The following is a 227,178-nucleotide window of genomic DNA, read 5'->3' as shown; positions in this document are numbered from 1 at the left end:
AGAACCCCTACGACCTCTCGCGGGACCCGGGTGGCTCCAGCAGCGGCACCGGCGCGGCGATCGCCGCGAACCTGGCCCTGGTCGGCATCGGCGAGGACACGGGCGGATCCATCCGCCTTCCGGCGTCGTTCTGCAACCTCGTGGGCGTGCGCGTCACCCCGGGACTCATCAGCCGGGACGGCATGTCCCCCCTGGTGGTTCCCCAGGACACCGCCGGACCGATGACCCGGACGGTGGAGGACGCCGCGAAGGTCCTCGACGTCCTGGTCGGCTTCGACCCGGCGGACACGTACACGGTCGCGGTCCGTCAGCGTCGCCGGAGCATCTCCTTCACCGAGGCCGCGGCGGGCGGATCAGTCCGGGGCCGGCGGCTCGGCGTCCTGCGCGGGGCATTCGGTGATCCCGCCGACCCGGAGGCCGCGGCCGTCGTCCGCGTGGTCGAGGAAGCGCTGGCACGCCTGGCCGAGGCCGGGGCAGAACTGATCGACGTGGAGATCGACGGGCTGATGGACTACGTCGGCTTCACCTCGCTGTACTTCACCCGTTCTCGGCAGGACATGAACGCCTTCTTCGCCGCCCACCCGGAGACGGGCATCAGCAGTGTGGACGAGGTCCGCGCGACCGGCACCTACGACCCGCACCTGGATCTCTTCGAGGGCATCACCGACGGCCCCGAGGATCCGCGCACCGACCCGGACTACCTGGACCGGGTGCTGACCCGCGAGAAGTTCGTGCGCGCCGTGCAGGCGCAGTTCGTGGACCTGGACCTGGACGCCATGGTCTTTCCCGACGTCCAGCTGGCGGCCCCCACCCATGAGGACGTGCTCGGCAACCGTTGGACGTGCCTCACCTATCCGACCAACACGGTGATCGCCTCGCAACTGCACTTCCCGGCGGCCACCGTTCCGGCCGGCTTCACCGAGGACCACCTGCCGGTCGGCCTGGAGATCATGACTTCCAGCTTCGAGGAGACCGATCTCCTCGCGGTGGCTCGGGGCGTAGAAGCAGTGCTCGACGCGCGCAAGGCACCGCAGCTCGAGGCCGTGGTCGATCCGCTGGGCTCCTGACCGCACGGGGGCCGACTCCACACCGGTGGAGGCGGCCCCCGTGTCGTGCTCAGAACGTGTTCCCGCCTGCGTCCGGGCACTTCGGATCCGTGGCATCGGTGTCATGGCCGGGCTGGTTCACGAAGTCCCGGTCCCACCGCGAGCACGACGGCCTGTAGCCCCGGAGGGCAGGTGACCGGCTCCGCAGTGGCAACTGACGCCGTGGTCCCCGCAGGCAGCTCGGCCGCGCTGTCACCCGTCTCAGCGAACTCTTATGAACCCGGAGTAGTGTTCCGGCAGTGAAGTCCTCGATGCACACCCCCGTCCCCCACATGTTCGCCGCGCCCCTCTACGCCGCCGAGCGGCTGCTCGCCGAGGCCATCCACGACGAGCACGTCAGCGTCGACGCCGTGGTCGTCCTCGACGCCCTGGCCGAGCACGTCACCGCCGAGGAGGCCCCCGCCCTCGACGCCGTCGCCGAGAACACCCAGCTGACCCGCGAGGAGCTCGCCGCTGCCCTGGGCGACCTGGACGATCTCGGCTACCTCGAGGAGCTGGCCGAGCACGCACCGCCGCTGTCCCAGCTCCGCGCCTCGCTCTTCGGGACGGCCGCCTGACCGGAGGGACCTGCTCGCCCGTCCCCGGGCACGGTCCGGGCACGAGGACGTCGCCGCACCCGGACCGCGGCCTGCCCGCTCAGGAGGCGGGGGCCGGCGCGGCGCCGCTGCTCTCCCGCACGACCAGCTGGGCCGGGTAGACGTACGGCGCCGGGTGCACCCCCGGGGAGTCGATCTCCTCGAGCAGCATCTCGCAGGCCTTGGCGGCCATGGCCTGCATGGGCTGGGTGACGGTCGTCAGGGGAGGCACGGCGGTCGCCGCCAGGGCGTGGTCGTCGTAGCCGACCACCGCGACGTCATCGGGGACCGACCGGCCCAGTTCGCGCACGGCCTCGATGACCCCGAGGGCCATGAGGTCCGAGGCGGCGAAGACGCCGTCGAGCTCGGGAGCCTCCTCGAGGAGCCGCAGGGCGGCCGCCCTGCCGCCGGCCGTGGTGAAGTCCCCGTGCGCCACCGGCCCCTCGGGCAGACCGGCCTCGCGCAGTCCTTCCCGCCACCCGGCGAGCCGGTCCGCGGCCGCCGTCATGTCCGGGGGGCCGGCGACCGTACCGACCCGGGAGCGGCCCTGCGCCGCGAGGTGCCGTGCGGCCAGCCGGCCGCCCTGGTAGTTGTCGGTGTCCACGTAGGTGACGCCCGGCTGGGCGTCCCAGGGGCGCCCGACGAACACCGTGGGGAGGCCCGTGCCCGGCAGGGACGTGGACCAGGGGTCGGCCTCGTGGTGGGAGACCACGATGGCGCCGTCCACGTGGCCGCCGCGGAGGTACCGCAGCGCCCGGCCCGAGTCGTCCCCGTTGCGGGACATGAGCAGGACCAGCTGCACGTCGGTCTCCCGGAGGGCGTCGGTGATGCCCGTGATGATCACGGCGAAGAACGGGTCCGCCATGATCCGGATGTCCGGCTCCGGGATGACCAGCGCGATCGAGGAGGTGCGCCGGGTGACCAGACTCCGGGCCGCCCGGTTGGGCGTGTAGCCGAGCTCGACGACGGCGGCGTCCACGGCAGCCTGGGCCTGCGGGCTGACCCGGTCACCGCCGTTGATGGCGCGTGAGGCGGTCGACCGGGACACGCCCGCCGCAGTGGCGATGTCCTCCAGGGTGGGGCTGGACCGCCCCGCGCCGGCGTGGCCCGGCCGGATCCGCTCAGTGTTCATCATGCAGACGATACGACACCCGCCGGCGTCGCGGGCTCCTGGGAGGCCGCCGCCGGCACCGCGTTGGCCGCGGCCACGGAGGCGTACCAGCGGGCGCTGGCCTTGGGGGTGCGGCGCTGGGTCTCGTAGTCGACCCGGACCAGGCCGAACCGCTGGTGATAGCCCCACGCCCACTCGTAGTTGTCCATGAGGGACCAGGCGAGGTATCCGCGCACGTCCACGCCGTCGTCGATGGCGTCCTTGACGGCCCGCAGGTGGGCGTCGAAGAAGTGCAGCCGGTCCTGGTCGTCCACGAACCCCGAGGCGTCGGGGGCGTCGTCGTAGGCCGCGCCGTTCTCCGTGATGAACACGGGGATGCCGGCGGGACCGGTGTACTCCTGCTGCACCCGGTTCAGCAGCCGGCGCAGTCCCTCGGGCTGCACCTCCCAGCCCATCCCGGTGACGGGCAGGCCGCGCGGCACCGAGCGCACGCCGTCGGCCGCGACGTACGGGGAGGAGACGGCACGGCTCGGCGGGGCCTGGTCCTCCGGCGCGGCGGGGGCGTCCTGCGGGGCCGCGGTCACGGCCTCCCCGTGGTAGTAGTTGATGCCCAGCACGTCGAGCGGTGCGGCGATGACGCCGAGGTCGCCCTCCTGGACGTGGTCGACCAGGCCGAGGTGGCGCACGTCCTCGAGGACGTCGGCCGGGTACTCCCCCCGGAACAGCGGGTCCAGGAAAATGCGGTTGAACTGCCCGTCGATGCGGCGGGCCGCGTCACGGTCCGCGGCGCTGGCCGGGTCCACCGGATCGGGCACCGTGAGGTTCAGGGTGATCCCGAGGGTGGCCTCCGGGTCGCGCCGCCGCAGCTCCTGCACGGCCAGGCCGTGCCCGAGCAGCAGGTGGTGGGCCGCCGCGAGCGCCGCCCGCGGCTCCTGCCGGCCCGGGGCGTGCACGCCGGCCGCGTAGCCCAGGAAGGCCGAGCACCACGGCTCGTTGAGGGTCGTCCAGATCCGCACGCGGTCCCCGAGGGCCTCGTGCATGACGGCCGCGTACTCGGCGAACCGGTGGGCGGTCTCCCGGTTCGTCCAGCCCCCCCGGTCCTCGAGAGCCTGCGGGAGGTCCCAGTGGTAGAGGGTGAGCCACGGCTGGATCCCCGCCGCGAGGAGCTGGTCGACCAGGCGCGAGTAGAACGCGATGCCCTCGGGGTTGGGCGTGACGCCGTCCGGCACGCACCGGGCCCACGACGTCGAGAAGCGGTAGGCCTGCAGGTTCAGTTCCTGCATCATGGCCACGTCCTCCGCGGACCGGTGGTAGTGGTCGCAGGCGACGTCCCCGTTGTGGGCGTCGGCCACGGCCCCGGGGACCCGGGCGAAGACGTCCCAGATGGAGTCCTGCCGGCCGTCCTCGTGGGCGGCGCCCTCGATCTGGTAGGCGGCGGTGGCGGCGCCCCAGACGAAGTGCTGGGGGAACGTGATCGGTGTGGTGCTCATCCTTTGACTGCTCCTTGCATGATTCCGGACACGAGTTGACGGCCTGCGACCACGAAGAGCAGCAGCAGCGGGACGGTGGACAGCAGTGCCCCGGTCAGGACGACCGAGTAGTCCACGAAGTGCGCGGACTGCAGCAGCTGCAGCGCCACCGGGAGGGTGGGGTTGGAGGGGTCCAGCACGATGAACGGCCAGAAGAAGTTGGTCCACGTGGCCACGAAGGTGAACAGGGCCAGCATCGCCGCCGCCGGCCGGGCGGCGGGCAGGCCGATGTGCCAGAACGCCTGGATCATCGAGGCGCCGTCCATCCGGACGGCCTCGATGAGCTCGTCCGGCAGCGCGTCCCGCAGGTACTGGGTCATCCAGAACACCCCGAAGGCCGTGACGACGCCGGGCACGATCACGGCCCAGAGGGATCCGGTCCACCCGAACTTCGCCATGACGATGAACAGCGGGACCACGCCGAGCTGGGTGGGCACGGCCATGGTCGCGATGACGAAGACCAGCAGCCCCTTGCTGCCCCGGAAGCGGAGCTTGGCGAAGGCGAACCCGGCGAGCGTGGAGAACAGCACGACCGACGCCGCGGTGACCGTGGAGACCAGGACGCTGTTGCCCATGGCCTTCCAGAACGGGATGCTGTCCATGACCTGGGCCGCGTTGGCCAGGAAGTTCCCGCCCGGCACCAGCGGCACGCCCCGGCTCAGCACGGTGCTGTCGTGGCTGCCGACCAGCAGGGACCAGTACAGCGGGAAGAGGGCGCCCAGGACCACCGCGCCCAGGAAGCCGTAGGTGAGGAACCCGGGCCGGCGCATCCCGGCTCCCGGGCCGGGGCGCCGTCCGCGGGGGCCCCGGCCGCGGAGGCCGCGGGCGGCGACGCCGCGCACGGCGTCGCCGCCCGCGATGCGCTCGAGCGGTGCGTTGGGGGACGAGGTGCTCATTTTCGGCCTCCCTGGTGGGCGATCCGCCGGGTGATGAGGAAGTTGGCCAGGGAGATCAGCACGATCAGCAGGAACAGCAGCCAGGCGACGGCCGAGGCCCTTCCGAAGTCGCGCTGGCCCCAGCCCAGCTCCCAGATGTACATGGTCAGGGTCTGCCACTGTCGGTCCGCCCCGCCCAGGCCGTACTGGTCGAAGACCCGGGCCTCGTCGAAGATCTGCAGCCCGCCGATGGTGGCGGTGATGACCACGAAGATGATGGTGGGCCGCAGCATCGGCACGGTGATGGACAGGAACTGGCGCACCCGCCCGGCGCCGTCGATCGTCGCCGCCTCGTAGAGATCCCGCGGGATCGCCTGCATGGCCGCGAGGAAGATCAGGGCGTTGTAGCCGGTCCAGCGGAAGTTCACCATCGTGGCGATGGCGAAGTGGCTGGCCAGGGGTTCGGAGTGCCACCGGACGGGGTCCAGCCCCACGCTCGTCAGCAGCTCGTTGACCAGGCCGAACTGGTCCGCGTAGAGGTTGTTGAAGATCAGGCCCACCGCCACGGGCGCCACCACGAACGGCACGAGCACGCCCATCCGCCAGAAGGTCCTGGCGCGCAGGTTCGCGTCCAGGGCCGCGGCGATGGTCAGCGCGAGGATCACCTGCGGCACCGAGGAGAGCACGAAGATGCTGAACGTGTTCCCCAGGGCGTTCCAGAAGAACGGCTGGGCGAGGACGAACTGGTAGTTCTCCAGGCCGGTGAACGTGCCCTGCCCGCCGATGAAGTCCCAGTCGTGCAGGGACACCCACGCGGTGTAGAGCAGCGGGAACAGCCCGGTGAGGGCGAACAGGACGAAGAACGGCGAGATGTACAGGTAGGGCGAGAGCTTGACGTCCCACCGGGACATCCGCTGGGAGAACGCCAGACGCCGGACGGCCTTCGGGGGCCGTTCCGGCCGGCGCTGCCGGACGGGGGGCGCGGGTCGGAGGTCGGTGACAGCCACGGGTCAGAGCGCGTTCACCGCGGTGACGAACTTGTCCCACGAGGAGGCGGCGTCGTCGGTGCGGTCCACGTCCACGCGGGTCAGGGCCTGCTGCATGGCGTCGTTGATTGGGAAGTACTTCGGCCCCTTGAACGGGGTGACCTCCACGGCCTGGGCGCGCTCGGCGAAGATCTCGCCCGAGGGCGCGTCGCGGAAGAACGGGTTCGTCTGGCTCAGCAGCTCCTCGCTCTCCAGCGCCTCGACCTGGCTCGGGAAGTTGCCCTTCGCGGTGAAGGCCTTGATCTGCTGCTCCGGGGCGGTCAGCCAGTCGGCCAGTTTCTTGGCCTCGGCCTGGTGCTCCCCCTGGGTGGGCACCGTCAGGTAGGACCCGCCCCAGTTGCCCCCGCCGCCGGGGAAGACGTTGGCGATGTCCCAGCCCTCGACTCCGGCGGCGTTGCCCTCGATGATGCCGAGCATCCAGCCCGGGCACAGCATGGTCGCGAAGGCGTCGGACTGGAAGCCGGCGGCCCAGTCGTCGCTCCACTGGCCCAGGTGCGCCGAGAGGTCGTCCTCGGTGGAGGCGGCCAGGACCTGCTCGTAGACGGCCTTCACCTCGGGATTCTCGGCCGCGATGACCGTGCCGTCCTCCTCCTCGTAGGCGTTCTGGACCTGGTTGATCATGCCCTGGTAGGTGGCTCCGGCGGAGTCGTACCAGGCCACGTCCTCGTTCTGGGCCACGAAGTCCCGGCCCACCGAGAAGTAGTTCTCCCAGTCCCCGCTGAGCAGCTCGGCGACCTCCTCGCGCTCGCTCGGCAGGCCGGCCTCCTCGAAGAGGTCCGCGCGGTAGCAGACCGCCTCCGGGCCGGAGTCGGTGCCGTAGCCGATCAGCCGGCCGTCGGTCGTGGTGGCGGCCTCGGTCTTCCAGTCCAGCCAGCGTCCCTCGACCTCGGGGTCCGTCAGGTCGGCGAACTGGTCCGGGTACTCCATCAGCTCGGGCAGCCAGTCCACCTCGATGGCCTCGATGTCGGACAGGCCCGAGCCCGCGGCCAGGCGGGTGGTGAGGTTGTCCCGGGCCTCGTTGGAGGTCGCGGCCTTCTTGTGCTCGATGGTCACGTTCGGGTTCTCGGACTCGTACTCGTCGAAGAGCTCCTCGTAGCCGAACTCGTTGAACGTGGCGACCGTGAGGGTCACGTCCTCGGTACCGGTCTCGCCGTCCACCCCGGCGTCCTCGGAGGCGGCCCCGGCACCTCAGCCGGTCAGCGTCAGGGTCAGGCAGGCCGCTGCGGCCGAGAGGGCGGTGGTGCGTGCTCTGGTGCGCACAGGTGACTCCTTCATCGTCAACGGGGCGGGTCCTGCCGGCACCGGACGGCCCACGAGCTGCTTCCCGCAGCCCCGCACGTGCCGGTCGACAGCGGCGCCCACTGTATGGGAGCGCTCTCACCCGTGTGCTTACTGTGCGTGAGGTGCACCACATTGTCAAGCACAAGAATTGACCTATGGCGATAGATATTGATAGGGGGGAGTCCTGACGGGGGTTGTTCCGCACGGTCTACATGTGGAACCGCTCCCACCGCGCACGCCGGTCGGGCCGCCTGCACTTCCCAGCGCCGGCAGCGGGGATCCGGCGCCCCGAGCGCGTGTCACGTCGCGGGCGGGACGGGAACGGAGCGCCCGGCACTCATGCGCGAGCCCCGGCGCACCGCTGCGCCGGGGCTCGTCCGTGCTCTGCCGCGACCGGGAGCCCGCCTCGTCCCGCGGGGCCCGGAACGGGTTCAGTCCTGCTGGTCGGACTCCTCGTTCTTGGCGTCCCCGTGCTCGTGCGGCACCGGGGTCATCTCGGTGGACATGTCGGCGTCGTCGTTGGAGGCCGCGTCCTCGATGGGATCCGGGCCGGAGGTCGGCTGCTCGCTCACTGGGGGCTCCTTCGTCGGGAGGGTTGGTGCCCTCAGCCTACGGCCCCGGCCGGAGCCGTGGACAGCAGCCGCACCGCCTCGCGGGCGGCCGCCCGTCCCGCGCGCGTGGCGCCGAGGGTCGAGGCCGAGGCGCCGTAGCCGACCAGCAGCACCCGCGGCTCCCGGAGCACCCGCACCCCGTCCGTGCGGATGCCGCCGCCCGGTTCGCGCAGCCCCAGGGGGGACAGGTGGTCGAGGGCGGGGCGGAACCCGGTGGCCCACAGGATCGCGTCCGCCCGGACCGCGCGGCCGTCGGCGAGCAGGACTCCCTCGGGCGTCACCGCCCGCAGCGGTCCCGCGGAGACGAGGATCCCCGCGTCGATCCCCGCCCGGTACTGCGGGGTCAGAGGCAGACCGGTGGCCGAGACCACGCTGGCCGGCGGCAGCCCCGCGCGGGTCCGCGCGTCGACCCGTCGCTCGACGTCCCGCCCCCAGTCCGCGTCGAACTCCCGGCCCGTGAAGCGCGGGGGCCTGCGGGTGACCCACGTGGTGGTGGCGCCCGCTCCCGCGAGCTGGAGCAGGAACTGCACGGCCGAGGTGCCGCCGCCCACGACCACCACGTGCCGGCCGCGGAACTCCTCCGCGGTCCGGAAGTCGTGGGTGTGCAGCTGGCGCCCGCGGAAGGACTCCCGGCCCGGGTAGTACGGCCAGTACGGGCGGTCCCAGGTGCCGGTGCCGTTGATCACCAGGTCCGTCCGCCAGGTGCCGGCGTCCGTGACCACCTCGAGCGGTCCGTCGTCGGACTCCGCCTCGACGCGGCGCACCGCGACGGGGCGGTGGACCGGAAGCCCGAAGCGGCGTTCGTACTCGCCGTAGTAGCGGGCGACGACGGCGGAGGCCGGCTCGTCCGGGTCGGGCACCCCGAGGGGCAGCCCGGGCAGGTCGTGGATCCCGTGCGCGCCGCCGAAGGTGAGGGAGGGCCAGCGGTGCCGCCACGCTCCCCCGGGCCCGGGGTTGGCGTCCAGGACCACGAAGTCCTCCTCGGGGACCAGGCCACGACGCTGCAGGTGGTGGGCGGCCGAGAGCCCGGCCTGCCCCGCTCCGATGACCACGACCCGCATGCCCGCACCCCTTTTGGTTGATGTATCACCAATCAGGGGAACGGCCGGGGCCGGCCGGCTATTCCTGCGGCCGGCCCGGTTCCGGGGACGGCACTCGGAGCAGGGAGCGCACGTGCCGGACCGCCCGTCGGGCCTCCGGGGTCCACCAGGCCCCCACGTAGACGTGGAAGGCGCCGGGCTCGTAGAGCAGCCTCCCGGCGTTGCCCGCCCGGGCCAGGTCCCGGGCGAAGGCCAGGGCGTCGGCGGCGAGGATGTCCTGGCCGCCCTGCACCACGTGCACCGGAGGCAGCCCGGCCACGTCCCCGTAGAGCGGGCTGACCAGCGGGTCCGTGAGCTCGCGGTCCCGCGCCCACGCCGCCGCCATGGGGACCACCTGGTCGGTGCTCAGCATGGGGTCGTGCGGGTCGATCTCCCGCACGGCGGGGTGCGTGGCGGAGACGTCCACCGCCGGGGAGAAGCCCACCACGTGGTCGGGCAGCCGCTGTCCGGCGTCCCGCAGGCGCATGGCCAGCCCGATCGCCAGGCACCCGCCCGCGGAGTCCCCCGCCACCACGACCCGGTCCGTGCCGGGCCGGGCCACGAGGTCGGCCCAGGCCGCGGCGAGGAAGTCATAGCCCTCGTCCACGTGGCCCTCCGGGGCCAGCCGGTAGAGCGGGACCGTGACCGTGGTCCCGGTGTCCTGCACGAGCTCGCGGACGATCCACCAGTGCGCCGGCAGCAGCGGGTTCACGAACGCCCCGCCGTGCAGGTAGATCAGGTGGGACCCGTCCTCCCCGGCGCGCGGGGTCAGCCGCAGCAGCGGGCGCCCGGCCACCTCGGTGCGCTCCACGGCGTGCGAGCGCCGCAGGCCGGCCGGGATCCTGGCCGGCTCCGGATACCGGCGTCCGTGCAGCTGCTCCACCGGGGTCCACGGCTGCAGGCGCGTGCGCAGGCGGACGGCCCGGGATGTCACGGCCATGCTGATGCTCATCCGCTCTCCTTCCCTCGGGGCGGGCTCAGGCGAGCCGCACGGTCGTGAGGCACGTGGGGCTGTCGGGGGAGGTCGCGAACTGCTCCACCGCCGTGCCCCGCTCCGAGCCGATCTCGAGCGTGCCGGTGATGTCCTTGGGCAGCCAGAAGCCCACGAAGCCGTTCTCGTAGCTGGTGACGGTCTCGTCCACGAGCACGGCCCCGGAGTCGTCCGTGATCCGCACGTCGAAGTCCTCGCCCACGAGCTCGCCCTGGCACCCGGAGAGGCTGTGGGAGAAGCACTCGTGCGTGGTGGTGGTCCACGGGGCCACCGCGAGGTAGAAGCGGTCCTCCGGCATGGGCAGGGCCGTCTCGGTGCTGCCGTCGCTGAGCACCACCTCGTCGTAGGTCACGGAGCCGGCGAGCCCGGCGGCGCGGTCCTCGTGCGTGCGGTCGAGCTGCTCGACCACCTCCTGGGTGCTCGCGCCCTCGAGCCCGTGCTCCCGCAGCAGGGCGTCCTGCTCGGCGCCGCCGGCGCAGCCGGAGACGAGGAGCAGGACGGCGGCGGACGCGGACAGCACGGCGGATCTCATGGGTCCAGGATATCGGGGGCGGCCCCGGCCGCCGGCTCCACCGCGGCCCCTCTGGACCCCGGGAGTTTCCTGTGGGACCGGTCACAGATCCCGCCCCGGCGGCTAGAGTGGATGTCCAGTGGTGTCAGGGTTCGGGAGGATCCGCCATGCAGAACACCGAGAACAAGGACGTCTCCGGGATCACGCTCCTGGTCGCCGGGGCGGTCGTCCTGTCCGTGGTCTCGTTCGTCCTCGTCAACCTGGGCACGATCCTGCTCATCCTGCTGGCCGCGGCCGCTCTGTGGCTGCTCGGCGTGCTGCTGCAGGCGCTCGGCCGCTCCCTGGCGGAGCGCGCGCGGGCGGGGCTGCGGGGCACGCCGCAGAGCGCCGCACGGTCCGGTGCGGGCCCCGGTGCGCGGACGGCCTGCCGGACCGCTGCGAGGAGCCCGAAAACGAGCCCCCGGAGGAGCAGCGGGAAGTCGGTCGCGAAGACCGCCGAGCAGGCCCGGCGGAGCGCCGTGGAGGACATGCGCACGGCCTGGATCCGGTGGCAGCTCGGCACCCTCCCGCCGCAGCAGCGGCGCGGGGACGCGTCCTTCGTCGCCGCCCGCCTGGCCGAGGTCCCGCACGCGGACTGGGACGCGACGAGGCTCCGGCGGCACGGCCAGGCGCTGTGGTGCGTCCGGGACGCGTCCGCCCGGACGCCCCTGCACGGGGAGGTCGAGGCGCGCCTGGACCGGGTCGCCGCCATGATCTCGGAGCTCACCGACGAGGAGTTCGACACCCACCGCGGCCAGACCGACGAGCAGTACCTCTACCACCCGGACCGCGAGGTCCGGGCCGCGTACCTGGCGGGCGGGTCGCAGGCCGTCGAGACCATCATGGGCACCATCACCGCCGTCCGCGCCCAGGTCCGCGAGGACGCCGCCGCCCGGGCGGCCGCGGACTCCCTGGCGCGCGAGCGCAACGCCGCGCTCCGGGCGCTGCGGGAGACCCGGCGGCCGGCCCGGCCGCGGGATGCCCATGCCGCCTGGGAGGCGCAGGCCGAGCAGATCGGCCGGTGAGCCGCCGCGCCGGGGCCGTGAAGCACTGCAAGAACGTGCGGGGCGAACGCGCCGGCCCCTGGACCGTTCGCGGGCTCCGTCGCGGGCGGAGGCTACGCCAGGTGCTCCGTCGGCTCGCCCTGGAACTCGCGCACCTCCACGGGGAGGGTGGTCGCCCGCGCCAGTTTCCGCCCCCACTCGATGGCGGCGTCGTAGTCGGGCGCGGCCACGATGCAGATGCCCCCGGCGTGCTCGTCCTCCCGCTCGTACGGGCCGTCCGTGGTCACCACGTCGTCCCCGTGGAAGCGCACGACGACGGACGCCTCCGCCCGGTCCAGGCCCCCGGCGAAGACCCACGCCCCGGCCGCCCTGAGCTCCTCGTTGAAGGCCGCGACGTCCCGCATCACGGGTTCGAGGACCTCCGGGGCCGCCGGCCCGCCGTCGGGCTGTTCGATGCTGAGCAGGTAGTGCTTCATGGCGAGCCTCCTGGGCGTCGGATGGTCCTCGGAGTCTACGGTCGCGGCGGCCCGCCGAAATAGACCCGGGCCTCCAGCACGCGCCCGTCCCGCACGGTGATCGCCTCCATGTTCTCGAAGATCCCGCCGGCCCTGAGCTCGTACTCGTAGCGGACGAACACCAGTCCGGGCTCCGCCTCGACCACCTGGAGCAGGTCCTGCCGGGCCACCCGGCCCGCCGTGGGGAAGCAGCGCTCGAAGTACGCCGCCCGGTCGATGTGGTCGTCCTGCGGGGAGGTGAAGCGGAACCCGTCCCCGACGAGCTCGCGGGCCGCGGCCTCGTCCTGCGCGAGGTAGGCGGCGAAGAGCCGCCGGACGACGTCCGTGCTGCCGGTGGTCATGCCCGCAAGCTACTCCCGGACGGGGAGCGGGACAAGCACGGTCCCGGTCCGGCCGGCGGGCTCGGCGGCCCCGCGGTGCCGGGGCGGCCGGCTCGTCGTCGTCGGCCCCGGCCGGGACGCCAACGGTGCCGGCGTCCCCGGATCCCGCCGCATGGACCATCATGGGAGGTCCGAGGGACCGCTCACGCGTGCGTCCCCGCCCGTCAGGAGGACCCGTGCCCAAGAGCAAGCCCCGCAAGAAGGCTGCCGCCAAGAAGAAGCAGCAGCGGCGGGAGTTCCACGCCGCCGCCGGCGCCCGCACCGTCGACGTCGAGGGCGCCGAGCAGGGCACGTGGGACGACGATGCCCACGAGCTGCTCGTCGCCCGCGGCTGGGTGGCCTACCGGGACCTGGAGATGGACCAGCTCGGCGACGGCTGGGAGTGGCTGCCGTCCCAGCTGCCCCTGGACGCCGGCGTGGGCGGGGAGCCGGGGCCCACCACCGTGTTCGCCGCGGCCGAGGGCGGCTACGACGTCGAGCTGGCCAACGCCAACGGCTCCGTGGACCCGGACCGCGCGGGCCACTACGACACCCTCGAGGAGCTCGCCGCGGACCTGGACAGTCTCGAGGCCTGGCGCGTGCCGGCCGGCGAGTACGTCCTGCCCGACGTTCCGACCTTCTCCGCGGACACCCCGTGGGCGATCTGCCAGCTGTGGGCCGGCGGGATGATCGACCACTGGGAGCTCGCGGCGGACCTCCTCCACTTCCCGTACGAGGAGACCGAGGAGGGCTTCGCCGCGGTCGAGCGGGCCCACCGGACCGGGCTGATCCCCGCGCAGCTCTACGCCGCGATCCGCGCCGGCCGGGCCGCGTAGCGGGATCCTCTTGTCGGGGCTCCGGGCCCGGCGTAGCGTGAGCCGGGACCATCACCCTGCTGAGCACACGAGGAGCGGCATGAGCGAGACGACCCCGGACCCGGCCGAGAACAAGCCGTCCCAGGCCGAGGGGGACCTGCCCGAGGACCAGAGCGTGGAGCCGGCCGTCGACCCGGACGACAACAAGCCCTCCCAGGCCGAGGGGGACGCCCCCGCGGACGCGCCGGGCGACGACTGACCCGACGACTGAGGCCCTGCGCCAGGACGCCGGGCGCCCCCTGACCGGGGCGCCCGGCGTCCTCGTGCGCGGGCCCCGGGAGGTCACGCCGCGGGCGTGCCCGGGGCTCCGGGGACCGGCCGGTCCCCGGAGCCCCCGGCCCGCACGCTCAGCCGGAGGTGCGGGGGTGGCGGGCGGCGAAGTCGCGGGCGACGTCCTCCATGAAGGCGAACTCCACGCCGTCGTGGCCGGCGATGTGGTCGAAGAGCCGCTCGAGCATCAGCAGGTTCTGCGGCCGCCCCGAGACGTCCGGGTGGATGGTGATCGGGAACACCGCGTAGTCCATCTCCCGGTGGACCCAGTCGAACTGGTCCTTCCACAGCTGCTCGACGTCGCGCGGGGACACGAAGCCGTGGCTGTTCGGGCTGGACTTGATGAACATCATCGGCGGCAGGTCGTCCAGGTACCACGAGGCCGGGATCTCGATCAGGTCCGTCTCCTCGCCCCGGACCAGCGGCTTCATCCACTCCTTCGCCGAGGCCGCCTCGTAGTCGATCCTGGTCCAGGAGTCCCCGACGCGCACGTAGTACGGGGTGTGGTCGTCGTGCATCAGCGAGTGGTCGTAGAGGAACCCGCGCTCGAGCAGGATCTCGTTGGTCACCGAGGAGAACTCCCACCACGGGGCCACGTAGCCCACCGGCTTCCTCCCCGACCGCCGCTCGATGAGGTCGGTGCAGTAGTCGAGGATCTCGGTCTCCTGCTGCCGGGTCATCGCGATCGGGTTCTCGTGGGAGTAGCCGTGCACGCCGATCTCGTGCCCGGCGGCCACGGTCGCGTCGAACTGCTCGGGGAAGGTCTCGACGGAGTGCCCGGGCCAGAACCAGGTCACCGGCATCTCCCGGCGCTGGGCCAGCTGGAGCAGCCGCGGCACCCCGACCTCGCCGGCGAAGAGCCCGCGGGAGATGTCCCCCGGGGAGTCCTCCCCGCCGTAGGAGCCGAGCCAGCCGCCGACGGCGTCCACGTCGATGCCGACCGAGACATAGATCTTCTTGGACATGCTTCCTCCTGGTGGGTCGGTGTTCAGCAGTACGGCCGGAAGGCCTCGGGGAACTCGTGGACCGGGGTGCCGTGGGCGATGAGCAGCGCCGCGAGGATCCTCGCCTGGAAGGGGTTGAGGTCCCCGGACGGGACCGCGCCGGCGGCCACGAGGTCCACGCCACCGCCGTTGCCGTAGACCGGCAGCACGGGCCCCCAGGGGACACGGGAAGCGAGCACCACGGCGCACCCGGCCCCGACCGACCGGCGCACCGCCTCCGCGAAGCCGGGGCCCGCGTTGCCGGTGCCCGAGCCGGCGAGGACCACGGCCTGCGCCCCGGAGCGCACCGCGAAGTCGAAGAGGTCCGGGGTCGCCCCGGGGTGGGCCGTGATGATCTCGACCCGCGTGGTGTCGAAGGCCGGCGGCGGCAGGGGCAGGGCGGGGCGCCGGAGCGGAGCGGCCGTGACGACGAGCTCGTCCCCGGCCAGGTGCGCGACCTCGACCCCGCCCGCGAACGGGTCGGCCGCGAGGGTGTGGGCCTTGCGGGCGCCGCGGGCGGAGCGGACCGTGCCGGCGAAGGAGATCAGCGCCCCGCGGCCGCGCAGCCGTTCGTCGGCGGCGGCCAGCACCGCCTCGCCCACGTTGCGCGGCCCGTCCGGGGCCGGGCTGTCGGCGGGCTGCTGGGCGCCGGTGAGGACCGTGCTCTTCGCGCTGTCGTGCACGAGGTCGAGCAGGAAGGCGGTCTCCTCGAGGGTGTCGGTCCCGTGGGTGACCACCACCCCGTCGGTGGCCGGGTCGGCCAGCGCGTCCCGGACCGCCTCGGCGATCGTCCGCAGCTGCCCCGGGGTGAGCCGGTAGCTGCCGGTGGTCAGCACGTCCCGGGCGGTGACGGTCAGCTCCCCGTAGCGGTCCTGCGCGAGGTCGGCGGCGGTGTCCGTGGCCACCGCGCCCTGGTCACCGGCGCCCCGGGAGGCGATGGTGCCCCCGGTGCCGAGCAGCTGGACGTGTGCCACGGTGCGCCTCCTCGGTCCGCCGGTCCTGCGCGGGCCGCAGCTCCCGATCGCCGGGGGCGCACCCGCTGTGGTCCACGACAGTAGGCGAGGCTGCCGCGCCGCGCCACACCCGGCGGGGTCAGCTCCGGCTGCGCGCGTCCCCGCCGGAGCGGGGACGCGCCCCGGCGCCGTCCTTGGGCGCCCACCCGGACAGGCCGAGGAGGTCGGCCACCTCGCGGTAGTGGCTCGTGGAGAGGATCCCGAAGCCGGCCTCGACCGCGCGGCGGTAGTAGTGCACGTCGAGGGCGTCGGCGGGCAGGTTCTCGTCGTAGCGGTGCAGCTCGAGGCGCATGGGCACGTTCCAGCTCCGCATCCGCAGGCTCTCCTCCATGTCCGGGACGTAGTGGCCGGCGAACCCGACCACCCGGCGGAGGTCGGGCACCTCCCGCCGGACGTCGTCGACCGTGGGCAGGCCGTCCGGGTGGGTGGGGACGAAGTAGACGAGGTCGGGGGCGATCCTGCGGTAGACGGCCAGCTCCGTCAGGCCGTTCACGCCGACCACCACCTGGCTCTCGGCCCGGTGCGTGCGGACGAGCTCGACGACGGCCTCCGGGGCCACGTTCCTGACGTCGAGCCACAGCACCGCGCCGGCCAGCACCGCCCAGGTGAGGAACTCCGCGGCCTCCCGGACGGGGAACCGGGTGACCTCGCCGTAGTTGTCCACCAGGTGCTGGCTGAGCACGTAGTCCGCCGACTGCTCGCTCACGGGGCCGGCGCCGGTGCTCCCGTGCCCCATCACGGCCTCGTGCAGGACCACGCACCGGCCGTCGACCGTGGTGCGCAGCTCGATCTCGACCATCGTGCGCGCCCGGGTGGCGAGGACGTTCCGGGCGGACTCCAGCGCCGAGCAGGGCCAGGACCCGTCGGGGTGGTAGCCGGCGCGGCGGGCCAGCAGGAGGGGGCCGTCGCTGACCAGGCGGTCGTGGCGGGTGTAGGCGGCCAGCTCGGCCGGCGAGTCGAAGACGATCGAGTGCTCTGCTGCTCGTGGCCCGTCGGTGCCGGCGTGGTAGGGCGGGTGCGGGCGGCGGTGCTCGTTCGGCATGGGAACTCCTGGGGGGATGGGAGCGCGGACAGCGGCCGTGGGGGGACGGCCGGTGGGCGGGAAGCGGGGGAACTGCCCGTCCACTCGTGCTCAGGGGCCCTCGGCCGCCCGTGCACGCTCCAACTCTTCCACGTCCGAGGCCGAATACGTGGCTGCGATCTGCATGTCGTTGCCTCCGCGCAGCACATTGGTGGTCCTGAGGCCCGTGAAGAGCATCCGGGGAATGGGGCGGTAGCTGGTGCGGCCGTCGTCGACGGGCCGGGTCCGGGTCCGGTGGCGCAGCGCGACGGCGTGCAGCCACACGTCGTCGGCCATGGGGGCGCAGGCCGTGAACCCGCTCCCCGCGTCCCGCAGGGCGTCGAGCAGGTGCGGGGGATAGAGCACCCCGGAGGTGCCCGTGGCGAACGTCCGGTAGGAGGCCTCCGCGGGGGCGCCGGGGCTCCAGGTGGCGTAGGGCAGGATCCGCCCGTTCCCGACGCCCAGCCGGTGCGCACGGTGGGCGATCACGTCCCGGGGGTGCCGCTCGTGGACCGCCAGCAGCTCCTCGAGCCACGTCCGGCCGTAGAGCACGTCGTCGTCCGCGATGACCATCGGGAGCTCGTGGTGGGCCACGGAGCGCACATAGGGGTAGTACTTCTGGTGGGGACCCCAGTCCTCGGTGCACCGCAGCTCGAGGCCCCGGCGCACCAGCCGGGCCAGCGGCGGGGGCGGATCGGCCACGACGTCGGCCTCCCGCAGCCACAGGATCAGCCGCCGCGGGCGGACGGTGCCGTGCGCCATCGACTCCACGGCCAGGTGCACCGTCCGGATCCGGTTCCCGTAGGACGTGAGGCTCACGACCACGGGCGCGTCCCCCCGCACGGGCGCGGCCGAGCAGCGGTTCCGGACCCGGAAGTACAGGGCGCTGCGGCTGGTCCGGAACGAGCGCAGCCAGTCGCGGACCAGCTCCCGGGACAGCACCCACCGCAGGGGGTGCCGGTGCCCTCCTCCCGGACGGGTGCTCATGACGAGCGCGCCAGGGCCGCCCGGGCCGCCTCGCCGCCGAGCTGCAGGACCCCCGCGTCGGTGGTGACCGCAATCCAGGAGAAGCCCTGCGCCCGCAGCGCGGCGGCACGCTCCGGGGACCCGCCGAAGGCGCCCGCCAGGACGCCGGCCTCCCGGCACGCCCGCACGATCGTGGGCAGGGGCGCGTCCGCCGCGGTGTCCGCGAGCAGCTCGTCGACGTCCCGGCCCAGGGCGAGTGCGAGGTCGAAGGGCCCCACGAAGACCATGTCCAGGTCCGGGACCGCCGCGATCGCCCGGACCCCGGCGACCGCGGAGGCCGTCTCCACCATCACCGCGCACAGCGGCCGGGGCAGGTCCGCCACCCCGGCGGCGTCCCGCGAGCCGGGCAGCGGCCCCCAGCTCCGGGCGCCCCGCGGCGGGAAGTGCGCCGCGGCGACGGCGGCCTCGGCCTGGGACGCGTCCTGGACGAGCGGCACCACGACGCCGTCGGCGCCGGTGTCCAGCGCCCGGCCGATCAGGGTGAGGTCGTTCGCGGCGACCCGGACCAGCACCGGGGCGGACGGCGCGCGCCGCAGGGCGAAGAGGGCGCGGACGGCGGCGTCGTCGAAGTGGCCGTGCTGGGCGTCGACGCCCACCCAGTCGAAGCCGGCGCGCTCCAGGGCGAGCACGGTCCGGGCCTCGCCGAGGGTGGCCCACACCCCCGCGCGCACCCCGCCGTCGTCGTTGTCGCTGCCAGAGGGATCCGCTGCGGTCATGGCCTCATTGTGACAGGAGCGGCGCTCGGATCTCCGCAGCGGCCAGGACGGGCAGCACAGGTGTCCCCGGCGGACCGCCACGGTCGTGGCCACCCTCCGGGACGACGGACCCCGCCCGCCGTGCTGCGAGCGCACGGCGGGCGGGGTCCGGTGCGGCCCGGGGACCCGCTCAGGAGCGGGGGCCCCGGTCCGGTCCCCCGGTGCCGGGCACGTCGCCGGGACGGTCCGCCGCCCCCGGCGCGCCCGGCTGCCCGTCCGGGCGCCCGCCGGCGGCCGGGCCGCCCTGAGCGGGTCCGTCCGGAGCCCGGTCGCCCTGCGTCCGGTCGCCCGGAACCGTGCCTCCGGCCGCCCGGTCTCCGGGGGTGCGGTTGCCGCCGAGGAACTGGCGCGCCTTCTGCTGGACCGTGTCCACGTGGCGCTCGTACTTGCGCCCGGTGCGCTTGTCCACGAAGTTGCCGGCCTGGTCGAGGACCTTGTCGACCTTGTCCGGGTTGCGCTGGGCGAGCTGCTTGGCCTTGGCCGTGAGCCCCTTGAAGTTCACCATCACGTCTCCTTCCGAGAGAGGTCACCGCGCGGTGCCGCGGCGGTGCTGCCACGAGTCCATCATGCGGAGCTGTCCGCCGGCTGGCCAGTGCCGGGACCCGCGCGCTCCTGCCCCACCACGTGCTGGAAGCGCAGCAGGTTGTCCGGGTCGTAGAGGGCCTTGGCCCGGACCAGGCGGGCGTAGACCTCCTCGGACCACGCCCGGGCGTGCTCGCGCTCCCCGCCCGGGACCCCGTGCATGTTCACGAACGCCCGCCCCGTGGACCACGGGGCCATGGCCTGCAGGATCTCGGCCAGCGCCCGGGGCGTCGCCTCGGCCACGTGGGGCGCGAGCCAGCCGATGAGCTCCAGGAAGAACGCCGCGTCCCGTCCCGAGACGGCGTCCTGGGTGCCGTCCGTCCGGGCGAACGCTCCGCCCATGAGGCGGATCCCCACCTCCGGGAGCGGGCACCGGCTGCCGGGGCCCGCGCGCTGCAGCAGCGTCATGACCGCGGCGGCGTCGAACTCCCGCAGGAACTCGCCCGTGAGCACGTAGAGCCCCGGCTCGGTGGCGTCCATGTGCACCTGGTCGATGTCCCGGTAGTCCATGGGGCCCACGAGGTCCAGGACCGGTCGTGCGATCTCCCGCATCGGCGCGAGGACACGGGCCCCCTCGTCCGCCGGGCCCACCCAGCAGAAGCGCAGGTGCACGAGCATCCGCTGGTGCAGCTGCTCGGGGACGGTCGGGTCGTGCGGCATCCAGCGCAGGGCCACGGACGTCGAGGCGTGCTCGGGCAGGGTGGGCGCCCACCGGCTGAACGCGCTGAGCACCTCCTGGGCGTCGGTGCCGGAGTAGAAGATGCCGCCTCCGTAGAGGTCCTCCAGCGGGACCAGGTCGAGGGTCATGGCGGTGACGAGGCCCAGGTTGCCCTTGCCCCCGCGCAGCAGGGCGAACAGCTCCGGCTCGTGCCGGGCGTCCACGTGGCGCAACCGACCGTCGGGGGTGACCACGTCGAGGCCCAGGAGGTGGTCGGCGGCGAACCCGAAGACCCGCCCGAGCACCGGCAGCCCTCCGCCCAGGGTGTAGCCCACCGCCCCGGCGTCGCTGGCCGAGCCGTTGAGGACCGCGAGCCCGTGGGGCGCGACCGCGTCGATCACCCGGCGCCACCGCACGCCGGCGCCGATCCGTGCCGTCCGGCGGCGGGGGTCGACCTCGAGCTCCTGCATCCGGTGCGTCGTCACGAGCAGCCCGCCCTGCATGGGCTGGTCCGCGCCGTGGCCCGTGGACTGGACCCCCACGGGCTCGTGGTGGGCGGCGGCCCACCGCATCGCGGCCACCACGTCGGCGGCGTCGGCCACGCCGACCACCACGTCCGGGTGGTGGACGCCGGCCAGGTTGAAGCCGGCGGCCTCCTGCGCGAAGCCGTCGTCGTCGGGCAGCAGGACCGGGCCGCGGACCTGGCGGTGGAGTTCTTCCACGTCCCTTCTCGTGATCATGGCGGTCCCCCTCGGCGCCGACGATCCGCGGTGCGGGGCCGGACGGTCCCGCAGCGCCACAGAACACGACCATTCTCCCACGCGGACGCTCCGGTGCACCCCCGGAACGGGCACCGGACCGAGCGCCGGACCGGTGCACTGGACCGGGGGTGCACCGGACCGCCGCGGGGCCGCCGGAGGGGTCAGTCGCGCTCGAGCGGCAAGGAGGGCGCCAGCCGGCGCAGGGACGCGAACGTGGGCACGAGGGCTTCGTAGAGCTGCTCGAACACCGGCTGCAGGGACGCGTGCACCGCCGCGTCGGCCGGATCCGGGCGCACGGTGGACTGCACCTCCACCAGGTCCGCGGCCACGTCGACGGACTCGATCAGCCCGAGCGCCTGCATCCCGAGCAACGCGGCGCCGAACCCGGAGCCCTCGTGCCCCGAGGCGAAGGAGATGTCCGTGCCGAGGACGTCGGCGAGCAGCTGCCGCCACAGCGGGCTGCGGGCGAAGCCGCCGGTGGCGCGGATCTGCTCGACGGTCAGACCGGCCGAGCGCATCGACTGCAGGACCAGCCCGAGCTGCTGGCACACGCCCTCCAGGGCGGCGCGCACCAGGTGCTCGCGGCGGTGGGCGCGGGTCAGCCCCACGTAGGCGCCCTTGGGCAGGGAGCTCCAGTGCGGGGCGCGCTCGCTCAGCAGGTAGGGCAGCATGAGCAGGCCCCCGGACCCGGCCGGCACGCTCGCCGCGAGCTCGAGCAGCTCCTCCTCCGGCTCCTCCCCCAGGTCCGGGGCGAGGGCGTCCCCGGCCCAGCCCAGGACCACGCCGCCGTTGTTGATCGCCCCGCCGACCACCCAGCGCCCCGGGGTCAGGGCGTAGCAGAAGACCCGTCCCAGCGGGTCCACCACGGGACGGTCGACGACGACGCGCAGCGCGCCGCTCGTGCCGATCGAGCAGGCGGCGACCCCGGGCCGGACCGCGCCCAGCCCCAGGTTGGCCAGCGGCCCGTCGCTGGCCCCGACCACCACCGGCGTGGTCGCGGGAAGCCCGGTGGCCCGGGCGCCCTGGTCCGTGAGCCCGGGCAGCACGTGGGTGGTGGGCACGAGCTCGGGCAGCTGCTCGGGCAGGATCCCGGCGAGGGCGAGGGCCTCGCCGTCCCAGGCGAGCTCGTGGATGTTCATGAGCCCGGTGGCCGAGGCCACCGAGTGGTCCGTCACGAGCGCGTTGCACAGCCGCAGCAGCACGTACTCCTTGATGCCGGCCCAGAACGCGACGCGCTCGCAGAGCTTGGGCTCCTGGTCGTGGAACCACACGAGCTTGGGCAGCGGGGACATCGGGTGCACCGGGGTGCCCGTGCGCCGGTGCAGGGCGAGCCCGCCCGAGCTCGCGCGCAGCCGTTCCGCCTGGACGCTCGCCCGGGTGTCGGCCCAGGTGACGAGCGGGGTGAGGGGCTCCCCCTCGGGCGAGAGGCCCAGCAGGCTGTGCATCGCGGCGCTGCAGGACAGCCCGGCCACGCGCTCCGCCCCGACCTCCTCGACCACCGCGCGGACGGTGTCCTGCACGGCCTGCAGGATCAGCCGGGGGTCCTGCACGGCGTGGCCGGGGTGCGGCTCCTCCAGCGGGTAGCCGGCGGAGGAGGCGGCGAGCTGCTCCCCGCCCACCGTGAAGGCCACCGCCTTGGTGCTCGTGGTGCCGATGTCGACGCCCACCACCACGGGCTCCGGGTGCCCGGTCGCCGCCGGCCCCGGCATCAGTGCCCCTCCCCGGCGGCCAGGGGGTCCCCGGCGAGCAGGGACACCAGGACCTTGCCGGAGACCGCGGAGTCCCGGGCCGTGGCGAAGGCCTCGACGGCCCGGTCGGCGGGGAACTCGTGCGTGACCACGTCCTCGATCCCGGGGCGTGCGGCGAGCAGCCCGATCGCCTCGTCGATCTCGTCGTCGAACCGGAAGGAGCCGCGCAGCTGGAGCTCCTTGGAGACGAGCGGGGCGAGGTTCACGGGCCGGGCCTCGTCCGGCACCATCCCCACCTGGACCACGACGCCGCCGCGGCGGGCGCCCACCAGCGCGGGGCCCACGGCCGCCGGCACGCCGGAGCACTCCAGCACCACGTCGAACGCCCCGGCCGGGACCTGCTCGGCCCCCACCCGGACGGTGCCGTGCACGCCGAGCGCGCGCGCCCGCTCGAGCGGGCCCTCGAGGACGTCGGTGGCCACGACCTCGGCCGCGCCGCGGGCCAGGGCCGCGGCGGCGGCGAGCAGCCCGATCGGCCCGGACCCGGAGACGAGCACGCGCCGGCCGGTCACGTCCCCGGCCACGGTGAGACCGTGCAGCGCCACGGCCAGGGGCTCGGCGAGCGCGGCCCGGCGCAGCGGCAGGTCCGCCGGGAGCACCCGGACCATGTCGCGGCGGACCAGGAGGTACTCGCTCAGCCCGCCCTGGGTGTGCGGCCGGGTGGAGGCGCTGCCCAGGTAGGCCCCGCCGGGCCACAGGTGGCGGCGGTCCTCGATCCCGGGCTCGGGCGTGCCGAACGTGGCGGGGTGGACTGTCACCGGGGTGCCCGGGGCGAGCTCGCCGGCGGGGTCGAGGTCCACCGTGCCGGAGACCTCGTGACCGGGCACGAGGGGCTCCCGGACCACGTACTCGCCGTTGGCGCCCTCGGCCCAGTAGTGCAGGTCCGACCCGCACACCCCGCCGTAGGCGATCCGGAGCCGGACCTGCCCCTCGGCGGGCTGCGGGGTGGGCAGGTCCTCGACCCGCAGGTCGTCCTTGCCGTGGATCACGATGGCCTTCATGAGCTCTCCTCCTGGTGCGCCCCGGGGCGCCGTTGCGGTGCGGTGCCGCGGTGTCGCGGGGCGGTCCTGCGGGGCGGTCCTGCGGGGCGGTCCTGCGGGGCGGTGCTGCGGGGCGGTGCTGCGGGTCCGGGTCAGAGGACGGAGGTCATGCCGCCGTCGACCAGGACGTTGTGGCCCGAGACGAAGCTGGAGGCGTCCGAGCACAGGTAGACCAGGGTGCCCACGAGCTCCTCGACCTGTCCCCAGCGCCGGGCCGGGGTGCGCTCGACCACCCAGCGGTTGAACTCCTCGTCCGCGATCAGCGCCTGGTTCATCTCCGTGGCGAAGTAGCCGGGCGAGATCGCGTTGACCTGGATGTTGTGCCGGGCGAGGTCCGCGGCCATCCCCTTGGTGAACATGACCACCCCGCCCTTGGTGGCCGAGTACGGGGCGATGGTCTGCCGGGCGAGCACCGACTGCACGGAACCGATGTTGACGATCTTGCCCGAGCCGCGCTCCTGCATTCCGGGGACCACGGCCCGGGACACGTGGAACACGCTCGAGAGGTTCGCCGCGACGATGTCCTCCCAATCCTGGGCCGCGAACTCGGCGAAGGGGGCGCGGCGCTGGATCCCGGCGTTGTTCACCAGGATGTCCGGCACGCCGTGCTCGGCCAGGACCGCCTCGATCCCCGTCCGCACGGCCTCGGCGTCGGTGAGGTCGAAGGCCGCCGTGGCCGGGTCCGTGCCCGTGCTGCCGGCGATCTCGTCGCGCACCCGGGCGAGGGCCTCGGCGTCGCGCCCGTGCAGGACCACGCGGGCGCCCGCCTCGGCGAGGCCCGTGGCCAGGGCCCGCCCCAGCCCCCGGGAGGACCCGGTGACGAGGGCGAGCCGGCCGGTGATGTCGAAGACGTTGCGCACGGGGACCTCAGGCGATGTAGAAGATGACGAGGACGATGGCGAAGCCCACGACGGACTCCAGGGCCTGCTGGACGGTCCACGTCTTCAGCGTGGTCTTGACGTCCATGCCCATGAGCCGGCCGACGAGCCAGAAGCCGGAGTCGTTCACGTGGCCGGCGAAGACCGAGCCGGCGGCGGTGGCCAGCACGACGGCCGCGACCTGCACGGAGTTGAAGTCGCCCGCGGCCACGGCAGGGGCCATGAGGCCGGCGGCGGTGACCAGGGCCACGGTGGCCGAGCCCTGGGCCAGGCGCAGGACCACGGCGATGAGGTAGGCGGCGAAGATGACGGGCAGGCCGATGCCGTCCAGGGAGGACTCGAGGGCGTCGCCGATGCCGGAGGCCCGGAGGATGCCGCCGAACATGCCGCCGGCGCCGGTGATGAGGATGACGGAGGCCACCGGGCCCAGGGAGGAGTCGACGACCTTCTCCAGGGCGGTGCCGTGCTCGCCGCGGCGGGCGCCGAGCACGAACAGGGCCACGAGCACGGAGATCAGCAGGGCCACCGGGGACGCCCCGATCATGGAGAGCACGGGGAACCAGGGGGCGTCCTCGGAGACCACGCCGGCGGCGCGGAGGAAGTCCAGGCCGGTGTTCATGAAGATGAGCACGAGGGGCAGCAGGAGCAGGGCGATGATGGTGCCGACCTTCGGCGGGTTGACCGGCTGGTCGTCGTCGACGTCGCCGAAGAAGCCCGGGACGGGCAGCACGTACTTGGTGCCCACGCGCTTTCCCCACAGGTACGCGGAGACGTACCAGAGCGGGAAGGCCAGCAGCACGCCGATCAGCAGGACCATGCCGAGGTCGGCGCCGTAGAGCTCGGTGGCGGCCACGGGACCGGGGTGCGGCGGCACGAAGACGTGCATGACGGAGAACGCACCGGCGGCGGGGATGCCGTAGAGGAGCACGTTGTTGCCGCTCACGCGGCGGGCGACCGCGAAGATGATCGGCAGCATGACCACCAGGCCGGCGTCGAAGAAGATCGGGAAGCCCATGATCAGGGAGGCGATGCCGAGCCCGAAGGGCGCCCGCTTCTCGCCGAAGACGTCCACGAGCTTGTCGGCGAGGGCCCGGGCGCCGCCGCTGTGCTCCACGAGCTTGCCGAGCATGGCGCCCAGGCCGATGAGCAGGGCCACGGAGCCGAGGGTGCCGCCGAAGGCGTCCACGGCGGTCTCCACGATCACCCCCGGCGGGATGCCCGTGGCGAACGCCGTCAGCAGCGCCACGAGGATCAGGGTGAGGAACGCGTGCAGCTTGAACCTGATCACCAGGACCAGGATGAGGGCGATGGCGGCCGCTGCGATCAGCAGCAGCGGTGTGGTGCCGAGGGTCTGTGTCCAGTCTTCCACTGAGGGTCTCCGTGCTCTCGTGCCTGCGGGCAGGCCGTGGGTGCTCGTCGTGATCTACGACACGCGCTAGGCTGACAGAAAGATCATACTTTTGGCAACAGGGGCGGCGTAATGCACGTCGCGCGGGGACGGAGCCGGCATGCACGGGGTGGAGCAGCACAGCGGGGTGCTGGACCGGCTCGGGGAGAGCATCGCCTCGGGCGCCCGGGCGCCCGGCACGGTCCTGACCCTCGGGGGTCTCGAGGAGGAGTTCGGCGTGTCCCGCACCCTCGTGCGGGAGGTGGTGCGCGTGCTCGAGTCGATGGGGATGCTCGAGCCGCGCCGGCGCGTGGGCGTCACCGTCCGCCCGCCGCGGGACTGGAACCCGTTCGACCCCCGGCTGATCCGGTGGCGGCTCGCCGGCCCGGGCCGGGACGAGCAGCTGCGCAGCCTCACGGAGCTGCGGACCGCGATCGAGCCGGCGGCCGCGCGCCTGGCGGCGGTCCGGGCCGACGAGACCACCCGGCGGCGGCTGGTGGAGCTGGCCGCCCGGCTGCGGGAGCTCGGCGAGGCCCGCCGCGGCACGGACCCGGAGTACCTGGAGGTGGACACCGCCTACCACGCGCTGCTGCTGGAGGCGAGCGGCAACCCCATGCTCGCCGCCCTGCAGGACGTCGTGGCCGAGGTGCTGTCCGGGCGCACCGCGCTGGGGCTCATGCCCCGCTCCCCGGACCCCGGGGCGCTCGAGGACCACGAGGCCACGGCGGCCGCCGTCGCCGCCGGGGACGCGGCCGAGGCCGAGGCGCGGGCCCGCTCCGTGGTGGTGGAGGTGCTCGAAGGGGTCGTCGACGTCCCGGACGGCGGGCCCGAGCACGGCTGACGTGCGGGGCCCGTGCCGGGCCGGCGGGACCGCGCAGCGTCCCGCCGGCCGGCGCGCGCCGACGGCCCGGCGCCGACGGCCCGGCGCTGCGGCCCGGCACTGCGGCCCGGCACTGCGGCCCGTAGGGTGGATCCATGGGCATCTCGGAGACCGACCGCGGACACCTGCGACGCTGCGTGGAGCTGGCCCGCGAGGCCCTCGGCGCCGGGGACGAGCCGTTCGGCTCGGTGCTCGTCTCAGCCCGGGGGGAGGTGCTGTTCGAGGACCGCAACCGGGTGGCCGGCGGGGACGCGACCCGGCACCCCGAGTTCGAGATCGCCCGCTGGGCGGCCGCCCGCCTGAGCCCGGAGCAGCGCTCCGCGGCCACCGTCTACACCTCGGGCGAGCACTGCCCCATGTGCTCGGCCGCCCACGCCTGGGTGGGGCTGGGCCGCATCGTGCACGCCTCCTCCTCGGCGCAGCTCGGCCGGTGGCTGCACGAGCTCGGCGTCCCGCCCGCCCCCGTCGCGCCCCTGCCGATCTCCCAGGTGGCCCCCGGCGTGCCGGTGGACGGCCCGTGCCCCGAGCTGGCCCCGGCCGTGCGGGAGCTCCACCAGCAGCTGCACCGCCCGCGCCACCGCACCTGACCCGCGCGAGGTTGCGGCTGACGGCGACCGGGCACGGCTGCGTCGCCGTCAGCCGCAGTCTCGGCGCGGGGGTGGCCAGAGTCCCCGCCCAGGGACCAGGATGGAGGAACAGCTCCGGTGGGCGGCGCCCGCCGGACCCGTTCGACGAAAGGACACGGACATGGTGGACATGGGAGGATTCGCGGACAAGGCGAAGAACCTTGCGGACCAGCATCCGGACAAGGTCCAGCAGGGCATCGACCGGGGCGGCGACGCCGTCGACGAGCGCACCGGCAACAAGTACGAGAGCCAGGTGGACCAGGGCCAGGAGAAGGCCGGGGACTTCCTCGGCACCGGCGAGCAGGACCAGAAGGACCAGCAGAACTGATCCCCGGCAGTACCTGCAGCCCCCGCCCGCCGTCCGGCGCGCGGGGGCTTCGCCGTCCCGGGGTCCCCTCCTGCGCCTCCTGCGCCTCCTGCGCCGAGGTCGCAGCTGACGGCGACGCAGCCGTGCCCGGTGGCCGACAGCCGCAATCTCGCGGACGGGGAAGCGGACCGGAGAAGCGGACGGGAGGAGGACGGGAGGAGGAAGGGCGGGGCTCAGGTCAGGGCCGCGGCCAGGTAGGGCGCCGTCCGGCTGCGCGGGCAGCCCGCCACGTCCGCCGGGGTGCCGGCGCACACGATCCGCCCGCCGGCCTCGCCGCCGGACGGGCCCATGTCGATCACCCAGTCCGAGGCCGCCACCACGTCCATGGCGTGCTCCACCACCACCACGGTGTTGCCGGCGTCCACCAGGCGGTTCAGCTGGCGCAGCAGCAGCTGCACGTCCTGCGGGTGCAGCCCGGTGGTCGGCTCGTCCAGGAGGTAGAGGGTGTGGCCGCGGCGGGCCCGCTGCAGCTCGGTGGCCAGCTTGATCCGCTGCGCCTCGCCGCCCGAGAGCTCGGTGGCCGGCTGACCGAGCCGCAGGTAGCCCAGCCCCACCTCGAGCAGCGTGCGCAGGCTGCGCGCGGCGGCCGGGACGTCCGCGAGGAACTCCGCGGCGGTCTCCACGCGCATGCCCAGGACGTCGGCGATGCTCCGGCCCCGGTGGGTCACCTCCAGCGTCTCGGGGTTGTAGCGGGCGCCGTGGCAGTCGGGGCAGGGGCCGTAGGTGCCCGGCAGGAACAGCAGCTCCACGGCCAGGAAGCCCTCGCCCTGGCACGTCTCGCAGCGGCCGCCGGTCACGTTGAAGGAGAAGCGCCCGGCCCCGTAGCCGCGGGCCCGCGCCTCGTCCGTGGCGGCGTAGAGCTTGCGGACCGCGTCGAACAGTCCGGTGTAGGTCGCCAGGTTGGAGCGCGGGGTCCGGCCGATGGGCCGCTGGTCCACGCGGATCAGGCGGTCCAGGTGCTCCAAGCCCTCGACCGCGCCCAGCTGCGTCCCGGCCGCCGCGGCCGGAGCGGCGGACCCGGCCACGGGCTCGACGGCGGGCTCGGCCGCGGCCCCGGTGCCGCCGCCGGACCCGCCGTGCACGTGCCGGCCGACCGTCTCGGCCAGGACCTGGCTGACCAGCGTGGACTTGCCCGAGCCGGAGACCCCGGTGACGGCGGTGAGCACGCCCAGGGGGATCTCCGCGTCGAGGTCCACCAGGTTGTGGCGCGTGACCCCGCGCAGCCGCAGCCGCCGCTCGACCGGGCGGGGCGTGCGCTCCGCCGTCGTCCCGCCCGGAGTCCCGTCGGGGGAGCCGTCCGGGAACAGGAACGGGCGCGTGGCGGACTCCGCCACCGCGGCCAGACCGGGGACGGGCCCGCTGTAGAGCACCGAGCCGCCGCGGTCCCCGGCCTGCGGCCCCACGTCCACGACCCAGTCGGAGCGCCGCACCACGGCCATGTCGTGCTCCACCACGAAGACCGAGTTCCCGGAGGCCTTCAGCTCCTCCAGCACGGCCAGCAGCGGCTCGGCGTCGGCCGGGTGCAGGCCCGCCGAGGGCTCGTCGAGCACGTAGACCACGCCGAAGAGCCCGGAGCGCAGCTGGGTGGCGATCCGCAGCCGCTGCATCTCCCCCGGGGAGAGCGTGGGCGTGGACCGGTCCAGGCTCAGGTAGCCCAGGCCCAGGTCCAGGAGCACCTGCAGCCGGGCGAGCAGGTCCTTGGCGATGGTCACCGCGGCCTCGCTGCACTCCCCCGAGGACACGGCCCGGGAGGCGGTGCCGGCGTGCTCCAGGGCGGCCGTGGGCCGGACCACCTCGGCCAGCTCGCCCAGGGAGGCCCCGTTGAGCTCGGCGATGCTCCGGCCCGCGAAGGTCACGGCGAGCGCCTCGGGGCGCAGGCCGCTGCCGGCGCACGCGGGGCAGGGGCCCGTGACCACGTACTGCAGGACGCGCTCGCGCATCTGCTGGCTCGCGGAGTCCGCGAGGGTGTGCAGGACGTAGCTGCGGGCGCTCCAGAACCGGCCCTTGTACGGCTTCGCCACCCGGTCCCGCTGCGGGGTGATCTCCACGACCGGCTGCTCCTCGGTGAACAGGATCCAGTCGCGCTCCTGCCGCGGCAGCTCGCGCCAGGGGACGTCCACGTCGTGGCCGAGGTGGCTCAGGATGTCGCGCAGGTTCTTGCCCTGCCACGCGCCCGGCCACGCCGCGATCGCCCCGTCCCGGACGCTGAGCGCCGGATCGGGGACCAGGGAGGACTCGGTGACGTCGTGCACGGTGCCCAGGCCGGAGCACTTCGGGCACGCGCCGGCGGCGGTGTTGGGCGAGAAGGCGTCCGAGTCGAGGCTCCCCGCGGCGGACGCGGGGTAGGTGCCCGCGCGGGAGTAGAGCATGCGCATCGAGTTGGACAGCGTGGTGAGGGTGCCCACGGTGGAGCGCGAGCTGGGCGCCCCGCGCCGCTGCTGCAGGGCGACGGCCGGCGGCAGCCCGGTGATGCCCTCGACCGCGGGGTTGTGCCCCTGCTGGATCAGCCGCCGGGCGTAGGGCGCCACGGACTCCAGGTAGCGCCGCTGCGCCTCGGCGTAGATGGTGCCGAAGGCCAGGGAGGACTTCCCCGATCCGGAGACGCCGGTGAAGGCGACGATCGCGTCGCGGGGGACGTCCACGTCCACGTGGCGCAGGTTGTGCTCGGAGGCCCCGCGGACCCGGACCATGCCGGTGCGGGTGGGGTCGGGGGCCGGGGCGGTGTCGGGGTGGGTGCTCACCGCCTCCACCCTAGCCACCGGCCGGGCCGTGCGCGGACTCAGCCGGCCCGGTGCCGCTCCCGGCCGACCGACCACGCGGTGTCCGCGGGGGCGGGGTCCACCGCCCAGGCCGACCAGCCGTCCAGGCCGGTGAACCAGCGGGCCCCCTCCCGGCCTGCGACCACGAGCGCCGTGGCGAGCACCCCGGCCAGCCGTGCGTCCGGGCCGACGACCGTCGCGGAGCGGGCGCCCGTGGCGGGCCGGCCGGTGCGCGGGTCGACGATGTGCGCCGGGCGCTCGTAGGTGCCGGAGGTCGACACCGCGCCGTCGCCGGGCAGCACGGTCCACGTGACGGCCCCGGCGTCGTCGGGATGGCGGATCCCGACCGTCCAGGGCTCCCCGGGGGCGGCGGAGCCGCGGGTCACGACGTCCCCGCCGGCCTCCACGCAGACGTTGGCGCACCCGGCGCGGACCAGGTCGTCGGCGATCCGCTCCGCGGCCCACGCCGTGACGTAGCCGGAGGGGTCGAAGCCGCCGCGCACGGCCCACGGGTCGAAGCAGCCGTCGGTCAGGTCCCGGCCCTCCCGGCAGCGCTGGAGCACGTCCAGCAGGGCGCCCTGGGCGGCGTCCCAGCGGCTGAGCCGGTGCTCGTCCAGCAGACCGGAGCGGAGGGCCGTCACGAGCGAGTCGGGGCGGTAGGTGGAGAAGACGGCGTCGACCCACCGCATGTTGGCCACGGCCGTGTCCAGCGCGTGCTGCACCGTGGACTCGGGGGGCAGGCCCTCCGCGCCGGCGCGGACGTCCACGGTCACGGCGGTGCCCCAGATCAGCTCCCGGTGCCGGTGCGACCGGCCCCGGGGGCGGCGCAGCTCGACTGCGGGCGCGCTCACAGCCCGGCCCTCTCGAGCAGCTCCCGGCAGGCCGTGCGGTAGCCCTGCACGGCGGGGTCGGCCCCGCTCACGACGTCGACCCGCGCCGGCCGGCACGCGAGGACCTCCTCGCGGAGGACCGCTTCGCGGGCGGCGGGGACGGCGCGGTCGTCGAGCTGCTGCGGGGGGCGCGGGGGGAGCTGTGTGCGGTCGATGCTTTCGACTATAGGTCCGGGCGGAGCCCGCGGGCACTGGACTTTCGGGCAGAACTGGCGGGCCGGGCGCGCCGCGGCCCCGCCCCCTGCGCAGGGGGCGGGGCCGCGGGGTGGTCCTGCTAGTCGGTAATCTCGATGACCTGCAGCGGCAGGTTGGTGCCCGGCCCGCACACCTGCGACTCCGCCGGGCACTCCTGGATGAACCCGGAGAGCACGGCCGGTCCCTCGTCGAAGGCCATGTTGAAGGCCACGGCCTGGTAGTCCAGCTCGACCTCGCCGCCCTCGCAGACCCACTGCTTGAAGTAGCTGCCGTTGGCGATCCGCCCCTCGGAGACCCGCTGGGTCACGTTGAGGGAGACGAAGATGTTCGTTCCCGCCGTGCAGGACACCGTGTAGGTGCCCTCGACGGCAGCCCCCTCGGCGAGCCGCGTGGCGTTGCTGATGTCGTAGATCTCCATCGCCTGCGCCGGCGCGGCGGCGACGAGCCCGACTCCTGCCGCGAAGGCCGCGGCCGTGACTGCCCTGGTGGTTCTTCTCATGGTTCCGTCCCATCCGGTGGAGAAGCGAGGACCGCTTCGCGACTGGTGCCGGCCCGCGGCGCGTTCCCCCGAACACCCCCCGGACCCCGTGTCTGGTGCGACGTCACCAACGTAGGCGCAGGTCAGGGCTCACCGGCCAACATGGGCGAAGATGACGGACACGTTTCGGACACGGTCCCGGCGCCCCGGCGGGCGGGCGCCGGCGCGGCTCAGAACGCGTCCTCGATGGGCACCGGGCGGCCCTGCCGGTCGTAGTAGTAGGCCCCCGCCGTCTCCGGCACCTCGAGGAGGTCCCCCGGGACCGGGACGGAATCGTCGTCCTCCCGGGCGCCCACCGCGAGCACGCCGGCGGACACCAGCAGCAGGAGCCCCACCGTGATCAGCGGCCCCACCGGCACGGCCCGGACGAGGACGGCCAGGACGAGGGTCAGCGCGAGCAGCAGGAGCAGGACGCCCGTGGCCGCCGGCTCGAACACGCGGGCCGGGCGCGGGCTCGCCGGCGGGGCCGGGGAGCCTCCGGGGAACTCCGGCAGCTGGGGCAGCTCGGGAACGGCAGGGGTGGTCACGGCGGGCCTTTCGCGTCCGGCTCTCCCGGAGGCGCGGTCCCGGGGATGAGCGGCTCCGGGAGCGACCTCGACCGGGGTCCTCCGGCCGCTCCCGCGGGAGTTGGTCCCATCCTGGACCTTCCGCACGCCCCGGGGCCTGCCCACTCTTGTGGGGCTGGCGGGCGCTCGGCACCGGCGGATCGGAGGGCCTGGCACCGGCAGAGGGCCCGGCTCCGCGAGACGGGCCGGCCCGGCGGCTCACGGCTCGAGCACCGTCCGGGGGCGCCCGATCCGGGTGCGGACGCCCGGCGAGAACAGCACCGACTCGGGCGGTCCGCCGACATCGAGGCCGGCCGCCGCCACCAGCCCGTCCTCGAGGTGCACCGCCGTGGCGGGGTGCAGCGGCCAGGGCTCGTGCGCGACCGGGACGTGCACCGTCCGGCCGGCGAACCGGCTGTGCAGGCCGAAGCGTGCGGTGAGCTCCAGCGACAGCTCGTCGTCGGCCCGGGCGGCGCGGTCCGGGCGCACGGCGAACGAGGACCGCGTCCGTCCGCGGCGCCGTTCGACGTCGTAGCCGAACGCCGGGTCCGTCCCGTCCGTGACGACGGCCCGGCAGCGCGACCAGACGTAGGGGACGCCGGCGGCACGGGCGCCCAGGACCACCGCGAGCCGCGGGGCGTCGAGGGAGCGGAACACCACCCCGCGGGTGCCGTCCGGCTCGCGCGAGTACAGGCGCACGTTGATCTCCGGGAAGCTCCCCGCCCACGGCAGGGGCAGCGCGGCGCCGAGCCGGACCCGGTGCATGCGGAACCCCACGAGGCCCACCCAGGCGGAGCCGTCGAGCACGTCGGCCCGCACGCCCGGCGGCATGCGCGCCTGCGCCGCGGCCACGGGGATCCGCCAGTGCAGGAAGACGGCGTCCTCCCAGCGCTGGTCCATCAAGCAGGGGCGGGGCAGCTCCGGCGCGGCCGGCCAGGGGCCCTCCGGATCAGCCGTCGTCCTGCTCCTCGTCCTCCTCCTGGCCCTGTTCCGCGGGATGCTCGCCCTCCGTGGGGCCCTCGCCCTCGGGCGTGGAGCCGTCGTCACCGGCGCCGTCGTCCTCGCCGCCCTCGTCGTCGCCGCCCTCGCTGCCACCCGCGGGGGCCTCCTGCTCCGTGCCCTCCCCGCCGCTGGACCCGGACTCGTCGCACCCCGCGAGCCCGAGGGCGGCGAAGGACAGGAACCCGATCGCCAGCATCCTCCGCCACCATGTCTCGTCTGCCGCTGCGGCCATGACCCCTCCTCCGTGGTGCTGCATGGATGCTCAACGGTAAGCACGCTTCCCACTTCCGTACAAGGGACGGCGTCCCGATTGACGGAACATGCTCAGCCGCAACCCCGGTCCGCGCCGGTACCGTCGGAGGCGGGACCGGCGCCGTGCGCCGGGGCGGTCAGCCCGCGTCCCGCTGCCCGGGAAGGAGGCGTGCCGTGCGCAGAAGCTGTCGAGGAACCCGGACCGGCCGCACCGCGGCGCTGGGCTTCGCCCTCGGCCTCCTCCTCGGCGCCTGCGGCGGGACGGCGGACGTGCCGATGGCCGTCCCCACGGCCGAGGACGCTCCCGCGGGGCCGGCGCAGCGCCTGGCGGAGCTCGCCGAGGAGGTGCCCGGGGAGCTCGGGGTCGTGCTGCTCGACCCCGAGGGCGGGGAGGTGGCGGCCCGCAACGCCGACCGCCCGTTCACGAGCGCGAGCCTCTACAAGCTCTTCCTCGCCCACGCGGTCCTCGACGAGGTCGACCGGGGGACCCTCGCCCTCTCCGACACGCTGCCCGAGCTGGGCCTCACGGTCGAGCAGGCCCTCGACGTGATGGTCAGCTGGTCGGACAACGCCTCCGGCGCGGCACTGGGCCGCCGGCTCGGGTGGCAGGAGGTCGAGGCCTTCGCGCACGAGCAGGGCTTCGGGGCCACGACGTTCGACCCCGGCACCGGGTCCGAGGACGTCGTGGCGATGACCACCACCCCCGCCGACGTCGCCGGTCTCCTGGACCGCCTGCGCCGGGGCGAGCTGCTCTCCGGCCCCTCCACCGCGCTGCTCCTGGGCTTCCTCGAGGAGCAGCACCTCGACTACGCCCTGTCCTCGGGCTTCTCCCCGGACGTCGGCTTCGCGCACAAGACCGGCCTGCTGCAGGACGTCTCGCACGACGCCGGGATCCTCGAGCTCGGCGGCCACGACTACGTCGTCGCCGTGCTGACCGACGGGTGGTCCGACTACGAGGAGTCGGCGCCCTGGTTCGGGGAGGCCGGCCGGGAGATCGAGGCGTCCGTGCGCGAGCACGCCGCCGCGGGCCCGCTGCCGGCGGCGGCGCCGTAGCCGGGCACCGGGTCCCTCAGCCCGTCCCGGGCCGCACCGGGACGGTCCGGCCCCGCCAGCGCCGCCGGATCCACCGGTCGTGCGTGGCCAGCACCACGGTGCCTGGGAAGTCCTCCAGGGCCCGCTCGAGCTCCTCGGCCAGGGCCGGCGACAGGTGGTTGGTCGGCTCGTCCAGGAGGAGCAGCGGGGCGGGCTCCGCGACCAGCGCCGCGAGCGCGACCCGCCGGCGCTGCCCGGGGGAGAGCTCCCCGAGGGGGCGGGCGGCGTCGCCGGCGCGCAGCAGGCCCAGCTCCGCCGGCGTCGGGGCGCGGTCCGCGTCGCGCAGCCGGGCGCGGAAGGCCGCCTCGGCCGTGCACGCGAGGTCCGGCCAGGAGTCGTCCTGGGCCAGGCGGCCGACGACGACGGAGCCCTGCCGCTCCACGGTCCCGCCGTCGGGGCGCAGCTCCCCCGCCAGCACGGCGAGCAGCGTCGACTTGCCGCTGCCGTTCGGGCCCTCGACCAGCACCCGGTCCCCGGCGTGCAGCTCGAGGTCGGTCGGCGCCAGGCGCCCCGTGACCGACACCCCCGTCAGCCGGACCAGCGGGGAGCCGGTGCCGGGCGGGGGGTCCGCGTCCCGGGCGAACCCCGCGAAGCGCAGCGGCTGCGGCGGGGCGCCCACCGCGGTGCGCTCGAGCTCGGCCAGCCGGTGCCGGGCCGAGCGCACCCGGCCGCCGACGGTCTTGGCGGCGCGGTCGCTGTAGAACTTCCGGGTGATCCGCCCCTCGGACTTGGGGGCCGTGGTGTGGAAGATCTCCCGGCCGGAGACCTCGGCGATCTCCCGCAGCCGTTCCCGCTCCTGTGCCTGGGCGGCGAAGCGCTCGGCCCAGCGGCGGCGGGCGAGCTCCCGCTGCTCGAGGTAGGAGCTGTAGCCGCCCGTGGTGGCCGCGCCCTGGCGGGGCGGTCCGCCGGCGGACTCGTCGGGCCCCAGGGCGGGGTCGAGGTCGACGAGCCCGGTGGCCACCTCGTCCAGGAACCAGCGGTCGTGGCTGGCCAGGAGCACCGGTCCCCGCCAGCCGGCCAGCTCGCCCGCCAGGAAGTCGACGGCGTCGTCGTCGAGGTGGTTGGTCGGCTCGTCGAGCAGCAGCGCCCCGGGGCGGGCCAGCAGCAGGGCCGCGAGCGCGAGCCGGCGGCGCTGTCCGCCGGAGAGCTCCCCGACCGGGCGGTCCCTCGGCAGGCGGGCCAGGCCGAGCCCGGCGAGGACCGTCTCGACGCGGGCGTCGAGGGTCCACAGCCCGTGGCGCTCGGCGTCCCGGAGGGCGGAGTCGTAGGCGTCGGCCGCCGCGGGGTCGTCGGGCGCCCGGGCGATCGCGGCGGCGGCCCCGGCCAGCCGGTGCTCGAGGGCGCGGACCTCCCCCACGGCCCGCTCGACGACCTCTCCCAGGGCGGTCGCGGCGGGAAGATCGAGCTCCTGGTGGAGCAGCCCGGTGCGCCCGGGCCGGTGCACGGTGCCGGTGGCGGGCACCAGGAGGCCGGCGGCCACGCGCAGCAGGGTGCTCTTGCCGGCGCCGTTCTCCCCGATCAGGCCGATGCGCTCACCGGCGGTGACGGTCAGCGACACGTCGGTGAGGACCCGGCGGCCGGGGTGGCTGACGCCGATGCCGTCCAGGCGCAGGTGGTCGGCGCGGTGCGGGGCGGCGGTCGCCGCCGGAGGGGCGGTGGAGGTCACGGTGCGGTCCTGTCGCTGCGGGGACGAGGCCCGCCGGGCCGGTGCGGCACCGGACGCGCGAAGCCCACCGGGGCTCGGATCGACGGTGCCGGCCGCGGGCGCGGGCCAGGGGCGTCAGGACAGGAACATGGCCACCAAGCTACGCCCGCGCCCGCCCACCGGCAACAGCTCCGGCGTTCCCGCGCGGATCCGGGCCGGACGGCCCCCCGGCGCTCCGCGCGGATCCGGGCCGGCGGCCCGCGGAACCCCGGCACACCCGGGCGGTCCCCGGTGCGCCGGCACCACCCGGGTCACGGCCGCGGGCCGCCCGGCCCGTCCGGGGCCGCGGCCAGCACCTGCTCGGCCCGGGCGACGACGGCGTCCAGGCGACCGGCGTGGGCTCCTCGCCAGTACGCCCGGCCGCAGCCGGTGCAGCGGGAGAACTCCCGGTAGGCCCGCCGGGTGCGCGGCAGCAGCTGGTCGGCGACGTCCTCCGCGCTCGCCGCGGCGAGCGGGGCGCCGCAGCGCAGGCACCGGGTCCACGGCGCCAGGGGCGGGGCGAAGCGCTCCAGGACGTCGGCCAGCTGGGCGTCGGCGTCCCCGCCGCGCACGAGGGCGCCCTCGGGCAGGGCGCCGCGGTGGAGCAGGCCCCGGTCCTCGGTCAGCAGCACCCGTTCCTCCCGGGCGGCCCGCGCCACGAGGTGGGCGTCCTCGGCGTCGGGCTCCCACGCGGCGTCGAGCCCGAGCAGGCGGAGCCGGCGGGCGAGGGGGCGCAGGTGGACGTCCAGCAGGAAGCGGGGCGGCGTGTGCCGGGTGGGCTGGGGCCGGCGGCGGGGGCGGACCTCCAGCACGGGGTCCGTGCCGGGCCGTGCTGCGGCGGTGGGACGCGCCTCCGGTCCCACGGGACGCCCGTCGAGGCGCAGCGGGCCGACCTCGGTCGGCGGGATGCCGACCATGCGCACCACGTGGCCGACCGTGTCCGTGCCGGGCACGTCCACGGCGAAGCGCGGGCTCCGGCGTCGCGGCGACAGCAGGAACCACAGGGCGGGGTCGACCTCCAGGACCAGGTGCGGCACTCTCCCAGGATGCCGCACTCCCCGGCCCCCGTCACCGGTCGCGCTCCCGGGACGGCCCCGGGTCCCGGCGGTGACCGAGCGCGGCGGACGCCCCGCGCTGTCGCCACGAACCGGCGCTCCGGGGCTGGACCGGGATGCTGGACCGGAGTGCCGTGCCGGGGTGCTGGGCCGGGGGGCCGGCTGTCGACTCAGTCCGCGCACGGGCGTAGCCTGCGGAGCATGGACTCCCAGGTGCGCCGGTCGGTGTTCACCACCCGCGACCCGGCGGAGGGCATCGCGGTGCTCGACGAGGTCTTCGCCATCCGGGGCGTGCGCAGGTCGCCGGAGGGCGCGTTCGACATGCGGCTGGCCGCGACCGGCATCGGGCCGGTGGCCTACGAGCGCGTGCGGCTCAAGGGCTCCTGGTGCGCCGGCAGGACGGACGGCGCCGACGTGCTGCGGGTGTGCCACGTGACGGCGGGCGCGCTGAGCGCCACCAGCGCCGGCGACCGCTTCCCGCGCACCGGGCCCTTCCTGTTCCCCCAGCGCACCTTCAGCAGCTGGTGGGACGAGCTCGAGGCGATCACCGTGTCCCTCGACCCTGCGGCGGTGGAGGAGCACGCGCGGCAGCTGCTGGGGGACGAGACCTTCCGGCTGGCGTTCGCGGGGATCCGCCCGGTCTCGCCCGCCATGACCCGGTACTGGCTGGGGACGCTCTCCCACCTGACCCGCGACCTGCTGCCCGACGAGCGGGCGATGAGCAGCCCGCTGCTGCGTTCCGAGGTCGCCCGCTCCCTCACCACCGCCCTGCTGCACACCTTCCCCGGCTCCTTCCTGACCCGCGGCGAGGCACCGGCCGGGCAGTCCCGCCCGGCCCCGGCCGGGGTGCGGCGGGCGGTCGCCTTCATCGAGGAGCACGTGGGCGCCGACATCGGCCCGGCCGAGATCGCGGCGGCCGCCAGGATGAGCGTGCGCGGGCTCCAGGCGGCCTTCCGCCGGGAACTGGACACCACTCCCACCGCCTATCTGCGCGGCGCCCGGCTCGACGCCGTCCACCACGAGCTGCTGGCCGCCGATCCCGTCGCCGGCGCGACCGTGGAGGCGGCCGCCGCGCGCTGGGGCTTCAGCCACCGCGGACGCTTCGCCGCGGCCTACCGGCAGCGGTACGGCCAGGCCCCGGCCACCACCCTGCGGAGCTGATCCCCGATGCGCGCGGAACCGGGGACGCCGATGCACCTGCACGCGGCGACCACCGACCCCGAGGTGGCCAACGAGGCGCTGCAGCAGATCTACACGGGTGCGCGCATGGGCAGGGTCGCCGAGGGGACGCCGTTCCTGTACCGCCAGGAGGTGCGGGGGGACGCCGACCTCAGTCTGGGGCAGCTCACCTTCAGCGGCAGCATCGCCGGGCGGATGGTGCTCGACGAGGTCTTCTCAGTCCTTCTGCCGCGCGCCGGCGGCGTCGACTGGACGATCGACGGCCGGTCGGGCACCGGGCTGGGGGTGTTCCTGGTCCAGCCCGGTCAGGAGTACTACGGCGAGGTGGACCGGCTGCTGGTCGACTCGGCCACCATCGGACTGGCCACGCTGCAGGAGACGGCCCGGTCGGTCTACGGGGACGAGGCGCTCGAGCCGGCCTTCCACGACCCGCGCCCGCGCTCCCCCGCCCAGGAGAGGTACTGGAGGAACACCTTCGCGTTCGCGCAGCAGGCCCTGGCCGACCCCGAGATCGCCGAGCTCCCGCTGCTGCGCGCTGATCTGCGGCGGCGGATCGCGGTGGCCACCCTGGAGGCGTTCCCCCTCGCCGAGGAGCCCGGGCCCCGGCGGACCTCTCCCGCCGGACAGCACGCGGCCTACCGGCGCGCCGTGGAGTACCTGCACGCCGCTGCGCCGTCGCCGATCACGGTCGAGGACGTCGCCCGGCACGCGGGGCTCAGCACCGTGGAGCTCACCCGGGCCTTCCGCTCCCACGCGGGGACCACCCCGGGGGCGTACCTCCGCGAGCTGCGGCTGGTCGCCGCCCACGACGACCTGCTCCGGGCGGACCCCGCCCGGGGCGACACGGTGCGCGGCATCGCCCGGCGGTGGGGCATGATCCACCCCGGTGACTTCGCGCGCCGCCACCGGCAGGCCTACGGCGAGAACCCGGCCGTCACGCTGCGCCGCTAGGCGGTCCCCCGGACGGCGCCGGCGCGCGGGCAGGGCGAGGGGCGCCGCCGCGGTCCGGTCGGCGCCCCTCGTGCACGGTCCGCGGGACGGTCAGTTCTGCCCGGCGGAGTCGCGGATGTCCTGGTAGAGCTCGAGCTGCTGGCCCTCGAGGTTGTTCAGGAAGTAGTCCTGGGCCCTGCTCCGGAAGGCCTCGACGTCGACGTCCTCGATGACCTCCGGGGTGCCGGCGGCCTCCCACTCGTCGAGGACCTCCTGCTCCTCGGTCTGGGCGCACTCGAGGTTGTCGGCGCGGGCGTCCCGCACGGCCTCGGTCAGCGCGGTCTGCTGCTCCTCGGAGAGCCCGCTCCAGGCGTCCGCGTTCATCACCACGAGCTGCGAGCCCACCGAGTGGCGGTTCAGGCTGACGTAGTCCTGGACCTCGTCGAAGCTGTTCTGCGCCGTGAGCTGCACCGGGTTCTCCTGGCCGTCCACGGTGCCCTGCTGCAGGGCCAGGTAGATCTCCTCGAAGGCCACCGCGACCGGCTCCGCGCCGAGGGCCTCGGCGTTCTGCAGGTGCACCGGGGAGTCGGGGAAGCGGATGCGCAGGTTGTCGAGGTCCTCGGGCGTGCGGATGGGCGAGTTCGCGGAGAAGGTCCGGTCGCCGTAGTACCAGACGTCCAGGATCTTCGCCCCGGTCTCGGCCTCGAAGTCCTCCTTCATCTGCTGCGCGGCCTCGGACTCGTCGAACCAGGAGAAGAGGTGGTCGACGTCGTCGAAGGCGTAGGCCATGTCCATCACGCCGATGGGCTCGTAGGTCGCGGCCAGCCCGGAGGAGCCCTGCAGGTCCAGGGCGATGTCGCCGGACATCACGGAGGTGAACCGGTCGGTGTCCCCGCCGAGCTGGCTCGAGGGGAAGATCTCCAGCTCGAGGTCGTCGTCGGCGACGGCCTCCTGCACGAGCACGGCCCCGCAGCGGTTGTGCGGGTGGTCCTCGGGGTAGCTGTTGGCGAAGCTCAGGGACTGGCCTCCGCCCTCGCCTCCCCCGCTCCCGGAGCCCCCGCCGGCGCAGGCGGTGAGCAGGCCGAGGGCCAGGGGCAGGCTGACGGCGGCGGCCAGACGCTGGCGGGTGGTGGATCGCATGGTGTTCTCCTGTGGATCGGTGACGTGGTTCGGTGACGCGCGTCGGTGCTGTGGGTCGGGGACGTGGACGGTGGCGCGGGACGGGCTACAGGCCGAGCAGGGCCGGCAGGCCGGTGACGACCGGCGGGAAGAAGGTGATGATCAGCTGGACGACGACCAGGGGGACCAGGAAGACGGCGATGCCCCGGAAGACCTCGTCGACGCTGCGGCGGGTCACGGAGCTCATCACATAGAGGACGCTGCCCACAGGCGGGGTCAGGAGCCCGATCATGAGGTTGACGATGATGATCACTCCGAGGTGGATCGGGTCGATCCCGAACTGGGTGGCGATGGGCATGATCACCGGGACGGTGATCATGATGACCGCGGTGGCATCGATGACCATCCCCAGCAGGATCAGCAGCACGTTGATCAGGAGCAGGAACACGATCGGGTTGTCGGTGAAGGAGATGACGAACTCGGCGACCTCCTGGGGCACCCGCTCGCGGGCCAGGATCCAGCCCAGCAGGGAGGCCGAGGCCAGGATGAGAGTGATCGACGCCGTGATCGTGGTGGCCTCACGGACCGCTTCCACGAGGGAGCGCAGGTTCAGGGTGCGGTAGACGAGGCCCAGGACCACCATGTAGGCCACCCCGACCGCGGCGGCCTCGGTGGGCGTGAACAGGCCGAGCAGGATGCCGCCGAGGATGATCACGGGGGCGCCGAGCGGACCGATCACCCGCAGGGTCGCGGTGCCCAGCGCCGACCAGTGGAACGGGATGGTCTCCAGCGCGGTGTTGCGGCGGGTCAGCAGGAAGACCGTGATGGCGAGCCCCAGGGCGATGAGGAAGGCCGGGAGCACGGCGCCCGCGAACAGGGCGCCGGTGGACAGCGCGGCCACGGAGGCGTAGATGACGGCCGGGATGGACGGGGGCATCACCGGGGCGATCAGGGCCGACGCGGCGGTCAGCCCGGAGGCGAACCGGAAGGTGTAGCCGGACTTCATCATGGCCGGCACCTGGATCTTGCCCAGGGCCGCGGCATCGGCCAGCGCGGAGCCGCTCATCCAGGAGAAGCCCAGGCTGGTGACGATGTTGACGTAGCCGAGGTTGCCGCGGACCCGGCCCAGCAGCGCCAGGGCGAAGTCGAAGATGCGGTCGGCGATGCCGGCGCGGTTGGCGATGGAGCCGAGCAGGATGAACAGGGGCACGGCCAGCAGCGGGAAGGACGCGACGCCGTTGAAGGCCTGGCGGAAGCCGAGGCCCGCGGAGTTCCCCTCCAGGAGCATGTACAGGACGCTGGGGCCCAGGAAGGCCAGGCCCACGGGCGTGCGCAGGCCGATGAGGACGACGACGAGGACGGCGAGGATCCAGATGCTCATGCTCACGCTCCTTCCGCGAGGAGCGGATCGGGGTCGGCGGCGATCGCCCGCGGCACGAAGATCGCCACGGCCGAGCGCACGGTCAGGGTGAGGATCCCGAGCAGGGGCAGCAGGTAGATCCACAGCATGGGGATGCCCAGCGCCGGGGTCGACTGGGAGACGGAGTCCGTGAGCAGGAACCACACCTCGTTGAGCAGCAGCAGGGAGGCCAGCAGGACGAGGACGTGCGTCAGCACGTGCAGCGCCTTCGCGGTCCGCCCGGAGGTGTACCGGTCGATCACGAGCACCGTGATGTGCAGGCCGTGGCCGTAGAGGTAGCCGGCCATCAGGAACGTCAGCCCGGCCAGGGCGTAGCGGGAGAGCTCCCCCGCGCCCACCCACGTCCCGGTGGGCAGATAGCGCTGCACGGCCTGCATCAGGACGAAGACGAAGATGACCAGGATCAGGACCCCGCCGACCACCTGCTCCACGTAGCCCAGCCAGCGGAGGACGCCGACCTCCCGGGCGGGCGGCGGGTCGGCCGGCGCTGCCGGCTCACGGATCGACGACATGGTCATCCACTCCTGTTCTCGGGACGGGCGGCTGCTCGGAACGGGCGGCGGCCGGGCGGGCCGCCGGTGGGTCGGTGGGCACGCGGACGGGCAGCCCGGTCCGGGCGCTCTGCGCCACGGCGTGGACCACGCGCAGCGACTGCAGGCCCTCGCGGGCCGGGACGCGCGGCGCCGCCTCCCCGCGGAGGACGTGCTCGAAGTGCTCCAGCTGCAGGTCGAGCGGGTCCTCGCGGGGCGCCGCCACGGTGGTCACGGTGGCGGGCTCCGTCCACGAGGCCGCGCCCGGGTGGGTCCGCAGCCGCAGGGTCGGCACGGACAGCGACCCGCGGGTGCCGGCCACGTGGTAGCAGTCCTCGTGCTCGTCGGTCTCGTAGCCGGGGTTCTCCCGGGAGGTCTGTTCCCAGGACCGGGCGGAGGCGGCGGCGTCGGAGACGATGAACGTGCCCAGCGCGCCGTTCGCGAAGCCCAGGGTGAGCGCCGCGGTGTCCTCGACCGCGAGGCCGCGGGCGGCGCTGCCGACCACGGCCTGCACCCGGACGATCTCCCCGCACAGGGCGCGGAGGGCGTCCACGTCGTGGACGAGGTTGATGAGGATCGGTCCTCCCCCGGGCCCGGTGCGCCAGGGCGCGCTCTCGAAGTAGTCGTCGGGCTTGCGGAAGAGCGCCGAGCCCATGACCGCCACCGGGTCCCCGATCGCCCCGGACGCGATCACCTCGGCGGCGCGGGCCAGCAGCGGGGAGTACCGCCGGTGGTGACCGACCAGCACGGGCACCCCGCACGCCTCGGCGGCCGTGACGATCTCCTCGGCCGCCTCCAGGGTGTCGGCGATCGGCTTCTCCACGAGCACCGGCACCCCGGCCGCGACGGCGGCCAGCGCCCCCTCGCGGTGGGCGGCGTTCGGGGTGGCCAGGACCACGCCGTCCACGTCCCCCAGGGCCTGCCCGAGATCGGCCACCAGGGCGGTGTCCGGTCCCGTGGGCACGCCGGCGGGCTCGGCGTACGGGTCGACGACGTAGCGCAGCTGCAGGTGCGGGCGGCCCAGGACGCGCCGGGCGTGCTGGCGTCCGATGAGGCCCGCTCCCACGACGGCGATGCGCAGTGTCCGCTTCATGTCTCGACTTCCGAATGTTGGCAACTGTTGCTGTTATTTGAATTATGAGCATGATGTACCTCACAGACCGTGTCAAGGAAGGTGTCATCATGACGACCGAGGCCTCCGGAACCGTGGGCAAGGCCCTGGGCCTGCTGACCCTGCTCGGGGAGCACCCGCACGGCGCCACCGCCGCGCAGATCGCCGAGCAGGCGCAGTACCCGTTCAGCACCGTCTACCGGTTGCTGAACACCCTGGTCAGCACGGACTTCGCGACCTACGACCCGCAGGACAAGCGCTACCGGCTGGGCCTGCGCGTCTACCAGCTGGGACAGAAGGTCGCCAGCACCCGCGGCTTCGAGGGCGCCGCGGCACCGATCCTCCAGCACCTCACCGCGGTCACGGGGGAGAGCTCGATCCTCGGCGTGCTCGACGGGCCGCACTTCCTCACGGTGCGCAAGGTGGACGGCCCCCAGTTCCGCACCACCACCGACCCCGGGGACCACGGGTCCCTGCACACCAGCGCCATCGGCAAGGCGCTGCTGGCCTTCAGCGACCCGGGCACCCGCGAGCGCCTGCTGGAGACGATCGAGCTCGTCCCGCGCACCGGGCACTCGCTCACCGACCGCGCGGAGCTCCGGCGCCAGGTCGAGCGGATCCGCGTCCAGGGCTGGGCGGGCCAGCAGGAGGAGAACGACGTGGGCATGGCCGCCGTGGCCGTGCCGGTCCTGTCCCCGTCGCACCGGCTGATCGCCGCCGTCGCCCTGGCGGCCCCGCTCTTCCGCACCGACCTCGAGGGCCTGCGGACGTACCTGCCGCAGCTGCAGCAGGCCGCCACGGAACTCGCCCTGGAGCTCCCGCTCCGGCCGTGACGGCACCCGTCCGGCACCGGGGCGGCTCCGGTCCGGCGGGATCCGCAGGTCCGGCCCGCGGCTACAGCAGCGGCCAGGGGATCCGGCGGCCGGTGGCGTCCACCGGCAGGACCGCCTCGTCGAGCAGCCGGCGCACCCGCTGCCGCAGCGCGGCCACCTCCGTGGCGTCGAGGAGCTCGGCGAGCTCGGCGGGGACGTCGTCGGCCAGCGGGGCGATGTCGCGGAGCAGCTCCTCGGGGACGGGTTCGCCGGAGAAGTCCCAGACGACGGTCCGCAGCTTGAACGCGGCCGCGAAGCACAGTCCGTGGTCGATCCCCCAGATCCGGCCGTCGGCCCCCCGCAGCACGTGGCCGCCCTTGCGGTCGGCGTTGTTGGCCACGAGGTCGAACAGGGCGATCCGGCGCAGGGCGTCGTGGGTGTCCGGGGCGGCGTCGTAGAGGGTGAAGTAGTGCTGCCGGGGGTCGTGCTCCACGAAGCGCTGCAGGGACCCCGCGCCGAACGGGCCGTCCTGCCGCAGCACGGTGGGCGGGACGATGCCCCAGCCCAGGAACTCGCTCAGCACGTACGCGGCGCGCTCCCGCCGGTGCAGGCCGGGACGGAAGTCGATCAGCGGTCGCTCGCCCTCGAGCGGCTTGTAGATCCCCCAGGCCGTCTGCTCCTCGAGCGTGACCTCGACGAGCAGCGCGGAGTTGCTGCTCTCCCGGATCATGCCGAGGAGCTCGATCCGGCCCTCCGTCAGGAGCACGAGCTCGCCCATCAGCGTCCGCTCACGACACCCGCAGGCCGGCCAGCGGCTCGTCGGTGGAGTTCACCGTGAGCACGGCCGGCGCCTGTCCCGGCGCGTACGAGACCGCCGAGACCGAGCACGGGCTGACCACGATGCGCTGGAAGAGGTCCAGGTGCGTGCCCAGGGCGTGGGCGAGCGCCGCCTTGATGGGATCGGCGTGCGAGAAGCAGACCACCACCCCGCCCTCGTGGGCCGCGCGCACCCGGTCCACGGCGCCGACCGTCCGCGCCTGCATCTCGGGGAAGCTCTCCCCGCCGGGGAACCGGAAGGTCGAGGGCGCCCGCTGGACGGTCGACCAGGCCTTGAGCCGGGAGAGGCGGGAGAGCTCCTCGCCCGTCCACTCCCCGAAGTCGCACTCGAGCAGGCCCGGCTCCACGACCGCCTCCCGGCCGGTCCGGGCCTCGGTCGGCGCCGCGGTCTCGCGGGTGCGCTCGAGCGGGGAGGTGTAGACCGCGTCGACGCGGATCCCCGCGAGCCGTTCCGCCACCCGGTCCGCCTGCGCCCGGCCGCGCTCGGACAGGTGCAGGCCGGGGGCCCGCCCCGGCAGGACCTTGCCCGTGGTGGGGGTCTCCCCGTGCCGCACGAGCAGGACGAGGGTGCTCCGTGGTGCCTTGCGAGTGCCCATGATGCACCAGCGTACTGGCGGGACCCCCGCGGCCACAGGGGCCGCGGCCCGGCACCGCCGCGGGCCGCGGCCGGGCACCGCCGTCGGGCGCTGCCGTCGGGCGCCGGAGAGCGCCGCCGTGAGCGGTGGGACGCACCGCTGCCGACGACACCGGACCCCGCGCACGGGCGCCCCCTTGACGCCGGGGTTAAGTTGGCGCTGTGACCGATCACCCGGACATCCGCACGCTCGGCGAGCTCCGCGCCGCCGGCGTCGCCCACAGGACCCTGCGCGAGGAGATCCGCGAGAACCTCCTGCGCACGCTGGCCGAGGGCGGTGACCCCTGGCCGGGCCTGCACGGGCTCGGTCGCACGGTGCTGCCCCAGCTGGAGCGGGCCCTGCTCGCCGGCCACGACGTGGTGCTGCTGGGCGAGCGCGGCCAGGGCAAGACCCGCCTGCTGCGCACCCTCGCCGGCCTGCTCGACGAATGGTCCCCCGCGATCGAGGGCTCGGAGCTCAACGAGCACCCCCTGGAGCCCCTGACCGAGGCGTCCCGGCGCCGGATCCTGCTCGAGGGGGACGAGCTGCCCGTGGTCTGGCGGCACCGCTCGGAGCGCTACGTGGAGAAGCTCGCCACCCCGGACACGTCCGTGGCCGACCTCATCGGGGACGTCGACCCGATGCGCGTCGCCGAGGGGCGGCGGCTCGGGGACCCGGAGACCATCCACTACGGGCTCGTGCCGCGCTCGCACCGCGGCATCGTGGCGATCAACGAGCTGCCCGACCTCGCCGAGCGCATCCAGGTGGCCATGCTCAACGTGATGGAGGAGCGGGACATCCAGATCCGCGGCTACGTCCTGCGGCTGCCGCTGGACGTGCTCGTGGTGGCCACGGCCAACCCCGAGGACTACACGAACCGCGGCCGGATCATCACGCCGCTCAAGGACCGGTTCGGGGCCGAGATCCGCACCCACTACCCGCTCGAGCTCGAGGACGAGATCGCCGTGATCCGCCAGGAGGCCGAGCTGATCGCCGAGGTCCCGGACACGATCCTCGAGACCCTGGCCCGGTTCACCCGCCTGCTGCGGGACTCCTCCGCGGTGGACCAGCGCTCGGGGGTGTCGGCACGGTTCGCCATCGCGGGCGCCGAGACGGTCGCGGCGGCGGCGCTGCGGCGCGCCACGATCCGCGGCGAGGAGGAGGCCGTGGCGCGGATGGTGGACATGGAGACGGCCACCGACGTCCTGGCCGGCAAGATCGAGTTCGAGTCCGGCGAGGAGGGCCGCGAGCGCGCGATCCTCGACCACCTGCTCCGCCGGGCGACCGCCGAGACCGTCCGGGGCCGCTTCCGCGGTCTCGACCTCGGACCGGTCGTGGAGGCCTTCGACGGCCGCACCACGGTGTCCACCGGCGACGACGTCTCGGCCCGGGACTTCCTCGCCGGACTCCCCGGGCTGGCGCCGGACGACGACGGGGCCGGGACCGCCTACGACGAGATCGCCGCGCGCCTCGGCGCGAGCACGCCGGGACAGCGCGCCAGCGCGATCGAGCTCGCGCTGGAGGGCCTCTACCTGGCGCAGAAGATCTCCAAGGACGCCGACGAGGGCGGCACCGTCTACGGCTGAGGCGCCCCGCCCGGGGAGGACCGCGCGGCACCGACCGCGCGTCCACGGCACGGAGATCCGGAAGAGACACGGCACAAGACACAGAGGGGGCGTCATGCCCGCACACCACCGGTCCTCCCGCTACGGCCGGTACGCCGGAGGACCCGACCCGCTGGCCCCGCCGGTGGACCTGTCCGAGGCGCTCGAGGCCGTCTCCGAGGACGTCATGGCGGGCTACTCGCCGGAGGACGCGCTGCGCGAGTTCCTCCGGCGGGGCGGCCGCGGCCGGGACGGCCTCGACGACCTGTCCCGGCGCGTGCAGCAGCGCCGGCGCGAACTGCTGAAGCGCCACCGCATGGGCGGCACCCTCGAGGAGGCGAAGAAGCTGCTCGAGAAGGCGCTGCGCCTGGAGCGCGAGCAGTTCCTGCGGGACGCCCGGATGGACCCGATGGACCGCTCCTTCCGGGAGATGCAGCTCGACGGCCTGCCGAGCTCCACGGCCGCCGCCGTCAGCGAGCTCGCGTCCTACGACTGGCAGTCCGAGTCCGCGCGGGAGGCGTACGAGCAGATCAAGGACCTCCTGGGCCGCGAGCTGCTGGACCAGCGCTTCGCCGGGATGAAGCAGGCCCTCGAGAACGCCACGGACGCCGACCGGGAAGCCGTGGCGGAGATGCTCCGGGACCTCAACGGGCTGCTCGAGAAGCACGCCCGGGGCGAGGACACCGACGAGGACTTCCAGGACTTCATGGCCAAGCACGGGGAGCACTTCCCCGAGAACCCGCAGTCGGTCGAGGAGCTGATCGACGCCATGGCCCGGCGCGCCGCGGCGGCCCAGCGGATGCTGAACTCCATGTCCCCCGAGCAGCGCCAGGAGCTGATGCAGCTCTCCGCCCAGGCGTTCGGCTCCCCGGAGCTCATGGACCAGCTCGGCCGGCTCGACGCGAACCTGCAGGGGCTGCGCCCCGGTGAGGACTGGGGCGGCTCCGAGGACTTCGGCGGCCAGGACGGCCTGGGGCTCGGCGACGGCACGGGCGTGCTCCAGGACATCGCCGAGCTCGACGCGCTGGCCGAGCAGCTGGCGCAGCACCACCGGGGCGCCAACCTGGACGACATGGACCTCGACGCGCTCGCGCGCCAGCTGGGCGCTGACGCCGCGGTGTCGGCGCGGACCCTCGCCGAGCTGGAGCAGGCGATGCGGGACAGCGGCTACCTGCAGCGCGGCGCGGACGGCGACCTGCGGCTCTCGCCCCGGGCGGTGCGCCGGATCGGGAAGGCGCTGCTGCGGGACGCCGCGCAGAACCTGTCCTCCCGGACCGGTCAGCGCGACACCCGCCTCGCGGGGGCGGCCGGCGAGCCATCCGGCGCCACGCGGGAGTGGCAGTTCGGGGACGCCGAGCCCTGGGACACCACCCGCACGATCACCAACGCGATCCGGCGCACGGCGGCCGAGGGCGGCGACGCCCGCCGGGGGCTGCGCCTCGACGTCCGGGACATCGAGGTGGCGGAGACCGAGGCGCGCACGCAGGCCGCCGTCGTCCTGCTCGTGGACACCTCGTTCTCCATGGCCGCCGAGGGGCGCTGGGTGCCCATGAAGCGCACGGCGCTGGCGCTCCACCACCTCGTCTCCACCCGGTTCCGGGGGGACCAGCTGCAGATCGTCGCCTTCGGCCGCTACGCCCGCGCGCTGCCGGTCGACGAGCTCACGGGGCTGCCGCCGGTGCGGGAGCAGGGCACCAACCTGCACCACGCGCTGCTGCTCGCCACGCGGTTCTTCCGCAAGCACCCGTCGATGCAGCCCGTCCTGCTCGTGGTCACCGACGGGGAGCCCACGGCGCACCTGCTGCCCGACGGCGAGAGCTGGTTCTCCTGGCCCACGGAGCCGGAGACCCTGCGCGCCACGGTGGAGGAGCTCGACCGGCTGGGGCGCATGGGGGCCCAGGCGACGTTCTTCCGGCTCGGCGACGACCCCGGGCTGGAGCGGTTCCTGCGGCGGATGGCCGAGCGGATCGACGGGCGCGTGGTGGCCCCGGACCCGGCGGACCTGGGCTCCGCCGTCCTGGACGAGTACCTCGGCGCCCGCTCCGGGGACCCCGACGACCTCTGACGGGCGGCGCCGCCCGGGAGCGCGGGGCCGCCTCTCCGCGTGCGGTCCCCGGCCGCCCGCGGTGAGCGGCGGGCCCCGGGTCAGGGGGCCGCGGTCCCGGCACGGGCAGCCGGGGTCCGGCGGTCAGCGGGCCGCGGAGGAGCCCCCGTCGGCCGGCGGGGCGGCATCCGGCCGGTCGGTCGTGGCGCCGCCGTCCTCCCCCGCGGACGCCGCCGGGGAGGGGTCTGCCGGGGCGGACGCCGCGGAGTGCTTCCCGTGGTGCTCGCCCTGCGCCTCGTGCGCGCCGTGGGCGGCGTGCTCGGCCTCGTGCTCGCCCTTGCCGAAGGGCAGCAGCTCCCACACCAGCACCAGGACGGCGCCCCAGGCGAGACCCAGGACCGCGGAGAAGAAGGTGTTCGTGAGCCACGCGAGCGCCGCGCCGAGGCCGCCGGGGACGGCGTCGTGCACGAGGACCTCGACGTGGTGGACGGCCTCGTAGGGGGCGTGCCAGCCCAGTTCGTCGAGGCCCACGAGGATGATGTGCCCGCCCACCCAGAGCATGGCGGCCGTGCCCACGACCGAGATCACCGCGAGCAGGCCGGGCATGCCCTTGACCAGGCCGTGGCCGATCTTCTGCGTGGTCGGGGAGGAGCGCTCGGCCAGGCGCAGGCCGAAGTCGTCCATCCGGATGATCAGGGCCACCACGCCGTAGACCAGGACCGTGATGCCGAGTGCGACGACCACCAGGATGGCCGCGCGCGAGAGCAGCGGCTCATCGGCCACCTCGTTGAGGGAGATGACCATGATCTCGGCCGAGAGGATCAGGTCGGTGCGCACCGCGCCGCCGACCATCGTGTCCTCCGCGTCCTTGCCCTTCTCGACCACCGGGGTCTTGGTCTTGGCCCCGTGGCCCGAGAGCTTGGCCCAGATCTTCTCGGCGCCCTCGAAGCACAGGTAGCTGCCGCCGAGCATGAGGATCGGGGTCAGCAGCCACGGCGCGAACTGGCTCAGCAGCAGGATGACGGGGAGGATGAAGATCAGCTTGTTGCGCAGCGAGCCCTTGGTGATGCGCCAGATGATGGGCAGCTCGCGGGCCGGGGAGACGTCCCGGACGTACTGCGGGGTCACGGCGGTGTCGTCGACGACGACGCCGGCGGCCTTCATGCTCGCCCGGCCGGCGGCCGCGCCGATGTCGTCCACGGAGGCCGCGGTGACGCGGGCCAGGGCGGCGACGTCGTCCAGCAGGGCGATCAGACCGCCGCTCATCGGAGGACCTCCGGCGTGGTCTCGGCAGGGGCGGGCGGCGCCGCGGTGGTGATCAGCATGTTGACAGAGTAGAGCGTCGGACGCCCGGATGCTCCCGCGCGGACCCGCGCGCACCGGTGTCCTGCCGCAGCCGCCGCAGCGGGCGGGCCGTCACGTCGCCGACGGCGGGGACCTAGTGCAGGAGCAGGCTGATGAGCAGGACGGCGGGGAAGGACAGCATCGAGCTCAGGAAGATGATGTCCCGGGCCGCGTTGGCCGGCATGCGGAACTGGGCGGAGAACAGGAAGACGTTCTGCGCCGTGGGCAGGGCGGCCATGACGACGACGCCCAGCAGCTCCGTGCCCGTGAGCCCGAAGCCGAACCAGCCGATCGCCCAGGCCGCGGCGGGCATCACCGTGAGCTTGATCAGCGTCCCGCCGAGCACGTCCGGGACCAGGGCCCGCTGCTCGAAGGGGCGCTGCCCGTGCAGGCTCATCCCGAACAGCAGGAGCAGCAGCGGGATGGAGGACTCGCCGAGCATCTCCAGCGGTGTCCACAGCACCTCGGGCAGCTCCAGTCCGGTCGCGGAGAGCACCGCCCCCAGGGCGGTGCCGACGGTGACCGGGTTGGCCACCGAGCGCAGGATCGTGCGCGCGGTCGAGGTGCTCTCCCGCCCCGGTGCCACCGTCGCGGTCGCGGCACCCGGTCCGGCCCGGTGGGCGGGCCGGGTGGCCACGGAGAACACCACCAGGTAGAGCGGGGCGATCACGAGCAGCTGGGCCAGCAGCACCGAGACCACGGGGGCGGCGCTGCCCACCGCGTAGAGGGCGATGGGCAGTCCGATGTTGCCGGCGTTCACGTAGGAGGAGGCCATCGCGCCCACGGCCGTGCGGGCGGCCCCCCGGCGCAGGAGCAGCCCGCTGAGCAGGATGTAGGACCCTCCCGCCACCGCGGCGGTGGCCAGGGCGATCGGGGTGTAGACCCCGAGCACGGCGCCGAGGTCCGTGCCGGCGACGAGCACCAGCATCAGCGCCGGGTTGGTGAGGTGGTAGACGACGGGGGTCAGGCCGGCACGGATGGTGCCGGCCTGACCAGGGAGCAGGGCTGCGGTGGCGAACCCCGTGGCCGCGAGCACGGCGACCACGCCGAACCCCAGCAGCACCCCCGTCATCCGGTCCCCTCCCGCCCGGTCAGCGGACCAGGCAGGGCCGCTTGGGGTCGAAGCTCCAGCCATCGATCAGGTACTGCATCGCCGCGGCGTCGTCGCGGGCTCCCAGACCGTGCTCGAGGTAGAGCTCGTGGGCGGCCGCGAGGCGGTCGCGGTCCAGCTCGACGCCCAGCCCCGGGGCTGCGGGCACCTGGATCTCGCCGTCGCGGATGGCCAGGGGGTCCCGGGTGAGGCCCTGCCCGTCCTGCCAGATCCAGTGCGTGTCCAGCGCGGTGATCTCCCCCGGGGCCGCCGCGCCCACGTGGGTGAACATGGCCAGGGAGATGTCGAAGTGGTTGTTGGAGTGCGACCCCCAGGTCAGTCCGAACTCGTGGCACAGCTGAGCCACGCGCACGGACCCGGCCATCGTCCAGAAGTGCGGATCGGCCAGCGGGATGTCGACCGCGCCTTCGCGCACCGCGTGGGACATCTCCCGCCAGTCGGTGGCGATCATGTTCGTGGCCGTCCGCAGGCCGGTGGCCCGCCGGAACTCCGCCATGACCTCGCGGCCGGAGAACCGGCCCTCGGCCCCGCACGGGTCCTCCGCGTAGGCCACGACACCCTGCATCCGCCGGCCCAGCCGGACGGCCTCCTCCAGCAGCCAGCCGCCGTTGGGGTCCAGGGTCACCCGGGCCTCGGGGAACCGCTCCTTGATCGCCGCCACGGCGTCGACCTCGACGTCGCCGGCCTGCACCCCTCCCTTGAGCTTGAAGTCGGCGAACCCGTACCGCTCCTTCGCGGCCTCGGCCAGGCGCACCACGGACTCCGGGGTCATCGCCTGCTCGCGGCGCACCCGCTCCCACGCGTCCGCGCCGTGGGGCTCGCGCAGGTAGGGCAGGTCCGTGCTGTCCGGATCGCCCACGAAGAAGAGGTAGCCGAGCATCGGCACGGACCCGCGCTGCTGCCCGTCCCCGAGCAGCTCGGCCACGGGGACGCCGAGGAACTGCCCGTGCAGGTCCAGCAGGGCGGACTCCAGGCCGGTCACCGCGTGCACGGTGGTGCGCAGGTCGAAGGTCTGCAGTCCGCGCCCGCCGGCGTCCCGGTCCGCGAAGGCTGTCGCGACCCGGCGCAGCAGGGTGCGGTAGAGCGCCACCGGCTGCCCGGCGATCAGGCGCCCGGCCTCCTCGATGGTGGTGCGGATCCTCTCCCCGCCCGGCACCTCGCCCAGGCCCGTGCGGCCCTTGGAGTCCGTCACGACGACGACGTTGCGGGTGAAGAACGGTCCGTGGGCGCCGGAGAGGTTCAGGAGCATGGAGTCGTGGCCGGCGACGGGCACGACCTCCACCCGGGCGATGGCGGGCTGGGCGCTCATGCGCGGTCTCCTTCCGGGGTGTCGGCCAGCTGGAGGCGGCCGTCGACCCTGCGGTTGAGGTGCCAGGGGTTCGCCGGCTGCACCGGGGCGGGCAGCAGCGCGGCGGGGATGTTCTGGTAGGCCACCGGGCGCAGGAAGCGCTCGATCGCCAGGGTGCCCACGGAGGTGGTGCGGGAGTCGGAGGTCGCGGGGAACGGACCGCCGTGGACCATGGCGTCGCCGACGTCGACCCCGGTGGGCCAGCCGTTGGCCAGGATGCGCCCGACCTTGCGCTCGAGCACCGGCAGCAGCGGGGCCGCCGTGGCGTGGTCCTCCTCCGACAGGAACAGGCCCGCGGTCAGCTGGCCCTCCATCCGGCGGGCCGCGGCGACCAGCTCCTCCGCGGAGTCGTAGCGGATCGCCAGTGACGAGGCGCCGAAGATCTCCTCCTGCAGGACCGGGTTGGCCAGGAAGGTGGGGACCTCCGTGCCGAAGACCACCGGCGCCGGGGCGTTCTCCGTGGTGCCCTCCCGGCCGCGGGCCACGACCTCGACACCGTCCTGGCCGCCCAGGGTCTCGATGCCCGTCCGGCAGGAGGCCGCGATGCCGGGGGTGAGCATGGTCGCGCCCTCGGCGGCGACCAGCGCGCGCCGCACGGCGTCGAGGAACGCGTCGCCGGCTGCCCCCGCGGGCACGAAGAGCAGGCCGGGGTTGGTGCAGAGCTGTCCGGAGGAACCGGTCAGGGAGGTGACGTAGGCGCGGGCGAGCTCCTCGGCGTCGCCGCGCAGGGCCGACTCGAAGAGGAACACCGGGTTGATGGAGCTCATCTCCGCGTACACGGGGATGGGTTCCGGCCGGGCGGCGGCGGCGGCCATGAGCGACGTGCCGGCGGCCCGCGACCCGGTGAAGCCGACGGCCTTGACCGCCGGGTCCTTGACCAGGGCCTGGCCGATGCTCGCCCCGGGCCCGTAGACCAGGGAGAAGACCCCGGGGTGCAGCCCGGACCCGGCCACGGCGTCGGTGACGGCCCGGCCGACGATCTCGCCGGTGCCGGGATGGGCGTTGTGCGCCTTGAAGATCACCGGGCAGCCGGCGGCCAGGGCGGAGGCGGTGTCCCCACCGGCGGTGGAGAAGGCGAACGGGAAGTTGCTGGCGCCGAACACCGCCACCGGTCCCAGGGGGACCTTGCGCTGGCGCAGGTCCGGGCGCGGCAGGGGCGTGCGCTCGGGCAGGGCGGGCTCGATGCGCACGCCGCGGTGGTCGCCCTGGCGCACGACGGATGCGAACAGCCGCAGCTGGCCGGTGGTACGGGCCAGCTCGCCCTGCAGGCGGGGCTTCGGCAGACCGGTCTCGCTGGAGGCCCGGTCGACCAGTTCCGGGCCGACGGCCTCGATGTTGGCCGCGATCCGCTCGAGGAATCCGGCGTGGGTCTCGGGGTCGAGGCTGCTGAACGACTCCACCGCCTCCTCGGCGGCCGTGGTCGCCTCGGCGAGCTGGGCCTCGTCGATCAGGGTGTAGGCGGGCTCGAGCTCGGCGTTGGTCGCCGGGTCGATGCCGTGGGTGGTGCCGGCGCTGCCGGGGGTCTCGCGGCCGGCGATGATCGAGTGGCCGGTCAGGGTGATGGTCTGGGTGCTCATGGGCGTGAACTCCTGGTGCTGGGTCGGGGGCTTCGGGCGGGACGGGGGATGCTCCCTCAGGCCTTCTGCAGGACGGCGGCCTGGATGAGGGCGGCGAGGTCGGCCAGATCCTGGTCCGTGAGGTCCTGCAGGGGTGGGCGGACGGAGCCGGCGTCGCGGCCGACGGCCTTGAGACCGCCCTTGACGATGGAGACGCCGTAGCCCTTCACCCGGTCGCGGATCTCGAGGTAGGGCAGGACGAAACGGTTGAGCTTGTCGGTCACCGCGTCCCGGTCCTGGGCGCGGACGTCGCGGTAGAACTCCAGGGCGAACTCCGGGACGAAGTTGTACATGGCCGAGGAGTAGGTGCTCATGCCCAGCTGCAGCAGCGGCAGGGCGAACGTCTCGGCGGTGGGCAGGCCGCCCAGGTAGAACAGGCGGTCCCCGTTGCGGGCGTAGACCTTGGTGAGGTGCTCGATGTCCCCGATCCCGTCCTTGAACCCGATGAAGTTCTCGTGGCGATCGGCCAGCCGGGCGACCGTCTCCGCCGAGTAGACCGCGTTCGCCCGGTTGTAGATGATCACCCCGAGATCCGTGGCCGAGCAGATCGCGTCCACGTGCGCCTCCAGCCCCAGCTGGTCGGCCTCGGTGAGGTAGGGGGGCAGGACCAGGAGGCCCTCGGCGCCGGCGGCCTGGGCGTCCTGGGCGTTGCGCACGGCCTGGGCGGTGCTGCCGGCGGCCGGGGCGAGCACCGGCACCGTCCCGCCGACCTCGTCCACCGCGACGCGCACCACCGTGGCGATCTCCTCGGCGGTCAGGGAGAAGCCCTCACCGGTGCCACCGGCGGCGAACAGCCCGGCCACGGGGTAGCTGGCCTGCCAGGCCAGGTGCTCCCGGTAGGCGGTCTCGTCGAAGAGGAGATCGGCGTCGAAGGCGGTGACGGGGAAGGAGAGCAGTCCGTCCTTGAGCTTGTCCGCCAGTTCGTGCGGGGTGTGGTTGGCCACGGGGGTCGTCCTTTGTTCGGGGCCGCTGCGCGGCGGAGAAGTGGTGATTCGTGATCGAGCCTAGAAACGGCTTTGATGCCTGTCCAAGCCCTTTAATGGATGGGTTGATGCCTTATGGGTATTGCTCTGCAGAAGCCCTGCGCGTTCTCCGGTCAGGGGGACAGCAGCGGCACCTCCTCGAGGAACCGCCGCAGCGCAGGATTCCTCGCCCCGCGCACCCAGATGGCGTGCAGCTGCACGGCGTCCGGTGCGTGGCCGTCCAGCGGCAGGTAGGAGACGCCGTCGATGCCCAGCAGGCGGGCGGACTCGGGCACGAAGGCGACACCCCGGCCGGCGGCCACCAGGGCCACCATGGTGACGATCTGGCCCACGGTGTGCACCACGTTGCGGTGGTCGATCTCCACCGTGCGCACGGCGAGGTCGTAGAAGTACCGGGCCGTGGTCGGTGAGTGCATGATCAGCGGGACGTCCCCGAGGTCGGCCGGTGCGACGGGGCGGTCCAGCGACGTCAGGTCGTGGCCTGCCGGGACGGCCAGGCAGAGGGGCTCGGCGAGCAGCAGCCGGGACTCGAAGACGGTGCGGTCGAAGGGCGGGCGGGCCAGGCCCAGGTCCAGCTCTCCGGCCAGCAAGGACTGCACCTGTTCGTCGGTCACCATCTCCTGCAGGTCCACGTCGACCGTCGGCAGCGCCTGCCCGATCTCGGTGAGCAAGGGGCTGAGGACGCTGAAGCCCGACGCCGCGGTGAAACCGATCCGCACCACCCCCGAGCGTCCGGCGGCGATCCGCCGGGCGGTGACGGGAGCCCGGTCGGCGGCCACCACCAGCCGGCGGGCCTCCGCGAGGAACGCCGCACCGGCGGCGGTCAGGACCACTCGGCGGTTGTCCCGCTCCAGGAGCTCGACGCCCAGGGCCTTCTCCAGCTTCTGGATCTGGCGGCTCAGCGGCGGCTGGGTCATGTTGAGCCGTTCGGCGGCGCGGCCGAAGTGGAGCTCCTCGGCCACGGCGATGAAGCTGCGGGCCTGGTCCAGCGTGAACATGGTCTCCTCCGGGTTCCCGTTCCTGCCCGCTAGGCCTTCACCGCCAGGACGGGACAGCTCGCGTCGAGGAGGATGCGCTGGGCGTCGCTGCCCAGGAGCAGCTTGCCCACCTGGGAGCGCTTGCGGATGCCGATGACCAGCATCTCCGCGTCGGCGGCGTGGGAGGCCTGGATGAGGGCGTCGGGCCCGTCCTCACCGGCGCTGCGCTCGGCGCGCGCGCTGATCCCGGCCGCGCGGGCACGGTCCACGAGCGCTTCGAGGTCCGACGCCGCGGCCAGGCGGGGGTCGGTGTGGGAGTGGCGGCCGCTGCTGTTCATGATGACCAGCTCCTGGCCGAGGTCGGCGGCCAGGGACAAGGCCTTGGCATAGGCGGCCTCGCCGCGTTCGTTGGGGACGTATCCGAGGATGATGCTCATGTTCACCTGTTCTCGATCGGCTGTTCCGGAGGGGGACCGGGCTCAGTCCTGGTAGGCCTGGGCATGGGTGTGGAGGGTCTCGTCCGTCTTCGACTGCTGGCGCCTCAGCACCCAGGCCATGACCGGGGCCGCGGCGATCGCGAGGACGATCGTGACCAGGAGGGTGATGGCGATGGGGCTGGCGACGAAGATCGACATGCTCCCCTCGGACAGCCGGACGGACTGGCGGAAGGAGGTCTCGAGCAGGCCGCCGAGCACGAAGGCGAGCACGAGCGGTCCGGGCGGGTACCCGATCTTCTTCATGAGGTAGCCGACCACGCCGAAGCCGATGACCAGGAACATGTCGAAGACGCTGTTGCGCACCGTGTAGACGCCGATCATGGTGATCAGCACGGTCAGCGGGTTGAGGATCGTGGCCTTGACCGAGAGCAGCCGCACGAAGATCCCGATGAGCGGGATCGAGAGCAGCAGCAGGAAGAGGTTCCCGATGTACATCGAGTTGATCACGCCCCAGAAGACGTCCGGGTGGTCGGTGATCAGGCCGGGGCCCGGCGTGATGCCCTGCAGCAGCAGGGCCCCGAACATGATGGCCATCGTCCCGTTGGCGGGGATGCCGAGGGTCAGCAGCGGGATGAACGAGCTGGTGGCGGCCGCGTTGTTCGCGGTCTCCGGGCCGGCGACACCCTCGATGGCACCGCGCCCGAAGCGCTCGGGCCGCTTGGCGAACTTCTTCTCGGTCGCGTAGGCCACCAGGGACGCGATCGTGGCGCCGCCGCCCGGCAGGACGCCCAGTGCGAAACCGGAGACCGACCCGCGGGCAATGGCACCGGAGGAGTCCTTCAGGTCCGTGCCCGTGGGCAGGGCACGCTTGAACTGTGGCGTGCCGGACGTGGCCGACGTCGGGGTGGCGATGTTGTAGAGGATCTCCCCGACCCCGAACAGGCCCATGGCGATGATGACGAAGTCGATGCCGTCGGCCAGGTTGTCCGAGCCGACCGTGAACCGGCTGACGCCGGTGACCGGGTCCCGGCCGACCGTGGCCAGCAGCAGGCCCACGGTGGCCGCGATGGCGGCCTTGCGGGCCGAGCCGTTGCCCAGCGAGGAGACCAGCAGGATGCCCAGCAGGGCCAGCAGCGTGTACTCCGCGGGACCGAAGTCCAGGGCGAAGGAGGCCACCAGCGGCGCCAGGAAGGTCAGGCCGACGATGGCGATGGTGCCGCCGATGAACGACCCGACGGCGGCGATGCCCAGGGCGGCGCCGGCGCGGCCCTGCCGCGCCATCTGGTAGCCGTCCAGGGCGGTGACCACGCTGGAGGCCTCGCCGGGCAGCCGGAGCAGCACCGAGGTGATGGTGCCGCCGTACTGAGCGCCGTAGAAGATGCCGGCGAGCAGGATGATGGCGCCGGCGGGCTCCATCGTGTAGGTGATGGGCAGCAGGATGGCGATCGTGGCGGCCGGGCCCAGGCCCGGCAGCACCCCGATGAGCATGCCCAGGGTGACGCCCAGCAGGCAGAACAGCAGGTTCGCCGGCTGCAGCACCACGTCGAAGCCCCCGAGGGCGTCGTTGAGAATATCCATGGCAGGAAGTCGCTTCCTAGAAGAGGTGCGGGATGGGCACGGCGAAGACGAGCACGAACAGGGCGTACACCGCGACGGTGGCCACGACGGCCACCGTGACGGCGGGCCGCCACCCCTCCTTGCCCAGGACCCTGATCCAGAAGACCAGGAGCAGGACGGTGGGGATCTCGAACCCGATCACCGGCAGCAGCCCCGCGTAGACCAGCAGGCTGGCGACGCTGAGTGCCACGGGCAGGACGCCCCCGTCGAACGCCTCGACGTCGTCGTCCTGCTTCGCCCGGAGCAGGGCGATCACCGAGGCCGCGACCATGGCCAGGGAGATCGCGAAGGGCCACAGGCCCGCGCCGGGGTCGCTGAGGGAGCCGATGCCCAGCCCGAAGGCCACGACGGCGCCGGCCACCCCCAGCACCAGGGGAACGAGGGCGCCGAGGCGGGCGGTGGTGGCACCACCGCGCGCGGGCTCCTCCTCGAACTCCACGTCGTTCTCCGGTCCGTGCGTTCCGTGGGCCACGGTGGAGGAGCTCACTCGGTGCCTCCGATGCCGTACTCCTCCGCCAGCTCGGCGTAGGTCCGGGTGTCCTCCTCCACGGTGCTGACGACCTCGGACGGCTCCGCGTCCCACTCCCCGATGAGGTTGGTCTCGAGGAACTCCTGGAACTCGGGAGAGTCCTTGGCGGTCTCCACCGACTCCCGCAGCGTGGAGACCACGTCCTCAGGGGTGTCCGTGGGGACGGCCATCCAGCGGCGCTGCTTGACGTCGACGTCGTGGCCGGCCTCCTCGACGGTCGGCACGTCGGGGAAGTACTGGCTGCGCTCGTCGGAGAAGACGGCCAGCGGGACGAGCTCACCGGCGTCGATCTGGGCCTTCACCTCGGCGAGCTGAGTGGCGGTGGCGTCGGCGTGGTTGCCCAGCACGGCCGTCACGGCGGCGGACCCGCCGTCGAACGGCACGTCGGTGGCGTTCTTGCCGGCGAGGGAGAACAGCGCCGCCTGCCCGAACTGGCCGCCGGTGCCGGCGCCGGACGTCGCGTACTTGATGTCCTGCTTCTCGAGGAGCTGATCCAGCGTGGTGATCCCCGAGTCCTTGTTGACGACCAGGATGTACTCCTCCTCGGAGACGGGCGCCACGACGGTCATGTCCTCCATGGTCTTGGCGTCCGCGTCCTCGACGAACAGCGGCGTGATGGCGAACAGGGACTCGGCGGCCAGGACGGTGCTGTAGCCGTCGCCCGTGGAGTTGAGCACCTCCTTGGTGCCCACGGCCGTGTTGGCCCCCGCCTTGTTCTCGACCACGACGCTCTGGCCGAGGGGCTCCTCCATCGAGGAGGCCAGGGCGCGGGAGATCAGGTCGGTGCTTCCTCCGGGGCTGGACGGGGCCACCAGGTTGACCGACTTGGTCGGGAAGTCCTCCCCGCCGGAGGCGGTCTGCACGCCTCCGCAGCCCGTGAGGACCAGGGACAGGATGCCGAGACCGGTGATCGTGGCGAGCGCAGGCTTCTTGGAGTTCATCTGGATCTTTCCTCTGCTGGATGGGCTGACCGGTGCGGACGGCCGGTGGGGCGGGCGCCGGGGGTGCGGCCGGCGGACCGCGAAGTGCTTCGAGGTGGAGGTGAGCAGTCCGCATCTGGCGTCGAACTGCGGTCCCTCCGGAAACTTCGTCTATATATGTAGACAAGAGTTAGTGATAGGACTCATAGTTGTGTATGAGATCGATCACTGTCAAGGGCCGAAAAGCCGCGAGGAAGAGGGATCCGCATGGAGCAGCAGGAGAGAACCGAAGGAGCCGCGGCGGGCAACGGGGTGCGCGGGGTCAAGTCGGCCGCCCGGACGGTCGAGGTCCTGGAGGTGCTGGCGGCCCGGGGCAATGAACCCGTCACCGTGCGGGAGCTGTGCGAGGCGATGGGGGCTCCGCGCAGCAGCATGTACGCCCTGCTGCGCACGCTGACCGATCTGGGATGGGTGCGCAGCGACTCCACGCACTCCCTCTACAGCATCGGCATCCGCGCCCTTCTGGCCGGCACCACCTACCTGGACACCGACCCCCTGCTGCAGGTCGTCCACCCGCACGTGGAGCAGGTGAGCAGGCGCCTCGAGGAGACCGTGCACTACGGACGTCTCGACCGCACGGACATGGTCTACCTGGCCACGCACCAGTCCACCGCCTACGAACGCACCCGCAACCGCGTCGGCCGGCGCCTGCCCGCCTACTCCACCTCCCTGGGGAAGGCCGTGCTGGCCCACTTCGACGACACCGAGCTGGAGGCCCACCTGCCGCCCTCCCTGACCGCACTGACACCCCGCACGATCACGTCCCGGGCTGCCCTCAAGGAGGACCTGGCCGCCACCCGGGAACGGGGGTACTCGATCGACGACGAGGAGAACACGCCGGGCCTCCGGTGCTTCGGCGTGGCCCTGCCCATCCGCTCCGGGATCACCGACGCACTCAGCTGCTCGGTGCCGATCGAGCGACTGACGCCCGAGCACGAGCAGGAGATCGTCGACGCCCTGCGCTCGACCGCCGACATCACCCTCCAGATCGTCCGAGGGCTGGGCGGCCTGCTCAGCTGAGCACGGTCCGACCCAGGGCTCAATACCTTTTCCGTATCGTTCAGTGCATTTTCGGGCTTGTACTTGTATTACGCCCGATGTCTACGCTCAGCCCAGGATCCAACACGCCGGGCCCGGCCCGGCCGTTCTGCCACCGACCAGAAAGCACCCTCCGTGACTCAGCACATCGTCCCAGAAGCACTCCTCGGCCAGGTCTCGATCACCGGGGTCACCATCACGCCGGTCGCGTTCAGGGACCCGCCCCTGCTCAACGCCGTCGGGGTCCACGAACCCTTCGCCCTGCGCGCCGTCGTGGAGGTGCACACCGATGCCGGGACGACCGGGCTCGGCGAGACCTACGGGGACGCAGCCCATCTGCGCCGACTGCAGGTCGCAGCCGGGGCCGTCACCGGCGTCGACGTCTTCAACGTCAATCTGCTCCGGCAACGGGTCGCGGCCGCGCTGGCCCAGGACACCGTCCAGGGCGGTCACGGCATGAGCGGCATGGTCACCGGCTCGTCCACCGCCGACCGGGTGCTCTCCCCCTTCGACGTCGCCGCCCTGGACATCCAGGGCAAGCTGCTCGGCCGGCCGGTCAGCGCTCTTCTCGGCGGCGCCGTGCGCGAGGCCGTCCCGTTCAGCGGCTACCTCTTCTACAAGTGGGCCGGCCACCCCGGACACGAGGACGACTCGTGGGGCGCCGCGCTGGACCCCGAGGGCGTGGTCCGCCAGGCCCGGCGCATGGTCGACGAGTACGGGTTCACGGCGCTCAAGCTCAAGGCGGGGGTGTTCCACCCCGACCAGGAGATCGCCGCCGTCCGGGCGCTCCGGGAGGAGTTCCCCGGCCTCCCGCTGCGGATCGACCCGAACGCCGCCTGGTCCGTGGAGACCTCCGTCCGTGTCGGCCGCGAGCTGGACGGGGTGCTGGAGTACCTCGAGGACCCCACCCCCGGGATCGAGGGCATGGCGCAGGTCCGTCGCAGCGTCTCGATGCCCCTGGCGACCAACATGTGCGTGGTGAGCTTCCAGGACGTCCCCCCGGCCGTCGCCGCCGGCGCGGTGGACGTCGTCCTCTCCGACCACCACTTCTGGGGCGGGCTGCGCCGCTCCCAGGCCCTGGCCGGGATCAGCGAGACCTTCGGCCTGGGGCTGTCCATGCACTCCAACTCGCACCTCGGGATCAGCCTGGCCGCCATGGTCCACCTCGCCGCCGCCACCCCGAACCTCGACTACGCCTGCGACACCCACTGGCCCTGGAAGGACGCGGACGAGGACATCGTCCAGCCCGGCGCCCTCCGCTTCGTCGACGGCTCGGTGCCGGTGCCGACCGCCCCTGGGCTCGGGGTCGAGCTGGACCGTGACGGGCTGGAGAAGCTCCACAGCCAGTACCTCGAGTGCGGCCTGCGCAGCCGCGACGACACCGGCTACATGCAGCGGATCAACCCGGAGTACGAGCTGACGTCCCCACGTTGGTGACCGCAGCCACCGGAACCTCGCCCGCCCGTGCCGAGGCCCGGAACTCCTCTCGGCACGGACGGGCGGCGGGGCGGTTCACGCGGCCGCCAGCGACACCTCCGGGGCCCGGTCCCGGGCGGAGCGGGCCTGCTCCACGAAGGCGGCGAACAGTCTCCGCCGGTCCGCCCCCGGACCGTGCGGGTCCTCCGGGTGCCACTGCACACCGACGACCCAGCCGAGGTCGCGGTGCTCGGTCGCCTCGACCATGCCGTCCTCGGCCACCGCGGTGACGCGCAGCTCGGGGGCCACGACGCCCACCGCCTGGTGGTGGGCGGCCCGGACGGTCAGCCGCCGGGCGCCGAGGACGTCCGCCAGCAGGCTCTCCGGCTCCAGGGTGACCTCCTCCTCCACGCACATCCCCTGCCCGGGTCCGCCCCGGTGCCGGTGCCAGGTGTCGAGGTGGGTGATGAGGGTTCCCCCGCAGGCCAGGTTGAGCAGCTGGGATCCCCGGCCGACGGCCAGCAGGGGGACGTCGCGGCCCAGGCTCTCCCGGACGAGCTGCAGGGTGTAGAGGTCAGCGCGCCGGTCCACCCCGTACTCGTGGGGCTCGTGCCCCTCCGCGCCGTACAGGGAGGGGTCGACGTCCCCGCCCCCGAGCACCAGCACCGCGTCCGCGGCCGCCGTGACCGCGGGATCGGGCAGCTGCCGGGCGCTGGAGTCGACCAGGACCGGGCGGGCGCCGGCGTTGACCAGCGTCTGCAGGGCGGTGCGGGTCGTGCGGCGCATCAGGTCCCGGGTGTGCGGAGCGAGACCGGGGAAGTTCAGCGAGACCACGACGGCCACGGTGGGTGCTCCGGCCCGCAGGCTCCACAGTCCAACGGGAGTCACCTCGTGCTCATTGAGTCGAACAGTCCGGCGGTTCATGCGATCATCTCCTCTTCGATCGTGGGGTCCTCGTCGCCCGGTCGAACGGCGGATGGCCGTCCTCGCCGTGACATCTCCGACAAATGCACCTGCTGCAGGTGATGCGGATCACTCTGCCCGAGCTGGAAAGGCTCCGTCCTCCCTCGGGGAGAAGAAGATTTCCGATTATTCGCGGTCGACGAAAATCGGCGTCCCGGCCGCGGTCACCGGTCGCGAGCGGCGGCCACGCCCCCGTGCGCCCTGTGTCAGCAGCGGGGAGGACAGCTCGCCGTCACACTGTTCAATGCACTTTCACGGTCCTCGGCCACGTGCCTACTCTGGGTGATCAGCGCCGGTCCCCCGGTCCGGCGATGCGGTCCAGCCCCAGGCCGCCCCCTCCCTCTGCGCACAGGAAGAAGGCATCATGCCCTCCGCCTCCGGGGCTCTGGCCGTCGAGCTGCACCCCCACTCCCCCACCCGATGGATCGCCACCTACTACCCCATGAACGAGACCCCGGCGGGACGCTGGGCCGAGGTCACCTGGCCCCTGCACCAGGTGCTGGTGCCCCTCCCCGTCGACCCCGCGGAGACGGCACGGTGGCTGGAGGTGCGCAGCGCCGATCCCGACCACCCCTGCTACGCCCGCCACCGGGCCTGGGCGCACCACCTGGCCGCCGGGTACACGGCGGCGCGGGCCGCCTTCGACGCCGACGCCGCCGACGGGCCGCGGTCGCTCCACGAGGCGCTGCGGCGCACCGACGTCACGACCGTCGTTCCGGCCGGGCAGCTCTCGGAGTGGGTGCTCGACGACCTCGAGGACGAGACCTCGGGCGCCCGCCGCTGACCGGGACGGCGCCGTCCGCCGCGTCAGGTGCAGGCGCCGCGACCACGGGGGTGCACCGGACCCTCGTCCGGTGGGGTACACTCTGGTCCTTCCGTGCAGAACCGCCCCTGCACAGCACCACCCCGCTCCAGGAGGACGCACCACATCATGGCCACCGACTACGACGCTCCGCGCACCCGACCCGAGGACGAGCCGGCCAACGAGTCCCTGGAAGCGATCCAGGTCCAGCGCAGCGCCACCACCCAGACCGCGGTCATCGACGCCGAGGACTTCGACACCGCCGAGGGCATCGACCTGCCCGGGGCGGATCTCTCCCACGAAGAGCTCACCGTGGCCGTCGTCCCGGAACAGGCCGACGAGTTCACCTGCGGCTCCTGCTTCCTGGTCCGCCACCGCTCCCAGCTCGCCCGCCAGAAGAACGGGACCAGCTACTGCACCGACTGCGAGGGCTGAGCCCCGCCTCTCCGGCAGGCCCGGGGGCTCGGAGCACCCAGGAACGACAGCTCCACGGAATCCCTACTCCGGATTGTCCACGGAGACCGGGTTGTCCTCGTCCGGGTCCTCCTCCGGTGCCGGCTCCTCCGCGCCGGAGGCCTCGGGCGCCGGCTCGCTCAAGCGGTGCTCGACGGCCTGGCGGAAGTGCTCTGCGGACTCCGGATCGGCCAGCCCGTCCGAGGCGTCCGAGGCCGGGTTCGACCGGTCCTGCGTGCTCTCCTCGTCCGGGTCGGAGGGGCGGGGGGCGTCTGGGGTGGGGTTCATCGCGTGCCTTTCATCTCGGCGGGCAGATCCGCACCTCCTGGTGCAGCTTCTCCACCGGAGGCCCGGGGCACTCTGGCGTCTCCGGGTGCCGGGGCGCCGCGGCGGGTCGTGACGGCCGCCGCGACCTCCCCGGATCGCCGGTCGAGGCCGGGACAACCGTGGGTCCTTCCCTTCGGGACGCCCACCGTGAGGCGTCCCTGGTGTCGTTCCTATCGCGGTCCGACCTGCGGTGACAAGAGCCGCGGTCGCTCCGGCCCGGGTCCTGCCGACCCCGGGCGAGGATTTCGACGGCGCCGCGACCGGCCGGTCCGTCCCTGCCCGCCCGTGCCCCGGACGGGCACCGATGCTCTCGCGGCCCCCGACCGCCCGGGGCGGTCGCGGCCGGCGGACTCCGGCCGAGCTCTGCGGGGAGCGGATACGCTGGGCTCAACAGCACGCTGTGGCGACGACCGGCCGAATCCACCCCTCCGAGAGGCAGGGATCCGCAGGTTCCCGGCCCAGGCCTTGCGCCGGATCGGACCGGAGGAGCTCCGGACCAGCATCCAGGTCGTCGAACCAGCGGAGCGGCCGCGTTGCACCACTCACTTGACGGGAGTCGAACCATGGCAGACGGCAGGACAGTTCTGGAGGCCTCCGCGGACCTGTTCCGTGCGCACGGCATGACCCTGATCTTCGGCAACCCGGGGTCCAACGAGCTGCCCTTCCTGGCCGGGCTGGGCGAGGACTTCGACTTCGTGCTGGGACTGCACGAGCAGGTGGTGGTGGGCATGGCCGAGGGCTACTCCCGCGCCTCCGGCAAGCCGGTCCTGGTCAACCTGCACGCCGCCTCCGGAACCGGCAACGCCATGGGCGCGCTGACCAACGCCCGGTATGCGCACGTGCCGCTGGTGCTGCTGGCGGGCCAGCAGGTGCGGCGCACGGTCGGGCAGGAAGCCATGCTCGCCAACATGGAGGCGGGGATGCTGACCTACCCGCTGACCAAGTACGCGCACGAACCCCTGTCCGCCACCGATGTGCCGCGCACGCTGTCCCAGGCCGTCCTCGAGGCCACCACCCATCCACGAGGCCCTGTCTACGTGTCGGTCCCCCTGGACGACTGGAACGAACCGGCCCTTCCCGACGACGCCCTGCTCCTCGAGCGCTCGGTGACGACCGCGGGCGGGCTGCCCGACCGGATCGCCCGTGAACTGGTCGCCGCCGTCGACGACGCCCGGAGCCCGGCGCTGGTGCTGGGCCCCCAGGTCGACGCGGCCGCGGTCGCGGATCCCGCGGTCTTCGCCGCCGTGCTCCGGCTGGCCGAGAACGCCGACGCGACGGTGTACGTGGCGCCGTCCCCGTCCCGGGCACCGTTCCCCACCACCCACCCCAACTTCGGCGGCGTCATGGTCCCGGGCATCGACTCGGTGCGCCGCCGGCTGGCCGGGCACGACACGGTGCTCGTGCTCGGCGCACCGGTGTTCCGGTACCACCGGTGGGAGCCGGGGGACTACCTCGAGCCCGGCACGCAGGTCTGGCAGGTGACGCAGGACCCCTCCGAGGCCACCCGTGCCCCCTTCGGCCGGGCGGTCGTCGCCGATGTCGCCGACGCCGTCACCGTGCTGGCAGAGGGCGTGCGGGGCCGCGGTGCTCGGCGCCCGGAGCGCCGGCTGCCCGCGGCGAGGACCTCCCCCGAGGGAATGACGGGAACAGAGATCCTGGAGGTCCTGAACCAGCACGTCGACGACCGCGTGGTCTACGTCAACGAGACCACCACCCTGGACCTGGAGTATCTCGAGCGGGTCGCCGTCGACCGACCGGGCGGCTATCACTTCCCGGCCTCCGGCGGCCTCGGCTTCGGCCTGCCGGCCGCCGTCGGGATCTCCCTGGCCGCGCCGGAGGCGACCGTGGTGGCCACGGTCGGCGACGGGTCCGCCAACTACGGCATCACCGCGCTGTACACGGCGGCGCAGCGGGGCACCCGCACCGTGTTCGTGATCGTCAACAACTCCGGATACGGTGCGCTGGCCGGATTCGCCCAGCGGATGGGCGTGCCCGACGTGCCGGGCCTGGTTCTGGGCGAGATCGACTTCGTGTCCCTCGCCCAGGGGTACGGGGTGCCGGCCACCCGCACCACCACCCGGGCGGAGTTCGAGGAGGCCTACCAGCAGGCGCTGCGGGCGGACGGCCCCGCCCTCATCGACGCCCGGGTGGTGTGAGGGCCGGGACCGGCTCCTTCAGCTCCTGGAACCACTCATCCGGCGGGGCCGGTCCGGCACCGGGCGCTTGTCGAACACCGTGCTCCCGATCTCCTGCTCGGCCTGGTTGTTGATGGACAGGTCGATCCTGGAGCGGTCCCGGACCAGGCTGACGGCGACCAGGGCCACCAGGCACATCCCGATCAGGTAGACGGCGATGGCGGGCGTGCCGCCGGTGGCGTCGAGCAGGGCCTGGGCGATCATCGGCGCGAAGGCACCGCCGAGGATGGCGCCGATCGCGTAGGAGATCGACACGCCGGAGAACCGGATCGATGCCGGGAACAGCTCGGAGTACAGGGAGGCCTGGGGGCCGTAGGTCAGGCCCGTACCGATGCAGACGAGGCCCAGTCCGATGTACAGGTTGAGCAGGGAGCCCGAGTCGATGAGCAGGAACAGCGGCCAGATGGTGAGGATCAGCCAGACGTAGCCGATCTGGTAGGTGAGCTTGCGTCCGATGCGGTCGGAGACGATCCCGGCCCCCAGTGTGGAGACCAGCCACACGGTGGCGGCGAAGGTCATGGCGACCAGCACGTCGGTCCGGGAGAGCCCGACCGCGTCCGAGGTCGCGTAGGCGGGGATGAAGCCGCCGGTGGACATGTAGCCCACGGCGTTGTTGCCCACGAAGATCAGGGCCGCGATGGCCACGAGGTGCCAGTACTTGCGGAACAGCTCCACGATCGGGACGCTCGCCTGTTCCTTCTTGGCGGCGATCTCCTGGAAGACGGGGGACTCGTCCACGGCGATGCGGACGAAGTAGCCGACCGCGATGAGGACGATCGAGGCGGCGAACGGAATGCGCCAGCCCCACTCGAGGAACTGCTCCCCGGGGGAGATCACCCCGGTCATCAAGGCGGTGACGGCGGTGGCCAGCAGCAGGCCCAGGGGCACGCCCAGCTGGGGCATGGAGCCGGCCAGCCCACGGCGCTCGGCCGGCGCGTGCTCCACGGCCATCAGGGCCGCCCCGCCCCATTCGCCGCCGGCCGAGATGCCCTGGACGATGCGCAGCAGGACCAGCAGCACCGGGGCGAGCACCCCGACGGACTGGTAGGTGGGCAGCAGGCCGATCAGGGTGGTGGCCCCGCCCATCATGATCAGCGTGGTCATGAGAATGACCCGGCGGCCCAGCTTGTCGCCGTAGTGCCCTGCCAGGAAGGCGCCCAGCGGACGGAACAGGAAGGAGATCCCGACCGAGGCGAAGGCCAGCAGCAGGCCGGCGGATTCCCCCGCGGGTTCGAAGAACAGCTGGGAGAACACCAGCCCGGCCATGGTGGCGTAGATGAAGAAGTCGTACCACTCGACGGTGGTGCCGATGAGCGTGGCGGCGGCGACGCGGCGCTGGTTCGCCCGGTCGGAGTGTCGGGATTCGGTCACGGTTGCCTCGGAGTGTCGGTGGTGGGGATCGTGGTCGGGGTGGCCGTGACCGCTCAGGTGCTGAAGATCGGCGTCAGGAAGTCCGACAGCTCGGCGGTCGCGGTCAGCGGCAGCACGTGGGCGACGTACTGGTCCGGGCGGACCACCACGACCACGCCGTCCCGGCTCAGCCCCCGGGCCGCGTAGATGTCGTCGGCCGGGTCCGTGCCCCACACCTTGTTCAGGTTCGAGATCTGGAACCTGCCGACCTTCGGGCGGAACACGGACGGCACCTTCATCAGTTCCACCTCCTCGTGCGGCTGCTGGTAGACCACGTTGAGGTCGAACAGGGCGTCGAGGTCCTGGCCCTCCGGGGTGAACCGGCGCACCGGGGACTCCGCGGAGTCCATCCACTCGGCCCAGGCCCGCAGCGCCGAGTCCTCCGCGGAGGACACGGCGGCGTCGGCGAAGGCGTAGATCCGCCACCGCCCGTCGGCGGCGTGCTGGTGGCCCAGGAACTTCGGGTTGGTGTCCGAGACGCGCTTGACCGGATGCGCCTTGAACCGCTTGCCCAGGGGGAAGCCCGTGGCGAGGTCCTGGTGCACCGCCTCGCCCACGAGCAGCCCGGCCGGGTACTCCGTCATGAAGCCCGCCGGGAACTCGGCGGTCTTCTGGTAGAAGTCCTCCAGCGCGGACGCGCTCCCCAGCTCCTCCGGCTTGGCGGCCATCATGGCGGACCACTCGCGGTCGAAGTCGATGAGGTTCTGGGCCACGGGCTGGCGCTCGGCCGAGTAGGTGGACAGCAGCGACGCGGGGCTCAGCCCGGTCAGCACGTGGCCCAGCTTCCAGCCCAGGTTGAACGCGTCCTGGATGGAGACGTTCATGCCCTGGCCCGCCTTGGCCGAGTGGGTGTGGCAGGCGTCGCCGGCGATGAACACCCGCGGGCTGCGCTGTCCCGCCTCCTCGACGGGGACGTCGTCGAAGCGGTCCGTGACCCGGTGGCCGACCTCGTAGACGCTCCACCACGCCACGTCCTTCACGTCCACGGTGTAGGGCGAGACGATCTGGTTGGCCTGGGCCACGATCGACTCGATCGGGGTCCTGCGGACGGCGCCGGCGTCGTCCGCGCTGACCTCGCCCAGGTCCACGTACATGCGGAACAGGAAGCCGCCCTCGCGCGGGATGTGCAGGATCGATCCGTGCTTGGACTGGATGGCGCACTTGGTGCGGATGTCCGGGAAATCGGTCTCGGCCAGGACGTCCATGACGCCCCACGCGTGGTAGGACACCGCACCCACGTGCTGGGCACCGATGTCCCGGCGGACCTTCGAACGCGCGCCGTCGCCCCCCACGACGTACTTGGTGCGCACGACGCGCTCCTCGCCCGGGCTCGTGCCGCCCTCCGGCTGGTCGCCGGTGCGCTTCAGGGTCACGGTGACCGGGTACTCCCCCTCACCGACCTCGAGCTTCACGAACTCCCAGCCGAAGTACGGTGCGGTCCGGGACGGGGCGTTCTTCGCGAAGCGGGCGAAGTAGTCCAGCACGCGCGCCTGGTTGACGATCAGGTGCGGGAACTCGCTGACCCCCGTGGGGTCGTCCACGGCCCGTGCGGTCCGGACGATGTGCCCCGGGTCGGCCGGGTCCGGCTTCCAGAAGTTCATCTCGCTCAGGTGGAACGCCTCGGCGGTGATCTCCTCGGCGAAGCCGAAGGCCTGGAACGTCTCGACGCTGCGGGCCTGGATGCCGTCGGCCTGGCCGATCTCCAGCCGGTAGGGGCGGCGGTCGACGAGGCAGGTCATGACGTCCGGGAAGCTGGCCAGCTGGGCGGTGGCGGTCATGCCGGCCGGGCCCGCGCCGACCACGAGCACGTCCATGGTCTCGGGCAGCTCGGGGGAACGGTCGATGCCCACACCGGCGGCGGGCTGGACACGGGGGTCCGTGGACACGTACCCGTGGTGGTGGAACAGCATGGGAGCCTCCTGGAGGAATGAGAGGAAGGAACGAGCTGTGTGTTCTATAATGGAACACGTCGTTCTTTTATCGAACTCTTGAGAGGGATCATATACGCTGGGTGATCGTCCTCACAAGACCCTGCGACGCCGCTCACGCTCCGTTGCGGTGAAAACATGGTCGCCCCCGGGCCGAGGCCCGTCAGGCCTCCGGTGCCGCTCCGCGACCCGGCGCGGGGTACCTCGTCAGACCGCCCACAGAAAGGGGCCACGGTGAACGCTCAGGGACGTCCTTCCGCCCAGGTGCCGGCGAGCAGGACGCCGGCCGCGCAGTCGACCGGGAGCATGCAGGGCCGGGCCGCCGCTCCGGCGGCGCCCTCGCAGACCCTCTCCCGGGGGCTGCGCATGCTCGAGCTCGTGGTCTCGGCCGAGGAGCCGCCCACGATCGCCGACGTGGCCGCCCAGCTGGGCGTGCACCGGTCGATCGCCTATCGGATCCTGCGGACCCTGGAGAGCTACGGCCTGCTGACCCGGGACTCCACCGGCCGGCTGATCGGCGCACCCGGGCTGGCGGTGCTCGCGCGGGGGGTGCAGCAGGACCTCCAGTCGGCGTCCCTGCCGGAACTGACCGCGCTGGCCAACGAGCTGCAGATGAGCGCCTTCGTGGCGGTCTGGGGCCAGGAGGAGTGCATCACGCTGGTGACGGTGGAGCCCTTCCGCGGCCACGCCGTCACCCAGCGTCCGGGCACCCGCCACCCGCTGGACCGCGGCGCCCCCGGGCTCGCCGTGCAGGCGGGCATGGACCCGGACGAGCTCACCGAGCTGACGGGCGGCGTCCGCCCCCGCGCGGAGGTGGAGCAGGCCCGGGAACGCGGATTCGCCGTCAGCAGCAACGAGGTGCTGGACGGGGTGTCCTCCGTGGCCGTTCCCCTGCGTGCTCCCGGCCACCTGCCGGCAGCACTGGCCGTCGTCTACGCCACCCGCCGGCTCGACGTCGAGGCGCTGGGCCGGCGGCTGGCGCACAGCGCCGAGCTGGTCGCCGCCCGCCTCGGGCAGCGACCAGCCCCGTCGGATCAGTAGGACCCGCGCGGCGCCTGCTCCCCCCTTGCCGGAGCGCACCATGCGTCGGCGAGCGCCTCGGTCCCGCGGGCCAGCAGCGCGACGTCGGCGCCCACGTTGACGAAGTCGGCGCCGGCGTCGAGATAGTCCTGGGCCTGGGACGGCGCGAAGGCGTTGACTCCCACGAACTTCCCCGCCTGCTGCACGGCGGCGATGACGTCCTTGACGGCGAGCACCACGTCGGGGTGGCCCTGCCGGCCGAGCAGGCCCATGGAGGCGGCCAGGTCGGAGGGACCGATGAAGATGCCGTCGATGCCGTCGACCGCGGCGATCTGCCGGGCGTTCTCGACGGCGGCGGCGGACTCGACCTGGACGACCAGGGTGACCAGGTCGGCGGCCCGGTCCAGGTAGTCCGGGATCCGGTTCCACCGCGCCGAGCGGGCCAGTGCGGAACCGACCCCCCGAACCCCGCGCGGCGGGTAGTGCATGGCGCGCACGGCCGCCTCGGCGTCCTCGGCGCTGTCCACCATCGGGATGACGAGGGACTGTGCGCCCAGGTCGAGGAACTGCTTGACCAGCACGGTGTCCAGCGCGGGCACGCGCACCACGGGGACGACCGGGTAGCCGGCCATGGCCCGCAGCTGGGACTGGACGGTCTCGAGCCCCAGCGGTGAGTGCTCGGCGTCGAGCAGGAGGTAGTCCAGGCCGGCCGAGGCGCAGATCTCGGTCGCGGTGGGGTCTCCCGAGCTGACGAACATGCCGGCCGCCGGCCGCCCGCCGCGCTTCGCGCGGGCGGCCTCGGTGAACAGGTCCTTGAAACCGGGCTGCGGTTCTAGGCGAATCGGCATGTGATGGTCCCCAGCTCTCCGTAGTCGGCGTACACGGTGTCCCCGGCGTGGACCCACATGGGGCGGGTGAAGGACCCGGCGAGGATGATCTCCCCGGCCTCCAGCCGGTCCCCGTGGCCGGCGATCCGGTTCGCCAGCCAGTGCACCCCGTTGGCCGGGTGGTTGAGCACCCCGGAGGCCACCCCGGTCTCGATGATCTCCTCGTTGCGCCACAGCGCCCCGGCGACCCAGCGCAGGTCGACGGCGTCCGGGGCGACCGGGCGGCCCCCGATCACCATGGAGCCGAGCGCGGCGTTGTCCGAGATGGTGTCGGTGATGGTCCGGCCCTCCATCTCGATGCGCGAGTCCAGCACCTCGAGGGCCGGCACCACGTACTCGGTGGCGCGCAGCACGTCGAAGAGGTTCACGCCGGGGCCGGCGAGGTCCTCCTTCAGGACGAAGGCCAGCTCCATCTCGATGCGCGGGTGGGTGTACCGCGCCCACTCGTACACGTGGCCGGACTCGACCACCTGGTCGTCGAAGATCACCCCGTAGTCCGGCTCGTCGATGCCGGTGGCGTCCTGCATGGCCTTGGAGGTCAGCCCGATCTTGTGCCCGGCCTTGGTGCGGCCGGCCTCCTCCTGCCGCTGCGCCCAGATCCTCTGCACCGCGTAGGAGTCCTCGATCTCCATCTGCGGGTACCGCTTGGTCAGCCGCGGCACCGGCGTGCGGTCCAGTCCCGCCCGGTGCAGCTCATCGGCGATCTTCACATGGGTCTCGTGGTCCAGCATGTCCTCTCCTGTGTTCTGCGGGTGCTCTGTCTCCGGGACGGCGGCGGCCGGCCGGCTCCGTGCAGGGAGCCGGCCGGCCGCCATCGCTACGGGGAGGGTCAGAGCTGGTTGCCGAGCTTGAAGCCCTTGGCGGCCTCGCCCTTGTAGGTGCCGTTCGCGTCGCCCTCACGGGTGTAGGAGAACCCGTCGGCGCCGATGGTCACCTCCATCTCGGAGTCCTCGGTGCGGGCCACGACCTGCTGCGGGTTGCCGTCCAGGTCCAGGACCAGGGAGGCCTCCGTGTACCAGGACGGGACCACCGGGTTGCCCCAGAAGTCACGGCGCTGGTTGTCGTGCACGTCCCAGGTGACGACCGGGTTGTCCGGGTCGCCGGTGTAGTAGTCCTGGGTGTAGATCTCGATCCGGTGGCCGTCCGGGTCGAGGATGTACAGGTAGAACGCGTTGGAGACGCCGTGGCGGCCGGGTCCGCGCTCGATGCGGTCGGAGATGCGCAGTGCGCCCATCTTGTCGCAGATCGCCAGGATGTTGTGCTTCTCGTGGGTGGCGAAGGCGACGTGGTGCATGCGGGGGCCGTCGCCGCCGGTCATGGCGGTGTCGTGCACGGTCGGCTTGCGGCGCATCCAGGCGGCGTACACGGTGCCCTCGTCGTCCTGGATGTCCTCGGTGACGCGGAAGCCCAGGTCCTGCATGAACTTCGTGGCGCGCGGCACGTCCGGGGTGACCTGGTTGAAGTGGTCCAGGCGGACCAGGGCGCCCGGGGTGTACAGGTCGTAGCGCCAGGCCAGCCGCTCGACGTGCTCGACGTCGTGGAAGAACTCGTACGGGAAGCCCAGCGGGTCCTGCACGCGCACCGAGTCGCCGATGCCCTTGGTGAAGCCCTCCGGGCGGCGCTCCACGCGACAGCCGAGCTCCTCGTAGAAGGCCACGGCCCGGTCCAGGTCCTCGGAGCTGCGCACCCGGTAGGAGAAGGCGGCGACGGCGGCCACCGGGCCCTTCCGAAGCACGAGGTTGTGGTGGATGAACTCCTCCAGGGACCGCAGGTAGACGGTGTTCTCGTCCTCCTCGGTCACGGTCAGCCCCAGCACGTCCACGTAGAACTCCCGCGAGCGCTCCAGGTCGGTGACCACGAGCTCCATGTAGGCGCAGCGCAGGATGTCCGGCGCGGGCGCCTGCGGGGTGGGGATCGGGTTGTCGGAACGGATCGGGGCTTCCTGCGAGACGTAGAAGCCGGAGGACGTCATCGTCCGGTCGTCGAGGTGGGTCATGGTGCTGTCCTTTGTGCTGAGTGGTAGGTGTCGGCAGGCGCGGAGGATCAGGCCTGGAGCTCCTCGGCGGCCTGCTCCTGGCGGCCGAAGACCGGGTTGTGCACCTCGCCGAGATTGATGTGCACGGCCTGCTGGTCGGTGTAGAAGTCGATCGACCGGTAGCCGCCCTCGTGGCCCAGCCCCGAGGCCTTCACCCCGCCGAAGGGGGTGCGCAGGTCGCGGACGTTGTTGGAGTTCAGCCACACCATGCCGGCCTCGACGTTCTGGGCGAAGTTGTGGGACCGCTTCAGGTCGTTCGTCCAGATGTAGGCGGCCAGGCCGTACTTGGTGTTGTTGGCCAGCGCCAGGGCCTCCTCGTCCGTGTCGAACGGGGTGATCGCCACGACGGGGCCGAAGATCTCCTCCTGGAAGATCCGGGCGTCCGGGGCGACGTCGGCGAAGACGGTCGGCTGGATGAAGTTGCCCTCGGGGAACTCCTCCGGACGACCGCCGCCGGCGGTCAGGCGGGCCTCCTGCTTGCCGATCTCCACGTAGGACATGACCTTCTCGAAGTGCTCGGGGTGCACCAGGGCGCCGACCTCGGTGGTCTCCTCGTGCGGCAGGCCGACCTTCACGCGCTGGGCCTGGGCGGAGTAGCGGGACACGAACTCGTCGTAGATGCCGCGCTGGACCAGGATGCGCGAGCCCGCGGTGCAGCGTTCGCCGTTGAGGGAGAAGACCCCGAAGATCGTCGCGTCGATGGCCGCCTCCAGGTCCGCGTCCTCGAAGACGACGGCGGGCGACTTGCCGCCCAGCTCCATGGACAGGCCCTTGAGGTACGGCGCGGCGTTGCCGAAGATGATCTGGCCGGTGCGGGACTCGCCGGTGAAGGAGATCAGCGGGACGTCCGGGTGCTTGACCAGGGAGTCGCCGGCGAAGCCCTCCTCGCCGTAGCCGTGGACGATGTTGAACACACCGGCCGGCAGACCGGCCTCCTCGAAGATGCCCGGCCACAGGGACGCGGACAGCGGGGTGAACTCGGCCGGCTTGAGCACCACGGTGTTGCCGGTGGCCAGCGCCGGGCCCAGCTTCCAGGACTCCAGCATGAACGGGGTGTTCCACGGGGTGATGAGCCCGGCCACGCCGATCGGCTTGCGGTTGACGTAGTTCACCTGGCGGCCGGGGACCTTGTAGGTGTCGTCGGCCTGGGCGACGATCAGGTCCGCGAAGAAGCGGAAGTTCTCGGCGGCGCGCTGGGCCTGGCCGAGCGCCTGCTTGATCGGCAGACCGGTGTCGAAGCACTCCATCTCGGCCAGGTCCTGGCCGCGGGACTCCACGATGTCGGCGATCCGGTGCAGCACCCGGGACCGCTGGCGCGGGAGCATGCTCGGCCACGGGCCGTTCTCGAAGGCGTCCTTGGCGGCGGCGACGGCGGCGTCGATGTCGGCGACCTTGCCGGAGGCGGCCTTCAGGTAGGGCTGGTTGGTGACCGGGTCCAGCACGTCGAAGGTGTCGCCGTCGATCGAGTCGACGTGCTCGCCGTTGATGTAGTGCTGGATCTTCTCCGGCAGGTGGGCCGGAACCCAGCGCTGTGCGTTCTTGGCGTCGGTCTCGGTGCTCGTCATGGTGTGTCCTTTCGGCGTGCGGTGTCCTGGGGTGTGGTTCGTGACGCCAGGTAGGCGTCGAGCGTGTTGAGGCGGTGCTGTCTCGCGGCGGCCTCGACGACGTCGAAGGGGGCGCCTTCGGCGATGAGGTCCAGCAGGTGGTCGTGCTCGTCCACGGAGGCACGGGCCCGGCCGGGGACGTAGGCGAAGGTGGACGAGCGCAGAGCGGCCAGCCGGTTCCAGCCGCGGTGCACCAGCTCGAGGATGTGGGCGTTCTGGTGGTGCTCGTAGAGGGTGGAGTGGAACTGCTTGTTCAGCGCGGTGAACTTCACCGGGTCGAAGTCGTCCAGCACCCGGCGCATCTCGTCGTTGATCTCCCGGGCCCGCTGCAGCTCTGCCCCGGTGACCAGCGGCGCGCACTGGGCGGTGGAAAATCCCTCGACCAGGGCCAGGGTCTCCATGGTGTAGCGGTACTCCACGGGATCGATGCCCACCACGGTCGCCCCGACATTGCGCTGATAGGCCACCAGCCCGTCCTGCTGGAGCCTCCGCACGGCCTCGCGGACCGGCACCACGGACATCTCGAGCTCCGCGGCCAGCTGGGCCAGCACCAGGCGGCTGCCCGGGGCGAAGCGGCCCTGTTGGACCCCCTCGAGGATGGCGTGGTAGGCCGTCTCCGACTTGGACCGGAGGACCTCGGTGCTCACCGGGCGTCCCGGTCGGCGTGCCGCTGCTGGTGCTCCTGGTACTTGCGCTTCCACTCGGCGTTGGGCGGGAACAGCCCGTCCACCGGGTGCCCTTCGGCCACCCGGTCGTACACCCAGGCGTCCTGCTGCTCCTGCTCCCAGGCGTCGGCGATCACCTCGGTCAGCAGCTGCGGGGGGACGACCACGACGCCGTCGTCGTCGCCGATGACGATGTCGCCCGGCTGGACGGTGGTCCCTCCGCAGGCCACCGTCCCGCCGACCTCCCAGGGGATGTGGCGGCGGCCGAGCACGGCCGGGTGGACGCCGCTGGAGTAGACCTGGATGCCGACCTCGGCGACAGCGGCGCTGTCCCGCACCCCGCCGTCGGTGATCACCGCGTCGGCGCCCCGCACCTTGGCGCGCAGGGCGAGGACGTCGCCGAGGGTGCCGGTCCCCTTCTCGCCGCGGGCCTCCATGACCACCACGTCGTCCGGCTGCACCGTGTCCATGGCGCGCTTCTGGGCGTTGAACCCGCCGCCGAAGGCCTTGAACAGGTCCTCCCGGTTGGGCACGTAGCGCAGCGTCTTGGCGTATCCGAGGATGCGGTGGCCGGGATGGGTGGGCCGCACGCCGTCGATCGTGGCGTTGTCGATCCCCCGCTTGCGCAGCTGCGCGGTGATCGTGGCCACGGCCGTCTCGTTGATCTTCGCCCTGAGCTCGTCGGTGAGCAGGGTGCGGTCGGGGACCGGGGTGGCCGGCACGTAGTGGTACGGCTCGGCGTCGGCCGCGGCCGGCGCCAGCCCGGCGGCCTCCCGTGAGCCCCAGGCCTCCTCCCGCTGGGTGTCGTCCACCTGCGGGCCGTGTCCGTAGGGCGCCATCGGCTCCTCGCCGGCCACCACGCGGGTGACCAGCCGTCCGCTGGAGGGAGCGCCGGGCGCCTCGGGCGCGTCGACCTCGACCTCGACGACGTCGCCCGGCTGGGCCACGGAGGAGCCGGCCGGGGTGCCCGTCAGGATGACGTCGCCCTCCTCCAGCGTCATGAGCTGGGACAGGTCCGCCACGAGCTGGCCGAAGGGGAAGACCAGCGCCTCGGTGGTGTCATCCTGCACGAGGTCCCCGTTGACCCAGGTCCGGACGCGCAGCGCGGCCGGGTCGAGCCCGGCGGCCGGGATGACGTTCGGCCCGAGCGGGGTGTAGCCGTCCCCGGACTTGTTCTTGACGTTGGAGCCCTTGTCGGCGTGGCGCAGGTCGTACAGGCCCCAGTCGTTGGCGGCGGTGATGCCGGAGACCTTGGACCAGCCCTCCTCGGGGCGCACCCGGCGGCACGTCTGCCCGATGACCAGGGCGATCTCGCCCTCGTAGGCCAGCAGCTCGGTGCCGGCCGGGCGCTCGATCGTGGCGCCGGTCCGGGCGATGGAGCTCCCGGCCTTGAGGAAGTAGCCGGGGAACTTCGGAGAGCGGCCCCGCTGGGCGATGCGGGAGGGGTAGTTCAGGTGCAGCGCGATGACCTTCCCGGGGCGGTTCGCCCTGTCGGTGAAGTCAACGGGCCCCGTGGCCCCGGGAGGAGCCGGTGTCGTCTCTGCCATGCCGTCCTGCCTTCGTGGTCTGCGGAGGTGGCCCGGGTCCAGCAGGTCCATCGGTGCGGCCCGGGTCTCTTGCTGGCGATCGTATACGATGCCACGTGATCGGCGCCACCCCCCTTCCGGACGAGATCCGTCTGATGGCCGCCGGCCCTGGAGCCGGTGCGGGGCCGGGTCCTACGATGGCCGCATGGCCCGCACGGACACCGCCGCACGGGTGGTCCCCGCCTCCCCGGAGCAGGTCTACGCCGCCCTGGTCGACCCGGACGCGCTCGCGGCCTGGCTGCCGCCGGAGGGGATGACGGCCCGCTTCGAGCACTTCGACGCCCGCCCGGGCGGGTCCTGCCGGATGGTCCTCACCTATGACGACGCCGCGGGTGCTCCCGGCAAGACCACCGCCGCGTCCGACGTCGTGGAAGCACGCTTCGTGGACCTCGTCCCCGGCGTGCGTGTCGTGCAGGCCGGGGACTTCGTCTCCGACGACCCGGCCTGTGCCGGCACGATGACCACGACCTGGGAGCTCACCCCGGTCGAGAACGGCACCCGCGTGGAGATCCGCGCCGAGAACGTCCCCGACGGGATCTCCGCCGAGGACCACGCCGCGGGGTTCGCCTCGTCGCTGGCGAACCTGGCCGCCTACCTGCGGCCCGGCACCGACGACAGGAACTCAGGGAGCCTGCACTAGAGCCCGATCTCGTCCAGGTCGGCTCCGACGATCAGACGGCCGCTGTATCCCTGCTGCGCGGCCTGCCACTTCTCGAGCGGCCAGCTGCCGGGGACGAAGTGGTTGAGCACGAGCGTCGGGACACCCGCCCGCTCCGCGACGGCGCCGACCTCTTCGACCGGGGTGTGGGACTTGACGAGGTGCTGGAAGGCGGCCTCGTCCTCAGGGCTGCGGGGCTCCGGATAGCGCTGGGCCGCCCACTCGGTGGCGATCACCTCGTGCACCAGCACGTCCGCCCCTCGGGCCATCCGGACGAGGTTGTCGCTGGGCCCGGTGTCACCGGAGAAGACGACGCTGCCGTCCTCGGTGTCGAAGCGGAAGGCGAAGGACGGGAAGATCGGAGCGTGCTGGACGAGAGTCGCCGAGACCGTCACCCGGTCGTCCTCGTAGAAGACCACCGGCTTCATCCGCGGGTGCGGATCGCCGTTCGGGTCGTCCACGAGCCGCTCCGGCAGGGGGATGTCGTGGCCGGCGAACATGTCCTGCGGGGCCGGCATGCCGCCGTCGATGGCGCGGTCGTTGAAGTCCGTGGCGAAGGCCCGCACGAGCAGCCCCACCATCTCCTCGGTGCCCGGGGTGGGATTCTCCGGGGCGGTGATGGGCGGCATCGGGTGGGTGCCGGTCTTCGGCGGCAGGGCCCCGCGGTTGCCGGGTCCCCAGACCGGGACGGGACGGTCCGCGGCCACCAGGCCGTTGTAGGCGCCCAGGCTGAGGATGTTCGACAGGTCGTTGATGTGGTCCGAGTGCAGATGGGTGAGGAAGATCGCGCGCAGGTCGCTCAGCGCGGCCCGGGACTCCCAGTTCCCGAGCTCGGCGTCCATGAGCCGGAAGCCGACGCCCTCGCCGGTGTCGATCAGGTAGTAGCGGTCACCGACGACCAGCGCGCTGGCGATGCCCCTTCGCGGCGGCTCGGTGGCGCCCCAGCCCGGTCCCCCGTTGGTGCCCAGGAGGACGACCTTGGTCCGCGCCTCGGAGCGCAGCGGTGCCCTGGCCCCGGCCGCCGAGGCAGCGGTGACCGGCGTCAGCAGAGGGACAGTCCCGGCAGCGGCGAGACCGCCGAGCACGGTGCGCCGAGACAGGGGACGGCTTCGAGAGGACATCGTGGGCTCCTGGGACGGGGTGCAGTGAGACACACCTCACACTAGCGGGCAGGGCTTCTGCTCGACAGACGGTGGAGCGTCGGCCCTCGGCCCGCTCGTCATGAGCGCGGTGGCCGGCCGGGGCGTCCCTGTCAGGGGCCGTGGACCCTGCCGCAGCACGGCAGGAACGGGTCGGGACCGAACGCCGGAACGAAGTGGATTCTTCTGCACGCCACTGCATCGTGGAATTCCCGGGCAGCTCCGGTGTTCCCCTGACTCCGTGACGCCTGTTTCGGGATGCCCGTGCGACATTTTCTCGTCCCGAAGCCTCGGGTGCGCGGTTCCGGCTCCTCGAGTTCCGTGTCAGCGACGTGGCAGGACATGCCACGCACGACTGACCACCACATTGCGTCTCCGTAGATCGCCCGACAAGGCAGAGGGCTCGAAAACCTGCAGTCCGGAATGGGATCGTTCACCAGAATGTCCCAGTCGCCAGGAACTGCGTCCGAGAACTGGGCCATATGTAAATCGGCGGAAAAAGGTTTACTAATTTTTAAGCAAATAGGCCGACCAACGACTGCACAAACGCGCCGTCAAAACTCGTCTGCGCCCGCCGCACAGGTAAGTCGAATCAAATGTCACTTGGTCGTACGGCAATCCCACCCAAAAGCCTGGCGCATTCGTTCTTTACGGTTCTAAACGTCCTATTGACCAACTGGAGGCTTGGAACTTATCGAGTCACGGTCAAGCTTGATGAGCACCAATTCTCCCAGCGTGCGACTCTGCGTTGTGTATATCACCTCGCCGTGAGATTCGATAAAGTCAGCCTGGTCCGGAGTAATTTCGGTGTATCGCTGTTCTATAAGATTCGACGGCAAGATAGCGTATTGCACATCACGTTCACGCAAGGCCTCAGCCGTGTACCAATCCCCTCTGTCGAACTCAGTAAGCGCAAACTTATCCAAGCTAGTAACTACCACCGCATCACTCGGGGCCAGATTGGCCCGGACATAGCTCAGCATAGGAGCCCAAGCCGAATCGCGTTCCAGTAAATGCAAAGTGGTCCATACTGCTGTTGACCACACAATAATCATACCGAAAAGAAAGACTAGCCCAGTTCTAATTGCAGCAGAAAACTTTACCATACGTAGAACCGATGCTCCCAGCACACATGCCATAATGGCTGGAACAATCAAAAAATATAGAAATTGCTCCTCAAAGGTGCCAAATACCATGGCATAACTAATCATCACGACGGCCGAACTGTTGACGGCCCCGACAAATCGTAGCGGGAGTGAGGGACCACGCCATAGTAGCCAAATACCAAAGCTTGAGCCTGCGGCCATAATAATATAGCTCGGACCGTAGTAAAGTCCCTGCTCAACGAATGCATCAACTGCAGAAGGGGTGCCTGCTCCTACGTTGTAACCAGTTGACTGCTCTGCACCGAATAGGCGAGCTAGACCAGATGACTTTGATAGCCAAAAGACTGACCAATTTCCGGTCGAAATTACCACTAAGATCCATACTAGATATGGAAGCACGGCCCCCGCCCCTGCTGCAAGCAGTGTTTGCATTCGAATTTGTCGGGCGAACAGAATTAAAAGAGCTGGAGGGAGAATGATGAGGAATGCCGCCATATCTTTGGTGAGAATAGCTAAGCCGCCGACAAGTCCAATACCGAACCAACTTGCGGGTCTGTACTGTCCGCGCGAATAAAGACGACTGGCCATAAGCCAAGTAATAGCGACCCATGCTATTGTTGCCGTGTCCAGAAAAACCCGGCTGTTTTGACGAACGATAAAAGGATCCAACGAAAAAATAGCAGCGGCCAAAATACCAACGGTCGTGGATCCCATCTGACGACCAATAAGCATAAGTGCCGATGCGGTCGCGGCGCCCAGAGCAACATTAATCCAGCGCAAATTAAACACGGCGGTTTCACTGTTGCTCCCAGCGTCTAAAAAGAACTCAAACAGTGCCACCAGGATAAAGAAAGCTGGCGGGTGAAGAAAGAAATTAGTCCCTGAAAGGTTTGGCAGCTCACCCGTCGCAACTGAGGCTCCTAAGCGCGCATAGGTAAACTCATCCACATGGAGCTCGTAACTAGTGTCTACGTTTACCGCTCGGAGTACGAATGCTAACGCGAAAACTAGAAAAGTGCTGAAAACCGGATGAAATTCTGCCGTAATCATAAGTGCTGCAAAACGTAACTTCAATGCTGTGGCCATTAATTTCTCACCCAGCCAAGAAGGTGCTGGACGTCTCCATATGGGAGCGCGAACTGGGAAATATCATACTCATCGCAGAAACGCTGGGCCTTGGGCTCAAACACCAACCCCAGAGTCGGGCGGTCCATTGAAGCCCCGAAAACCATGGCGTGATAACGCGCCCCAACGACCTTGTCCGCCGAGCCGATGAGTGCTTTAGCTAGCGCTGGAGACAGTTCAGGAGTAATACACACCACGCGTGTTGAGTATGACGGTACCTCACCTTTAACCTGGTTAATCACTGCTGCTGCCATAGATTCATCGGTGTGGGTTCGACCCCACCCAAAGTCTCCAAGGGCACTTAAACAAACAAAGACTAATTGATGATGCATTCCGGCATTCAACCAAGCTCGGGCTGCGATGCAAGCAACTTCGACCTGTGATTGAATTAACTTTATATCGGGTGCAGGTTTAAGGGACATCACCATAAGACCTTCAGCCGCGATACCGTGTGTTTTGCGCAGTCGATTTAACTCGTCACGGGACGCAGGTGTCACCGAAAAAGCCAGGTCTGCACAAAGTTTCGCACCACTGAACACCTCGCGAGATGCTTCATCTCGGATGGCGACGAATGATGCACGACTGGAGAGTCGCCGCAATGCCCATGCAACTATTCCCGGCACTCCGGGATAGACGCCGATTCCGATCAGGCCAACACGCCGACCAAGGGTTGCTTCGATGAGAAGCACAAAAGCCAAAAGTGATACTAGGGGGGGCTGACCGGCCCCGAACATCCCGCCGCCGCCGACTATCACTACTGGCGATCGCAATAATGCCCAGACGCCGCGAAAACTTTTCATGGCTGCCGCAGGCACTTTGTGAAGTGCAGCAACCCGCTCAGGGTTCTTGCTTAGCACCGTCAAATCACCGCGTCCATTAATCAAAGAAAGGGTGCCAGCCAGTAAAGATTCATCGCCGACATTACCCTGGCCGTAATTTCCAATGATGCAAATTTTGGGCGATCCAACAAGAAGGTCATCTAGATCAGATGGAACAAGCTCAAAGCGAGCGGATCCGGAGTCATGCTTAGAAGTAGTCAAAGTTGTAAATCCCTGCAGGGCCGAACTGATGCTCAGCAATTGTTTAGTGGTTTCCGGCTATCACGCGCATTAGCGGTAGTGTTTCTAGCGTGTTTATGTAAGCGCCTCAGTGGCGAGCACACAATGCAGGACCGTCGGCCCCTGGTCCACGCTTTACGGTATCACCGCCCCACGGCACACCGGTAATATTCATGTAAAACTTACCATTGCGACACCCTCCTTTACGGGCTCTTCAGAATCCTGGGTGTAGTCGGGGTCTGAATCCGCCGGTTTCCAGCAGTGATCTGGCGATGTAGTCGTTGGGATTGTTTCAACCCGAGGGCGGAACCACGCAGGTGCTCGAGTCGGCCGTTCACGGCCTCGGTCGGCCCGTTCGAAGTGCGGGGCCGGTTGAAGTAGGCCAGGACATCGGCGGCCCGGCTGGCCAGGGTCCGGCCGAGCTTGCGCAGCTCGGCCAGGCGGGCCGGCACGTCCTCCTCGGCCAGGGGATCGATCACGAACCGCATCTGCTCGCGTGCACCTGCCCGGTCGGGTGCGCGGTAAGCGGCGATCATCGGCTGGTAGATCCCCCAGGTCGCCTCGCCCGCGACGTGCTCCTCGACCGCGAACAGCTTGGTCAGCAGGTCCTGCCGCTTCCGGGTCAGCAGGTCCGCCCCGGTGTGCAGGATCCGCCGCGCGGAGTAGAGCGGATCGCCCTTGCGGCCGCGGTGCCTGCGGGTGTGCAGTTGGACCCGCCTGCGGCACTGGTCCAGGGGATCTCCGGCCAGGCGGATCATGTGGAAGGGGTCCATCACCGCGACCGCCTCGGGCAGCTCCTCGGTGGTGGCGGTCTTCAACCCGCTGAACCCGTCCATCGCGACCACCTCCACGCCTTCGCGCCAGGCGTCCTCGCGCTGGGCCAGCCAGTCCTTGAACGCCGCCTTGGAGTGGCCCTCGACCATGTTCAGCAGTCGCGCGGGGCCTGTGTCGTCGCGGACCGGAGTGAGGTCGATGATCGACGGTGATGTACTTGTCCCCGCGGCGGGTGTGCCGCCACACGTGCTCGTCCACGCCGAGTACCCTCATCCTATCCAGGCGGGCCGGGTCCTCGATCAGAACCCGCCGCCCCTCGGCCAGGACCGCGGCGTTGGCGGTGTTCCACGACACTCCGAGTCCTTCGGCGACCCGACCGACGGTGAGGTGCTGGCACACCATGCCTTTCAACGCCCAACGCAGACCGCGACATGAGAGCTTCGCGCGGGTCTCGGCGACCTTGCTGGTGTCTTGGCGTCACGCGTGCCCGCACCCGGTGCATCGGTAGCGGCGGACCGTGACCTCCAGCGTTGTGGGACGCCACCCCAGAGGCTCGTGAGTCAGCCGGCCGACCACGGTGTCGCGCGTAACACCCTCGCACTCGCAGCGGCGGCACCACAGATCCGGCTCCACAACACGACACGACAGGACCGCATGACCTGGCTCCAGGCTCTGCCCTACGGCTTCCAGGCCGAGATCGTCCAGACGAACGAACGTGGTCAGGTCAGGGCAGGAGAAGGTAGCGTCAGGCACGTCGAGGTGTTCCTGATGGGGGGGCGTAGAAACCCCCCTCATCGGGGGACCTCGGCCCCTACCCGGCCAACGACGCTCCGCCGCCTGCTACACCCTCGATCATGAAGAACCTAATTGCCGAGAATGCGGCCCTCTCCAGCGCAGCACCGACTCAATACATGCCAAATTACCCGACTGGACAATCCGACGACTATCCCCAAAAGAAGGCAAGGCTCGGGTCAAAAGCATAGCCTCGGTAAGCATATTCGTCGAGATTCGCGGACCGAAGGTTTTGCACTTTGTAAGTGGTCGTGGGCGCTGCCGAGTGTTGCTATGAGGGTATAGTTCCCATCAGAAAAAATCCATTGGAATCATTTGTGAATCGACCACTAATCGTCCTTGCCGATGTTACAGAGGGTCGCTGTGGACAATAAGCTATCGTCCCCAGCAGCCTGGTTACTGGCTTCGACCTTGATAATTGGAGTTTCCAGCTACGCCACCAACATTGTTGCCGCACACTTGGTCACGGCAGAAAGCTATAGCAAGTTTGCTGCCGGCTCACAAGTCCTGGCAGCAGCTGGCGTTGCTGGCGGGGCAGTCGTTCCGTGGTTGCTCGCGCGGCGCCTGGCACAGGGGGCAAAAAAAGAAACGTTTGGCACTTATGCCACCCAAGGAGCTGTCTTTGGTGCACTTTGTGCGCTGCTGCTCGGATTTTGTGGAGTGGTGATTGATGACCTCATGTTCGGGGCTCTCGTGGCAGCCAGCGCCTTTGTAACTCTCAGTTCGTCTACTTACATAGGCTGGCTGAGTGGAACAAGACGGTTTCGCACTCTTGCTGGCATTCGAGTAATCGAAGCAACAATACGAGTGGGGGTTAGCCTTGGGCTCCTGGCGGCAACTGGCTCAGCAGGACTTGGTCTCATGGGTTTCGCCGCTGGCGGTTTCGTCATGGCCAGCTGCGTTATGATGTTCGGAGGACTCGGGCGAAGCGGACTCAACTGGTCGGCCCTAGAGCGTGACAGCATGCAAGGACTCAAAGGTATGGCCGTCAGTCAACTCTTAGTCGCTTTCTTTGGCACCGCGGATGTAGTGCTGCTATCGGCCCTCGCAGGACCGGGGGCGGCGGGTTACATTGCATCGGTGACATTGGCGAAGGCTGCTACTTTCGTAGCTGGCGCACTCGGTGCCCCGCTGTTCGTAATGCTATGCACAAACGGGATCAATCGGAGGTATGTGATTCGCCAAGCGCTGTTGAGCTACGCTGCTCTCAGCATCTGCGGTCTTGGACTGCTGATAGCCCTACCAATTGAACTGTGGCACACGATCTTTCCGGCGTCTTACGAGCTCGATGTGACAGTTCGTGCGGTTGCGGGAGTCGTTGGGGTGGGAGCTGGAGCCTTAAATTTAGTTTCTACGGTCTTTCAAGCCGAATCTAGATACCGCGAAGTGGTGACCCGCTCCAGTGTGGGACTAGTGCTCGGCGTATCGGCAGCCGCTGCCGTTTTCGGTTTGACTTCATCAGTAACTGCCTCAATGGGAGCTTTTGGCGCAGTGTTGATATGCGCCGTTTTGATTTTGTTCGTTGCCGCTCGCTCCTCTGGAGTATCACGTTTAAAGGAAAATACCGCATTTTGTTGAACGTCGAACTTTTTGGATTTGAGGACCCAGCCAAGCCGGACGCTGGAGGTGGATCTAGGCGCAACCACGAAATATTTAAGCGTCTGACGGACGAGGTGCAAACCACTATCTACACCGCCAAATATCCGGGGGCCGTGCCACATGAGTCAGACGGATTGAAATATCGCCCCATTGGCGTAAGTGATTCCTATACTCCGGCAGTGTTATCCTATTTCAGTGCAGCAGTTTTCAAGGCTAGAGCTTCCCATGCAGACTTGATTATTGAAGATTTTGCGGCCCCCATCGGTTCGGTTTCGCTTTCCCGATTTACTAAAGTTCCGAGCCTCGCCCAAGTACAGTGGTTGAATGCCAAAGAAAAATCCATTCAGTACCATCTGCCCTTAGTCGGAATTCAGAACGCAGGTGTTCGCGCCTACGATCGCTTTGTTACCGTCTCGGAAGGAATTGCAAACCGAATTCAGAATATAAACCCACAAGCCTCCATCGAGGTTATTGCAAATGGGGTATCTGACGAAGCGTTCAATATTTCGACAAGTATGAAGCGTTCAGGATTTGTGTTTTTAGGCAGAATAGAGCGAGCACAAAAAGGTTTAGATCTTCTCTTAGACTCATGGGACAAAGGAAACTTTGCAAACGAGGAGTTACGCATCATTGGGTGTGGTCCTGATCTGGACTGGCTCACATCAGCGATTGCGTCCCGATCCCAACCGGGACGCATTCGAGTCCTGGGCCCCCTCGAGGGGGCGGAAAAGTATCACGCGCTTGCCACGGCACGTGCAGTAGTTATGCCTTCTCGCTTCGAGACCTTCGGGATTGTGGCGATCGAAGCCCAGGCAGTCGGCACTCCAGTCATTGCCTACGACATAGACTGCCTTCGTGAAGTGCTTCCCCGTCATCTGAACGAACTTACGGCGCCTTTTGATACCCGTGCCTTCGCCTCTGCCATAGAAAAAGTAATGCGCGCGCCCGGTGGGACCGTAGAGACAGAACAACGACGCAATTTCGCCACAAAATTCCGCTGGAGCCATCTTTCTCGGGAAATGCTTCGGGTCGTGCGCAGCGTAGCTGAATCTAAACCTTTGCGGTCGATTTAGTGTGAGGTATGTCGGCTTTGTACTCGTTTTCTTTATACTAGTCGTTGGTTGCAGATTCGGTTTCGAGCCTATCGATTCGGCAGGAAGTTCCGCGGTGAACCATGTAAACAATGTGCCTCTGCTGGGCGTAATAGATCCTCTCAACGAGGAGCTGGGCGAGTTAAAACTCGCCGGTGTTAATGCAGCTGTACTACCAGTCCGTTGGTCACAGCTTGAGACCGGTCCTAACCAAATTGACTTGGCTTACCTTTCGGAGGTGATCAACCGTCATGAGGCGATGCTTGCATCCGGTATAAAGGTGATTATCGATCCAGGATTTCAATACGTCCCTGACCATATTTTTGATATACCCGATAGTCGCTTTGTCAATCAGGATGGGGAAATTTGGAGGGCTGGGCCGGGAGAGAATATTGTTGACCCGGTTTTCAATCCAGCAGTACGTGCTGCTTATGCGACACACTTGAATCGCCTCGGCAGAATATTCGAGGACAGGGAAATTTATGCCGTTCGAGTGGGCGGTTTGATCCGCGGTGAACTGGGCTACCCAGTAGGCAAAACACCAGGCCGTTATTGGATGTACTCAGAAGCGGCCAAAGCGTCTATGCCTGTGCCGAACTGGCGACCAGGTACGGGATCGACGGTCGAGGCACGATTTATGCTTGATCATTATCTGGACTCACTGACTAAGTACAGCGAGTGGCTCGTAAACGGCATATCTGATGCCTTCCCTCAAGCTTACCAGTACCAAGTACTTCTCCCGTCTTGGGGAGTGCGACCGGGGGCCCTTGAAGAGCAAATCAACCAATTGGGTCAACCGACAATTTCCGAGTCAGGCCGCCGCGGAATCGAAGCGGGTCTTGATTGGGCACGAACAATTCCGGCCCTTGCGAATAATCCGAAGGTGGCATTTTCTTCTACCTGGGCCGACGCGGCTTCCCAAGGGTCTGGCGCGCAGTACCAAGCGCCGATGCTGTATATAGCATCGCTTTCACGCCCATACGGTTCAGCATTGCTGGGCGAGAATACCGGTAAGGGCACGCCTGCGGAATTGCGAGCGACCACGAGCGCACTTCAGGGCGTAAACGCCGAAACGTTGATTTGGATGCGAGCTTCAAATCTTGGGTTGCCTGGCCAAGTCTCTGCCACTGACCTCGGTGTTGCATTCGGTGAAATGAACCGGGAATCGACAGGTACGTCTCCACCATGAACAGGTACGTCTCCACCATGAACAGGTACGTCTCCACCATGAAGGAGATTAATTCTGGATCAACAGGATCCGCCCCATACCGGAGATTTCGAGATATGGGGCCCTTCGCAAATTAGCATGGGTAATGGGGTACGCGGAGACGTCACGGAACTCGTGTTGTGAGGCTCAGGTTGAGGCCAATGGTCCATAATTGAAGTGGTTGAGCGGTTGGCCTTGTTGAGGATTTCGGCGCTGGTCTTAGTTCACACGAAGGGGTGACAGCGGTCGTTCCAGCCGGTGACAAACGCCCGGATTTTCTTGTTCAGCTCGGGCACCGAGGCGACGTCGGCTCGGTGCAGGGCCTGGCGTTCGATGATCCCGAACCAAACCTCCACCAGGTTCAACCACGAGGCAGACGTCGGCGTGGAGTGCACGTGGAACCTGGGGTTGGCAGCCAGCCAGGCCTTGACCTCGGGGATCTTGTGCACGCCGTAGTTGTCCATCACCAGGTGCAGCTCCTGGTCCGGGTAGGCGCGGGCGACCTGTTTGAGGAAGGCCAGGAACTCCTGGCGCCGGTGCCTCGGCTTGCAGGCGGCCGTGACGTGGCCGGTGGCGATCTCCAGGGCCGCGAACAAAGTAGAGGCCCCGTGCCGGATGTAGTCGTGGGTGCGGGTCGCCGGCTTCCCTAGCTGCATCGGCAGTCCCGGGGAGGTGCGCTCGAGCGCTTGGATCTGGGACTTTTCGTCCACGCAGAGCACGATCGCGTTTTCCGGTGGGGCCAAGTAGAGCCCGACCACGTCGACGACCCTTCGCCGCGGTGCGACGCTCGACTCTAGATACGCGATCCGTTCCAGCCGAACACCGTCCTGCGGTACCCAACCTGCGCCCCAAGGCCGGTAGGGACCGCAACGCTCTACGCATCCTGCTCAACGCCCGGCACAGCATGGACCGTCAGCGCACCACCAACGCCACGCCCTCACCGCCCTGGCCCGCACGATAGACCTGGGCATCGACGCCCGCAAAGCCGTGACCCCGGCCCAGACCCGCCTGATGAGCTCCTGGCGCGACCTGCGCAGCGACACCTTGGAGTCCGCGGTGGCCCGCGCCGAGGCCCACCGGCTGGCCAGGGCCGTCGTGGGGACCACCACCGAACTCGAGGCCAACCATGCCGCACTGGCGCGCATCGTGGAGACCATGGCACCGGGGCTGCTGGACGTGCCCGGGGTCAGGCTCATCACCGCCGCAGCGCTGTTAGTGGCCTACTCCCACCACGGCCGGGTCCGATCCGAGGCGGCCTTCGCGGCCCTGGCCGGGGTCAGCCCGATCCCGGCCTCCTCCGGTAACACCGTCCGCCACCGCCTCAACCGCCACGGAGACCGGCAGCTGAACCAAGTCCTGGACACCATCGCGCGCAGCCGCACGGTCTTCGACCCCGCCACGCGCGGCTACGTCGACCGCCGCACCCGGGAGGGCAGGAGCCGCCGAGAGACCCGTCGCTGCCTCAAGCGGGTCATCGCCCGTCAGCTCTACCGACAGATCCGAGCCCTCATGCGTTGACCGAACCCATGAGAAGGGTCAATCTGACCGCGCGTCGCCACCGACACGCTTGCCTGACCAGCGCCGAGACGGACCACAAAGAGGCGCCGTACGGAAGCCATCCGGACGGCGCCTCACCCTGCCCTCTTGACAGGAATCCACTACATATCAGTGCACTTCAGTTGAGCCAGAAACCAGTCACCACGACCGCGGAGCCGCCTCAAGATCGCGAACCGCACAACTTAACGGAAGTCAAGGTAGCCGCTGTTCTCCGCAATACACCGTCACGGATACCGGCGTCGTCACGATTGCGCAGATTCATTTAGGGGACAAGGCCTATCCAGATCACCCTACTTTGACCTACATATCAGGCGCGCCAGCAACGCGTCCTGCTACTTCAGGCACTAGATCTCACGGATTAGCAAATACTAATACATGTGACCGAATGAACCTTCGTAGATGTGTCCTTATGTTTCCCTTATGAACCCACCCGCAAATATTGCAGACTTCTCGAGTATTGGTTCATCCAGGGGGGAGCGGACCAAGCCGCCGGCTGATGTGCGTCGGCACTCGTTCGAAGGGGCTATCTATGAGTCGCCATGCCTACCGGTACATCCAGGGATACGCATGGCCCCACGTGCATGAGAACGCAAGATCGCCACAGCGCGGAAGCACCCACGGGGTCAGCTGCGCCTTCGAGTCCCTACAACCGCAGGCGACCCCGGCGTCACTGACGCCGGTCCAGACATTAACACGAATGCAATGTCGACACGACCTCAACACTGACGTCTCACATCGAAGGCGGACCAACAAGTCTATTCCCCACGGTGCAGTCATGAATCAGCAGAGTCCGAAAGAGTCCGTGCACACGCAAAACTACCTCGAGTGCTGCGATGGCTTCCGGGCAGGGCCGCGGAATTCATGCGCCTATGCGCATTATTCGCGACCCCAAAAACGCTGAACAAGCTCGCGTCACCCATTATAACAAACAACATTTAATACCCTACACATTCAGTTCTCCACCCTAAATACCCGCGCCCGATAGGAGACGACAATGAACACTAAGTTAGAAGTGGCCGTTCCGCCGGGTCCGGTGCACACGCCCAACGTTGTCACCATGGCTTCGGCACATCCCCGTTCGGCGGTCGATCTCGAGGTCATCGTGCCGGCCTACAACGAGGCCGACTGCATCTCGGGCACTTTGGTCAAAACGGTCGAGTTCCTCGAGTCGCAACCCTGGAGTTCCCGTGTGGTGGTCGTGGACAACGGCAGTTCCGATGACACCGGTAGTGTCGTCAGGCGCTTTTCTCTTGAGTACTCGGGAAACGTCCCGATCACGCTCATAGGGTGTGGACGACCCGGGAAAGGCGCGGCGGTGCGCCGCGGAATCCTGAGTGGCACCTCGAGATACACCGGCTTTTTCGACGCGGATCTGGCCACACCGATCGAGACTTTGCACATAGCCATGAGTCACCTGGGCCAGGGGGCCGCCGCGGTGATTGCTTCGCGGCACTGCCCAGGCTCCACTTTCGTGCGGCAGCAGCCTGTGGGTCGACGACTGGGAGGCATGGCCTTTCGTGCGCTCACTCGGTCGATCGTCGGGAACGTCCACGACACTCAGTGCGGATTCAAGTTCTTCGACCGCAGGGCGATCAACTTGGCCTTGGTTCAGTGCCGGACGACTGGATTCGCTTTCGACGTCGAACTGCTGCGCCGATTGCAGTGTGCTGGTGAGCAGATCGTCGAGATTCCGGTCGCCTGGACCGATGGCTCGTCCTCGACGTTTCGCCCGGTCCGCGACGGGGCAGCCAGTTTCGGGGCTATTTACCAGATGTACAAGGGGTAGGGATGCAAGAGAGTATGAAATCGCTCAGTCGTTCACCAGGGCAGCGGGTGCTGGTTCTCAACTGGCGCGACATAGAACATCCTCAGGCGGGGGGCGCCGAAAGGTACATGCACGAAATCTCACGCCAGTGGGTGCTCGCCGGCGTAGAAGTCACGTGGTTCACGGGCAGAGGCGAAGCACAGAGACCTACGGGCAATATTGACGGAATTCGTGTCATTCGGATGGGTGGGCCATTGAGCCTGTACCCGATGGCCGCATTGAAAATGTTGAGCTGTCGCGGGGAATTTGATGCCATCGTCGACTGCCAGAACGGCATCCCATTTTTCTCACCGCTCCTCGCTGGCCACGACATCCCGGTCGTGCAGGTCGTCCACCATGTTCATCAGGAACAATTCAGCACTCACTTCTCCGCTCCGATGGCCGCAGTGGGCAAATTCCTGGAAGGCACCGCCGCACGATGGGTGTATGGGGAACGGCCGATCGCAGCAGTGTCACCATCAACACGCCGGGAGCTGCGCCGTCAGCTGCGTTACCCCGGACCGATCTTCGTCGTTCCGAACGGGACGGTCGACGTTCCGGAGACTGTCGGGCCTCGGGACCCGGATCCCACTGTCACAGTCGTCACGCGGCTGGTGCCGCACAAGCGGGTCGACCTCTTGCTGGTGCACGTCGCCGCTGCGGCGCAGGAGATCCCCCGCCTCAGAGTCCACATTGTCGGTGATGGGCCTGAGAAGGCACGACTGCAGCAGATTGCTGTCGACCTGGGGCTGCACTCCACGGTCAAGTTCCATGGGTATCAGTCCGATACAAAACGCGACCAGCTTCTGAATGGGTCGTGGCTGACCGCAATCACATCGGCGGCCGAAGGCTGGGGTCTGTCCGTGATCGAATCCGCGGCGTGGGGGGTTCCGTGTCTCGCCTTGCGAGTTCCGGGAGTGCGTGATTCCGTGATCGATGGCGACACCGGGTGGCTGATTGATGATCCGAAGGCGTACGGCGAGGCTCTCATCGACAAACTTCGTCTGCTGGCGGACGAGGACTTCGCCCGGCAGAAGGCAGAAGCATGCCAGAGTTGGGCCCGATGCTTCGGCTGGGAGCGCAGCGCGTCCTTGCTCGCCGGAGTAGTGCAGGAGGCAGCGCGTCGGCGGAGCCGGTCCGTGGCAGAGGGACGAGACACTCGGACGGACCTTTCGACGATGGCCAGATTCGATCTTCCTCTGGGCGTGGACCTGCATGCGCAGTTGCGGCCCACTGATGAGGCCGTTGTCGACGGCAGCCGGGCAACCGTTCTGTTCAATGGGTGGGACGAATTCGAGACGGCACAGGCATTGGCGGCCATGGGCGTCATCGACGCCGAGCTTCGTCCTGTTGAGGCCAGCGATCTTCTCGCCGGCCCTGCGGGACGACACGCGCACCTGCGTTCGGCCGAACGGGGACCGGCGGAGGTTCAATGACCTCTCCTACCTTTGTGGGGCATGACCAGGACTCGTTGACGTCACCGACCCCCGCTGGAGAAATTGGCGAAGTCCTGTTCCAAACGGGAACGAAGCGCCAAGGTTGATCCCATCAGAGTCGGTGAAGGTCTGACGCCGCCCACCGAGGTTCTTGCCTGCGGCCCTGCGCTTGGCCCCAGAGTCGGTGATCCGCTCGCGCTTGGTTTCCAGTTTCATCTGTACCAAGGTGGCCATCACGGTGAATACCATCGACCCCATCGGGGTGACGGTGCCCACGTCTCCCCCACCGGGGTTCAGCACCCGCATCCCGGCGCCTCTCCCCCGCCATGCTTCGGCAAAGGCCAGCATGTTCGGCGTCGACCGGCCCAAACGATTCAGCGTGGTGATGATCAGAGTGTCGCATCCCCGGAGGGCGGCCACCGCCTGGTCGAGCTGCGGGCGCGAAGCACGACCTCCAGACTCTCCCATGATCCAGATAGAGACCATCGCGTCGCACGCCCGCGTGCAGGAGGGCAGACACTTGACGGTCTGTGTCCTGCTGCCGCGTCGACACGCGCGCGTACCCACTCAACTTGCCCATAACAACCATAATGTGTCTCGCAACCAAGGTTGAGTATCCAAATATAGAGTCAGAGATAAAGCACATAGCTACGAGACAGGCCGAACCGCGGAATCATGCGGGCGCGAATTTTCCGGACGAGACGTCTCGCATCCCATCGCTTGAAATACTTGGTGCGCTTTCGTGACTGGCGCTCATCCTAGGTTCAACCCCACGACGCCGGAACACGAAGATCTGGGCGCTGACGACCTCGCACCTTTCTGGATGTCGGCCAGCGTGTCAGGGCGCGGCTTGCGCAATTCCTGCTGTTGCGAGAAAAGGAATGGGGGTTTGGCCACGCCGTCCCCGATGAACCGGGCTAATTGCTCCTTGGCCGTTTGGATGCGGGCCCGGCCAGGTGTCAATAGCTGGGAGTCATTCTGCTCGTTCGCCTTTCGCAGTTTGAAGACCTGTGACCAAGAGCGGTTCCCTACGGCGTCGATCCTGACCGTCAGTTTTCCGGTGATCACCGGACGATTCCATGGACTCACACGGACAGCTGGTGTCCCGCGGCAGCAAGCCTCGCCCTAATCCCAATCCAGGTTTCCTGAGGCTCGTTCAGTTCTACCTGTATGTCGATAACACCGACGGCCCTGCAAGTCGCCCTGTGAGCGCTACAAACCCTCGTGGGCCATGTTCGCGAACCGGGAGTAGTGGCCCTGGAACGCCACCACGATCGTCTTGGTGGGGCCGTTGCGGTGCTTTGCTACGATCACATCGGCCTCACCGGCGCGCGGCGACTCCTTGTCGTAGACGTCGTCACGGTGCAGCAGGATCACCATGTCCGCGTCCTGCTCGATCGAGTTGTGCACCGTGATGCCGTTGGCGACGAAGTTGTGGTTGCCGAGCACGGTCGCGTCGAAGACCTCATCTTCGCCCTCGTGCTTAATAGACACTATGGAGTCCCACAGCAGATCGTTCACCGCGGCGAGGTCCATGTCGGCCTCGTCGAGCAGCGTTGAGACCTGCGCCAGCTTCGGGGCCGGTTCCACGGACCGCACCTCGTCGAGGCAGGACCGGACCAGCGACCCCAGCGGCACCGGATCCACCAGCACGTCGCCGACGCTCTGCCAAAGCTCGGCGTCGGTCTCAGCATTGACTGGCACGTCGAGCTCCTCGAGGATCACGCGGGCCGCTTCGCCGAAATCGCTGCTGCGCCCGATCTCCTTGAGGAACCGGATCTGGTCGTCATGCTCCTCCACTATCAGCTCGACTCTGCCGTCGGTCGGTACCGCCGTCGTCGAAATCCCGAAGCGCAGAAGCAGGCGGCTGAATTGATCAGCCTGCAATGGGCCGTCGAAAGACGACGAGACATGGGCCTGCCGATCATTGAGCACGACCGCTCCGTGCTCACGCCAGACGGCCTGCACGAACCGGCGGATCTGCGCCTTCGGCAGGGAGAACACCTCGGGAGACAGGCCAACGCCCCCTTCGGCGAGCGCCTGTGCGGCATCTTGGATCTGCGCGTCGTCCCACTCCGTGCGCTGCGTCGGTCCGTCGACGTGCCGAGGCACGCCCACTCGATCCCCGACGGACAGCTCGCCCAGGGGCTTCCACCCTTGGTAAGTGAAGAAGGGATGGTTGGCGGTCGCCCGCACCGTTTTCCCCGATGACAGCGTGAGCCGGTAGACCGGCTTTATCCCGGTCGAGAAGACGTGGGTGAGTGTGCGTTCGACGTAGCGCATGTCGTCGCCCAGCGACCACACCGGGACGTCCCTGGCTCCGGATTCGTACAGTTCGCCCATGGTGACCTCTGCTCCGGTGTCGGAACGGAGGATTCGGGTCTCCGCAGTGAGACAGCCCGACTCGCGGAGGTCCGAGACCATCGGCTTCTTGTCCTGGCGCTGCTCGGACCCACGGTTCAGCTGGGACAGCGCGATGACCGGGACCTCGAGCTCCTTGGCCAGCAGCTTCAGCGCACGGGAGAACTCCGAGACCTCCTGCTGGCGGGACTCGACCTTCTTGCCCGAGCTCATGAGCTGGAGGTAGTCCAGCACCACGAGCTTGAGGTCGTGCTTCTGCTTGAGCCGGCGGCACTTCGCCCGGATCTCCATGAGGGACATGTTCGGGGAGTCGTCGATGAACAGCGGCGCGGAGTCCATCTTGCCCATCGTGGTGGCGATCTTGGCCCACTGCTCGTCCTGCAGGCGGCCCTTGCGCAGGTCCTGCATGTTGAGCGTGGCCTCGGCGGAGAGCAGACGCATGGCGATCTCGTTGCGGCTCATCTCGAGGGAGAAGATCACCGTGGTCTGGTTGTGCTTGATCGCTGCGGACCGCGCGACGTCGAGGGCCAGGGTTGATTTGCCCATAGCAGGCCTCGCCGCGATGACGATCATCTGGCCGCCCTGGAATCCCTGGGTCAGCTCGTCGAGCTCGATGAAGCCGGTGGGCACGCCGCGCATGCCCTCGCCGCGCGAGCCGGCGGCCTCGATCTCGTCGACGGTGGACTCGATGACCTCCTTGAGCACCGTGTAGTCCTCGGAGGAGCGGCGCTCGGCCACCTGGTAGATCTCCGCCTGGGCGGCGTTGACGATGTCGTCGACCTCGCCGTCGGAGCTGTAGCCCAGCTGCACGATCTTGGTGCCGGCCTCCACGAGCCGGCGCAGCACGCCGCGCTCGCGCACGATCTCGGCGTAGAATCCGGCGTTCGCCGCGGTGGGCACGGAGGAGATGAGGGTGTGCAGGTACGCCGGGCCGCCGACGCGCTCGATCTCGCCGCGCTTGGTCAGCTCGTCCGCCACGGTGATGGCGTCGGCGGGCTCGCCGCGCCCGTACAGGGAAATCACGGCCTCGTAGATGGACTCGTGGGCGGGCTTGTAGAAGTCGACGCCGCGCAGGACCTCCACCACGTCCGCGATCGCGTCCTTGGACAGCATCATCCCGCCGAGCACGGACTGCTCCGCCACGTTGTCCTGCGGCGGGGTCCGGCCGAACTCCCGGTCGCTCCCGGACGAGCGCTCCGACACCATCGACACCTGGTCCACCTCTCCTCGCGCGTCCTGCGGGGAGCAGGGTGCGCACACGACGCCGCCGCCCCGACCTTCCGGGCAGCCCCTCCATTCTCGCACCGACCGCGGACACCGCTTGCCGCCCGGGCCCCGGAGCCGGTGTCGTCTTCAGCACCCGGCGAGCGCAGACGTGGACGGTCTGGGATCGCCCTTTAGTGTGTCCGCCGAGCATGCAATTATCTATTGCAAATACACTTCGGGGGGCGAGCACTGACATGAGCATCATGTATCGGACGATCTGGGAGAGCGACTGCGAGGACCCGGACGTCTTTCTCGAACTGACCCGCGAATGCTTCAGTCGCTGGGCCGTGGACGATCCCGCAGCAGAGAGCCTTGTGGACGGACCGCACCAAGTCGGCCATCGTCGGATCACACTGAGGTCCGTTGCGGACGCCGCTGTGTCCGGCGTCGAAGGATGCACAGTCGACGAACCCGAAAATGCGGGCGCAACACGCTGGTGCACGACGGTGCGGGTGATAGCGGGAGGTGGAACCGCACAGATCTGGGTGGAGAACTCCATGGAGACGGACGACCCGACCCAGAAGATCAAGGTCGGACGTCCCCGTGTTGTTGCCGACCTCCTGACGCTCAGCGAGAACCCTCGACTCGAGCGCGACGCCTTGTGCGACACACCTCGGGCGATCACCGCAGATGACGTCAACGACTTCGTGTCGATGCTGTCGGACGGAGAACGCAGGCTACCGGTCATTGTCTTCACAGAACCGTTCCAGAACTCCGGCGGCCGCTGGAAACAGCTCGCTCAACAGACCGCTCAAAGGTCCATGGGCGTGGCAGCCGTTGCCGTCCTGGACCAGGAAGCCGTTTCCCGATTCCGGGCCGAGTTCGGCGACCTGGCCGTTTGGGGCGGTGGCATCCGGACTTACGCGCCCCGGCTCGTGAACAGTCCAGCCGATGCCCGGCGACACAGGTTCATTCCTGCAGCAGAGATGCGCGAGAACGACAACTGGGTGGTGGATCGACTCGTCGGCACCGTGGCGCAGCTGTCGACGCGTCGCCGTGTACCCGGTGCCTTCTCGGTGTTCCTCTCCGATCAGCAGGCGATCAGCGAGAACGAATTGACGGACCTGCGCTATCAGTGGGAGTTCGAGCTGGAGCTCGAGAAGGACGACCACGCCACCACGCAGTTCGAACTCGGCCGGGTGTCCGGGCATCTTGAACGCATTGTGCAGACGTTGCGGGAGTCGAACCTCGAACACGTGATCTGGAACGCCCAGGTGGCGCCGGAAAACGGACTTCCCGACCAGGTCCAGGGCGTCACCGAAGCGGTCGTTGCCGCAAAGAAGCATTTGGTCGACTGGCTGACCATCGCGGACTCGGCGCCTCGTGAGCTCCACGGGATCGATACGGCACCCGAAGCAGTTTCGTGGGGAAACAACGCCTATCGAGGCCTCCGTGCCCTGGCTGAGTACTCAAGGTCCTGCAAGGAAGAAGGGTTTGTCGGTGGGTTCTGGGTCTGGTGTCAGAGAGGTGGAGCCATGTCGGTCAACTGGCCCGCCACGGACAAGAAGCTGGCGATGAGCGAGTCCGAATCCGTCATGAACCGTGACAAGTGCCGGAAGAGCCGGATCTTCGATGTGCACCATGATGTCGCTCGATCCGGAAAACTGCTGATGCAGGCACATCTCAAGATCAGCGAAGGGGGCGGGGATCTGGCTCCACGCATCTACTTCCACGATGACACCGCCGGCGCCACCGGGAAAGTCCACGTGGGCTTCGTAGGCCCTCACTACCTCGTTCCCAACACCAAGTCGTGAGTGCGAATGCGATGCCCGAGGCCGGACACCGCTTGCCGCCCGGGCCCGTCCGTGGACACCATGGACCATGACGCTCAGCACAGACCTCAGCGGTCCCTGTTCGTGGGACATCCGGACCACTCGGGCGGAGCTGACGGCGGGCCGGATCGGCCACGTGGAGCACCTCGACGCCCTGCTGGAGCGTCTGCCCGCGGCGCGGCGGCTGGGCGCGGTGATCAGCGCGGACCCGGAGCTGGCGCGAATCTTCGCCCACGCGCTGGACCGGCGGCAGACGCGGGGCCCGCTGACGGGGATCCCGCTGGCGGTCAAGGACATCGTGGACGTCGCGGGGTTCCCCACCACGGGCGGCACGCGAGCGCTCGAACGGGACGTGGCGGGGCGGGACGCCCCCGCGGTGGCCCGGCTGCGCGAGGCGGGCGCCCTGTTCACCCTGAAGACCAACCTGCACGAGCTGTCCTTCGGCATCACGTCCAACAACGGCTCGTTCGGCCCGGTGCGCCACCCCGCCGACCCGGCGCTGAGCCCCGGCGGCAGCAGCGGGGGCTCGGCGGTGGCCGTGGCGGTGGGCCTGGTCCCGGCGGCGGTCGCCGCGGACACCGGAGGCTCGGCCCGCATCCCCGCCGCCCTCTGCGGGATCGTGGGGTTCCGGCCCACGCTGGGCCGCTACCCGTCGTCGGGCGTCCTGCCGATCGCCCACTCGCGGGACACGATCGGCCCCATGGCCCGGACCGTGGACGACGTGGTGCTGCTGGACGCCCTGCTCGCGGGCGAGCACCCGCACGGCGCGCCCGGTGCGCGGCACCTGGAGTTCGACGACGAAGGGCCCGGCCCGCTGCACGGCGTCCGGCTGGGCGTGCCCGAGCTGTTCCTCGAGGACCTGGAGCCGGGTGTGGACGCGGTCTTCGGCGCGGCGCTGCGGGCGCTCGAGGCCGCCGGTGCGGAGATGGTGGGCGTCGACGTCCGGCCGGCCCGCGAGCTGGCCGCCGCGGCCGGGATGACGATCGCCCTCCACGAGTTCCTGCCTGATCTGCAGGCCTACCTGGAGGCCCGCGGCACGGGGCACTCCCTCGACGAGGTCCGGGACGGGATCGGCAGCCCGGACGTGCGGCGGATCTGGGAGCTGGCGCAGGTCTTCCGCGCCGCCGACGACGACTACCGGGCGGCCCAGGAGGAGCGCCGGCTGGCCCTGCGGCTGTACACGGGGGCGATCCGGGCCCAGGGGGTGACGGCCCTGGTGCAGCCGACGTGCCCGCTGACGGCCCGGCCGATCGGCGACGACAAGACGGTGGAGCTCAACGGCCGGCGCGTGCCCACCTTCGACACCTTCACCCGCCACTCCGACCTGGCGGGCATCCTCGGGACCCCGGGGATCAGCATCCCCGCCGGGCGCACCGCGGAGGGCCTGCCGGTGGGCCTGGAGCTCGCGGCGGGCCCGGGCGCGGACGCCGTGCTGCTGGACCTGGCGCGCACCGTGGAGGCGCTGCTGCGCGACCAGTGAGCCCGCCCGGTTCTCTTCGGGGGACAACGCAACGGTTCAGAGCCACAACCGTTGACGAATCCAACGGTCTGCCTCTACGGTGAGGACACCGACGTGCGTGATGCATGTCACAGCGGATTGACCGGTGCCGGTCGCCGGCAGGACCGACCCGAGGAAGAGGACCCACCATGAAGCACCCGTTCGCCAGTGCAGCCGCCGCCGGAACCGTCCTGACGTTCGCCCTGACCGCCTGCGGCGGCGGGGGGAGCACGGGCGGGGGCGGTGGCGGCGAGGAGCTGCAGCCGCTCACCATCGGCGTCATCCCCATCGCGCCGTCCGCGCCCGTGCAGCTCGCCCTGGACGAGGGGATCTTCGAGGAGCACGGCCTGGACGTCACGATCGAGACCGCCCAGGGCGGTGCGGCCATGCTCCCGGCCGTCTCGGGCGGCTCCATGGACATCGGCGTGGGCAACCCGCTCTCGGTCATCCTCGCCGAGGACCAGGGCCTCGACATGAAGATCCTCAGCGGCTACAGCAGCTCCCTGCCCGAGGGCGAGGACATCACCGGTGTCGCCGCCAACCGGGACGCGGGCATCGCCTCCTGGGCCGACCTGGCCGGCAAACGGGTCGCGGTGAACACGGTCAACGGCCAGGGCGACCTGACCATCAAGGAGGCCGTGAGCCAGGACGGCGGCGACCCCGACGCCGTGGAGTTCGTGGAGATGCCCTTCCAGGACATGCCGGCCCAGCTGGACCGCGGGGAGATCGACGCCGCCTGGGTCCCGGAGCCGTTCCTGACCCAGCTGATCAACGGCGAGCAGACCGAACTGGTCGGCTACAACTACCAGGAAACGGTGCCGGGCCTCGACACCATGGTCACCTTCAGCAGCGCCTCGTTCGCCGAGGAGAACCCGGAGGTCCTCGAGAACTACGACGCCGCGATCGAGGACGCGCTCGAGTTCGCGCAGGACAACCCGGAGCGGGTGCGCGAGACCCTCGTGAGCTTCCTCAGCATGCCGGAGGAGGTCGCCGCCGACCTCCGGCTGGAGGAGTTCGACGCGGAGGTGGACCGCGACGAGCTCGAGACGCTCTCGGAGCTGATGCTGAAGTACGACGTGATCTCGAACGAGGCGAACCTGGACGAGATCATCCAGGCGGACTAGTCCTCCGGGTCCGGCCGCGCCGGCGGGAAGTCGTCGGCGCGGTCGATGGCCTCCTCGGTCATCCGCCGGCCGAGCTCGATGAGCTCCCCGGCGCGGTGGAAGTCCAGCAGCCGCCCGGCGCTCTTCGGCACGGTGACGAGGAGGTCGGGCGGATAGCCGGCCAGCCGGTAGCGCAGCACCATGGACTGCAGCACCTCGAGGGAGAGCTGCATGACGTCGAGCGTGCGCAGCCCCGCCGGCAGGACGCCGAACCCCTCCGCCACGGCCTCCTCGACGGCCTCCTCGACGACGTCCTGCACGAGGGCCTCGCCCACGTCGGCCGGGTCGTCCCCGGCGGAGCGCGGGAACCGGGACGACGCGCCGCGGCCGCGCGTCTCCGCGAAGCGCTCCAGGACGCTGCGCGTCAGCTCGCGGTCCAGGACGTGGGAGGCACCGCGGCGGAACCGCCCCACCCACTCCTCCGCGGGACGTGCGGCGGCCGTCTCGTGGGCGGGGACCCTGCCCTCCCCGGACTGCTGCCCCCCGGAGAGGGAGACCGCCACCGTCACGTCCGCGCGGGTGGCGACGGTCGCGGCGATGGGCACGGGGTTCATGATCCCGCCGTCGGCGAGCAGCCGGCCGTTGAGCATGACGGGGGTGATGATGCTGGGCAGGGCGATCGACGCGCGGACGGCCACGTCCACCGGGCCCTCCTGGAACCAGACCTCCTTGCGCGCGAGCAGGTCCGTGGCCACCGCGGTGAAGGGGATGAGCAGGTCCTCGATGAGCGTGCCGTCGAGCAGCTCGCGCACCTTCGCCATGATCTTCTCCGCCCGGATCACCCCGGGCGCCGAGGGGGACGGGTCCAGCAGCCGCAGCACGTCCCGCTGGCTCAGCCCCAGCACCCACTGCGCGTACGCCTCCAACCGGCCGGCGGCGTGGAGCCCGCCCACGAGGGCCCCCATGGAGCTTCCCGCGACGGTCACGATGTCGTAGCCCCGCTCCTCGAGGACCTGGATGGCACCGATGTGCGCGTAGCCGCGGGCGCCGCCGCTGCCCAGCGCCAGGGCCACGCGAGTGCGTGGGGACATCCGCCGCTCCTCCTCCACAGGGGCTTGCGGGCCGGACCGGCCCGGGTGCCCCGAGCCTAGCCCGCCGGTCGCCGTCCGCGGAGGGCGACCGGCGCGCGGAGGACCGGAAACCCTACCAGCCGGCGCGGTTTTCCACCCTGTGGACAACCGGTGGAAAACGCCGTGGACAGCTGTGCACAGGTTGGGGAGAAGGCTGTGGACAGGGTGCTGCGGTGCTCCGCAAAATCCGTTCTGACCTGGGCTGATGTCGATGCACACCCTGTGCAGGGACGGTGCGGACAACACCGGCACCGTCCACAGCACTGTGTTTTTCACCTCGTGCTCCGGCCCACGTCGGAGGCCCGTGCCGGAGGTCCCTCGGGCGGGGCCGCCGCACCCCGGCGGAGCGCCGCGCCGGGGCGGTCAGGCCACCGAGACGAGCAGCGCCAGCCACAGCAGCGGGTGGCACAGCACCGACAGGCCCAGCAGCACCAGGAACCGGACCCGGGCGGCCGCGAACCCGACGGCTCCCGCGAGGGCCACCACCGCCGTGACGGTCGCCCCCACGGCCGCCGCGACGAACCCGATCACGAAGAACGCCATGGAGGTCTCGGTCCCCGCGGAGTTGCCGCCCAGGAACGCCACGGCGAAAGCCAGTACCGTGAAGAGCAGGCACCCCACGCCGAACCAGTACAGGGCGGACGGTGTGACGCGGGAGATCAGGGAGGGCATGCACCCATTGTCCCCCGGGGCGCCCGGCGGCACCGCCGCGCCGCCCGCGAGTTCCGGAACCGCCCGACCCAGCCGCCCGAACCACCCAGGAGACGCCCGTGGACGACAACCAGCGCATGTGGGAGGACCGGTACGCCTCCGGGGAGTCCTCCCCCGACGGCGCCCAGCCGCACCCGGAGGTCGCCGCCCTCCTGGACCGGGCGGACCGGCGACCCGCGGACGGCCCGCCGACCGCCCTCGACCTCGGCGCGGGCACCGGCCGCCACACCCTGGCCCTGGCGGCCGCCGGCTACGACCCCACCGCCGTGGACTTCTCCCCCAGCGCCGTGCGGACCGTCGCGGGTGCCCTGGCGGAGCGCGGCCTCCCGGGCCGCGCCCTGATCGCCGACCTGCGGACCTGGTCCCCCGAGCAGGAGCAGCGCTCGGGGCCGGACGCCGTGCCCCTGCAGTTCGACCTGATCGTCGCCGCGTACTTCCAGCACGACCTCTCCCTGCTCCGCCGCGCCGCCGAGTGGCTCGTTCCCGGGGGCCGGCTGCTGTGGATCACGCACGCCCCCGGCAGCGTCGAGGGACCGCCCCCGACCGTGTCGCGGCCGACCCTGCAGGAGACCGTCGCCGTGCTCGAGGGCAAGGGCCTGGACCTGCTGCGCGCCGAGCAGGTGCGCACCACCGAGACCGCGCTCGACGTCGTCGTCGAGGCCGTCCGGCCCCACTGAGCGGCAGGCCCGGGGACTCCGGGAACGCGCAGAGGGCCCCCGCGGCGCACCGCGGGGGCCCTCTGTGCTCGGACGGACCGGAGGAACCGATCAGGCCGGGACGACCTCGAACTCGACGTTCGCGTTGACGTCCTCGTGCAGGCGCACGGAGGCCTGGTACACACCGGTGGTCTTGATGTGCTGGTTCAGCTCGACCTTGCGCTTGTCCACGGCGCCGAGGCCGGCGGCCTCGACGGCCTTGGCCACGTCCTCGGCCTTGACGGTGCCGAAGAGGCGACCCTCGGAGCCGGCCTTGACCGGGATGGTCACGGTGGCGGAGGTCAGCTTCTGGGCCAGGACCTGGGCGTCCTCGAGCGAGGCGACCTCGCGCGCGGCGCGGGCGGCCTTGATGCTCTCGATCTGCTTCTCGCCGCCGCGCGACCACGGGGTCGCGAAGCCGCGCGGGAAGAGGTAGTTGCGGGCGTACCCGTTCTTGACCTCGACCACGTCACCGGCAGCGCCGAGACCCGTGACCTCGGTCGTCAGGATGATCTTTGCCATGAGTGTCTGTCCTCTCTGATCAGCGGCCGGCGCCGGAGTAGGGCAGCAGCGCGACCTCGCGGGCGTTCTTGATCGCCAGGGCGATCTTGCGCTGCTCCTGCACGGTCACACCGGTGACGCGGCGGGCGCGGATCTTGCCGCGATCGGAGATGAACTTGCGCAGCAGCGCAACGTCCTTGTAGTCGATCTCAGTGACTTTGGCAGCCTTGAGCGGGTTCTGCTTTGGTTTGGGCTTACGGAGTTCAGCCTTGGCCATCGTGGTGCTCCTTGTTCTTCGAGTGGAGCCCGCGGCTTGTCACCGCGGGATGGGGTGGATGGGAAAAGTGCGGAAGGTCTAGAACGGCGGTTCGTCGTCCTGGCCGCTGCCCCAGTCGTAGTTCCCGCCGGAGGACTGGCTCCAGGGGTCGTTCTGGGGTGCTGTCTGCGGGGCGGGCTGACGCCCGCCGCCGGAGCGGCCGCCCTGGCCGAAGCCGGATCCGCCGCCCTGCTGGCCGCCGCCGAATCCGGAGTCGCCCCCGAACCCGCCGCCGGCCGGGGCGCCGGCGCCGAAGCCGCCGCCCTGCTGGCCGCCGCCACCGCCGCCGAAGCCGCCGCCCTGCCCGCCGGAGCGGGCGTTGCGGTTGACCTTCGCGGACGCGTAGCGCAGCGAGGGACCGACCTCGTCGACGTCGAGCTCGGTGACGGTGCGCCGCTCGCCTTCCTTGGTCTCGTAGGACCGCGACTTGAGCCGACCCTGGACGATGACGCGCATGCCCTTCTGCAGGGACTCCGCCACGTTCTCGGCCGCCTCCCGCCACACGGAGCAGCGCAGGAACAGGGTCTCCCCGTCCTTCCACTCGTTGGACTGGCGGTCGAAGGTGCGGGGCGTGGACGCAACGGTGAAGTTGGCCACGGCCGCACCCGACGGCGTGAAGCGCAGCTCGGGGTCAGCGGTCAGGTTGCCGATTACGGTGATGACGGTGTCACCAGCCATGTGGACCTCCCGGGTCGAGGGTGTTCGCGGTCGTGCGGGACGTGCTGGGATCTCACAAGCATCTCACCGGGGGCCCGTCGGGGCGCCCTCGATGATCGGTCTGTGAAGTCCTTACTCGGCGGAGATCTTCTGCTCTTCCGGGCGGATGATCTTGGTGCGCATGATGGCCTCGTTGAGGTTCAGGACGCGGTCGAGCTCCTGGGTGGTCTGCGGGGTCGCGGTGAAGCGCACGACCGCGTAGATGCCCTCGGTCTTCTTCTGGATCTCGTAGGCGAGGCGACGACGGCCCCAGATGTCGACGTTGTCGACGGTCCCGTTGTCCTTGGTGACGACATCGAGGAACTTCTTGAGAGTCGGCTCCACGGCACGATCCTCGACCTCGGGGTTGATGATCACCATCAGTTCGTACTCACGCATGTTCGAACCCACCTCCTTCGGGCTGAGCGGCTGCGGTCCTTCCGCAGCAGGAGGTTCTGTAGCGTCGTCCGCGCGCCGGCGCCGCACGTCGGGCGGCGGGCACACAGACCTCACAACACTACTACATCCGCGGGCCCGGACAGAACGGGGTGCTCACCAGCGGTAGGCGCTGCGGGCGATGGAGGCGTTCACGAAGGCCGTGCGGAACGGCATGGTGAAGATGTCCAGGAACATCAGCAGCGCCCACGGGATCAGGAACAGGATCCCGACGCCGACCCCCGCCAGGGTCCAGCCCAGGCCGCCGAGGAACAGGTAGATCAGCCCCCAGACCGGCTGGCGCAGGTAGAACTTGTGGATCCCCAGCCAGCCCAGGAAGAGCCACAGGACGTAGGCGAGGACCACGGACTTCCCGCCCACCACGTTGACCACGGGCGGTCCGGGGTGCGGAGCGCCCTGCCCGCCCCCGCCGAACGGCTGTCCGGACGGTGCGCCGAACGGCGCCCGGGAGTACCCGGCGCGGCCGGGGTCGTTGTTCAGCGGGACGGGACGGTAGTACTCGGGCTCGGGAGCCACGGGGGTCCTTTCGGCACGGACGGGGAGGCGGGAGGGCCGTTCCGCGGGGAGCGGCCCGACCAGTTCAACGGTCCGCCCGCGGGCGCTATTCCGGTGCGCCGCCGCGGCGGGCCGCTCCGGGGCGCGGGCCGCGGCGGGACGCTCGGCCGGGTGCCGCGGGGAGCCCGTGCCCGGGCCCCGGGCCCGACGCGAGGGGCTTTCCGATTAGGTTACGCTTTCCTTGCCAAATGATCGTCGCGCGGTCCCCGAGCGCCGCGCCCTCCGGAAGAGGCCCCGATGCGTCGTCGTTCCCTGTACGCCACCACCGGCATCCTGACCGCACTGGCGACCCTGGTCACGGGGTGCGGCACGCTCGGGCTGGGCGAGCAGCCCGCCGACCTGCAGATCTACTCGGCACGGCACTACGACCTCGAGGGCGCGTTCGGCGAGTTCACCGACGAGACCGGCATCAGCGTCGAGTTCATCACCGGCGACGACGCCGAGCTGCTCGAGCGGCTCAAGGCCGAGGGGGACGACAGCCCGGCGGACGTGTTCATGACCGTGGACGCGGGCAACCTGTGGAACGCCGCCCGGCAGGACGAGCTGGCCGCCCTGGACTCCGCGGCCCTCGAGGAGGCGGTCCCGGAGGACCTCCGCGACCCCCAGGGCCGGTGGTACGGCCTGGCCATGCGCGCGCGCACCGTGACGTACAACCCGGACAACGTCGACACCGCGGAGTTCGACCCCGAGGAGACCTACGCGGGGCTGGCCGACCCGAAGTGGCAGGGCCGGCTGTGCATGCGGGACGCCACCTCGGCCTACACCCAGTCCCTCGTGGCGAGCCTGATCGACCTGCACGGCCGGGAGCGGGCGCTCGAGATCGTCGAGGGCTGGGTCGCCAACGACGTGCAGATCATGAGCAACGACATCCTGCTGCTCGAGGCCATCGACGCCGGCACGTGCGACGTGGGGATCAACAACCACTACTACCTGGCGCGCACCCTCGAGGAGAACCCGGACCTGAACGTCGACCTCTTCTGGGCCAGCCAGGAGGGCGCGGGCACGCACGTGAACATCTCCGGGGCCGGTGTGGTCGAGGGCTCCGACAACCCCGAGGACGCCCAGCGGCTCATCGAGTGGCTCGCCACCGACGGCCAGAACGCGTTCGTGGACGCCAACCACGAGTTCCCGGTCAACCCCTCCGTGGAGCCCGCCCCCTCCATCGCCGCCTTCGGCGAGTTCGAGCGGATGCCCCTGAACGCCGAGGCCTACGGTGACCTCAACGCCGAGGCCGTGGACCTGCTGGCCGAAGCCGGCTACCAGTGACCGAACCCGCCGTCCTCGCGGACACGAGGACACCGACCCGCCGGCCACGCCGGGCGCCCGGCTCGGGCCGCCCGGCGTGGTCGGCGCTCGTCGTCCTCGTCGCCGTGGTCGTGGCCACCCCGGTCCTGGCGGTGGTCGTGGACGGCCTGGGCAGCCTGGGCACCGCCACCCCGCCGCGCGACCTGGGCCGGATGGTGCTCACCACGCTCCTGCTGATGCTGGGCGTGGGCGCGGGCACCCTGGTGGTGGGCGGCGGGCTCGCGTGGCTCGTGACCGCCTTCCGCTTCCCCCTGCGGGACGTGCTGGTCTGGCTGCTGGTCCTGCCGCTGGCCATGCCGGCCTACATCCTCGGTTTCGTGTTCCTCTCCGTCTTCGACGTGGCCGGGCCGGTGCAGGGGGCGCTGCGCTCGCTCCTGGGACCGGACGTGTGGGTGCCCGAGGTCCGCTCCCTGCCCGCGGCCGTGCTCGTCATGTCCCTGACGCTCTACCCGTACGTCTACCTCCTGGCGCGCTCCGCGCTGGTCGAGCAGACCACCGGGACCTACGACGCCGCGCGCACCCTGGGCGCCGGCCGGGGACGCGCGCTCGGGCGGGTCCTGATCCCCCTGGCCCGGCCCTCGCTCGCGGCGGGGCTCGCGCTCGTGATGATGGAGACGCTCACGGACTTCGCCACGGTGCAGTACTTCAACGTGCAGACGGTCTCCGTGGGGGTCTACCTCGTGTGGAAGGGCACCTTCGACTTCCACTCCGCCACCCAGCTCGCCGTGCTCGTGCTGCTGTTCGCCGTGGCCGTGCTGACCGGCGAGCGGCTGCTCCGGGGCCGCGCCCGGTTCCACCAGCGGGGCGGCCGCGGCCAGGGCCTCCAGCCGCGGCGGCTCGCCGGGTGGCGCGCCTGGGGCGCCACCCTGCTCTGCCTCGCCGCCCTCTCCGCCGGGTTCCTCGTGCCCGTGCTGCAGCTGCTCGTGTGGGCCGTCGGTGAGGCGGTCGGCAACCCCGCGTCCCTCTCGGACCCGCGCTTCGCGCAGTACCTCGGCAACAGCCTGGTGGTCGCCGGGATCGCCGCCGTGGCCTGCGTGGCGCTCTCCCTGGCGGTCGCCCACGGGGTCCGGATGGGCGGCGGCCGGGCGGTGGCCCTCGCGGCGCAGCTCACCACCTTCGGCTACGCCGTGCCCGGCGCCGTGGTGGGCATCGGCGTCCTCATCGCCTTCGCCGGGCTGGACACCGCCCTCGAGCGGGCGGGCGTGCCCGGGGGCACGGGGCTGCTGGTGACGGGCTCGGTGCTCGGCATCCTCTACGCCTACGTGATCCGCTTCCTCGCCCCGGCCTACCAGGCCGTGGACGCGAGCCTCGCCAAGATCTCCCCCACCGTCACCTTCTCCGCGCAGAGCCTCGGCGCGTCCCCGCTCCGGGTCCTCACCCGGGTGCACCTGCCCATCGCCCGCCCGGGGGTCGCCACGGCCCTCGTCCTCGTGGTGATCGACGCCGTCAAGGAGCTGCCCATCGTGCTGCTGCTGCGCCCGTTCGGCTTCACCACGGCCTCCGTGTGGGTCTACGAGCTGGCGCGCGAGAACTTCTGGGAGAAGGCGGCCCTGCCGGCGCTCGTGATCGTGGCGGCGGCGGTGGTGCCCGTGTTCTTCCTCGTCCGGCAGGCCCATCGCGCGGACCGCCACGGAAAGGTGTCCCCATGACCGTGCAGACCACGAGCGCGCAGACCGCGCCCGGCAGCCGCGGCGCCGAGCCCGCCCTCGTCCTGGCGGGGCTGAGCAAGCACTACGGGTCCTCCGTGGGCGTCAGCGGGCTGGAGCTGACGGTCCCGCCCGGCGAGCTGGTCACGCTCATCGGTCCCTCCGGCTGCGGCAAGTCCACCACGCTGCGCCTCGTGGCGGGTCTCGAGCGACCGGACGAGGGCACCATCCGCATCGCCGGGGACGTGGTGGCGGGCCGGCACCGGTTCCAGGAGCCCGAGCGGCGGCGGGTGGGCCTCGTCTTCCAGGACCACGCCCTGTTCCCGCATCTGACGGTCGCGAAGAACGTGGCCTTCGGCCTGGACCGGCTCCCGCGCGCCGAGCGGCGGGCCCGCGTGGGCGAGGTCCTCGAGCTCGTGCGGCTGGGGCACCTCGCGCACCGCTACCCCCACGAGCTCTCCGGCGGCGAGCAGCAGCGCGTGGCCCTGGCCCGGGCCCTGGCGCCCCGCCCCGCCGTGGTGCTCCTCGACGAGCCGTTCTCCAGCCTGGACGAGTCGCTGCGCGCGCAGGTGCGCCGGGACACCGTGGCCACGCTGCGCGAGACCGGCACCACCGCCGTGCTGGTCACCCACGACCAGACGGAGGCCCTCTCGGTCGGCCACCGCGTGGTGGTCATGCACGACGGGGTGATCGAGCAGTCCGACACCCCCGAGAAGGTCTTCGAGCAGCCCGCCACCCGGTTCGTGGCGTCCTTCATGGGGGACGCGGACTTCCTGCCCGCCCGCGTCCACCGCGCCCTGCTCACCTGCGAGATCGGCATCGTCTCCACCGTGCCGGGGTGGGCGGACAGCGACGTCGACGTCGACGTGGTGCTGCGGCCCCACGAGGTGGCGCTGCGGCCGGACCCCGGCTCCCCCGCGCGGGTCAGCGCGGTCGAGTACCACGGCGCGTTCGTGCTGCACCACGTCCGGCTGGCCTCCGGGCGCACCCTGCGCTCCTGGCAGCCCCACAACGTGCGCCACCCGGTGGGGACGCCGGTGGCGGTGACGGTCACGGCCGGGACCACCCCCACGCTGCTGGTCGACGACCGGGCCGTCACGGCCCCGCCGCCGCGGTCCCCCGACGGCACCTCGACCCAGCGATCCCGCATGTCGGACGAATTAGGCAAGACTTTCCTTCGCTAAAGGTTTTCTCTACCCTGGGTCGGGTGAGCATCCAACCTGACCTCTCCCGGGTCTCCTTCGCCGCCGGTCTCGCCCGCCACGGGGACCGCCCCGCCGTCCTCACGGGCGAGCAGGTCCTGAGCTACCGGGAGCTGGCCGGGCGCGTCGAGGACGTGGCCGCCCGCCTGGGCCCGGAACGCCGGCTGGCGGTGCTCGCGGCGTCCAACGACGTCGACTCCCTCGTGGCCTATCTCGCGGCCCTCACGGCCGGCCACCCGCTGCTGCTGGTCCCGGCGGACAAGCCGGCCGCCGTCGACGCGCTCGTGGCGGCCTACGACCCCGACGTGGTGCTGCGCTCCGGGAACGGGACCCCGGTCCTCGAGGAGCGGCGCCCGGGCAGCCGGCACGAGCTGCACCCGGAGCTCGCCCTGCTGCTGAGCACCTCCGGCTCGACCGGCTCCCCGAAGCTCGTGCGGCTCTCGCACGATAACCTCGCGGCCAACGCCGAGGCGATCGCCGAGTACCTGGGCATCGGGCCCGACGACCGCGCCGCCACCACGCTGCCCATGTCCTACTGCTACGGGCTGTCGGTGCTCAACAGCCACCTCCTCCGGGGCGCCGGGCTGGTGCTGACGGACCTGTCCGTGGTCGACCCCTGCTTCTGGGACCTGTTCCGGGCCCACCGCGCCACGTCCTTCGCCGCCGTGCCCTACACCTTCGAGCTGCTGGAGCGCGTCGGGTTCGCGGACGCCGACCTTCCGCACCTGCGCTGCGTCACCCAGGCGGGCGGGCGGCTCGCCCCGGAGAAGGTCGAGCACTGGGCCCGGACCGGCCGCCGCCGCGGCTGGGACCTGGTCGTGATGTACGGGGCCACGGAGGCGACCGCCCGGATGGCGTACCTGCCCCCGGAGCTGGCGGCGGAGCGCGCCGGGACCATCGGGGTGCCGATCCCCGGCGGGCGGTTCCGCATCGACCCCGTGGACGGGCTGCCGGACGGGGAGCTCGTCTACAGCGGGCCCAACGTCATGCTCGGCTACGCGGAGCGCCCCGAGGACCTCGCCGCCGGGCGGACGGTCGAGGAGCTGCGCACCGGGGACCTCGCCCGCCGCCACCCGGACGGGCTCTACGAGGTCGTGGGGCGGCGCAGCCGCTTCGTCAAGATCGTGGGCCTGCGCGTGGACCTCGGGCAGGTCGAGCGGATCCTCGCCGAGCTCGGGGTGAGCGCGGCCGCCGCCGGCTCCGACGAGCGGCTGGTCGTGGCCGCCGAGGGGGACCAGGACACGTCCCTGCTCGCCAAGCTCGTGGCCGAGAGCATCGGCCTGCCGCGCCCGGCCGTCGAGATGCACGCGGTCGAGCAGCTGCCCCGCCTGGGCACGGGCAAGGTGGACTACCCGGCGGTCCTGGCGCTCGCCGCGCCCCCCGCCGCGCCCCCCGCCGCGCCGGCGCCGCCGCCGCGCCGGGCCGAGGGGCCCGAGGACGTCCGGCGGATCTTCGCCGAGGTGCTCGACCGCCCCGACGTCGGCGACGACGACACGTTCGTCTCCCTGGAGGGGGACTCGCTGTCCTACGTGGCGGCCTCCGTGCGGCTGGAGCAGGCCCTCGGGCACCTCCCGCCGGACTGGCACCTCACGCCCGTGCGGGACCTGGCCCCCCGGCCCGTTCCGCGCGGACGGGGTCTCGTCTCGTTCCTGGAGACCGGCATCGTGCTCCGGGCGGTCGCCATCGTGTGCATCGTGGTGACGCACGTGGAGATCTTCACGTTCCAGACCGCCCACGTGCTCTTCGCGGTGGCGGGGTACAACTTCGCGCGCTTCCAGCTGACGGGGGAGCGGCTCCCCCGGCTGCGGCGCCAGCTGCGCAGCCTGGCACGGATCGTGGTGCCGTCGGTGGCCTTCATCGCCGTGGCCCACCTGCTCACCGACGACTACACGTTCGCCAACGTCCTGCTGCTCAACGGCATCGTGGGGCCCCAGGAGCTCACGTCCCAGTGGCACTTCTGGTTCGTCGAGATGCTCGTCTACGTGCTCGTGGCCGTCACCGCGCTCATGGCGCTGCCCTGGGCCGACCGCGCCGAGCGGGCCGCCCCCTGGCTCTTCCCGCTCGCCCTGCTCGCGGTCGGGCTGGTCAGCCGGTACGACATCGTGGACCCGGGGCTGCCCAAGCCCGCGCCGGTGTTCTGGATCTTCGCCCTGGGCTGGCTCGCGGCCCGGTCGGGGACGACCCTGCAGCGCTCCCTCGTGACCCTCCTGACGCTCCTGACCGTGCCGGGCTACTTCGACAGCGCCGTGCGGGAGGCCACCGTGGCCGCCGGGATCCTGCTGCTGCTGTGGGTGCCCACCCTGCCGGTGCCCGTGGGCCTGCGCCGGGTGACGGCCCGGCTCGCGAGCGCGTCCCTGTACATCTATCTCGTGCACTGGCTGGTCTACCCGCCGCTGGCGCCGGTGAGCCCGGTCCTGGCGGTGCTCGCCTCCCTCGTCGCGGGGGTGGCCTACTGGGCCCTGGCCGAGCGCGTGCTCGGCGGGCTCCGGCGCCCGCCCCGGCGCACCGCCGAGCCGGCCCACGAGACGACGCTCACGGCTGCTCCAGGCCCACGCTGATCTCCGCGCTCTGCCCCGTGGAGCGCACGGTGGCGCGGACGGGGAACTCGATCCGCTCGGTGACCGTCTCCCCGTCCTCCTCGTAGCTCAGCCGCGCCACCGCGGGCCGGTAGGGGTCCGCGGTCCAGCGCAGCGGATCGCCGGGGTCCTGGACCAGGACCAGGGCGGGCCGGGAGACCAGCTCCCACCGGACGCCGGTGATCTCGGGCTCCGGCGCCCCGGACGCCGCCGCGGACGGCTCGAGGGGCACCCGCGGCGCCCCCCAGCGCCGGGACGAGGGGCACTCCTCGGGGGACAGCTCCTCCGCGGCCGTGCAGTCCTCCAGCCACTCCTCGATCCGGTCGTCGACCTCCCGCCACATCCTCGGCGAGGGCTCGATGCGCAGCGCCACCGTGGCCGGCCGCGGGTCCCGGAACGCCACGGTGTGCGGCTCCAGGGGCGGGTCCGTCACGTAGTAGGAGTCGCCCGGCAGCCCGACCGCGTAGTCCCCGGGCAGGGCCTCGAAGCGCCACGTCCCGCCGGGGCCCTGGGGATCGGGCACCCGCTCGTCCGCGTCCGGGCGGATGCTCTCACCGTTGACGGAGAGCTCGTCGAGGGGGGCGGGCAGGTGGACGGAGAGCGGTGCCGCGTCCGGGGAGTCCAGCTCCCACTGGTCGTTGAAGGGGCCGGTCCGCCGCACCTGGTGCACCCGGTAGACGTGGACCTCCTCCCGGGCCCGGGTGCCGTCGGGCCCGTCCCACCACACGCGCGCCCGCACCTCGCCGCGGCTGCCGGTGCGGTCCACGCCGAGGATCTCGTGGCCGCTGATCCGTCCCGCCGCGTTGCGGTACACGCGGTTGGCGAAGATGGTCAGGGTGGGGTCCGCCACGACGTCCTCGGTGCGGGACAGCAGCTGCCGCGAGCTGCCGCTCTCGAGCCCCCCGAGCCACGCCTCCACCGGGTCCTGCGGCTCACGGTCGACGAAGACCCAGTTGACCACGGAGGCGAACACGGTCACGAGCACCACGACGACCGCCAGCCAGTGCAGCAGCGACCGCCGCAGGCCGCGGGAGTCGACCGCGGAGAGGGCCCGGCCGGCCTCCCGCTCCCGTGACACCGACACCGCAGCTCCCGTCCCCTGTCGGTCCGCCCGGCGCCCGCGCCGGAGGTCCGGGCCGCGTACCGGCCCGCCAGCTCACATCGTAGGGCCGGCGCCGTGGCCGCGGCGGGAGGCCGTCAGAGCGCGCGTCTCCTGGTGACCAGGATCCCGGCCAGCACGAGCACCAGTCCCCAGGCGCCGTAGACCAGGCCGGACTCCACGTGGTTCAGCACGGCGTCCGAGGGCTGGTACATCGCCGTCAGCTGCGCGCCCGCCGCCGCCGGGGAGTACGGCTTGACGTCGTCGAGCCACTCGAAGGAGAGCGCGAAGAGCACGATCTCCAGGACCATCAGCAGCACCACGAGCACCACGATGCCCCAGGTGGTGGACTTCAGCAGGGCGCCCAGGCCGAAGCCGAGCCACGACGTGAGCATGTAGAAGACGCCCACCGCCAGGACGTTGAGCAGCACGGCCTCCTGCAGCAGGTCGTACCCCAGGTCCCCGCCGGCCAGGATCGGCTGCACGAGCAGGTGGGACAGCAGGGCGCTCAGCAGCCCGAACCCGAAGGTGACGGCCGAGAGCACGGCCGTCTTGGCGAGCATCACCGGCGTGCGCCGCGGCACCGCGGTCATGGTCGTTTGGATGGAGCGGGTGGAGTACTCCGAGCCGATCGCCAGCACGGCGAGCGCGCCGAGGAGCAGCATGACCAGCTGCAGGCCGCCGTTGGCGCTGGACATGGCCATGTACTCGCCGAAGCCCATGCCGTCCGGCAGGGACAGCCCGGAGCCCTCCGTCATCTGCTGCTCGGACTGGGCGACGAACTCGTCCTTCTGCTGCTGGACGTCCTCCTCGGTGAGCCCGAGCTCCTCCGGGCTGCGGCCGTCCAGCATCGCGTCGACCTGTTCCTGGGCCGCCTGCTCGTTGAAGTCGATGAAGGTCAGCGCGCTCGAGGCCGAGAGGGCGGCGAAGCCGAGGGAGAGCAGCAGGGCGATGCCGAGCAGGATCCAGTGCGAGCGCAGGCACCGGAACTTGATCCACTCCGAGCGCAGCACCCGGCCGAAGCCCAGGCGCACCCGGGACGCGTGGCGGGACGGCCCGGCGGGATCCGGGGCGCCGGCCTGCCGGCGGGGGGCGGTCGAGGTGCTGGTGCTCATGCTCGGTCTCCGGTTCGTGCGTCGGCGCCCGCCCAGGGCGCCGGGTCGGTCGGTTCGGGAGCGCCGCCGGAGCGGTACTCGACCTCGTTCTGGGTCATGGCCATGTACACGTCCTCGAGGCTCTCGGTGAGGGGCGTGAGCTCGTGGACCAGCACCCCGTCGGCCAGCGCGGCCTCGGCGATCCGCCGCGGCTCCGGGCCCGTGACCAGCAGCCCGTCGTCGTCGAACTCCGTGATGCCGGCGTCCGCGCCCTGCAGGGCGCGGCGCAGCGTCGCCCGGTCGGTGGTGCGCACGCGGGTGCGCGTGCGGCCGCCGGCGAGGATCTGCTGGATGGGCGCGTCCGCGAGGATCCGGCCGCGGCCGATCACCACGAGGTGGTCGGCGGTCTGGGACATCTCCGACATGAGGTGGGAGGACAGGAAGACCGTGCGGCCCTCGGCGGCGAGGTACTTGGCGAGGTGGCGCACCCACACGACGCCCTCGGGGTCCAGCCCGTTGACGGGCTCGTCGAGGATCACGGTGTGCGGGTCGCCGAGCAGGGCCGCGGCGATGCCGAGCCGCTGGCCCATGCCCAGGGAGTAGCCTCCCACCCGCTTGTCGGCCGCGGCCCCGAGCCCGGTGAGGTCCACGACCTCCTGGACGCGTGACCTCGGGATGCCGTGGGTCGCGGCGAGCGCGGCGAGGTGCGCGCGGGCGGTGCGCCGGGGGTGGACGGCCTTCGCGTCCAGGAGCACCCCGACCTCCGCGAGCGGCGCCCGGTGCTGGGCGTACGGCCTGCCGTTGACCCGGGTGCGGCCACGGGTCGCGGACTCCAGCCCGACGACGAGGCGCATCGTGGTCGACTTGCCGGCCCCGTTGGGCCCCAGGAACCCGGTGACCCGGCCCGGGCGCACGGTGAAGCTGACGTCGTCCACCGCCGTCTTGCCGCCGTAGGTCTTCGTCAGGTTCTCGATCTCGATCACCGGCGCTCCTCCCGAGCACTCGTCGTTCTTCTCCGCCACCAACCTACGGGAGAGCCGGCGCGGGGCGGCACCACCGGCAGGATGAGCCCGTGCGGGCGTGGCGCGGGTGCTCTCCCCCTCCCGGCGGAGCCGGTGCCGGGGCGCTCAGCCGGACTCGGACAGCCCGATCCGTCGCGCCCGGCCGCCCCGGAGGACGTCGACCGCGACGGCGACCACGAGCAGCGCCAGCAGCAGCACGCGCACGGCGGCGAGCAGGTCCTGGACGTCCCAGCCGATCGGGCCGAGCCCCGGCAGCATCGGCCAGGCCGGCGCGGGCAGGACCAGGGTGGCCCACCACAGGACCTCCACGAGCTGCCAGGCGGCGAACTCGAGCCAGTTGCGCCGGCTGAGCACCACGAGCGGGGCCAGCCACAGCGCGTGGACGGGCGAGTAGCCGGGGCCGGCGAGCACCAGCACGGCCAGCAGGAGGAACGCGATCTGCACGACACTGGGCTCCTGCCGGGTGAGCAGGGTCAGCACGAGCACCGCCACGAAGCCCAGCACGAGAGCGAGGAGCACGTACTGCTCCCCGCCCGCAGGGTCCGGGGCCGCGCCCGTGCGCGCCTGCTCCACCCGGGCCCACACGCCCCACGGCGAGGAGCCCGCCACCGGCTCCGCCCACGGCGTGCTGAACTGCCGGGCCCACCTCTCCCCCGCCGAGAGCAGGAACGGTCCGTTGACCAGCGCCCAGGTGAGCGCCGTCCCGGCCAGGACCAGCGCGACGTCCCGGAACTGCCGGTACCGCACGGCCAGGAGCAGCACGGCCAGCAGGACGACCAGGGGGAACAGCGCCACGGACGCTGCGAGGCCCAGGACGATCCCCGCCGGCACCGGGCTGCCCCGGACGTGGAGCAGCAGCGTCAGCACCATGAGCAGCACGGCGAGCAGGTCCCACGTGCCGAAGCCGACCAGGACCGCCACCGGCGCGAGCGCCAGCACGAACGCGTCCGCCCCGCGCCGGCCCGACAGCGCCGAGACCGCGGCCACCGTGCCGATCCACGCCGCCGCCAGCAGCAGCACCGACAGGCCGGCGGACGCGCCCCGGTCCGCGTCGGCGCCGAGCAGCGCGGGGACGCGGTCCGCGAGCCAGCCGAGCACCGTGCTGATCATCCCGACCAGGGCGGGCTGGTCCCCGGCGGGGCCGCCCGTGAAGAACCCGCCCGCGCCGGTGGGCTCCCCGGGGGCGACCTCGGTGGCGCACAGCGCCGGGAGGCTCTCCGCCGTGCCCCGGCCGGGCACCCGGCACGGCAGCCGCAGCAGCCAGGCCGTCATGACCGTGTAGAGGCTCAGCCCCACGAGCAGCGCGCCGGGCCCGCCCCGGGGCGTGCCGCCCTGCGGGTTCACGCGCTCGTCCCGCGGCCGCGCAGCACGTCCGCCGCGACGCGGACCACCAGGTAGCCCACCGCGAGCGTGTGCAGCGCCACCGTGGTGAAGTAGACGTCCTCGGCGACCGCGAGCTCCTCCCCGCCCCCGGTGACGTGGCCCAGCCAGTTGAACACCGCCGCCCAGTGCAGGACCTCGACGAGCTGCCACACCACGAACTCCCCGACGCGGGGCCGGGCCAGGAGCACGAGGGGCACGAGCCAGATCACGAACTGCGGCGAGTACACCTTGTTGGAGAGCACGAACGCCGCCAGCACCAGGAAGGCGAGCTGCTCCAGCCGCGGCTCCTCGCGCGCCACGAGCCCCAGCACCAGGATCAGGGCGCAGGCGAGGGCGAAGCCGCCGAGGGCCAGGACGTTGATCCCCTCGGCCGAGAGCAGCGGGATGTCCAGCCGCGGCGCCGCGACGTCGTTCCACCAGTGCCACACGGAGGAGAAGCCCGCGCCGCGCTCCTGGCTGAACTGCCAGAACCAGCCCCACTGCACCGGGTCCAGCAGGGCGAAGGGGAGGTTGACGGCGGCCCAGGCCCCCACCGCGCCGGCGGCCGCCCGCAGCGCGGGCCCCGCCTCGCGGCGCCGCACGGCCAGCACGAGGACCGCCCCGAGGAGCAGGAACGGGAAGAGCTTGAACGCGGTGCCGACGCCCAGCAGGACCCCGCCCAGGGCCCACCGGTCCCGGCGGAACGCGAGCAGGGCGGTCACGGTGCACAGCACCGGCCACAGGTCCCAGTTGATGAGCCCGGTGACCACCACGGCGGGCGCCAGGGCCGCGAGCACCGCGTGGCCGGGGTGCGCCACCATCCGGCCGAGGACCAGCACGACCGCCACCCAGACGGCGGCGAGGAGCACCGCGTTGAGGTCGAAATATATGCCTTGCCCGACATGGACGCTCGCGAGGGGGTCGACGGCGTGGGCCAGGACCCCGGTGGCGCTCGCCACCACGGTCTGCAGCACAGGGTACTCCAGCAGCGCCGAGGCGTCCAGGTAGGGGAACCGGCCCTCGGCCATGCCGCGGGAGGCATACAGGGTGGGCAGGTCCGAGTAGCAGAGCTGCCGGAAGGTCTCCGGCTGCTCCCAGGTGACCAGCCGGCACGGGAGCTTGGTCAGGTACGCCAGGAGCGCGGCGTACAGGGCGCAGCCCGCCAGCACCCCCGGCCCCACCCGGAGCGCCGCCGGGCGCCCGGCCGCCGGCACCGGCCCGGCCGTGCCGGTGCCGAGGCGGGTGCTCACAGGGCGTCCGCCGCCCAGGCCCGCAGCCGCCGCTCGGCCTCCTCCGGGCCCAGCTCCCCCTCGTCCAGGCGCAGGTCCAGCAGGAACTTGTACGCCCGGCCCACCACGGGGCCCGGCGGGACGCCGAGCACCGCCATGATCTGCTCGCCGTCGAGCTCGGGCCGCACGGCGTCGAGCTCCTCGCGGGCGGACAGCTCCTGGATCCGCGCCTCGAGGTCGTCGTAGGCGGCGGCCAGCCGGGACACCTTCCGCCGGTTCCGGGACGTCACGTCCGCCCGGGTGAGCCGGTGCAGCCGCTCCAGGCACTCCCCCGCGTCCCGGACGTAGCGGCGCACCGCGGAGTCGGTCCACTCGGCGTCCCCGTAGCCGTAGAAGCGCATGTGCAGCTCCACCAGCCGGCTCACCGTCCTGATGGTGTCGTTGTCGAAGCGCAGCGCCCGCATCCGCTTGGCGGTGAGCTTGGCGCCCACCACCTCGTGGTGGCGGAAGCTCACCGCGCCGTCCGCCTCGAAGCGCCGGGTCGCGGGCTTGCCGACGTCGTGCATGAGCGCGGCGAAGCGCAGGGCGAAGTCCGGGCCGGGCACGGGGCCGTCCGGACCCGACTCCAGGGCCGCGGCCTGCTCCAGGACCGTCAGGGAGTGCTGGTAGACGTCCTTGTGCCGGTGGTGCTCGTCCGTCTCGAGCCGCAGCGCGGGCACCTCGGGCAGCACGACGTCCGCGAGCCCCGTGCTCACCAGGAGGTCGACGCCGCGCCGGGGCCGGCGCCCGCAGACCAGCTTGACGAGCTCTTCCCGCACGCGCTCGGCCGAGACGATCCCGATCCGCTCCGCCATGCCGGCCATGGCCGTGCGCACCTCGGGCGCCACCTCGACGTCGAGCTGGGACGCGAAGCGCGCGGCGCGCATCATGCGCAGGGGGTCGTCCGAGAACGAGTCCTCCGGGGCGCCCGGGGTGCGCAGCGCCCGCGCGTGCAGGTCCTTGATCCCGCCGTGCGGGTCCACGAGCTCCAGGCCGGGCAGCCGCAGGGCCATGGCGTTGATGGTGAAGTCGCGGCGGAACAGGTCGTCCTCGAGCGAGTCCCCGAAGGCCACCTGCGGCTTGCGGGAGTCGGCGTCGTAGGCCTCGGCCCGGTACGTGGTGACCTCCAGCTGCACGTCGCCGCGGCGCATCCCGATGGTCCCGAAGTCGCGGCCGATCTCCCACACCGCGTCCGCCCACCCCGTGACCACGGCGAGCGTCTCGTCCGGCGTCGCGTCGGTGGTGAAGTCCAGGTCCAGGGCGGGCCGGCCGAGAAAGAGGTCCCGCACGGGACCGCCCACGAGGGAGAGCTCGTGGCCGGCGGCGGCGAACCGCCGCCCCAGGTCGAGGGCGGCGGGATGGATCGCGTGGGCGTCGGGGAGCTGCGTCATGGTGCGGCCCATTGTTCCAGACCGCAGGCCGCGGACCCGGCCGCCGCGGCCCCTCCGGGACCGGCCGCCGGAGCCCCTCCCGCGCTCCGGCGGGAGCCCGGACGATTGTGGCAAGGTAGGAGACATGGCTTTCCCCGTACCCAGCGCACCGAAGAAGCGGCCGACCGCGCCGGCCGCTGCGCTGCCCACGGTCGAGGAAGTCTCCGCCGGGGGGATCGTCGTCGACCTCGGCACCCCGTCCCACCCGGTGGCCATCATCGCCCGGATCAACCGGGGCGGACGCCTCGAGTGGTGCCTGCCCAAGGGCCACCCCGAGGGCGAGGAGAGCAACGAGGAAGCCGCGATCCGCGAGATCGAGGAGGAGACCGGCATCGCCGGGGAGGTGCTGAGCCCGCTGGGCAGCATCGACTACTGGTTCACGGTCTCCGGCCACCGCGTGCACAAGACGGTGCACCACTTCCTGCTGCGCGCCACGGGCGGTCACCTCACCACGGACAACGACCCCGACCACGAGGCGGTGGACGTCGCCTGGGTGGACATCGACGACCTCGGCCGGAAGCTGTCCTTCCCCAACGAACGGCGCATCGCCGACATCGCCCGTGAATACATCATCCACCAGCTCTGAGACGGCGGAGCCCTCCGGGGCGGCCGGAACGGGCACCCCGGCCGCCCCGGCCCGCCGCTCGGGCGCGGCCTCCAGCGCCATCATGGCCTCGGGCACCCTCGTCTCCCGCGCGCTGGGGTTCGTCAAGGTCGTCCTCATCACCGTGGCCATCGGTTCGGTCACGACCGTCTCCGACGTCTTCGAGCTCGCGAACACCCTGCCGAACCTGATCTACGTCCTGGTGGCGGGCGGCGTCTTCAACGCCGTCCTGGTGCCCCAGATCATCAAGGCCTCCCGGACCGCCGAGGACAGCGGGGCCGACTACATCTCCCGCCTGCTCACCCTCGCCGTGCTCGCCCTGCTCGGCGTCACCGCGGTCGTGGTGCTCCTGGCGGGGCCCATCGTGCGGACCATGGGCACCGACTGGACCGAGGCGCAGCTGTCCCTCGGGCTGACGTTCGCGCTCTTCACCTTCCCGCAGATCTTCTTCTACGGCCTCTACACCGTGGTGGGCCAGGTCCTGAACGCCCGCGGCGCCTTCGGCTGGTACATGTGGGCGCCGGTGGTCAACAACGTGGTGGCCATCGCGGCGCTGCTCGTGTTCGTCCAGCAGTTCGGCGCCTACGAGCAGGACCCGCACACCCTGGAGAACTGGACCCCGGCCAAGACGTTCTGGCTGGCGGCCATGGCCACCGTGGGCGTCGCCACCCAGGCCCTCGTGCTGCTCTGGCCCCTGCGCCGGCTCGGCCTGGAGCTGCGGCCCAGGTTCGGCTGGCGCGGCATCGGGCTCTCCACGGCGGCGCGGCTCGCGGGCTGGACCCTCGCCACCGGGATCCTCGCCAACCTGGCGTTCCTGACCCTGACCAAGGTCGCCGCGATCCCCACCGGCTACCGCCCGGAGTACCTCGCCATGGACCCGCCGCAGCAGATCGCGGGCGTGGCGGCGCTCAACCAGGCCTCCATGCTGTACTCCCTGCCGCACGGGGTGATCGGGCTGTCCATCGCCACGGTGCTGTTCAACCGGATGGCCGCGGCCTCCACGGACGGCGACCGGGCCGGCATGGTCGCCTCCCTGTCCTCGAGCCTGCGCATCACCGGGGTGGCCACGGTCTTCGCCACGGTCGCCCTCGTGGTCTTCGCCGGCCCGCTCGGCATGCTCTTCAGCGGCGGCGTCCCCTCCGCGGGCGCCGTGGTCGGCCAGGTGGTCGCGGTGATCGCGGTCGGAGCGCCCTTCATGTCGATCTCCTTCATGCTCGGCCGGGCGTTCTACGCCCAGGAGGACGCCCGCACCCCGTTCCTGGTGCAGGTCGGCGTCGCGCTCTTCACCGTGGCCTGCGCCCTGCTGATCTGGTCCTTCGTCCCGCCGGACCGCATCGTCTTCGCGGTCGCCGCGTGCTACGCGGCCCAGAACGTGCTGAGCACCCTGATCTACCACGCGGTCCTGGTCCGCCGGCTCGGGGACTACGACGTGGCCCGCATCGTGGACTCCCACGCCCGGATCCTCGCGGCCTCCCTGCTCGCCGGCGCGGTGGGCGCGGTGGCCCTCCTGCTGCTCGGCGGCTACGACCCCGACGGCTTCCCCTGGACGAACCAGCTGACGGCGATCGCGACCCTCGCGGTGGGCGGCACCGTCATGGGGATCGCCTACCTGGGCGCCCTCCGGCTCTGCCGCGTCCAGGAGCTCGACAGCCTCGTGCGCCCGGTCCTCGCCCGGCTGGGCCGCTGAGCGTGTGACGGAGCTCTCGGCCCCGGAGCGCCGGGACCGGTAAGGTGCTGAGTGGTCGGTGACGTGGGTCAGGAACACCCCTCCTGCCCCGCCGGCCACCCCCGCCCGCGAATTCCGGCCCCCTCCGCGAATTCCCGACCCCCAGGGAGCCAACGTGCCCGCACCGATGAAGCTCGGTTCCGTCCTCGGCGGCCGCTACAAGGTCGTCTCCGACGTGCTGGCCACCGCCGAGGGCGACCACGTGCTCGAGGGACAGGACCAGATCCTCGGCCGCCGCGTCTCGATCCTGCTGCCCGCCGAGCGGCACACGTCCCTGCTGGTGGAGAACGCCCGCTCCATGGCCAACGGCAGCATCGGCGCCCCCTTCCAGATCCTGGACCTCGGCCAGGCGGAGGCGCACACCTACCTCGTGACCTCGTACACCCCGGCCGCGGACATGCTGGACTCCCTGCTCGTGGAGCCGGACGAGGTCGAGGACGAGTCCCTCAGCGACGACATCTTCGGGGCCCCGCGCGGCGGCGGCACCGGCTCCTACGTGTACGAGGAGCCTGCCCCCACCAGCCCGGCGCCCGTGGTCGCGACCGAGCCCTCCGACGACCTGGGCGGCGCGGCACCCCAGCCCAAGGTCACCCGGTGGCGGGACGAGGACTCGTACGACGACGCCGCGCCCGCGCCCTCGGTGCGCACCCGGCTCGGCCGGCCCGTGCGGGTCAGCGCCACCTCGACCCGGTCGACGCTCTTCGACCGGGCGGCGGCGAGCGGCACCGCGGCCTCGGCCGTCCGCACGGCCGGGACCGACATCGATCCCGGCTACGACGGCGACAACCGCTACGACAGCTACGAGAGCGCCGAGAGCTTCGAGAGCTACCGCGGCGGGGCCCCGGACACCGCCCGCCGCCCGCAGGAGCCCGCCGCGGCCGCGCCGCCGCGGAAGGAGGAGCCCTCGCCGCAGACCCGGAAGGGCGGCAGCGGCCTGCTGCTGCTCCTGCTCCTGCTGCTGGCCCTGCTGGTCGGCGCCGTGGTGTTCAGCTTCGACCGGCTGGGCGGGCTCTTCGCCGGGGCGGACGCCCCCGAGCCGGCCGTGAGCGCGCCCGCGGAGGAGCAGGCTGCGCAGGAGGAGCCGCGGCCGAGCCCCGAGCCGGAGGCCCCGGCCGCCGAGCCGGAGCCCCGTGCCGTCACCCGGGTGGTGCCCGACGACCCGGGATTCATGGCCGACCAGGACGCCCAGCTGGGCCAGACCATCGACGGCAACCCGTCCACCTTCTGGATCAGCTACGGGTTCTCCGACCAGAACTTCGGCAACCAGACCCCGAGCGTGGGCCTGGCGGTCCAGCTCGAGGAGCCCGCACCGGTGGAGACCCTGCAGCTCGACCAGTCGTCCGGGTCGGGCGGGATGTTCGACGTGTACGTCAACGACGCCCCGAGCCTGGACGGCGCCGAGCAGGTGGCCTCCGGCTCCTTCACCGGCCCGGAGATCACCGTTCCGCTCTCGGCGGCGGCCCGAGACGGGGAGCACGAGTACGTGATCGTGAACTGGACGCAGCTGCCGCAGCTGACGAACCCCATCGCCGGGTTCGACCACGGCCTGCGGATCGGTGAGATCCAGCTCGACTGAGGCCTCCGGTCCCCCGCCGGGCCCGGCACGGCGGGCCCGGCACCGGAATATCCGCCGTGCGCGCCCTGTTGTGCCAGTGGTCCCTGCGGTCGGCGTGCCCGGCCGCTCCCTGTACGGAAGGTCTGCAGAACAGTGAGCCCCGACTTCGGTCCCGTGATCAACGCCCTGAACCTCGTCCCCTCGACCGGCGAGCCGACGGCCACCGCGGACGACGAGACCGTCCACGAGGTGATCATCGTGGGATCCGGCCCCGCCGGGTACACCGCAGCGGTCTACGCCGCGCGCGCAGACCTCCACCCCATCGTGTTCGCCGGGTCCGTGACCGCGGGCGGCGAGCTGATGAACACGACCGAGGTCGAGAACTACCCGGGCTTCATCGACGGCATCCAGGGCCCGGAGCTGATGTCGAACATGCAGCAGCAGGCGGAGCGCTTCGGCGCCGACATCCGCTACGAGGACGTCGTGGCCCTCGAGCTCGAGGGCGAGATCAAGACCGTGACCCTCGAGGACGGTTCCGTGCACCGCGCCCACGCCGTGATCCTCGCGACCGGCTCCGCGTACCGCGAGCTCGGCCTGCCGGACGAGAAGCGGCTCTCCGGGCACGGCGTGAGCTGGTGCGCCACCTGCGACGGCTTCTTCTTCAAGGAGCAGCACATCGCAGTGGTGGGCGGCGGCGACTCCGCCCTCGAGGAGGCCACGTTCCTCTCCCGCTTCGCCTCCAAGGTCACCATCATCCACCGGCGGGACAGCTTCCGCGCCTCCGAGATCATGCAGCAGCGCGCCTTCGAGGACCCCAAGATCGAGGTCCTGTGGAACGCCGAGGTCGTCGGCATCAACGGCGAGGAGAAGGTCCGCTCCGTGACCGTGCGCGACACGGAGTCCAAGCAGACCACGGAGCTGCCCGTGACCGGCCTGTTCGTCGCCATCGGCTCCGATCCCCGCACCGCCCTGGTCCAGGACCAGCTGGAGCTGACCGTGGACGGCACCATCGCGGTGGACGGCCGCAGCTCCACCACGAGCCTCGCCGGGGTCTTCGCGGCCGGCGACGTCGTGGACGCCACCTACCGCCAGGCCATCACGGCGGCGGGCTCCGGGTGCGTCGCCGCCGTCGACGCCGAGCACTACCTCGCCGCCCTGCACGACCGCTCGGTCCTGCACAGCTGAGCCGGTCCGGCCGGGACGCCCGGCGCCCCGGCCGGCATGGGTCATAATCGAACCAGTTCCCCCTCCCGCACGTTCCACCCAGAGCGGCCAGGGCTCGCAGACCGCAGGCCCCCCGCCCGGACAAGGAGAAACATGAGCGCCGCCAAGAACGTCACCGACGCAGACTTCCGCACCGAGGTCCTCGAGTCGGACAAGCCCGTCATCGTCGACTTCTGGGCAGAGTGGTGCGGCCCCTGCCGCATGGTCGGCCCGGTCCTCGACGCGATCGCCGCCGAGCACGCGGACGCCATCGAGGTCGTCAAGCTCAACGTCGACGAGAACCCCGCCGTGGCGTCCCAGTACGGCATCACCTCGATCCCGGCCATCTACCTGTTCTCCGGCGGCGAGGTGGTCAAGAAGGCCATCGGCGCGAAGCCGAAGAGCGCCCTCGAGAAGGAGTTCGCCGACTACCTCGTCGCCGGGAACTGAACGGTTCCTCCGACATCCTCCTCGGCACCGCGGCCTCGTCCGCCCCTCCCCCGCTGGGGAGGGGCGGACGAGCCGTCGTGCCGGCACCCTGCCGATTCTTCCGACCCGTGGGACACCCGTGAACAACGACGAGACCGAACCGATGCTGCGCCGGACCATGACGAGCCGGCGGGTGGTGAGCCTGCGGGAACGACTGCTGCGGGCCGGCGTCACCGTGGCCTATCTCGCGCCGCAGGACGTCAACAACCCCTCCTACTTCGACGACCACGTCGACGCCGCCGTGCGCGCGTTCCAGCAGGAGCGCGGGCTGATCGTCGACGGCCTGGTGGGCCCGGAGACGGACCGGTGCCTCAACGAGGCGCAGTACGCCCTCGGTGACCGGCCGCTCTACGCGGACGACGACCGTCCGCTCCGGGGCGACGACGTCAGCCAGCTGCAGCACAACCTCTCCCGGTTGGGTTTCTACTACGGGCACCTCAACGGCGTCTTCAGCAGCAGCACGCACCACGCGGTCACGGAGCTCCAGCAGAGCCTCGGCCTCCCGGCCACCGGCGTGGTGGACCGGGAGACCATCGCGGCCCTGGCCCGGATCAACAAGAACATCACCTCCTCCAAGGCCTTCTCGCTGCGCGAGTACCACCGCCTCGAGCGGGCCACCTCCGCCCTGCACGGCCGTTCCGTGGTGCTCGTCCCCTCCGGCGCCGCCGGGCAGCAGCCGCCCGCCTCCGCCGCCGCGGACTTCCGGGAGCGCGCCGACGGGGTCACCCGTGACGTGGCCCTCCGCGCCTTCGAGCTCCTGCGCGAGATCGGCGCCGACCCCGTGGTCGTCTCCCCCGGCCGGGACCTCCGCGACCGCCGCGGCGAGCCGGTGCGGACCGCCGCCTCGGCCCGCGAGGTCGTCGCCGGGGGCCGGTCGGACTCCGTGGTGGTCACCCTGCACTGCGACTGGAACGCCTCCCCGTCCGCCGGCGGAGTGGCCTCGTACTACTGGGGCGAGCAGGACCGTTCCGAGATCTACTCCCCCATCGGCGAGCGGGCCGCGGTGCTCGTGCTCAAGGAGATGGTGGCCCGCACCGGAGCCCTCGACCTCGGCACGCACGCCCGGCAGTGGGACCTGCTGAGGTCCCAGGACGCGCCCACCATCTGGCTCGACCTGGGGTATCTCTCGAACCCTGCCGATCGTGCGGCCCTCGGCGACCCCGAGCACCGGAGCCACCTGGCCGAGGCGGTCGTCTTCGGGCTGCAGCGGATGTTCCTGCTGGCCGAGGACGACGTCCCCACCGGCACCATGAGCGTGGACGACGTCGCCGAGTACAACGGGCGCTGACGCAGGCTCCCCCCGGCGGGCCGCCACCGTGTGCGAGAGCCCCGATGTTCCACGTGGAACATCGGGGCTCTGGCGTCCGCGGAGCGAGCTAGCTGCGCTCGATCCCCGGATCCAGCACCTCGATGATGCGGTTCAGGTCCTCCACCGAGGCGAACTCGATGGTCATCTTCCCCTTGCGCGCGCCCAGCGCGATCCGCACGCTCGTGTCCAGCCGGTCCGAGAAGGCGTCCGCGATGTAGTCCAGCCGCTCCTTGTGCCGTCCGGCCGGGGCCGGCGTCCGCTGCGGCTTGCGCTCCCCCGCTCCCGCCAGCTGGACCGCCTCCTCCGTGGCGCGCACGGAGAGGCCCTCGGCCACGATCCGCTGCGCGAGCCGTTCCATCTCCGCGGGGTCCGCAAGGGAGAGCAGGGCCCGCGCGTGTCCTGATGAGAGCACACCGGCCGCGACCCGGCGCTGGACGAGGGGCGGCAGCCGGAGCAGGCGGATCGTGTTGCTGATCTGCGGGCGAGAGCGGCCGATGCGGCGGGACAGCTCCTCCTGCGTGGTGCCGAACTCCTCCAGGAGCTGCTGGTAGGCGGCGGCCTCCTCGAGGGGGTTCAGCTGGCTGCGGTGCAGGTTCTCGAGCAGGGCGTCCCGCAGGAGCTCGTCGTCCGCCGTCTCGCGCACGATCGCCGGGATGGTGGTCAGGCCGGCACGCTGAGTGGCACGCCAGCGGCGCTCGCCCATCACGAGCTCGTAGGACTGTTCGCCGTCCTCACGGCTCGAGCGCACCACGATGGGCTGCAGCACGCCCAGCTCGGCGATCGAGTACGCCAGCTCCGCGAGCTCCTCCTCGTCGAACACCTGACGCGGCTGCTTGCGGTTGGGGTGTATCGAGCCGACGGGGATCTCCGCGAAGGTGGCCCCGGGCACGGCGGCCAGCTCCTCGGCCCCTGCGTCCGTTTCACGTGAAACGTGCTCGTTCCGGGTCCGGCCGGACGACGCCGACTCGCTCTCCGCCGAGCCGGTCGCGTGCTGCGGGTTCGTCAAGTTTGTCGGGCCTGTCGGTTCCGTGGCACCGCTGGAGGTCGGGGTGCCCGGTGCCTCGGCGCCCGCGTCTCCGGGTACGGTCCCGGCCGGGCTCTCCGCGGCGCCGGAGGTCGAATAGGGCTCGCGTTCAGCCGGGGTCTCCGAGGTCGAGCGATCCGTGCCGCCATTCTCCGCACGGGAACGTCGTGGCGGGCTCTGCCGACCGGCGGCCTGGTCGGCGGACGCGGTCGTTCCACGTGAAACATCCGCCGGGGCGTCCGTGCCGGCAGTCTCGGCCGGAACCTCGGTGGCCGCCGTCTCCGTCGCGGTCTCGCTCTCCGACGTCGGACCGGCAGGTGCCGCTGCGGCGCCGTCGCCCTCCGGCGTGGTGCCGGACGGCAGGAAGAACATGTCGGACGGCCGACTCACGAGCGTGGTGTTGCGCAGGGCCTCGCCCATGTCCATCCGTGCTTTCATGGCCTTCTGCCGCGCCGCCGGACTGACCGTCCGCCCGCGCGCTCCCGTTGCCCTCCGCTTCGGAGTGTCTGCCGACTCGGTCGGCTCCGGCACCCCGTCCCCGGGGGACTGCTCCTGTTCCGCGGAGGCCGGCTTCCGGGTGCCGCTCTTCGCCGAGCCGTTGCTCGCCCGGCGGGGGGGTTCTCCCGGCCCCGGGTCCTCGTTCGCCGTGCCGGCGTCCGCGGGGGAGATGTCCTCCGGGAGCGGCGCAGTCCCGGTCTGGCGTGTTCCACGTGAAACGCGCGTCGTCCCGCCGTTGGACGGAGTGTGCTCGGAGCCGGGCGGCGGGGTCGGGGGAGTGCTGGCGTCCGGTTCCTCCCGCCCTGCGGTCTCCGCCGCGGGTGCGCTCGGGATGAGTGCCCCCAGTCCTCGGCCCAGACCACGTCGTCGTTCGCTCACGGTGTTCCTCTCCTTCGCCCGGCAATCCGGACAATTCTAGCGGAGCAGCACGGGCCCGCGTGCCGTTTCACGTGGAACGACGCGATGCCCGCGGTCCCGTCCGGGGACAGCACGACGCCCGTCTCCGGAGGGAGACGGGCGTCGGGCGGGGAGGCGCCGGGTGGACCCGGTCAGCGCTGGGGTCGCTGGGCGATCTCGGCGGCGGCCTCCAGGTAGGACAGGGCGCCCGTCGAACTCGGGTCGTAGCTGATCACGCTCTGCTGGTAGCTGGGCGCCTCGGAGATACGCACCGACCGGGGGATCATGGTCTCCAGGACCTCCGCGGGGAAGTGGTTGCGCACCTCGTCGGCCACCTGGGAGGCGAGGTTGGTGCGGCCGTCGTACATGGTCAGCAGGATGGTCGAGACGGACAGCTCCGGGTTCAGGTGCTTCTGGATCATCTCGATGTTCTTCAGCAGCTGGCTGAGCCCCTCGAGCGCGTAGTACTCGCACTGGATGGGGATGAGCACCTCGGTGGCCGCGACGAACGCGTTGAGGGTGAGCAGTCCGAGGCTCGGCGGGCAGTCGATGAAGACGTAGTCCAGCCGCGGCAGGCCGTCCGTCTCCCGCTGGCCGGCGTAGGCCTCGATCGCACGGCGGAGCCGGTGCTCGCGCGCGACCATGGAGACGAGCTCGATCTCCGCGCCGGCCAGGTCGATGGTGGCGGGGACCACCCACAGGTTCTCCGCCTCGGCGGAGGGCTTCACCACGTCGGCGATGGGCATCTCGTCGATGAGGACGTCGTAGGTGCTGTCGACCTCGGAGCTGTGCTCCACGCCGAGAGCGGTCGACGCGTTCCCCTGGGGATCGTTGTCGATCACGAGCACGTTCTGGCCCTGCCGCGCCAGCGCCACGGCGAGGTTCACCGACGTGCTGGTCTTGCCGACCCCGCCCTTCTGATTGCTGATCGTGAAGATCCGCGTTGCGGCGGGCTTCTCCAGCTGGACCTTCTTCAGCCTGGCGCGTCGCCTGGTCTCCTCCACGAGCTTCCTCCCCAGCGGCGTGTCCTCCGCCATCGTTGTGGTCATCTTGGGCAGCTGTCCGTCCGTTTCACGTGAAACACGAGTACCCCGGTCCGGAACAACCTTGATCGATTGATCAAGCGGATCGGGGGGAAACTCGGCGTCGAAGCCTCGGGGGCTTCCCGCGCCGTCGTCGATCGGCATCTGACTGCGCACCTTCCCGGTTCGTCTCGAACTCGTTCCGTCGGAGCACGTCTCCCGCGGGGGAGAGGTGCCTGGGGCCGCACCGCAGGTCAGGAAGCGCTCGACCCGGGGCCGAGCTCGGCGCCCCGCCCGTGGCACACTCCGCCCAGCCTACCGCCGCCGCCGGACGTCGCCGGCGGCGCCGCGTCAGAGCCGGACCCGGACCACCGTGGTCGGCTCCTCGAGCAGTTCCCGCCCGGCCGCCACGATCTCCGTGGACCGCGCGCCCAGCCGGTCCAGCTTCTTCTGCGCCCTGCGCACCTCGTCCGCCGCGGACCGCCCCTTGAGGGCGAGGAGCTCGCCCGTGCCCCGCAGCAGCGGCAGGGTGATGTCCACGAGGCCCACCAGCGCCGAGACCGCCCGGGCCGTGACCACGTCCACCTCGCCGACCTCCTCCTTGGCCTGCTCCGCCCGGGCGCGCAGCACCCGCACGTTGCTGAGCCCCAGGTCGGCCACGACCTCGTCCAGCCACTGGACCCGTCGCTCCAGCGGCTCGATGAGCGTGATCCGCAGATCGGGGCGCGCCAGGGCGAGGCAGAGTCCGGGCAGTCCGGCGCCCGAGCCCACGTCCGCCACCCGGGCGTCCCGCGGGATGCACTCCTCCACCACGGCGCAGTTGAGCACGTGGCGGCTCCAGAGCCGCGGCACCTCACGCGGGCCGATGAGCCCCCGGACGATGCCCGAGGACGCCAGGTGCGCCACGTAGCGCTCCGCCAGCGGCAGCCGCTCGCCGAACAGCCGCTCGGCGGCGTGCCGCTCCCGGGCGTCCGGGAGCGGCGGGTCCTGCGGGGCGGGGGAGGGTCGCTGGTCCTCGGACATCAGCCCTGCGGGACGGACACGACGATGTGCCGTGCCGCCCCCTCGCCCTCGGACTCGCTGACGAGCCCCTGCTCGGCGACCACGTCGTGCACGATCTTGCGCTCGTAGGCCGAGAGCGGATCGAGGTGCACGCGCTCCCCGGTCTGCCGGGCCTCGCGCACGGCGGAGAGCGCCAGGTCCTGGAGCTCGCCCGCCCGGCGGCGGCGGTAGCCGCCGATGTCGAGGACGAGCCGGGACCGGCGGTCGGTGGCGGCGAGGACGGCGAGCCGCAGCAGCTCCTGGAGGGCCTCGAGGACCTCCCCGTCCGCGCCGACCAGCACCGCGAGTCCTTCGTCGTCGTCCCCGTCGGCCACGACCGACAGGTAGGTGCGGCCGTCGCGGACCTCGATGTCGATGTCGCCGTCGAGGTCGGCCGTGTCGAGCAGCTCCTCGAGGTAGTCGGCGGCGATCTCGCCCTCCTCCTCGAGCGGGTCGGCCGAGGCGCCGTCCTCGGCGCCGCGGCCGCCGGACTCCTGCACGGCCTCCGGCCGGCCGGCGTCCTGCGCCGCCGGCTCCTGCGCGGACGCGGTCTCCGTCCGCGCGCCGCGCTCGGCGTCGTCGGCCGGCACGGGGTGCTGCACGTCGTCGGCGTCCTGGGTGGTCTGCCGGATGTCGGTCATGTCGTCTCCTGGGGCCGTGGAAGCACGGGGCCGGTCGCGCCGGTCCCGTGCGGGGCGGGGGTCGAGCCGGATCGACCGGCGGGGGTCATCGTGCCTGTTTGCGCTTCGCCTGCTGCTTCTGGCGCTTCTTGCCGACGGGCTGCTGACGCTGCCCCGCGGCGGCGCGGGCGCGCTGCTCCTCGATCTCGGCCTCGTGCTCCTCCTGGGTCTTGCCGAGCGGGGGGAGACCCTTGGCGGCGCGGCGCTCGTTGAGCTCCTGCTCGGCCTGCGAACCCGGCGTGGGGTTGTTGCGGATGACCCACCACTGCTGGCCCATGGACCAGAGGTTGGAGACGGTCCAGTAGATGAGGACGCCGATGGGGAAGTTGATGCCGCCGATCGCGAAGACCAGGGGGAACAGGTACAGCATCATCTGCTGCTGGCGGTACATGGGGGAGGCCTTGGCGGTCTCGCTCATGTTCTTGGCCGTCAGCTGCTTCTGCGTGAAGAACTGCGAGGCGGACATCGCGATGATCATCACGATCGCCAGGAGGATCGTGGCCACGTGGTTGCCGTCGCCCGGGTTGAGCAGCGTGGAGAACAGCGGGGCGCCGAAGAAGGTCGCCTCGTTGAAGGACTCCACGGTCGCGGCGTCCAGGACGTGCACTCCCTCGCCCGCCGCCGCGGAGCCCGGCACACCGTTGAGGACCTGGAACAAGCCGAAGAAGATCGGCATCTGCACCAGGATGGGCAGGCAGGCGGAGAACGGGTTGGAGCCGTGGCTCTTGTACAGCTCCATCTGCTCCTGGGCCATGGCCTGCCGGGACAGCTGGTCCTTCTTGCCCTTGTACTTGGCCTGCAGCTTCGCCATCTCCGGCTGCAGCTCCTGCATGCCGCGCATGGACTTGATCTGCTTGAGGAACAGCGGGATGGTCAGCGTGCGCATGACCAGGGTCAGGCCCACGATGCACAGCACCCAGGTGATGCCGGCGGCGGGGTCCATCCCGATGGCGGTGAGCAGCTCGTGGAACACCCACAGCACGGCGGAGACGACCCACCTGAAGGGGAAGAGGATCATTTCGAACAGGTTCATGGGGAAGGCTCTCCTTGGGCCGCGGGACCGGTGTCCCCGGCGGGGTGGTGCTGGTGGCGCTCGGCAAGGGTGGGATGGTTCAGCAGGACGATCCGGGGCAGGGCCGCGAAGTCGGGGAAGACCCGGCCGCCGTCCGGGACCCTGTCGATCCCACCCGCCGCCCAGGGGTGGCAGCGGAGGAGCCTGCGGACGCTGAGGCCCAGGCCGCGCACGGCGCCGTGCACCGTGACCGACTCGAGCGCGTAGGCCGAGCAGGAGGGGAAGTACCGGCAGACGTCCCCGTACAGGGGGGAGACGATGGTCCGGTAGAGCTTGAGGCCCGCGATGAGCGCGTTCTGCGGCAGGAACCAGAGGACCTGCCACGCCGAGGCCGGGCGGACGAACTCGTGAGGAGCCGCCGCGAGGAGATCCTCGGGCGCGTGAGCGTGCTCGCTCATGACTCCGGCTCCTCCCGTGCGGGTCGTCGGTCTTCTGCGGTGGTGCTCGCCCCGGCGGCCCCGGGGAGCCCGGCCCGCGCGGAGGCCGTCCGCCACGCCTTCGCGTAGTCGGCGGCCAGCTCCGCCCAGTCCGCGCGCGAGGCGGGCGGCAGCGCGCGCACCACGACGTCGTAACCGTACGGCGCCTGCCTGACCGTGGTCTGGGCGAGCTCCCGGAGGCGCCGCTTGACCTTGTTGCGGCGCACGGCGTTGCCCACGGCCTTCGAGACGACGAACCCGAACCGGGCCGGTGCGCCCTCGTCGGTGGGACGCACATAGACGACGACGTTCCGGCGCCCGTTGCGGGCGCCGGAACGCGTGGTGGCCGAGAACTGGACCGAGGTCCGGATCCGGTGCTGGTCAGGCAGCACGGTCCCGCTCCTGCCGGGCCGGCCGTTCAGGCGGCTCCGGCACGACGACGACCGCCCGTCGCGGGGCGGTCGTCGGGAGCGCCGGCGCCGACACGGGCCGGCTCAGGCGGAGAGCTCGGTGCGGCCCTTGCTGCGGCGGGCGGCGAGGATGGCGCGACCGGCGCGGGTGCGCATCCGGGCACGGAAGCCGTGCTTCTTGGCGCGACGGCGGTTATTCGGCTGAAAAGTCCGCTTGCTCACTGGTTACTCCAAAGGCGTCAGGGTGTGCGCCCGTCCTCGTGCTCGCCGCACCGGGTTCGGGGCGGACGAGACGGACGGTCACAGCGGTGCTGGTGGATGCGTCCGAGCATGCGGATGGGCATGACGGTGGACACAAAAGACTGTCTCACCCTAGACAACGGGCAGGGGCCGGTCAAATCCGCGGTGGGTGGCCACAGGCCCCGGCGCCGGATCGCGAGGAGCGGGACTGCCGGGGAGAACGCGGTATCGGGAGCTGTTCGGTGCTGGAACGGCCTCCGGGACGCCCGGTGCCGCTGTGCAGTGCACATCCTACCCACAGCTGTGCACGGATCTTTCTCACATCCTGTGGAAAACTGGTCCGGCCCCCGCCGCGGAACGGCGCGGATCAGGGCTCGAACTACACGACTGTAGTTCCCGGGGGGCCCGGAAAACGGCTATGAACTGGTCTGACGCATGTTCTAGGCTGGCACTCGCGGCTGGCCCCCGACAGCTTTTCCACCGTTGTGAACAACGCTGTGGACAGGATCCCCGCCGAGGGGCCGGGACGATCCGTCCACCGCCTCGTCATCCCGACGACATCTCGACGACAGCAGGAGTACGTGTGGGCACGCAGGACAATCAGGCGCTCAGTGCGCAGTGGGCGGAATGCGTGCAGTACATGTACGAGGACCCCATGACCACGGGGCGGTACCGGGGGTTCATCTCCCTGGCCCAGCCCCAGGGCCTCATCGGCACCACGCTGCTCGTCGCGGTCCCCAACGAGCTGACCCGCGAGTTCTTCCAGAACCAGATGGCGTCCGTGCTGCGGTCCTCGGTGGGCCGCGCCTTCAGCCCCGAGACGCTCGTGGCCTTCGTCGTGGACGCCGATCTCGAGACCGCTCCCGCGCCGGAGCCCGGCGCGGCGGCGCCCACCGCGGCGCTGCCCCCGATCGGCGAGCTCGAGGCGGAGCGCAACCGCACCGATCTGCCCGCCCGGGCCGACCACGCCGACACCGCCGACACGGTGGGCGTCGACCGGCGGACGGCGGGCCTCGACCAGCTGCCCGTGGGGCTCCCGGCTCCGGCCGCGGAGCCGGCGCCCCGCTCCGGCCTGGGCACCGCCGACCGGACCCTGCCCCCGCCGCGGGACCCGCAGGCCGCCCCGCCCCGCCGGCCCGTGCAGGACACCGGCACCGCCCCGGCCGTGGTGGGGGAGTGGGACAGCTCCGCACGGCTGAACCCGAAGTACGTCTTCGACTCGTTCGTGATCGGCCAGTCCAACCGGTTCGCCCACGCCGCGGCGTTCGCGGTGGCCGAGACGCCGGCCAAGGCCTACAACCCCCTCTTCATCTACGGGGAGTCCGGCCTGGGCAAGACCCACCTGCTCCACGCGATCGGCCACTACGCCAAGCGCCTCTACCCGCAGGTGCGGGTGCGGTACGTGAACTCGGAGGAGTTCACCAACGACTTCATCAACTCGATCCGCGACGACGAGGGCTCCTCCTTCAAGGAGATCTACCGCAACGTGGACATGCTGCTGATCGACGACATCCAGTTCCTCGCGGGCAAGGAGCACACGCAGGAGGAGTTCTTCCACACCTTCAACGCGCTGCACAACCACGAGAAGCAGATCGTGATCACCTCCGACATGCCGCCCAAGCAGCTCACCGGCTTCGCCGAGCGGATGCGCTCGCGCTTCGAGTGGGGACTGATCACCGACGTGCAGCCGCCGGAGCTCGAGACCCGCATCGCGATCCTGCGCAAGAAGGCCACCAGCGAGGGCATGGACGCCCCCGACGACGTGCTCGAGTACATCGCCTCCCACATCTCCACCAACATCCGCGAGCTCGAGGGCGCCCTGATCCGCGTCACCGCGTTCGCCTCGCTGAACAAGCAGTCGGTGGACCTGCCCCTGGCCGAGCTGGTGCTCAAGGACCTCATCACCGACGACGGGGCGCAGGAGATCACCGCCGCCTCGATCCTGGCCCAGACCGCGGTCTACTTCGACATCAGCCTCGAGGAGCTCAAGAGCAAGTCCCGCACCCGCACCCTGGTCACCGCCCGGCAGATCGCGATGTACCTGCTGCGCGAGCTCACGGACATGTCCCTGCCGAAGATCGGCCAGGAGCTCGGCGGGCGGGACCACACCACGGTGATGCACGCGGACCGCAAGATCCGCACGCTGATGGCCGAGCGCCGGCAGATCTTCAACCAGGTCACCGAGCTCACCAACCGGATCAAGCAGCAGCAGCGCGAGGGCTGAGACACCCTTTTCACCTCTGCACGGGCCCGGCGGACTCCCGCCGGGCCTTTTTCGTGTAGTTCGTCCACAGGCCCGGGCCGCGGCATCCCGGGCCGGGGAGGACCGTTCTGCACAGGAGATCCGCCCTTGTGGAGCGCCTGTGCACAGGACAGAACCCACACCTGTGGATAAAATTGTGGAATTCCCGCTCCGAGCGGTGGAGAACCTCGGTACAAGTCGGGGGAGGGCTGTGGAACCCGCGGAAACGCGCGGATCTCGTCCACCGGCACCCGTCTTTCCTGTGGTCCGCGAACCACAGGAACTCAACAGGCTCCCGCCGCCCGGGAGCTGGCCGAGAGGCAGTTGTCCACAGATTCCACAGCGGTTATTAACACTCCCGTCCTTAAAGAGAGATCCGGCCAAACAACAAGAATCCTGGAGCTCCGACCCCGTCCGGGCCGTTCCGGACGGCCGAACCACAAGAACGTCGCCACGGCACGGCCGAATGGCCGTCCCGTGAAACGGACCGATACGATGCAGAGGGCGAAGACCCCGTCCGCACCGCTGCACCTGGCGGCGCAGCCGGCACCGGTTCCTGCGGAACCCTGGCTCCGCCCTCCTGGCTCACACTGAAAGGCAGCAACCTCTCGTGAAGTTCTCCGTCGAACGCGATGTTCTCGCCGAGGCCGTCACCTGGACCGCGCGGTCCCTCTCTCCTCGGCCCCCGGTCCCCGTGCTGTCCGGTCTGCTCATCCGTGCGGAGGGCGGCTCGCTGTCCATCGCGAGCTTCGACTACGAGATCTCGGCACGGCTGTCGATCAGCGCCGACGTCCAGGAGGAGGGCACCACCCTCGTCTCCGGCCGTCTGCTCGCGGACATCTGCCGCTCCCTGCCCTCCGCCCCGGTCGAGGTGCACGCCGACGAGGGCAAGGTGACCCTGACCTGCCGGTCCTCCCGGTTCAACCTCGCGGCCATGCCCGTGGGCGACTACCCCGAGCTCCCCGCGCTGCCGGACGTCTCCGGCGTGGTGGCCGGCGACGAGTTCGCCCACGCCGTGGCCCAGGTCAACATCGCCGCGAGCAAGGACGACACCCTGCCGATCCTCACCGGCGTCCGGGTGGAGATCGAGGGCGAGAAGATGACGCTGCTCGCCACGGACCGCTACCGGCTCGCGATGCGCGAGCTCACCTGGCGGCCCAGCGCCCAGGACATCTCGACGGCCGCCCTGATCAAGGCCCGCACGCTCAACGACATCGCCAAGACCCTCGGCCCGGCCGGCGACATCAACATCGCGCTGTCCGACTCCGCGGAGCTTGTCGGCTTCGAGTCCGGCGGCCGCCGCACCACGAGCCTGCTCATCGACGGCGAGTACCCCAAGATCCGCTCGCTGTTCCCGGAGCACACCCCGATCACCGCGGCGGTGCGCACCACCGAGCTCGTCGAGGCCGTCCGGCGCGTCTCGCTCGTGGCCGAGCGCAACACCCCCGTGCGCCTGGCCTTCACCCAGGGGCAGGTGGCCCTGGACGCCGGGACCGGCGAGGACGCCCAGGCCTCGGAGGTCCTCGACGCGCACCTCACCGGCGACGACATCACCGTGGCCTTCAACCCGACGTACCTGTCCGAGGGCCTGCACGCCTTCGACTCCGACTACGTCCGGTTCTCGTTCACCGCCCCGCCCAAGCCGGCCGTGCTCTCCGCCCAGGCAGAGCCGGAGGGCGAGGACAAGGACGACTACAAGTACCTGCTGATGCCGGTGCGGCTCCCCAGCCAGTGACCGGCCGGCCCGGAACCGGAAGCTGCTGATCCCGGCGTGTTCGTCGACCACCTCTCACTGCTCGACTACCGGACGTATGCCCACCTGGACATACGTCTCGCTCCCGGGACCACGGTGTTCCTGGGGCCGAACGGCGTGGGCAAGACGAACATCGTCGAGGCCCTGGACTACACGGCCGGCCTGTCCTCCCACCGGGTGTCCTCCGACGGACCGCTGATCCGCTTCGGCGCCGAGCGCGCGATCGTCCGCGTCCGGGTGCGGCGGGGCGCTCAGCAGACCGTTCTGGAGCTCGAGCTCAACGACGGCCGGGCCAACCGGGTGCGCATCAACCGGGCCTCCCCGGTGCGGGCGCGGGACGCGCTCGGCATCGTGCGGACCGTGCTGTTCTCGCCGGAGGACCTGTCCCTGGTGAAGGGCGACCCCTCCCACCGGAGGCGTTTCCTCGACGACCTGGCGAAGTCCATGCGCCCCGTCCTCGCGGGCACCCTCGCCGACTACGAGAAGGTGCTCAGGCAGCGCAACGCGCTGCTGAAGTCCGCCCGCCGGAGCGGCCGGTTCACGGACGTCCAGCGGTCGACGCTGGCCGCCTGGAACGACCAGTTCGCCCGCGCCGGGGCGGCCATCCTGCACGCGCGCCTGCAGCTCATCGACGCCCTGGCCCCCCAGGTCGCGACCGCCTACGGCCAGCTCACGGACGGGAGCAAGGCGACGACGCTGCGCTACGTCTCCTCGGTGCTGCCCGAGAGCGCGGCCGGGGACGCCGAGCGGCTGCGCGGCTTCAGCCCGGCGGATCTCCACCAGCTGGTCCTCGACGCGTGCGCGGCCGCGGAGCAGCGGGAGCTCGAGCGGGGGCTGACCCTCGTGGGCCCGCACCGCGACGAGCTCGAGCTGCTGCTCGGCGAGGCCCCGGCGCGCGGCTACGCCTCGCACGGCGAGACCTGGTCCTACGCCCTGGCCCTCCGGCTCGGCTCCTGGTACGTGCACCTCGCGGACGACCCCGCGGAGGGCGCGGCGCCGATCCTCGTCCTGGACGACGTGTTCGCGGAGCTCGACGCCCGCCGCCGCAGCCGCCTCGCCGCGATCGTGGCCTCCGCGGAGCAGGTGCTCGTGACCGCCGCGGTCGAGGAGGACCTGCCGGCCGAGCTCGTCGCGGGCCCGCACGACGTGGTCCGGGTGGGCCCCGGCACCGCCGTCCGGGACGACGAGCCGGCGCCCGCCGGCACCGGCCCGGAGCCGGAGGAGGCGTCGTCGTGATCCGGCCGCCGCGCGAGGAGGGCGGACGCCCGGTCCGGGAGCCCGGGGGGCCGCCCGGCTCCGGTCCGCCCGCCCCCGGAACCGACGTGCCCGGACGCAACGTGCCCGGGCGGAGCGTGCCCGGGCGGAACGTGCCCGAGGCGAACGTCGTGCGGATCGAGGACGAGATCGACGCCCCCGCGGCGCTGCTCACCCGGATGCGCCGCGCCGCGGAGGCCCGCGGGGACGGGCGGCTCCACGGCGCGGCCGCGCGGCGCAACCTCAAGGGCTTCGGTGCCGCGATGGAGTCGGCCACCGCGTCCGCCGCCGAGCGCCTCGGCCGACGGGGCAACGACGTGGACCCGCGGGCGCTCGGCGGGTACTCCGGGGCGGGACGCTCCGCTCGCGACCCCCGGGGCGTCGGCGCGGTGCTGGACGGCCTCGTGTCCGGGCGCGGCTGGAAGGCGCCGGTCGCCGTGGGCTCGGTGCTCGCCCGCTGGGACGAGCTCGTGGGCCCGGGCATCGCCGGGCACTGCCGGCCGGAGAGCTTCGACGAGACCGTGGTGCGCGTGCGCTGCGACTCGACCGCCTACGCCGCGAACCTGCGGCTCATGGTGCCGCAGCTGCTGCGCATGTTCGACGAGCACCTGGGGGAGGGCATCGTCACGCGGATCGAGATCCTCGGCCCCGCGGCCCCGAGCTGGAAGCGCGGCCGCCGTTCGGTGCAGGGCCGCGGTCCCCGGGACACCTACGGCTGACCGGGACGGCCGGGACCGCTGAGCGGCCTCGTGGCGCGCTGCGGCCCCCCGGGAGCGTCCCGGGGGTCGCGGAGCACGGAAAAAGTGGTCCTGAGGCCCTTTCCAGGCCGTTCAGAGGGGTCTGGGAGCACCCCGGGGCCACGGTTTTCCGATAGAATCGAGACCAGACAGCAATCGACGGACCGGGCCCCCACGGCCGATCGCGAGAACCCCGCCCGCGGCGCGGGCACCCCGGGACGTCGAACCGTTCCGATCCTGCACGAGCCGATGAGCCGTCGAACGTCTCATCGGCGTTCTCTTGTGCTGTCCGGAGCGGGACCGGTGTGCCCAACAGGAGGAGCCAGGAACCCGTGGCAACAGAGGATCCGCAGAAGCGCGAGTACGGTGCCGGTGACATCACCGTCCTGGAAGGTCTCGAGGCCGTCCGCAAGCGTCCCGGCATGTACATCGGCTCGACCGGCCCGCGGGGGCTGCACCACCTCGTGTACGAAGTGGTCGACAACTCGGTCGACGAGGCTCTGGCCGGCTACTGCGACCACATCGAGATCACCCTCCAGGCCGACGGCGGCGTCCGGGTCGTGGACAACGGCCGCGGCATCCCCGTGGACATCCACCCGACCGAGGGCCGGCCCACCGTCGAGGTCGTCATGACGATCCTGCACGCGGGCGGGAAGTTCGGCGGCGGCGGCTACGCCGTCTCCGGCGGTCTGCACGGCGTGGGCATCTCCGTGGTCAACGCGCTGTCCCGGCGCGTCGAGACGGAGGTCCGGCGCCAGGGCCACGTCTGGCGGATGGTCTTCGCCGACGGCGGCATGCCCCAGGGCGAGCTGGTCCGGGGCGAGGAGACCACGGAGACCGGCACCACCCAGGTGTTCTACCCGGACCCCGACATCTTCGAGACCGTCGACTTCGACTTCGAGACGCTGCGGGCCCGCTTCCAGCAGATGGCGTTCCTCAACAAGGGCCTGCGCATCACCCTGACGGACGAGCGGGCCCCGGAGGAGTCCGGCGAGGAGATCGCCGGCTCCGCCTCGGACCGCACCGCCGTCCACGCGGACGCGGAGCCGGTCGAGGGCCGCGACGGCGGCACCGACGTGGCCCGGCTCAACCACGAGGACCAGGACGGCTCCGGGCACCGCCGGGTCGTCTACAAGTACGACCACGGCCTGCTCGACTACGTGACGTTCCTGAACACGTCCAAGAAGGCCGACCTCGTCCACGACGACGTCATCGCGCTCGAGTCCGAGGACACGGAGCGCAAGATGTCCCTCGAGCTCGCCATGCAGTGGACCACGGCCTACACCGAGTCGGTGCACACCTACGCGAACACGATCAACACCCACGAGGGCGGCACCCACGAGGAGGGCTTCCGCTCGGCCATGACCTCCCTCGTGAACCGCTACGCCCGGGAGAACAGGCTGCTCCGGGACAAGGACGAGAACCTCACGGGCGACGACGTCCGCGAGGGCCTCACGGCCGTCATCTCGATCAAGCTGGCCGAGCCCCAGTTCGAGGGCCAGACGAAGACCAAGCTCGGCAACTCCGAGGCGAAGACCTTCGTCCAGCGCGAGGTGAACAACCGGTTCGGCGACTGGCTCGAGCGCAACCCGGCCGCCGCGCGGGAGATCATCCGCAAGGCCATCAACGCCTCGCAGGCCCGGCTCGCGGCCCGCAAGGCGCGCGAGACCACCCGGCGCAAGGGCCTGCTCGAGTCGGGCGGGATGCCGGGCAAGCTCAAGGACTGCTCGTCCAAGGACCCGTCCCTGTCCGAGATCTACATCGTGGAGGGGGACTCCGCGGGCGGCTCGGCGGTGCAGGGGCGCGACCCCGCCCACCAGGCGATCCTGCCCCTGCGCGGGAAGATCCTCAACGTGGAGCGCGCGCGGCTGGACCGGGCGCTGTCCAACGCCGAGGTCCAGTCGATGATCACCGCCTTCGGCGCGGGCATCGGCGACGACTTCGACATCGAGAAGGCCCGCTACCACAAGATCGTGCTGATGGCCGACGCCGACGTGGACGGCCAGCACATCACCACGCTGCTGCTGACGCTGCTGTTCCGGTTCATGCGCCCGCTCATCGAGCACGGCTTCGTCTACCTGGCCCAGCCGCCGCTGTACCGGATCAAGTGGTCCAACGCCCCGCACGACTACGTCTACACGGACGCCGAGCGGGACGAGGCGCTGGCGCGCGGGCTCGCCAACAACCAGCGCATCCCCAAGGAGAACGGGATCCAGCGCTACAAGGGCCTCGGCGAGATGGACTACACCGAGCTGTGGGACACCACGATGGACCCCGACCACCGCACCCTGCTGCAGGTGACCATGGAGGACGCGGCCGCCGCGGACCAGATCTTCTCCGTGCTCATGGGCGAGGACGTCGAGTCCCGCCGCGAGTTCATCCAGCAGAACGCCAAGGACATCCGGTTCCTCGACATCTGATCCGCGACATATGTCTCGCCCGGCATGCAGTGGCCGGGGGCGGGGCCTGCGCAGGACACCGAGGACCAGCAGACAGAACGGAAAGACCGCATGAGTGACGAGACCCAGGACGACCGGACCCCCGAGGACGCCGGCCTCGCCGGCGACCTCGAGCACACCCCCGTGCTGACCGACCGCGTGGAGCAGGTGGACCTGCAGACCGAGATGCAGCGGTCCTACCTCGACTACGCCATGGCCGTCATCGTGGGGCGCGCCCTGCCGGACGTCCGCGACGGGCTCAAGCCGGTGCACCGCCGCGTGCTCTACGCGATGTACGACGGCGGCTACCGCCCGGACCGCTCCTTCAACAAGTGCGCCCGCGTGGTGGGCGAGGTCATGGGCCAGTACCACCCGCACGGCGACTCCGCGATCTACGACGCCCTCGTACGGCTGATCCAGGGCTGGGTGATGCGCTACCCGCTCGCCCTGGGCCAGGGCAACTTCGGCTCCCCGGGCAACGACGGCGCGGCGGCGCCCCGGTACACCGAGACCAAGATGGCGCCCATCGCCATGGAGATGGTCCGGGACATCCACGAGGAGACCGTCGACTTCCAGGACAACTACGACGGCAAGAACCAGGAGCCGTCGGTGCTGCCGTCCCGGTTCCCGAACCTGCTGGTCAACGGCTCCTCCGGGATCGCCGTGGGCATGGCCACCAACATCCCGCCGCACAACCTGCGCGAGGTCGCGGACGGCGTGCAGTGGTACCTCCAGCACCCGGAGGTCTCCAACGAGGAGCTGCTCGAGGAGCTCCTGCAGCGGATCAAGGGCCCGGACTTCCCGACCGGCGCGCAGATCCTCGGGCACAAGGGCATCGAGGACGCCTACCGCACGGGGCGGGGCTCGATCGCCATGCGCGCCGTGGTCAGCGTCGAGGAGATCCACAACCGCACCTGCCTGGTGGTCACCGAGCTGCCCTACCAGGCGAACCCGGACAACCTCGCGATGAAGATCGCGGACCTCGTGAAGGACGGCCGGATCACCGGCATCGCCGACATCCGGGACGAGACCTCCGGGCGCACCGGCCAGCGGCTGGTGATCGTGCTCAAGCGCGACGCCGTGGCCAAGGTGGTGCTCAACAACCTCTACAAGCACACGCAGCTGCAGGACAACTTCTCCGCCAACATGCTCGCCCTCGTGGACGGGGTGCCCCGCACCCTGAGCCTCGACGCGTTCATCCGGCACTGGGTCACCCACCAGATGGACGTCATCGTCCGCCGCACCCGGTACCGGCTGCGGCAGGCCGAGGCCGAGGCCCACATCCTGCGGGGCCTGCTCAAGGCGCTCGACGCCCTCGACGAGGTCATCGCGCTCATCCGCCGCTCCCCGACGGCCGACGACGCCCGCACCGGGCTCATGGAGCTCCTGCAGATCGACGAGGACCAGGCGCAGGCCATCCTCAACATGCAGCTGCGCCGGCTCGCGGCCCTCGAGCGGCAGAAGATCCAGGACCGGCACGCGGAGCTCGAGCGGCTCATCGCCGAGTACACCGGGATCATCGCCTCGGAGGAGCGCCAGCGCGGCATCATCTCCTCCGAGCTCGAGGAGATCGTCAGCCGCTTCGGCGACGACCGCCGGTCCGAGATCCAGTACGGCTACGACGGCGACATGTCGATGGAGGACCTGATCCCCGAGGAGGAGATGGTCGTGACCATCACCCGCGGCGGATACGTCAAGCGCACCCGCTCCGACCAGTACCGCTCCCAGCGGCGGGGCGGCAAGGGCGTCCGGGGCGCGCAGCTGCGCGGGGACGACGTCGTCGAGCACTTCTTCGTCACCACCACGCACAACTGGATCCTGTTCTTCACGAACCTGGGCCGGGTCTACCGCACCAAGGCGTACGAGCTCCTCGAGGCGGGCCGGGACTCCAAGGGCCAGCACGTGGCGAACCTGATGGCCTTCCAGCCGGGCGAGCGGATCGCGCAGGTCATGGAGCTGCGCTCGTACAGCGACGCCCCGTACCTGGTGCTCGCCACCCGCAAGGGCCTCGTCAAGAAGTCCCGGCTGATGGACTACGACACCAACCGCACGGCCGGGGTGATCGCGATCAACCTGCGCGACGACGACGAGCTGGTCTCGGCCCAGCTCGCCTCCGCGGAGGACGACCTGCTCCTGGTCTCGCGCAACGGCATGTCCCTGCGCTTCACCGCGAGCGACGAGGTGCTGCGGCCCATGGGGCGGGCGACCTCCGGCGTGACCGGGATGAAGTTCCGCGACGGCGACGAGCTGCTCTCCGCCAACGTGGTCACCGACGACGCCTACGTCTTCGTGGTCACCGAGGGCGGCTACGCCAAGCGCACCAAGGTGGAGGAGTACCGGGTGCAGGGCCGCGGCGGCCTCGGCATCAAGGTGGCGAAGCTCGCGGAGCAGCGCGGCCGGCTGGTCGGCGGGATCATCGTGGGCGAGGAGGACGAGGTCCTCGTGGTGATGGAGTCCGGGAAGGTCGTGCGCACCGGCGCCTCCGAGGTCCCGGCCAAGGGCCGCGACACGATGGGCGTGATCTTCGCCAAGCCCGCGCAGGGCGACGCGATCACCGGGGTGGCCCACAACGCGGAGCGGGAGATCGCCGAGGAGGTCGACGCCGAGGCCGTGGCCGAGGTCGACGTCCAGCTCGACGAGACGATGGAGACGGCCGACGTCCTGGACGACGGCGCGGACGACGAGCACGGGTCCGTCCCCGGTTCCGGGGACACGGCGGACGATGAAGTAGCGTTGGACCCGAACAACAACGGAGGTAACGCATGAGCTCGAGTTCCGGCTCCAACGCCGCCGGCAAGTCCGGACGCGCCCCCCTCGCGTCCGCGCCCCGGACGGGGACCGGGGCGCCGTCCGGGACGGCGAAGCCCTCGACGAGCGCCCGGACCGCGCCGAAGCCGGCGACGTCCGGCTCGGGGTCCGCCAAGCCGGGTGCGGCCAAGCCCGGCTCCGGTGCGGCCAGGAGCACGCGGCCCGCGAGCCCGGCGAAGGGCCTGGTCCGCCCGGCCCCGCGCCCGCGCGTGCGCCGGGCGCGGCTCGTGGTCTCGAAGGTGGACACCTGGTCGGTGCTCAAGCTCGCGTTCCTGCTCTCGGTCGCGCTGGGGATCATCACCGTGGTCGCCGCGGTCGTGCTGTGGATCGTGCTGGACCTCACCGGCCTGTTCGACGGGATCAACGAGCTGCTCGGGATGCTGGGCGGCGCGGGCGGGGCCCTGAACATCAAGGACTTCCTGTCCCTGGGGCAGATCGCGATCTTCGCGACGATCGTCTCCGTGGTCAACGTCATCCTGCTGACCGCGCTCTCGGTGCTCGCCGCACTGCTGTACAACATCGCGGCGGCCCTCGTGGGCGGCATCGGGCTCACGCTCACGGACGACTGACCGGCACGGTCCGCGGAGGCCGGCCCGGTCGCCGTGATTTGGCACGGGTCGGCAACTCCGGTATCGTTTCTTCTCGGTCCGCAAGGGCCGGAAAGGGCGTATAGCTCAGACGGTTAGAGCGCTTCGCTGATAACGAAGAGGTCCCAGGTTCAATTCCTGGTACGCCCACGGTTTCCCTTTCCGCAGGTCAGGAGGCAGGCGTGAACAGGAAAGTGGCTGTGGCGCTCGCCCTGGTCGGGGCATCGGTCGCGGTGCTCACCAAGCTGCGGGAGGCCGACGCCGACAGGTCCGCCTGGGCGGACGCCACCGACGAGGTGGAGTAGCCCGCACACCGCGGGGGCGTGGCGCAACTGGTAGCGCATCTGCTTTGCAAGCAGAGGGTTAGGGGTTCGAGTCCCCTCGCCTCCACCACATCGGATCCCGATCGAGCAGACGCTCGGTCGGGATCTTCTCGTTCCCGGTGGGGTCGCCGCCCCGGGGTCACCGCACGTCGGAGCGCAGATCTCGTGGCAGACTGGGCGCGTCCCCGACCGTCCTCCCGGCAGGCTCCCCGGCTGCTGCCAGGAGAGCCGCCCGGAACCCAGGAGAAGCCATGCCCCGAGACGACTTCGCCGACAAGGCGCTCACCCCCCTGCCGGGCATCGACCCCGGCGAACCGCTCGAGAAGGTCAACGGCTGGAAGGTCGTGGGGCCGGGCCTGGTGGTCGCGGCCACCGGTGTGGGCGCCGCGGACCTCGTGGCCACGCTCACCGCCGGCTCCCGGTTCGGCTACGGCCTGCTCTGGGCGGTCGTGCTCGGCACGGTCCTGAAGATCATCCTCGTCGAGGGGGCCGGGCGGTACTCCCTGGCCACCGGGCGCACCATCTTCGAGGGCTGGCGCTCCCTGGGCCGGTGGACCACCGTCTACTTCGGGCCGTACATCATCATCTGGGGGTTCGTCTACGGAGCCACCGCCATGTCCTCGGCCGCGCTGCCGCTCGCGGCGCTGTTCCCGGTCCTGCCCCTGTGGGCGTGGGCCGTGTTCATGGGCCTGCTCGGCTTCTTCATGGTCTGGTTCGGCCGCTACGCCCTCGTGGAGCGGCTCGCCGCGCTCATGGTCGGCATCATGTTCGTCGTGGTCGTGGGGCTGGCGGTCATCGCGGTCCCGAACATCCCCGACATGATCACCGGCTTCGTGCCGGTCATCCCGGAGGGCGGGCTGGTCTACACCCTGGCGCTGGCCGGCGGGATCGGCGGCACCATCACCCTGGCCGCCTACGGCTACTGGCTGCGGGAGAAGGGCTGGTACCGGCCGCGCTGGATGCGGGTGATGCAGCTGGACAACGCGGCCGCCTACACGGTGACCGGGATCTTCGTGGTCGCGATGCTCATCGTGGGCGTCGAGGTGCTGTACTCCGCGGGCTACGCGATCAGCGCCGGGGACGAGGGCCTGCTCGAGCTCGGCGAGATCCTCAAGGACCGCTACGGCGACGTCATCGGCACCGCGTTCCTCGTGGGCTTCTGGGCGGCGTCCTTCTCCTCGCTGGTCGGCGTGTGGTCCGGCGTCTCCCTCATGTTCGCCGACTTCTGGGGCAACATCCGCGGCAAGCACAGCGGGCACCCGGACACCGTGACCGGCGGCAAGTACTTCCGCTTCTACCTGCTGTGGCTGACCTTCCCGCCCATGCTCCTGTTCTTGCTGGGCCGGCCGGTGTTCCTGATCCTGCTCTACGGCGTGCTGGGCGCCCTGTTCATGCCGTTCCTGGCCCTGACCCTGATCTGGCTGCTCAACACCCGGCGCACGCCCGAGCGCTGGCGCAACGGGGTCTTCACGAACGTGATGCTCGCGGTGTGCGTGGTGCTGTTCACCGTGCTCGGCCTCTACCAGGCGTGGGACACGCTCCAGGACGTCATCGTCTGGTTCCAGGGCTGAGCATCGGGCCCCGCGGACGGACAGAGGCCCCCGCTCCCGGAAGGGGAGCGGGGGCCTCCGGTCGAACGGGCGGGGCTCAGGCCTCGTTCTCGTCCTTCTTGCCCTGGATCTGCTCCTTGACCTCGTGGATCGTGGTCTTGGCGTCGTCACCGACGGTCTTGGCATTGTCCTTGACCTCGGAGGCCGCCTCCGAGACACCGCCGGACTGGCCGGCCGGGGTGGTCGCGTCCTTGGCGTCGTCGACCTGCACGCCGGTGCCGGCGGCCACGGTGGACTGCTGGGCCACCGGGGACGCGGTCACGCGCGGGGACGTGGCCGCGGGGGTCTTCCAGGGGTCCTCGACGGGGCGCGACGCCTTCCAGGCGGCCACGCCGGCCACACCGCCGGCGGCGAGCAGGCCCAGCAGCAGCAGGCCCTTGTGGGACTTCTCGGCCTTCTTCTGCTGCTTGGCGTAGTCCTTGGCGACCTTCGCGGCGGCCTTCTTCGCGTTGGCCACGGCCTTCTTGTCACCCGTGAGCTTCGCGACGATGGCCTCGAGCTGCTCCGGGGTGTCCGCGTCGGCGAACTTGCCGGCGAGCAGGGCGGCGGCACCGGCGTACTTCGCCTGCATCGCGGTGCGGCTCTCGGAGGCCCGGTCGGCGGCCTTCGCGGCCACGGGGCCCGCGGTCTTCGCGGCCTTCGCCGCGACCGGGGCGGTCACCGCGGCGGCCTTCAGCTTCGCGGAGCCGGAGAGCTCGTGGGCGCGGCCAAGCCCCTCCTGGACCTTCGGGCCGGCGGTCGCGACGCCGCCGGCGAGGGCCGCGGCGCCCGCCTCGACACCGTGCTGGAGCCGGGGCGCGAGGTCACCGATCTCCTTGGACGCCCACTTGCCGGCGTCCAGGACCTTGCTCTCCGCGGCCTTCTGCGCCGCGACGGCCTTCTTCTCGCTCTTGGACTTCTTGAAGCTCATGAATCCATCCCTCCTCGGGTCGTGACAATCCGTTGTCAGCATACGGGCAGAGCCGTTCCGGCAGGAGGGTGCGCCGCGCAATCCCGGGCCTTTTCACTGTGCGCTGAACCCTGCGACCCCGCCGGGGACGGCCTCCGGGCACCGTGCAAGAATGAGCCCATGACTTCTGCCATTCCCACCGCCAAGGCGACCATCCACACGAACCACGGCGACATCGTCGTGAACCTGTTCGGCAACCACGCCCCGAAGACCGTCAAGAACTTCATCGGCCTCTCGGACGGCACCCAGGAGTGGAGCGACCCGCGCACCGGCGAGAAGCAGACCGGGCCCCTGTACCAGGACGTGGTCTTCCACCGCATCATCCGCGACTTCATGATCCAGGGCGGGGACCCCCTGGGCCAGGGCATCGGCGGACCGGGCTACGAGTTCGACGATGAGATCCACCCCGAGCTCAACTTCAACGAGCCCTACATCCTGGCGATGGCCAACGCCGGCAAGCGCAACGGCAAGGGCACCAACGGGTCCCAGTTCTTCATCACCACCGCCCCCACCACCTGGCTGCAGGGCAAGCACACCATCTTCGGCGAGGTGGCCGACGACGCGTCCCGGAAGGTCGTCGACGAGCTCAACGACGTCCGCACCGGTGCCATGGACCGTCCGGTCGAGGACTGCGTGATCACCTCGATCGACGTCGAGCAGCTCTAGATCCGAGCGACGTCCCCGTCCCGGCGCCGCCGGGACGGGGACCAGCGGCGCAGGCCCGTCCGGAGCGATCCGGGCGGGCCTGCGCCGTTCCCGTCCAGCGACCCGGGCCCGGACCGGCCCAGGAGGAGTTCCAGTGAGCGGCGAGCGACCGCAGTACGGCGCGTCCACCGGGGGCGAGACCCCGGTGTGCCCGCGTCATCCCGACCGGCCGGCGTACGTCACGTGCCAGCGCTGCGGCCGCCCGACGTGCCCGGAGTGCCAGCGCACGGCCGCGGTGGGCGTCCACTGCGTCGACTGCGTGCAGGAGGCCGGGCGCTCGCGCCCGGCCGTGCGCACGAGCCTGGGCGGCCGGGCCGCCCGGGGCTCCTCGATGCTCGTCACCTGGTGGCTCATCGGCGTCAACGCGGTGGTCTACGCGCTGCAGTGGCTCGTGCAGGCGGTGGGCGTGAGCCTGCTGCAGCTGTTCGCCTACGCCCCCGTCACCACGACCTCCGAGCCGTGGCGGATGCTCACGAGCGGGTTCCTGCACTCGATGTCGAGCCCGCTGCACCTGCTCCTGAACATGTACATGCTCTACCTGTTCGGGCGGATGCTCGAGCCGGCGCTGGGCCGCGGCCGGTTCCTGCTGCTGTTCCTGCTCTCCGTGCTGGGCGGCTCGGTGGGCGTCCTGCTGCTCTCGCACCCGCTCAGCCTCGTGGTCGGCGCGTCCGGCGGAGTCTTCGGCCTCTTCGGCGCGCTCTTCGTGCTGCAGCGCCACCTGGGGCAGTCCATCACGCCCATCGCGGTGCTGATCGGCGTGAACGTCGTCTTCGGGTTCCTCTTCCCCGGCATCGCCTGGCAGGCGCACCTGGGCGGGCTGTTCACCGGGGCGCTGGTCGCCTTCGGCTACACGGCGGCCACCCGCAGGCGGCGCGGTGCCGGCGGCCGCCGCCGCTGACCCCGTCCCCGCCCGTGCGCGCTCCGGCACCGGGGACGGAGGGTGTTCTCCACAGGGGTTGTCCCCATCTGTCGACAAGTTGCACCGGTGGAATTCCACACCTGTGACCAATGGTGTGGACAGCGCCACGGCGGCTTCCACAGCTGTTAATAACGCTGTGGAGAGCGAGCTGTGCACACGGTTCTCCACACCTGTGGACAACTTTGTGCACCGGGTGGGGAGAAGATCGCGGCGCGGCCCGTCCGGAACGGTCTTCTCAACCGATCCTCAGGCCGCGTGCGGAAGACTGGGTCGGGGCGGGATCCTCCGCGCCCACGGACGAGAACGGGAGGACGCGTGCGCGTGCTGCTGGTGGAGGACGAGGCGGACCTCGCGGAGTCGTTGCGTCGCGGCCTCACGAACGAGGGCTTCGTCGTCGACGTCGCCCACGACGGGATCACCGGGGAGTGGCTGGCCCGGGAGAACCCCTACGACGTGGTGGTCCTGGACCTGATGCTGCCGGGCCGGAACGGCTACGCCGTGCTCGAGAACCTGCGGGCCGCCGAGAACTGGGTCCCCGTGCTGATGCTCACGGCCAAGGACGGCGAGTACGACCAGACCGACGCCTTCGACCTCGGCGCCGACGACTACCTCACCAAGCCCTTCAGCTTCCTCGTGCTCGTGGCCCGGTTGCGCGCCCTCATCCGCCGCGGGGCGCCCGAGCGGCCGGTGGTGCTCACGGTCGGGTCCCTCCTGCTCGACCCCGTCCGCCGGACCGTGACCCGCCGCGGGCAGGCGCTCGAGCTGACCGCGAAGGAGTACGTCATCCTCCAGTACCTGATGCAGAACGCGGAGCAGGTCGTCTCGAAGCACCAGATCATGGACAACGCCTGGGACGCCGGCTTCGAGGGCTCTGAGAACATCGTCGAGGTGTACGTGGGCTATCTGCGCAAGAAGATCGACGCCCCCTTCGGCCTCTCGACCCTGCAGACGGTCCGCGGCATGGGCTACCGGCTGGTCCCCGACGAGCCCGGGGCGCCGGCGGCGTGATCCTCCGCGGAAGGCGTCCCCTCGACCGGTGGGGGGTGCGGGAGCGCAGCACGGCGGCCGCGGCGCTGCTCATCCTCCTCGTGATGGCCGTGGCCGGGGCCGTGCTGCTCGAGGTCCTCAGCCGCGCGGCGGTGGGGGCCGCCCACGACCAGGCCGTGGCCCGCCAGACGGAGATCCTGCGGGACCTGGGCCTGCCGTGGGGACCGCGCAGCGCCGGGGGCACGGCAGGCGAGACGGCCGTGTTCACGCGGGCCGGCCTCGGCGAGCTGATGCTGCGGCTCGGCCGGCCCGGGGTCATCGTGCAGCTCCAGGATGTGGAGGGGCAGGTGGTGGCGGCGTCCCCCGCCAGCGCGCTGGGCACGGACCTGTCCGTGCCGGTCCTGGAGCCGGGGGAGTCCTCCGACTCCGCGGCGACCGGGGAGGGTCCGGTGCCCGGGACCGACGACTTCGTATATGTCGCTCACGGCATGTACATCAACGGGGAGCCCCTGACGCTGACGGTGGCGGTGCCCATGGCGCTGCAGCAGGGCACCCTCCGGACGGTGTCCCTGTTCCTGCTGGTCGGAGGGCCGGCGCTGGCGCTGCTCGGGGCCGCGCTCATGTGGTTCCTCGTCGGCCGCTCCCTCGCCCCGGTGCGGCGCATCACCGGGCAGGTCCGGCGGATCGGGACGGCCCGCCTGGGGGAGCGGGTCGACGTGCCTCCCACCCGGGACGAGATCGCGGAGCTCGCCACCACCATGAACGGAATGCTGGACCGGCTGGAGGCCTCCGACCGCGCCCAGCGCAGGTTCGTCGCGGACGCCTCCCACGAGCTCCGGAGCCCGCTGACCACCCTCACCACCACGATCGAGGTCGCCGCCTCCGACCCGTCCGGGGCGGCGTGGCCGGAGGTCGCCCCCGTGCTCAGGTCCCAGTCCCGCCGGATGGGCCGGCTCGTGGAGGACCTCCTGACCCTCGCCAAGATCGACGACGCCGGACTGCGGCTGCGCACCGCGGACACGGACCTGGACGAGGTGGTCCGGGAGGAGCTCGCCCGGATGCGTCCGGCCTCGCGGCACGAGGTCCGCGTGCAGGTGGACCCCGTGCGGGTGCGCGGGGACGCCAGCCGGCTGCAGCAGGTGGTGCGCAACCTGCTCTCCAACGCGGAGCGGCACGCGGACACCTGGATCGAGGTCTCCCTGCGGGCGGAGGGGGACGAGGCGGTCGTGGACGTGGTCAACGACGGCGACACCATCGCCCCGGAGGACCGGGAACGGGTCTTCGAGCGGTTCGTGCGGCTCGACGACTCCCGGGCGCGGGACACGGGCGGATCCGGGCTGGGTCTGGCCATCAGCCGGGAGATCGTCGCGGCCCACGGGGGCACGATCAGCGCGGGCGAGGACCCGCGGGGGCACTGCCGCTTCGAGGTGCGCCTCCCGCGGGAGAGCGGGGACGACGGGGGCTGAGCGCCCGGGCGGGCCGGCCACCGCCGTCCAGCGCCCGGCCGCACCCGTTCTGGCTGCTCTGTTCCCCGTCCTCTCCGGGACGGTGCCCCCAGGGTGCCCGGTCCGGATGGCACTCCGGTGACCGGAGGGTGGACCGGAGGCGACGGCTGCGCCGCCGGGGGACGTCCGCCCGCACGACGAGGCCGAGGCCGGCGGCACCCGGTGTTCAGCTGCCGTTCGTCGTGGCGCCACCAGGAACTCCTACTGTGGCGGCGGTCGGCAGGAGCCCCCCATTCCTGCTCGGCCGGCACGGGTGCACCCCCGGGCAGCCGTGCCGGATGCCCCAGCCCGCCGACGGGCCGGCTGGGGCATCCGACCGCCCGTCGGCGCAGACCCGCTCACCCCTGGACGAGGCCGGCGAGTCGCACCCCCGTTCGGCCCCGTCGTGGCGGCAGCCCCGGCCCCCGGCCCAGCACCGTGGCCCGGCCTTGCGTCCCGGCACCGTGGGCCGGCGCCTCGTCTCAGTACCCCGCGGAGGCGGCGTCCCACACCTGCGCGGTGAGCTCCTCGACGCGCTCCGCGGGCGTGCGCCGGGCGAGCAGCGCCTGGGCGACGAGCCGTCGCGCGGTCGAGGCGAGGTGCTCGCGCATGGCGTGCGCCGCCGCCTCCTCGTCGCGGGCGAGCACCGCCCGCACCAGGGCGTCGTGCTCCCGTGCGAGCTCGTCGACGGGCCGCCGCGACGCGGCGGCCACGACGCCCAGGAAGGCCGTGGTGGTGCGCAGCCGCTCGACGAGCTCGAGGGCCTGGGCGTTGCCGGCGAGCAGCAGCAGCAGCCGGTGCAGCCCCTCGTCGGCCCGGGCGGTCGCCTCGAGGTCCCCGGTGCGGGCCGCCTCGTGCATCGCCTGCCACTGGGCCCGGACGCGGTCCAGCTCCTCGGGCCCCGCGAGACGGGCGGCCCGCCGGGCGGCGGGGACCTCGAGCGCCGTGCGCACCGCGAGGATCTCCGCGACGTCGGTGGGGCTGACCTCGACGATCTCGAAGCCGCGGTTGCGGTGGAACCGGATCAGTCCGGCCTCGCCCAGCCGCAGCAGCCCCTCCCGCACCGGGCTGCGGGAGACGTCCATGGCGGAGGCCAGCTGCTGCACCGAGTACAGCCGCCCGGGCTCCATCTCCCCCGCGGTGATCGCCCGGCGCACCGCGGCCATCACCTGCACGGCGAGCGAGCTTCCGGTCGTGGCGGCGACGGAGGGCAGCGCGGGCAGCGCCGCCCCGGGGCGGCCCTCGTCCGGCGACGGGGCGACGGCGCGGGGTGAGGTGGTCACGGGGTGATCGTCAGCTTGATGTCCCCGGGCCGGTGCTCCTCGGCCCGCTGCATGGCCTCCGCGATCCGTTCGAGCGGGTACTCGGGCCCGAGACAGTGCTCCACGTCGATCTCGCCCTCCGAGATCCGGCGGAGGGCCTCCCGGAAGGACGTCAGACCGGGCTCGGCCTGCGCCGCCACGGAGCACTGCAGCCGCAGGTTCTTGCGGAACGCCGTCCACAGCGGGACCTCGGTGGGCCCGTGCCGCTCCGGCAGGCCGAAGAAGCCGACGATGCCCCGGTCGGCCGCGAGCTCCACCGCCTGGTCGCGCAGCACGTCGTGCCCCACGGCCTCGATCACGAGGTCGGCCCCGCGGCCGCCGGTCACCTCGGCCACGACCGCGGCGAGGTCCTGCTCCGGCACCCGCACGGGGACCGCGCCCAGCCTCCGGGCGACCTCGAGCCTCCCGGCGTCCAGGTCGGAGGCGACGACGTGCTCGAAGCCCAGCCTCCGGGCCTCCTCCACGAAGAACAGCCCGGCGGAGCCCGCGCCCATCACCACGCACGTGTGCGAACGCCGCGCGGGCGTCTCCACGGGCCAGAACTGGCGCATGGCGTAGAGGCAGGTGCCGTACTGCTGCGCCATCATGAGCCGCCGCAGCTGCCGGGAGTCCGCCGGGTCCGTGCCGGCGGGCAGCTCGACGACGTGCAGGTCGTCCAGCAGCTGGAGCTCCGCGAAGCACCCGCCCATCTCGCCCTGGGGGACCGTCAGCACCAGGGCGCCCTCCGGGACCCGCTCCGACCGGGACGCGACCACCACGCCGACCCCCTCGTGGCCGGGGTAGCCGGGGCGGCGCGGTCCCTCCGCGTGGAGCAGCCCGTGGAAGGTCGCGTGCAGGTCGGACCCGCAGATCGAGGCGTGCAGCATGCGCACCACCAGCTGACCGGGCTCCCGGGCCTGCGGATCGGGCCAGTCGGTGACGGTGATCGTGCCCGTCGCGGGGACGTGGGACCCTCGCATGCGCGCCTCCTCGTGTCGGGCGCGCCGGGCGCCGGTGGGTGACATGCTACCCACGGAGGTGCGGGCGGGGTCTGCGTGACGCGGGATTAAACCCGGGGCGCGCCCGGGTCCGCGCCGACGGATCCGGCGGGGACGGCGAAGAGGGGCCGGTTGGACTGCAGCCGGGCCGGGGCCGGCAGCTCCCGGCGCAGGACCCGGTCCCCGCGCTCGAGCTCGAGGGAGAATCCTGCGACGGCGTGGTGGACGTTCTCGCTCAGCACCGTCCGTTCCACCACCTGCTCGGGACCGGGCGCCCCGTGCAGCAGCAGCACGGGTTCGCCCTCCCGCAGCTCGTGCTCCACCCGGGCCACCGCCTGCATCCAGTGGCTCTCCCGCACACCCTCCGGGACGCGGAACGGCACGAGGACGGCGCCGCCCGCCGGCTCGTGCGCCGCCGGGGCCAGGACCCACGCCCGCCGGCCCTGCGGCGGTTCGGCGGGGGGAGTGCGGCCCTCCGCGGGCACGGGCCACACGTAGTCCAGCCCGGCGGGGTCGTCGGGGAAGACCTCGCGGTAGAACTCCTCGTCCTTGCGCAGCAGGTTCGACCGGTGGGAGCGGTGCAGCGCCTCGTCGCCGAGCCACGGGGGCGGCGGGGCCACGTCGTCGCCGGCACGGCGGTCCCAGGCCTCGGGGGCGAACTCGCGGATCTGCCACCCCGTGCTGTCGGCTCCGCCGCGTGCGGTCCACTCGTCGACCATCGCGCGGCCGTAGGCGACCAGGGCGGGAACGTGCCCCGCCCACATCGCCGTGGCCGGGTGGCGGTACCACCCGTAGCCGGGCACGGTGGCCGCGCGGAGCACCTGCAGGGTCTCTACCCGCTGCTTGCCGAGCCGCTTCCGGTCGAGGACGCGGGCGGAACGGGCGAAGTCCGGGTACGGGAGGAACGTCTGCACCGCCCCAGTGTCCTACGGATCCGCGGCCGCCACCACCGGAGCGGCCCGTGCGCGGGGGACCGCACAGGGGGACACTGGGGGCATGCCCCTGCCCCGTGCGCTGGAGCCGTTCCGGCTCGGCCGGTACCGCGTGCTCGCCTTCGCGATGTTCCTCAGCGTGTTCGGCGCGGGGATGTGGGCGGTGGCCCTCGTGAACCAGGTCCTGCAGCTGGACGGGACGGCCGTGGACCTCTCGGCCGTGACGGCCACGGGCGCGCTCGGCATGCTCGTCTTCGTGCTCGTGGGCGGGATCGCGGCCGACCGCTTCCCCCTGGCCTCGGTGCTGCGCCTCGTCGAGGCCGCCAACCTCCTGACGGCGGCGGCGGTCGCCGTCCTGGCCGTGGCCGGCGGGCTGCGGATGTGGCAGCTCGCCGCCGCGGCGTTCGTGTTCGGTGCCGGCTTCGGCTTCTTCTACCCGGCCTACTCGGCCTCGCTGCCCCGGATCCTGCCGGCCCGGCAGCTGCTCGCGGCCAACGGGACGGAGGGCACGGCCCGCCCGCTGCTGCAGCAGGCGGCGGGGCCGGCCGTGGCCGGCGTGCTCATCGGGGTGGCCGCGCCCGGTGGTGCGCTCGCCCTGATCGCGCTCTGCCACGCGGCCGCCCTCGCCCTGCTGCTGCGCCTGCACGTGCCGGGCCAGGACGCCGGACCGGGCGCGGAGACCACGGCGGGGTCCACCGGGGAACCGGACGCGGAGCCGGCCGGGGGACCGGGCGTGGAGCCCACGCCGGGCTCCACCGGGGGACCGGGCGCGGAGACCGCCGGGGGAGCGGCCGCGGCGCCCGCCGCGGGCTCCGCCGGGGCGCCGCACGCCGGGGCGCCGCTCCCGGCACCCGGCGCCGGGAAGCGCCCCCCGCCGCAGGAGCCTGCCGGCGCGCTCCGGTCCGTGCGGGACGACCTCATGGAGGGCGTGAGCTACACGGTGCGGACCCCGTGGCTGCTGTGGACGCTCCTGTGGGCGGTGCTCGCGGTGTTCCTGCTGCTGGGGCCCCTGGAGGTGCTCGTGCCCTTCCTGGTCCGGGACCGTCTGGGCGGGGACGCCTCCGTGTTCGGCTATCTGCTGGCGTGCTACGGCGGTGCCAGCGCGCTGGCCTCGCTCGTGGTCGCGTCGCTGCCCCTGCCGCGGCGCTACCTCAGCTGGATGATCGTGCTGTGGGGCTTCGGGACCCTGCCCTTCGGTCTCGTCGCCACCACCGACTCGTTCTGGGTCATGGCGCTGTGCCTGGCCTTCGTCGGCGCCGGGGACGGCGCGGGCATGGTGCTGTGGGGCACGCTCCTGCAGCGCCGGGTGCCGCGCCACCTGCTGGGGCGGGTCTCGAGCCTCGACTTCTTCGTCTCGATCGCCCTCATGCCGGTGTCGATGGCGGTCGCCGGGCCCGTGGCCCAGGTGGTGCCGCTGCCGGTGATCTTCTGGACCGTGGCCCTGCTGACCCCGGCACTCGGGCTCGGTGCCCTGTGGGCCGGACGGATGCGCGAGGACGAGCTCGCGCATCCGCTGGCCGGCTGAGCGGCACCGCCGCGGACCACAGGGGCACGGGCCGGGGCGGCGTCCCGGGCGGGCGCGGCCCCGCCCGGGACGCCGCGCGGGGCGGTGGACGTCCTGCGGGTCAGTACGCCTTGACGCGCTGCTCCACGATCAGGTGGATCAGGGCGAAGCGGCCCTGCTCGTCGATCGCCTTCAGGGCGGCCTCGAGCGCGCCGGGGATCTCGGCGTCGGTCTCCACGCGCACGCCGTACCCGCCGAAGGCCTCGGCCATGAGGGCGAAGTCGGGGTTGACCAGCTGGGTGCCCGAGACCCGGTGCGGGTAGTCGCGCTCCTGGTGGGTGCGGATCGTGCCGTACTCCTGGTTGTCCATCACGATCACCAGCGGGGTGGCCCCGTACTGGGTGGCGGTGGCCAGCTCCTGGCCGTTCATCAGGAACTCCCCGTCCCCGGCGATGGTCACCACCCGCCGGCCGGGGTGGCGCAGGGACGCGGCCACCGCGGAGGGCACCGAGTAGCCCATGGAGCCGTTGCGGGCCGAGATCATCGAGGCGTAGCCGCGGGTGGGGAAGTAGCGGTGGGCCCAGTTGGTGTGCTCCCCGGCGCCGAAGGTCACCATCGCGTCGGCGGGGAGGTCCTTGACCAGCTCGGCCATGAGGGTGTCCATCCGCGCCGGGCCGTCACCGGGGGTGGCGGTGGGGGTGGAGAACTCGACCTGCTGCGCCCGCAGCCGGGCGGTCCACTCCTTCCACGCCTCCTTGGCCGGCAGGTCGATGCGCACCAGGTCGCGGACGAACACGTCGGGCTTGGCCACGATCTGGTAGGACACCGGCCCGGAGCGCCCGCGCAGGGAGGGGTCGATGGTGACCAGGAAGTTCTTCTTGTTCCAGTCCTGGCGGACCAGGAACCCGTTGGTGATCACGTCCCCGGGCACGGTGCCCACGAAGACCAGCAGATCGGTCTCCTCGAGCATGTCGAAGGTCGGCTGGGGGCGGCCGTAGCCGATCGGGCCCACGTAGGAGTCCGAGTCGAACGGGACGGTGCCCTCGGTGCGCCACTCGGCCGCGGCCGGCAGGTGGTGCTCCTCCAGCCAGGTGGTGAGCCCGGCCGCGCCCTCGTGGGTCCAGTCGTTGCCGCCGGTCACGAACAGGGGCTTCTCCGCCGCCGAGAGGGCCTCGCGCAGGGCCTTCCAGTCGTTGACGGTCATCCCGCCGTGGGCCACCGGGATCGGCGGGTGCAGGGTCGCGTCGATCTCGGCCTTGATGATGTCCTCGGGCAGCCCGACCACCACCGGGCCGGGCCGGCCGGAGTTGGCGGCGAACATGGCCTCGGCCACGATCTCGGAAGCCCGCTCGGCGTGGTCGAGGACCATCACCCGCTTGGCCCCGGAGTCGAACCAGGCGTGCGGGTCGAACTCCTGGAAGGCCTCCTTGTCGCGGTGCTCGAAGGGGATCAGGCCCACGAACAGGACCATCGGGGTGGAGTCCTGCCAGGAGGTGTGCAGGCCCACGTGGGCGTTGGCCGCGCCGGGGCCGCGGGTCACCATCGCCACCCCGGGCACCGGGCCCATCTTGCCGTCGGCCTCGGCCATGTAGGCCGCCCCGCCCTCGTGGCGGCACACGACCGTCTCGATCGGGGACCGGTGCAGCCCGTCGAGCACGTCCAGGTAGGACTCGCCGGGCACCACGTAGGTGCGCTGCACGCCGTGCGCCACGAGCGTGTCCACGATGACGTGGCCCGCCGACTTGCGGGCAGTGGTCTGTGCGGGGGATGCGGGGTCCGCGGTGGTCTGGGTCAACGTGGGTCCTTTTCGCCGTTGAAAATGGAGTGGTGGGGCTGGGCAGGCCGGAGCCGGGTCGGGGATCCCGGCCTCGCACAGTTCTCTCGAAAATACCCGATGAGGGGGACGAACCGTGTCCTGGGGGTCACGGAGCGGTAAAGAAGGACGCACAGCGGCCGGAGGGCGCCGTGCGTCCCGGACCGGGACGGTGCTCCGTGCGGCCGGGCCCGGGGACGACGACGGCGGTGGTCCTCCCGTGAGGGGAGGTCCACCGCCGCCGGTCCTGCGGGACGCTCAGTCCATCATGTCCTCGAGCTCGATGCCGGTGGTCTCACGGACCATCTTGACCGTGAAGAGCAGGGACATCAGCGCGAAGAAGGCGTAGAGACCGTAGGCGACGCCCAGGGAGAAGGCGGCCAGGGCGGGGAAGGTCACGGTGACCAGCCAGTTGGCGATCCACTGCACGAACCCGGCCACGGCCAGTGCGGCGCCGCGGATCCGGTTCGGGAACATCTCGCCCAGCAGGACCCACATCATGGGTCCCCAGGAGACGCCGAAGAAGACCACGAAGAGGTTGGCGGCCACGAGCGCGACCGGGCCGGAGGTCGGGCCGAGATCGGGCTGGCCGTTCACGACGTCCGCGGTGGCGAACACGACGGCGAGGGTGGCCAGCATGAGGGTCATGCCCGCCGAGCCGACGAGCAGGAGCCGGCGCCGTCCCACCTTCTCGACGAGGGCGATCGCCACGATGGTCACCGCGACGTTGACCACGGACGTGATCACGGTGATGGTGAACGAGTTCGACTCGGTGAAGCCCACGGCCTGCCAGAGCACGTTCGAGTAGTAGAAGATCACGTTGATGCCCACGAACTGCTGCAGCGCCGCCAGGCCGATGCCGACCCACACGATGGGCTTGAGGCCGGCCATCCGGCCCCTCAGATCGGCCAGCCGGGGCTTGTGCTCGCTGCGGAGGGACTCCTTGATGAGGCGCACGCGTTCGGTCGCCGAGGCGGAGCCCTGCAGGTTGGCCAGCACGGCCTGGGCCTCCTCCGGCCGGCCGTCCTCCACCAGGTAGCGGGGGGACTCCGGGATCGTGAAGGCGCCGATCAGGTAGGCGAGAGCCGGAACGGCCTCCGCCATGAACATCCACCGCCAGGCCTCGAGGCCGAGCCACAGCTCCTCGGTGGAGCCCCCGGCGAGCCCGGCGAGCCAGGCGTCCACGGCGAGGGAGATGAAGATGCCGAGCACGATGCCCATCTGCTGCAGCGAGCCGAGCCGCCCGCGCACCGCTGCGGGGGCGACCTCCGCGATGTAGGCGGGGGCGATGACGGAGGCCACGCCCACGCCGACGCCGCCCACGATGCGCCAGAAGATCAGCCAGCCGAAGCTGTCGACCACGCCGCAGCCGATCGCGCTGACCAGGAAGAGCACCGCGGCGATCTTCATGACGGGGACGCGGCCCAGGGCGTCGGCCACCCGGCCGCCGAAGAAGGCGCCCGCCGCCGCGCCGAGCAGCGCGGAGGCCACGGCGAAGCCGAGGGGACCCGGGCTGACGCCGAACTCCTCCTGGATCGCGGAGACCGCGCCGTTGATGACGGCGGAGTCGTAGCCGAAGAGGAAGCCGCCGAAGGCGGCGATGATGCTGATCCGGAGGACCGCCGAGGTGTTCGGGTGCTCCTCGACCGTGGGGGTCGTGGCGTCTTGGCTCATCGGACAGCTCCCTTGCTGGTGGGGAGATCGGCGTGGAGCCGGCCCGTGCCGACCGCCGCACCCCGGGGTGGACGCGCCCGCCGACGCCGACGGGTTCTTGTGACGCGGTCCACAGTAAAACTCGGTGCGCAGAATGTCCATTAGTCGAAGACGAGCGTGGCGCGGGGTGTCATCCGCCCGGAGCTGCCCCGGAGGGCAGCTCCGCGTGCTGCAGTGCGAGGATCACGGCGCCCGCCACGTGCGCCTCGATCCCCAGCCGGGCGGCCTCGATCCGCAGCTCCCGCACGCTGCCGCGGACGCCCTGGCGGGAGACGACCTCGCGCATCGGGGCGAGCAGCAGCTCACCGGCCCGGGCGATCTCGCCGCCGACGACCACGAGCTCCGGGTTGATGGTGTTGCACAGGTTGGCCACCGCCGTGCCGAGCAGGCGGCCGGTGTCCCCGATGACCCGTCCGCAGCCCACGTCGCCCGCGAGGGCCGCCGCCACGAGGCCGGGCACCGTCAGGTCGGCGCCGTGGGTGGCGGCCAGCAGCCGGGTGACGTCCCGGGAGGAGACGTAGGTTTCGAGGCACCCGCGGTTGCCGCACCGGCACACCCTGCCCTGCTCGTCGACGGTGGTGTGGCCGAGCTCCCCGGCGGACCCGGTGGCGCCGCGGAACAGGGCGCCGTTCAGGATCAGTCCCGCGCCCACGCCGTGGCCGATCTTCAGGTAGGCCATGTGCTGGGCCCCGCGTCCGGCGCCCCGGGCGTGCTCGCCCAGGGCGCCCGCGTTGGCGTCGTTCTCGACGACGACGGGCAGCCCGAGCCGGCGCCCGGCCTCCTCGCGCACGTCGATCCCGCTCCACGCGGGCAGGATCGCGCTCGCGCTGACGAGCCGGCCCTCGAGGTCCACGGGGGCCGGGAGGGTGAGGCCGGCGGCGAGCAGGCCGGGCCGGGGCGTGCCGTGCTCCCGGAGCAGGGCGCCGAGGGTGCGGCCGACCAGCTCGAGGTCCTCGGCGAAGCGGTGCTCGTCGGGCAGCTCGTGGCGCCGCTGGGCGAGGATCCGCTGGTTCAGGTCCGCGACGGCCACCGTGACGTGGCGGTGGCCCACGTCGATGCCGACCACGTGGCCGGCCGAGCTGCGGAAGCCCACGAGCTGGCCGCGGCGGCCGGCGCCGTCCGTCTCCATGACGAGCAGCCCGGCGTCGATCAGCTGGTGCACGATGTTGGACACGGTCGAGGGCGCCAGCGCGGTGCGCCGGGAGATCTGGGCCTGGGTCAGGTGCCCGTCACGGCGCACCGTGTCGAGCACCCGGCGCTGGTTCGCGTTGCGCAGGGACGTCTGCGAACCGGGCGGAACGGGGAACCCCACGGGCTCGGACATCAGCGCCCTCTTTCACCGGTGAACGTCGAGAGGAATGTCATCCTAATCCGCATTCACGGCATGAAGACAGGGGGGGCCGGCCCCTCCTGCCCGCGGGAGCTCAGAGCACCTTGGCGGCCTCCGCGATCAGGGCCCTGGTCGCGGCGACCTGGGCGGGGGAGGCCGCGACGAAGTGCTCGCCGCGGGTCACCACCGTGGGGACGGTGGCGTTGCCGTCGTTGAGGGACTCGACGAACGCGAGGGCGTCCTGGTCCTCCCAGATGTTCGTCCACGCGGCCCGCCCGGCGTCGGCGCCGAGCCCGCGCTCGAGCATGCCGCAGAAGGGGCAGCCGGGCCGCCAGTAGACGGCCACCCCGCCCTCCTGCACGTGCTGCAGGGCCTCGGCGTGGGTGAGGGCCGGTCGGGTGCTGCGGGACGGGTCCTTCTTGAACACGGGTGCTCCTCGCGGGTCGGCGGCGGGGTGGGAGTGGCGGCCCAGTCTAGCGGCGCCCGGGCCCGGCACGACCTGTCCCCTGATCGGGGGAGAACTCCCTCGGACGGTATCGGACGGCAGCTCCCCGGCGGACGGTGCGTCCGCCGGGGTGATCAGTCTCTTCCGATTGATCAGACGCTCTTTTCGTGCGGTTCCACGTGGAACGGCACGGAAGTGCAGAAACATCAGCCGTTAGGGGTTGACAGAACGGGCGCAGGGCCCGAAGGGGACGCAGAACGTCACACGAACGCCCGGGCAGGGAGATTCCCGGCCGCAAGCTTCATGATTTGTCATTCTCTGTACCGATCCGGGCAATTCTTCCCGAACTCTCTTGCCAACCGGGCGTGCGGGAATCCGGGCAACGTGACGTGTGCCATGGTGGTGGGCATGGCACACCCGGCGCAGCATTCTTCCCCCCGGCCGGCCCGCTCCACCTGGTCCCTCCCCCAGCTGCACCAGTGGGTGGTCGTCCCCTTCATCGTCGTGCTGGCCACGGCGACCGTGGGACGGCTCCTGGTGTACTCCCCGGGGATCGCGGCCCAGGAGACCGAGGTCCTGCACCGGCTCGACGCGGCACGCCTCGGCGTCCTCGACGCCCTGGCACTCGTGCTGCACCACGCGTTCTCCACCCCGGGGGCGTTCGCGATCATCGCCGCCCTCACGGCCTGGCTCGCCCTCGCGCGCCGGCGCCCGTGGGACGCCGCCGGGTTCGCGGTCACCGCGCTCGCCGGGTGGGCCGCGGTCGGGATGGTGCAGGTCGCCGTCGGCCGCCCCCGGCCGGCGGCCGCGGCGTCCCCGGAGCCGCTCGTCCTCGTGGAGGGCCTCACGTCCTTCCCCTCGGGGCACGCGGGAGCCGCCCTGGCCATCGCGGTGGCCTTCGGCCTCGCCGTGCGCCGGTCGAGGCTCGGCTCCGCCGCGCTCGTCGCGGGGCTGGTCACCGCCGTGCTCGTCGGGCTGTCCCGCCTCTACCTGGGCGTGCACTACCCCCTCGACGTCCTCGCGTCCTTCCCCGTGGCGTGGGCCGGCGTCGCCGTGGGCTGCGGGCTCGCCAACCACCTCGTGCCCGCCCTGGCCTACGGATTCGGCTGGCGGCAGGAGGACGCGGTGTGGCGCGACGTCGACCAGGAGCCCGTCGCCGCGGGAAACCCCGCGGAGACCGCTCGTCCCGACACCGCCCGGGTGCCGGTCGTGGCCCGGCGGGCGGACCACCACGCCGCCTGACGCCCCGCCCGGTCCGGCCGGGAGGAGCGCAGACCGCCGGATCGGCAGGGCCGCCGGGGCGTCCTGGGCGTCGTGGATCCCGCGGCGGGGACGTCCGGAGCGGCGGCTCGGGCGCCCCCGCCGCGGCTCAGGGCTCGGTCCGCCGGTGGAGGGGCCACCAGATGGCCCGGCCGATGTCGTAGGTCAGTGCCGGCACGAGCAGCGACCGGACGATCAGGGCGTCCAGGAGCACGCCGAACGCCACGATGAACGCCAGCTGCACGAGGAACATGATCGGGATGACGGCCAGTGCCGCGAACGTGGCCGCGAGCACGATGCCGGCCGAGGTGATCACCCCGCCGGTGAGGGTCAGTCCCCGGAGGATGCCCGCCCGGGTGCCGTGGACCAGCGTCTCCTCCCGCACCCGGGACATCAGGAAGATGTTGTAGTCGATGCCCAGCGCCACGAGGAAGACGAAGCCGAAGAGCGGGACCGAGGGATCCGCCCCGGGCAGGTCCAGGACGTGGTTGAACACCAGGGCGGAGACGCCCAGGGCCGTGAAGAAGGAGACCACGGTCGTGAGGATCAGCAGCACCGGCGCCAGGACGGAGCGCAGCAGCAGCATGAGGATCAGGGTGATGACCCCGAGGATCACGGGGATGATCAGCGTGCGGTCGGCGATCGAGGTCTCGTTGGTGTCGATGTTCGTCGCCGTGGTGCCGCCCACGAGGATCTCCTCGTCGGCCGCGTGCAGGCTCTCGCGCAGCTCGCGGACGGTCTGCTCGGCCTCCGGGGAGTCGGCGGCGTCGGACAGCGTGGCCTGGAGCTGGTAGAGCCCCTGAGCCTCGGTCGGCTCGGCCCCGGCGAAGGGCCCCGCCGGCGGGGGAGCGTCCTCCCCGAGGGGCAGGGTGCCGGAGGGCGAGTCCGCGGAGACGGCGACGACACCGGCGACCCCCTCGGTGTCCTCGACGACCTCGACCGCGGCGTCCAGGGAACCGGTGGGGACCAGGAGGACCGCGGGGCTGCCGGAGCCGCCCGGGAAGTGCTGGGCCAGGGTCTCCTGGCCGTCCCGGGCCTGGGACTCGCCGAGCACGAGCTCGCTCTGCTCCACCCCCGAGGCCTGGAACTGGGTGCTGAACCCGGCGAGGGCGAGGAGCACCACCGTGGTCACCACCCAGATCGCCCGCGGGGCACGGGCCACGAACCGGGCCACCGAGGCCCACACGCCCCGGCCCTCGACGGTCGGGCGGCCGCCTGCCCCGTGCTCGACCACGCGCACGCGCTCCGTGCCGGAGGCGTCGTAGCGGGGCCGGAACGGCCAGAAGGCCGCCCGTCCCGTGGCGTGCAGGACGGCGGGCAGGAAGGTCAGCGCCGCCAGGATGGACATGACGATGCCGACGGACGCCACCGGGCCCAGCGCCTTGTTGGAGGCGAGGTCGGACAGCAGCAGGCACAGCAGGCCCGCGATGACGGTGGCGCCGGAGGCGACGATCGGCTCGACCGAGCCCCGGAGGGCCGCCCGGGTGGCGTCCGTCCGCCGCCGGTGGTGCAGCAGGGCGTCCCGGTACCGGGCCGTGTACAGCAGCGAGTAGTCGGTCGCGGCGCCGACCACCAGGATGAACAGGATGCCCTGCACCTGTCCGCTGATGGTCACGAGCTCGTTGGCCGCCAGCCAGTACACGACCAGGATCGCGGCGCTGAGGGCGAAGATGGACGTCAGCAGCACCAGGACGGGCAGCACGGGGGACCGGTACACCACGAGGAGGATCACGAACACCACGGCCAGGGCCACGCCCAGCAGGAGCCCGTCGATGCCGGCGAAGCCGGCCACGAGATCGGCCGTGAAGCCGGCGGGGCCCGTGACGTAGCTCTGCAGGCCCTCGGGGCGGTCCTGCTCGAACCGGTCCGCGAGGGCCTCGACGTCGTCGACGACCTCGCCGTCGGGCAGGGGCACGACGAGCTGGAGGGCCTCCCCGTCCTCCGACGGGATCAGCGGCGAGGGCTGACCCTCGGCGAGGCCGCTCTCCTGCACGGCGGCGGCGGCCTCCTCGGCCCACGCCCGGTCCGCGTCGACGAGCCCGCCGTCCCGGACGAGGAGGACGATCGCCGGGATCGCCTCCGAGTCCCGGAACTCGCTCTGCAGCCGCGTGACCTGCGTGGACTCGGTGGACTCGGGCAGGAAGCTGGACTGGTCGTTGGTGGAGACCTCGGAGATCTTCCCGAAGTAGGGCCCGCCCACGCCCGCCACCGCGAGCCACCCCACGATCAGCAGCGCCGGCAGCAGGGTCCGCAGCAGCGTGGCCCAGCGGGGACGCCGGGGCGGCTCGGGGGCCTCGGCCCAGGGGGCAGGGCGGGATGCAGGAGGGGCCGAGGTGGTCATGACGGGCCTTTCAGGTGCGGCTGGAGCAGGTCGGCGCCGCGGAGACCGACGGACACCCGCGCGGGACCGGAGGCGCCGGGGTCTGGGATCAGCCTAATATTTCGAAAACAGAAATAAAATCCCGGATCAGTCGTAGACGGCCTTGACGCACAGCACCGGGCAGGGGCTCTCGAGCAGGACGCGCTGGGCCGTGCTGGCCATGATGATCTTGCCCACGGGCGAGCGCCGCCGGATGCCCAGCACGATGAGCTCGGCCTGGGAGTCACGGGCGGTGTCGAGGATGACGTCGGCGGGGTCGCTGTCGTGCTCGGGCTCCCGCAGCTCGTAGCGCAGCCCCGAGCGGGTGAGCTTCTCCTGCTCCACGTCGATGTCCGCGCCGATCTCGGGGGGCTGGTGGCGCTTCGGCCGCGGCTGCACCACCATCAGGTCGGTGCCTCGGCGCTCGGCCTCCAGGATGGCCGCGTCCAGGGCGGCGTGTCCGGGGGCGGTGGGCATGTATCCGACGACGACGGTCACGGGTTCTCCTCGGGTAGCGGCGCGGCAGGGGGTGGTGGACGGCCGGCTCAGGGGCCGCGGTGCGGGTCGGTCCCCTCGGGTTCGTCCTCCATGCGGGCGAGGTCCTCCGGGTGCTCGAACCGGACCTTGCGGCCGAGGAACAGGCGGTCGTAGAGGAAGTTGACGAGCCACAGGGCCAGCCCGATCAGCAGCAGGACCACGGCGATCTGGTACTCGATGAGGTCCTGCGCCCACGGCCCCACGAGATAGGCGCAGGTGATGGTGCCCAGGTAGGGCAGGACCCGGGGCGCGTGGAAGTAGTCGTGGGTGGGGGAGTGGTCCTTCCGCAGGATGATCGCCGCGATGTTGACGATGGTGAACACGCCCAGGAGCAGGAGGGCCGTGGTGCCGCCGAGGGCGCTGGCCGTGCCGCTGCCCAGGAGGTTGTTGATCACGACGATCAGGGCCATCGCCAGGAGGGTCGTGAACACGATGGCCGACCATGGGGTGCGCCGGCCCCGCAGCACGTGGCCCAGGAAGTCCGGCAGCACGCCCTGGCGGGACATGCCGTAGAGCAGCCGGGAGGCCATGAGCATGTTGATCAGGGCGGTGTTCGCCACGGCGAAGATCGTCAGGAACGGATAGATGGTGTCGATCGGGATGTTCGGGGCCCCGATCCGGACCATGTCCAGCAGCGGCGTGGTGGACTCGCCGAGCACCCCGATGGGGACCACCGCCACGGTGAAGATGGACACCAGGATGTAGACGACGCCTGTCAGGCCCAGGCCGAAGAGCATCACCCGCGGGAAGTCGCGGGTGGGGTTCTTGGTCTCCTCGACCATGTTCACGGAGTCCTCGAAGCCCACGAAGGAGAAGAAGGCGAGCGAGGTCACGGCGGTCAGCGCGAGGAAGATGCCCTTGTCCTCGGAGGTCTCGAAGACCATCGTCTGGCTGAAGTCGGCCTGGCCCTGGAAGGACGCCCAGAAGCCCACGAGGATCACGATGAGCAGCCCGGTGAGCTCGATGGACGTCAGCACCACGTTGAAGGCGAGACCCTCGGTGACGCCGCGGATGTTGATGGCGCACAGGATCGCGATGAAGGTCACGGCGATCACGGTGATGGTCGTGGTGGTCACCTCGAGGCCGAAGCCGCGGGCGAAGTTCGACGCCACGGCCGAGGCGGCCGTCGAGGCGGAGGTGAGGCCCGAGCTGAGCACCGCGAACGTCACCAGGAAGGTGATGAAGTGGACGCCGAAGGCCTTGTGCGTGTAGAGCGCGGCGCCCGAGGCGCCGGGGTACTTGGTCACGAGCTCGAGGTAGGAGAACGCCGTGATGGTGGCGACGACGAACGCCACGAGGATCGGGGCCCACGCCGCGCCGCCGATCTCGCCGGCGATGTTGCCGGTGAGGGCGTACACGCCGGTGCCGAGGATGTCGCCGACGATGAACAGCAGCAGCAGGCCGGGGCCCATGACGCGCTTGAGCTCGGGCTGCGGGCGGGACCGGGTCTTGGAGTCGGCGGACTGGGCCATCGGATGCCTCGAATCGGTGGTGTCGGGCGGCGGACCTCGGCAGCGGGTGATCGTGGCCACAGCCTATGCCACGTCCTGTGCCGCGCCCAGGGGTGACGCGACCCCTCCGCCTGCCTAGCCTGGAGGCATGGTGAGCACCCCGTACCCCTTCCGGCTGAACGACCTGTCCGTCCCGTTCGTGGGCGCGCCCATGGCCGGAGGGCCCTCGACCCCCGCGCTCGCCGCGGCCGTCACGGCCGCCGGCGGACTGGGTTTCCTGGCCGCCGGCAACCGCCCGGTGGACGGCGTCCGCGCCGACGTCGAGACCGTGCGGGAACTGACCGACGGCCCCTTCGGGGTGAACCTGTTCGTCCCGCAGGCGGCGAACACCGCGGCGCCCGGGACGGCGGTCGATCCCGCCGTGCACCTGTCCGTCGGGGCCTACCGGGAGGCCCTGCAGGACACCGCCCGCCGGTACGGCGTGGAGCTGCCGGACACGGACCCGGCCGACGACGACGGATGGGCGGCCAAGCTCGAGCTCGTGGAGGAGCTGCGGGTGCCGGTCGTCTCCTTCACCTTCGGGCTGCCGGCGGCCTCCGTGCTGGAGCGGCTCGCGGCGGCGGGCACCGCGACGTCCGTCACGGTGACCTCGGTGCCGGAGGCCGAGGCCGCGGTGCGGGCCGGCGCCCACCTGCTGACGGTGCAGGGCCCGGCCGCCGGCGGGCACCGGGGTACCCACCGCGCGGAGGACGTCCCGGGCGAGGAGTCCCTGGCCGAGCTCGTCGCCGCGGTCCGCGCCGCCGTGGAGGTCCCGCTCGTGGCCGCGGGCGGCATCGCCTCGGCGGCGGAGGCGGACGCGGTCCGGGCCGCCGGCGCGGACGCCGTCCAGGTCGGCACGCTGCTGCTGCGCACGCCCGAGGCGGGGACCTCCGCCGCGTACCGGGAGGCCCTCGGCTCGGGCCGCTACACGGAGACCGCCGTGACCCGGGCGTTCTCGGGCCGGTTGGCGCGGGGCGTGCGCAACGGCTTCGTCGAGCGCTTCACGAACATTGCTCCAGCGGCATATCCGCAGGTCAACCAGCTGACGAAGCCCATCCGGGCGGCTGCGGCCGCGGCCGGGGACCCCGAGGCCATCGCCCTGTGGGCCGGTCCGCACTTCGCGGCCGCCCGGGAGGTCCCCGCCGCGGAGGTCGTGCGGGACGTCGCCGGCGACCCGTCCGGGCCCTGACGGCGGGTGCCCGTCCCGGCCGTCAGCGCACTCCGCGCATCATCCGCCGGATCCAGCGGGACAGCACGAGCAGCGCGGCGCCGATGACGATCGTGACGGCGCCCAGGGTCCCGAAGTACGCCGCCTCGGTCTGCTCGCTGTAGTAGCCGGCCAGCGCGCCGGACAGGGCCGTGCCCAGGGCCACCGACAGGTAGAAGAGGGCGACCATCAGCACGGGATAGGCGCGCGGGGCCAGCCGGGTGGACAGGGACAGGCCCACCGGGGAGACCATCAGCTCGCCCAGGGTGGCGACCAGCAGGATCAGCGCGGCCCACAGGACGGGCACCGAGGACACCCCGACCATGGGCAGGAAGATGAGGAACGCCGACCCCATCAGCACGATGCCCAGGCCGAACTTGGTGGGCGTGCCGGGCTGGCGGTCGCCCAGCTTCGTCCACAGCACCGCGAACACCGGCGCGAGCAGGATGATGAAGAAGGGGTTGAAGGACTGGACCCACGAGATCGGCATGGTCCAGTCGCCGAGCGCGCGGTCCAGCCGGGTGTCCGAGTAGATCGTGATCACCGTGAACTGCTGCTGGAACAGCGCCCAGAAGGCGGCCGAGCCGATGAACAGCGGAATGAACGCCCGCACGCGGGAGCGCTCGTCGTCGTCGACCTTCCTGCTCGTGAGCAGGAGGGCGAACAGCGCCACGGCCGCCACCACGATCACGCCCACGACCACGTCGGCCAGGTTGGCCGCGTTGAGCACCCCCGTGAGGACGGCGGCCACGACGACGGCGACGGCGGCCGCGGCGATCCCCGCCCACTTCCCGTACTGCTCGCGCGGCAGGGGGTTGGGCACGTGGTGGACCTCGTCGGGGAGCCGCCGGCGGCCCAGCGCGTACTGGGTCAGGCCGAAGGCCATGCCGATCGCGGCCAGGCCGAAGCCCAGGTGGAAGCCCCAGGTCTTCTGCGCGAAGCCCGTCAGGAGCGGTCCGAGGAGCCCGCCGATGTTCACGCCCATGTAGAAGATCGAGAAGCCGGCGTCGCGGCGGGGGTCCTGGCGATCGTAGAGGGCGCCCACCAGGTTGGTGATCGTGGCCTTGAGCCCGCCCGAGCCGATCGCGATGAGGACCAGGCCCGCCGTGAGCCCCGCGACCGCGGGGACGAGCGCGAGCGAGACGTGCCCGGCCATGATGAGCACGCCGCTGACGAACATCGTCCGCTCGGAGCCCAGGAGCCGGTCGGCCACCCACCCGCCCAGGATGGCGAAGAGGTAGACGGCGCCGCCGTAGGCGCCCACGATGCCCGCGGCCGTGGCGCGGTCGATGCCCAGTCCGCCCTCGGTCGTGGCGAAGTACATGTACAGCAGGACGATGCCCTGCATGCCGTAGAAGGAGAAGCGCTCCCACAGCTCGACGCTGAACAGGTTCGCCAGCATGCGGGGCTGGCCGAAGAACGTCTTCTCGTCGGGGCGGGGCAGGTCCGCGCCCGGGATGTTGTCGGGGTTGCCGTGCGGAGCGGTGGCGCTGGTGGTGCCCTCGCCCGCACGGGACGTGTCGTGGTTCATGACCATCATGGTTCACCCGCCGGCGCGGTTCGCGCCAATCGGCGCGCGGACTCCAGCGCGCGCGACCCCGGCGCGCGCGACCCCGGCGGACGGCTCCGCCGGGCGCCCGTCGCGCCCGTTCCCGCCGGCGGCACCACGGGCGGCGCCCGGGGCGGCGGTGCGACCGCCGCCCCGGGCGTCACGCCCTGGGCGTCACGCCCCGGTCGTCACCGGGAGGGGCCTCCGGATCAGTTGAAGTCCTTCGGGTCCGCGCCGATCCGCCCCCCGTTGTCGAGGCCGTTGATCGCCTCGACGTCCTCGTCGTCCAGGCGGACGTCGAGGGCCGCGTAGTTCTCGCGGATCCGCTCCGGGGTGACGGTCTTGGGGAAGACCACGTTGCCGATCGCCAGGTGCCAGGCGATGATGACCTGCCCCGGGGTGGCGCCGTGCTTGCGGGCGATCGAGCCGATCACCGGGTCCTTGAGCAGGTCGCCGCCCTGGCCCAGCGGGGACCACGCCTCGGTGAGGATGTCGTGGGAGGCGTTGAAGTCCCGCAGCGCGGCCTGGTTGAAGTACGGGTGCAGCTCCACCTGGTTCACCACGGGGACCACGCCCGTCGCGTCGATGATCTCCTGCAGCTCCTCGCGGGGGAAGTTGGAGACGCCGATGGACCGGGCCCTGCCGCTGTCGCGGATCTCCTGGAGCGCCTTCCAGGTCTCCACGTACTTGCCGCGCTTCGGCGTGGGCCAGTGGATGAGGTAGAGGTCGACGTGGTCCAGGCCGAGACGCTCCAGGGAGGCGTCGATCGCCTTCAGGGCGGCGTCGTGGCCGTGGTCGTCGTTCCACAGCTTGGTGGTCACGAAGATCTCGTCGCGCGGGACGCCGCTCTTCGCGATCGCCCGGCCCACGCCCTCCTCGTTGCCGTAGATCATGGCGGTGTCGATGTGGCGGTAGCCGGCCTCGAGGGCCTGGCCCACCACGTCCTCGGCGATGTCGGCGTCGACCTGCCACACGCCGTAGCCGAGCTGCGGGATGGTGTGGCCGTCGTGCAGGGTGAGGGTCGGGGACTGCGTCGTGGACTGGGTCATGGACCGTGCCTTTCGTGGAGGGACAGCCCGGGGCTGTCGGGGAGGGCCGGGAGCAGGGCACCCGGCCCGGTGTCCGTCGATCAGTCTCCGCCCGCCGCCGCGCGCTGACAAGAAGGACAGCGTGCTTTCTGCTCTCAGCAATCGGTCCCCGGGCCGTCCCTCCTGGGCGATCCGTCCCCGGGCGGTCGGTCCCCGGGCGTTCCGTCCCCGGTGCTCAGCAGCAGGCGGCCGGCGGTCAGCGGCCGGTGCCCGGGGGCGGGGCCGACCGGGACCGGTCGCCCCGCGGGGGCAGCAGGCGGGGCAGGGCCTCGGCGGCCCCGGCCCGCACGGTGCGGTCCGCGTGCGGGGTGAGCACGGTGTCCTCGGGGTTGATCTCGACCACGGGCGTGCCCCGGCCGGCGGCGAGGAGCGGCAGGGACGCTGCGGGCTGCACCAGTCCGGAGGTGCCCACGACGAGCACGAGGTCCGCCGCCGCGACGGCCGAGGCGGCCCGGTCCACGGCCCCCTCCGGCAGCAGCTCGCCGAACCACACGACCCCGGGCCGCACCGGCCCGCCGCAGGCGCGGCATGCCGGGGGCGGCACGCGGGCGGGCTCCTCGGGCACGGGCTCCTCGGGCATGGGCTCCCCGGCGCCGGGCGACGGCTCCGGACCGGTCGGCGCCCCCAGGCCGGGGACGAGGCGCTCCGGGAACGGGGCGTCGCAGACGGAGCAGCGGAACGCGAACAGGCTGCCGTGCAGGTGGGCGAGCACCGTGGAGCCCGCCCGCTCGTGGAGGTCGTCGACGTTCTGGGTGACCACGTGGACGCGGGCCCGGTCCGCCCACCGGGCGACCGCCCGGTGCCCGGCGTTCGGGCGGAGCCGGCGCAGCTGACGGGCCCGCCAGAGGTACCAGGACCAGACGAGCTCCGGATCGGCGTCCCACGCCTCGGGGGTGGCCAGCTCCTCGGGGGACCAGCGCGCCCACAGCCCGGTGCCGGCGTCGCGGAAGGTGGGCACCCCGCTCTCAGCCGACATCCCGGCGCCGGAGAGCACGGTCACGGTGCCGGCGGAACGCGCCAGCTCGAGCAGCCCGGGGTCGAGGTCGTCCATGCCGCAGACGGTATACGCCAGGAGGCGCCCGGGCCAGGGCCCTCGTCGCCGCCGGGGAGAAACGCCCGGCCGCGTTGGTCGATCCCCGCGCGCGCGTGGTGGAATGGAACCCATGAAGTTCAACGTCCAGCGCGTTCTGACCCCCGCCTACCTGACCTCCATCGCCCTCGTCGTGGTCGGAGTGGTCCTCGCCCTGGCGTGGTACCCCAGGACGGCGTGGGTGTTCGTGCTCGCCGGCCTCGCGCTCAACGCGATGGCCGTGTCCGTCACCGAGATCAACGACGCCCCGCGCGCGCCCGGCGCGACCGTGCGCCGCCGTCCGTCCCTGCCCTCCCGCCGCACCGGCGCCGGCCACCACGGCGGCGAGCACGAGGACCCGGGGCCCGCGAGCCGCGCCGAGCAGGCCGAGGGCGGGGCGGCCGTCGAGCCCGAGGCCGAGACGCAGGCCACCCCGGTCGTCCCCTCGGCGGGGTCGAGCTCCGTGAAACCGCGGCGCTGACATCGGGCGGACCCGTTCCGGGGTCCGCACCGAGGCCTCCGCCGGATCCGCCCACCTCGTTCCCTCCCTTCGACCGGACGGTTGCCAGGCGTGTCCCTCCTCGTCATCCTCGCTCTCGCGGTTCTGCTCGTGCCTGCGGCCGGCGTGCTCGGCCGCCTCGCGGGCCGGGACGCGGGCTGGCCGCTCGCCGCGGGCCTGCTCGCCCTCGCGGGTGGCCTCGGGGTCGTGTGGAACGACCGGACGGACCCGGAGGGCGTGCTCCAGCAGGTCCCGTGGATGCCCACCCTCGGGATCTCCCTCCACCTGCGCCTCGACGGGCTCGGGCTGCTGTTCGGGCTGCTCGTGCTGGTGATCGGGGCGGTGGTCCTCGCCTGGTCGAGCCGCTACCTGGGCGACGGCGGCCACGCGTCCTTCTACACCCTGATGACGTTCTTCGCGGCGGCGATGCTCGCGCTGGTCCTCGCCGACGACCTCGTGGTCCTGTTCGTGGCGTGGGAGCTCACCACGCTGTGCTCGTTCCTGCTGATCGCCCGCTCGGGGCCGGAGGGCCGCGACCCCGCGATCCGGACGTTCCTGGTCACCGCGGCCGGCGGGCTGTGCCTGCTCACCGCGGTGGCCGTGATGTGGGCCGCGACGGGGACCACCCGGCTCAGCGCCGTGCTCGCGGACGGCGTGTGGGACGCGTCCCCCGGCCTCGCGGCGGTGGTCGCCGTGCTCGTGGCCCTGGCGGCCTTCACCAAGTCCGCGCAGTTCCCGTTCCACGCCTGGCTTCCGGACGCGATGGTGGCGATCACGCCGGTGAGCGCCTACCTGCACGCGGCGGCGATGGTGAAGGCCGGCATCTACCTCATGCTCCGCTTCACGGAGGCGCTGCACGCCGTGCCGGTGTGGAACGTGCTGCTCGTGTCGGTCGGCCTGCTCACGGCACTGCTGGGGGCGGTCCTCGCGCTGCAGCGCCACGACCTCAAGGAGCTGCTGGCCTACTCGACGGTGAGCCAGCTGGGCTTCCTGACGGCGACCATCGGCATCGGCACCGAGTACGCGGCCGTCGGCGCCGCCGTGCACGTGGCCGCCCACGCGCTGTTCAAGGCGGCGCTGTTCATGGCCGTCGGCGTGATCGACCACCAGGCCGGCACCCGCGACCTGCGGGCACTGTCCGGGCTGGCCCGCACCATGCCCGTGACCGCCGGGACCATGGTCCTCGCCGCGGCCTCGATGGCGGGTCTGCCCCCGCTGTTCGGCTTCGTCTCCAAGGAGGCGATGTTCAAGGCCATGGCCCACGGTCCCGCTCCGGCCGCGGCCGCGTGGCTCGTGGGAGCCGCGGCGGTGCTCGCCGCGGCCTGCACGTTCGCGTACTCGGCGCGGATGCTCACGGTGCTGCCCGGGCGGGCCCCGGCGGACGCTCCCCGGGAGGCGTCGGCGGCCTTCCTGGCGCCCGTGGCCGTGGTCGCCCTGGCGGGGCCGGTCCTCGGCCTCGCGGGCGCCGCGGCCGAACCGCTGCTGGGCGCGGCCTCGACCGCCGTGGCCGGGGACGGGGCCGAACCGCACCTCGGCCTGTGGCACGGGTGGTCCCCGGAGCTGTTCATGTCGCTGACCGTGTTCGTCCTCGGCGGCGTGCTCGTGCTGGGGCGCCGGCCCGTGGATCGCGTCCTGGGACGGCGGTCGTTCCCCGTGACCGGCGTCGCCGTGGTGGAGGCCTTCCGCCGCGGGTCCATCTCCCTGGGGGAGCAGGTCGGCCGGCCCACCCGCTCCGACGTGCCCCGCCGGCACCTGATGCCGCCCGTCGTCGCGCTCGTGGCGCTCGCCGCCGTGGGCCTGCTGACGGTGGAGGTGCCCGGCCTCTACGGCGACCCGTCCACCCTCACCGACTGGGTCCTGCTGGTCCTCGTGCTCATCGGGGTGGCGCTCGCCCTGCGGGCCCGCAGCCGGGTGGGACTGCTGACCATCGCGGGCGACGTCGGCTTCGCGGTCGCCCTGTGGTTCTACGCCCTCGGGGCCACCGACGTCGCCCTGACGCAGCTGCTCGTGGAGGTGCTCACCGTGGTGGTCATCGTCCTGCTCCTCAACCGGCTGCCCTCCACGTTCCACCGCACCGGCGAGGTCCGGGGATGGGTGGCGGCGGCCGTGGCGGTCCTGGCGGGCGCGGGCGCGGCGGCCGCCACCTGGCTGCTCACGGACCGGCGGGGCCTGTCCCCCGCCGGTCGGTACTTCCTCGAGCAGGGCGAGGAGCAGACGGGCGGCACGAACGTGGTCAACACGATCCTCGTGGACTTCCGCGCCCTGGACACCCTCGGCGAGCTGACGGTGCTGGGGGTGGCCGGCCTCGCGATCGTGGTGGCCATCGAGTCCCGCGGCCTGCTCCCCAAGCGGCCGAGCCCGATCACCGAACCGGACGACTCGCCGATCCGCAGCCCCCGGGAGAACATGGTGGTCCTGCGCGTCACCGCCCGCACCCTGGGCCCCGTCATCGTGGTGCTGTCCCTCTTCTTCCTGCTGCGCGGGCACGACGCCCCCGGCGGAGGGTTCATCTCCGCCCTGATCGGCGCCGCCGGCATCGCCCTGGTCTACCTCACGGCCGCCGACGACCGCGTCAGCCGCATGCGCCTGCCCTACACGCAGTTCATCGGCGCGGGCGTCGTGGTCGCCGTCGTGGTCGGGCTGCTCGGGCTGCTCGAGGGCTCCTTCCTCCGCCCCCTGCACGTCGACGTGCTCGGGCTCAAGGTCACCACGGCGCTCGTCTTCGACGTCGGCGTCTACCTCGCCGTGGTCGGGGTGATCGTCGCCGCCATCAGCCGGCTCGGCGTCGACGAGAAGGAGCCCCTTCCGCTGCGCCGCGCGGGCTCCGTCTCCTCGGTGCTGCGCTCCGAGCCCCCGGCCAGGAGCACCACGTCCAGACCGCACAGCAGCGAGACGGCACCGGCCGGCACGGTGCACGACGAGCAAGACCGCACCCGCCCGCCGCTGCCGGAACGCCCGGACCCCTTCCGCGCAGCGGGCCGCGCCCCCCGGAAGGAGCCCTGATGGCGATCGCCCTGACCGTCGGCGTGCTCGTGGCCGGAGGAGTGTTCATGATGCTGCGCCGGGGCATGGTCCGCGTGGTCATCGGCTTCATGTTCCTCAGCCACGCCGTGAACCTGATCATCCTCGCCGCCGGCGGGGCCGATCGGCGCGGCGAGGCGCTCGGGGGCGGCCCCGACCCGGCGACCACGGCCGACCCGCTGCCCCAGGCCTTCGTGCTGACCGCCATCGTCATCTCGTTCGCCGTGACGATCTACCTGCTGGTGCTCGCGGTGACCGGCGACGCCGACGACGACACCGACCTCGAGCTCACCGGCCGGGAGACGGAGACCCCCACCTTCATCGACGACGCCGGGGGGTCCTCGGCGCTCGCGGCCGACGAGCTCCGTCCCCGTGCCGCGCGCCGCCGCGGCAGCCACCCGGCCGGGAGGAGACGGTCCCCGGGTGGTCGTCCGTGAGCGCGGAGCTGCTCCCGCTGTTCGTCGTCGTCCCGCTGCTCGCGGCGGGGGCGCTCGTGCTGCTGGGCGATCCCGGGCGCCTCGCCCGGGCCACGCTGCTGGGCGTGCTGGGGGCGGACGTCCTGGCGTCCCTGTGGCTCGTGACCGCCCTGCGGGACGGACCGGCCGTCCTCGCCCACGCCGTGGGCCGGTGGCCCCCGGGGGTGTCCATCCCCTTCGCCGCGGACATGCTCACGGCGCTGATGCTCACCATGACGGGCAGCCTCACCCTGGTCTGCGCGAGCTTCGGGGTGGTCTCCCACCAGGCGCGCAAGCGGTTCTTCGCGCCGCTGGTGCTCGTGCTGACCGCCGGGTTCAACGGAGCGCTGCTGACGGCGGACCTCTTCAACCTGTTCGTGTTCGTCGAGACGATGCTCCTGCCCTCGTACGGGCTGATCATCCTCGCCCACCGGGGCCGCGGACGGCTGATGCAGGTGACGTCCGCGCGGATCTACGTGACGGTCAACCTGCTGGCCTCGACCGTGCTGGTGGCCGGGGTGGCCCTCGTCTACGGCGTGGCCGGCACCGTGAACCTGGCCGAGCTCGCCGGCCGCGCCGCGGAGGACTCCGCGGTGGCGATCGCGGTCGCGGTCGTGCTCCTCGCCCTGTCGGTCAAGGCGGCCGTGGTGCCCGTGCACGGCTGGCTGGCCCGGACCTACCCGTTCATGTCCCCCACGGTCACGGCCCTCTTCTCCGGGCTGCACACCAAGGTGGCGATCTACGCGATCTACCGGATCTACGCCGTGGTGTTCGGCGGCGCGGAGGAGTTCCTGTGGGTCGGTCTCGTGCTGTTCTCCGTGACGATGGTGGTGGGTGTGCTGGGGGCGGTGGGCGAGCAGGACGCCCGCAGCGTCCTGGCCTTCCACATGGTCAGCCAGATCGGCTACATCCTGCTGGGGGTCGCCCTCTTCGGCCCCGCGGGCCTGACCGCCGGGATCTTCTACCTGCTGCACCACACGGTCGTGAAGGCCTCGCTGTTCCTGTCGATCGGCGCGGTCGAGATCGGCTACGGGCGCTACCCCCTGGGCCACGTCACCGGACTGCTCCGGCGCGAGCCCCTGGTCGCGGTGGCCTTCTTCGCGGCGGCCATGTCCCTGGTGGGCCTGCCGCCGTTCTCGGGGTTCGTGGCCAAGCTGTCCCTCGTGCTCGCCGCCTTCGGGGAGGGACGGGCGGCGGTGGCGGTGCTGGCGGTGGTGGTGAGCCTGTTCACGCTGCTGTCCATGCTCAAGGTCTGGGGGAAGATGTTCCTGGGCGAGCCGGAGGACTCGGCCCGGGAGGTCCTCGAGGCCGCCGGCGTGCGGGAGCGGCGGATCCCCGCCCGGCTCGTGGCGCCGGCGCTGGTCCTGGTCCTGGTGACCCTGGTGCTCGGCGTGGGCGGGGAGCTGCTCCTGGGGGTCGCCGCCGCGGCGGCCGAGGGGCTCGTCGACACCCGCGCGTACGTGGAGGCGGTGTTCGGGACGTGAAGTGGGTGACGTGGTTGCCGCGCATCGTGGGGTTCCTGCTGTGGTTCGCCCGGGAGGTCCTGGTCTCGAACCTCGCGGTGATGCACGATGTGTTCACCGTGCAGCAGCGGTCGTCCCCGATCGTCGTGCGCTGCCGGAGCCGGTGCCGCACCGAGTTCGAGACCGCCACGCTGGCGGTGCTCATCTCCCTGACCCCGGGGACCCTGACCCTCGCCACCGCAGCCCGTGCCGGGGGCGAGGACGGGTTGCCCCCGGGGCACGACCTCTACGTGCACGTCATGTACGACAACGACCCGGACTCGGCCCGGCGCCGTCTTCGCGAGTTCGAGACCCGCCTGCTGCGCGCGGTCCGGGCGGAAGGAGCACCTCCGTGATCGGCATCCTCTTCGGTGTGCTGGTGCTGACGGCGTCCGTCGTGGTCGCCGGCGTCCGCATGTTCGTGGGCCCCAACGACGCCAACCGCGTGATCGCCTCCGACCTGCTGTTCTTCTCCGTCATCGGGCTGATCGCCCTGCTGGGGGTCCTGGTGGGCAGCCGGGCCGTGTTCGACCTGGTGCTCGTGGCCACGCTGGTGGGCCTGCTGGCCACGGTCTCGCTCGCCCGGGCGCTGACCAACGGGAGGCGGTGAGCGTGGTCTTCGACCCGGTCCTGCACGAGCACCTGTGGATGAGCGTCGCCGGCCAGGTGCTGATCGTGCTCGGCTCCCTCGTGTTCCTCACCGCCATGGTGGGGATCGTGCGGCTGCCCGACCTCTACACCCGGTCCTCGGCCGTGGCCACCGCCGCCGGCGTGGGCATCGCCCTCATCCTCCTCGGCGTCTTCTTCTTCGTCCCGGGGGTCACCACCGCGGTCAAGCTGATGGCCGCGGTGGTGCTCCAGCTCGTGACCTCCTCCGTGGGGGCCATGGCGGTCGTCCGGTCGGGCTACCTGATCGGCTCGGCGGTGTATTCTCCGACCCACCACAACGAGCTCGAGGAGCGCACCGGCGGGGCTCCGGGCCCCGGGAAGGAGGACCGCTCATGACCGCCCGCGTCGAGAGCGTCAACGTCGGCCGGGCGGAGGCGAACCCTGCCAGACGGAACCGGCCCACGGGCATCCGCAAGCGCCCCGTGGACGGTCCGGTGCAGGTCCGCGAACCCGGACCGCGCCGGGGCGGCCTCGGCTCCGGCCTGGCCGGGGACTTCATCGGGGACGGCAAGTACCACGGCGGCACCGACCAGGCTGTGTACGCGTTCGCGCGCGAGGAGCTGGACTTCTGGGCGCAGGAGCTGGGGCGGGAGATCCCCGACGGCACCTTCGGGGAGAACCTCACGCTCTCGGGCTTCGACGTCGACGGAGCGCGGCTGGGCGACGTCTGGCGGATCGGCGAGGTGCTGCTGCAGGTCACGGACGCCCGCATCCCCTGCGGCACGTTCCGCGCGAGCATGGAGGTGCGCGGCTGGCTGCGCCGGTTCACGGAGCGGGGCCGCTCCGGGGCCTACCTCAAGGTCCTGTCGCCGGGCACGGTGCGGGCCGGCCTGCCGGTCGAGCTCGTCCGCCGCGCGGGGCACGGAGTGGGCGTGGCGGACGCCTTCCGGGCACAGACCACCGACCGCGAGCGGATGCCGGAGCTGCTGCGCGCGGGGGAGGACCTCTGCGAGCAGCTCCGGCGGCGGGTCGAGGAGGCGCAGCGGGCGGCCGACCGGCGCAGCGGCTGAGCCGCCCGCCTCCGGAGCCCGCGGACCGGCCGCGGGACCGTCCGCACCGTCAATTGAGGGCGGCGCCCCGGTAGACCTGGGCGACCTGCTCCTCGGAGAGCCGGGTGTCGATCACGGTGGTCCCCTCGGGGTCGTCGCGCAGGAAGCGGACGGGTCCGTGCGAGCCGACCTCCAGGAGCAGCGCGGCCTCGGTGTCGTAGACGGCCTCCACGACCGTGCTGAAGCGGTCCCCCTGCACCGGGGTCACGGACAGCCCCAGCCGGGCACGGACCCGGCCGCCGTTCCCGGCGCCGTTCTCGGTGACCTCCCCGGTGACCTCCCCGGTGCCGTCCTCGGCGGAGCTCGCACGGGAGCTCCCGGTGGCGGCCGCGTCCTGGCCGACCGGCTCGAGGTCGAGCTCCCGGACGACGCCCACGCCGTGGTCCACGACGTTCGCCAGGCGTGCGCCCAGCCGGCCCTGCGCGGTCGCGAAGGCGCGCCGGAACCGGGCCGTCCACCACAGGGCGGTGGCCACGAGCAGCACGGCGATGAGGGCGAGGAGCAGCGGCGAGCCGGACCGGGACCACTGCTGCCACAGCAGGACCACGGCGAGCGCGGTCAGCACGGGGACCACCAGCAGCAGCGACGTGCCCAGGCGCTCGCCCAGGGAGGGCCGGCCGGCCGCCTCGTCGTCGCCGGAGGCGGTGCGCAGCCGCCGCATGACCTGGACGTCGAAGTCGCGATCGTCCGCGGGTACGGGCCGGGGCCAGGTGCCGAGGGAGTCCATGCGTTCCATTATGGGGCGCGCTCGGCGGCCGCGTTCCCATGATGCGTCAAGGACCGGCTCGTAGAATCGGCCCCATGACCGAGACCCGATGGCTGTCCCCCGAGGAGCGAGAGGCCTGGCTGGCGCTCGTCTCCATCATGTTCACGCTGCCCGGCAGCATCGAGTCCCAGCTGCAGGCGGAGGCGGACCTCAGCCTCGCCGAGTACCTGGTGCTCGCGATGCTCTCGGAGGCCCCCGACCGGCGGCGGCGCATGTCGGACCTCGCGACGGCCACCAACACCTCCCAGTCCCGGCTGTCCCGGATCGTCGCACGCCTCGAGCGCGACGGCCTGGTGGTGCGCGCGGGCGGCGAGAAGGACAAGCGCGTGGTGCTCGCCGAGATCACCGACCGCGGTCTGGAGCGGGTCGAGCAGGTGGCCCCGGGCCACGTGGAGCACGTCCGGCGGACCGTGATCGACCGGCTAACGCCCGTCCAGGTGCAGCAGCTCGCCCTGATCGGCCGGATGGTCGACGACTCCGCGTCCGGTCCCACGGCCCGGGAGCTGGCCTCGGACCAGCCGTGACGGCCGGCACCCGCCGGCAATAAACTTGACGAGGAAAGTAGTTCTGCCCTACAGTTGTGACATGTCCACAACTCAGGTGCCGCAGCGCACGTCCCCCGTCCGTTCCTCCGCCCCCGCCGCCGACTCCTCCGCGGCCTCCCTGGGCCTGACCGTCCTGCGCGTCGTCCTCGGCGTCACGTTCCTCCTGCACGGCTGGCAGAAGTTCACCGAGTGGACCCTCGCCGGCACCCAGGCCGCCTTCGCCCAGATGGGCGTCCCGGCGGCCGAGCTCGCCGCACCGGTGGTCGCCGTGCTCGAGCTCGTGGGCGGGCTGATGCTCCTCCTGGGTCTCGGCACCCGCGTGGTCGCCGCCCTGCTCGCCCTCGTCATGCTGGGCGCGCTCGTGCTCGTGCACCTGCCCGCGGGCTTCTTCGTGGCCGACGGCGGGATCGAGCTCGTCCTGCTGCTCGCCGCCGCGTCCGCCCTCTTCGCCCTGGCCGGTGCCGGCCGCTGGTCGCTGGACCACGTCATTGCGGCGAAGCGCCGCGGGGCCGCCCGCGCCTGATCCCGCCCGAGCCCTCGTCCGGGGACGCCGTGCCACCGGAACGACGAGCCCCCGGCCCAGCAGCACCCTGCGGGCCGGGGGCTCGTCGTCGTCCCGGTGCCGCACTCCGTGCCGTCCTCCAGCGCCGATCTCCCGCACCGGCGCCCCGCACGGGCTGTCCCCGCGCGGAGGGCCCGTGCGGGGAGCCGGGTCCGGCTCCGGCGGCGCTGCGCCGCGGCGAATGCGGAGGTGTCGGCGCGGACGCGTAAAATCGTTCCCGGCGCGGCGCGCACGAGACCACCACCACGAGACCACCACGGGGCCGCGCCGGATCCAGCGCGGGTGTTCCCCCGCAGATCGGGGCAGGCCCATGAGCATGCAGAACTCGCCGTACATGGTGCTGTGGCGCACCGTCCAGGGCCAGGAGGTCAAGGACCGGAAGATCGACCGCGGCACGCTCCGGCGCATCGTCGCCTTCGCGCGCCCGCACCGGTCGCGGCTCACGGTGTTCCTGGTCGTCTCGGTGCTCACGGCCCTGCTCGGCGTGGTCACCCCGATCCTGGCCGGTGACGTGGTGCGCGCCATCAACGCCGGGGACGAGGTCTCCGTGGTGGTGTGGCTCGCGGTGGCCATCGCGGTGGTGGCGATCGTGGACGCGGGGCTGAACGTCCTCAACCGGTGGCTGTCCTCCCTGATCGGGGAGGGGCTCATCCTGGACCTGCGCACGGCCGTCTACGACCACGTGCAGCGGATGCCGATCGCCTTCTTCACCCGCACGCGCACGGGCGCCCTGGTCTCGCGGCTCAACAACGACGTCATCGGCGCCCAGCGGGCGTTCTCCAACACGCTCTCGGGCGTGGTGAGCAACGTCGTCTCCCTGATCCTCACGGTGATCGTCATGGTCTCGATCTCGTGGCAGGTCACCGCGCTGTCCGTGCTCCTGCTGCCGATCTTCCTGGTCCCGGCACGGGCCATGGGCGGACGGCTGGCGAGCCTCCAGCGGGAGGCCGCCCAGCACAACGCGTCCATGTCCACGCAGATGACCGAACGGTTCTCGGCCGGCGGCGCCACCCTGGTCAAGCTCTTCGGCCGGCCCGACGCCGAGGCGGCCGAGTTCGAGCGCCGCGCCGGCCGCGTCCGGGACATCGGCGTGCGGGTGGCGATGCTGCAGACCGTGTTCGTCACGGCCCTCACGCTGGTCTCCGCGCTCGCCCTCGCCCTGGTCTACGGGCTCGGCGGCGCACAGGCGATCCTCGGCAACCTGGACGCGGGCGCGGTGGTGACCCTCGCCCTGCTGCTCACCCGGCTGTACACTCCGCTGACCATGCTCGCCAACGCCCGGATGGACGTCATGAGCGCCGTGGTGAGCTTCGAGCGGGTCTTCGAGATCCTCGACCTCGTCCCCCTGATCCAGGAGCGGCCCGGAGCCCGGGCGCTGCCGGCCGGCCCGGCGTCGGTGGAGTTCGACGACGTCCGGTTCGCCTACCCCTCCGCCGAGGAGGTCTCGCTGGCCTCGCTCGAGGACGTGGCGGTGCTCGACGGCCGGGGCGGCGAGGAGGTGCTGCACGGGGTGAGCTTCACCGTGCTGCCCGGGCAGACGGTGGCTCTCGTGGGCTCCTCCGGCGCGGGCAAGTCGACCATCGCCCAGCTCGTCGCCCGGCTCTACGACGTCACCTCGGGGGCCGTGCGGATCGGCGGGACGGACGTGCGGGACGCCACCTTCGCCTCGCTGCGGGAGACCATCGGGATGGTGACCCAGGACGGGCACCTGTTCCACGAGTCGATCCGGGACAACCTCGCCCTGGTGCGGCCGGAGGCCACGGACGACCAGCTGTGGGACGCGCTGGCCCGGGCCCGGATGGAGCACGTGATCCGCTCCCTCCCGGACGGGCTGGACACCGTGGTGGGCGAGCGCGGCTACCGGCTCTCGGGCGGGGAGCGGCAGCGGCTGACGATCGCCCGCCTGCTCCTCGCGGCCCCGCGCGTGGTGATCCTCGACGAGGCCACGTCGGCGCTGGACTCCACCAACGAGGCCTACGTCCAGGCGGCCCTGGGCGAGGCGATGGCGGGGCGCACCGCCCTGGTCATCGCCCACCGGCTCTCGACCATCCGCTCCGCCGACCAGATCCTGGTGGTCGAGGACGGCCGGATCGTGGAGCGCGGCCGGCACGCCGAGCTGCTCGCCGGAAGCGGGCGCTACGCGGAGCTGTACGAGACGCAGTTCGCGGACCAGGAGGTCTGACCCGTGCTCGAGGACGCCGCGGCCCTCCTCGGCGTGGACGCCCCCGGGGCGCTGGCGGTGGTGGCCTCGGCCGTGGGGATCTACCTGGCGTTCCTGCTCATGGTGCGGCTCTTCGGCCAGCGCGTGCTCTCCCGGCTGTCGACCTTCGACGCGGTCGTGGCGGTCATGCTCGGCGCCGTGGCCGGGCGCGCGGTCCTGGGGGACACGCCCACCCTCGCCGCGGGCGTCCTGGGGCTCGGCACGCTGTTCGCGCTCGAGGCGGCCTTCGGCCAGCTCCGCGCGGGGATCCGCGTGTCGGCGCTGATGAACAACCAGGCGGTCCTGCTGATGGCCGGCGGGCGGGTGCTGGAGGCCAACCTCCGCCGGGTCCACGTGGTGGAGTCGGAGCTCTTCGGGGCTCTGCGGAAGGCGGGCGTGCGCAGCCCCGGCGAGATCGCGTGCGTGGTCTTCGAGGCCTCCGGCACGATCAGCGTCCTGCGGCGCGGCACGCCGCTCGACCCCCGGCTGCTCGCCGGCGTCAGGGACGCCCACCTGGTCCCGGAGGAGCTGCTGGGGGACCCGGACCGGGACTGAGTCCCGCCGCGCCCCGTTCGCGAAGCGCTCTCTCCGCAGCGCACCCTGTGCCGAGGCTCCGTTCGCCGCGCGCCTCGCATCGTGCGGCCCTGTCTCCCGTGTGTCCGGCCCCGGTGCCGGGGGCCGGGGCGGCCTCACCGGGCGGCCGGAGCGAGCTCGGTCACCACCTCGCCGGTCGCGGTCGAGTCGTCGCGCAGCATCCAGCCCATGCGCTTGTGGGTGCGGACCCCCACGTCGGACTCCACGACCTGGACCCCCGGTGCGGCGGCCTGCAGCTCCGCCTCGACGTCGAAGATGTCCCCGGGGGTGCGCAGCCAGAGCAGGAACGTGAGGTTGGTGTCGCCGGTGGTCGAGGCGCACAGGCGCAGCGTCCGGTAGGTGCGCAGGGTGCGCACGGCCGCCTCGAGCTGCGCCGGCGGGACCCGGACGTACCACTGGCACGACACCGGGTAGCCGGAGTACTGCTGGGCCAGTTCGCAGCGGAGGGCGACGAGGCCGGTCTCGAGCGCCTGGCGCAGGTGCCGGGCGGCCGTCGTCGGATGGGTGCCCGTCGCGGCCGCGATCTCGGCGGCGGAGGCGCGCCCGTCGCCCTGGAGCACGGCCGTCAGCTCCTCGAGGCGGGCGGGAACGGCGCCGTGGGGACGGTGCGCCTCCGTCCGCAGGGCGCCCACGCGGCGCTGCTGCTCCGGGGAGAGGACGTCCAGGCGCCAGTTGTTGCCGATCGCGTGGAGCCGGGTGGCCACCGTGAGCTGGGCCCGCAGGATCGCCGGGTCCGCCCGCACCAGCGGCAGCACGTCCTGGGTCATCTGCTCCCAGCTGCGGGTGAGGACGGTGAGCCGGACGTCCCAGGCGCGCGCCGACTCCTCCACGGTGCCGATCTCCGGCACGGCGCACAGCCGCTCCAGCACCTCGGCCCGGCGGCCCGGGCGGCACTCGAGGCCGATGAAGGTGGCGCAGCCCTGCGTGCCGGAGGTGCCGAGGTGGGCGGTGACCCAGGTGCGGCCGTCGGCCCGCAGCCGGTCCCAGCGAGCGGCGAGGGTGCTGGGGTGGCGGCCGAGCGCGGTCCCCAGCTGGGTCCAGGTCGCCCGCGGAGCGATCTGCAGGGCATGGACGAGCTCCAGGTCCTCCACGGGCAGTTCCATGCTGGTTCCTTCGGTCAGAAGTGCAATCTGTGCAGGATTTCCAGGATATCCGCTCGAGGTGATCGGCGTCACGTCACGCTCGGAGAAAGCACCCGGCGGCGATGGACACCCCGGGTCCCCGCCCTCCTCCGCCACCGATCCGACCACCACTGGGAGCTCCCATGAAACTGCGCACCGTTGTCGACGGCGCCTCCACCGACATCCTGTCCGTGGCGAACCTGCCCGTGCTGTGGATCTGCGCCCTCGGCGTCTTCGCCGTCATCGTCGTCCAGACCCTCATCTACGTCCGGGCCGCCCGCACGGCGGCTCCCGCCGCCGGGGTGAGCCCCGCCGAGCTCAGGACGTCCTTCCGCGCCGGGGCGGTCTCGGCGGTCGGCCCGTCCCTGGCCGTGGCGCTCGTCGCCGTGGCGCTGCTGACCGTCTTCGGCACCCCGGCCGTGCTCGTGCGGATCGGGCTGATCGGGTCGGTCTCCTTCGAGACCGGTGCCGCCAGCATCGCCGCGGGCAGCATGGGCGCCGATCTCGGCGGTCCCACCTACACGCAGGGCGTGTTCGCCGTGGCGTTCATGGCGATGAGCCTGGGCGGGGCGATGTGGATGCTCGCCACGCTGATCCTCACCCCGCTGCTCAAGCGCGGCGACGTCAGCCTGCGCAAGGTCAATCCCGCGGTGATGACGGTGGTCCCCGGGGCGGCCCTGCTCGCGGCCTTCTTCGCCCTCGGCCTCGGGGAGCTGCCCAAGTCCGGCAACCACGTGGTGGCCTTCCTCGTCTCCGCGGCCACGATGGCCGCCTTCCTGGGGATCGCCAAGGTGCTCCGGCGCCAGTGGGTCCGCGAGTGGGCCCTGGGCATCGCCATCCTGACCGCCCTGGTCGTCACCTACTTCACCGTCGGCGCCGGCGTCTTCCCCAGCGCCTGAGCCCGCGCCCGAGACCACCGAAGGACTCCGCCATGACCACCGTGACCCACACCGACTCCGCCCTGCAGCGCTTCGACGCGACCACCGCCCGCTGGGGCCGTCTGACGATGATCGCCGGGCTGGTCTTCGCCCTGGCCGGCCCCGCCTACCTCGTCCTCTTCAGCGGCCTGGACGTGGACCAGGCCCGGATCTGGACCGCCCTGCTGGCCATTGCCGGCACCTTCGGGGTGCTCTGGATCGTGGAGCCGCTGACCTACTACCCGATCCTGGGCCAGGCCTCGATGTACCAGGCGTTCATGATCGGCAACATCTCCAACAAGCTGCTGCCCTCGGCGCTGATCGCCCAGGCGGCCATCGGCGCCAAGCCGGGCACCCGGCGCGGTGAGCTCGCGGCGGTGATGGCCATCGGCGGCGCGGCGACGGTGCACCTCGTCTCGCTGCTGGTCTTCGTCGGCGTCCTCGGGACCTGGCTGGTCAGTGTCGTCCCGGCCGACGTCGTGGCCGTGGTCCAGACCTACATCCTGCCCTCGGTCCTCGGCGCGGTGCTCGTGCAGGCGATCGTCTCCACGCGCAGCCTGCGCATGACGGTCATCGCCGGCGTCGTCTCCGCCGCCGTCGTGTTCGTCCTCGTGCCCACCATCCCCTCGCTCGCCTTCTTCGGGACCGCCATCGCGGTGATCAGCACCGCCGTGCTGGCGTGGTTCCTGCGCGACCGCTCCGCCCCGGCCGCCCCGGTCGCGGACAAGGTGCAGGACCCCGCGGACGAATTCCCCATCGACTAGTGCCGTTCCCTCGAAAGGACCCCCACGCCATGAGCACCACCACGGACCTGACGCCGACCGACGAGCTGCGCCGGCAGATGCACCAGCTGTACCGCGAGCTGCACGCGAGCCCGGAGCTGTCCATGCAGGAGCACGCCACCGCGGCCCTGGTCGAGCAGCGGCTCGCTGCCCTGGGCATCGAGAACTTCCGCTGCGGCGGCACCGGCGTCGTCGGGGTGCTGCGCAACGGCGACGGGCCCACGGTGGCCTTCCGCGCCGACACCGACGGCCTGCCGCTGGCCGAGGACACCGGCGTGGACTACGCCAGCACGGCCACCGGGCGGCTGGAGGACGGGACCGAGGTCCCCGTGATGCACGGCTGCGGCCACGACACCCACGTGGCTGTGCTGCTCACGGCCGCCGAGCTGCTGGCCGGGGCGCGCGAGGCCTGGGCCGGGACCGTGGTGCTGATCTTCCAGCCGGGGGAGGAGACCGCCGCCGGCGCCCGGGCCATGCTCGAGGACGGCCTGTGGGAGCGGGCACCGCTGCCGGAGGTCGTCCTCGGCCAGCACGTGATGCCCTCCCGGGCGGGCACGGTCAGCTACTCGGTGGGCGACGCCATGGCGCTGGCCGACTCGTGGCGGGTGACCGTGCACGGCGAGGGGGCGCACGCGTCCCAGCCGCAGGACGCCACCGACCCCATCGTGCTCGGGGCGCACATGATCACCCGGATCCAGACCATCGTCTCCCGCGAGATCGACGCGCGCCGGGCCGCGGTGGTCACCGTCGCGACCTTCCACGGCGGGCTGAAGGAGAACATCATCCCGGCGTCGGCCGAGTTCACGCTCAACGTGCGCACCTTCGATCCCGCCGTCCGGGAGCACGTGCTGGGCGCGCTGCGGCGGATCATCGCCGCGGAGGCGGCCGCCTCCGGCGCCCCGGAGCCGGAGATCGAGGAGATCTCGACCTTCCCCCGCAACTACAACGACCCCGGGGCCACCACCGCTCTCGTCGAGCGGTTCCGGCAGGTGCTGGGGGAGGACAACGTGCTGGAGATCGAGCCGCCGATGGGCTCGGAGGACTTCGGTGCCCTCGGCGCGGCGATCGGCGTGCCCTCGGTGTTCTGGATGTTCGGCGGCCACGACGACGCCACCCTCGCGGGAGAGGGCCCTGTGCCGGTGAACCACTCCCCGTACTTCGCCCCGGTGATCGAGCCGACCCTCTCCACCGGGCTGCGGGCCGCCCTCACCGCGATCCTCTCCCGCGTGGGCCGCTGACCGAGGGCCCGTGCCGGCGGCCTCCGGGCTCCCGCGGCGGTGCGAGGACGCCGGCCCGGTTCCGGGAGGAACCGTGCCGGCGTTCGCACGTGCTCGGCCGGGACGGGCTCAGCACTCCACGACGTTGACGGCGAGTCCGCCCAGGGCGGTCTCCTTGTACTTGTGGCTCATGTCCTTGCCGGTCTCGCGCATGGTCACGATGACCTCGTCGAGGCTGACCCGGTGGGTGCCGTCGCCCCACATCGCCATCTTGGCCGCGTTGATCGCCTTGGCCGCGGCGATCGCGTTGCGCTCGATGCAGGGGATCTGCACGAGTCCGCCGATCGGGTCGCAGGTCAGCCCGAGGTTGTGCTCCATGGCGATCTCCGCGGCGTTCTCCACCTGGGCGGGCGTCCCGCCCAGGATCTCGGCGAGGCCGCCGGCCGCCATCGAGGACGCGGAGCCGACCTCGCCCTGGCAGCCGACCTCCGCCCCGGAGATCGAGGCCTGCTCCTTGTAGAGCACCCCGACCGCCCCGGCGGTGAGCAGGAAGCGGACCACGATGTCGCGCCTGGCCGCCTCGAGCGCCTCGGGGCCCTCCGCGGCGGCGGCGCGGGCCGCGGGGGAGTAGTGGGTGGCGTAGAACAGCACCGCCGGGATGATGCCGGCGGCCCCGTTGGTGGGGGCGGTGACCACGCGCCCGCCGGAGGCGTTCTCCTCGTTGACCGCCAGGGCCACGAGGTTCACCCACTCGGGCCAGAAGCCGGGATCACGGTCCGGGTCCTCGGTGCGCAGCCGCCGGTGCCACTCGGGGGCGCGGCGGGCGACGTTCAGCCCGCCCGGCAGGGGGCCGGTGCGCCGCAGGCTGGAGTCCTTGCACTCCTCCATCACGGCCCAGATGTGCAGCAGCTGCTGCCGGATCTCGTCCTCGCCGCGCCAGGTCCTCTCGTTGGCCAGCATCACCCCGCTGATCGGCAGGCCGGTGCGCTCGCAGTGGGCCAGCAGCTCCCCGGCGGTGCGGAAGGGGTGGGGCACCTGGGCGCTGGCGGCGTCCAGGTCGGCCGCGGCGGCGTCCTCCTCGCCCTCCTGGACGATGAACCCGCCGCCCACGGAGAACCAGGTCTCGTCGGCCAGCACGGCGCCGGCGCCGTCCAGGGCCTGGAAGCGCACGCCGTTGGTGTGCCGCTCCAGGACCGTCAGCGGGTGCTGCACCATGTCCTCGACGCGGTAGGGGATGTCCTTGCGCCGCCCGAGGGCCGCGCACAGCCGCAGCGTCCCGGTGGCGGCGAGGTCGGCGAGCCGCTCGTCCACCTCGTCGGGCAGGACGGTCTCGGGGTCGTAGCCCTCCAGGCCGAGCAGGATCGCGGTGAAGGTGCCGTGACCGCGGCCGGTGGCGGCCAGGGACCCGTAGACGTCCACGCGCAGGTCCGCGGTGCGCTCCAGCAGGTCGCCCCCGGTCAGGGTCTCGGCGAAGCGTCGTGCGGCGCGCATGGGGCCGACGGTGTGGGAGCTCGAGGGGCCGATGCCCACGGTGAACAGTTCGAAGACGCTGATGGCCATGACGGTGATGCTCCAAAGGAGGGTGGTGCCCCGGTGCGGGGCGGGGTGGGTGGAACGGTCGTGGTGCGGGCCGGGGCCCGGCCCGCACCACGGTCCTCGGTGGTGCCCGGGTGCGGCTCCTGCTCAGCCCTCGCTCAGCGGGGCCAGCCCCGGGTACAGCGGGTGGTCCGCGGCCAGCTTCCGGACGCGTGCCCGGAGGTCGGACAGCACGGCCGGATCGGCGCTCGCCGTCCCGGTGTCCTCGGCTCCGGAACCCTCGGCGGCGGCGTTCGCCCCTGCGATGAGGGTCTCGGCGATGATGTCGGCGACCTCGGCGAAGCCCTCCGCGTCGAAGCCGCGGGTGGCCAGCGCGGGGGTGCCGATGCGCAGTCCCGAGGTGACCATCGGCGGGCGCGGGTCGAAGGGCACGGCGTTGCGGTTGACGGTGATCTCGACCTGGGCGAGCAGGTCCTCGCCCTGCCGGCCGTCCAGCGCCGAGCCCCGCAGGTCCACGAGGACCAGGTGCACGTCGGTGCCGCCGCTGACCACGCTGATCCCGGCGGCCGCCACGTCCGGGGACAGGAGGCGTTCGGCGAGGACCCGGGCGCCCTCGAGGGTGCGCTCCTGCCGGGCGCGGAACTCCTCGGTCGCGGCGATCTTGAACGCCACGGCCTTGCCGGCGATCACGTGCTCCAGGGGCCCGCCCTGCTGGCCCGGGAACACCGCCGAGTTGAGCTTCTTGGCGATCTCGGCCTCGTTGGACAGGATCAGGCCGCCGCGGGGCCCGCCGAGGGTCTTGTGGGTGGTGGAGGTGACCACGTGGGCGTGCGGCACCGGGCTGGGGTGCAGCCCGGCGGCCACGAGGCCGGCGAAGTGGGCCATGTCGACCATGAAGTAGGCCCCGACCTCGTCGGCGACGGCACGGAAGGCGGCGAAGTCCAATTGCCTCGTGTAGGCGGACCAGCCGGCGATGATCAGCTGCGGGCGGTGCTCCCGGGCGAGCCGGGCGACCTCCGCCATGTCGACCCGGTGGTCGTCCTCGGACACCCCGTAGGGCACGACCTGGTAGAGCTTGCCGGAGAAGTTGAGCTTCATCCCGTGGGTGAGGTGCCCGCCGTGGGCGAGGTTCAGGCCCAGGATGGTGTCCCCGGGCTTGATCAGCGCGTGCATGACCGCGGCGTTGGCCTGCGCCCCGGAGTGCGGCTGGACGTTCGCGAAGCCGGCGCCGAACAGGTCCTTGAGGCGGTCGACGGCCAGCTGCTCGATCACGTCCACGTGCTCGCAGCCGCCGTAGTAGCGGCGCCCCGGGTAGCCCTCGGCGTACTTGTTGGTCAGCACGGAGCCCTGGGCCTGCATCACGGCCACGGCGGTGTGGTTCTCCGAGGCGATCATCTCCAGGCCCTCGCGCTGCCGGCCGAGCTCCTGGTCGATCCGCGCGGCGATCTCGGGGTCGAGCTCGGCGAGGTCCGCGTCCAGGGTCCTGGCGTCCTGCCGCGTTCCCGGCTGTGCGCTCATGCCTGCTCCTCCTGGGCCTGCGCGTACTGCTCGGCGGTGAGCAGCTCGCCCTCCTCCGTGACCTCGACGGTGAACAGCCAGCCCTCGCCGTACGGGTCCGAGTTCACGAGACCGGGCTCGTCGACGACGGCCGCGTTGACCTCCGCCACGGTGCCGGAGACCGGGGCGAAGAGCTCCGAGACGGACTTGGTGGACTCCACCTCGCCGCAGACCTCGCCGGCGGTGACGGTGGCGCCGGCCTCGGGCAGGTCGAGGTAGACGACGTCGCCGAGGGCGTCGACGGCGACCGCGGACAGGCCGACCTTCACGGGGGAGGACTCGTCCACCCATTCGTGCTCGGCGGAGTAGCGCAGGTGGGAGGGGATGGTGCTCATGATCGGGAGCCTTTCAGCAGGAGGGGACGACGACGGGTGGTGGAACGGGGTGCCGGCGCTGGCCGGGTCACTGCCCGCGCTGGTAGAAGGGCAGGGACACGACCTCGAACGGCGCCGGCTTGCCGCGCAGGTCGACCTGCACCTCCGTGCCCGGCTCGGCGTGCGCGTTGTCGACGTAGCCCATGGCGATGGGGTAGCCCAGGGTCGGGCTCAGCGCCCCCGAGGTGACCTCGCCGACGACCTCCCCGTCCACGCTGATCGGGTAGTGGCCGCGGGCCGCGCGCCGGCCCGCGCCGCGCAGGCCGACCAGCTTGCGCTCCGCCCCGGCGGCCTTGCGGGCCTCCAGTGCGGTGCGGCCCACGAAGTCCTCCTCCTTCTTGAAGGAGACGATCGGGCCGAGCCCGGCCTCGTAGGGGGTGAGCTCCCGGGTGAGCTCCTGGCCGTAGAGCGGCATCCCGGCCTCCAGGCGCAGGGAGTCGCGGCAGGCGAGCCCGCAGGGGATCAGCCCGTGGCCCTGCCCGCTCTCCAGGAGCGCCCGCCACAGCGCCACGGCCCGGTCCTCGGGCACGTAGAGCTCGAAGCCGTCCTCGCCGGTGTAGCCGGTGCGGGCGAGCAGCACGTCGATCCCCGCGACGGTGGCCGGTGCGGCGGAGTAGTACTTCAGCTCGGCGACCAGCTGCTGCTGCTCGGCGGGGACCAGCTCCTGCAGGACCGCCTGCGCGGACGGCCCCTGCACGGCGACCAGCGCGGTCCCGGCGGACTCGTCGGCCACGGTGACGTCGAAGCCGGCGGCCCGCTCCTGGAGGGCGGCGAGCACGGTCGGGGCGTTGCCGGCGTTGGGCACCACCAGGTACTCGTGCTCGGCCAGCCGGTAGCTGATCAGGTCGTCGATGATCCCGCCCTCGGGGGTGCAGATCAGCGAGTACTTGGCCCGGCCCACGGCGACGGCGGCGAGGTTGCCCACCAGGGCCGTGTTCAGGAAGGTCGCCGCGTCCGGGCCGGTCACCCGGATCTCGCCCATGTGGGAGAGGTCGAACAGGCCGGCGGCGCCGCGCACGGCGCGGTGCTCGGCCAGCTCGGAGCCGTACTTCAGGGGCATGTCCCAGCCGCCGAAGTCCGTGAAGGACGCCCCCAGCGCGGCGTGCTCGTCGTGCAGGGCGGTGTGTCTCGAGGTGGTGCTGACGCTCATGTCGGTGCCTCTCATGAAGGTGCGGTGCAGTCCGTGGCGGTGCGGCGCCGGATCAGTTCTCGAAGGCCTCGGGGGCCGGGCAGGAGCAGACCAGGTTGCGGTCCCCGGCGGCGCCGTCGATGCGGCCGACCGGCGGGAAGTACTTGTCCTGGCGCAGCTCCGGGACGGGGAACGCGCCCTGCTCGCGGGAGTAGCGGCGGTCCCAGTCGCTCGCGGCCACGACCTCGGCGGTGTGCGGGGCGTGGCGCAGCGGGCTCTCCTCGGCGGTGAGCTCGCCGCGGGCGACCTGCTCGATCTCCTCGCGGATGGTGGTCATCGCGGTGATGAACCGGTCGATCTCGGCCAGGTCCTCGGACTCGGTCGGCTCCACCATCAGGGTCCCGGCCACCGGGAAGGACAGGGTCGGGGCGTGGAAGCCGAAGTCGATCAGCCGCTTGGCCACGTCCTCCGCGGTCACCTTGGTGCGGGCCGTGAGCGCCCGCAGGTCCAGGATGCACTCGTGGGCGACCAGCCCGTTGTTGCCGGTGTAGAGCACCGGGAAGTGCTCGTCCAGCGCGGAGGCGACGTAGTTCGCCGTCAGCAGCGCCGTCTGCGTGGCCCGGGTGAGCCCGTCGCCGCCCATCATCGCGATGTAGGCCCAGGAGATCGGCAGCACGCCGGCCGAGCCGAACATCGTGGCCGAGATCGGGGCGCCGGCGGCACCGGCGGTCCCGGTGCCCGTGGCGTCGCCGGGCAGGAAGGGGGCCAGGTGGGCGGCCACGGCCACGGGCCCGACGCCGGGTCCGCCGCCGCCGTGCGGGATGCAGAAGGTCTTGTGCAGGTTCAGGTGGGACACGTCCCCGCCGAACTTCCCCGGCTGGGCCAGGCCGACCAGGGCGTTGAGGTTGGCCCCGTCGAGGTACACCTGGCCGCCGGCCTCGTGGACGGCGTCGCAGACCTGGCGCACGTCGGCGTCGTAGACCCCGTGGGTGGAGGGGTAGGTGATCATGATGGCGGCCAGCTGCTCGCGGTGGGCCTCGATCTTGGCGGCGAGGTCGGCGTGGTCGATCGTGCCGTCGCCGGCCGTCTTCACCACGACGACCTTCATGCCGGCCAGGACCGCGGAGGCGGCGTTGGTGCCGTGGGCCGAGGCCGGGATGAGGCAGACGGTGCGCTGCTCCTCGCCGCGGGACCGGTGGTAGCCGCGGATGGCCAGCAGGCCGGCGAGCTCGCCCTGGGAGCCGGCGTTGGGCTGGAGGGACACCGCCGCGTAGCCGGTGATCTCCTCCAGGCGGGACTCGAGGTCGGCGATCAGCTCGCGCCAGCCGGTGGTCTGGTGGGCCGGGGCCAGCGGGTGGATCGAGGCGAACTCGGGCCAGCTCATGGCGGCCATCTCGGCGGTCGCGTTGAGCTTCATGGTGCAGGAGCCCAGTGGGATCATCGTCCGGTCGAGGGCGAGGTCCCGGTTCTCCAGGCGCGTCAGGTAGCGCAGCATCTGCGTCTCGGAGCGGTGGGTGGAGAACACCGGGTGGGTGAGGAACTCCGTGCTGCGCCGCAGTCCCGCGTCCAGCTCGAGCCCGCGCGGCCCGGCGGCGACGGCCGCGGCCGCGTCCGCCACGCCGAAGGCCTCGGCGACGAGCACGAGGTGCTGCTCCGTGGTCGCCTCGTCGCAGGAGATCCCGACGTGGTCGGCGTCGACGTGGCGCAGGTTCACGCCGCGGGCCTCCGCCGCGCGGACCACCTGGTCGGCCCGGCCGGGGACCCGCACGGTGAGGGTGTCGAAGAACTGCTCCGCGACGAGCTCGTGACCGGCCCCCTGCAGCACGGTGGCCAGGGTCCGGGCGCGCTCGTGCACGCGCAGGGCGATGGCCTTCAGCCCGTCGGGGCCGTGGTACACGGCGTACATGCCGGCCACGACGGCCAGCAGCGCCTGGGCGGTGCAGATGTTGGAGGTGGCCTTCTCCCGGCGGATGTGCTGCTCGCGGGTCTGCAGCGCCAGCCGGTAGGCCGCCCGGCCCGTGGCGTCCTTGGAGACGCCCACCAGGCGGCCGGGGAGGTTCCGCTCCAGGCCGGTGCGCACCGCCATGTAGGCGGCGTGCGGGCCGCCGAAGAACAGGGGGACGCCGAAGCGCTGGGAGGAGCCCACCGCAATGTCCGCGCCCTGCTCGCCGGGCGGGGTGATGAGGGTCAGGGCCAGCAGGTCGGCGGCGACGGTGACCATCGCCCCGCGCTCCTTGGCCTCGGCGATCACCGCGGCGTGGTCGACGACCCGCCCGGAGACCCCGGGCTGCTGCAGGACCACGCCGGTGATCTCGCCCTCGGGCAGCCCCTCGCACAGGTCCACGACCTGCACGGCGAAGTTCAGCGCCTCGGCGCGGGCCTGCACCACGGCCAGGGTCTGCGGCAGGGTGTCGGCGTCGACGACGATCGCGCCGTTGCCGCGGGCCTTGTTGGCCCGGCGCATCAAAAGCACGGCCTCGACCACCGCCGTGGCCTCGTCCAGCAGCGAGGCGTTGGCCACCGGCAGCCCCGTGAGGTCGGCGACCATGGTCTGGAAGTTCAGCAGCGCCTCCAGGCGCCCCTGCGAGATCTCGGGCTGGTAGGGGGTGTAGGCGGTGTACCAGCCCGGGGACTCCAGCACGTTGCGCAGGATCACCGGGGGCGTGTGGGTGTCGTAGTAGCCCTGCCCGATCATCTGCACGGCGGTGGTGTTGCGGTCCGCGAAGGCGCGCAGCTGCTCGAGCACCTCCTGCTCGCTGAGCGCCTCCGGCAGGTCCAGCGGGGCGCTCTGCCGGATGTCGGCGGGCACGGCGGCGTCGGACAGGTCGTCGAGGTCGGCGCGGCCCACCCGGTCGAGCATGGTGCGGACGGCGTCGGAGCCGGCACCGATGTGCCGGTCGGCGAAGACCGTGGTGGAGGACGTGGTGTCGAGCTGGATCGTCATGAGGAACTCCCGGGTGCTGCACGCCAGGCCGGCGTGGATCGGTTCGAGTTCCTCCCCGCTCTGTCTGGGACCTGAGAGATTCCGCGGCCGGGGGCCGCTTGCACCGTCGGTGAGACCGGCGACGCGCGCCGGGCTGCTTTCCAGAGTTGCCGAACCGTGGTGGTACAGGGGCCTGAGAGTTTCCTGGGGAGGAATTGCTCCTACGGCGCCCGCCGGTCGTGGTGCACCGGCAGGACTCTCCCACCACAGTTCATGGGCGTCTTCTGTACCCCAGGATAGCCGGACCCGGAAAGGGGTGTCCACCGTCACGCGGCCGGGGCGGTCCCCGGCGGGGTTCCTCGAGCACGCGGTGCGGCCCGCGGCGGGGTTCCTCGAGCACGCGGTGCGGCCCGCGGCGGGCGCCGCGGGCCCCGTCCTGCGGGCTCGTGCCCGGCGGGTCGGCCGGACGCCGCCGCGGGCCGCCCCGGCCCCGGGAAGGCGCCCGGCGGCTCAGCCCCGGACGGACCAGAAGCGGCGGTCGCGGTCCCACTGCACCGTGCCGCCGTGGGTCTTGCGGAACGCCGCGAGGACCTCCTTGCTGATCCCGGTGTGGCCGTTCTCCAGGGTCCGGACCCACTCCGGCCCGAAGGTCTCGGGGATGTCCTGGACAGCCTGGTCCTGGGACAGCCGTCCCTCCGTCCGGATGCGGTCGATCATCCAGTCGGCGATGTCCTGTGCGCTCGTCATGCCCCGAGCCTACGCGGGTCCGCGCCGCCGAGCTCCCGGTCCGGCGCTCAGGCCAGCTGCACCACGGTGCGGGCGTCCGCGTCCCAGCGGCGCAGGGCCACCGCGCGCAGCGGCTCGGGGTGCGGGGCCAGGACGTCCAGGGCGGCCGCCACCTGCTCCGGGCGCATCCGGCGCGCCAGGGTGACGTGCGGCGTCCAGGCACCGGGCTGCGAGGTGCGCGCCTGCCCGGGGACCGCGCCCACGGCGTCGCAGACCCGCCGGTGCAGCTCGAGCAGCTCGGGGGTGGTCACGACCTGCCGGACCACCACGTAGCCGCCCCGGCCCGGGCCGAACAGCAGCACGCCCGCGCTGGCCAGCGGCAGGTCCACGAACCCGGCGGCCGCGGCGACCCGCTCGTCGATCCCCGGCACGGTCTCCGGGGCCAGGGACGGTGCGGCCACCAGGGTGATGTGGGGCCGGTTGGACTCGGAGCGGTGCCGGCCGGAGCTGGGCAGCCCCGCCGCGGTCAGCCGGTCCCAGTCGGCGCGCACGGCCGCCTCGGCGTCCTCGCCGAGCAGCAGCTCCAGGCTGTGCATCGTCCACCTCCTCGCGCGTCGGCCGGAGCCCCCGCGGGTGCTGCTCCGGTGGGCGCGAGTCTAGCGGGGCGTCCGAAGCGCTTGCCTATACTGGCCGGACGGCAACGGGAGGACCTCCATGACCGACATCGCGATCCGCTTCGCGGGCGCCGGCAAGACGTACCCGGACGGGACCACGGCCGTCGAGGCCCTCGATCTCGAGATCCCCCGCGGGTCGCTCACCGTGTTCGTGGGGCCCTCGGGCTGCGGGAAGACCACGTCCCTGCGGATGATCAACCGCATGGTGGAGCCGACCTCCGGCACCGTCACGGTGGAGGGCCGGGACGTGACGTCCGTGCCGGCCCACGAGCTGCGGCGTTCCATGGGCTACGTCATGCAGCAGTCGGGGCTCCTGCCGCACCGGACCGTGGTGGACAACATCGCCACCGTCCCGCGGCTCAACGGCGTGCCGAAGAAGCAGGCGCGGGAGCGGGCCCGTGAGCTGCTGGCCACCGTGGGGCTCGACGAGGCCCTGGGGACCCGCTATCCCTCCCAGCTCTCGGGCGGGCAGCAGCAGCGCGTGGGGGTGGCCAGGGCGCTGGCCGCCGACCCGCCGGTCCTGCTGATGGACGAGCCGTTCTCCGCCGTGGACCCCGTGGTGCGCCAGGAGCTGCAGCGGGAGCTCCTCGACCTGCAGCACCGCCTGCACCGCACCATCGTGTTCGTCACCCACGACATCGACGAGGCGATCCTGCTCGGCAACCGGGTGGCCGTCTTCGCCACGGGCGGCCGGCTGGCGCAGTACGCCACTCCGGAGGAGCTGCTGCGCGCGCCCGCCGACGACTTCGTGGCGGACTTCGTGGGCCGGGACCGCGGCTTCCGCTCGCTGACCTTCGACTCGGCCCACGACATCCCCGTGCACCCCGTGGCCACCGTGCGCCCGGACGGCGCGCCGGGCGTGGCCGGGGCCGGGGACGGTCCCGTCCCCGACGGGTGGACGCTGCGGATCGACGACGACGGCGCCCCGCGCGGCTGGGTGCGGCCCGGCGCGGAGGACGACCCCGTGGTCGGCGGCACCCTGCACCGGCCCGGCAGCTCCCTGCGCAGCGCCCTGGACGCGGCCCTGTCCTCGCCGTCCGGCCTGGCCGTGGTCGTCGACGAGGCCGGCCGGGCGGTCGGGATCATGCAGCCGGGGGAGATCATCGCGGCCATCGAGGACGCGCGGCTCGGCGGACGGGCGCCCCGATGAACTGGACGAGCCGGAACTGGCCCTACGTCCTGGAGCTCACGGGCACGCACCTCGTCCAGTCGGTGTTGCCGCTGCTGCTCGGCGCGCTGATCGCGGTCCCGGTGGCCCGGCTCGCGGCCCGCAACCGCACGCTGCGCCCGGTGTTCGTCACGGGCTCCTCGCTGCTCTACACGATCCCGTCGCTGACCCTGTTCGTGGTGCTGCCCCTGGTCCTCGGCACGCAGATCACCTCGGTGGTGAACGTGGTCGTGGCGCTGACCATCTACGTGGTGGCCATCCTGGTGCGCTCCTCCGTGGACGCCTTCGAGTCCGTGGACCGGGACGTCCTGCAGGCCTCGACCGCGATGGGCTACCGCCCGCTGCGGCGCTTCTTCGCGGTCGAGCTGCCGCTCGCCGTGCCGGTGCTGGTCGCCGGGCTGCGGGTGGCCTCCGTCAGCAACATCTCCATGGTCAGCGTGGGCGCCGTCATCGGGGTGCAGTCCCTCGGCACCCTGTTCACCGACGGGCTGCGCCGGTCCATCCTCGAGGAGATCGCGGTCGGCATCGTGCTGACCGTGGTCCTGGCCGTGCTCATCGACCTCGTGCTGCGGGGGGCCGGCCACGCGCTGACGCGCTGGCAGCGGGCGGGCGCGGCCCCGGTCCCGCGGGTGCGCCGGGGGGCGGTCGCATGAGCCTCTTCGGCACCGCCCTGGCGTGGCTGACCGACCCCGAGAACTGGTCCGGGTCCGGCGGCATCCCCGCCCGGCTCCTCGAGCACCTGACGTACAGCGGCATGACCCTGGCCGTCGCCCTGGCCGTGGCGGTCCCGCTGGGCCTGTGGGTGGGGCACACGGGGCGCGGGTCCGGCGTCGTCGTCGGCCTGGCGGGTGCGCTGCGCGCCCTGCCCACGCTGGGCCTGCTCACCCTCTTCACCCTGCTGCTGGGGCTCGGGCTGGTGCCGCCGATCATCGCGCTCGTCCTGCTGGCCGTCCCGCCGATCCTCTCGGGCACCTACGCCGGGATCGCGAACGTGTCCCCGGCCCTCAAGGACGCCGGGGCGGCGATGGGGATGACCGGGAGCCAGGTGCTGACCCGCGTGGAGGTGCCCAACGCGCTGCCCGTGATCCTGGGCGGGATCCGCAACGCCGCCCTGCAGGTCGTGGCGACCGTGACCGTGGTCGCCTACATCAACCTCGGCGGCCTCGGCCGCTACCTCATCGACGGCCTCGCGGTGCGCGACTACGACCGCATGCTCGGCTCCGTGGTGCTCGTGGCGGTCCTCGCGCTGGCCGTGGACGCCGTCCTGGCGCTGGCGCAGCGGCTGTCCACCTCGCCGGGGCTGCGCCTGGCCGCCCCCTGACCGCCCGACCTCCCGTGCCACCGACCGACAGGAGAACCACCATGACCACCGCTCCCGCGCTCCGCCGCCGCGCCGCCGCCCCCGCCGCGGGCGCCGCTCTGCTCCTGGGCCTCACCGCCTGCGGAGGCGGCGGCGACCCCCTCGCCGGGGACGGGGGCTCCGAGGAGGGCAGCACCGAGACCGTGACCGTGGGCTCGGCGGACTTCCCGGAGAGCCAGATCGTGGCCGAGCTCTACGCCGGGGCGCTGGAGTCCGCCGGGGTCGGGACGGAGACGTCCCTGGGCATCGGGGCCCGCGAGGCCTACGTGGGGGCGGTGCAGGACGGGTCCGTGGACGTGGTCCCGGACTACTCCGGCAACCTGCTGCTCTTCGCGGACCCGGAGGCCACCGCGAGCTCCGCCGAGGAGATCATGGACGCTCTGCCGGACGCCCTCCCGGAGGGGCTCACCGTGCTGGAGCCGGCCGAGGCGCAGAACAAGGACGCGATGGTGGTCACCCCGGAGACCGCCGAGCAGTACGGGCTGACGAGCATCGCCGACCTGGCCGAGGTCTGCGACCAGCTCGTGATCGCCGGTCCGCCCGAGTTCGCGGAGCGGGCCTACGGCCTCGACGGCCTCGAGCAGAACTACGGGTGCGTGCCGGCCTCCTTCGAGCCGATCAACGACGGCGGCGGCCCCCTGACCGTCGAGGCCCTGCTCAACGGCGACGTGGACGTCGCCGACATCTTCACCACCACCCCGGCGATCGCCGACAACGACCTCGTGGTGCTGGAGGACCCGGAGAACAACTTCATCGCCCAGCAGGTCCTGCCGCTGGCCGCGGCGGACCGGCTGCCCCAGGAGGCGGTGGACGCCCTCAACGAGCTGTCCGGCAAGCTCAGCACCGAGGACCTCATCGACCTGAACCGCAAGGTCAGCGGCGACCAGCCGGTCAGCCCGGCCGCCGCCGCCGAGGAGTGGCTCGCCGCCAACGGCTACTGAGCCCGGCCGCCGGAGCCGCCCCGTGCCCCGGGCGGCCGCGCCACCGGGGCACGGAGGCCGGGCGCGCCCGTCGGCGTGCGGGGCCGCTGCCGCGGCCGGCGACGACGCCGCCGTGGCGGCCGCGCTGCACAGGGTTCTCCACACGCACAGCGGTCCGTCCCGGGGGCCCGGGCGGTCGGCCGGCCCGCGACGGCGCGGCGCCGGCGGGCCCGCTCCACAGTGTCCCCAGGACTCGTCCACACCTGTGGACAACTCTGTGCACAGGGATGTGGAGGCACGCCCGGTCATCCGGTGAAAAGCCGGGGGCGCATCAGTATGCTGAGGGGCGGACCGCTCCCGCCCGCCGGCGGGGGACAGGATCCAGACCATCCGAGGGCTCGTCGTCAAGGAGGATCTCGAGTTCGGAGACCGCCTCACCCCAGGGGTGGACGACCGAAGGAGCAGTGTGCCGAACACCAGTACGCCCGGGATCCCGGGCCTGTCGCCGGAGAACCAGGCACGCGTGATCACCGCGTGCGTACGCCAGAAGGTGCAGGAGGGCCGGCCGGCGGACCTGCCGGGCACGGGGTGGGCGGACTTCGACCGCCGGTTCGACGAGCACTTCCCCCGGCTGACGCTGCTCTTCGCCGAGGTCTACGGCCACCGCGAGGACTTCCTGGAACAGCTGACCGGGCTCGGGCTGCAGCTGGCCCGCTCGTGGGCCGAGCGCCCCGACGACCTCAAGGCCCTGGACGCGCGGCGCGAGCAGGACCCCGCGTGGTTCGGCGCCCGGCAGATGCTCGGCGGAGTCTGCTACGTGGACCGGTACGCGGGGAACCTGCAGGGGATCCGCGAGCAGATCCCCTACTTCCGGGAGCTGGGTCTCACCTACCTCCACCTCATGCCCCTGTTCGAGGCGCCGGAGGGCAACTCGGACGGCGGCTACGCGGTCTCGTCCTACCGCCGCGTGGATCCGGCGCTCGGGACCATGGAGGAGCTCGCCGAGCTGAGCCGCGAGCTGCGCCGGAACGGGATCAGCCTGGTCCTCGACTTCGTCTTCAACCACACGTCCGACGAGCACGAGTGGGCGCGCCGGGCCGCCGCGGGGGAGCGGGAGTACGAGGACTACTACTGGATCTTCCCGGACCGCACCGTCCCGGAGCAGTTCGAGCGCACCACCCGGGAGATCTTCCCGGACGACCACCCCGGCTCCTTCACCCGGATCCGCGCCACCGAGGAGGACCCCCGGTGGGTGTGGAGCACCTTCTACTCCTTCCAGTGGGACCTCAACTACACCAATCCCGCCGTCTTCCGGGCGATGGCCGCCGAGCTGCTCTTCCTCGCCGCCCAGGGCGTCGAGGTGCTCCGCATGGACGCCGTCGCGTTCATCTGGAAGCAGCTGGGCACCACGTGCGAGTCCCTGCCCCAGGCCCACGTGCTGCTGCGCGCCTACAACGCGCTGTGCCGGATCGCCGCGCCGGCCGTGCTGTTCAAGTCCGAGGCGATCGTCCACCCGGACGAGGTCGCCCGGTACATCGAGCCCGGCCAGTGCCAGCTCTCGTACAACCCGCTGCAGATGGCCCTGACCTGGGAGGCGATGGCCACCCGGGAGCCGAAGCTGCTGGCGCAGGCCCTCGAGGAGCGCCACGCCCTCCCGCCCGGCACGGCGTGGGTGGACTACGTGCGCGGCCACGACGACATCGGCTGGACGTTCTCGGACGAGGACGCCGCCCGGCTCGGCGTGGACGGCCACGACCACCGCCGCTTCCTCAACGCCTTCTACACCGGACGCCACCCCGGCAGCTTCGCGGACGGCGTCCCGTTCCAGGAGAACCCCCGCACGGGGGACTGCCGCGTGTGCGGGACCACGGCGTCCCTGCTCGGCCTCGCCGAGGACCCGGGGCCCGCGGTGGACCGCGTCCTGCTCGCGCACTCCGTCGCGATGAGCACCGGCGGCGTCCCCCTCCTGTACCTGGGGGACGAGGTCGGCCAGCTCAACGACCCCGCCTGGAACGAGGACCCGGCCCACGCCGGCGACGCCCGGTGGGTGCACCGCCCGCCGCGGCCCGTCCAGGACTACGAGCGCCGCCACGAGCTGTTCTCCGTGCAGGGCCGGATCTTCGGGGGCATCCGCCGGATGGTCGAGCTGCGCCGGAACTCCCCGGAGTTCGACGGCAACACGCTCGTCCCGTTCGACTCGCGCAATCCCCACGTGCTCGGCTACCAGCGCCCCGGCGGCAACACCGTGGTGCTGTGCCTGGCCAACTTCTCCGACTGGTCCCAGTTCGTCACGGGCGAGACCCTCTCCGGGTTCCTGCCCCAGGCCGTCGAGCTGCACGGCAACACGGAGCTCGACCTGCGGCACGGACTGCTGCTCGACGCCCACGGGTTCCTCTGGATCCGCGTGGTCCCGAAGCACTGACCCCGTGAGCGCGTGGCTGGTGCTGGTGCTCTCGGGCGTCCTCGAGGCGGTGTGGGCCTCCGCGCTCGCGGCCTCGGACGGGCTGCGCCGTCCCGTGCCCGCCGCGGTGTTCGTCGTGACCGTCGCCGTGAGCCTGGCCGGCCTGGCCTACGCCATGGCCGAGCTGCCCACGGGCACGGCGTACGCCGTCTGGGTGGGCATCGGCGCGGCCCTGACCGTGGCTTGGTCGATGCTGACCGGCCGTGAGTCCGCGACCCCCTTCAGGATCCTGCTGGTGCTCGGCATCGTCGGCTGCGTGATCGGGCTCAAGGTTGTCGGCTGAGCCCGGGCCGGCCGTGCGGGACCGGCGCGCCCGCGCCTGGACCCTGCTGGTGGTCAGCGGGGTCCTGGAGGCGGTCTGGGCCACCGCGCTCGGGGCGGCCGAGGGCTTCTCCCGGCCGGGCCCCAGCCTGCTGTTCGCCGTGTCCCTCGTGCTGAGCATGCTCACCCTGGCGCGCGCCGCCCGGGTGGTGCCGATGGGCACCGCCTACGCCGTGTGGACGGGCATCGGCGCCGTGCTCACGGTCGCGTGGGCGGCCGGCACCGGGCAGGAGCAGCTCTCCTGGGCGAAAGCCCTCTTCCTGGCGGGGATCGTCGCGTGCGTCGTGGGCCTGCACGCGGCCGACCGGCCGGCCGGGGCGGAGGACGGGTGAGCCGGGACCGCGGGGCGGGCGCACACCTCATGCTCGTGCTCACCGCCACGATGGCGGTGGGCCCGCTGCTGACCCACAGCCTCTCCGCGATGAGCCCCCTCGTGATCCAGGACCTGCAGCTCACGGAGACGCAGTTCGGGCTGCTCGCCACCACGACCTTCCTCGTGGCCGCCCTCACCGCGGTGCGCACGGGCCGCTGGGCGGACCGGCTGACCGCCCGCACCCTGCTGGTCGTGATGTTCGGCGGGGCCGCGCTGGCCATGCTGCTCACCGCCGCCGCGCCGGGCTACACCGTGCTGCTCCTGGCCATGGTGCTGTCGGGGCTCGGGCAGGTCATGGCCAATCCGGCGACCAACCGGCTCATCCGCCTGCACGTGCCCGCCGCACGGCGTGCGAGCTGGCTCGGGATCAAGCAGGCCGGCGTGCAGGCCTCGCAGCTCGTGGCGGGCCTGACCTTCCCCGCGCTCGGCCTGCTGCTCGGCTGGCGCACCGCCGTCCTGGTGGCGGTGGGCGTGGTGCTGCTCCTGCTCGTGCACGGCTGGTGGACGGTCCCCGACAACCACGCGGGCACCCCGGCGGGACGCGCGTCCCGGACGGCGTCCCGGTCCGGGACGGCACCGCGGTCCCGGACCCGGGCGGCCCTCACCTCCTGGGCGCCCCTCCGGTCCTGGGCCGCCCGCCGCTCCCGGAGCGCGCCGGCGCCCCCCTCCCGGCCGGCGCGGCCCCCGATGCCCGGCGTCGTCCGCGCGTACGCGGCGGCCGCGGCCCTCACGGGGCTGGGGGCCCAGGCCGCCAATGTCTACCTGCCCCTGTACGCGCACCGGGAGCTGGGCCTCGACGTCGTCACCGCCGGGGCCACCGTGTCCGTCTCCGCGCTCGTGGGCATCGCCTCGCGCGTGCTGTGGGCCCGCGTGATGGACCGCCCGCGCGCGGACGGCTTCGTCCTGCTCGCCGGCATGGCCCTGGGGGCCGCCGCGAGCGCCGTGGTGCTGATCCTGGCGCCCCTGCACCCCGGACTCGGCTGGGCGGTGTGGCCGGCGGCCGTCCTGCACGGAGGCGCGGCGCTCGCGGTGAGCGTGGTGGTGATGTCCGGGGCGATGCGCGCCGTGCCCGCCGAGCGGGTGGGGGCCTCCACCGGCGTGGTGACCATGGGCCTGTACGGCGGCTTCTGCGCCGGCCCGCTCGTCCTCGGCGGTCTGCTCCAGCTCACGGGCTCCTTCGCGGTGGGCTGGGCCGTGGTGCTCGCCGGCTACCTGGCCTGCGCGGGGCTCGCCGTCCTCGTGCGCTCGCGCGCACGCCGCTAGGACGTCCCCCGTCCGGGGGTGCTCCCGCCGGATCCCGGCCCGGTGACGTTCCCGTTCCGGCGGGCCGGGAGGCCCTGTGCGACTCTCCGTGACGTCCGGCTCCGGCCTTCTCAACAGCTTCTCCACAGGCGTTGTCCACAGCGTGGATAACTTCCATCCGTGGAATTACGGCGGAGAACACTCTGTGAAACCCGTTCTCACCTGCGGCGGCGTGATCCCGGGCGAGCAGGGCGTACACGTGTTCGATCTTTGCACACGCTCCTCCACACCTGTGGACAACGTTCTCCACCCCCTGTGCACGCGGTGGGGAGTGGCGCGGTGGACCGCGGGTGGGATAGTTGTATGCACATGCGAATTCGATCCGTCCGTGCGCGACGCCCGTCCGAGCCGGGAGCGGACCCGACCGGGGAACAGGGATCGCGGTGCTGACGGGCGCCACGACGTTCCGGCTCGTGGACACCGCGGTGGTCGCGGCGGATCCGCCGCTGGTGGAGCGCTTCCTGCTCGACCCCGGGTGCCTGCGCCGCTGGAACCCGATCCCGGAGCGGAACTACCAGGTCAGCACGGCGGTGCTCCAGCTCGGCACGTCGATCGAGTCCACGGTCCGCGTCGGTCCCCTCCGCTTCGGCTTCGTCAACATCGTCTCCGACCACGTCCCGGGCCGGCGCCTGGGGATGCGCACCACCAGGGGGCTGGTGGACCTGCTCGTCACCATCACCTGGGAACAGGTGGAGGGGGGCACCAGGATCGAGAAGGTGGTGGACGGACGGTTCACGGAGTCGAAGGCCTGGCTCTGGCCCCTGCTCGAGCCGACCGCCCGCCGGAGCGCCCGCAACGCCCTGGAGACGCTCCGGCGGATGATCGAGACGGGCGACTACGAGTTCACGGTCCCGTCCCAGCTGACCCCCGATCCGCCCCGCTGCCCGCTGGAGAGCCCGCCGGACTTCTTCTGAGCCCCGGCCCCGTGCGCCCGGGAGCGCACCGTACGCTGGTGGCGGAACCTCCTTGACCCCCGCTCGCGCGCGGGACGAGGGTGGAACCACACGACAGCTATCGAAAGGACTCTCCTATGGCCGAGAAGTACACCCTTCCCGATCTCCCCTACGACTACGCGGCGCTCGAGCCCCACATCTCCGCGAAGATCATGGAGCTGCACCACGACAAGCACCACGCCACCTACGTGGCCGGGGCCAACACCGCCCTGGAGAAGATGGCGGAGGCCCGCGCGAACGGTGACGGCGCCGCGGCGGCCAAGCTGTCCAAGGACCTGCAGTTCAACCTGGGCGGTCACGTGAACCACTCGGTGTTCTGGCAGAACCTCTCCCCGGAGGGCGGCGACAAGCCGACCGGTGAGCTCGCCGCGGCGATCGAGGACCACTTCGGCTCCTTCGACGCCTTCCGCGACCACTTCACCTCCGCGGCCACCACGATCCAGGGCTCCGGCTGGGCGATCCTGGCCTACGAGCCCGTCGGCGGCAACCTGGTCATCGAGCAGATGTACGACCAGCAGAACGGCGTGCCGGTCGCCACCATCCCGCTGCTGCAGCTGGACATGTGGGAGCACGCGTTCTACCTCGACTACCAGAACGTCAAGGCGGACTACGTCAAGGCGTTCTGGAACATCGTGAACTGGGCCGACGTCCAGGAGCGCTTCGAGAAGGCGCGCACCGGGGGCCGGTCCATCATCTGATCCCCACCCCGCACCGTCGGCGCCGCGAGCCCGACCCGCGAGCAGAGCCCCCGGACCGCACGGTCCGGGGGCTCTGTGCGGTCCCGGGGCTCTGCGCCGTCCGGGCACCGCGGGGGCGCGGGGCGTCACACGAGCGGGAACCGGGTCCCCCCGGTGGGGCACAATGGCCGGGACCCTGTTCGCACTCAACGACGAGAGCACGAGGAACGCGCATGACCGACGAGAACCAGCAGCCCGGCCCGATCACGTCCGAGGAGATCTTCCGCTCCCACGAGGGCGGGAAGCTCTCCGTGGTCTCGAAGTCCCCGCTGGCCACCCGCCGGGACCTGTCCATCGCCTACACCCCCGGGGTCGCCGAGGTCTCCCGGGCGGTGGCCGCCGATCCCGTCATGGCGGGGACCCACACCTGGGCCGGCCGGCTGGTGGCCGTGGTCTCCGACGGCTCCGCGGTGCTCGGGCTCGGGGACATCGGCCCGGCCGCGTCCCTGCCGGTGATGGAGGGCAAGGCCGCCCTGTTCAAGACCTTCGCGGACCTGGACTCGATCCCGATCGTGCTGGACACCCAGGACGTCGACGAGATCGTGCGCACCGTCAAGCTGCTGCGCCCGTCCTTCGGGGCGGTGAACCTCGAGGACATCTCCGCCCCGCGCTGCTTCGAGATCGAGGCGAGGCTGATCGAGGAGCTCGACATCCCGGTGATGCACGACGACCAGCACGGCACCGCCGTGGTCGTGCTGGCCGCCCTGCTCAACGCCGCGGCCCTGGTGGGCAAGGACCTGGCCGGTCTCAAGGTGGTGATCGCCGGTGCCGGGGCGGCCGGGATCGCGATCACCGAGATCCTGCTGGCCCAGGGGATCGAGGACGTGGTGCTGATGGACTCCCGCGGGATCGTCTCGCGGGAGCGCGACGACCTCAACGCGATCAAGGCCGGCTGTGCGGCCCGGACCAATCCGCGCGGGCTCATCGGCGGGCCCAAGGACGCCCTGGAGGGCGCCGACGTGTTCGTGGGGGTCTCCGGCGGGACGGTCCCCGAGGAGTACCTCACCGAGCTGGCCTCCGACGCGATCGTGTTCGCCCTGGCCAATCCGGACCCGGAGATCATGCCGGAGGTCGCCGCGAAGTACGCCTCCGTGGTGGCCACCGGCCGGTCGGACTTCCCGAACCAGATCAACAACGTGCTGGCCTTCCCCGGGATCTTCCGCGGGGCCCTGGACGCCGGGGCGGCCCGGATCACCCCTGTCATGAAGCTGGCGGCCGCGCAGGCGATCGCGGCGATCGCCGCCGAGGACGGCCTGACCGCCGAGCACATCGTGCCCTCGGCCCTGGACCCCCGCGTGGCCCCGGCCGTGGCACAGGCCGTGGCGGCGTGCGTGCAGGAGACCACGGCCGTCTGATCCGCTCCGCACCGGTGGCCCCGCGGAACTCGACACCCGTGCGGGCCCGCGGAACAGGACATCTGTGGCGCCTCGCGGGACAGGACACCCTTGGCGCCTCGCGGGACAGGGCACCTGTGGCGCCTCGCGGGGCAGGGCACCTGTGGCGCCTCGCGGGGCAGGGCACCTGTGGCGCCTCGCGGGGCAGGGCACCTGTGGCGCCTCGCGGGGCGGGACACCCGTGGTGCCTCGCGGGGCAGGCCATCTGTGGCGCCTCGCGGGGCGGGGCATCCGTGGTGCCTCGCGGGGCGGGACGCCCGTGCGGGCCCGGGCGACCACGGAAGGACGTGGTCGCCCGGGCCCGCACGGGTCAGGGCTCCGGTGCGCTCAGGCGTAGAACCGGTTGAGGAAGGTGGCGACCACGGCGGGACGCTCCTCGCCCTCGATCTCGATCGTGCCGTCGGCCACCAGGTGCAGGCCGTTGCCCTTGACCTCCTGCACGTCGGTGATGGTCACGGTCATCCGGATCCGCGAGCCGACCTTGACGGGGGAGGTGAAGCGGACCTTGTCGAGCCCGTAGTTGACCTTGGTCCTCACGTCGGTGACGTCGAAGAGCTCGGACCACATCGGGATGAGCAGGGACAGGGTGAGGAAGCCGTGGGCGATCGGGGCGCCGAACGGGCCGTCCTTGGCGCGCTCGGGGTCCACGTGGATCCACTGGTGGTCGTCGGTGGCGTCGGCGAACGTGTTCACCTGCTCCTGGGTGATCTCGCGCCAGGCGGAGTGCCCGAGGTTCTTGCCGACGAGGTTCTTGACCTCGTCGAAGGCGACGACGGTCTGGGGCTGGGTCCGTGCTTCGGTCATGGCGTGTCCTCCGTGGTGGTGTCCGTGGTGTGTGCTGCGGGGCGGCTCAGACGAACGCGCTCCGCCCGGTGATCGAGCGGCCGACCACGAGCGCGTTGATCTCGTGGGTGCCCTCGTAGGAGTAGACGGCCTCGGCGTCGGCGTGGAAGCGGGCGACGTCGTGGGCCAGGGTGATGCCGTTGCCGCCGACGAGCTCCCGGGCCAGGGCGACGGTCTCGCGCATGTGCAGGCTGATCCACATCTTCGCCAGGGCGGAGTCCTCGTCCCGGTAGACGCCCTCCTGCTGCCGCTCGGCGAGCCCGGCGACCATGGTCAGGGACGCGGTGACGTTGCCGAGCATCCGCGCCAGCTTCTCCTGGACGAGCTGGAAGCCGCCGATCGGGCGGCCGAACTGCTCGCGCTCCCGCACGTAGCGCAGCGCGGCCTCGTAGGCGCCGGCCTGGATGCCGGTGGCGATCCACGCGACGTCCGAGCGCATGGCGCGCAGCATCGCGGCGACGTCCTTGAACGAGTTCACGTTCCCGAGGCGCATGGACTCGGGCACCCGTGCGCCGTCGAGGTGGATGTCGGCGTTCTGCATCATCCGCAGGGACGTCTTGCCGGCGATCTTCTCCAGCCGCACGCCGGGGGCCTCGCGGTCCACGAGGAACCCCTTGACCTGCCCGTCGGCCTCGTCGCGGGCGAAGACGGCCAGGTGGTCGGCGGTGAAGGCGCCGCCGATCCAGCGCTTGGCGCCGGTCAGCACCCACTCGTCGCCCTCGCGCCGGGCCGTGGTGGCCAGCCCGCCGGCGATGTCGGAGCCGTGCTCGGGCTCGGTCAGGCAGAACACCCCGGTCATCTCGAAGGACGTGATCCTCGGGTCCCACTGCGCGAACTGCTTGCGTGTGCCGCCCACGCGGCAGGCCGTGCGGAACAGCCCGGCCTGGGCGGTGTAGAACGTCGCGACCGAGGCGTCGGTGCGGGCCAGCTCGAAGATCCGGAACCCGTGGTACAGGGACCGGGGCTGCTCGCCGCCGGCCGTGAGCTCGGGCGGGGTCATGAGGTCGAGGGCGTGCAGGGAGGGGGCCACCTGGTAGGGGAACTCCCCGGCCTCCCAGTACTCGGCCAGCAGCGGCCGCACCTCGTCCTCGAGCACCCGGCGCAGCCGGCGCAGGGGCGCCTTCTCGGCCTCGGTCAGCTTCTCCTCGATCCCGTAGGGGTCGCAGTCGGCGTAGAGGCGGGTCGGCCCGGGCTGCGAGCTCATGCCCGCGCCCCGTCCAGGCCCAGCAGGCGCACCGCGTTGTCCTTGAGGATCTTGGGCCGGACCTCGTCGGCGAAGGACTGCTGCTCGAAGGCCCCGAGCCACTTCTGCGGGGTGATCAGCGGGTAGTCGGTGCCGAAGAGCACCTTGTCCTGGAGCATCCGGTTGGAGGCCTTCACCAGCGACTCGGGGAAGTACTTGGGGGACCAGCCCGAGAGGTCGATCCACACGTTGGCCTTGTGGGTGGCGATGGAGTTGGCCTCCTCCTGCCACGGCACCGAGGGGTGGGCCATGATGACCTGCAGCTCGGGGAAGTCCGCGGCCACCGCGTCCAGCAGCAGCGGGTTGGAGTAGGCCAGCTTGATCCCGCCGCCGCCGGGCAGTCCGGCGCCCATGCCGTTCTGCCCGGTGTGGAACAGGGCCGGCACGCCCAGGGCCTGGATCGCCTCGTAGAGCGGGTAGAACCGCTCGTCGGAGGGATCGAAACCCTGCAGGGACGGATGGAACTTGAAGCCCTTGACGCCGTGCTCCTCGACGAGCTTCTTGGCCCGCTCCACCGACGTCTGCCCCTGGAGCGGGTCCACGGAGCCGAAGGGGATCAGCACGTCGTTGTTGCGGGCCGCGCCCTCGGCGATCTCCTCGATGGAGTTCGGCTCGTGGCCCAGGGCCGTGGTCGCGTCCACGGTGAAGACGACGGCGGCCATCCTCCACTCGCGGTAGCGCTCGGCGATGGTGTCCAGGGACGGGGAGCGGTCCTCGGACTTGAAGTACTTGGCCGAGGCCTCGGTCAGGGCCGGGGGCAGGGACGGGTGCCCGTGGTCGGAGCACTCGATGTGCACGTGCATGTCGATGGCGTCCAGGGACGCGAGGTCGAGACCGTATTCGTAGCGCATGCCGGTGCCTCCTAGGACTGCGGGGTCGCGGACTCGGGCTTGAGCTCCTCCGGCAGCGGCGGCAGGGTCTCGCCGACCGGCTGGAGGCTGCCCTCGATGAGCGCGGGGAACGCCTCGCGCAGGGCCTCGAAGCTCCAGCCGCCGTCGCGGTACTCGGTGACCACGGGGCGGGGGTGGCTGAAGACCTGGAGCCGGTCGCCGCCGGCGCCGATGGCCTGACCGGTGATCTGCGCGGCGTCGTCGGAGGCGAGGTAGGCGATCAGGCCGGCGACGTCGGCGGCGTTGCCGAAGCCGAGGTCCTTGCGGAAGAAGTCCGGCATGGGCTCGCCGCGGCGGTCGGCCTCGACGGCGGAGGCGAAGAACGGGATGGTCTCGGTCATGGCGGTGGCGGCCACGGGAATGACGGCGTTGGCGGTGACGCCGGCCTTCTTCATCTCCAGGGCCCAGGTGCGGACCATGCCCACGATCCCGGCCTTCGCGGCGGCGTAGTTGGTCTGGCCGAAGTTGCCGTACTGGCCGGTGGGGGAGCCGATGGTGATGATCCGCCCGGGGACCCCGTTCTCCTTGAAGTACCGGTAGGCCTCGCGGGCGCAGGTGAAGGTGCCGCGCAGATGCACCTGGATGACGAGGTCGAAGTCCTCGTCGGTCATCTTCAGCAGCGACTTGTCGCGCAGCACGCCGGCGTTGGCCACGAGGACGTCGAGGCGGCCGAAGGCCTCCACGGCGCCGTCGACGAGGGCGGTGGCGGTCTCGGTGGAGCCCACGGGTGCGACGACGGCCACGGCCTGCCCGCCGGCGGCGGTGATGGAGGCGACGGCGTTCTCGGCGGTCGCCTGGTCGACGTCGTTGATCACGACGGCGGCGCCCTGGCGGGCGAGCTCCTGGGCGTAGGCCAGGCCCAGGCCCTGGCCGGAGCCGGTCACGACGGCGACCTTGCCGGCGAGAGGGGCGGTGCTCGGGGAGGTGGTGCTGTCCTGTGCCATGGGATGGCTCCTTCGCTGACGGTGCTTCGCTGGTCGGCAGCGGACGGGGTGACGCCCGTCACTGCTCCGGGTTCGTCCCCATTCCACCGCTATTCGTTGAAAATGTCAATGGTTAAGAAGTTCCATCTATGCTGAGGGCACGGACTCCGTAGACTGGGGTCCCCGGCCCCAGGAGAGACGCTATGACCACGCCCACCGACCCGTCCGCCGGTCTCGAACGCCTCCTCGGGGCCGAGCTGACGGCCGAGCCGGTCTTCCTGATGGCCCGCGCCGCCTCCACGGGGTCCTCGGCGGCCAACAGGCAGCTCGCCCAGCTGGAGCTGAAGGTGCGCCACTACTCGGTCCTGGCGCTCGCCTGCGGCGAGGAGCAGCTGACCCAGCGCGAGCTCAGCCAGTTCCTGGTGCTGGACCCCAGTCAGATCGTGGCCATCCTCGACGACCTGGAGCGGCGCGGCGCGGTGGAGCGCCGGACCGACCCGCGGGACCGCCGCTCGAAGATCATCGCGCCCACCGCGGCCGGCCGGGAGCTGTACGTCCGGGCCAGGGCCCTGGTGGAGACCTCCACCGCGGAGTCGCTGTCCCCGCTCTCCCCGGCGGAGCGCGAGGAGCTGTCCCGGCTGCTGCGGAAGGTGGCCTTCTGAGCGCGGCCCCTCCCGCACGCGCCGCGGCCCCCGCCTGACCGGTCAGGCGGGGGCCGCGGCGCGTGCGACGGCGTGGGTCAGTGCTCGTGGGTCTCCAGGTCGAAGTCCTTGGACTCGCGGGTGAGCAGGATGAACACCGCGCTGACCGCGGCCATCCCGGCGAGGTACCAGACCACGGGGGCGATGGCCTGCCCGGAGGACGCGTAGATCGAGGCGAGGATCGTCGGGGTGAAGCCCGCCCCGATCAGGGTGGCGAACTGGTAGCCCAGCGAGGCGCCGGTGTAGCGCGCGGACGTGCCGAACTGCTCGGAGATGAACGCCGCCAGCGGTCCGTAGATCGCGGCGTGGCAGGCCAGCCCGATGGTGAAGGTCGCGAAGATCAGCAGCACGTTGCCGGTGGCCAGCCACGAGAACATCGGCAGGATCAGAACGATGAACAGCGCCAGCCCGACGACCATCACCGGGCGCCGGCCCAGCTGGTCGGACAGGCGGCCCATGCCGACCACGAAGAACACGCTGAGCACCGAGGCGAGGGCGAAGGCGTAGAGGACCGGCTGCCGGTCGGCGCCGCGCTCGACCGCGTAGGCGACCGCGAAGGTGGCGAGGAAGACCTGCAGGGCGAACCCGGAGGCTCCCGCGAGCATCGTGTAGATCAGGGCGCGGGGCCGGCGCAGCACCTCCACGATGGGCACCTTGCGCTTGACGGTGGGGCCCTCCGCGGCCTCCTTGGCCAGGGCGGCCTGGAAGATCGGGCTCTCGGACACCTGCGCGCGCACGAAGACGCCCACGCCCAGCAGCAGGACGGACAGCAGGAACGGGACGCGCCAGCCCCAGGCGAGGAACTGCTCCTCCGGCATGGCGGCGAACAGGCCCAGGACGAAGGTGCCCAGCGCGGCACCGGTCGGGGCGCCGGCGTTGGTGAAGGACGCGGCGAACCCGCGCCTGCCCTTGGCGGAGTGCTCCAGGGCCATCAGGGCGGCTCCGCCCCACTCGCCGCCCACGGCGATGCCCTGGCAGACCCGCAGCAGGATCAGGACGACCGCTCCCCAGGAGCCGATGACGGCGGCGCTGGGGATGAGCCCGATGAGCGTCGAGGCGATGCCCATGATCAGCATCGAGATGATGAGCATCTTCTTGCGGCCCAGGCGGTCGCCGAAGTGGCCGAAGACCGCCCCGCCCAGCGGGCGGGCCAGGTAGCCGGCGGCGAAGGTTCCGTAGGCCGCGATCGTGCCGGCCAGCGGGTCCAGGTCGGTGAAGAACACGTAGGGGAAGACCAGGGCGGAGGCCGAGGCGTAGAGCAGGAAGTCGTAGAACTCGATGGTGGAGCCGAGGTAGCTCGAGAAGATGACCTTGCGCGCCTCTTTGTTCCTGGCGCTGGCGTCCAGGGACGCCAGGGTGTCGGGTGCTGCTGACATGGCGGGTCCTTGCTCTGGGGCGGAAAGAGTGGGCGCGGCACCGGGGCCGGGCGCCGGTGCGGCGAGCAGGCCGGCCCCGGTCCCCGGGGCGTCCCGGTGGTCCCCTGGGCCGGCGCACAGTGGACCCAATGGAACAGCCATCTATTGAGAATGTCAACCATTGAAGAATGGTGCTAACACGGCGGGTCTCCGTGGGTCCGCGGGACCCGGGGTCTGGACATTGTGATCCAGCTCTCTCTACGCTGGAGAGCAAATAGTGGATTTTTTCAACTATTGGCTTTGACGACTGTTTGAGGAGACGATCGCATGCGCAATCAGGGACTGGGATCCTGGCTCGTCCGGAGGCTCGAGAAGTCCGGCCCCAAGGTGGCCGTGGTCCACGGCGAGCGCACGCTGACCTACCGCGAGCTGCACGACCGGTCCCGGCGCCTGGCGACGGCCCTCTCGGGCCGGGGCGTGGGCCCCGGGGACCGGGTGGCCTTCCTCGGGGAGAACAGCCCGGCCTTCCTCGAGACGATGTTCGCGGCGGGAGCGCTCGGCGCGGTGCTCGTGCCCCTCAACACGCGCCTGGCCGTCCCGGAGATCCGCTACCAGCTCGAGGACGCGGACGTCTCGGTGCTGATCCACGACGCCGCGCTGACGGGCCTGGCCGAACCGGCCGCCAGGGAGCTGGCGCACGTGCCCCGCTGGGTCGTGGCCGAGGAGGACGTGGACGGGGTCCCCGCCCTCGAGACGGTGATCGGGGCGGCCGAGCCCTGGACGGAGGACGTCCCGGTCGGCCTGGACGACCTCGCGGTGATCCTGTACACCTCCGGGACCACCGGCCGGCCCAAGGGCGCCTGCCTGACCCACGGCAACTTCACCTGGAACTGCGTCAACGTCCTGGTGGACTACGACGTGGCGGCCGACGACGTCGCGCTCATGATCTCGCCGATGTTCCACGTGGCCTCGCTCGGGATGGGGGTGCTGCCGACGCTGCTCAAGGGCGCCACGCTGGTGCTCGAGTCCAAGTTCCTGCCCGGCCGGGTGCTGGAGCTCATCGAGGCCCACCGTGTCACCTGGCTGTCGGGGGTGCCGACCACCTACCAGCTGCTGTGCGAGCACCCGGACTGGGACAGCACGGACCTGTCCTCGCTGCGCAAGCTCACCTGCGGCGGCTCCGCGGTGCCCATGCGGGTCCTGGACGCCTACGAGAGCCGCGGACTGGCCTTCACCGCCAGCTACGGCATGACGGAGACCGCGCCGGGCGCCACCAACCTGCCGGCGGCGAAGTCCCGCGAGAAGGCCGGCTCCTCGGGGCTGCCGCACTTCTTCTCCGACGTGCGGATCGTGGACGCGGCCGGGGAGCCCGTGAGACCCGGCGAGGCGGGGGAGATCCTGCTCTCGGGGCCCAACGTCATCCGGGAGTACTGGAACCGCCCCGACGCGGCGGGCTCCTTCGAGGGGGAGTGGTTCCACTCCGGGGACCTGGGCTACCTCGACGAGGACGGCTACCTGTTCGTCTCGGACCGGATCAAGGACATGATCATCTCCGGCGGGGAGAACATCTACCCGGCGGAGGTCGAGGCGGCCATCCTCGAGCTGCCGGAGGTGGCCGCCGTGGCGGTCATCGGCGTGCCCGACGAGAAGTGGGGCGAGGTGCCGCACGCCGTCGTCGTCCCCCGGGAGGGCCGGGAGGTCACCGCGGACACGATCCAGGAGCACCTGGCCGGGCGGCTCGCCCGCTACAAGGTGCCCAAGACGCTGAGCCTCGTGGCGGAGATGCCGCGCACCGCGTCCGGCAAGATCCGCAAGAACGTGCTGCGCGAGCAGGCCGCCGGCTGAGGCGCACGCGCGGCCGGCACGACGCCCCCCTGGGCGGCCGGGCGGACTGCGGCGCTGGACGCCTCCGCCGCTTCTCGTCTAGCCTCCCCTGCACGGCCTGATCGCCGGACTCCTGTCGGGGGACAGGAGGGACGAGGGGAGAGCGAGTGAACAAGACGCTGCCGGTCTGCGTGCTGACCGCCGCGACGGCCGCTTCCATCGGGCTGACCGTGCCGGCCGAGGCGGCCGTGACGCTGCACGCCGACGGCACGGGGTCCGTGGGCCGGGACGACGTCCTGCAGGCCGTGGACTGGACCGACGGCCGGCTGCAGACCTCCGCCGCGGAGCTCGACCTCGTCGCGGAGACGGTCACCGTGGCCACGGCCACGTGGGAGTGCGTGCAGGAGGCCACGGGCGCCGTGGCCGTGCAGGAGCGGCGCACGACGACGACGTCTCGGGCGGACCTGGTCGCCACCGTGCAGCGGAGCTCCGTGACCGGTGCCGTCACGGGCTTCGAGCTGCAGGGCTTCGCCGCGGACGCCGTGGCCGTCTCGGTGGTCGAGGGCCCGGAGCTCGACGCCTGCCCAGGGAGCGAGAGCGGGAGCGAGAGCGGGAGCGAGGACGGGAGCGAGAGCGGGAGCGAGGACGGGAGCGAGAGCGGGAGCGAGCACGAGTCCGGGGCGTGGTCCCGGGGGCCGCGGTCCACCGAGCGGGCGCAGGAGCACACGGGCCCCGCCCTGGAGATCGTCCACGAGGGCGTGGCGCACCCGGTGCCCGTCGAGCGGGGTGCCGCGGCCTGAGCGCGGCCCGGCGTGGTCGGGAACGTGTCGCCGCAGGTCGGACGGGGGTCACAGAAGGGTCACGCCGCTGGATCCGTCCTCGCGCCTGCATTAGCGTTCGGGAAAACGGCTCGGGAGGATCTCCCCGGTGCCGGGGGACAGGGGAACGGGGAAGTACATGCTGAAGTGGATCGTGGTCCTGGCGGCTCTCGCGGCGGGGGGTGTGTCGATCGGGCTGACGGCGCCGGCCTGGGCGTCCACGCAGCTCCACGAGGACGGCACCGGCTGGGTGACCGGCGCCGACGCCATGGCCGCGCTCGGCTGGGACGAGGCGACGCTGCAGGCCAACGCGGCCTCGCTCGAGTTCGTGGCCGAGTCCGAGTCGGTGACCGCGATCTCGTGGGAGTGCGCCCGCCCGGGAGGCTCGGAGGTCCTGGTGCAGCGGACGGACCTGGTGGTCACCGAGACCCGGGGGATCGTGAGCGCGCCGGGCGCGCTGTGGTGGGGGAGGGTCGTCGGCTTCCGGCTGGAGGGCTTCGACGGCCGGGGCGCCTCGAGCGCGGTCCCCGAGGGTCCCGCGCCCCAGTCCTGCCCCGATCCGTCGTGGACCCCGGTGCCGGAGAGCACGCGGACCGTGGAGGAGAAGGGCGAGCCGGTCCTGGCGGTCGTGCACGACGGGGTGCAGCACCCGGTTCCGGCCGGCTGAGCCCGCTCAGCCGCGCGGGGCGCCCAGGCGCTCGACGACGTCCCGGACCGCCGCCACGATCCCGTCCACCTGCTCCGGGGTCACCTCGGCGGACAGGGTGAACCGGACCGCGGTGGTGGCGACCTCGGCCGGGAGCCCCATGGCGGTCAGCACGTGGGAGGGCTCGGTGTCCCCGGCGGAGCAGGCCGAGCCCGAGGAGACGAGCAGCCCGCGCGCCTCCAGGTCCACGAGGACCGTCTCGCCGTTGACGCCGGGGAAGCAGAACGAGGCGTTCCCGGGCAGCCGTGCCGCCGGCCGGCCCCGCGGGTCCGGTCCGGTCAGCACCGCCGCGGGGACCGCGGACAGGATCCCGGCGATCAGCCGGTCCCGCAGCCCGGCGAGCCGCACCGCCCGCTCCGGGCGCTCCTCCGCCGCGAGCCGCAGGGCCGTGGCAAAGCCCACGGCGCCGGCCACGTCCGAGGTCCCGGAGCGCCGGCCGCGCTCGTGCCCGCCGCCGCTCAGCAGCGGGCGCAGCGGGGTGCCCCGGCGCAGGTACAGCACCCCGGTGCCCTTGGGCCCGCCGATCTTGTGCCCGGCGAGGCTCAGCGCCGCCACGTGGAGCGCTTGTACGTCCAGTTCCAGCGCCCCGGCCGCCTGGACCGCATCCGTATGGAACGGGACGTCCCGCGTCCGAGCCACCGCAGCCAGTTCGGCGATCTCCTGGACCGCACCCGTCTCGTTGTTCGCATGCATCACGGATACCACCGCGGTGCCCGCACGAACAGCCCTCGCGAGGGAATCGGGCTCCACGAGTCCCTCGGCGGTCACGCCCAGCTCGGTGAGCTCGAAGCCGTCCCAGCGGGCCAGGTCCCGGGCCGAGCCGAGCACGGCGGAGTGCTCCACCGCGCTCGTCACCACGTGCGTGCGCGCCGGGTCCCGGTCCCGGCGTCCCAGGGCGATGCCCTTCACGGCGAGGTTGTCCGCCTCGGTCCCGCCGGAGGTGAACACGACCTCGGCGGGACGGCAGTTCAGCACCTGCGCGACCGTCGCCCGGGCCCGGTCGAGGCCGGCGAGGGCCCGCCGGCCCGCCTCGTGGTGGCTCGAGGCGTTGCCGAACTCCTGCGTGAGGTAGGGCCACATGGCCTCCAGCACCTCCCGCCGGACCGGGGTGGTCGCGGCCGAGTCGAGGTACAGCACGGTCATCCCGTCCCGGTGCCGGGACGGTGTCCGAGCCCGATGTCGAGACCGAGGTCCAGGTTCCGGGCGGAGTGGGTGAGCGCGCCCACCGAGATGACGTCCACCCCGGTGGCCGCGATGTCCCCGACGGTCTCCAGGCTCACGCCGCCGGAGGCCTCCACGGTCGCCCGGCCGTCGATGATCGCCACACCGCTCACGAGGTCGTCCACCGAGAAGTTGTCCAGCAGGACCGTGTCCGCGCCGCCGGCCAGGACCGCCTCGATCTGGTCGAGGCGGTCCACCTCCACCTCGAGGTGCACCGTGTGGGGGAGGCGGCGGCGCAGCTGCCGCAGGGCGCCGGCCAGGTCGGTGCCGTCGGCCGTGAGCAGGGTCAGGTGGTTGTCCTTGGCCATCACGGCGTCCGAGAGGGAGTGCCGGTGGTTGTGCCCGCCCCCGCTGAGCACGGCGTGCTTCTCGAGCGCCCGCAGCCCCGGGGTGGTCTTGCGCGTGTCGGCCACCCGGGTCCGCGTGATCGTGCCGGGCGGGAGGTTCGCGGCCTGCTCCACGCGGGCGACCGTCTGCTCGACGGCGGCGACGTAGCGGGCGGTCAGCGTGGCGATCCCGCACATCCGCTGGGTGAGGTTGAGGGCCACGCGCTCGCCGGTCAGCACCGCCCGGGCGGGACCGGTCACCACGGCCAGCGTGTCCCCGGCCTCGAACCGGTCGCCGTCGGCGCGGACCAGCTCGACGGCCACGGCGGGGTCCGCGGCGGCGAACGTCGCGGCGAAGACCTGGCCGCCGGAGAAGACGCCGGGCTCGCGCGCCACGAGCTCGGCCCGGGCGGTGGTGCCGGCGGGGATGAGGTGCTCGGAGGTGATGTCGCCCCAGGGGGCGTCCTCGGCGAGCCCCCGCTCCACGACCTCGGTGATGGCGGCTCGGGTCAGCATGCGGGGATCCTCTCCGGGATGTCGAACATGCCGGCATCGACATGTTCACTGGTGAGTTCGTGGTGGGGGGTCGTGCTCGGAACGGGCTCCAGGAGCCAGAACGTGCGCCACGCGCGGGCGGGATCGGACTCCGGGAAGTCCTCTCGGAAGTGCGCTCCGCGGGACTCGGTGCGGTGCAGGGCCGCGGCGGTCACGGCGCGGCCCACGGTCAGCAGGTTCCGGTCCTCGACCGCGCGGCGGGAGAGGCCGGCCGGCGGGCGGAAGTCGGCCAGCCGCCGGGACAGTGCCTCGAGCCGCGCGCGGTCGCGCAGCACGCCGGCGCCCGCCCACATCGCGTCCTGGAACTGTGCGCGGTCGAACGGCGCGGTCTTCCCGTCGAACGGCACAGCCTCTCCGTCGACCGGCTCGGTGTCCTCGTCGACCGGCACGGCGTTCCAGCCGAACGGCGCAGTGCTCCGGGACCGGGCGGCCGCGATCCCTGGACGGCCGGCCGCCGGCAGGCTCTCGGCGCGGCCGGACAGGACGAGGGAGACCGGGGCGTCGTCGGCTGCCCGGCCGGTTCCCGGCGCGTCCGTGCGCAACGCGTCGGCCTGTACTGCATCGGCCACGCGGGCGCCGAAGACGGCGCCCTCCAGCAGCGAGTTGGAGGCCAGCCGGTTGGCGCCGTGCACGCCGGTGGCCGCGCACTCGCCCACGGCGTAGAGCCCGGGAACGGTGGTGCGGCCGAGGCCGTCGGTGGCCACGCCGCCCATCAGGTAGTGGGCCGCGGGCGTGACCGGGACCGGTTCGCGGGACCAGTCGAGGCCGTGGGCCCGCAGGGCGGCGTCGATGGTGGGGAAGCGCCGGGCGAGGAACTCGGCGGTGGTGCCGCTCCCGTGCGGGCCGGGCGGAGCCATGCGGGTGCAGTCGAGCAGGACCGGCCGGCCGCCCTGGGCCAGGGACCGGCGGACGTTCTCGCGGGCCACGACGTCGCGGGGAGCGAGCTCCGCGAGCGGGTGCACGTCCTCGAGGTAGCGCCGGCCCGTGGCGTCCCGCAGCACCGCGCCCTCGCCGCGGACGGCCTCGGAGACCAGGAAGCAGCCCGGGGCCGCCAGCGCCGTCGGGTGGAACTGCACGAACTCGAGGTCCGCCACGGCGGCGCCCGCCCGCAGCGCCGCGGCGACGCCGTCGCCGGTGGCCACGGCCGGATTGGTGGTGTGCGGATAGAGCTGCCCGGCCCCGCCGGTGGCGAGCACCACGGCGTCGGCGGTCAGCTCGCGCGGCCGGTCCCCGGGGCCCGTCAGGACGAGGGCCCCGGCCGCCCGGCCGCCGGGGCCGAGCACGAGGTCGACCAGCATGGTGTGCCGGGAGATCGCCAGCCGGCCCGCTGCCGCGGCGGCCAGCGCGGCGGACAGGAGGGCCCGCTGGATCTCGCGGCCGGTCGCGTCGCCGCCGGCGTGCAGGATCCGGGGCACGGAATGGGCCCCCTCGAGGCCCTCGAGCCAGGGGGAGTCCGCTCCGGCCTCGCGGTCGAAGCCGACCCCGCGCGCCACGAGCTCGTCGACAGCGGCCGCCGACTCGCGCACGAGGACGCGCACGGCGTCGTCGTCGCACGTCCCCGCCCCGGCGGCGAGGGTGTCCCGGACGTGGAGCTGCTCGGAGTCGCGGCGCTGGCCGGCCGGGAGCGCGGCCGTCATGGCCGCGATCCCGCCCTGGGCGCGGGCGGTGCTGGTCTCGTCGAGGGCGTCCTTGCTCAGCAGCGTCACGTCGAGCCCGTGGCGGACGGCGCCCAGGGCGGCCGTGAGACCGGCGACGCCGGTCCCCACCACGAGCACGCGCGGTGCCGGGTGCGTGCTCACCGCGGCAGCGCCGCCAGCATCCGCTCGAGCGCCACCTCGGCGTCCCGGGCGGTTCCGGCGTCCACGGAGATCCGGTTGATCACGCGCCCGGCCACGAGCTCCTCGAGCACCCAGGCGAGGTAGCCGGGGTGGATCCGGTACATCGTGGAGCACGGGCAGATGACGGGGTCGAGGCAGAAGATCGTGTGCTCGGGGTGCTCGTCGGCGAGGCGGTTGACCATGTTGATCTCGGTGCCGATCGCGAAGGTGCTGCCGGGCTCGGCGGCCTCGACGGCCTTGCGGATGTGGTCGGTGGAGCCGCTCTCGTCGGCGGCGTCGACCACGGGCATGGGGCACTCGGGGTGCACGACCACCCGCACCCCGGGGTGCTCGGCGCGGGCCTTGTCGATCTGGGCCACGGTGAAGCGGCGGTGCACGGAGCAGAAGCCGTGCCAGAGGATCACCTCGGCGTCCTGCAGGTCCTGCGCGGTGTTCCCGCCCAGGTCCTTGTTCGGGTTCCACATCGGCATCTGCTCGAGGGAGATCCCCATGGCCTTGGCGGTGTTGCGGCCCAGGTGCTGGTCGGGGAAGAACAGCACCCGCTGCCCGCGCTCGAACGCCCACTCCAGGACGGTCGCGGCGTTGGAGGAGGTGCACACGATGCCTCCGTGCCGGCCGCAGAACGCCTTGAGCGCCGCGGAGGAGTTCATGTAGGTCACGGGGACCACGGTCTGCCGGCCGTCGTCGCCGGTCTCCCCGAGGACGTCCATGAGCTGCTCCCAGGCCTCCTCGACGGAGTCCTCGTCGGCCATGTCCGCCATGGAGCAGCCGGCGGCGAGGTTGGGCAGGATCACGGACTGGTGGTCGCCGGAGAGGATGTCGGCGGTCTCGGCCATGAAGTGCACGCCGCAGAACACGATGGCCTCGGCCTCCGGCTTCGATCGGGCGGCGCGGGCCAGCTGGAAGGAGTCGCCGAGGAAGTCGGCGTGCTTCACGATCTCGTCGCGCTGGTAGAAGTGGCCGAGCACCACCACGCGCTCGCCCAGCGTCTGCTTGGCGGCGGTGATCCGCCGGTCGAGCTCCTCGGCGGAGGCGTGCTGGTACTCCTCCGGGATCACGGGCTGGGCAGGGGCGCCGGCGGGCACCGTGTCGGCCTCGGAGGCGCCGGGCCCGTAGCCGGCGGCGACGGCCGGGGCGAAGTCCCACGGGCTCGCCGCGAGGTCGGTGCTGCAGGTGCTGGTGGCGGGGGCGGTGCCCGGGAGGTCGGCCGGCTTCTCGGTCAGCAGGTCGATGCGGGTGGCGACGGAGGTCATGTCTGCTCCTGGCTGGTGCGGCCGGCCGGGGTGCGGTCGGCGAGGTCGAGGTCGGAGTTGTAGCGGTAGAGCCGGGGTGGGCGGTGGCGGGTGCCCTCCAGGCGGGTGCCGGTGTCGAGGACGGCGCCGGAGGCGAGCACCTGGCGCCGGAAGTTGGCCGGGTCCAGGGGGGTGCCGAGGATCGCCTCGTGCACCTCCCGCAGCGCGGCGAGGGTGAAGGTCTCGCCGAGGAAGGAGTGCGCCACGCGGCTGTAGGTGATCTTGTTGCGCAGCCGGTAGAGGGCGTAGTCCACGATGTCGCTGTGGTCGAAGGCCAGGGGCGGCAGCTCGGTGGTGCGCATCCACGTGACGTTGAGGTCGGCGTGGAGGTCGGAGGCCTGGTCCGCGCGGATCGAGGCCCAGTAGACGATCGAGACGACGCGCTCCTCGGCGTTCGCCGATCGGGTCAGGCCGCCGAAGGCGTAGAGCTGCTCGAGGTAGCCGGGCTGCAGGCCGGTGGTGAGCTGCAGGGAGCGGGCGGCGGAGGCCTCGAGGTCCTCGTGCGGCTGGAGCGGCCCGCCGGGCAGGGCCCACATCCCGCGGAAGGGATCGCGGATGCGGCGGACGAGGGGCAGCCAGAGCTCCTTGCGGCCGTCGGGGCCGGTGTCCCGGGCGGCGAAGATGACGGTGGACACCGCGAGTGCCACGTTCTGCGCGGTCATCGTCACCTCCTCCATCCCCCGGCCTTCGGGTTGCAGTGACTATAACACTGTTAGAGTCAGATTGACGTTAACGAAGTCGTGACCATGGTGGTCCTGACCTGGCCCCATGAAAACGCGGGTTCTTCGGCGTCCACAGGGGTTGCTCCGGCCCAGCGGAGGGCGCTTACCATCTGAGCCATCCAGTCGGTCCGTCGGGGGCGCGGCAGAGCGAAGCGGGGAACTCCATGGTCCGGTCCAACCCAGTCGGCACGGCGATCGGGGGCGCCGCCCTGGCGGCGCTGCTCCTCGCAGGGTGCGGCACCGACGACGACGGCGCCGCGGCGTCGCCTTCCAGCGCAGCTCCGTCGGCCTCGACGACAGCGGCGGCGCCCGGTCCCGCCGCGACTCCCGACGCCTATGTGCCGGCCTCGCTCGACGGGCCCGCGCAGAACGTGCCGAAGCCCGTCATGCCGGACCTGGCGAGGGAGGAGTCCCGGGAGGGGGCGCAGGCGTTCCTCGACTACTGGTCGGACGCGAAATGGTATGCCTATCAAACAGGCGACACATCCTATGCGCGGGCTATTATTAGCGCCCGTTGCGAAGTTTGTATGGGCGAGTTGGACGAAATTGAAAACCTTTACGGATCCAACGCTTGGGCGATCAATGGGCGCGAAACCATCGAAGTACTTGAAAATCAATTCTTAAGAGCGGCTGATGGAATTTACAAGCCGGCCGTTACGGCAGAATATGACGGGATTCATTTGGTTGACGCTGGAGAGGTGATCCACGAGGAACCTCCTAAGAGCGACGCAGTTGAAACCTTCTTGGTGTTTCTGGACTTTGCCGAGGGAGAGTGGATTTACATCACCGCTGCACCGTTGCCCGGATCGGCACCAGAATGAAGTCTTGGCAGTCAATTATCGTCTCTGTGATGATGAGCAGCTTGCTGTGGGCGGAGCCAAGTGTAGCCATGGCAGATTCCAAGAATGACGAATTTGACCCGTCCAAGTTGGGTGGAGGGCTTGAAATGGAAAGAGGGGCGAATAGGGAAGGTCGATCTTCGGCTTATGCTGAAGGAAGTGAAATTCGACTAAAAGCGGAGCATAAGAGTGAGGGTTTTCCTGTTGCTGGGTCTTTGGGTAAGCCGCCGGGCGTAGAAGTTTCTGTCCCGGTCGACTACGACCCCGACGAGGACCCGGTCTTCCAGAAAGCCCTCCGCCAGTACCTGAGCGACCAGGGGATCGACCGGCCGTTCAACCCGGACGCCATCGCGCGGTCGAAGTCTCAGACCTTCGGCCTGCAGAACCCCTGCACCAACCGGACCGGCGGCGCTCTGGACGACTGCCTGGCCGAGCGGAACTGCACCACGGCCGACGGTGGCGAGGGCGTCTACATGAACGTCGTCGTCCGGCAGGAGGAGGACCTCAACACCCCCTGGGGCGAGCCGATGTGCGTGGCGGTCGCCGAGGCGGAGGGCGGCGAGGAGGTCGTCGAGCTGCCGACCTTCACCCTGCAGGACTTCAGGACGCTCGCCGTCGCGCCCGCGGCCAGCGCCGTCCAGCCGGCCCCGGACACGCTGAGGGGCATGCACACCAACGTCTGGGCGGAGGCGCGGCCCCAGCAGTTCAGCACGGAGCTGGGCGGGTTCCCGGTGCAGGTGCGCGCCGTCCCCGTCCAGTACGCGT

At 71.9% G+C, this 227,178-nt stretch carries 202 protein-coding genes, 2 tRNA genes, 4 pseudogenes and 1 riboswitch (2 of these 209 running past the window's edge); of the genes and pseudogenes, 91 read left to right on the top strand and 117 right to left on the bottom strand.

Annotation, left to right across the window (positions count from 1 at the left end):
• Together RCG67_RS01535 and RCG67_RS01530 are read left to right on the top strand one after the other, a co-directional pair.
• Positions 1 to 1,067, top strand: the 3' portion of a protein-coding gene (locus tag RCG67_RS01535) for an amidase (protein WP_368824520.1). 445 nt of this gene lie to the left of the window's left edge; the window shows 1,067 of its 1,512 coding nt (coding positions 446–1,512); its start codon lies beyond the left edge, outside the window; it ends in the stop codon at positions 1,065 to 1,067.
• Between the two features lie 290 nt (positions 1,068 to 1,357).
• Positions 1,358 to 1,663, top strand: a complete 306-nt coding sequence (locus RCG67_RS01530; RefSeq protein WP_157571264.1) for a hypothetical protein — start codon at positions 1,358 to 1,360, stop codon at positions 1,661 to 1,663.
• A gap of 79 nt (positions 1,664 to 1,742) precedes the next feature.
• On the opposite strand, the gene RCG67_RS01525 is transcribed toward RCG67_RS01530, so the two are convergent.
• From RCG67_RS01525 to RCG67_RS01485, 9 genes and pseudogenes are all read right to left on the bottom strand, one after another.
• The gene (locus RCG67_RS01525) at positions 1,743 to 2,813 is read right to left on the bottom strand and encodes a LacI family DNA-binding transcriptional regulator (protein ID WP_368824519.1); all 1,071 of its coding nucleotides are present in this window, start codon (positions 2,811 to 2,813) and stop codon (positions 1,743 to 1,745) included.
• On the bottom strand, positions 2,813 to 4,282 hold the full coding sequence (locus RCG67_RS01520) for a GH1 family beta-glucosidase (protein WP_368824518.1): 1,470 nt from the start codon (positions 4,280 to 4,282) through the stop codon (positions 2,813 to 2,815). The genes RCG67_RS01525 and RCG67_RS01520 overlap by 1 nt, the downstream gene beginning before the upstream one ends.
• Positions 4,279 to 5,217 carry a carbohydrate ABC transporter permease gene (locus RCG67_RS01515; RefSeq protein ID WP_368824517.1) on the bottom strand — a complete coding sequence of 313 codons (939 nt, stop codon included), beginning with the start codon at positions 5,215 to 5,217 and terminating at the stop codon, positions 4,279 to 4,281. Before RCG67_RS01515 ends, RCG67_RS01520 begins: the two co-directional genes overlap by 4 nt.
• Positions 5,214 to 6,203 carry a carbohydrate ABC transporter permease gene (locus RCG67_RS01510; RefSeq protein WP_438612627.1) on the bottom strand — a complete coding sequence of 330 codons (990 nt, stop codon included), beginning with the start codon at positions 6,201 to 6,203 and terminating at the stop codon, positions 5,214 to 5,216. The genes RCG67_RS01515 and RCG67_RS01510 overlap by 4 nt, the downstream gene beginning before the upstream one ends.
• A 3-nt stretch (positions 6,204 to 6,206) precedes the next feature.
• Positions 6,207 to 7,517 (bottom strand): annotated as a pseudogene (locus RCG67_RS01505) (ABC transporter substrate-binding protein).
• Positions 7,518 to 7,954: 437 nt separating this feature from the next.
• Positions 7,955 to 8,095 carry a hypothetical protein gene (locus tag RCG67_RS01500; RefSeq protein ID WP_157571263.1) on the bottom strand — a complete coding sequence of 47 codons (141 nt, stop codon included), beginning with the start codon at positions 8,093 to 8,095 and terminating at the stop codon, positions 7,955 to 7,957.
• Between the two features lie 32 nt (positions 8,096 to 8,127).
• Positions 8,128 to 9,195, bottom strand: a complete 1,068-nt coding sequence (locus RCG67_RS01495; protein ID WP_368824516.1) for an FAD-dependent oxidoreductase — start codon at positions 9,193 to 9,195, stop codon at positions 8,128 to 8,130.
• Between the two features lie 58 nt (positions 9,196 to 9,253).
• The gene (locus tag RCG67_RS01490; protein WP_368824515.1) at positions 9,254 to 10,165 is read right to left on the bottom strand and encodes an alpha/beta hydrolase; all 912 of its coding nucleotides are present in this window, start codon (positions 10,163 to 10,165) and stop codon (positions 9,254 to 9,256) included.
• 25 nt (positions 10,166 to 10,190) lie between these two features.
• Positions 10,191 to 10,736: a CueP family metal-binding protein gene (locus RCG67_RS01485; RefSeq protein WP_368824514.1), complete on the bottom strand. Its 546-nt coding sequence runs from the start codon at positions 10,734 to 10,736 to the stop codon at positions 10,191 to 10,193.
• 146 nt (positions 10,737 to 10,882) lie between these two features.
• Here RCG67_RS01485 and RCG67_RS01480 point away from each other — a divergent pair, with 146 nt between their 5' ends.
• Positions 10,883 to 11,779 carry a hypothetical protein gene (locus RCG67_RS01480; RefSeq protein ID WP_368824513.1) on the top strand — a complete coding sequence of 299 codons (897 nt, stop codon included), beginning with the start codon at positions 10,883 to 10,885 and terminating at the stop codon, positions 11,777 to 11,779.
• A 92-nt stretch (positions 11,780 to 11,871) separates the two neighbouring features.
• Here RCG67_RS01480 and RCG67_RS01475 read toward each other — a convergent pair whose 3' ends face one another.
• Entirely contained in the window at positions 11,872 to 12,234 is a 363-nt protein-coding gene (locus RCG67_RS01475) for a YciI family protein (RefSeq protein WP_368824512.1), read from the bottom strand.
• 35 nt (positions 12,235 to 12,269) lie between these two features.
• On the bottom strand, positions 12,270 to 12,614 hold the full coding sequence (locus tag RCG67_RS01470) for a nuclear transport factor 2-like protein (RefSeq protein ID WP_368824511.1): 345 nt from the start codon (positions 12,612 to 12,614) through the stop codon (positions 12,270 to 12,272).
• Positions 12,615 to 12,829: 215 nt separating this feature from the next.
• Between RCG67_RS01470 and RCG67_RS01465 the strand changes: the two genes are divergently transcribed.
• Positions 12,830 to 13,468, top strand: coding sequence for a hypothetical protein (locus RCG67_RS01465; protein ID WP_368824510.1), 639 nt, complete (start codon positions 12,830 to 12,832; stop codon positions 13,466 to 13,468).
• A gap of 79 nt (positions 13,469 to 13,547) precedes the next feature.
• Positions 13,548 to 13,706, top strand: coding sequence for a hypothetical protein (locus RCG67_RS01460; protein ID WP_157571262.1), 159 nt, complete (start codon positions 13,548 to 13,550; stop codon positions 13,704 to 13,706).
• 148 nt (positions 13,707 to 13,854) lie between these two features.
• Here RCG67_RS01460 and RCG67_RS01455 read toward each other — a convergent pair whose 3' ends face one another.
• The 11 genes from RCG67_RS01455 to RCG67_RS01405 all read right to left on the bottom strand — a co-directional run bounded on the left by RCG67_RS01455 (position 13,855) and on the right by RCG67_RS01405 (position 25,650).
• Positions 13,855 to 14,742, bottom strand: coding sequence for a polysaccharide deacetylase family protein (locus tag RCG67_RS01455; protein ID WP_368824509.1), 888 nt, complete (start codon positions 14,740 to 14,742; stop codon positions 13,855 to 13,857).
• A 23-nt stretch (positions 14,743 to 14,765) separates the two neighbouring features.
• Positions 14,766 to 15,734, bottom strand: a complete 969-nt coding sequence (locus RCG67_RS01450; RefSeq protein ID WP_368824508.1) for an asparaginase — start codon at positions 15,732 to 15,734, stop codon at positions 14,766 to 14,768.
• Positions 15,735 to 15,852: 118 nt separating this feature from the next.
• Positions 15,853 to 16,815, bottom strand: a complete 963-nt coding sequence (locus tag RCG67_RS01445) for a hypothetical protein (RefSeq protein ID WP_368824507.1) — start codon at positions 16,813 to 16,815, stop codon at positions 15,853 to 15,855.
• Between the two features lie 90 nt (positions 16,816 to 16,905).
• Entirely contained in the window at positions 16,906 to 17,820 is a 915-nt protein-coding gene (locus RCG67_RS01440) for a hypothetical protein (RefSeq protein WP_368824506.1), read from the bottom strand.
• Positions 17,817 to 18,575 carry an HpcH/HpaI aldolase family protein gene (locus tag RCG67_RS01435; RefSeq protein ID WP_368824505.1) on the bottom strand — a complete coding sequence of 253 codons (759 nt, stop codon included), beginning with the start codon at positions 18,573 to 18,575 and terminating at the stop codon, positions 17,817 to 17,819. The genes RCG67_RS01440 and RCG67_RS01435 overlap by 4 nt, the downstream gene beginning before the upstream one ends.
• Positions 18,576 to 18,744: 169 nt before the next feature.
• Positions 18,745 to 19,119: an antitoxin gene (locus RCG67_RS01430; protein ID WP_368824504.1), complete on the bottom strand. Its 375-nt coding sequence runs from the start codon at positions 19,117 to 19,119 to the stop codon at positions 18,745 to 18,747.
• Between the two features lie 59 nt (positions 19,120 to 19,178).
• Positions 19,179 to 20,576, bottom strand: a complete 1,398-nt coding sequence (locus RCG67_RS01425) for an FAD-binding oxidoreductase (RefSeq protein WP_368824503.1) — start codon at positions 20,574 to 20,576, stop codon at positions 19,179 to 19,181.
• 200 nt (positions 20,577 to 20,776) lie between these two features.
• Entirely contained in the window at positions 20,777 to 22,324 is a 1,548-nt protein-coding gene (locus RCG67_RS01420) for a gluconokinase (protein WP_368824502.1), read from the bottom strand.
• A complete protein-coding gene (locus tag RCG67_RS01415) occupies positions 22,324 to 23,364 on the bottom strand; it encodes a zinc-binding dehydrogenase (RefSeq protein ID WP_368824501.1) in 1,041 nt (346 codons plus the stop codon). Before RCG67_RS01415 ends, RCG67_RS01420 begins: the two co-directional genes overlap by 1 nt.
• A gap of 131 nt (positions 23,365 to 23,495) precedes the next feature.
• Positions 23,496 to 24,263 carry a glucose 1-dehydrogenase gene (locus RCG67_RS01410; RefSeq protein WP_368824500.1) on the bottom strand — a complete coding sequence of 256 codons (768 nt, stop codon included), beginning with the start codon at positions 24,261 to 24,263 and terminating at the stop codon, positions 23,496 to 23,498.
• 7 nt (positions 24,264 to 24,270) lie between these two features.
• Complete coding sequence (locus tag RCG67_RS01405; protein ID WP_368824499.1) at positions 24,271 to 25,650, bottom strand: GntP family permease; 1,380 nt, start codon at positions 25,648 to 25,650, stop codon at positions 24,271 to 24,273.
• A gap of 139 nt (positions 25,651 to 25,789) precedes the next feature.
• On the opposite strand from RCG67_RS01405, the gene RCG67_RS01400 reads away from it, so the two are divergent.
• The 3 genes from RCG67_RS01400 (at position 25,790) to RCG67_RS01390 (ending at position 27,502) form a co-directional block, all read left to right on the top strand.
• Positions 25,790 to 26,509 carry a FadR/GntR family transcriptional regulator gene (locus RCG67_RS01400; protein ID WP_368824498.1) on the top strand — a complete coding sequence of 240 codons (720 nt, stop codon included), beginning with the start codon at positions 25,790 to 25,792 and terminating at the stop codon, positions 26,507 to 26,509.
• A 134-nt stretch (positions 26,510 to 26,643) separates the two neighbouring features.
• On the top strand, positions 26,644 to 27,135 hold the full coding sequence (locus tag RCG67_RS01395; RefSeq protein WP_368824497.1) for a nucleoside deaminase: 492 nt from the start codon (positions 26,644 to 26,646) through the stop codon (positions 27,133 to 27,135).
• A gap of 160 nt (positions 27,136 to 27,295) precedes the next feature.
• Positions 27,296 to 27,502 (top strand): antitoxin, encoded by a 207-nt coding sequence (locus tag RCG67_RS01390; RefSeq protein WP_058872811.1) that lies wholly within the window; start codon positions 27,296 to 27,298, stop codon positions 27,500 to 27,502.
• A 212-nt stretch (positions 27,503 to 27,714) separates the two neighbouring features.
• On the opposite strand, the gene RCG67_RS01385 is transcribed toward RCG67_RS01390, so the two are convergent.
• The 6 genes from RCG67_RS01385 to RCG67_RS01360 form a co-directional block, all read right to left on the bottom strand.
• On the bottom strand, positions 27,715 to 30,231 hold the full coding sequence (locus RCG67_RS01385) for an excinuclease ABC subunit UvrA (RefSeq protein ID WP_368824714.1): 2,517 nt from the start codon (positions 30,229 to 30,231) through the stop codon (positions 27,715 to 27,717).
• An 89-nt stretch (positions 30,232 to 30,320) separates the two neighbouring features.
• Entirely contained in the window at positions 30,321 to 31,151 is an 831-nt protein-coding gene (locus tag RCG67_RS01380; protein ID WP_368824496.1) for an FAD:protein FMN transferase, read from the bottom strand.
• 313 nt (positions 31,152 to 31,464) lie between these two features.
• Positions 31,465 to 31,884, bottom strand: coding sequence for a hypothetical protein (locus RCG67_RS01375; protein ID WP_368824495.1), 420 nt, complete (start codon positions 31,882 to 31,884; stop codon positions 31,465 to 31,467).
• A 209-nt stretch (positions 31,885 to 32,093) separates the two neighbouring features.
• The gene (locus RCG67_RS01370; protein ID WP_368824494.1) at positions 32,094 to 32,450 is read right to left on the bottom strand and encodes a hypothetical protein; all 357 of its coding nucleotides are present in this window, start codon (positions 32,448 to 32,450) and stop codon (positions 32,094 to 32,096) included.
• 237 nt (positions 32,451 to 32,687) lie between these two features.
• Entirely contained in the window at positions 32,688 to 33,368 is a 681-nt protein-coding gene (locus tag RCG67_RS01365; protein ID WP_368824493.1) for a YqjF family protein, read from the bottom strand.
• Between the two features lie 49 nt (positions 33,369 to 33,417).
• On the bottom strand, positions 33,418 to 33,702 hold the full coding sequence (locus tag RCG67_RS01360) for a hypothetical protein (protein WP_368824492.1): 285 nt from the start codon (positions 33,700 to 33,702) through the stop codon (positions 33,418 to 33,420).
• A gap of 194 nt (positions 33,703 to 33,896) precedes the next feature.
• On the opposite strand from RCG67_RS01360, the gene RCG67_RS01355 reads away from it, so the two are divergent.
• Entirely contained in the window at positions 33,897 to 34,775 is an 879-nt protein-coding gene (locus RCG67_RS01355) for a serine hydrolase (RefSeq protein ID WP_368824491.1), read from the top strand.
• Positions 34,776 to 34,791: 16 nt separating this feature from the next.
• Here the strand turns inward: RCG67_RS01355 and RCG67_RS01350 are convergent, their stop codons facing one another.
• Positions 34,792 to 36,480 carry an ABC-F family ATP-binding cassette domain-containing protein gene (locus tag RCG67_RS01350; protein WP_368824490.1) on the bottom strand — a complete coding sequence of 563 codons (1,689 nt, stop codon included), beginning with the start codon at positions 36,478 to 36,480 and terminating at the stop codon, positions 34,792 to 34,794.
• 290 nt (positions 36,481 to 36,770) lie between these two features.
• Complete coding sequence (locus tag RCG67_RS01345) at positions 36,771 to 37,535, bottom strand: Mut7-C RNAse domain-containing protein (RefSeq protein ID WP_368824489.1); 765 nt, start codon at positions 37,533 to 37,535, stop codon at positions 36,771 to 36,773.
• 219 nt (positions 37,536 to 37,754) lie between these two features.
• Here RCG67_RS01345 and RCG67_RS01340 point away from each other — a divergent pair, with 219 nt between their 5' ends.
• On the top strand, positions 37,755 to 38,714 hold the full coding sequence (locus tag RCG67_RS01340) for an AraC family transcriptional regulator (RefSeq protein ID WP_368824488.1): 960 nt from the start codon (positions 37,755 to 37,757) through the stop codon (positions 38,712 to 38,714).
• A 6-nt stretch (positions 38,715 to 38,720) separates the two neighbouring features.
• A complete protein-coding gene (locus RCG67_RS01335) occupies positions 38,721 to 39,683 on the top strand; it encodes a helix-turn-helix transcriptional regulator (RefSeq protein WP_368824487.1) in 963 nt (320 codons plus the stop codon).
• Between the two features lie 90 nt (positions 39,684 to 39,773).
• Here RCG67_RS01335 and RCG67_RS01330 read toward each other — a convergent pair whose 3' ends face one another.
• From RCG67_RS01330 to RCG67_RS01315, 4 genes are all read right to left on the bottom strand, one after another.
• Positions 39,774 to 40,802: a DctP family TRAP transporter solute-binding subunit gene (locus tag RCG67_RS01330; RefSeq protein WP_368824486.1), complete on the bottom strand. Its 1,029-nt coding sequence runs from the start codon at positions 40,800 to 40,802 to the stop codon at positions 39,774 to 39,776.
• Positions 40,803 to 40,887: 85 nt separating this feature from the next.
• The gene (locus RCG67_RS01325) at positions 40,888 to 42,162 is read right to left on the bottom strand and encodes a TRAP transporter large permease (RefSeq protein WP_368824485.1); all 1,275 of its coding nucleotides are present in this window, start codon (positions 42,160 to 42,162) and stop codon (positions 40,888 to 40,890) included.
• Between the two features lie 2 nt (positions 42,163 to 42,164).
• A complete protein-coding gene (locus RCG67_RS01320) occupies positions 42,165 to 42,719 on the bottom strand; it encodes a TRAP transporter small permease (RefSeq protein WP_368824484.1) in 555 nt (184 codons plus the stop codon).
• Positions 42,697 to 43,824, bottom strand: coding sequence for a Gfo/Idh/MocA family protein (locus RCG67_RS01315; protein WP_368824483.1), 1,128 nt, complete (start codon positions 43,822 to 43,824; stop codon positions 42,697 to 42,699). Before RCG67_RS01315 ends, RCG67_RS01320 begins: the two co-directional genes overlap by 23 nt.
• Positions 43,825 to 43,874: 50 nt before the next feature.
• On the opposite strand from RCG67_RS01315, the gene RCG67_RS01310 reads away from it, so the two are divergent.
• Positions 43,875 to 44,675 carry an IclR family transcriptional regulator gene (locus tag RCG67_RS01310; protein ID WP_368824482.1) on the top strand — a complete coding sequence of 267 codons (801 nt, stop codon included), beginning with the start codon at positions 43,875 to 43,877 and terminating at the stop codon, positions 44,673 to 44,675.
• A 61-nt stretch (positions 44,676 to 44,736) separates the two neighbouring features.
• Here the strand turns inward: RCG67_RS01310 and RCG67_RS01305 are convergent, their stop codons facing one another.
• A complete protein-coding gene (locus tag RCG67_RS01305) occupies positions 44,737 to 45,432 on the bottom strand; it encodes an SCO1664 family protein (protein ID WP_368824481.1) in 696 nt (231 codons plus the stop codon).
• 10 nt (positions 45,433 to 45,442) lie between these two features.
• Positions 45,443 to 46,087 carry an MSMEG_4193 family putative phosphomutase gene (locus tag RCG67_RS01300; RefSeq protein WP_368824480.1) on the bottom strand — a complete coding sequence of 215 codons (645 nt, stop codon included), beginning with the start codon at positions 46,085 to 46,087 and terminating at the stop codon, positions 45,443 to 45,445.
• A gap of 200 nt (positions 46,088 to 46,287) precedes the next feature.
• Here RCG67_RS01300 and RCG67_RS01295 point away from each other — a divergent pair, with 200 nt between their 5' ends.
• Together RCG67_RS01295 and RCG67_RS01290 are read left to right on the top strand one after the other, a co-directional pair.
• Complete coding sequence (locus tag RCG67_RS01295; protein ID WP_368824479.1) at positions 46,288 to 47,691, top strand: magnesium chelatase ATPase subunit I; 1,404 nt, start codon at positions 46,288 to 46,290, stop codon at positions 47,689 to 47,691.
• Positions 47,692 to 47,785: 94 nt separating this feature from the next.
• The gene (locus tag RCG67_RS01290) at positions 47,786 to 49,774 is read left to right on the top strand and encodes a vWA domain-containing protein (protein WP_368824478.1); all 1,989 of its coding nucleotides are present in this window, start codon (positions 47,786 to 47,788) and stop codon (positions 49,772 to 49,774) included.
• A 123-nt stretch (positions 49,775 to 49,897) separates the two neighbouring features.
• Here the strand turns inward: RCG67_RS01290 and RCG67_RS01285 are convergent, their stop codons facing one another.
• The 10 genes from RCG67_RS01285 to RCG67_RS01240 all read right to left on the bottom strand — a co-directional run bounded on the left by RCG67_RS01285 (position 49,898) and on the right by RCG67_RS01240 (position 60,656).
• A complete protein-coding gene (locus tag RCG67_RS01285; protein WP_368824477.1) occupies positions 49,898 to 51,019 on the bottom strand; it encodes a DUF808 domain-containing protein in 1,122 nt (373 codons plus the stop codon).
• Between the two features lie 172 nt (positions 51,020 to 51,191).
• Positions 51,192 to 52,169, bottom strand: a complete 978-nt coding sequence (locus RCG67_RS01280) for an AEC family transporter (protein ID WP_368824476.1) — start codon at positions 52,167 to 52,169, stop codon at positions 51,192 to 51,194.
• Between the two features lie 19 nt (positions 52,170 to 52,188).
• Complete coding sequence (locus RCG67_RS01275) at positions 52,189 to 53,517, bottom strand: enolase C-terminal domain-like protein (protein WP_368824475.1); 1,329 nt, start codon at positions 53,515 to 53,517, stop codon at positions 52,189 to 52,191.
• Positions 53,514 to 55,133 carry an aldehyde dehydrogenase (NADP(+)) gene (locus tag RCG67_RS01270; RefSeq protein ID WP_368824474.1) on the bottom strand — a complete coding sequence of 540 codons (1,620 nt, stop codon included), beginning with the start codon at positions 55,131 to 55,133 and terminating at the stop codon, positions 53,514 to 53,516. The genes RCG67_RS01275 and RCG67_RS01270 overlap by 4 nt, the downstream gene beginning before the upstream one ends.
• 56 nt (positions 55,134 to 55,189) lie before the next feature.
• Positions 55,190 to 56,116, bottom strand: a complete 927-nt coding sequence (gene kdgD, locus RCG67_RS01265; protein ID WP_368824473.1) for a 5-dehydro-4-deoxyglucarate dehydratase — start codon at positions 56,114 to 56,116, stop codon at positions 55,190 to 55,192.
• Between the two features lie 152 nt (positions 56,117 to 56,268).
• Positions 56,269 to 57,153, bottom strand: coding sequence for a LysR family transcriptional regulator (locus RCG67_RS01260; protein ID WP_368824472.1), 885 nt, complete (start codon positions 57,151 to 57,153; stop codon positions 56,269 to 56,271).
• A 29-nt stretch (positions 57,154 to 57,182) separates the two neighbouring features.
• The gene (locus RCG67_RS01255) at positions 57,183 to 57,569 is read right to left on the bottom strand and encodes a universal stress protein (protein WP_368824471.1); all 387 of its coding nucleotides are present in this window, start codon (positions 57,567 to 57,569) and stop codon (positions 57,183 to 57,185) included.
• 42 nt (positions 57,570 to 57,611) lie between these two features.
• Entirely contained in the window at positions 57,612 to 59,147 is a 1,536-nt protein-coding gene (locus tag RCG67_RS01250) for a tripartite tricarboxylate transporter permease (RefSeq protein ID WP_368824470.1), read from the bottom strand.
• Between the two features lie 16 nt (positions 59,148 to 59,163).
• Positions 59,164 to 59,673 (bottom strand): tripartite tricarboxylate transporter TctB family protein, encoded by a 510-nt coding sequence (locus RCG67_RS01245; protein ID WP_368824469.1) that lies wholly within the window; start codon positions 59,671 to 59,673, stop codon positions 59,164 to 59,166.
• Entirely contained in the window at positions 59,670 to 60,656 is a 987-nt protein-coding gene (locus RCG67_RS01240; RefSeq protein ID WP_368824468.1) for a Bug family tripartite tricarboxylate transporter substrate binding protein, read from the bottom strand. The genes RCG67_RS01245 and RCG67_RS01240 overlap by 4 nt, the downstream gene beginning before the upstream one ends.
• Before the next feature lie 246 nt (positions 60,657 to 60,902).
• Between RCG67_RS01240 and RCG67_RS01235 the strand changes: the two genes are divergently transcribed.
• Together RCG67_RS01235 and RCG67_RS01230 are read left to right on the top strand one after the other, a co-directional pair.
• Complete coding sequence (locus tag RCG67_RS01235; protein ID WP_368824467.1) at positions 60,903 to 61,715, top strand: IclR family transcriptional regulator; 813 nt, start codon at positions 60,903 to 60,905, stop codon at positions 61,713 to 61,715.
• A gap of 153 nt (positions 61,716 to 61,868) precedes the next feature.
• Positions 61,869 to 63,170 (top strand): glucarate dehydratase family protein, encoded by a 1,302-nt coding sequence (locus RCG67_RS01230; protein WP_368824466.1) that lies wholly within the window; start codon positions 61,869 to 61,871, stop codon positions 63,168 to 63,170.
• Positions 63,171 to 63,245: 75 nt separating this feature from the next.
• Here the strand turns inward: RCG67_RS01230 and RCG67_RS01225 are convergent, their stop codons facing one another.
• A complete protein-coding gene (locus RCG67_RS01225; protein ID WP_368824465.1) occupies positions 63,246 to 64,037 on the bottom strand; it encodes a gamma-glutamyl-gamma-aminobutyrate hydrolase family protein in 792 nt (263 codons plus the stop codon).
• A 439-nt stretch (positions 64,038 to 64,476) separates the two neighbouring features.
• On the opposite strand from RCG67_RS01225, the gene RCG67_RS01220 reads away from it, so the two are divergent.
• Complete coding sequence (locus RCG67_RS01220) at positions 64,477 to 64,896, top strand: hypothetical protein (protein WP_368824464.1); 420 nt, start codon at positions 64,477 to 64,479, stop codon at positions 64,894 to 64,896.
• A gap of 147 nt (positions 64,897 to 65,043) precedes the next feature.
• Positions 65,044 to 65,349, top strand: coding sequence for a DUF4193 domain-containing protein (locus RCG67_RS01215; protein ID WP_298587864.1), 306 nt, complete (start codon positions 65,044 to 65,046; stop codon positions 65,347 to 65,349).
• Between the two features lie 63 nt (positions 65,350 to 65,412).
• On the opposite strand, the gene RCG67_RS01210 is transcribed toward RCG67_RS01215, so the two are convergent.
• A complete protein-coding gene (locus RCG67_RS01210) occupies positions 65,413 to 65,655 on the bottom strand; it encodes a hypothetical protein (RefSeq protein ID WP_368824463.1) in 243 nt (80 codons plus the stop codon).
• A gap of 602 nt (positions 65,656 to 66,257) precedes the next feature.
• Here RCG67_RS01210 and mdlC point away from each other — a divergent pair.
• Positions 66,258 to 67,850 (top strand): benzoylformate decarboxylase, encoded by a 1,593-nt coding sequence (gene mdlC / locus RCG67_RS01205; protein WP_368824462.1) that lies wholly within the window; start codon positions 66,258 to 66,260, stop codon positions 67,848 to 67,850.
• An 18-nt stretch (positions 67,851 to 67,868) separates the two neighbouring features.
• Here mdlC and RCG67_RS01200 read toward each other — a convergent pair whose 3' ends face one another.
• On the bottom strand, positions 67,869 to 69,260 hold the full coding sequence (locus RCG67_RS01200; RefSeq protein WP_368824461.1) for an MFS transporter: 1,392 nt from the start codon (positions 69,258 to 69,260) through the stop codon (positions 67,869 to 67,871).
• 53 nt (positions 69,261 to 69,313) lie between these two features.
• Positions 69,314 to 71,209 carry an FAD-binding monooxygenase gene (locus tag RCG67_RS01195; protein ID WP_368824460.1) on the bottom strand — a complete coding sequence of 632 codons (1,896 nt, stop codon included), beginning with the start codon at positions 71,207 to 71,209 and terminating at the stop codon, positions 69,314 to 69,316.
• 324 nt (positions 71,210 to 71,533) lie between these two features.
• On the opposite strand from RCG67_RS01195, the gene RCG67_RS01190 reads away from it, so the two are divergent.
• Entirely contained in the window at positions 71,534 to 72,268 is a 735-nt protein-coding gene (locus RCG67_RS01190; RefSeq protein WP_438612630.1) for an IclR family transcriptional regulator, read from the top strand.
• Here RCG67_RS01190 and RCG67_RS01185 read toward each other — a convergent pair.
• The 6 genes from RCG67_RS01185 to RCG67_RS01160 all read right to left on the bottom strand — a co-directional run bounded on the left by RCG67_RS01185 (position 72,262) and on the right by RCG67_RS01160 (position 78,985).
• Positions 72,262 to 73,095: an HpcH/HpaI aldolase family protein gene (locus RCG67_RS01185; RefSeq protein ID WP_368824458.1), complete on the bottom strand. Its 834-nt coding sequence runs from the start codon at positions 73,093 to 73,095 to the stop codon at positions 72,262 to 72,264. The two genes, RCG67_RS01190 and RCG67_RS01185, sit on opposite strands and share 7 nt — an antisense overlap.
• Positions 73,080 to 73,865, bottom strand: a complete 786-nt coding sequence (locus tag RCG67_RS01180) for a 2-keto-4-pentenoate hydratase (RefSeq protein WP_058872784.1) — start codon at positions 73,863 to 73,865, stop codon at positions 73,080 to 73,082. The genes RCG67_RS01185 and RCG67_RS01180 overlap by 16 nt, the downstream gene beginning before the upstream one ends.
• A 98-nt stretch (positions 73,866 to 73,963) precedes the next feature.
• Positions 73,964 to 75,130, bottom strand: coding sequence for a 3,4-dihydroxyphenylacetate 2,3-dioxygenase (hpaD, locus tag RCG67_RS01175; RefSeq protein WP_368824457.1), 1,167 nt, complete (start codon positions 75,128 to 75,130; stop codon positions 73,964 to 73,966).
• A 47-nt stretch (positions 75,131 to 75,177) separates the two neighbouring features.
• A complete protein-coding gene (gene hpaE, locus RCG67_RS01170) occupies positions 75,178 to 76,734 on the bottom strand; it encodes a 5-carboxymethyl-2-hydroxymuconate semialdehyde dehydrogenase (RefSeq protein WP_368824456.1) in 1,557 nt (518 codons plus the stop codon).
• A complete protein-coding gene (locus RCG67_RS01165) occupies positions 76,731 to 77,420 on the bottom strand; it encodes a GntR family transcriptional regulator (protein WP_368824455.1) in 690 nt (229 codons plus the stop codon). The genes hpaE and RCG67_RS01165 overlap by 4 nt, the downstream gene beginning before the upstream one ends.
• Positions 77,417 to 78,985, bottom strand: a complete 1,569-nt coding sequence (locus RCG67_RS01160; RefSeq protein WP_368824454.1) for a fumarylacetoacetate hydrolase family protein — start codon at positions 78,983 to 78,985, stop codon at positions 77,417 to 77,419. The genes RCG67_RS01165 and RCG67_RS01160 overlap by 4 nt, the downstream gene beginning before the upstream one ends.
• Before the next feature lie 184 nt (positions 78,986 to 79,169).
• On the opposite strand from RCG67_RS01160, the gene RCG67_RS01155 reads away from it, so the two are divergent.
• Entirely contained in the window at positions 79,170 to 79,664 is a 495-nt protein-coding gene (locus RCG67_RS01155; protein ID WP_368824453.1) for an SRPBCC family protein, read from the top strand.
• Here RCG67_RS01155 and RCG67_RS01150 read toward each other — a convergent pair.
• The 4 genes and pseudogenes from RCG67_RS01150 to RCG67_RS01135 form a co-directional block, all read right to left on the bottom strand.
• On the bottom strand, positions 79,661 to 80,803 hold the full coding sequence (locus tag RCG67_RS01150; protein ID WP_368824452.1) for an MBL fold metallo-hydrolase: 1,143 nt from the start codon (positions 80,801 to 80,803) through the stop codon (positions 79,661 to 79,663). The genes RCG67_RS01155 and RCG67_RS01150 overlap by 4 nt on opposite strands.
• A 683-nt stretch (positions 80,804 to 81,486) precedes the next feature.
• On the bottom strand, positions 81,487 to 83,013 hold the full coding sequence (locus RCG67_RS01145) for an ArnT family glycosyltransferase (RefSeq protein WP_368824451.1): 1,527 nt from the start codon (positions 83,011 to 83,013) through the stop codon (positions 81,487 to 81,489).
• Positions 83,013 to 84,131, bottom strand: a complete 1,119-nt coding sequence (locus tag RCG67_RS01140) for a polysaccharide pyruvyl transferase family protein (RefSeq protein ID WP_368824450.1) — start codon at positions 84,129 to 84,131, stop codon at positions 83,013 to 83,015. Before RCG67_RS01140 ends, RCG67_RS01145 begins: the two co-directional genes overlap by 1 nt.
• A 193-nt stretch (positions 84,132 to 84,324) precedes the next feature.
• Positions 84,325 to 85,637: pseudogene (locus tag RCG67_RS01135) on the bottom strand (ISL3 family transposase).
• Between the two features lie 402 nt (positions 85,638 to 86,039).
• On the opposite strand from RCG67_RS01135, the gene RCG67_RS01130 reads away from it, so the two are divergent.
• The 3 genes from RCG67_RS01130 (at position 86,040) to RCG67_RS01120 (ending at position 89,555) form a co-directional block, all read left to right on the top strand.
• The gene (locus RCG67_RS01130) at positions 86,040 to 87,254 is read left to right on the top strand and encodes a lipopolysaccharide biosynthesis protein (protein WP_368824449.1); all 1,215 of its coding nucleotides are present in this window, start codon (positions 86,040 to 86,042) and stop codon (positions 87,252 to 87,254) included.
• Positions 87,251 to 88,348 carry a glycosyltransferase family 4 protein gene (locus tag RCG67_RS01125; RefSeq protein ID WP_368824448.1) on the top strand — a complete coding sequence of 366 codons (1,098 nt, stop codon included), beginning with the start codon at positions 87,251 to 87,253 and terminating at the stop codon, positions 88,346 to 88,348. Before RCG67_RS01130 ends, RCG67_RS01125 begins: the two co-directional genes overlap by 4 nt.
• Before the next feature lie 94 nt (positions 88,349 to 88,442).
• Complete coding sequence (locus RCG67_RS01120; RefSeq protein ID WP_368824447.1) at positions 88,443 to 89,555, top strand: hypothetical protein; 1,113 nt, start codon at positions 88,443 to 88,445, stop codon at positions 89,553 to 89,555.
• 242 nt (positions 89,556 to 89,797) lie between these two features.
• Here the strand turns inward: RCG67_RS01120 and RCG67_RS01115 are convergent.
• Positions 89,798 to 90,343 (bottom strand): annotated as a pseudogene (locus RCG67_RS01115) (IS630 family transposase); the annotation flags it as partial.
• A gap of 241 nt (positions 90,344 to 90,584) precedes the next feature.
• On the opposite strand from RCG67_RS01115, the gene RCG67_RS01110 reads away from it, so the two are divergent.
• The 3 genes from RCG67_RS01110 to RCG67_RS01100 all read left to right on the top strand — a co-directional run bounded on the left by RCG67_RS01110 (position 90,585) and on the right by RCG67_RS01100 (position 94,370).
• Complete coding sequence (locus RCG67_RS01110; protein ID WP_368824446.1) at positions 90,585 to 91,091, top strand: transposase; 507 nt, start codon at positions 90,585 to 90,587, stop codon at positions 91,089 to 91,091.
• Positions 91,092 to 92,124: 1,033 nt separating this feature from the next.
• Entirely contained in the window at positions 92,125 to 92,916 is a 792-nt protein-coding gene (locus tag RCG67_RS01105; RefSeq protein WP_368824445.1) for a glycosyltransferase, read from the top strand.
• A 2-nt stretch (positions 92,917 to 92,918) separates the two neighbouring features.
• Positions 92,919 to 94,370, top strand: coding sequence for a glycosyltransferase family 4 protein (locus RCG67_RS01100; RefSeq protein ID WP_368824444.1), 1,452 nt, complete (start codon positions 92,919 to 92,921; stop codon positions 94,368 to 94,370).
• Between the two features lie 114 nt (positions 94,371 to 94,484).
• Here the strand turns inward: RCG67_RS01100 and RCG67_RS01095 are convergent.
• Both RCG67_RS01095 and dnaB read right to left on the bottom strand, forming a co-directional pair.
• Positions 94,485 to 94,950, bottom strand: a pseudogene (locus RCG67_RS01095) (recombinase family protein); the annotation flags it as partial.
• 632 nt (positions 94,951 to 95,582) lie between these two features.
• Positions 95,583 to 97,937: a replicative DNA helicase gene (gene dnaB / locus RCG67_RS01090; protein ID WP_368824713.1), complete on the bottom strand. Its 2,355-nt coding sequence runs from the start codon at positions 97,935 to 97,937 to the stop codon at positions 95,583 to 95,585.
• Positions 97,938 to 98,191: 254 nt separating this feature from the next.
• Here dnaB and RCG67_RS01085 point away from each other — a divergent pair, with 254 nt between their 5' ends.
• The 3 genes from RCG67_RS01085 to RCG67_RS01075 all read left to right on the top strand — a co-directional run bounded on the left by RCG67_RS01085 (position 98,192) and on the right by RCG67_RS01075 (position 102,391).
• Positions 98,192 to 99,751 carry a hypothetical protein gene (locus RCG67_RS01085; RefSeq protein WP_368824443.1) on the top strand — a complete coding sequence of 520 codons (1,560 nt, stop codon included), beginning with the start codon at positions 98,192 to 98,194 and terminating at the stop codon, positions 99,749 to 99,751.
• A gap of 67 nt (positions 99,752 to 99,818) precedes the next feature.
• The gene (locus tag RCG67_RS01080) at positions 99,819 to 101,249 is read left to right on the top strand and encodes an amidase family protein (RefSeq protein ID WP_368824442.1); all 1,431 of its coding nucleotides are present in this window, start codon (positions 99,819 to 99,821) and stop codon (positions 101,247 to 101,249) included.
• A gap of 167 nt (positions 101,250 to 101,416) precedes the next feature.
• The gene (locus RCG67_RS01075) at positions 101,417 to 102,391 is read left to right on the top strand and encodes an ABC transporter substrate-binding protein (RefSeq protein WP_368824441.1); all 975 of its coding nucleotides are present in this window, start codon (positions 101,417 to 101,419) and stop codon (positions 102,389 to 102,391) included.
• On the opposite strand, the gene RCG67_RS01070 is transcribed toward RCG67_RS01075, so the two are convergent.
• Together RCG67_RS01070 and RCG67_RS01065 are read right to left on the bottom strand one after the other, a co-directional pair.
• Positions 102,388 to 103,461 carry a patatin-like phospholipase family protein gene (locus RCG67_RS01070; protein ID WP_368824440.1) on the bottom strand — a complete coding sequence of 358 codons (1,074 nt, stop codon included), beginning with the start codon at positions 103,459 to 103,461 and terminating at the stop codon, positions 102,388 to 102,390. The two genes, RCG67_RS01075 and RCG67_RS01070, sit on opposite strands and share 4 nt — an antisense overlap.
• Before the next feature lie 402 nt (positions 103,462 to 103,863).
• Positions 103,864 to 104,172, bottom strand: a complete 309-nt coding sequence (locus RCG67_RS01065) for a hypothetical protein (RefSeq protein ID WP_058873267.1) — start codon at positions 104,170 to 104,172, stop codon at positions 103,864 to 103,866.
• Positions 104,173 to 104,270: 98 nt separating this feature from the next.
• Here RCG67_RS01065 and RCG67_RS01060 point away from each other — a divergent pair, with 98 nt between their 5' ends.
• Positions 104,271 to 104,888: a class I SAM-dependent methyltransferase gene (locus tag RCG67_RS01060; protein ID WP_368824439.1), complete on the top strand. Its 618-nt coding sequence runs from the start codon at positions 104,271 to 104,273 to the stop codon at positions 104,886 to 104,888.
• 90 nt (positions 104,889 to 104,978) lie between these two features.
• Here RCG67_RS01060 and rplI read toward each other — a convergent pair whose 3' ends face one another.
• The 5 genes from rplI to RCG67_RS01035 all read right to left on the bottom strand — a co-directional run bounded on the left by rplI (position 104,979) and on the right by RCG67_RS01035 (position 107,391).
• Positions 104,979 to 105,428: a 50S ribosomal protein L9 gene (gene rplI / locus RCG67_RS01055; RefSeq protein WP_058873269.1), complete on the bottom strand. Its 450-nt coding sequence runs from the start codon at positions 105,426 to 105,428 to the stop codon at positions 104,979 to 104,981.
• Positions 105,429 to 105,447: 19 nt separating this feature from the next.
• On the bottom strand, positions 105,448 to 105,684 hold the full coding sequence (gene rpsR / locus RCG67_RS01050; RefSeq protein ID WP_017835048.1) for a 30S ribosomal protein S18: 237 nt from the start codon (positions 105,682 to 105,684) through the stop codon (positions 105,448 to 105,450).
• Between the two features lie 78 nt (positions 105,685 to 105,762).
• Positions 105,763 to 106,401 (bottom strand): single-stranded DNA-binding protein, encoded by a 639-nt coding sequence (locus RCG67_RS01045; protein ID WP_368824438.1) that lies wholly within the window; start codon positions 106,399 to 106,401, stop codon positions 105,763 to 105,765.
• 111 nt (positions 106,402 to 106,512) lie between these two features.
• A complete protein-coding gene (gene rpsF / locus RCG67_RS01040; protein WP_058873271.1) occupies positions 106,513 to 106,818 on the bottom strand; it encodes a 30S ribosomal protein S6 in 306 nt (101 codons plus the stop codon).
• A 153-nt stretch (positions 106,819 to 106,971) separates the two neighbouring features.
• A complete protein-coding gene (locus RCG67_RS01035) occupies positions 106,972 to 107,391 on the bottom strand; it encodes a TM2 domain-containing protein (RefSeq protein ID WP_368824437.1) in 420 nt (139 codons plus the stop codon).
• Between the two features lie 276 nt (positions 107,392 to 107,667).
• Here RCG67_RS01035 and RCG67_RS01030 point away from each other — a divergent pair, with 276 nt between their 5' ends.
• From RCG67_RS01030 to RCG67_RS01015, 4 genes are read left to right on the top strand one after another with little or no spacing between them, the layout of a single operon-like run.
• Entirely contained in the window at positions 107,668 to 108,696 is a 1,029-nt protein-coding gene (locus RCG67_RS01030; RefSeq protein WP_368824436.1) for an extracellular solute-binding protein, read from the top strand.
• On the top strand, positions 108,693 to 110,384 hold the full coding sequence (locus tag RCG67_RS01025; RefSeq protein WP_368824435.1) for an ABC transporter permease: 1,692 nt from the start codon (positions 108,693 to 108,695) through the stop codon (positions 110,382 to 110,384). The genes RCG67_RS01030 and RCG67_RS01025 overlap by 4 nt, the downstream gene beginning before the upstream one ends.
• Positions 110,381 to 111,565 (top strand): ABC transporter ATP-binding protein, encoded by a 1,185-nt coding sequence (locus RCG67_RS01020; RefSeq protein ID WP_368824434.1) that lies wholly within the window; start codon positions 110,381 to 110,383, stop codon positions 111,563 to 111,565. Before RCG67_RS01025 ends, RCG67_RS01020 begins: the two co-directional genes overlap by 4 nt.
• A gap of 23 nt (positions 111,566 to 111,588) precedes the next feature.
• On the top strand, positions 111,589 to 114,141 hold the full coding sequence (locus tag RCG67_RS01015; protein ID WP_368824433.1) for an AMP-binding protein: 2,553 nt from the start codon (positions 111,589 to 111,591) through the stop codon (positions 114,139 to 114,141).
• On the opposite strand, the gene RCG67_RS01010 is transcribed toward RCG67_RS01015, so the two are convergent.
• The 6 genes from RCG67_RS01010 to RCG67_RS00985 all read right to left on the bottom strand — a co-directional run bounded on the left by RCG67_RS01010 (position 114,116) and on the right by RCG67_RS00985 (position 121,395).
• The gene (locus RCG67_RS01010) at positions 114,116 to 115,243 is read right to left on the bottom strand and encodes a hypothetical protein (protein WP_368824432.1); all 1,128 of its coding nucleotides are present in this window, start codon (positions 115,241 to 115,243) and stop codon (positions 114,116 to 114,118) included. The two genes, RCG67_RS01015 and RCG67_RS01010, sit on opposite strands and share 26 nt — an antisense overlap.
• 113 nt (positions 115,244 to 115,356) lie before the next feature.
• The gene (locus RCG67_RS01005; protein WP_368824431.1) at positions 115,357 to 116,373 is read right to left on the bottom strand and encodes an ABC transporter permease subunit; all 1,017 of its coding nucleotides are present in this window, start codon (positions 116,371 to 116,373) and stop codon (positions 115,357 to 115,359) included.
• Entirely contained in the window at positions 116,370 to 117,335 is a 966-nt protein-coding gene (locus RCG67_RS01000; protein WP_368824430.1) for an ATP-binding cassette domain-containing protein, read from the bottom strand. The genes RCG67_RS01005 and RCG67_RS01000 overlap by 4 nt, the downstream gene beginning before the upstream one ends.
• Before the next feature lie 144 nt (positions 117,336 to 117,479).
• Complete coding sequence (locus tag RCG67_RS00995; protein WP_368824429.1) at positions 117,480 to 118,718, bottom strand: glycosyltransferase 87 family protein; 1,239 nt, start codon at positions 118,716 to 118,718, stop codon at positions 117,480 to 117,482.
• Positions 118,715 to 119,986, bottom strand: a complete 1,272-nt coding sequence (locus RCG67_RS00990; protein WP_368824428.1) for a glycosyltransferase family 87 protein — start codon at positions 119,984 to 119,986, stop codon at positions 118,715 to 118,717. Before RCG67_RS00990 ends, RCG67_RS00995 begins: the two co-directional genes overlap by 4 nt.
• Positions 119,983 to 121,395: a CCA tRNA nucleotidyltransferase gene (locus RCG67_RS00985; RefSeq protein ID WP_368824427.1), complete on the bottom strand. Its 1,413-nt coding sequence runs from the start codon at positions 121,393 to 121,395 to the stop codon at positions 119,983 to 119,985. Before RCG67_RS00985 ends, RCG67_RS00990 begins: the two co-directional genes overlap by 4 nt.
• 124 nt (positions 121,396 to 121,519) lie before the next feature.
• On the opposite strand from RCG67_RS00985, the gene RCG67_RS00980 reads away from it, so the two are divergent.
• From RCG67_RS00980 to RCG67_RS00955, 6 genes are all read left to right on the top strand, one after another.
• Positions 121,520 to 122,020, top strand: coding sequence for an NUDIX domain-containing protein (locus RCG67_RS00980; protein WP_058873281.1), 501 nt, complete (start codon positions 121,520 to 121,522; stop codon positions 122,018 to 122,020).
• An 82-nt stretch (positions 122,021 to 122,102) separates the two neighbouring features.
• Complete coding sequence (murJ, locus tag RCG67_RS00975) at positions 122,103 to 123,725, top strand: murein biosynthesis integral membrane protein MurJ (protein ID WP_058873282.1); 1,623 nt, start codon at positions 122,103 to 122,105, stop codon at positions 123,723 to 123,725.
• A 154-nt stretch (positions 123,726 to 123,879) separates the two neighbouring features.
• Positions 123,880 to 125,340 carry a hypothetical protein gene (locus RCG67_RS00970; protein WP_368824426.1) on the top strand — a complete coding sequence of 487 codons (1,461 nt, stop codon included), beginning with the start codon at positions 123,880 to 123,882 and terminating at the stop codon, positions 125,338 to 125,340.
• A 132-nt stretch (positions 125,341 to 125,472) separates the two neighbouring features.
• Positions 125,473 to 126,504 carry a thioredoxin-disulfide reductase gene (gene trxB, locus RCG67_RS00965; RefSeq protein ID WP_438612626.1) on the top strand — a complete coding sequence of 344 codons (1,032 nt, stop codon included), beginning with the start codon at positions 125,473 to 125,475 and terminating at the stop codon, positions 126,502 to 126,504.
• A 132-nt stretch (positions 126,505 to 126,636) separates the two neighbouring features.
• The gene (gene trxA, locus RCG67_RS00960; protein WP_368824425.1) at positions 126,637 to 126,972 is read left to right on the top strand and encodes a thioredoxin; all 336 of its coding nucleotides are present in this window, start codon (positions 126,637 to 126,639) and stop codon (positions 126,970 to 126,972) included.
• A 118-nt stretch (positions 126,973 to 127,090) separates the two neighbouring features.
• Complete coding sequence (locus RCG67_RS00955; RefSeq protein WP_368824424.1) at positions 127,091 to 128,299, top strand: peptidoglycan-binding protein; 1,209 nt, start codon at positions 127,091 to 127,093, stop codon at positions 128,297 to 128,299.
• 88 nt (positions 128,300 to 128,387) lie between these two features.
• On the opposite strand, the gene RCG67_RS00950 is transcribed toward RCG67_RS00955, so the two are convergent.
• From RCG67_RS00950 to rpmH, 8 genes are all read right to left on the bottom strand, one after another.
• Positions 128,388 to 129,716: a ParB/RepB/Spo0J family partition protein gene (locus RCG67_RS00950; RefSeq protein WP_438612629.1), complete on the bottom strand. Its 1,329-nt coding sequence runs from the start codon at positions 129,714 to 129,716 to the stop codon at positions 128,388 to 128,390.
• A gap of 674 nt (positions 129,717 to 130,390) precedes the next feature.
• Entirely contained in the window at positions 130,391 to 131,287 is an 897-nt protein-coding gene (locus RCG67_RS00945; RefSeq protein WP_368824422.1) for a ParA family protein, read from the bottom strand.
• Positions 131,288 to 131,611: 324 nt separating this feature from the next.
• On the bottom strand, positions 131,612 to 132,283 hold the full coding sequence (gene rsmG / locus RCG67_RS00940; RefSeq protein ID WP_368824421.1) for a 16S rRNA (guanine(527)-N(7))-methyltransferase RsmG: 672 nt from the start codon (positions 132,281 to 132,283) through the stop codon (positions 131,612 to 131,614).
• Positions 132,283 to 132,942, bottom strand: a complete 660-nt coding sequence (locus RCG67_RS00935) for a Jag family protein (protein ID WP_368824420.1) — start codon at positions 132,940 to 132,942, stop codon at positions 132,283 to 132,285. Before RCG67_RS00935 ends, rsmG begins: the two co-directional genes overlap by 1 nt.
• A gap of 85 nt (positions 132,943 to 133,027) precedes the next feature.
• Positions 133,028 to 134,014 carry a membrane protein insertase YidC gene (gene yidC, locus RCG67_RS00930; protein ID WP_368824419.1) on the bottom strand — a complete coding sequence of 329 codons (987 nt, stop codon included), beginning with the start codon at positions 134,012 to 134,014 and terminating at the stop codon, positions 133,028 to 133,030.
• Positions 134,011 to 134,451 carry a membrane protein insertion efficiency factor YidD gene (yidD, locus tag RCG67_RS00925; protein ID WP_368824418.1) on the bottom strand — a complete coding sequence of 147 codons (441 nt, stop codon included), beginning with the start codon at positions 134,449 to 134,451 and terminating at the stop codon, positions 134,011 to 134,013. The genes yidC and yidD overlap by 4 nt, the downstream gene beginning before the upstream one ends.
• Complete coding sequence (gene rnpA / locus RCG67_RS00920) at positions 134,448 to 134,861, bottom strand: ribonuclease P protein component (RefSeq protein WP_058873292.1); 414 nt, start codon at positions 134,859 to 134,861, stop codon at positions 134,448 to 134,450. Before rnpA ends, yidD begins: the two co-directional genes overlap by 4 nt.
• 102 nt (positions 134,862 to 134,963) lie before the next feature.
• Entirely contained in the window at positions 134,964 to 135,101 is a 138-nt protein-coding gene (gene rpmH, locus RCG67_RS00915; RefSeq protein WP_019181680.1) for a 50S ribosomal protein L34, read from the bottom strand.
• A 658-nt stretch (positions 135,102 to 135,759) separates the two neighbouring features.
• Between rpmH and dnaA the strand changes: the two genes are divergently transcribed.
• From dnaA to RCG67_RS00860, 11 genes are all read left to right on the top strand, one after another.
• Positions 135,760 to 137,343, top strand: a complete 1,584-nt coding sequence (gene dnaA, locus RCG67_RS00910) for a chromosomal replication initiator protein DnaA (RefSeq protein WP_438612628.1) — start codon at positions 135,760 to 135,762, stop codon at positions 137,341 to 137,343.
• Between the two features lie 628 nt (positions 137,344 to 137,971).
• Entirely contained in the window at positions 137,972 to 139,096 is a 1,125-nt protein-coding gene (gene dnaN, locus RCG67_RS00905; protein ID WP_058873293.1) for a DNA polymerase III subunit beta, read from the top strand.
• 36 nt (positions 139,097 to 139,132) lie between these two features.
• Positions 139,133 to 140,350 carry a DNA replication/repair protein RecF gene (recF, locus tag RCG67_RS00900; protein WP_368824417.1) on the top strand — a complete coding sequence of 406 codons (1,218 nt, stop codon included), beginning with the start codon at positions 139,133 to 139,135 and terminating at the stop codon, positions 140,348 to 140,350.
• An 86-nt stretch (positions 140,351 to 140,436) separates the two neighbouring features.
• Positions 140,437 to 141,087 carry a DciA family protein gene (locus tag RCG67_RS00895; RefSeq protein WP_438612625.1) on the top strand — a complete coding sequence of 217 codons (651 nt, stop codon included), beginning with the start codon at positions 140,437 to 140,439 and terminating at the stop codon, positions 141,085 to 141,087.
• 350 nt (positions 141,088 to 141,437) lie between these two features.
• Positions 141,438 to 143,525 carry a DNA topoisomerase (ATP-hydrolyzing) subunit B gene (gene gyrB / locus RCG67_RS00890; protein WP_368824416.1) on the top strand — a complete coding sequence of 696 codons (2,088 nt, stop codon included), beginning with the start codon at positions 141,438 to 141,440 and terminating at the stop codon, positions 143,523 to 143,525.
• A gap of 90 nt (positions 143,526 to 143,615) precedes the next feature.
• Positions 143,616 to 146,309 (top strand): DNA gyrase subunit A, encoded by a 2,694-nt coding sequence (gene gyrA, locus RCG67_RS00885; protein WP_368824415.1) that lies wholly within the window; start codon positions 143,616 to 143,618, stop codon positions 146,307 to 146,309.
• A complete protein-coding gene (locus RCG67_RS00880; protein WP_368824414.1) occupies positions 146,306 to 146,920 on the top strand; it encodes a DUF3566 domain-containing protein in 615 nt (204 codons plus the stop codon). Before gyrA ends, RCG67_RS00880 begins: the two co-directional genes overlap by 4 nt.
• A gap of 94 nt (positions 146,921 to 147,014) precedes the next feature.
• A tRNA-Ile gene (locus RCG67_RS00875) sits at positions 147,015 to 147,088 on the top strand.
• Between the two features lie 32 nt (positions 147,089 to 147,120).
• The gene (locus RCG67_RS00870) at positions 147,121 to 147,243 is read left to right on the top strand and encodes a hypothetical protein (RefSeq protein ID WP_368824413.1); all 123 of its coding nucleotides are present in this window, start codon (positions 147,121 to 147,123) and stop codon (positions 147,241 to 147,243) included.
• Between the two features lie 12 nt (positions 147,244 to 147,255).
• A tRNA-Ala gene (locus tag RCG67_RS00865) sits at positions 147,256 to 147,331 on the top strand.
• A 181-nt stretch (positions 147,332 to 147,512) separates the two neighbouring features.
• On the top strand, positions 147,513 to 148,832 hold the full coding sequence (locus RCG67_RS00860) for an Nramp family divalent metal transporter (protein ID WP_368824412.1): 1,320 nt from the start codon (positions 147,513 to 147,515) through the stop codon (positions 148,830 to 148,832).
• Positions 148,833 to 148,908: 76 nt separating this feature from the next.
• Here RCG67_RS00860 and RCG67_RS00855 read toward each other — a convergent pair whose 3' ends face one another.
• Positions 148,909 to 149,781: a hypothetical protein gene (locus RCG67_RS00855; RefSeq protein ID WP_368824411.1), complete on the bottom strand. Its 873-nt coding sequence runs from the start codon at positions 149,779 to 149,781 to the stop codon at positions 148,909 to 148,911.
• A gap of 159 nt (positions 149,782 to 149,940) precedes the next feature.
• Between RCG67_RS00855 and RCG67_RS00850 the strand changes: the two genes are divergently transcribed.
• From RCG67_RS00850 to RCG67_RS00835, 4 genes are all read left to right on the top strand, one after another.
• Positions 149,941 to 150,486 (top strand): peptidylprolyl isomerase, encoded by a 546-nt coding sequence (locus RCG67_RS00850; protein WP_058873299.1) that lies wholly within the window; start codon positions 149,941 to 149,943, stop codon positions 150,484 to 150,486.
• Between the two features lie 133 nt (positions 150,487 to 150,619).
• Positions 150,620 to 151,423, top strand: a complete 804-nt coding sequence (locus RCG67_RS00845; RefSeq protein ID WP_368824410.1) for a rhomboid family intramembrane serine protease — start codon at positions 150,620 to 150,622, stop codon at positions 151,421 to 151,423.
• A gap of 336 nt (positions 151,424 to 151,759) precedes the next feature.
• Complete coding sequence (locus tag RCG67_RS00840; RefSeq protein ID WP_368824409.1) at positions 151,760 to 152,452, top strand: response regulator transcription factor; 693 nt, start codon at positions 151,760 to 151,762, stop codon at positions 152,450 to 152,452.
• 35 nt (positions 152,453 to 152,487) lie between these two features.
• Positions 152,488 to 153,897 (top strand): sensor histidine kinase, encoded by a 1,410-nt coding sequence (locus tag RCG67_RS00835; RefSeq protein WP_368824408.1) that lies wholly within the window; start codon positions 152,488 to 152,490, stop codon positions 153,895 to 153,897.
• Between the two features lie 500 nt (positions 153,898 to 154,397).
• Here the strand turns inward: RCG67_RS00835 and RCG67_RS00830 are convergent, their stop codons facing one another.
• The 3 genes from RCG67_RS00830 to RCG67_RS00820 all read right to left on the bottom strand — a co-directional run bounded on the left by RCG67_RS00830 (position 154,398) and on the right by RCG67_RS00820 (position 157,128).
• Positions 154,398 to 155,198: a GntR family transcriptional regulator gene (locus RCG67_RS00830; RefSeq protein ID WP_368824407.1), complete on the bottom strand. Its 801-nt coding sequence runs from the start codon at positions 155,196 to 155,198 to the stop codon at positions 154,398 to 154,400.
• Positions 155,195 to 156,196, bottom strand: coding sequence for a zinc-binding dehydrogenase (locus tag RCG67_RS00825; RefSeq protein ID WP_058873304.1), 1,002 nt, complete (start codon positions 156,194 to 156,196; stop codon positions 155,195 to 155,197). Before RCG67_RS00825 ends, RCG67_RS00830 begins: the two co-directional genes overlap by 4 nt.
• Positions 156,197 to 156,282: 86 nt before the next feature.
• Complete coding sequence (locus RCG67_RS00820) at positions 156,283 to 157,128, bottom strand: MSMEG_6728 family protein (protein WP_368824406.1); 846 nt, start codon at positions 157,126 to 157,128, stop codon at positions 156,283 to 156,285.
• An 82-nt stretch (positions 157,129 to 157,210) separates the two neighbouring features.
• Here RCG67_RS00820 and RCG67_RS00815 point away from each other — a divergent pair, with 82 nt between their 5' ends.
• Positions 157,211 to 158,671: an MFS transporter gene (locus tag RCG67_RS00815; RefSeq protein ID WP_368824405.1), complete on the top strand. Its 1,461-nt coding sequence runs from the start codon at positions 157,211 to 157,213 to the stop codon at positions 158,669 to 158,671.
• 100 nt (positions 158,672 to 158,771) lie between these two features.
• On the opposite strand, the gene RCG67_RS00810 is transcribed toward RCG67_RS00815, so the two are convergent.
• From RCG67_RS00810 to RCG67_RS00795, 4 genes are all read right to left on the bottom strand, one after another.
• Positions 158,772 to 160,445 carry a thiamine pyrophosphate-dependent enzyme gene (locus RCG67_RS00810; protein WP_058873306.1) on the bottom strand — a complete coding sequence of 558 codons (1,674 nt, stop codon included), beginning with the start codon at positions 160,443 to 160,445 and terminating at the stop codon, positions 158,772 to 158,774.
• A gap of 276 nt (positions 160,446 to 160,721) precedes the next feature.
• Positions 160,722 to 162,137, bottom strand: coding sequence for a sugar porter family MFS transporter (locus RCG67_RS00805; RefSeq protein WP_368824404.1), 1,416 nt, complete (start codon positions 162,135 to 162,137; stop codon positions 160,722 to 160,724).
• Positions 162,138 to 162,306: 169 nt separating this feature from the next.
• Positions 162,307 to 163,500 (bottom strand): ROK family transcriptional regulator, encoded by a 1,194-nt coding sequence (locus tag RCG67_RS00800; protein ID WP_368824403.1) that lies wholly within the window; start codon positions 163,498 to 163,500, stop codon positions 162,307 to 162,309.
• Between the two features lie 100 nt (positions 163,501 to 163,600).
• Positions 163,601 to 163,933, bottom strand: coding sequence for a glutaredoxin domain-containing protein (locus RCG67_RS00795; RefSeq protein WP_368824402.1), 333 nt, complete (start codon positions 163,931 to 163,933; stop codon positions 163,601 to 163,603).
• 426 nt (positions 163,934 to 164,359) lie between these two features.
• Between RCG67_RS00795 and RCG67_RS00790 the strand changes: the two genes are divergently transcribed.
• The gene (locus RCG67_RS00790; protein ID WP_368824401.1) at positions 164,360 to 165,193 is read left to right on the top strand and encodes a phosphatase PAP2 family protein; all 834 of its coding nucleotides are present in this window, start codon (positions 164,360 to 164,362) and stop codon (positions 165,191 to 165,193) included.
• A 127-nt stretch (positions 165,194 to 165,320) separates the two neighbouring features.
• On the opposite strand, the gene RCG67_RS00785 is transcribed toward RCG67_RS00790, so the two are convergent.
• The 3 genes from RCG67_RS00785 to RCG67_RS00775 all read right to left on the bottom strand — a co-directional run bounded on the left by RCG67_RS00785 (position 165,321) and on the right by RCG67_RS00775 (position 169,579).
• The gene (locus tag RCG67_RS00785; protein ID WP_368824400.1) at positions 165,321 to 167,552 is read right to left on the bottom strand and encodes an MMPL family transporter; all 2,232 of its coding nucleotides are present in this window, start codon (positions 167,550 to 167,552) and stop codon (positions 165,321 to 165,323) included.
• 126 nt (positions 167,553 to 167,678) lie between these two features.
• Positions 167,679 to 168,068 carry a universal stress protein gene (locus RCG67_RS00780; RefSeq protein ID WP_368824399.1) on the bottom strand — a complete coding sequence of 130 codons (390 nt, stop codon included), beginning with the start codon at positions 168,066 to 168,068 and terminating at the stop codon, positions 167,679 to 167,681.
• 47 nt (positions 168,069 to 168,115) lie between these two features.
• The gene (locus tag RCG67_RS00775; protein ID WP_368824398.1) at positions 168,116 to 169,579 is read right to left on the bottom strand and encodes an APC family permease; all 1,464 of its coding nucleotides are present in this window, start codon (positions 169,577 to 169,579) and stop codon (positions 168,116 to 168,118) included.
• A 127-nt stretch (positions 169,580 to 169,706) separates the two neighbouring features.
• On the opposite strand from RCG67_RS00775, the gene RCG67_RS00770 reads away from it, so the two are divergent.
• Positions 169,707 to 170,786, top strand: a complete 1,080-nt coding sequence (locus RCG67_RS00770) for a nitronate monooxygenase (protein ID WP_368824397.1) — start codon at positions 169,707 to 169,709, stop codon at positions 170,784 to 170,786.
• Positions 170,787 to 170,808: 22 nt separating this feature from the next.
• Here the strand turns inward: RCG67_RS00770 and RCG67_RS00765 are convergent, their stop codons facing one another.
• The 3 genes from RCG67_RS00765 to RCG67_RS00755 all read right to left on the bottom strand — a co-directional run bounded on the left by RCG67_RS00765 (position 170,809) and on the right by RCG67_RS00755 (position 174,492).
• Positions 170,809 to 172,335, bottom strand: a complete 1,527-nt coding sequence (locus tag RCG67_RS00765; RefSeq protein ID WP_368824396.1) for a peptide MFS transporter — start codon at positions 172,333 to 172,335, stop codon at positions 170,809 to 170,811.
• Between the two features lie 227 nt (positions 172,336 to 172,562).
• Positions 172,563 to 173,402, bottom strand: a complete 840-nt coding sequence (locus RCG67_RS00760) for an aldo/keto reductase (protein WP_368824395.1) — start codon at positions 173,400 to 173,402, stop codon at positions 172,563 to 172,565.
• 235 nt (positions 173,403 to 173,637) lie between these two features.
• Positions 173,638 to 174,492: an SIR2 family NAD-dependent protein deacylase gene (locus RCG67_RS00755; RefSeq protein ID WP_368824394.1), complete on the bottom strand. Its 855-nt coding sequence runs from the start codon at positions 174,490 to 174,492 to the stop codon at positions 173,638 to 173,640.
• Positions 174,493 to 174,604: 112 nt separating this feature from the next.
• On the opposite strand from RCG67_RS00755, the gene RCG67_RS00750 reads away from it, so the two are divergent.
• From RCG67_RS00750 to RCG67_RS00715, 8 genes are all read left to right on the top strand, one after another.
• Positions 174,605 to 174,991, top strand: a complete 387-nt coding sequence (locus RCG67_RS00750; RefSeq protein ID WP_368824393.1) for a hypothetical protein — start codon at positions 174,605 to 174,607, stop codon at positions 174,989 to 174,991.
• 90 nt (positions 174,992 to 175,081) lie between these two features.
• Entirely contained in the window at positions 175,082 to 178,012 is a 2,931-nt protein-coding gene (locus RCG67_RS00745; protein WP_368824392.1) for a DUF4040 family protein, read from the top strand.
• Positions 178,012 to 178,467, top strand: a complete 456-nt coding sequence (locus tag RCG67_RS00740) for a sodium:proton antiporter (RefSeq protein ID WP_368824391.1) — start codon at positions 178,012 to 178,014, stop codon at positions 178,465 to 178,467. The genes RCG67_RS00745 and RCG67_RS00740 overlap by 1 nt, the downstream gene beginning before the upstream one ends.
• The gene (locus RCG67_RS00735; RefSeq protein WP_368824390.1) at positions 178,464 to 179,969 is read left to right on the top strand and encodes a monovalent cation/H+ antiporter subunit D family protein; all 1,506 of its coding nucleotides are present in this window, start codon (positions 178,464 to 178,466) and stop codon (positions 179,967 to 179,969) included. The genes RCG67_RS00740 and RCG67_RS00735 overlap by 4 nt, the downstream gene beginning before the upstream one ends.
• A complete protein-coding gene (locus RCG67_RS00730; protein ID WP_368824389.1) occupies positions 179,966 to 180,343 on the top strand; it encodes a Na+/H+ antiporter subunit E in 378 nt (125 codons plus the stop codon). Before RCG67_RS00735 ends, RCG67_RS00730 begins: the two co-directional genes overlap by 4 nt.
• Positions 180,340 to 180,597, top strand: coding sequence for an MrpF/PhaF family protein (locus RCG67_RS00725; RefSeq protein WP_298587513.1), 258 nt, complete (start codon positions 180,340 to 180,342; stop codon positions 180,595 to 180,597). The genes RCG67_RS00730 and RCG67_RS00725 overlap by 4 nt, the downstream gene beginning before the upstream one ends.
• A 2-nt stretch (positions 180,598 to 180,599) precedes the next feature.
• Positions 180,600 to 180,992: a cation:proton antiporter gene (locus tag RCG67_RS00720; RefSeq protein WP_368824388.1), complete on the top strand. Its 393-nt coding sequence runs from the start codon at positions 180,600 to 180,602 to the stop codon at positions 180,990 to 180,992.
• A complete protein-coding gene (locus RCG67_RS00715; RefSeq protein ID WP_368824387.1) occupies positions 180,989 to 181,666 on the top strand; it encodes an MOSC domain-containing protein in 678 nt (225 codons plus the stop codon). Before RCG67_RS00720 ends, RCG67_RS00715 begins: the two co-directional genes overlap by 4 nt.
• 49 nt (positions 181,667 to 181,715) lie before the next feature.
• Here RCG67_RS00715 and RCG67_RS00710 read toward each other — a convergent pair whose 3' ends face one another.
• Entirely contained in the window at positions 181,716 to 182,432 is a 717-nt protein-coding gene (locus RCG67_RS00710; RefSeq protein WP_368824386.1) for a hypothetical protein, read from the bottom strand.
• A 74-nt stretch (positions 182,433 to 182,506) separates the two neighbouring features.
• Here RCG67_RS00710 and RCG67_RS00705 point away from each other — a divergent pair, with 74 nt between their 5' ends.
• From RCG67_RS00705 to RCG67_RS00690, 4 genes are all read left to right on the top strand, one after another.
• Positions 182,507 to 182,995: a MarR family winged helix-turn-helix transcriptional regulator gene (locus tag RCG67_RS00705; protein WP_368824385.1), complete on the top strand. Its 489-nt coding sequence runs from the start codon at positions 182,507 to 182,509 to the stop codon at positions 182,993 to 182,995.
• A gap of 61 nt (positions 182,996 to 183,056) precedes the next feature.
• Complete coding sequence (locus RCG67_RS00700; RefSeq protein WP_368824384.1) at positions 183,057 to 183,539, top strand: DoxX family protein; 483 nt, start codon at positions 183,057 to 183,059, stop codon at positions 183,537 to 183,539.
• Between the two features lie 349 nt (positions 183,540 to 183,888).
• Positions 183,889 to 185,760 carry an ABC transporter ATP-binding protein gene (locus RCG67_RS00695; RefSeq protein WP_368824383.1) on the top strand — a complete coding sequence of 624 codons (1,872 nt, stop codon included), beginning with the start codon at positions 183,889 to 183,891 and terminating at the stop codon, positions 185,758 to 185,760.
• Positions 185,761 to 185,763: 3 nt separating this feature from the next.
• Positions 185,764 to 186,333, top strand: a complete 570-nt coding sequence (locus tag RCG67_RS00690; RefSeq protein ID WP_368824382.1) for a DUF421 domain-containing protein — start codon at positions 185,764 to 185,766, stop codon at positions 186,331 to 186,333.
• Positions 186,334 to 186,467: 134 nt separating this feature from the next.
• Here RCG67_RS00690 and RCG67_RS00685 read toward each other — a convergent pair whose 3' ends face one another.
• Positions 186,468 to 187,475: an AsnC family transcriptional regulator gene (locus tag RCG67_RS00685; protein WP_368824381.1), complete on the bottom strand. Its 1,008-nt coding sequence runs from the start codon at positions 187,473 to 187,475 to the stop codon at positions 186,468 to 186,470.
• A 161-nt stretch (positions 187,476 to 187,636) separates the two neighbouring features.
• On the opposite strand from RCG67_RS00685, the gene RCG67_RS00680 reads away from it, so the two are divergent.
• The 3 genes from RCG67_RS00680 to RCG67_RS00670 are packed head-to-tail and all read left to right on the top strand — an operon-like array spanning position 187,637 to position 190,430.
• Positions 187,637 to 188,392 (top strand): DUF5058 family protein, encoded by a 756-nt coding sequence (locus tag RCG67_RS00680; protein ID WP_368824380.1) that lies wholly within the window; start codon positions 187,637 to 187,639, stop codon positions 188,390 to 188,392.
• Positions 188,393 to 188,424: 32 nt separating this feature from the next.
• Entirely contained in the window at positions 188,425 to 189,174 is a 750-nt protein-coding gene (locus RCG67_RS00675; protein WP_368824379.1) for a hypothetical protein, read from the top strand.
• A 29-nt stretch (positions 189,175 to 189,203) separates the two neighbouring features.
• Positions 189,204 to 190,430, top strand: coding sequence for an amidohydrolase (locus RCG67_RS00670; protein ID WP_368824378.1), 1,227 nt, complete (start codon positions 189,204 to 189,206; stop codon positions 190,428 to 190,430).
• A gap of 108 nt (positions 190,431 to 190,538) precedes the next feature.
• Here RCG67_RS00670 and RCG67_RS00665 read toward each other — a convergent pair whose 3' ends face one another.
• The 7 genes from RCG67_RS00665 to RCG67_RS00635 form a co-directional block, all read right to left on the bottom strand.
• Positions 190,539 to 191,969: an L-serine ammonia-lyase gene (locus tag RCG67_RS00665; protein ID WP_368824377.1), complete on the bottom strand. Its 1,431-nt coding sequence runs from the start codon at positions 191,967 to 191,969 to the stop codon at positions 190,539 to 190,541.
• A 123-nt stretch (positions 191,970 to 192,092) separates the two neighbouring features.
• Entirely contained in the window at positions 192,093 to 193,463 is a 1,371-nt protein-coding gene (glyA, locus tag RCG67_RS00660; protein WP_368824376.1) for a serine hydroxymethyltransferase, read from the bottom strand.
• On the bottom strand, positions 193,460 to 193,837 hold the full coding sequence (gene gcvH, locus RCG67_RS00655; protein WP_058873331.1) for a glycine cleavage system protein GcvH: 378 nt from the start codon (positions 193,835 to 193,837) through the stop codon (positions 193,460 to 193,462). Before gcvH ends, glyA begins: the two co-directional genes overlap by 4 nt.
• Positions 193,838 to 193,904: 67 nt before the next feature.
• Positions 193,905 to 195,026 (bottom strand): glycine cleavage system aminomethyltransferase GcvT, encoded by a 1,122-nt coding sequence (gcvT, locus tag RCG67_RS00650; RefSeq protein WP_368824375.1) that lies wholly within the window; start codon positions 195,024 to 195,026, stop codon positions 193,905 to 193,907.
• A 52-nt stretch (positions 195,027 to 195,078) separates the two neighbouring features.
• A complete protein-coding gene (gene gcvP, locus RCG67_RS00645; protein WP_368824374.1) occupies positions 195,079 to 197,949 on the bottom strand; it encodes an aminomethyl-transferring glycine dehydrogenase in 2,871 nt (956 codons plus the stop codon).
• A 150-nt stretch (positions 197,950 to 198,099) separates the two neighbouring features.
• A riboswitch (glycine riboswitch) is annotated at positions 198,100 to 198,202 on the bottom strand.
• A gap of 236 nt (positions 198,203 to 198,438) precedes the next feature.
• Positions 198,439 to 198,675: a DUF6953 family protein gene (locus tag RCG67_RS00640; protein ID WP_058873334.1), complete on the bottom strand. Its 237-nt coding sequence runs from the start codon at positions 198,673 to 198,675 to the stop codon at positions 198,439 to 198,441.
• A 47-nt stretch (positions 198,676 to 198,722) separates the two neighbouring features.
• On the bottom strand, positions 198,723 to 199,250 hold the full coding sequence (locus tag RCG67_RS00635; RefSeq protein WP_058873335.1) for a 2'-5' RNA ligase family protein: 528 nt from the start codon (positions 199,248 to 199,250) through the stop codon (positions 198,723 to 198,725).
• 118 nt (positions 199,251 to 199,368) lie between these two features.
• On the opposite strand from RCG67_RS00635, the gene RCG67_RS00630 reads away from it, so the two are divergent.
• The 11 genes from RCG67_RS00630 to RCG67_RS00580 all read left to right on the top strand — a co-directional run bounded on the left by RCG67_RS00630 (position 199,369) and on the right by RCG67_RS00580 (position 210,278).
• Complete coding sequence (locus RCG67_RS00630) at positions 199,369 to 200,478, top strand: ABC transporter ATP-binding protein (protein WP_368824373.1); 1,110 nt, start codon at positions 199,369 to 199,371, stop codon at positions 200,476 to 200,478.
• Complete coding sequence (locus RCG67_RS00625; protein ID WP_368824372.1) at positions 200,475 to 201,149, top strand: ABC transporter permease; 675 nt, start codon at positions 200,475 to 200,477, stop codon at positions 201,147 to 201,149. Before RCG67_RS00630 ends, RCG67_RS00625 begins: the two co-directional genes overlap by 4 nt.
• Positions 201,146 to 201,817: an ABC transporter permease gene (locus RCG67_RS00620; protein ID WP_368824371.1), complete on the top strand. Its 672-nt coding sequence runs from the start codon at positions 201,146 to 201,148 to the stop codon at positions 201,815 to 201,817. Before RCG67_RS00625 ends, RCG67_RS00620 begins: the two co-directional genes overlap by 4 nt.
• A 41-nt stretch (positions 201,818 to 201,858) precedes the next feature.
• Complete coding sequence (locus tag RCG67_RS00615) at positions 201,859 to 202,797, top strand: ABC transporter substrate-binding protein (protein ID WP_368824370.1); 939 nt, start codon at positions 201,859 to 201,861, stop codon at positions 202,795 to 202,797.
• A gap of 445 nt (positions 202,798 to 203,242) precedes the next feature.
• Positions 203,243 to 205,198 (top strand): amylosucrase, encoded by a 1,956-nt coding sequence (locus RCG67_RS00610; protein ID WP_438612624.1) that lies wholly within the window; start codon positions 203,243 to 203,245, stop codon positions 205,196 to 205,198.
• A 4-nt stretch (positions 205,199 to 205,202) separates the two neighbouring features.
• Positions 205,203 to 205,520, top strand: coding sequence for a DMT family transporter (locus tag RCG67_RS00605; protein WP_368824369.1), 318 nt, complete (start codon positions 205,203 to 205,205; stop codon positions 205,518 to 205,520).
• Positions 205,510 to 205,890: a DMT family transporter gene (locus RCG67_RS00600; RefSeq protein ID WP_368824368.1), complete on the top strand. Its 381-nt coding sequence runs from the start codon at positions 205,510 to 205,512 to the stop codon at positions 205,888 to 205,890. Before RCG67_RS00605 ends, RCG67_RS00600 begins: the two co-directional genes overlap by 11 nt.
• A complete protein-coding gene (locus RCG67_RS00595; protein ID WP_368824367.1) occupies positions 205,887 to 207,194 on the top strand; it encodes an MFS transporter in 1,308 nt (435 codons plus the stop codon). Before RCG67_RS00600 ends, RCG67_RS00595 begins: the two co-directional genes overlap by 4 nt.
• Before the next feature lie 422 nt (positions 207,195 to 207,616).
• A complete protein-coding gene (locus RCG67_RS00590; protein WP_368824366.1) occupies positions 207,617 to 208,147 on the top strand; it encodes an SRPBCC family protein in 531 nt (176 codons plus the stop codon).
• Positions 208,148 to 208,263: 116 nt separating this feature from the next.
• Positions 208,264 to 208,884: a superoxide dismutase gene (locus RCG67_RS00585; protein WP_058873344.1), complete on the top strand. Its 621-nt coding sequence runs from the start codon at positions 208,264 to 208,266 to the stop codon at positions 208,882 to 208,884.
• A gap of 212 nt (positions 208,885 to 209,096) precedes the next feature.
• On the top strand, positions 209,097 to 210,278 hold the full coding sequence (locus RCG67_RS00580) for an NAD(P)-dependent malic enzyme (RefSeq protein ID WP_368824365.1): 1,182 nt from the start codon (positions 209,097 to 209,099) through the stop codon (positions 210,276 to 210,278).
• 366 nt (positions 210,279 to 210,644) lie between these two features.
• Here RCG67_RS00580 and RCG67_RS00575 read toward each other — a convergent pair whose 3' ends face one another.
• From RCG67_RS00575 to RCG67_RS00560, 4 genes are read right to left on the bottom strand one after another with little or no spacing between them, the layout of a single operon-like run.
• Positions 210,645 to 211,121 (bottom strand): MaoC family dehydratase, encoded by a 477-nt coding sequence (locus tag RCG67_RS00575; protein WP_368824364.1) that lies wholly within the window; start codon positions 211,119 to 211,121, stop codon positions 210,645 to 210,647.
• A 46-nt stretch (positions 211,122 to 211,167) separates the two neighbouring features.
• Positions 211,168 to 212,364 (bottom strand): acyl-CoA dehydrogenase family protein, encoded by a 1,197-nt coding sequence (locus RCG67_RS00570; RefSeq protein WP_368824363.1) that lies wholly within the window; start codon positions 212,362 to 212,364, stop codon positions 211,168 to 211,170.
• Positions 212,361 to 213,254 (bottom strand): amidohydrolase family protein, encoded by an 894-nt coding sequence (locus tag RCG67_RS00565; protein ID WP_368824362.1) that lies wholly within the window; start codon positions 213,252 to 213,254, stop codon positions 212,361 to 212,363. Before RCG67_RS00565 ends, RCG67_RS00570 begins: the two co-directional genes overlap by 4 nt.
• An 11-nt stretch (positions 213,255 to 213,265) precedes the next feature.
• Positions 213,266 to 214,237, bottom strand: a complete 972-nt coding sequence (locus RCG67_RS00560; RefSeq protein ID WP_368824361.1) for an SDR family NAD(P)-dependent oxidoreductase — start codon at positions 214,235 to 214,237, stop codon at positions 213,266 to 213,268.
• 182 nt (positions 214,238 to 214,419) lie between these two features.
• Between RCG67_RS00560 and RCG67_RS00555 the strand changes: the two genes are divergently transcribed.
• Entirely contained in the window at positions 214,420 to 214,878 is a 459-nt protein-coding gene (locus RCG67_RS00555) for a MarR family winged helix-turn-helix transcriptional regulator (RefSeq protein ID WP_368824360.1), read from the top strand.
• Between the two features lie 77 nt (positions 214,879 to 214,955).
• Here the strand turns inward: RCG67_RS00555 and RCG67_RS00550 are convergent, their stop codons facing one another.
• Entirely contained in the window at positions 214,956 to 216,293 is a 1,338-nt protein-coding gene (locus RCG67_RS00550) for an MFS transporter (RefSeq protein ID WP_368824359.1), read from the bottom strand.
• A gap of 306 nt (positions 216,294 to 216,599) precedes the next feature.
• Here RCG67_RS00550 and RCG67_RS00545 point away from each other — a divergent pair, with 306 nt between their 5' ends.
• The 3 genes from RCG67_RS00545 to RCG67_RS00535 all read left to right on the top strand — a co-directional run bounded on the left by RCG67_RS00545 (position 216,600) and on the right by RCG67_RS00535 (position 219,581).
• Positions 216,600 to 218,117, top strand: coding sequence for an acyl-CoA synthetase (locus RCG67_RS00545; RefSeq protein WP_368824358.1), 1,518 nt, complete (start codon positions 216,600 to 216,602; stop codon positions 218,115 to 218,117).
• A 146-nt stretch (positions 218,118 to 218,263) separates the two neighbouring features.
• Positions 218,264 to 218,896 carry a hypothetical protein gene (locus RCG67_RS00540; protein WP_368824357.1) on the top strand — a complete coding sequence of 211 codons (633 nt, stop codon included), beginning with the start codon at positions 218,264 to 218,266 and terminating at the stop codon, positions 218,894 to 218,896.
• Positions 218,897 to 219,053: 157 nt separating this feature from the next.
• The gene (locus RCG67_RS00535; RefSeq protein WP_368824356.1) at positions 219,054 to 219,581 is read left to right on the top strand and encodes a hypothetical protein; all 528 of its coding nucleotides are present in this window, start codon (positions 219,054 to 219,056) and stop codon (positions 219,579 to 219,581) included.
• Between the two features lie 6 nt (positions 219,582 to 219,587).
• Here RCG67_RS00535 and RCG67_RS00530 read toward each other — a convergent pair whose 3' ends face one another.
• The 5 genes from RCG67_RS00530 to RCG67_RS00510 are packed head-to-tail and all read right to left on the bottom strand — an operon-like array spanning position 219,588 to position 225,514.
• A complete protein-coding gene (locus RCG67_RS00530; protein ID WP_368824708.1) occupies positions 219,588 to 220,757 on the bottom strand; it encodes a cysteine desulfurase family protein in 1,170 nt (389 codons plus the stop codon).
• 2 nt (positions 220,758 to 220,759) lie between these two features.
• Entirely contained in the window at positions 220,760 to 221,683 is a 924-nt protein-coding gene (gene nadC / locus RCG67_RS00525) for a carboxylating nicotinate-nucleotide diphosphorylase (RefSeq protein WP_368824355.1), read from the bottom strand.
• The gene (locus RCG67_RS00520; RefSeq protein WP_368824354.1) at positions 221,677 to 223,521 is read right to left on the bottom strand and encodes an L-aspartate oxidase; all 1,845 of its coding nucleotides are present in this window, start codon (positions 223,519 to 223,521) and stop codon (positions 221,677 to 221,679) included. The genes nadC and RCG67_RS00520 overlap by 7 nt, the downstream gene beginning before the upstream one ends.
• Entirely contained in the window at positions 223,518 to 224,813 is a 1,296-nt protein-coding gene (gene nadA / locus RCG67_RS00515; protein ID WP_368824353.1) for a quinolinate synthase NadA, read from the bottom strand. The genes RCG67_RS00520 and nadA overlap by 4 nt, the downstream gene beginning before the upstream one ends.
• The gene (locus tag RCG67_RS00510; RefSeq protein WP_368824352.1) at positions 224,810 to 225,514 is read right to left on the bottom strand and encodes an NUDIX hydrolase; all 705 of its coding nucleotides are present in this window, start codon (positions 225,512 to 225,514) and stop codon (positions 224,810 to 224,812) included. The genes nadA and RCG67_RS00510 overlap by 4 nt, the downstream gene beginning before the upstream one ends.
• Before the next feature lie 224 nt (positions 225,515 to 225,738).
• On the opposite strand from RCG67_RS00510, the gene RCG67_RS00505 reads away from it, so the two are divergent.
• Positions 225,739 to 226,395, top strand: a complete 657-nt coding sequence (locus RCG67_RS00505) for a DUF6318 family protein (RefSeq protein ID WP_368824351.1) — start codon at positions 225,739 to 225,741, stop codon at positions 226,393 to 226,395.
• 233 nt (positions 226,396 to 226,628) lie between these two features.
• A protein-coding gene (locus tag RCG67_RS00500) for a PKD domain-containing protein (RefSeq protein WP_368824350.1) crosses the window boundary here: on the top strand, positions 226,629 to 227,178 show its 5' portion. It continues 296 nt past the right edge of the window; the window shows 550 of its 846 coding nt (coding positions 1–550); it begins with the start codon at positions 226,629 to 226,631; its stop codon lies beyond the right edge, outside the window.

It is taken from the genome of Kocuria cellulosilytica, from assembly GCF_040981245.1.
GTDB classification, from domain to species: Bacteria; Actinomycetota; Actinomycetes; order Actinomycetales; family Micrococcaceae; genus Kocuria; species Kocuria cellulosilytica.
Note: the sequence above shows the minus strand (reverse complement) of the source record. Positions and strands in the feature narration are given on the sequence as shown.

Bases quoted from the DNA above. Each gene is read 5' to 3' on its own strand.
- RCG67_RS00545 (WP_368824358.1), top strand. From the start codon at position 216,600: ATGCGCAATCAGGGACTGGGATCCTGGCTCGTCCGGAGGCTCGAGAAG.
- RCG67_RS01375 (WP_368824495.1), bottom strand. From the start codon at position 31,884: ATGAGAAGAACCACCAGGGCAGTCACGGCCGCGGCCTTCGCGGCAGGA.
- rpsR (WP_017835048.1), bottom strand. From the start codon at position 105,684: ATGGCCAAGGCTGAACTCCGTAAGCCCAAACCAAAGCAGAACCCGCTC.
- RCG67_RS00630 (WP_368824373.1), top strand. From the start codon at position 199,369: ATGACCGACATCGCGATCCGCTTCGCGGGCGCCGGCAAGACGTACCCG.
- dnaA (WP_438612628.1), top strand. From the start codon at position 135,760: ATGTACGAGGACCCCATGACCACGGGGCGGTACCGGGGGTTCATCTCC.
- trxA (WP_368824425.1), top strand. From the start codon at position 126,637: ATGAGCGCCGCCAAGAACGTCACCGACGCAGACTTCCGCACCGAGGTC.
- RCG67_RS00575 (WP_368824364.1), bottom strand. From the start codon at position 211,121: ATGACCGAAGCACGGACCCAGCCCCAGACCGTCGTCGCCTTCGACGAG.
- RCG67_RS00635 (WP_058873335.1), bottom strand. From the start codon at position 199,250: ATGCACAGCCTGGAGCTGCTGCTCGGCGAGGACGCCGAGGCGGCCGTG.
- RCG67_RS01400 (WP_368824498.1), top strand. From the start codon at position 25,790: ATGCACGGGGTGGAGCAGCACAGCGGGGTGCTGGACCGGCTCGGGGAG.
- RCG67_RS00555 (WP_368824360.1), top strand. From the start codon at position 214,420: ATGACCACGCCCACCGACCCGTCCGCCGGTCTCGAACGCCTCCTCGGG.
- RCG67_RS00760 (WP_368824395.1), bottom strand. From the start codon at position 173,402: ATGACCCAGTCCACGACGCAGTCCCCGACCCTCACCCTGCACGACGGC.
- RCG67_RS01195 (WP_368824460.1), bottom strand. From the start codon at position 71,209: ATGCTGTTCCACCACCACGGGTACGTGTCCACGGACCCCCGTGTCCAG.
- RCG67_RS00785 (WP_368824400.1), bottom strand. From the start codon at position 167,552: ATGACCACCTCGGCCCCTCCTGCATCCCGCCCTGCCCCCTGGGCCGAG.
- RCG67_RS00560 (WP_368824361.1), bottom strand. From the start codon at position 214,237: ATGGCACAGGACAGCACCACCTCCCCGAGCACCGCCCCTCTCGCCGGC.
- RCG67_RS01455 (WP_368824509.1), bottom strand. From the start codon at position 14,742: ATGTCCAAGAAGATCTATGTCTCGGTCGGCATCGACGTGGACGCCGTC.
- RCG67_RS01310 (WP_368824482.1), top strand. From the start codon at position 43,875: ATGATGTACCTCACAGACCGTGTCAAGGAAGGTGTCATCATGACGACC.
- RCG67_RS01020 (WP_368824434.1), top strand. From the start codon at position 110,381: ATGACCGTGCAGACCACGAGCGCGCAGACCGCGCCCGGCAGCCGCGGC.
- RCG67_RS01250 (WP_368824470.1), bottom strand. From the start codon at position 59,147: ATGGATATTCTCAACGACGCCCTCGGGGGCTTCGACGTGGTGCTGCAG.
- RCG67_RS01330 (WP_368824486.1), bottom strand. From the start codon at position 40,802: ATGCGATCCACCACCCGCCAGCGTCTGGCCGCCGCCGTCAGCCTGCCC.
- RCG67_RS01525 (WP_368824519.1), bottom strand. From the start codon at position 2,813: ATGAACACTGAGCGGATCCGGCCGGGCCACGCCGGCGCGGGGCGGTCC.
- RCG67_RS01005 (WP_368824431.1), bottom strand. From the start codon at position 116,373: ATGAGCACCAGCACCTCGACCGCCCCCCGCCGGCAGGCCGGCGCCCCG.
- RCG67_RS00680 (WP_368824380.1), top strand. From the start codon at position 187,637: ATGAAACTGCGCACCGTTGTCGACGGCGCCTCCACCGACATCCTGTCC.
- RCG67_RS01080 (WP_368824442.1), top strand. From the start codon at position 99,819: ATGACGCTCAGCACAGACCTCAGCGGTCCCTGTTCGTGGGACATCCGG.
- RCG67_RS00535 (WP_368824356.1), top strand. From the start codon at position 219,054: ATGCTGAAGTGGATCGTGGTCCTGGCGGCTCTCGCGGCGGGGGGTGTG.
- RCG67_RS01320 (WP_368824484.1), bottom strand. From the start codon at position 42,719: ATGACCATGTCGTCGATCCGTGAGCCGGCAGCGCCGGCCGACCCGCCG.
- RCG67_RS01280 (WP_368824476.1), bottom strand. From the start codon at position 52,169: ATGACGGGGGTGCTGCTGGGGTTCGGCGTGGTCGCCGTGCTCGCGGCC.
- RCG67_RS01180 (WP_058872784.1), bottom strand. From the start codon at position 73,865: ATGCTGGACCACGAGACCCATGTGAAGATCGCCGATGAGCTGCACCGG.
- RCG67_RS00665 (WP_368824377.1), bottom strand. From the start codon at position 191,969: ATGGCCATCAGCGTCTTCGAACTGTTCACCGTGGGCATCGGCCCCTCG.
- RCG67_RS00980 (WP_058873281.1), top strand. From the start codon at position 121,520: ATGGCTTTCCCCGTACCCAGCGCACCGAAGAAGCGGCCGACCGCGCCG.
- gcvT (WP_368824375.1), bottom strand. From the start codon at position 195,026: ATGAGCGTCAGCACCACCTCGAGACACACCGCCCTGCACGACGAGCAC.
- RCG67_RS01285 (WP_368824477.1), bottom strand. From the start codon at position 51,019: ATGAGCGGCGGTCTGATCGCCCTGCTGGACGACGTCGCCGCCCTGGCC.
- RCG67_RS01085 (WP_368824443.1), top strand. From the start codon at position 98,192: ATGAGCATCATGTATCGGACGATCTGGGAGAGCGACTGCGAGGACCCG.
- RCG67_RS00860 (WP_368824412.1), top strand. From the start codon at position 147,513: ATGCCCCGAGACGACTTCGCCGACAAGGCGCTCACCCCCCTGCCGGGC.
- RCG67_RS01430 (WP_368824504.1), bottom strand. From the start codon at position 19,119: ATGGTGAACTTCAAGGGGCTCACGGCCAAGGCCAAGCAGCTCGCCCAG.
- RCG67_RS00775 (WP_368824398.1), bottom strand. From the start codon at position 169,579: ATGGCCCAGTCCGCCGACTCCAAGACCCGGTCCCGCCCGCAGCCCGAG.
- RCG67_RS01515 (WP_368824517.1), bottom strand. From the start codon at position 5,217: ATGAGCACCTCGTCCCCCAACGCACCGCTCGAGCGCATCGCGGGCGGC.
- RCG67_RS00985 (WP_368824427.1), bottom strand. From the start codon at position 121,395: ATGACGCAGCTCCCCGACGCCCACGCGATCCATCCCGCCGCCCTCGAC.
- RCG67_RS01470 (WP_368824511.1), bottom strand. From the start codon at position 12,614: ATGACCACCGGCAGCACGGACGTCGTCCGGCGGCTCTTCGCCGCCTAC.
- RCG67_RS00550 (WP_368824359.1), bottom strand. From the start codon at position 216,293: ATGTCAGCAGCACCCGACACCCTGGCGTCCCTGGACGCCAGCGCCAGG.
- RCG67_RS01365 (WP_368824493.1), bottom strand. From the start codon at position 33,368: ATGGACCAGCGCTGGGAGGACGCCGTCTTCCTGCACTGGCGGATCCCC.
- RCG67_RS01325 (WP_368824485.1), bottom strand. From the start codon at position 42,162: ATGAGCATCTGGATCCTCGCCGTCCTCGTCGTCGTCCTCATCGGCCTG.
- RCG67_RS01190 (WP_438612630.1), top strand. From the start codon at position 71,534: ATGCAGGGCCGGGCCGCCGCTCCGGCGGCGCCCTCGCAGACCCTCTCC.
- RCG67_RS00640 (WP_058873334.1), bottom strand. From the start codon at position 198,675: ATGACGAGCGCACAGGACATCGCCGACTGGATGATCGACCGCATCCGG.
- RCG67_RS01260 (WP_368824472.1), bottom strand. From the start codon at position 57,153: ATGTTCACGCTGGACCAGGCCCGCAGCTTCATCGCCGTGGCCGAGGAG.
- RCG67_RS01460 (WP_157571262.1), top strand. From the start codon at position 13,548: ATGAGCGAGACGACCCCGGACCCGGCCGAGAACAAGCCGTCCCAGGCC.
- RCG67_RS00510 (WP_368824352.1), bottom strand. From the start codon at position 225,514: ATGACCGCGCAGAACGTGGCACTCGCGGTGTCCACCGTCATCTTCGCC.
- RCG67_RS00570 (WP_368824363.1), bottom strand. From the start codon at position 212,364: ATGAGCTCGCAGCCCGGGCCGACCCGCCTCTACGCCGACTGCGACCCC.
- gyrA (WP_368824415.1), top strand. From the start codon at position 143,616: ATGAGTGACGAGACCCAGGACGACCGGACCCCCGAGGACGCCGGCCTC.
- RCG67_RS01485 (WP_368824514.1), bottom strand. From the start codon at position 10,736: ATGAGATCCGCCGTGCTGTCCGCGTCCGCCGCCGTCCTGCTCCTCGTC.
- RCG67_RS01270 (WP_368824474.1), bottom strand. From the start codon at position 55,133: ATGAGCACCCAGACCATCACCCTGACCGGCCACTCGATCATCGCCGGC.
- hpaD (WP_368824457.1), bottom strand. From the start codon at position 75,130: ATGACCCACCTCGACGACCGGACGATGACGTCCTCCGGCTTCTACGTC.
- RCG67_RS01395 (WP_368824497.1), top strand. From the start codon at position 26,644: ATGGGCATCTCGGAGACCGACCGCGGACACCTGCGACGCTGCGTGGAG.
- RCG67_RS01520 (WP_368824518.1), bottom strand. From the start codon at position 4,282: ATGAGCACCACACCGATCACGTTCCCCCAGCACTTCGTCTGGGGCGCC.
- rplI (WP_058873269.1), bottom strand. From the start codon at position 105,428: ATGGCAAAGATCATCCTGACGACCGAGGTCACGGGTCTCGGCGCTGCC.
- RCG67_RS01070 (WP_368824440.1), bottom strand. From the start codon at position 103,461: ATGTCCCCACGCACTCGCGTGGCCCTGGCGCTGGGCAGCGGCGGCGCC.
- RCG67_RS00740 (WP_368824391.1), top strand. From the start codon at position 178,012: ATGGCGATCGCCCTGACCGTCGGCGTGCTCGTGGCCGGAGGAGTGTTC.
- murJ (WP_058873282.1), top strand. From the start codon at position 122,103: ATGGCCTCGGGCACCCTCGTCTCCCGCGCGCTGGGGTTCGTCAAGGTC.
- RCG67_RS00880 (WP_368824414.1), top strand. From the start codon at position 146,306: ATGAGCTCGAGTTCCGGCTCCAACGCCGCCGGCAAGTCCGGACGCGCC.
- RCG67_RS00935 (WP_368824420.1), bottom strand. From the start codon at position 132,942: ATGACCGACATCCGGCAGACCACCCAGGACGCCGACGACGTGCAGCAC.
- RCG67_RS01415 (WP_368824501.1), bottom strand. From the start codon at position 23,364: ATGAAGGCCATCGTGATCCACGGCAAGGACGACCTGCGGGTCGAGGAC.
- dnaB (WP_368824713.1), bottom strand. From the start codon at position 97,937: ATGGTGTCGGAGCGCTCGTCCGGGAGCGACCGGGAGTTCGGCCGGACC.
- RCG67_RS01340 (WP_368824488.1), top strand. From the start codon at position 37,755: ATGGACTCCCAGGTGCGCCGGTCGGTGTTCACCACCCGCGACCCGGCG.
- RCG67_RS00695 (WP_368824383.1), top strand. From the start codon at position 183,889: ATGAGCATGCAGAACTCGCCGTACATGGTGCTGTGGCGCACCGTCCAG.
- hpaE (WP_368824456.1), bottom strand. From the start codon at position 76,734: ATGACGAGCACCGAGACCGACGCCAAGAACGCACAGCGCTGGGTTCCG.
- yidC (WP_368824419.1), bottom strand. From the start codon at position 134,014: ATGAACCTGTTCGAAATGATCCTCTTCCCCTTCAGGTGGGTCGTCTCC.
- rsmG (WP_368824421.1), bottom strand. From the start codon at position 132,283: ATGTCCGAGGACCAGCGACCCTCCCCCGCCCCGCAGGACCCGCCGCTC.
- gcvP (WP_368824374.1), bottom strand. From the start codon at position 197,949: ATGACGATCCAGCTCGACACCACGTCCTCCACCACGGTCTTCGCCGAC.
- RCG67_RS01220 (WP_368824464.1), top strand. From the start codon at position 64,477: ATGCCCTCCGCCTCCGGGGCTCTGGCCGTCGAGCTGCACCCCCACTCC.
- RCG67_RS00705 (WP_368824385.1), top strand. From the start codon at position 182,507: ATGACCGAGACCCGATGGCTGTCCCCCGAGGAGCGAGAGGCCTGGCTG.
- RCG67_RS01240 (WP_368824468.1), bottom strand. From the start codon at position 60,656: ATGAACTCCAAGAAGCCTGCGCTCGCCACGATCACCGGTCTCGGCATC.
- RCG67_RS01300 (WP_368824480.1), bottom strand. From the start codon at position 46,087: ATGGGCACTCGCAAGGCACCACGGAGCACCCTCGTCCTGCTCGTGCGG.
- RCG67_RS00815 (WP_368824405.1), top strand. From the start codon at position 157,211: ATGCCCCTGCCCCGTGCGCTGGAGCCGTTCCGGCTCGGCCGGTACCGC.
- RCG67_RS01105 (WP_368824445.1), top strand. From the start codon at position 92,125: ATGAACACTAAGTTAGAAGTGGCCGTTCCGCCGGGTCCGGTGCACACG.
- RCG67_RS01100 (WP_368824444.1), top strand. From the start codon at position 92,919: ATGCAAGAGAGTATGAAATCGCTCAGTCGTTCACCAGGGCAGCGGGTG.
- RCG67_RS01145 (WP_368824451.1), bottom strand. From the start codon at position 83,013: ATGGCCACAGCATTGAAGTTACGTTTTGCAGCACTTATGATTACGGCA.
- RCG67_RS01435 (WP_368824505.1), bottom strand. From the start codon at position 18,575: ATGACCGCAGCGGATCCCTCTGGCAGCGACAACGACGACGGCGGGGTG.
- RCG67_RS00675 (WP_368824379.1), top strand. From the start codon at position 188,425: ATGACCACCGTGACCCACACCGACTCCGCCCTGCAGCGCTTCGACGCG.
- RCG67_RS01075 (WP_368824441.1), top strand. From the start codon at position 101,417: ATGAAGCACCCGTTCGCCAGTGCAGCCGCCGCCGGAACCGTCCTGACG.
- glyA (WP_368824376.1), bottom strand. From the start codon at position 193,463: ATGAGCGCACAGCCGGGAACGCGGCAGGACGCCAGGACCCTGGACGCG.
- RCG67_RS01215 (WP_298587864.1), top strand. From the start codon at position 65,044: ATGGCCACCGACTACGACGCTCCGCGCACCCGACCCGAGGACGAGCCG.
- nadA (WP_368824353.1), bottom strand. From the start codon at position 224,813: ATGACCTCCGTCGCCACCCGCATCGACCTGCTGACCGAGAAGCCGGCC.
- RCG67_RS00765 (WP_368824396.1), bottom strand. From the start codon at position 172,335: ATGAACCACGACACGTCCCGTGCGGGCGAGGGCACCACCAGCGCCACC.
- RCG67_RS01305 (WP_368824481.1), bottom strand. From the start codon at position 45,432: ATGGGCGAGCTCGTGCTCCTGACGGAGGGCCGGATCGAGCTCCTCGGC.
- RCG67_RS01495 (WP_368824516.1), bottom strand. From the start codon at position 9,195: ATGCGGGTCGTGGTCATCGGAGCGGGGCAGGCCGGGCTCTCGGCCGCC.
- RCG67_RS01445 (WP_368824507.1), bottom strand. From the start codon at position 16,815: ATGCCGAACGAGCACCGCCGCCCGCACCCGCCCTACCACGCCGGCACC.
- RCG67_RS01275 (WP_368824475.1), bottom strand. From the start codon at position 53,517: ATGAGCGCCCAGCCCGCCATCGCCCGGGTGGAGGTCGTGCCCGTCGCC.
- RCG67_RS01030 (WP_368824436.1), top strand. From the start codon at position 107,668: ATGCGTCGTCGTTCCCTGTACGCCACCACCGGCATCCTGACCGCACTG.
- RCG67_RS01160 (WP_368824454.1), bottom strand. From the start codon at position 78,985: ATGGCAGAGACGACACCGGCTCCTCCCGGGGCCACGGGGCCCGTTGAC.
- rpsF (WP_058873271.1), bottom strand. From the start codon at position 106,818: ATGCGTGAGTACGAACTGATGGTGATCATCAACCCCGAGGTCGAGGAT.
- RCG67_RS00855 (WP_368824411.1), bottom strand. From the start codon at position 149,781: ATGAGCTTCAAGAAGTCCAAGAGCGAGAAGAAGGCCGTCGCGGCGCAG.
- yidD (WP_368824418.1), bottom strand. From the start codon at position 134,451: ATGAGCGAGCACGCTCACGCGCCCGAGGATCTCCTCGCGGCGGCTCCT.
- RCG67_RS01210 (WP_368824463.1), bottom strand. From the start codon at position 65,655: ATGAACCCCACCCCAGACGCCCCCCGCCCCTCCGACCCGGACGAGGAG.
- RCG67_RS01440 (WP_368824506.1), bottom strand. From the start codon at position 17,820: ATGAGCACCCGTCCGGGAGGAGGGCACCGGCACCCCCTGCGGTGGGTG.
- RCG67_RS00670 (WP_368824378.1), top strand. From the start codon at position 189,204: ATGAGCACCACCACGGACCTGACGCCGACCGACGAGCTGCGCCGGCAG.
- RCG67_RS01255 (WP_368824471.1), bottom strand. From the start codon at position 57,569: ATGAGCATCATCCTCGGATACGTCCCCAACGAACGCGGCGAGGCCGCC.
- RCG67_RS00585 (WP_058873344.1), top strand. From the start codon at position 208,264: ATGGCCGAGAAGTACACCCTTCCCGATCTCCCCTACGACTACGCGGCG.
- RCG67_RS01110 (WP_368824446.1), top strand. From the start codon at position 90,585: ATGAGCTCCTGGCGCGACCTGCGCAGCGACACCTTGGAGTCCGCGGTG.
- RCG67_RS00755 (WP_368824394.1), bottom strand. From the start codon at position 174,492: ATGGACGACCTCGACCCCGGGCTGCTCGAGCTGGCGCGTTCCGCCGGC.
- RCG67_RS00565 (WP_368824362.1), bottom strand. From the start codon at position 213,254: ATGCGCTACGAATACGGTCTCGACCTCGCGTCCCTGGACGCCATCGAC.
- RCG67_RS00945 (WP_368824422.1), bottom strand. From the start codon at position 131,287: ATGACCACAACGATGGCGGAGGACACGCCGCTGGGGAGGAAGCTCGTG.
- RCG67_RS01065 (WP_058873267.1), bottom strand. From the start codon at position 104,172: ATGCCCTCCCTGATCTCCCGCGTCACACCGTCCGCCCTGTACTGGTTC.
- RCG67_RS01155 (WP_368824453.1), top strand. From the start codon at position 79,170: ATGGCCCGCACGGACACCGCCGCACGGGTGGTCCCCGCCTCCCCGGAG.
- RCG67_RS00580 (WP_368824365.1), top strand. From the start codon at position 209,097: ATGACCGACGAGAACCAGCAGCCCGGCCCGATCACGTCCGAGGAGATC.
- RCG67_RS01235 (WP_368824467.1), top strand. From the start codon at position 60,903: ATGGAGCAGCAGGAGAGAACCGAAGGAGCCGCGGCGGGCAACGGGGTG.
- RCG67_RS00615 (WP_368824370.1), top strand. From the start codon at position 201,859: ATGACCACCGCTCCCGCGCTCCGCCGCCGCGCCGCCGCCCCCGCCGCG.
- RCG67_RS01335 (WP_368824487.1), top strand. From the start codon at position 38,721: ATGCGCGCGGAACCGGGGACGCCGATGCACCTGCACGCGGCGACCACC.
- RCG67_RS00800 (WP_368824403.1), bottom strand. From the start codon at position 163,500: ATGTCCGAGCCCGTGGGGTTCCCCGTTCCGCCCGGTTCGCAGACGTCC.
- RCG67_RS00950 (WP_438612629.1), bottom strand. From the start codon at position 129,716: ATGTTCTTCCTGCCGTCCGGCACCACGCCGGAGGGCGACGGCGCCGCA.
- RCG67_RS00770 (WP_368824397.1), top strand. From the start codon at position 169,707: ATGGTGAGCACCCCGTACCCCTTCCGGCTGAACGACCTGTCCGTCCCG.
- RCG67_RS01315 (WP_368824483.1), bottom strand. From the start codon at position 43,824: ATGAAGCGGACACTGCGCATCGCCGTCGTGGGAGCGGGCCTCATCGGA.
- RCG67_RS01490 (WP_368824515.1), bottom strand. From the start codon at position 10,165: ATGAGCATCAGCATGGCCGTGACATCCCGGGCCGTCCGCCTGCGCACG.
- RCG67_RS00790 (WP_368824401.1), top strand. From the start codon at position 164,360: ATGGCACACCCGGCGCAGCATTCTTCCCCCCGGCCGGCCCGCTCCACC.
- RCG67_RS01385 (WP_368824714.1), bottom strand. From the start codon at position 30,231: ATGGTCCGGGTCCGCGGGGCCTCCGAGCACAACCTGCGCCACGTGGAC.
- RCG67_RS00750 (WP_368824393.1), top strand. From the start codon at position 174,605: ATGAAGTTCAACGTCCAGCGCGTTCTGACCCCCGCCTACCTGACCTCC.
- RCG67_RS01390 (WP_058872811.1), top strand. From the start codon at position 27,296: ATGGTGGACATGGGAGGATTCGCGGACAAGGCGAAGAACCTTGCGGAC.
- RCG67_RS01185 (WP_368824458.1), bottom strand. From the start codon at position 73,095: ATGCCGATTCGCCTAGAACCGCAGCCCGGTTTCAAGGACCTGTTCACC.
- RCG67_RS01530 (WP_157571264.1), top strand. From the start codon at position 1,358: ATGCACACCCCCGTCCCCCACATGTTCGCCGCGCCCCTCTACGCCGCC.
- RCG67_RS00625 (WP_368824372.1), top strand. From the start codon at position 200,475: ATGAACTGGACGAGCCGGAACTGGCCCTACGTCCTGGAGCTCACGGGC.
- mdlC (WP_368824462.1), top strand. From the start codon at position 66,258: ATGGCAGACGGCAGGACAGTTCTGGAGGCCTCCGCGGACCTGTTCCGT.
- nadC (WP_368824355.1), bottom strand. From the start codon at position 221,683: ATGCTGACCCGAGCCGCCATCACCGAGGTCGTGGAGCGGGGGCTCGCC.
- gcvH (WP_058873331.1), bottom strand. From the start codon at position 193,837: ATGAGCACCATCCCCTCCCACCTGCGCTACTCCGCCGAGCACGAATGG.
- RCG67_RS00685 (WP_368824381.1), bottom strand. From the start codon at position 187,475: ATGGAACTGCCCGTGGAGGACCTGGAGCTCGTCCATGCCCTGCAGATC.
- RCG67_RS00620 (WP_368824371.1), top strand. From the start codon at position 201,146: ATGAGCCTCTTCGGCACCGCCCTGGCGTGGCTGACCGACCCCGAGAAC.
- RCG67_RS01420 (WP_368824502.1), bottom strand. From the start codon at position 22,324: ATGCCGGGGCCGGCGGCGACCGGGCACCCGGAGCCCGTGGTGGTGGGC.
- RCG67_RS00505 (WP_368824351.1), top strand. From the start codon at position 225,739: ATGGTCCGGTCCAACCCAGTCGGCACGGCGATCGGGGGCGCCGCCCTG.
- RCG67_RS01150 (WP_368824452.1), bottom strand. From the start codon at position 80,803: ATGTCCTCTCGAAGCCGTCCCCTGTCTCGGCGCACCGTGCTCGGCGGT.
- RCG67_RS00715 (WP_368824387.1), top strand. From the start codon at position 180,989: ATGACCGCCCGCGTCGAGAGCGTCAACGTCGGCCGGGCGGAGGCGAAC.
- RCG67_RS00850 (WP_058873299.1), top strand. From the start codon at position 149,941: ATGACTTCTGCCATTCCCACCGCCAAGGCGACCATCCACACGAACCAC.
- RCG67_RS00825 (WP_058873304.1), bottom strand. From the start codon at position 156,196: ATGCGAGGGTCCCACGTCCCCGCGACGGGCACGATCACCGTCACCGAC.
- RCG67_RS00700 (WP_368824384.1), top strand. From the start codon at position 183,057: ATGTCCACAACTCAGGTGCCGCAGCGCACGTCCCCCGTCCGTTCCTCC.
- RCG67_RS01045 (WP_368824438.1), bottom strand. From the start codon at position 106,401: ATGGCTGGTGACACCGTCATCACCGTAATCGGCAACCTGACCGCTGAC.
- RCG67_RS01480 (WP_368824513.1), top strand. From the start codon at position 10,883: ATGCAGAACACCGAGAACAAGGACGTCTCCGGGATCACGCTCCTGGTC.
- RCG67_RS01475 (WP_368824512.1), bottom strand. From the start codon at position 12,234: ATGAAGCACTACCTGCTCAGCATCGAACAGCCCGACGGCGGGCCGGCG.
- RCG67_RS00710 (WP_368824386.1), bottom strand. From the start codon at position 182,432: ATGGACTCCCTCGGCACCTGGCCCCGGCCCGTACCCGCGGACGATCGC.
- RCG67_RS00805 (WP_368824404.1), bottom strand. From the start codon at position 162,137: ATGAGCCAAGACGCCACGACCCCCACGGTCGAGGAGCACCCGAACACC.
- RCG67_RS01290 (WP_368824478.1), top strand. From the start codon at position 47,786: ATGCCCGCACACCACCGGTCCTCCCGCTACGGCCGGTACGCCGGAGGA.
- RCG67_RS01360 (WP_368824492.1), bottom strand. From the start codon at position 33,702: ATGGCCGCAGCGGCAGACGAGACATGGTGGCGGAGGATGCTGGCGATC.